Below are 230686 nucleotides of genomic sequence, written 5' to 3' on the forward strand. Positions count from 1 at the left end.
GTCGATCACACCGATAATCTCGGCGATCTTACGGCTGGCCTCATTGATTTCCCGCATCGACGTCACCGCACGCTGAGTGACTTCGCCGCCTTCCGTCGCGGTGTTGCGGGTAAGGTTCGACAATTGATCCGCCTGACGCGCATTGTCCGCTGTGTTGCTGACGTTACTGGACAATTCTTCAATGCTGGAGGCGGTCTCCTCCAGACTGGAGCTTTGCTTTTCCGTCCTTTCTGAGAGCTGGTTGTTGCCGGTGGAGATCTCCTGGTTGGACGCCTTCACGGAATCACTGCTCTGAATCAATTGGGTGATGATATTATCCAGGCGCACCATACTGCCGTTGACCGCCTCCGCCAATGCAGCAAAGCGTCCTTCATGGTCTTCCCGCATGCGCTCCTGAAGATCGCCCTCCGCCAAGGCTTCCATCACATCGCTAACGTCGCCGAGAACGTCATCCATCACTTCCACCAGAGCGTTCAGGCCCTCGCCCAATGACAGGAAAAAGCCTTGTTTGCCCTCCAACTCTACCTTCGCATTCAATTCGCCTTTGCGCGCGCACTCCACGATGCGTTGAACCTCTCTTTCTGTGTTCACTTGTGATGTCATATCACGCCACTCCACCACAAAGCCTAAAATCTCATCGGACTCGTTGCGGATAGCGCCAGCTGTCAGGTCAAAATAGGCGTCGCCCAGTTGCAAACTGGCGTCATAGGGTTGGCGCAGCCCCCTGAGCAAGCGATGTTGATGGGAAGGATCACGGTGGAAACTGTCTATGCAAACGCCTTCCAGCTTATCGGCGTTGAAGTTAGGCAGCTTCTTTTTGATTTGCGCCTCGGCATTCTTCAGCACCCTTTTCACGGCGGGGTTGGCGTAAACGATGTTGAAGCCTTCGTCCGCCACCATTAGAGCTGTGGTAGTGGTTTCTATGGCCTGTTTAAGCCGCGTGGTGACAACTAACTGCTGACGATCCCGATCAATGCGCTCTTTCAACTCATCGCGCATCTCCCGCAATTTGCCATAAACCCCGCCCGCCTGCGTCATCTGCGCGTCCATATCCCCAGCGCTGATGGCGACGGCGGCGCTCTCCAGCACAGCCGGCTCCTCGCCCAGAGTCGCCAGCAGATTGTGCCCGAAGCGCCAAAAACCGACGCCGATGATGACCAGGCCAACGATGACAATGCCCAACACCGCGGCGAACGTAGTGCTGATTTCCTGGCGATTGCCCTGCAGAATACGGTCGCGCTCAGACTTCAATAGCTCTTTCATCGCCATCGTGCGAGCTTCCAACTCATTAAACTCGCGGGCGAATACCGGCGTACTGGCATGCAAAGTCCCTATATCCCGACTCTGCATCACTTGGTTGGCGGCGGAGAGAAAGGCGTCGATGCTGGGAACCGCAGCTTCCATGGCGTCGGAGATTTTCTGCGACACCTGGGTGTTTTGCACCGTCTGCACATTTCTGCGAATCGCCGTTTCAAAATTCGCGTAATCCTTGCGCGCCTCTTCCTGCAATGCCTGATTGGAGGTTTCCATGCCATAGGCGTAATTGTAGGTGGCGCCGCGCACGCCTTCCCTTCGCATGTCCAGGTTGCCCATCACCCGGACCACTTCCGTCAGCCTTTCCATTTGCTCTTGGTTAGAAACCGTGGAACGGTTCTGTACTACCAGAACCACCACAATGACAGCGAAAATAGCGATAACCGCTACGCCTGCAAGCCATAAAGTGCGCTTTAACGTCATGTCCTTCCCCGATATCCTAAGGTTATTCTTGTTTCCGCCCTGTGTTTACGCGCTTTTCTCGACGTCCATTCCCAACGCCCGGATCAAATCCAACATCACGATCATGCGGCCGTCATACTCGACAACGCCTTGGGCGAACTGCGTCGCTTTGCGTTTGCGTAATTCCGGCGAGGGCTGGATTTTACGGGAGGGAAAGCGCACTACGTCGTTGAGCGCGTCGATGACGGCGCCGCGCACTCGCTCCCGCCCTCCGGCGTCAAAGGCGAACATCACCACAACGGTGTGTTTGTTGTATTCCAGCTTGGTCAGTCCGATGCGTTTGCGTAGATCGATGATCGGCACGATGGAGCCGCGCACGTTGATCAGGCCGCATTCCCAGGGTTCCGCGTAAGGCACCCGCGTCACCGGCTCCCAGGCGCGTATTTCTTTCACCAGCATGATCGGCGCGGCGTACTCTTCGTCCGCCAGGCTAAACGTCAGATATTCATCTTCCTGTTCCGCCTGATGCTCCGCATCCTGCTCTTCTTCAAATGATTGCTTAACCTGCATCTGCATAACTGACTTCCGAATCTTTTTGCAGTTGCGACAGGCCGCCGACATCCAGAATCAGCGCGACCCTGCCGTCTCCGAGAATGGTGGCCGCCGATACGCCAGGGATCAGACGGTAATTCTCTTCGAGGGATTTGATGACGATTTGCTGCTGGCTGAGCAGCTCATCCACAAACAAGCCAAAACGTCGGCTTTCATGCTCAACGATCACAATAATGCCTTCCGTAAGCGGCTTTGGATGGCCGCTTTCGTTTCGAGCTGCGTCCAGCGCTTCCGACAACCTCAAAACCGGCAGATAAGCGCCGCGCAGTTTAATGGTCTCATGGGTTCCCGCCACCCGATTGATCATGGAAGGATCCGGCTGCAGGGACTCAATGATGGTGACCAAGGGAATCACGTAAAGCTCTTCCCCTAGCGAAATGAGCTGGCCGTCCATGATAGCGAGCGTCAACGGCAACCGGATGGTGAAGCGGGTGCGTCGATGCAGTTCCGATTCCACCTGAATACTGCCGCCGAGGCTTTGCACGTTACGCTTCACTACATCCATACCAACGCCGCGGCCGGACAAATCGCTGGCCTCTTCCTTGGTGGAGAAACCCGGTAGGAAAATCAGTTCGAAAATCTGCGCTTCACTGAGGATAGCGTCTCCGGCGACCAGCCCCTTGCGCTTGGCTTTGGACAACAGTACCTGTGGATCCAGTCCCTTACCGTCGTCTTCCACTTCAATCACGATATTACCGACCTGATGGTAAGCGCGCAGGTACACAGAGCCATGTTCGGGCTTGCCCTTGGCGACGCGATCCGCCGGGTTTTCAATGCCATGGTCAACGCTGTTGCGCACCAGATGCACCAGAGGATCAGTAATCTTTTCAATGACGGTCTTGTCGACCTCTGTGTTTTCCCCGCTGAGCATTAGTTCAATGTCTTTGCCGAGCTGTCGACTCAGGTCCCGCACCATGCGTGGAAAGCGATTGAAGCAAAAGGAAATCGGCAGCATGCGGATCTGCATGACGCCTTCCTGCAACGCCCGGGTCTGGCGCTTCAACTGGGTAAGCCCCTGCAACAGCTTCTCCATACCCTGCAACGCTTCATCTTCACTCAGCATGTTCAACATGGATTGGGTGATCACCAATTCGCCCACCATATTGATCAGCGCGTCCACCTTGTCCAGGTCAACGCGGATGGATTGGCTTTCCGTCACCACCGCAGGCTTGGTTTGTTTGGCGGCGAGGGTTGCGCTTTTCTCCGCTGCTTGCGCCGGTTCGGCGGCGGGCGGCGCGGGCTCCGCGTGCTTTTTCTCCACGGGTTGCGTCGGCGTCAGTTGCGCCTTGGGAATGGGAACGATAGCCATATCGCATTCGTCTTCAACCCAGGCGAAAGCGTCGTCGATGGCGGCTTTCTCCACCGGTTGACGCAGCCTCACAGTCCAACCCAGGTAACTGTTCAGCGGTTCGAAATGTTCCCAGTCCGGCAGTGTGCTGATGTCGCATTCGATCTCTGCGTCGCCTTCCGCCAGGGACGCAATTTCTCTCGCCAGACGCAGAGGGTCGTTGCCCCGTTGCATCATTTCCTTGTGCGGCGTAAACACCACACGCCAACCGCTGACGCCATCATTCGCGTTATCCGCTTCGGCAACGGGAGCCGCCGTACTGTTGGAGGCCGGCGGGCTCGACGCCGTCAACGACGATTGATCTTTGGAAATAGCTTCCAGCTTGGATTTATGCTGGGCGAATTCTTCTTCGGGAATATCCTCGCTGGCTTTGGCGGAGGACAACAACAGGCGCAGCGCATCCACGGACTCCAGCAGCACGTCCACAATGGGTTGGGTCAAGCGGCGTTTGCCGGCGCGAACTTCGTCAAGCAGGTTTTCCATTACATGGGTGTAGGCCGCCACCTGGGAAAATCCGAAGGTGGCGCTCCCTCCCTTGATAGAGTGGGCGGCGCGGAAAATATTGTTGATCGCTTCAGGATCAGGCGCGTCAAGATCCACTTCCAAGAGGCTCGCCTCTATAGTGTTGACGGCTTCAAAGCTTTCTTCAAAAAAGACATCGTGAAAGCGAGAGAGGTCCATGCTCATGCGTCTCTCCTAAGCCGGCGCAGGGCCGGTTATCCCAAGACTTTTTTTACCGTGGCGACCAGTTGATCCGGGTTGAAGGGTTTGACGATCCACCCGGTCGCGCCCGCCGCTTTACCTTCCGCTTTTTTGTCCGCGCCGGACTCTGTGGTCAGCATTAACAACGGGGTGAATTTGTAGGCCCCTTCCGCACGAAGGTTTTTGATCAGGGAGATGCCGTCCATGACAGGCATATTGACGTCGGTGATCACCAGATCATATTTGCCGGACTTCGCTTTACTCAACGCTTCCTGGCCGTTGGCGGCTTCATCCACCTGGTACCCGGCTCCCTTGAGTGTGAACGTCACCATCTGGCGCATGGAGGCGGAATCATCCACTGCGAGTATCTTTGCCATATAGTCCCCAACACTTTTTTTGATTGTGCGCAATAAACCGGTCAGGTTTCCCGAACTAACCCAGATTACTGTCTTATACGGCTCAAACAGAATAACGGCTCAAAACTTAACCGGAACCTGAGATAAAAGCATAGCAGCATATTTAGAAATCACAGGGGCAAAGAACGCGGGACACATCGGTTCGCCTATAGGGTCGCGAGTGGCTTCACTGTGAGGCTCTGCAAGTTGTAAAAGCGAAAACTTCCGCTTTAATTGAAGAAAAGATCAGGAACGGACGATCCGCGATAATGGCTGAACTCAATGTGCTGAAACAGGAAGACATTGACGATCTTGTGCGTCAGTACGAGGGCCGCGCCATTCCCCGTTTCGTCGCCTCGGCGACCCTGGCCAGCGAACTGAAAAGTACGATTCACTACGCCAAACTCATCGCCATCTCCTCCAAAAACGCCCAAGCCATCACCGCCCGCGCCGGCGAGTGGGGACAAGGCTTCAGTGGCATCACCCAGTTCATAGAGGAAATCGCCGCCCGCAGCATGGTCTGCGCCGCGGATATCGGCGCCGCGTCCAGGGAGCTGTCCCGCAGCGCCGTCAAACTGATGAATCAGCAGAAATTCGCGGCGGCGCTGAACAGATCCATGCGCGTCAATGAGGCGAAATCGGAAGAATTGCGAGAGATTCTTCAGCGCAATCTGAAAGATCAGGCGCAACTGGAAGAGGAAACCAACGGGTACTACCGCAGTGTGCGCAAACTGCTGACCGAGATCAGGGACTGCACCCGCGCCCTCAAATCCATCGTCGCCAACTGTCGTATCGAGGCGTCCCGGGCGGGTCCCTTTCAGGAGTCCCTGTTCACTATTGCCGAGAATATAGAAAACGCAGCCGAACGCATCAGCGAACGCATTGCAATCGGTCTGCGCTTGATGGGCCTGCTGACCTGACGCCAACCAGCCTCGGAACGCAGCAGGCGTTGAACGACAACAACGGGGAAGCGCGCAGGGTCTGGCGTTTCCTGTAGCAGACAGGTGGAGAGCAGCGTCCATGCATTCCGAAGCGCTATGGCAGGGCAAACGTCATAAATGGATTATTTGCGGCCGAGACACAGGCAAACCTCAAAAAATCATCGACACGAATCAATACATGGTGCGCACCGACCGCCGCTTGCTGATATTGGAGCCTGGCGGCATTGAGCTGTTTTCCGCCATGCTGGCGTGCGCGCTGGACTGGGCGCCGATCCATGAGATTACCGATCTGTTCGCCTCCCATCAGGACCCCGACATCATTTCTTCGCTGGGGCTCTGGGATCAGGCGCTACCCAAGGCGCGCCTGCATGCGCCCTGGCTATGGGAAGGATTCATCCGCCATTTCGGCATGAGCCACATCGAATACGTCGCCCTGCCGGATGAAGGCGGCGTGCTTGAGCTGGACGGCGTTAATCTGCAGCTGATTCCCGCCCATTACATGCACTCTTCCGGCAATTTCAACGTCTACGATCCTGAACTCAAGATTTTGATGAGCGGCGACATCGGAGCCTCCCTGGAGCCGGGACAACCGCCACTGTTCGTGGAGAACTTCAAGGAGCACACCCGCTATATGGAGCTGTTCCACAAGCGCTGGATGCCTTCCAATACCGCCAAAAATGATTGGGTCAGCCGGGTGCGGCGTCTGGATATCAAATATATGGCGCCGCAACACGGACGCATTTTCAAAGGCGACGACGTGGGACGCTTTCTGGACTGGCTGGAACAGCTGGAAGTCGGCTCCGCGTTGCGCACCGCTAACCGTTGAGGCGACACGCCCGGCGCCCCAACGCGTTCAGTCCAGTTCGATCAACGCTTTGACGGTAGAGTTTTCTCCGTCTAACTCAAACTCGGAGCATAAGGCTTTGATGAGCGGCAAGCCGCGGCCGAAGGACTCGTCATTGCAGTCCAGATCCTCTACTTTGATGGAAAAGCCGGGTCCGCTGTCGCTGACTCTCATCATCATGCGCGACGGGCGGGTATGGGATAAATGCACCTGCATACTGACGTAACCATCTTGCAGTTTTTCCAGACGGGCGACACGCTCCTGATAGTAGCGGTCGAAGCCTTCTTCCTCGTCTTTCAGCGACGACGACAGTCCCAATACGCCATGCTCCAACGCATTGTTGAACAGCTCCGCCAACACCATAAACACCACTTCCTTGCTGTTGCGCACCACGGCATGGCTGCCCAGCCATTGGCGCAGAATCATCAGGGGATCGGAATCGCGCAGTTGATCCGGGCCCCAATGCAGCTCCAGATGAAATTCCGGTAGATTGGAATTGGGCGAGGCTTCATCCCCCTTCGCCTCTTCATCCGGCGCAATTGCAATTTCCGTCTCGGGCGGCGGCGCGCATTTCAACTCCACCAGGGACAGATCATCCTGTAAATCCGGGTCGTCATTGAACTCATGCACCGCCGCAATGAGGGCGTCGAACAAATTGTCCCCGCCGGATTCCAGCACCTTACGCAGTCGCTCTTCGCCAAACATCTCATTAGCGATATTGGGACACTCGGTGATGCCGTCGGTGTAGAGATAAAGACGGTCCTGGGGCGTGACGGAGATCATCTCCGTCCAGGACTCAAATTCTTCCATCTCCATGATCCCCAGGGGCATATGAGCGGAGTGAATCACCCGCCGGATCTTGTTGTCTACACCCACAATGAAGGCGTCCGGCAGTCCGCCGGCCCATACCTCTATTTTGCTGCGGGTGGGGTTAATCTCCAGCAGGCAGGCGGCGAAGAACATGGTGGGAGGCAGGAAGCGCTTAAGGATCTTGTTCAGTTCCAGAGAAATCTCGCTCACCGAGAGATTACGCTCGCACATGGTGCTGAACGCCTGCGCCACCGGGATGGAGCCCACCGATGCCGCTAAACCATGCCCAGTGAAATCCCCCACCAGCACATAAGCGCCGCCGTCTCGCTTCTCTTTCAGCAATACCAGATCGCCATTGAAGGTGGAGCGCGCGGTGCAGTGGTAGCGGATCCCGTACACATCCTTGGCGCTGAGCTTGAGCGCCGCGGTCATGATGTGTTGAGTCATCTCATGCTCGGCCTGCACCTTGGTGTGGAAATAGGCCAGCTCCCGGTTCTGCTCCACCACTTGCCGGTTTAGCGCCAGAGTGCGCGAATGGGCCCGTATTTTCGCCTGCAAGGTGACGAAATTGACCGGTTTACCGAGAAAATCGTCACCGATGGACAGACACTCCACCAGAGCCCGATCATCATCCAACGCAGTCAGAAAAACGATAGGGATATGATCCTGTCCCGCCTCCGCCTTGATGATGCGGGCGGCTTCATAGCCATTCATCCCCGGCATCAATACATCCATGAGCACCACATCCGCGCCCTGCTTACGCCAGATTTCCAGCGCCTGTTCGCCGGACTCCGCAAACTCGCACTTGTGGCCGCCTTCCTCCAATACGAATCCCATGAGCTGACGACTGTACATATCGTCGTCCACCACCAGAATATTCATAACCATCCCCCTCACAAAGCCGCGCGGGCTCAGCTTATGGCGAACTTCTTGTCAAACTTCGCTATCTCCAGAATTTTACGGATGCCGGGGGAGCAATTGACGATTTCTATCTTGACCGCATCGGGCCCCAGATAGCTGCGCATATTCAACAACATGCCCAACGCCGAACTGTCCATGTGCTCAGTTTGTCGCATGTCGATGTAAAAATGCGTCTTTTGCTTATGGGCCTCATAGGCCTCCCGGAACTGATTCACCACGCTGAAATCAAAACGTCCGCGAATGTAGATAGTGACGGCGGAACCGTCCGAGGCGACTTTGGTTTCTATACTCATAACACCCTGTTCCCTGAGGTTGATCTGACTGATTCACATGCGAAGATGCTGACATGCCAATAACCAGGCGCAACATGCGCCCGCGCGGCGACAAGCCGCGGATGACAGGGCTTGACGAGCGCAAGTCCTGTCGTTTTCAGACGAATAGATAGACGCTGTCTTTCCGCCGGATAATTCTTGTGCGCATTTGCTGGCTTTTTAGACCTTTCGCCTCAGAATCAGAGCCATCCATCAAGTTAAAACAGCTCTATATCGGAACCTGATTCCGCCGCCTTGGCGGAGCCATGCTTGCTGGTGTCGGCATACAAAGACTCCAAACGTTCTCTGATCTTGCCGACATCCGTATATCTGGCGCTTTTGCCGCAGACTTCCGACTGCAAATGCATGGCGTTATTCAGCGTCTCCAAACGCCTCATCATGCGACCGCTGGTCTGCATGGCGATGTCTCCAAACTGCAGACCGCGCACGCTGGAGTCCACGGACTGTTTGATTTCCTTGGTAAGCTGGGTCATGCGGCCCACGGCGTCGTTCACTTCATCATTGACTTCCCGCATGGTGTGCAGCATCTGGTCAATGTAGCTGCGCGCATTGAGCGCGTCTTTCATATCCAGCGAAGCCACATCCCCGACAATCGCCCGTACTTTGCTGATGGCGTCTTTGGTTTCGTTAGCCTTGTCCTTAATCTGCGTGTTGAGATCACTGGAAGTGCGCGACAGCCGCCGCACTTCATCCGCCACCACCGCGAAGCCGCGCCCGGCTTCGCCCGCCCGAGCAGCTTCAATGGCCGCGTTAAGCGCCAGCAGGTCGGTCTGATCAGCGATTTCCTGAATATTGCCCAGCAGGGAGAACATCTGGTCGATGTGAGTGACCATATCCTCAATGCGATGCACCGCATTGACGCTTTTCTCACTGACGTTGACCAACAGATCAACATAGGTTCCGATAACCTGATCCAATGATTTAGCAAAAAACTCGATGCTGATATTGTCATCGCCGATTTCATTTTTGCCGCCGTTCTTGGCGGCTTTCTTGGGGTCGTTCCTCTTGCCTTTCATCCGCTCGAAGATTTCTTTGGCCAACTCATTCTGATGATTGGCCAGTTCGCTCAATGAGACGAACGCCTGCCCCAATAATTCAATGTTGTTACTGATCGTGTCCGCCAGATCGCGATTATCGGAGCTGATGGAAGCCAATTGTCCGTTGGCGTACTTGTCGATTTCTTTAATCGCGTTCTGGAAGTCCCGCTCGCTGCTCTGTCGCTGTCGCTCCTCCTCTCCCTTGCTTTCATTCTGCTTACCGTCGGAAATCAGACAGGAAGCAAAAAACGACAGGCTGGAGGCGGTGAACAATCCGGCCGAAAGCAGCCCGGACGTCAGCCAGCCAGCGCAGAGCGTCGCTAGCCCTGTTCCCAGAGCAGCCAATACGATTGGATCTTTCGCCATAAAGTTCTGTGTCATTGAAAGCATAAGATTCCAGGAAAGCTGTTAAAAATGGATTTAATAACTATAGAACAACCTGCTGCAGCCGTTTAAAAAATAGACTCTGATCAAAATAAACCAGGGTTGCTAAATTCGGCGTTGGCGCTTCGAAACCTACCTGGAAAAATGCGCTATGCTTCAAAGATAACCATGCGAAAAAGCGGAATACGGATCATCGGCAAGGAGTTTCATATGGGTTTGAAATACGCAGGTCTAGTCATAGGCACGCTACCCGAGCCCCTGCAGACAGCCAGCCTGAGCCTACTGGAATTGCAACAAAGCGAACTGAATGACGCCATTGAAAAGATCAACGGCGGCCAATGGCATGCGATCATTCTCTGTGTGGAGCAACCCCTGAAAGAGGCGCAAATGACGCTCGGCATGTTGCGCCAGGATACCCAGATCGGCGACACCCCTCTGATATGCCTGACCTCGGACAACAGCGTCGAAGACACCATTGCGTTGTTCAATTCCGGCGCAGACGATGTCATTCCCACCAACACGCCATCGGAAGAGTTCATCGCCCGCATCAACAAGGCCATCATCAACCTGATCGCCAACCGCCAGCTCAAGTCGCAATTGCAGTTCACTCATGACGTCGCCATGTCCGCCATGACCGATAGCGGGGATATGGGCGTCAACATCAACTTCCTGCTGGATTCCGCCGAATGCAATAACTTCGACGAATTAGGCCAACGCCTGTTCCAGGCGCTGAATAATTACGACGTGCGCTGCAGCCTGCAGATTCGCGGGCGTTTCGAAGAGAAAAACATGGAGCCCAACGGCCTCTCCCGGGATCTGGAAAGCCGTCTGCTGCGACATTTCCAGGATGCAGGACGCCTGCACTCCGCTGGACGCCGCCTGTTCATCAACTTCGACCAAGTGTCGCTGCTGGTGAAAAACATGCCTCTGGGGGACGATAGACGTTGCGGACGTCTGCGGGACAACCTGTTCTATCTGGTGCAGGGCATGGACAGCCGGGTAAAGGCGCTGGACGACCGCCGCACCACTGAACTACAGGTGGAGATACTCAAGCAACTGACTTCCAAGGCGGAGACGGTGCTGAATGATATCGACAAGCGCTATGCGGACGTGGCGGACAAAATTATCAGCGCCACGGAAAACGCCGCCGAGCAGATGGTGTTCGCCTTGAATACCTTGGGGCTATCGGAAGACCAGGAACACTCCATCATGTCGATCATCGACAACGCCATCTTCACCACCAACGATATCTTCCATCAGGGTCTGCGGGTCAACCCGGGGGATCGTCAGCTGATCCAGAAGATATCCGAAATAATGAAGCTGCCTCCCGAAGAACTGAACCGCGCCTTGGAGCAGTTCAGCCTGGAGTAGTCAAAAGTAAGGCTGGGAAAATGGTTATTCAGACTTGCTGGCGCAACTGACGCACAGTTCTGCGAAAGGCAACACCTGCAGGCGGGACTCGGGAATTTCCTCCCCGCATGCGACACAGACGCCGTAATCTCCCTGCTGCAATCGTTGCAGGGCCTTTTTCACCTGATTGATTTCGATTTCCGTCTCGACTTTGAGCGCATTCAGCACGTCGTCGTTTTCCCGTTCCTGCGCCTGCTCAGCCGAATCCGCCGAATGCTCCGACGTGAGGTCGCGAGTAATGTCTTCCAGACGCGTAATAAGTTCGGACAGGTGTTCGGACAATCTGTTCTTGATATGGGACTGCTGCATAATCTCTCCTTCGCGATGCTTACGGTGATATCCCAGGCTGGTATTGCTCTCCCTGGCAAGAATGTCATTAAACAGAATATATGGCTTGATTCGCCGCAAACCAACAAGTTTTAATTGCGATTTTGTTTCAACAGAGAGATGTCTATGGAAGTCATCGTAGCCTCCGTCAATCCAGTCAAAGTCAATGCGGCGCGCAACGGCTTCAATCGTTGTTTTCCCGGTTCGCAGATACACTGCGTCAGCGCTAAAACTGAATCCGGCGTCGCGTCTCAACCCCTCACTGATGAGGAAACCCTGCAAGGCGCCCTGAACCGGGTGCAAGCGGCGCGGGAAGCGCATCCTTCCGCAGATTACTGGGTCAGCTTTGAAGGCGGCGTCGACCGGATTCGCTCCCAACTGTTCGCGGTCGCCTGGGTGGCGGTGGGACACGGAGACGATATCAGTTACGCGCGTTCAGCAGCGCTGCCGTTGCCGCAAGCCGTCGTCGAGATGATGGATCAGGGAATGGAGCTGGGAGAAGCCAACGACCGGTTATTCGGAACGCAAAACAGCAAGCAACAGACCGGCGCAATCGGACTGCTGACCCGAGAGTTGCTCAGCCGCGAAAGCCTGTACGCAGACACGCTGATCCTGGCGCTGACCCGCTTTACGCTTCCTGAGGTTCGGATTTAAACCGTCTCATCCGTCGACGCTGCCTTTCTCCGCTGACGCTGAACAAACGCCAGCCATCCGACGTTTCCACCGACACGAAGAAAACCACCAAAACCCGGCGTAAAGCCGGGTTTGGAAAAGCAAAGGCGCGCTTAGCGGCTCACTTTCCCGCTCAATAAGAACGGGGGCGGCTGCTACAAAGCATCGCTCAGCAAGGAATAAGAATCGCCGACCGGCTCAGCCGGTGAGCGGTTATTTTCCTTACAATGACAAATTAGTGGCGAGGTCTGAAATTACGCTTTGGCTTTTCTTCCCGGGGACGGGCCTCGTTAACTTTCATGTTACGGCCTTTCAGGTTGCTTTCATTAAGCTTCTGAATCGCCTCTTCCGCCTGTCCGTGATCGGACATTTCTACGAAACCGAATCCTTTGGATTGGCCGGTGTCTCTATCGCGGATGATATTGACGCTGCTGATATCGCCATAGGCTGCGAACACTTCCCGCAAATCGTCTTCTGTTACCTGGTAGGACAGGTTCCCAACATAAATATTCATCTCACCATCTCATTATTTGTCACGAGCGCCTGTAGCAATCACACTGACGAAAACCAAACGCTCCAATTAGCGTCAGTGACTAGCCAACCGCTGGCTAATTCGGTTGCAGGCCCGCTCTCGCGCCTGCGCACAATGCATACAAATCTGGAACAAAAGTGGCAAAACGTCAAATGATTTAACTATGGAACATTCCCATTTCCAATTGATGACATTTCGCCGTCCCTCGCTCCTTATTCACCCGTGACGAATGCGACAGCGTCAACTCGCGCCGCCCCCTTCGCCAGGGGCGTCCAGATCTTTCAGCAACTTGATCTTAAGTAAGCACTTCCTGACCTCAAAGGTCCGGGTATATCCAGGGAAGTTGGGCTCATCCACCGGCACCGAAACCGGACCCGCCGCCGTGGTAAGCGTGACAGTACGCCCGGATGCGCTTTGCTCCGGCACGTTATCGAACTGATATTCCTTGAAGCACAGGGTATTCTCGACATCAAACCCTTTGGCGCCCTGCTCTACCGATAATTCCGCGGCGCGCCGAATGGCCAGCTCTTCCACTTCGACCAGCTCGTACTTTTTATAGGTTTCGTAACTGACCTGATACCCCCCTTCCGGCAACGCAATCTCGGAATAACCGTGGGGCCGACCGTCTTCTTTCGCCATATAGTCCGGCAGTTTGGAAAAGGCGGAACAGCCGCCCAGTCCGGCGGTCAGGGATAAAGCTGCGATAATTAACGAAATTCGCGGGAACATGAGGGAATCTCCTTATCAGGAAATTCAATTTATCACAGCGGGAGAGGAATACTCAGACCCAGTTCGAAAAACTCGACTGGCGCACAAAAAAAGACCCGGCCATCTGGCCGGGTACGCGCAAGGAATAATTTGGAAGACGAGAGGATGATTGCGCGATTACCCTTTCACCCCACCTGCAGTGAGTCCACCCACAATCCATTTCTGGCAATAAAGAAAAATCAGCGTGATGGGAAGCCCCGACAGCACCGCCGCCGCCGCAAAATCTCCCCACAAGTAGTTCTGCTCATAGAGGTACTGCTGAGCGCCCACCGCCAAGGTCAGGTTGTTCACATCCAACAACAGGATGGAGGCGATCGGGTACTCCATGATGTTCATCACGAAGGCGAGGATAAACACCACCGCGAGAATGGGCACCGACAGCGGCAGCAGGATATATCGGAACGCCTGCCAGGTAGTAGCGCCGTCGACGATGGCGGCCTCCTCCAGCGAGCGGTCAATAGATTCGAAATAGCCTTTGATCGTCCAGATATGCAACGCCATGCCCCCCAGCGATGCCAGAATCACCGCACCGTGGGTATCGATGCCGAGCCAGCTCACATGGTTGCCGATCTGATCGAACAACGCGTACAACGCGACCAGCGACAGCACCGGCGGGAACATCTGGAAGATCAACATGGATTTCAGGACCACACCCTTGAACTTGAAGCGCAGACGGGCGAACGCATAAGCGCTGGTGGTGGACAGCAACAGGATCAACGCCGAGGAGATCACCGCGATCTTGATGGAGTTCCACAGCCACAACAACACCGGAAACGGCGGCTGCAGCACGGTCCCATCCGCCTGCGTGTAGGGAATGCCCAGCGCCAGCGCCCAATGCTCCAGCGATGGATTTTCCGGCAGCAGACTGCCGGTTGCGAAGTTGCCGGTGCGGAAGGAGATCGACACCACCATCAATAGGGGGAACAGGATGATCCCGATAAAGCACAGTAGTCCGAAGTGGGTCGCCCAGACCCGATAGCGCACTGAACGCGGCTGCACCATCGCCATAATAACCCTCCTATACCTTTATCTTGGACAACTTGAGGTTGATCAGCGACAGCGAACCCACCAGGATGAAGATCGCCGTAGCGATAGCCGCCGCCAGACCGAAGTTCTGCCCGGAATCCTGGAAAGCGATACGGTAGGTGTAGCTGACCAATAGATCAGTAGTGCCCGCTGGGGTGGTGGCGCCGATGATGTCCGGCGCGCCGCCGGTCAACAGAGCAATCAACACGAAGTTGTTGAAGTTGAATGCAAAGCTGGCGATCAACAAAGGCATCAAAGGCTTGATGATCTGCGGCAAAGTAATACGGAACAGGTTATCCAGCGGGGTGGCTCCGTCCATGGCGGAGGCTTCATACAGATCGCGGGGAATCGCCTGCAACAATCCCATGCACAGCAGCATCATATAGGGATAGCCCAGCCAGGTATTGACGATCAGGATCATGGTGCGCGCCAATGCCGGATCGCTAAACCAGTCCGGACGCACGCCAAACAGGTTCTCCAGCACCAGGTTGATCTCACCGAAGTTCTGGTTGAACAACCCTTTGAACACCAGGATAGAAATAAAGGCCGGTACTGCATAGGGCAGGATCAGCATCATGCGATAGAAGCCTTTGCCCTTGAGCTGATCCCATTGCAGGATATTCGCCAGCACCAGACCCACCGCCAGAGTGAACAAGACGGTCATGGTGGCGAAAGCCAGCGTCCACACGAAGATCTCAATGAAAGGGCCGCGGATACTGGAGTCGGTAACCACCTGCACATAGTTGTCCCAGCCGATGGTGACCGTCCAGCCCGGTGACAGCGTCTCGCCCTGAGGACCTTCGTAGAAACCGATGTCCTGATTCGGCGCATACACCACGCCAGTTTGTTGATTCACCAGGCTGCCGTCGTCACGCAGGCCGTACAGCGATTGCATAGGCGCGAAATTACGCAGCCCGGCGAGGCTTAACGAAGCGCCGCCCGCCAAATTGACGGACAGGCTTTTCAGCTCTTCTTTCAGCTTGATGACGTCTTTAATCGCCAGCGGTTGCGTATCCGGCGCAGCCTGCTCGACCGGGGCCACCGCCAATGCATTGTTCTGCAGTTCACTGAAGCTGAATGGGGCGGACGCCCAGCTTTGTCCCGCAGGGCTCTCCAGGCGCATGACAAATTTGTCGTCCGTTGGATAGAGTTTGAAATCGTATCTTTCTTCGCCAGTCTGAAAACGCTGGCTGAGCAACTGCTCAAGCACCCGTTCCTGAGACAGCAGGTTACTGGCGCTGTAATTAGTGAAACCTATGCCGACGGTGTACAACAGGGGGAAAATAATAAACGCCACCATGCCGGCGATGGAGGGATAAATATAGCGATGTGCATATGCTTTCGGACTGCTGAAGATATAAGCGGCCGATCCGATTATCACCAGAAACAACAGCGCGAAGGCGGTCTGGTTCTGGGCGTACAGTGCGACAGTCAAATATAGAGCCAATAACAGTACGGCTCCGACCGCCGCCCACTTGAAAACTGCTTTTGTCATGGGTCGCTTGTTATCTACAACAGGTGACGAAAGGGCGTGAGTTAGCATGTATATAGCCCCTATTGCTACGTCTGATCAATAATGGTCGTGCTGTTCCGGCGTCGCCGAAAAAAGGTCGCGACAGTGTCGGCAAGGCCGAATCAACTGCCGTCAGGCGCGGGCCCATCCATGAGCCCGATCAGCCGCATCAGCGAATGATGCGCTTCGCCGCCATGTCCAACGCCTCATCCACGCTCTGTCTGCCAGACGTGATGTTTTGCAGCGCAGGTCCCATGGAGGACCAGAAAGCGCCCATTTCAGGAACGTTCGGCATGGGTTCGCCCATTTCCGCGTTCTTGAAGGTGGCGGCGATATTCGGGTCTGCGGACAGCTCCTTCATGAAGGCCTTGTTGGCCACCGCGCCTAAAGGCACGTCGTCGTTCACCATCTTCAGACCTTTCAGGTTCAGCATGTAGTTCTCAATGAACTCTATCGCCAGTTCTTTGTTGGGGCTGGCGGAGTTAATCGCCGCCGCCAGGACGCCAGTGAAGGGTTTTCCGGGCTCGCCGTTGACGGAAGGAATCGTGGCCACGCCAAAGTTTATGCCGCTCTTCTTCAGGTTGCCCCAGGCCCAGGGACCATTGATCATCATGGCCACTTCGCCCTTGTTGAACTTGGACTCCATGACGCCGTAGTCAGCGCCTTTCGGCATCATGCCCTGATCGATCAACTGCTTGATCAGGTTCGCCGCGGACTTGGAGCCTGCGTTGTTCACGCCGGTGTCCTTGACGTCATAGCCTGCGCCGTTCTTTTTAAAGGGATAGCCGCCATTGGAGGCGAACAGAGGCCAGGAGAAGTAGGTGTTGTTGTAATCCCACAGAATGGCGTGCTTGCCGTCCGCCGCCAGTTTCTTGTCCAGCGCCATGACGTCGTCAAATGTAGCGGGGGGCGTGGGGACCAGATCTTTGTTGTAGATCAGACCTACCGCTTCCAGCGCGATAGGGTAACCATAGACTTTGCCGTTCCAGCTCACCGCGTCCCAAGTGAAATCGACAGTTTCGTCTTTGATTTTCTTGGAAGGATTCAGCGGAGAGATCAAACCGGACTTCGCCCACTCGCCAAAACGGTCGTGAGCCCAAATGAAAATATCAGGCCCGTTGCCGGTAGCGGCGGCCTGTTGGAATTTATCGGTGACATTATCAGGGTGGGCGACGCTCACCTCGATGCCGGTGTCTTTCGCAAACCAATCGCCGACTTGCTGTAGTCCGTTGTAACCTTTGTCGCCATTTATCCAGACAACCAGTTTCCCTTCTTCGATATCGGCATGCGCGCTCGAAACCGCTCCGGCCGACACTAGCAATGAGGCTGCGACTGAGCCGACAAGCTTTTGCCAAGCTTTCATTGTATTACCTCTCTGTGGGTTATTGTTGTTGTCCACAAGCCATGTGGGGGCATTATGTGTTTAGGGATACTCCGCCATATGAGTAAGATCCGCATCATCCCTATTTTTAATCCCATAGGCGTATAGGGGGGGAGTAGACTCATCCCCCTAATTCCACCTACTCTCCCGCCGCCTATTCTGCTTCCATTAGGGTCTGTTGATGACGTCTGAACGTCGCCTGGTCCGCCCATCCAAGAATAAAACAAGAGGTTTCCAACATGGCCAGACCCCGTGTGCTGTTACCCGCCCTGTATCTATCGACGCTCCTCACCGCTTGCGCCAACCAGCCGACAACCGGGTCTCAGGCAAGCTGGGTTTCTATAGACGGAGCGGCGCCGATAGCGTTGCATTTTGAAACGCCCAGCCCCGATCAGAAGCTGGCCTACGGCGAGTTCGAGCCTGGCCAATACCATTTACGCTTCGGCGACGCCAATTCACCAGCGGGCGCCATCAAGCTGTATCGCAAAGTGAACCTGGAGCCGGATCTGCATGGGGATTACATCCTGCAAATAGAATCCGCCGGCGTCTACCAGATTTTGCTGAATCAGGGGGATGAGCCGCATTTTCGCGTCAGCAAACGCGCCGCGCCCAAGCCGGCCGCTGTGCAAAAGACTAACGACAACGTTGCAGACGCCGGGTTTTGCGCTCCTGCAATTGAAGAACAAACCATTCAGGTCGCGCCAGTTTTCAAGGATGGAGAGTGGGTGCGTGACTTCTACTCCGGTCGACGCGCCCAGGTGGCGGATGGCAAAGTCCGCCTCACACCCGCAGAAAACAGCGAAGGCCTGATGCTACTGGAGGCGGACACGGCGACGCCGCAGCCCTTTACCTGGGACAACGCCACCGTCTATTTCGCTCTCACTGACCGCTTCGCCAATGGGCGTACGGATAACGATCACAGTTACGGACGCCAGGCGGACGGCGCGGAGGAAATCGGAACCTTCCATGGCGGCGACTTCGCCGGACTTATCGACAAACTCGACTACCTGCAATCCCTGGGCGTTAACGCACTTTGGGTGTCGCCGCCCTTCGAGCAGATCCACGGCTGGGTCGGCGGCGGCGATCGCGGCGATTTCCGCCACTATGGCTATCACGGCTACTACATCCTTGATTTCACCCGCCTGGACGCCAACATGGGTACGGAAGCGGAGCTGAAGTCATTGATTGCGCAGGCTCATAAACGAGGCATTCGGGTGTTGTTCGACGTGGTGATGAATCATCCCGGTTACGCCACCCTGCAGGATATGCAGGATTTCCGCTTCGGCGGTCTGTTCGACGGTTTTGAACAATACCTGCCGCCGCGTTGGGGCGACTGGAAGCCCAGCGGCAATGAAAACTTCCACGGCTATCACGCCAACATCAATTACGACCACGCCAAATGGTCGGACTGGTGGGGACGCGACTGGGTGCGTGCGGGTATCTATAACTACGACAGTCCGCCCAACGCCGGCGTCGACCCCGTCAAAGGTTCGCTGGCGTTCCTGCCGGATTTTAAAACCGAGTCCGACCAGACTGTCGCTCTTCCCGCCTTTTTGCGCAACAAAGCCGACACCGGCGCCCGCGATCTTCCCAACGCAAGGGTTCAGGACTATCTGGTCAGTTGGCTCACCCACTGGGTGCGTGAATATGGCCTTGATGGATTTCGGGTAGACACCGTCAAGCATGTAGAGCCAGCGTCCTGGCTGGCGTTAAAGCAGGAGGCGACGGCCGCTTTGGCTGAATACCGTAATCAGCGCGGCGCCCCCGAGGGATTTAACGCCCCTTTCTGGATGGTGGGCGAAGTGTTTCCTCATGACGTCAGCAAGAGCGCCTATTTCGACGCAGGCTTCGACGCAGTGATCAACTTCGACTTTCAACGTAAGTTCGCCCGTCAGGGAGCGGACTGCCTCTCCAATCTGGAGCCGGTATACCGCGATTACGCAGAGAAACTGAACAGCGATCCTGATTTCAATGTCATGACTTACATTTCCTCCCATGACACCCAGCTGTTCAGCACCCTGACCCAGCAGTCGCCTGTCTTGCAAAAGCGCGTCGCCGCCGCTTTGCTGTTAGCTCCAGGAGCCGTGCAGATCTATTACGGCGACGAGAGCCTGCGTCGTTTCGGTCCCACCGGATCCGACCCCAGCCAGGGAACCCGTTCCGACATGAACTGGGCGGATATCGACTCCGGCGCCGTGGACGCAATACTTGCGCATTGGCGCAAGCTTGGTCAGTTCCGTCAACGGCACGCCGCCATTGGCGCGGGCCAGCATCAGAAGCTCAGCGAAGCGCCTTATGCGTTCGCCCGCACGCGCGGCGCTGACCGCGTCATTATCGTCTCCGCAGAAAGCCGGCGTTAAGCGCCTCCCTGCCCATTCACCTCCGACGGAAACGCTTCTCCTCCGTCGGAGCGGCTAAAAAACCTTACAAATTGCCGCTGATTAATAACCAAGTCTTAATCCCTCAGAGGGTGTTTATGGTCTAGAATGACGATTACCCTCACCGATCCCCATTTACTTATCGGGCGTATTTGCAGTACCAACAGAGTCTAAGGAGCGCAGTTATGCAATTAAGCGATAAAACCCCTACCCGATTGGTCCAGGTTTCATTATTTTTCTCCGCTGCTCATTTCCTTTTTGGCGGCGTGACTTGGTCGAATATTCTCTTGTTCCTGGTTTTCACCGGAACGGTTTATATCTCCACCAAGTTGTTCATCATCCTTCAACAGCTGCAGATGGCGACCGTCACCGACCTCAGCGAACTAAAGCTGTATCTGATGGGCGCCGCCGTGCTGTTCATCGGCATCGCCACATTCGCCTACTCCTACATGTTTGGCGTGTTTTACCTGTTCATCACCGGCGTTTACTTCATCTCACCTTATGATCGCGCCTGGTTGGCGGGCAAATCACGCATGGTGGTTTACGACAACAAAGTGGAATACCGCGAAGTCTGATCCTGATAGGTCCGCCTATGGCCAAAGCGCTTTAAGCAGGCGGGCCTCATCCTCTTGCCAGGGAATGCCACTGGCGTTAGCGTGGTGACCCAACCGTTTATACATCATCAACATACGCCGACAAGGAAAAGACTATGAAAACCCTAGGCATTCTGGGCGGAATGAGCTGGGAGTCGACCCAGAGCTATTACCGCCTCATCAACCAGGGAATTAAAAACACCCTGGGCGGTCTGCACTCCGCCAAGCTCCTCCTGCACAGCTTTGATTTCGCCGATATTGAGCGCCTGCAGGCGCAACAGGACTGGGACAGTCTCGCCGACATGCTGGCGGAAGCCGCCGTAAGCTTGGAGCACGCTGGCGCGCAAGCCATATTGATCGCCACCAATACCATGCATAAAGTAGCGCCGGAAGTGGCGAGCCGTCTCACCATACCTCTGCTGCACATAGCCGATGCCGCCGCTGATGAGCTTCAGCGCAACGGCCATAAGAAAGTCGCGCTGCTGGGCACCCGCTACACAATGCAGTTAGATTTCTACAAAAAGCGCATTCATGACGCCACCGGCATTGAAGTAATCACACCGGAATTAGCGCAGCAGGAAGAAATCAACCGCATCATCTATGAAGAACTGTGCCAGGGCGAGCTGCTTTCTTCATCCAGAGACTTCTATTATCGGACCATTGACGAATTGGCCGGCCAGGGCGCGGAAGGCGTGATACTGGGCTGCACCGAAATCGGCTTGCTGGTCAGCCCGGAAAACTGCACCATTCCCCTCTATGACACCACAGACCTGCATTGCGCCATGGCGGTGAAATGGGCCGCCGCATAAAACCTCTGCTCGCGCTAACGCTGACCTTAACCTTGGGCGGCTGCGCCGCATTACGTGATGATCCCAGTGACTGGCTTGGCAAAGACAAGATTGCTCACTTTACCGCCTCCGCCGCCATCGCCGCTGCGGCGGCCGATCAATTGGACAGCGGCTCGCGCAGCGACTGTGGAAATGCGGCGTTAAGCGTAGGGGTGGCCATGTCATTCGGCGCGGGAAAAGAGTATTACGATGAAAATTATGCGGGGAAATACTGGAGTTACAAAGACATGGCGGTCAACTTGCTAGGCGCCTTGACGGGCGCGCTGGCCGCATCAAGGTGCCTGTAAGCCTCGCGTCAGGTTGACGCAAGGCGCTGGATCATGCGACGCAGTGGCCGCGAGCCGCTTCCAGCAACGCATACCAATCGGTTCGGGGCATCTCATGGCCGCCCCCAGCCAAAGCGTCATTAATGCGGGATTCACGCAAAGAGCCCAATACCGGCAATGGTCGTCCGGGGATGCGTTTCAGCCAAGATAAGGCCAACCCCGTCTCCGATACGCCAGTTTGCGCCGACATGGCGGCCAAGGCGTCACCCAACGCTGGAACCCGCGATAATCCGCCGCCGCCTAATGGAGACCACGCCATCGCCTGCACCTGATCCCGCCGCAGAGCGTCCATCGTTCCATCAAACAAAGGCTGGTTGGCCAATAGGGAAAGCTCTATCTGGTTACACAACAAAGGCGCATTCAGGTGATCCGCCAACAGACGCCAGTGTTCAGGCAGAAAGTTAGACACCCCGATGGACTTGATCTTGCCGGCCATCAGCAGGTCTTCCAGCGCTCGCGCCGTATTTTCCACCGGCATCAACGGGTCTGGCCGGTGCAGCAGAAAGCAATCGATGCTGTCCACTTGCAGGCGACGCAGGGAATCATCCACGCACGCCATCACATAGGCGGCTTCCGTGTTGTAATGCTTCACGAAATCAGACGAGCCGTCCTCAGCGGGAGGAACGATATCGCACTTGGAAATCAGGCGCACATGGTCCTTCAACGCGGGAGCGGCTTGCAACGCCAAGCCGAATAAGCGCTCGCATTCGCCGCCGCCATAAATATTGGCGTGGTCGAACACCTTCAGCCCCTGATCCAAACGCGCCTCGATCCACGCCGCCAACGCCGGCGCGGGACAAAGTTCCGGGTAATCCAACAGGCGCATCATTCCTAACGCCAGCGGGGCCTCCTGCAGCTCGGCCCGAATTCGATCCATTACTAATGCACCTCTTGGTTTTTCAATGCTTCCGCAGCGCCGAGCAAACCCGTGTAGGTCTCCGTCACAACATAGACCGGTATCCCGCCCAGATAGTCGCGCATCCGCCCTTTGTCTTCAAAACACTGGCGGAAATCGCTGTCGCGGAAAAACTCTATGAAACGGGGAATAATGCCGCCACAGACGTACACGCCGCCCAGGGCGCCCAGCGTCAGCGCCGCATTGCCCGCTACGCGTCCGAAAATGGCGCAGAACAATTTTAAGGTCTTTTGAGCGATCAGGTCGCTGTTCGCCAGCGCGGCTTCCGATACCTGTGAAGGCTGCGTATACGCCGGCTCCACGCCGTCGATCTCGCACAGGCTGCGGTACAGGTTCAACAGCCCTTCACCACACAGAATCCGCTCGACGGAAACCCGCCCGAAGCGCTCTTTCAGAATTCGCAGCACGCTGATTTCGAGTTCATTCGTCGGTGCGAAGTCAACATGACCGCCTTCCGTGGACAATGGCGCCCAATCGGTCATGGTGCGCACCAGCCCGGATACGCCCAAGCCGGTGCCGGGTCCAATCACCAGTCTTGCTGCGCCGTCTTTGCCCTCACCGCCGCCAACTTTCTGCAAGCGCTCGTCAGCCACGTGCAGAGTGCCAAGCGCCATAGCGGTGAAATCGTTGACGTACTTGAAGGTATCAAACCCAAGACGGGCCTGCATATCGGCCTTGTTGAAGGTCCAGTGATTGTTGGTCATTTTGATCGTGTCGCCATGCACCGGGCAGGCGAACGCCATACAGGCTTCATGGACCTCGGCTTCCGGATGGCCGGCCAGATAATCCCGCACCGCTTCATCCAGATTGGCGTAATCATTACAAGGAAGCACCTGGATGTGCTCCAGCTCGAAACTATCCCGGGCCACCAGCGCGAAACGCGCATTGGTGCCGCCAATATCGCCCACCAGGGCGTATTGCGCTTTACTCATCGACGCTACTCCAGAAACTAGACGCGCCAGCTTCCGCATGGCTGGCTTGACGGCGCATCATACCGAACAACTCGCGGCCATAGTCAAGTTCATTCGCGCTCAGATTCGCCGTCGCCAACGGACGGGCGTCGAACTCTTCCGCAGGCGTCAATATTTCCAGCACGCCATTGCCCGCGTCCAAGCGAATCAGGTCGCCATCGCGCACTTTCGCCAAAGGCCCGCCGTTAGCGGCTTCCGGGTATACGTGAATGGCCGCTGGCACCTTGCCGGAAGCGCCCGACATGCGTCCGTCCGTCACCAGCGCCACTTTGAAGCCACGGTCCTGCAACACACCCAGGTAAGGCGTCAGCTTGTGCAGCTCCGGCATACCATTGGCCTTGGGCCCCTGGAAGCGCACCACCACGATGCAGTCTTTATTCAGCTTGCCGCTGCTGAAAGCGTCGCCCAGATCGTTTTGATCATCAAACACCACTGCCGGCGCTTCAACCACCCAATGCTCTTCCGCAACCGCGGACACTTTGATAACGCCGCGTCCCAGATTGCCGGACAGCACTTTCAAACCGCCATTGGGAGAGAATGGCTCGGCCGCCGAACTTAGCACGGCGGGGTTGAGGGTTTCCGCCGGCGCGTCTTTCCACACCAGTTCGTGGTTCTGCAACGTCGGCCCTTGCGCATAACGGCTCAGACCCTTGCCCACGACGGTTTCAACATCGTCATGCAACAGACCCGCGCTCAACAGTTCCTTAATAAGGAAAGGCGTACCGCCGGCCTCATGAAATGCATTCACGTCCGCCTGACCATTCGGGTAGATACGAGTCAGCGAGGGAACGACGTCGGACAGTTCCGAGAAATCGTCCCAGTTGATAATCACGCCGGCCGCGCGAGCAATCGCCACCCAGTGCATGGTGTGGTTGGTGGAGCCGCCAGTAGCCAGCAAGGCCACCAATGCGTTGACGATAGTTTTCTCATCCACCATATCCGCCATACCCAGAGTCCCGCCATTGGGCGCGGACAACCGCACCGCCTGCTGCGCCGCTTCTTTGGTCAACGCTTCCCGCAGCGGGGTATTGGGATGAGTGAAGGCCGCGCCAGGTAAGTGCAGGCCCATGACCTCAACCAGCAACTGGTTGCTGTTGGCGGTCCCATAGAAAGTACAGGTGCCCGGGCTGTGGTAGGACTGGCTTTCCGATTCCAGCAGTTCGTCTTTGCCCACTTTGCCTTCGGCGTAGAGCTGACGAATGCGCTGCTTCTCTTTATTAGGCAGGCCTGACGGCATCGGGCCGGCGGGGATCAATATAGAAGGAAGGTAACCGAAACTCAGCGCGCCGATCAGCAGACCTGGAACAATCTTGTCGCAAATTCCTAATAAAAGGACGGAGTCGAACATATTATGGCTAAGAGCAATCGCCGTACTCATGGCGATGGTGTCGCGGGAGAACAGACTCAGCTCCATGCCTGGTTGCCCCTGCGTCACGCCGTCGCACATGGCGGGTACGCCGCCGGCGAACTGCGCCACGGAGCCCATTTCCCGCACCGCATTGCGAATCACTTCAGGATAGGTTTCGTACGGCTGATGCGCGGAGAGCATGTCGTTGTAGGCGGAAACAATTGCGACGTTGGCCTGATTCATCAAACGCAGCACATCTTTATCCAACTGCGTACAGGCCGCAAAACCATGCGCCAGATTGCCGCAAGCCAGAGTTTTACGCTGCGGCTTGTTGTTTTTCAGGTTCTCCATGCGCTGCAAGTAGGCTGCTCGGGTGGCTTTGCTGCGCTCGATAATGCGTCGGGTAACTCTGTCTACAGTCGGGTGCATAGCTGATCGCTCTTTTATATGTTCGTCTGTTTGTCCCAATTGAACGCCGGGCGCCTGCGCTGATACGCGGGTAACTCCAAGCCCGACGAGGAAAAAACCATTTATTTGGTAATATTACAAGATTAATTGATCAAAATCACGACATGACCGTACCATTCCAGAATTTATTTTGTTATATTTACTACATGTGAAAACAAAAAATTCCCCACCTGGAGGATTGGCATGACGATTCGAGTTGCTATTAATGGTTTTGGCCGCATTGGACGCAACGTTCTCCGCGCCCTTTATGAAAACAACTATCGCAAAGACATTCAGGTAGTCGCTATCAACGATTTGGGCGACTCCGCCATCAACGCTCACCTGTTCAAGTATGACACAGTTCATGGGCGGTTCTCCGGTGAAGTCAGCCATGACGAAGAGTCCATGACCGTCAATGGCGACCGCATCTCCATCAGCGCGCAAAGGGACCCCAAGCTGCTGCCCTGGAAAGCCCTGAACGTAGACGTGGTCTACGAGTGCACCGGCTTCTTCACCAGCAAGCCCAAGGCCATGGCTCATATTGAAGCCGGCGCCAAGAAAGTCATTATCTCCGCTCCTGCGACTGAAGTAGACGCCACCGTGGTCTTCGGCGTTAACGAAAATATCCTCAGCGCGGACCATCAGGTCATTTCCAACGCCTCGTGCACCACCAACTGTCTGGCGCCGGTCGCTCAGGCTCTGCAGGCTACGGTAGGCATTGAAAGCGGTTTGATGACCACGATTCATTCTTATACTAACGATCAAAAACTCACTGACGTATACCACTCGGACCTGTACCGCGCACGTTCCGCCACTCAATCCATGATCCCCACCAAGACCGGCGCCGCCGCGGCGATTGGCCTGGTGTTGCCTGAACTGGACGGCAAACTGGACGGCATGGCGGTCAGGGTTCCAACCATCAATGTTTCTCTGGTGGACTTTTCTTTCATCGCAGGCAAAGACACCAGCAAAGAAGAAATCAACCAAATCCTGCGGGAAGCTGCTGCGAAATCAGCAATTCTCGACTATAACGAAGAGAAACTGGTATCGGCCGACTTCAACCATTCGGCGTTCTCCAGCATCTTTGACGCGGGCCAAACCAAAGTTAAAGGCCGCCATGTAAAAGTCATGGCTTGGTACGACAACGAGTGGGGCTTCTCCAACCGTATGCTGGACAACACGCTGGCTCTGATGAAGGTCGCCAGATAATCCGGTTCATACGAGAGGTAGAGATATGTTACGTCGCACCAAAATAATCGCCACACTGGGTCCAGCCACCAGTTCACCTGAAGCGCTGGAGTCCATCATCAAGGCGGGAGTCGATGTTGTCCGGCTCAACTTTTCCCACGGCGAGGCCGCTGAGCATATCGCCCGTGCGGATCTGGTGCGCGAACTCGCGCGCAAGCAAAATCGTTTTGTCGCCATTCTTGCCGACCTGCAAGGTCCTAAGCTGCGCATCTCACGATTTGTCGACGGCAAAGTCACTCTGACTCCTGGCCAGCGTTTCGTATTGGACGCGCGCCTGGACAAAGAAGCCGGTGATATTGATCGCGTTGGCATCGACTATGAGCAGTTGGTGAATGACGTCGCCGCCGGAGACACGCTACTGCTTGACGATGGCCGTCTGGAGCTACAGGTCGAAGAGGTTGTTGGTTTGGAAATTATCTGCCGCGTGATTATTGGCGGCAAACTTTCCAACAACAAAGGCCTGAACAAGAAAGGCGGCGGACTTTCCGCCAAAGCGCTGACGGATAAAGACAAAGCAGACATCAAAACCGCCGCCAAGCTGGGCGCGGACTATGTCGCCGTCTCATTCGCACGCACTCCGGAAGACATGCATGAAGCGCGCGCGCTGCTTAAGGCGGAAGGCTCCAACGCCAGCCTGATGGCCAAAATCGAACGCGCAGACCTGGTTCATAATCCCGAGCAATTGGACGCAGTTATTCTGGCGTCCGACGCGGTCATGGTAGCTCGTGGCGACCTGGCGGTGGAAATCGGCGACGCAGAACTGGTCGGCGTACAGAAACACATTATCGCCCGGGCCAGAACCCTGAATCGGGTGGTGATCACTGCGACTCAAATGATGGAGTCCATGATCAGCAGTCCCATGCCAACTCGCGCGGAAGTGTCCGACATCGCCAACGCGGTGCTGGATTACACCGACGCAGTCATGCTGTCCGCCGAGTCAGCCGTGGGTCAGTATCCGGCGCAGGCGGTGGAAGCCATGGCGCGGATCTGCGTTGGCGCGGAGAAACATCCGTCCACGCATCAATCCAAACACCGTATTCATGAGGGGATGGCCCGCATCGACGAATCCATTGCTTTGTCAGCGATGTATGCGGCCAACCATCTCCAGGGCGTTAAAGCGATCATTTGTATGACGGAAACCGGCGCTACGCCGCTGTTGATGTCGCGCATCAAGTCGCCTTTGCCGATTTACGCGTTCTCACGCCACCATGAGACTCAGCACAAAGTCGTTCTATACCGCGGCGTGCAAACGATCCCCTTCGATTCGGATCAGCATCCGAACGAAGAGATCAACCAATTGGTGGTGAACGAGCTGGTGAAACGCAATGTAGTGACCGACGGTGACTTGGTAATCCTTACCAAGGGCGACTACGTCAACGCACAGGGCGGCACCAATACGATGAAAATCGTACGCGTAGGTGGTTCTATTCAGTAAGGATGAAGGGTCCCAAACGCTTTTTATCCACTTTAGCGGGAGGCCGCGTCTAACCCGGCCTCCTCATTTTCGATCACACTCTCGCACTCGCAATCTGAGTGATTTAGCAGGGTTCCGGAGTCCCCATTCCACCCTGCTCTTTTTTTGCCTGCGATTTGGGGGCAATCTCAGCAACATACGCCAAATTTCGACCGCTCCTACCTGCTTGTCACCAAGCGCAACTGTATATCCTCGTCGCCAAACCGCTTGAGCGCTTGCCGGACAACACATGTCGAACTCATAAACGGGCAAACGAAATCTGCAGGTAAACGACCTAACAGCAACTTTTCCCGTATCGCTTTATGCGCCGTACATATATGCATGCGCTTATCGAACACATCCAAATAAATCTCATGATTCACCAAGTACTCATAGAACTCCCGGTTTGGGTAGTGGGGCTCCAGCTCCTCTACTTGTTCACTTTCCTCATGTGATTTGCTGGCGACCAGGTATTCCCTGACATTGGCGATAGCTGCCTGCAAAGGCGAGTCTGCATCCCCCTGCCAAAAGGCGATAATTTCGTCTTGTAAGGAGTGACCCAAGCCAACCCACCAGTCCTCCACTTCCCCATGTCTCTCCTGCGCCACGCCTTCAAGAAAAAATGCGGGCGCAGACGTACTACTTTTCATTAACTCAATCTCCTCCACAACCGCCTCCGCATCCTCCGTCGCCGCCATCGCTGTCTCCGCCACCTGCGCAGCCGGAGCTGCAGCCAATATGGCTGGCGCAATAGCCCACGCCGCCCGGCCCTTTGCAGTTAAGGCTGTATATAAAACCATCAGGAATCTGTAAGTCATGATCCATCGAAAAAATCATCGGCAAGCGACTTGGGTTGCGACGATCAATGCCTTCCTTGTGACAGGCCAACCGCCAAGCGGTTTTGATGCCGTTCTGGGCCTGAGTGGGGCTTTGCATGGCTTCCGCCGGCGTGTGATGTAAAAACCGGCCGAAACACCTCTGGCAAAACTGCTCGTAAGCGCGAGTGAACAATATGAACTCATGCCATGCCACGTCCACCGCCTGGGAAGGCATTGCCACCATACGACGTCCACCGAGCTGGCAGAGCGCAAAATACTCCTTCAGCCCTGTCATAACCATCTCTAGCTGCGAGTCATTCAGATGCTGGTATTTGCTGCGAACCTTGTTCTTTATGCCGCCAGGAAATTGAAATGCCTCCAGCGCTTGTCGTCGCGCCCGATTAAGCAGCACGCGATAGAGTGCAAATGCAACGATCGCTCCCGCCACCAACCACACCATGACGCTTACCTCTTGCGTTGAGGATAGGACGAAGCCTCCTGCGTCGCGCCTTCCAGTATTAATGGATTACAGGAAAAGTATGGATTACAAGAAAAGTTTAGACGTGGTTTTCTCATCTTGTGCAGCGACTTTCAGCCATGGCCCGCAGAGCAATCATTCTAACAATGCGTGTTCCCCTTGCCGCAGCATACCAGGCTCTATCACCTGTGCGTATACACCGAAATTAAACTGCATATGTTCGCCAATCGTCCTGGTAATCATAAGATCATCGGGCAAATCAGACTGCCGCATCCCCGTCATGACACATCTTTCAGTCAGTCCAGTAATTTGCAGACGTAGCCCGCCGGAAAAGGAAAGGGTTTTGCCCACCCAGTCGTGCTCCACCACACCCACACCAGGGGTCGACAATAAGATATTAGGGCGAAAGCGGCGCTCGTCGATAAAAGACTCAGGCAGCAATCCTCGCAACCAATTCAGCGCAGAAGTGGAAATCAGATGTACAGGCCCCGCATCAAGGTGCGATACGTCCGCTTCTCGCGCCAGCGTTACCTCCTGATCCAATACAGAAGAAAGAGCTTGATTCAGGTCAGGATGGTCATTTGACATGGTTCGCCCATCAGGTAACCGCAACGATACCAAGCCGGCGTCCCAACTCGCGCTCATAGCCAAAAGCCCTTCCATTCTGGCGAAACGTCTTGTGTTCTTGCCGCTGCCAAATTTACCCGCCGCGTTGCGTACAGCATATGTCCGGTCGCCTACTACGCCACGTCCGTCAAACTCCAGAGCGTCGAGCTTTTCCCCAAAAAGTGATTTAACCGGGTAGCGCCACAGAGAAGACGCAGTTCCAATTGACTGCATGCCAAGGTTCCTTATTTGAGAATGAGTCGGAATGTAAGACTGATGCGCTCCCCCACACCCGGCATTTTGGGAATCGCATGCATCCAGCGATCCTGTACGCCTTTGTCCATATACAGCAACGCGCCATGTTCGAGCATATAGGTCACAACATGCGCCTTATCCGCTTTACTACGATATGAAATGCGCCGCTCGGCGCCTAAAGAAATGATCGCCACACCCGTTCCCAGCGCCAACTCTTCCGCGGAGTCGGAATGATAGCCCATGGACGATTCGCCATCGAGGTAGTAGTTCAAAAGGCAATTATTGGGGTAGAAACCTAGCTTCTGTTCAATATCACGACATACTCGCGCCAGATTTTCCGGTAGCTCCGTTTGCGGATAGCTCATGCCCGAATAATCATATGAGACGCCGAAGCTCGCCGTTTTCCTGGCTTTGAGACGTTCATCCCAAGCCACGTTACTTTTCAGCTCGCGAAACAGCGCATCTGGGCTTTCCACAAAAGCCGTTTGCAAGATGATGTCGGGAGTCACTTCGCAACCGACCTAGCCATGCCGCGCCGCGGCGGTTAGCGCGCCAGCGCCAACGAGCAGGGAGCCGCCCACGCGATTGAAGCGCTTCAGGGCCTTGGGATTGCGTAGCATAGAGCGCAGTTTACCGGCGAACACCGCATACATGGCGGCGTTGAGTACGCCTAACACCAGAAAAGTGGCGCCGAGTATGACAAATTGTGGAGCCAGCGCCGTCTCAGTAGAGACAAATTGCGGCACGAAGGCGATAAAGAAGATGATGCTCTTGGGGTTAAGCGCCGTGGTGATGAACGCGCTGATAAACTGACTGCGCCCGCTGACGCCAGTAACCCCTCCATCGTCAGCGCTCAGCGAAGTGGAGGAGCGAAACATTTTCACCCCCAAATAGGCCAGATATAACGCGCCGATCCACTTCAACACAGTAAACGTAATGGCGGAAGCCGCCAGAATAGCGCCCAGCCCGAGAAAGGATAAGGTCATGGCGACCAGATCTCCCAATCCCACGCCCGCCGCCAAGGGCGCGACAGAGCTTTTACCCGACGACAACGCCTGGCTGACCACCAGCATGACGGAGGGTCCAGGGATCATCACCACGACCAGAGAGGCCACCACAAACACCAAATAAGTATCCAGACTCATACGCCACCGCCATAACGCTGTATATCAAATATCGCTTCAGGCAATGTACCCCGCTCACGCACAGGGGGTCAATGAAGTAGAAGATAGTAGGGATAGGGGGAATATCTGAGGGCCATCGCCCCGCATGTATGAGCGGCGGCGATGGCTGAGGTAAGTCTGACTTTGCGCGCTTGTCGACATAAGGGTCGCAAGCGCCTGCTTAGCGGAAATAGTCGTCTCTGTTTACGCCGTCGAAAGCAACCTGATTTAAGGCAACATTGCTTGAAACAACCTCCGTGAGCCACAGGGACAGGGATCATTTCTCCCCAGCTTCTCATGCAGATCTTTGTCTCCATGAACGACTCTGTAGCCGCGCTTCACCTGAGTTTCAGATGGATAGCCTTTCCTGCGCTTACTGGTGACCTCGAAAGCACAGCATTTCTTCGTATTTGGTACGCATGACACACCTCCATTGATGTTTCTGTCATTGTTGTTCCCCTCGCCTAACGGCGGGGAGGCGGCATCATAGCATCAGAAACGCTGGCGATAAAATAGCGCCAGCATAACCAGGATGGCGAACAGGGACATGTCAGGAATAGATAACGGTATTGCTTACTAAAGATGGGGGGAGAGGGTATTCGGAGAGGTCGCAGGGCCTGTTGATCACAGAGCCCTGCTTAAAACGCGCTGTACTACAGACGACGATGGATACGCGCGGTTTCCTTGGTGCGCTGATCCAGACGCGCCATGATCTCGCGCATTTCTTTCGCTTCTTCTGAAGTCTGGTTACGCTTCTGCGCTTCCATTTCCGCTTTCTCAGCCGCAATCGCTTCGCGAATGCGTTTTTCCTTCGCTGCAGAACCAGTACGGCCTTCAGACAGCTTGGGACGGTTCACTGGAGCGGGAGCGGTTGCGCCAGTCGCAGACTTGGCTGCTTTCGCCAGACCTGCAGCGCCAGCTTTCTTCGCCGCCTTTTGCCCCGCTTTGGTCCCACCGCGACGGCGGGCCTCGATACCGGCAATCAATGCGCGCATCTCTTCCGCCTCACGGGTGGAAGCAGTGTGACGCAGTGGTTTCGGTTCCGCTTTAGGGGCGGGCTTTGGAGCTTCCGGCTTAACCACAGCCTCTTTTTTCTTGGGCGAATAGTCGGGATCGTCAGAGCCGTCCGACATTTCCTGTTTCAGTGCTTCCAACTCTTTCATCAGATCCATTGATGGTTTGGATTTGTTCTCTGGTCGAGTCAGTGTGACTTTGATCGCTTTGGCGCCCAGCGCTTCCATCGCTTCAGCCAACATTTCCCGAAGTTCTTTAGGATTATCAGAGTAACCCCACTCTTCCATTTTGAAAGAGTCCGCGCCGCTGGACCGCAGAGTTTCAAAGAACTCACCCATCGCGCCTTCGGATTCCTGGACTAACAAATGCCCCCAATGATCCTCCAATGACCTGCGGGTGCTGCCCGCAAAAACTTTCCCCGTAACTTGATCGGTAGCAGTAAAAACTATCACCAAAAACCTCAAATTCGTTGCCGCACACTCTTCTTTTTCCTGCTCGAAGACACACCTCCGAGAGGGCCGAACATTATAAAGAGATAACCGAAAATTATAAGGGCTGACAAACAGTCTCAAATGTGCATGGCGAGAAAATTTTTGTGAAATCAGAGGTCGATTTCGGGCTCTCCGGCGCAGTCAAAGGTCAGTTCGAACGCATCCGTCGTAACGATAATCTTTTGTTGCGCGCCTTTCTGCGCGCTCTGCACGCCAATAACAGTGGGCATATAATCAGCGTCGCCGACGGCGTCAAAATAGTCCGCCTTGCAGGTAGTGACCCCGGAAAAAATCGCTCTTCTGGTAACGACGCCAGACTCCGGCTCCGGTGTGAGATCCAGACACAATTTTGCGGTCAAAGGAGAGTAATCGATTCTGACGACCCAAAATGGATCCACGCCGATCAGCTTCCTTTCAAGAAGATTCGTCATTTTCATAGTCAGTCCCACACAAGGGTTCAATATTGAATGGGACCATCATAAAGGAAAGACACCTGTCTAGACTGGCGTTAGTTGATTAAAAATTGGTTAATTCCAATAGAGAGGCGACAGATGTCTGCAGTATCTCAACCAACTCTGGGTCCATGCATTGATACTCATCTGGAATATCAAGAACATGCACCTGCTTACGCTGCAGTAAATGGCCGAATTCCGACATTAAACGATGCTTATGCTTATCTTCCATGACCATAATAATGTCAGCCCAGCGAAGATCCGCCGGGCCGATAGTTTTGCGGGAGTTGGAGCTGGTCCCCGCCGAGCGCACGCTCAGCTCCGGATGTCTGCGCCAAACCTGCTCCGCAGTGGGACTACGCCATTGATTACGGCTGCATACAAACAGAATATTTCTCAAAAAGCATTTCACCTGATTAAACCGTGGACAGTTCATTATCCACATGTTGATGAGCGAGGGTCTGGTATAAGCAAATTAGAGTTGGCAACTCTCCGCAGGCGGCTGAAGACTTACTACTTTACCCGCCGCGCCTGCCAAAAGTGGTCGGCCCAATAACCGTTATGCAGATAGGCCAATTCCACTCCGTTACTGGTAGATGCATGCAGGAAGCGGTTATTTTCCACGTAGATGCCGACATGTAGCCCTTTCCAGCCGCTGGGTTTAAAAAACACCAAATCACCGGGTTGCAGTTCTTTGCGGCTCACCTGACGCCCTTTTTGCGCCAGCCCTTTGGTGGTTCTGGGCAATTTGGCGTCGAAACGCTCCTGAAAAGTGAGGTACACCAGGCCTGAGCAGTCCACGCCGGACTTATCAAGGCCCCCATAGCGGTAGTCTACGCCGCGCCACTCGTCGTACTGGTCATACAACGCTGCGGCGACAGGGCTGGAGATCTTTTCGGCAGAGGGAATCGCCGTCGGCGGATGATTCACCCGCACCGAGCTACACCCGGAGGCGAACGCCATCAAAATGGTGATTAATATGAACCCGGATATACGCATCGGCCGATCCTCTAAACTTGCACTGACAGGCGAAACGATAAACCGACTTACATTAACCCATGCTTAATGGCGTACTTGGTTAATTCCGCCGTAGAGCTAAGTCCCAGTTTCGCCTTGATATTCTGCCTGTGAGTTTCCACTGTACGCACGCTGATGGCAAGCTCTTCCGCAATCGCCTTATTACTCTTGCCTTCCGCCACTTTCTTCAGCACCGACGCCTCCCGGTGAGTCAGACTGGCGGACGTCTCGCCGCGCAACTGCGGCTGCGAAAACAGGGCCGCGGAAGCGCCGCTGCTGATGTAAGTGCCGCCTTCATACACAGTGCGAATGGCGCGAATCATTTCATCCACAGACACATCTTTAAGAATATATCCCTTGGCCCCTTTGTGCAGAATCTGCGACACATACTCTTTATTGTTGTGCATGCTGAGAATCAGCACGCGGGTATCGGGAAAGTGTTGCGCCATGTATTCGGTGGCGTCGATGCCGTTCATACGCGGCATGCTAACGTCCATCATCACCACATCCGGTTGATGAGTCGCCACCGCCTCAATCGCCTGCTGACCGTCCGTGGCCTGGGCCACCACATCGATATCCGGCTCCTGTTCCAGCCGGGCGCGGATGCCTTCCAGCACCAGAATATGATCGTCAACCAATACCAGTCTTATCATTCTTGTCTCTTTATCCCATGAAGGTCACCTGAATGCAGGTCCCTTTGCCTTCTTCCGAATGTACACTGAAATTTCCGCCAAGAAACTCCACTCGCTCGCGCATATTGCGAATTCCAATGCCTCTGCCGTGGCCGAGACGCCGCAACGAAAATCCTGCGCCATCGTCCTTCACTTCCAGAAACAGCCCTTCCGCATCCTGCTCCAGGCGCAACGTCACCTGTTTGGCGCTGGCATGTTTTTCCACGTTATATAACGCTTCCTGGGCGATGCGGTACAGGGTCGTGGCGATATCTTCATCCAACTTGGTTTCCGATACCTGCAGATACACCGATACGTCGATGCCGGAGCGCTCCTCAAAGTCTTCTCCCAGATGCTCCAGCGCCGCCACCAGACCCAGGTCATCCAGAATGCTGGGGCGTAAATCATGACTGATGCGGCGCGCTTCCTGGATTGCCTGCTTCAGGGTTTCACGTCCTTTCAGTAGCGGTTCGCGCAATGTTTCCTGGCTTTCCTTCAGCAGGCCCAGCACTGTCTCGATACGATATTTCACCGACACCAGCAATTGATTAATGCCATCGTGCAGTTCCCGCGACACTCGCCGCCGCTCTTCTTCCTGCAGCTGCACCGTTTTATGACTAAGCTCCTTCAGGCTTTGATCCGCCAGGCGATGCTCATGCACGTTGAACCAGATAGAAGCGACCAATACTCCCATCACCGCCAGCAGCGCAATAATGACGAAAGTCAGGAGCGCGTCCGCCACGTTCTCGTCCACGCCGTCTTTGATCAGCTCCATTTCCTGTTGAATATCATCGAGATAAAGCCCTGTACCGAACATCCAGTTCCAGGGCGGCAATGATTCCACATAGCTGATCTTGTCCACGTTCACCCGGGAGGTCGGCTTCTGCCAGAGATAGTTGTGGAAACCGCCGCCTTCCGATGCGCGGGCCAGCAGATTGCGAATGACGTAGTTACTGTTGTTGTCCTTAATATTCAGCAGGTCCATACCCACCAGTCCGGGTTGGGTGGCGTGCACCAGATTCACGCCGCTGGGGGTGTAGGCGAAGAAGTAGCCGTCCTCACTGAAATGCATGCGCTGCATCAGCTCCTGAATGCTGCGCTTCGCCTCTTCGTCGGACTCCGCTTTCTCAATCAGATAACCGGAGGTGATGCGCATAATGCTGACATAACTTTTCAGCGCCGTTTCCTTGGAGCGCACCAGGTTAGTCTCAAAGGTCTCCAGCTCACGTTGCGCCAGCTCATCCGCCAGATTCACCATCGCCAGCGCAAACGCGATGGAGATCAGCAACAATGGCGCTAACGCCAACAGAACGACTTTAGTGCGCAGCGTCATGACGCAAGCCTCCAGCAGATAAACAGGATCTGGCGGAGCGCCTCCCTGCGCGTCGCCTCAATCAGACTTCAAAGCCAAACAACCCTGGCGCAACCAGCAACAATATCAGCACCAGCGCCTGCAGGATGATGAATGGCGTAACGCCCCGGTAGATGTCCATCGTAGTCACCTCTTTCGGTGCGACCCCTTTAAGATAGAACAAACTAAACCCAAACGGCGGCGTCAGGAAACTGGTCTGCAGGTTCATGGCGATGAGCACCGCAAACCAGACCATACTGATGCCCAGCGATTCCGCCACCGGCGCAAGGATAGGCACAATAATAAAAGAGATTTCCACGAAATCGATGAAAAATCCCAGCACCAGAATAACCAGCATGGTGAGGATCAGGAAGCCCCATTTCTCACCCGGCAATTGCGTCATCCAGTGCTCCACCAGCGTATCCCCTCCCGTATAGGTGAAGGTCATGGAAAACGCCGTCGCGCCCAGTAGAATCGCAAACACCATGGCGGTGACCGTTACCGTTTCGCGGCTACACTCCCACACCATTTTCCAGGAAAACTGGCGATAGCACACCGCCAGCAATAACGCGCCCACGCCTCCCAGGGCGGAGGACTCCGTCGGCGTCGCGACGCCGGTGAAGATGGATCCCAATACCACCAGAATCAACGCCAAGGGCGGCAGGATGGAGAACAAGGCGATTTTCACCTGTTGCGCCCGATTCTCGCCGTCATCCGGCAATGCAGGCGCCATCTTTGGATTCATCCAGGCGATAATCAGAATGTAAGCGATATAGGCGCCGATCAGCACGACGCCGGGAACCACCGCCGCCTGGAACAGATCGCCCACGGGGATGCCCATCACATCGCCCAGAATAATCAGAATAATAGAGGGAGGTATAATCTGCCCCAAAGTGCCGGACGCGCAGATAGTCCCGGTGCTCAAGCCTTTGTGGTAACCGTACTTGAGCATAACCGGCAACGAAATCAGCCCCATGGCCACCACGCTGGCGCCCACGACACCAGTAGAGGCCGCCAGCAAGGCGCCGACCAATACGGTGGAAATGGCGAGACCGCCGCGCACCCCGCCAAAAAGACGCCCCATGGCCTCCAGCAACTGCTCCGCCAGTCGGGTCTTCTGCAACACCAATCCCATGAAAATGAACATGGGAATCGCCATCATCACGGTATTTTCCATGATGCTTTGAATGCGGTATGGCATGAAAGCGAACAGCTCCGGCCCCTGAGCGATCAAGCCGAATACCAACGCCACGCCGCCAAAAGTGAATGCGACAGGGAAGCCGAACATCAACATCAGCAACGCCACCGCGAACATAATAATGCCGATCACGCCAAGCCCTCCTTCGCATGAGATTCCGCGTACTTCTCTCCCAGCAACAGCACTCTCAGCGCCTGAGTGATCATGCCCAGCCCGGATAGCAGAATCAGCAGAGAAGACAAAGGAATCAATGATTTAATAATCCAGCGATAGGGCAAGCCGCCCGGATCGCCGCTGCCTTCCATCAGGTTGAAAGCATCTATGGTGAAGCCGAAACCGAAGTACATCACCAGCAGCGAGAATGGCGTGACGAATGCAATCGCGCCCACCATATTGACGATGGCTTTCACCCGGTCCGACCAGCCTTCGTACAGCACATCCACACGCACATGGCCGTCCGTACGCAGTGCATAAGGAACGCCTAACAAAAAAACGGCGGCGAACAGATGCCACTCCAATTCCTGCATGCCGATAGACACCTGATTGAACAGGTATCGCATCACTACGTCGTAAAACACATTGACCAGCATCAACAGGAAACAGCCTGCAGCGATAAGGCCGCAGAAGTGAGACGCCCGCTCAAACAGACGATCGAAGAACTTAATCCACTGCATATTCCACTCCGGCCCGGGCGCAGGACAGCCCTCCAGCGGATTGCTTCAGCACGTAGCGCTCCAAGCCCGCCAGAAACTGGCTGACCTTTTGTAAACGCCAGTGAATGATCCGCCGGAGGCGCGCTCTGTCTGAGCGGCCCCGGGTTTATCTGCGATTAGCCTTGAGGTTGGCTGTTGAGGTAGGCGAGATCGGAAATCTCGGTCCAACGACGCGCTTTCAGCATGTAATCGTGCTGGGACTTGAGGATTTCCGCCGCCATGGGATCGGTCGCGGCCTTTTCCGCCAGTAGCTCGTCGTTCGCCTTACGCATGGCGGCGATGACTTCCTTGGGGAAAGTACGCAGTTTGACGTTGGGGAATTCCGTTTGAATGGTCGCCCAATTCACAGCGCTTTCATGAGTGGACTGGATATACATGTCATATGCGGCTGTGCGCATGGATACCCGTAGAATCTCCTGCAAGTCCGCAGGCAGCTTCTCCCAGGATTTTTGATTGATCATGAACTGCAACTCTGTCGACGGTTCATGCCAACCGGTGTAGTAAAAGGGCGCGATTTTGTGGAAGCCCATACGCAGATCCAGAGAGGGACCGACCCACTCCAGAGCGTCGATGGTGCCGCGCTCTAACGCAGTATACAGCTCGCCGGACGGGATATTGGTGGGGCTCACGCCAATTTTGGCCAGTACTTCGCCAGCGAACCCGGGAATACGCATTTTCAGACCCTGCAGATCCTGCAACGAGTTGATTTCTTTCTGGAACCAGCCACCCATCTGGTTGCCGGTATTACCGCCAGGGAACGAGAGTATGTTGTGCTTGGCGTAGACTTTCTCCATCAGATCCATGCCGCCGCCGTAGTAAAACCACGCGTATTGCTCTGGCGCGATCATGCCGAAAGGCATGGTTGTGAAATAAAGCGTCTCAGGCACTTTGCCCTTCCAGTAGTAGGAAGCGGAGTGGCCCATGTCATACTGGCCAGTCTTGACCATATCGAACACGCCGAAGGGCGCTTTATGCTTGTTGGCGGAATCAATGGTGATCTTCAGCCGGCCATTGGACATTTTTTCCGCCATCGCCGCCATATTGCGCGGCGCATCGCCGAATATCGGGAAGTTGGGCTGCCAGGTTTCCGCCAGTCTCAGGGTATACACTTGTTCCGGCGTTTTGGCTTCTGGAGAGGCGGCCTGCGCACTGGCGGCCGGACTGGATTCGTTGCATCCGGAGATTCCGAAAGCCAACAAAACAGATACGGGAAGGATTCTCAGGAATCGCTTAAGAGTCATATTGTGTACCTTTCTTATATTTATTTTCGCGTAATAACCGCCGTCGCCGTTGAACGGCAACAGGCTCGCGTCGCACTCGTACTCGGGCGCTTCACAAAATGCTCTCTTTTTGACTGATCAAATTCTATCCGTATTAGCGCCGTTAGGCAGTGGGCGAATACGCCCGCATAAATACGGATCTCCTCTAAGTAATATTACGTAGACGAGAAGGTTGGATTTATTGGGATAAGGCGCGCGCATGTTCTATCACCCAGTGTCGCTGGGCGTCCGTATCCGGCACTTCCACACCGCGCTTCAAGCTGATCTCTGCAAAAGCCTGCTCTGGGCTCCAGCCATGACGCACCAGCAATGAGGCGGCGATCGTGCCGGTGCGGCCGATGCCGGCGCGGCAGTGAATAACCAGATGCTCCCCCGCCAACACGGCGGGATAAATAGCGTCCAACAGTTTGGCGACATCACGCACGGACCTGGGCAGCCCGAAATCGGGAATGGGGAAATGGTCAAACGCCATGCCGAAACGGCGACACAGCTCCGGCGCCTGGGTCAATCCCAGCTCGCGAATCTCCTGAGCCTCCAATAGAGACAGCATCCTGGTGACGCCGCTGCGGGCGATGCCCGCGAATTCATCTTCTATCCACTCCCCAGCGACCGGCTTGGCCATGACGGAAAAGCGACCGCTTCCAATGAGTTGGACGGGGTAAATAGTACTGGCGAGCACGTTATGACTCCTTAACTGGCGAATAACCGAAAAGGGCTATTTTTACTCAGCCCCCACATACTCGTAAAACAATTCGCAGTAATCCACGTCTTTGTCAGCGCCGGCGCGCAGGCGTTGTTTCAATTTCTGAGTCGTGGCGTGGTTGGCGGCGTAGTCTTTGAGTTCGCCCTGAAACTCATAGTTCATCGCTTCCACCAGCTCGCAGAGCAGCCGGTGATCGCAGTGGTCGATAAAACCAAGTGACTTGTCCAGTGCGCGCTTGAAATCCTTGGTCAGAAGGGAGCCCAGCGCGGAGGCCTTCAGCCATTCATCCGCCTGTTCGTCGTCCAGTATGTGCTCGCTCAGTTCTGTAGTTTGCGGATGATTGCGGATGGCGAGTTCAACAAGGGCGGAGTTGGCGCAGGAGGGTTCGGATTGATAATCCCGGACTAATTCTATCAGGGTATTTTCCTGAAGCGCCGTCCAGTCCTGCTCATGGGGAAAAATCTTCTGGATATCGTGGAAGTCGGTCATTCCTGCTTTCTCGCTGATTATTATTCCTTTCGCGCCCACTCCAACGCGCCTGCATCAGAGCGGACGACTTGTCACATCAGCAGCTTACCAGTCTCGCCACTCGCTGGCGATACCCTCTCCGTCGCCATAATTTTCCGGATCGACGCCCGCCGCCACCGCGATGGCGTCAAACAGATCGCACAGCTCTTCCCTTTCCGCAGTTTCGATCAAGTCCCCGCCCACAGTGTCGTTAAGGTAGTTAAGCGCCTCCACGGCCACTTCAAACTGTTTGACCTTCACCTTTTCCGTCGCGCCTTCACCCAGCTCCAGCAGAGCTTGCAGCAGATTGTCCAAAATCCGTCTGGCGGCGTCGTTATTCTCGTCCGTATATTGCTCCAACCCATCCTGGAAGCGCTCCGCCCAAAGATCGAAAGGATACTCTTTCTGGGTGCGCCGCAATCGCTGTTCATATGACAAATCAATGTCCTCCTGTCGACAGAGTGGGTGAACATGGCGTGAGAAAAGAGCGTGAAAGCTTAACCCTGAGCGTCTCAGCTCCCTTCTCTCACGTAGACGCAAATTGTAATCACCGAAACGACAGAACTGCGCTCGCCACGCCCTGATCCGTCTCGTTCACGACCAATTCATGACAATTTGACTCGTTTTGCGCAGATATACTGTAAAAAAGTCAAATGGCGTCACTTTTAAAAAGAGTGTAAAAAGACGGACGCTGGGAACGCGCCTGAATTGAAATAGACCAGGGCCGGACTTACTTTAAGTTGGTGAAAATTTGCCCAGCGCGAGCTCGTGCGACGATGCTCTCCTAAACAAGCATTCGTCACGCAGCGCCGGGCCTCACGATAATTCTTGATTTGGTTTCGAGCATACGGGTAGGTCCTATTGAGTACCGTTTTTTTACGTAGATTGGCGTCTTGGTTACTGGTCAGCGCGGGCCTATGGGCAACCGCCGCCGCTGCCGACAGTTCCATCAATCTGGCGTGCAATTACTTCCCTCCTCAAAAAATCGACACTCCCGAGAACACGGACCGACCGGGTTATGATATCGAGCTGTTACAGGCCGCATTTCAACAAGTCGGCATTGCGGTCACTTTTCGTTATTTCCCCTGGAATCGCGCGCTGGAGCTGGCTAGAACCGGAGCCTACGACGGCCTCTGCAGTTGCTCTTACCTACCAGAAAGAGAAAGCTTTCTATATTTCTCCGACGAACTGGGCGCGCTGGAGAAAGGCTTTTTCACGTTAAACGGACGCAAAATTAATAAAATCGGCGCCCTCAGTGATATGAAGCCCTACAAGCTGGCTGTTGTGCGCGGTTATAACCTGGAGACAGAGCTGGAAAAAGCAGGGCTGGAAAACATCGAAACCGTGGGCACGGACAAGCTGCTGCTCAATATGCTGATCTTTCAACGCGTGGACGCCATCTATTCCTTCGCCGACACGATTCAGTACGAGGCGCAACAGATGGAGAACCCTCCCGAGTTGAGCTACATCAACATGACCAACGCGCCCTACTACACCTGCTTCAGCAAACGACACCCAATGAGTCTGGACACAATGCTGAAATTCAACCAAGGACTACGCATGATTCGCGAGTCCGGCGAGTACGACCGCATTCGCCAGAAGTATCTGGGCGTCCCCAAGTCATCCTGACGCGGCGCCACATCGCTATCGCTCCCTCGATCTGGCGCCACAGGGAGCGCCCCTCTTTCCTTCTCCGTTAGTTGCAACATTGCCGCAATAATTCAGTGGGACACTCCCTGCTCCGATAACAACGCACTTCAACACTCGAACTCACTGTGGAGCATGTCTTATGGCGCCTTTTCCTTTCACGCGCACGGGCGCAGTATTGTGCGCGTCAATCGCACTCGCCGCCTGTAGCGACAGCAACAACACCCCAAGCAATGACGACGCCGGGTTCAGCCTGAGCATCCTGCACATCAACGATCATCACTCCCATCTCGCCGCGTCCACCTTCAGTTACGACGTGAGCGCGCTGGGCCTGCAAACCAAGGCTGATAATGGCTCTGAAATCAGTTCGGTGACCGTCTCATACGGCGGTTTTCCCATGTTGACCAGCCTTGCCGACACCCTGGTGGACGAAAAACGCAATGTCCTGAAACTGCACTCTGGAGACGCGGTCACCGGCACGCTGTATTTCACTCTGTTCGGCGGCGAAGCGGATGCGGAGATGATGAACCGGATCTGTTTTGACGCCTTCGCCCTGGGCAACCATGAGTTCGACAACGGCGATACCGGGCTGGCGTCATTCCTGAACTATCTGGCGGCGGACGATTGCGGAACCGACGTCCTGGCGGCCAACGTCGCTCCCGGCGACGCTTCGCCTATCGCCCAAGGGTTCATCAAACCTTATGTCATCAAAGAAGTGGGTGGCCAGAAAATCGGCCTTATCGGCATAGATATCGCTCAGAAGACTCAGGAATCCAGTCGCCCTGACGCCGGCACCACACTCCTGGACGAAACCGTCACTGCGCAGAAGTACATCGATGAGATCAGCGCCCAGGGCGTCAACAAAATCATCCTGATGACGCACTACACCTACGCCAACGATCAGACCCTGGCGGCGAACCTGACCGGGGTGGACGTCATTGTCGGCGGTGATTCCCACACTTTGATGGGCGGAGAGACGTTCACCCAATTGGGCTTCAACGTCGTCAGCGACTATCCGAAGCAAGCCACAGACAAAGCCGGAGATGCGGTTTGTATCGTACACGCCTGGGAATATGCGCACCTGCTGGGGGCCCTGGACGTCACCTTCGACGCCAGCGGAAAGGTCACCGCCTGTAGCGGAAATCCGTACATGCCGATAGCTAAGTCGTTCACCTACACTGCGGCGGAGAAAGTGACCAAAACCCTGCCTGCCGCTGACGCCGACCGGGTGACGCAAGCACTGACCAGCCACAAGGAGATCGTATCCACCACGGCGGACGCCATCTCAGAACGCCTGCTGGCGATTTATGACGATGAAGTGGATACTCTGAAACAGACCGTGATCGGCACGGTATCTGACAATCTCTGTCTGGTGCGTTGGCCCGGCGAATCACGTTCCACTCTGTGCGACGTCTCGGAGAACTATGTCAACGGCAGCGATATCTCCAATATCGTCGCCAAAGCCTTTCTGACCGTGACGCCCACCGCCGATATCGCCATCCAGAATGGCGGCGGCGTGCGTACGGATATCCCCATGGGCGATGTCACTGTAGCGGACGCCTATACGCTGCTGCCCTTCTCCAACACTCTGGTGACGCTGCAAATGACCGGACAGCAAATCGTCGACGTGCTGGAAGATGCGCTGTCCAACACCCTGGATAACAATGGCTCTTCCGGTTCTTATCCCTACGCCGCCGGCCTGCGCTTCAACGTGGACGCCTCACAGGCCAAAGGCGCGCGTCTGTCGAATGTGGAGGTGAACTCACGCGTGGCGGGGAACTGGAGCGCCATCGACCTGAACGCGACCTACACCGTGGTCACCAACGACTTCATCGCCTCTGGACAGGATGGCTACAACACTTTCGCCACGCCTTATAACGCCGGCCTGTATGTCGATACCTTCACCGAGTATGCGCAGGGGTTCGTGGATTATGTGGACGCGCTCACCGAAGGCGGCAAGACCGTGGACAAACTACCGATCGCCGAATACAGCACCCAGCAATACATTGGTCGCGACGGCTGCAATCACAGCCTGTCGACGGACTGCGAGAACTATTAGTCAGACAGGCAACAGGCCAATATCATTGCCATGTTAATACTATAAATCAGTCGTAACGGTTCACCCGCCCGCGGGCGGATTTGACCTGAGCGCGCTTGGTCTTGCCGTCCAGGCGCCGGGTTTGCGAGCCTTTGGTAGGCTTGGTGGCGATGCGTTTTTTGTGCGTCGCCATCGCTCCCACGATGACTTCCTTCAACCGCATCAGCGCATCTTCGCGATTTTGTTCCTGGGTTCGGTATTGCTGGGCTTTGATGACGATGACACCGTCTTTGGTGATGCGTTGATCGCTTAGCTCCAGTAGCCTTTCCTTGTAAATCTCCGGCAACGACGACGCTTTGATATCGAAGCGCAGATGCACAGCGGAAGACACTTTGTTGACGTTCTGCCCCCCGGCGCCTTGGGCGCGAATGGCCTGCATGTCAATTTCGTGGTCGGGAATGCTGACTTTATTGGAAATCTCCAGCACGATTACAAAGCCTCCGAGTCCGTGTATGTGGTCAACCGGTTTTTCCATCCCGGCAGCCATTTTTCCTTTTCGATAGGGTTTGCGGCGTTATGCGCCCGTCTTTCCAGCACGAAGATCGCCGCCATGCGGAACGCCAATAAAGACGTCCGCCCCTGCTCAAAGCGATCCATCTCCTCCAGCACCTGCTTCAGGCCCCAACCCTCGCCTTTGTAGCGCTCCGATTCCGACAGGCCATCGCCTTTGAAATTAACGTAATCAATCAGCGCATAGGCGCCGCCGCGGGTTTCGCTCAAACGCATGACCCGCAGACGGATGGTTTCATGGCTGCCGACGGGCGCGGACTCAATGATCGCCTCCAGCGACGAGGACGCCCGCTGAAACATAAAAGCGACCTGTTGCGCTTTGGTGCGCTCCAGAAAGCTGCGCAGCTCCTCGACTTGCGGACTGTTCTGAACAGCCAGAAACGCCTGCCGGGATGGCCAGGGGGCGTCGAACGGGTCCAGCTCCAGTATCCAGGATGGCGCGACCACGCCTTGCGTCAGCATATATTGAAACAGCAGAGGAAAGCTTTCCTTGAACTTCTCCTCCACGCCAGCGGGATACCAGATGAAATGGCCGATTCCCAGAGAGGGAAACGCCTCTCCCTGATTCCAGGTCACCAGACATTCGCGCTTGCCCGCGCATTCATTTTGAAAAATTTTGCGCCCCACCCAATCCAGATCCGCATCGCCAAGATGCAGTTGCGGACTGGATGCAGTCTCTGCGCAAGCGAAAAGGAACACAGTCACGGCTAAAATCAGCGGCCGCAAACACCCGCCCAAAACTCTACTCAGCATAAAACGTACGATCAATAACCTGCCTTAAATACTCACTTTACTGGTAAGCGGCGGGAAATGGTATCGGGTAAAGGTCGGGTGGCGTTCAGCTTCAGCCCTTCAGCACAGGTTCAATCTCCTCCGTTTCAATGGCGGGCAACACAAACGCCTTGATCGCGGGAATTAATTTGTCCTCCCATGCGGGCTCTTTGATGATCGTCAGAACGTCATGGTCGATGCGCCCCAGGCTATCGCCGTCCTCCAGCGGTTTCACCCGCTCGCCGCGCAGGAATTTTTTCCAGTAATGCAGCCCTCTCTCGCCAAGCTGATCCGGGTGATCGTTGACGTATTCCATCGCGAACAGCGCAACCATCATGGGATAGGCGAGAGGTCGCCGCTGTTCGCTCAGACCGGGCGCTTCATCCTCCGTCTGCAGCCAGTCCTCCCGCAAGTAGGCGCGCAGCAGGTTATAGCCGTTATACAGCCGTTTTATTTGCCTGGGATTACTTAGCTCGAAATGCTCCAGCCAGTAGAAAAACGCTTGTTTTTGCTGGGAGGACATACCTTCCGCATTGACGCGAGCCGGGGAATCGGGCAGCAGTTTATGGATCGCCATGTGAGGCGCTTCCTGTTGCGGGTCAGCCTGGACGCCGCAAACACTTCCCAAATAGCGGGACACGGCGGCGGCGTCCGGCTCGCTGAGCGTAATGGGTAAATGCATGACTTTCGCCAGATAATCCCGCGCAATCGCCTGCGGATTCTGCCACTTGTGCTGCGGAGCCAGCTTTTCGTAATGCATCGCCAGCGCAGTCAGGGCGATTTGCTGATTGATGGCGATCATCACGGTGACGCGGGGAATATTCATCACCAGACGAAGGGTCTCAAAGGTTTTTACGATGTTCTCATAACTGCAGCGATCCAAGTCCTCCACCACCAGCAGAAAGCGGCTTTCCGGCCCTTTTTTGGGATTCAACCGCAGCTCGCAGAGCGACTGCAAATGATTGTGCATAACGGGAGCGGTTCCCAGGTAATGCCCATAAGTGGGCAGGCGCAGATAGGTGTTCAATTCCGGCGCCATGGGGCTCGCCCAAACTGTCTGGAAGTACTTGTAGGAGCCCGCCAGCAGCAAAGCGGGAATATGCGCGGCGATTTTGCCGATGCCCGAGGAGAATACGGAAGTGTCGTCCGTGTATTGCACGCACCAGAATACAATCTGCAACCCCAATACGGCGGCGAAGATACAAATGCGCTCTGACTTCAGTTTCCATCCAAACTTGAAAGTCAGCAGCAGTTTTTGCCGGTTAAGATACCCCAGGTACAGCAAATACAGGATGGAGGAGGACGCCAATACGGCGCTGGCGGACATCAGCCAGGACACCACACCGTCGCCGATTAAATTCGTCGCCCAGGTGTTGAGTCCGGCGTACGCTTTTAAAAAGTGCAGCGCTGCGAGAATGAGAATAAGCGTCGCAGCCAGCGAAAAGAGCCCCTTCCCCACCATTCCAGGCGTCATGGAAGGAGATTTCCCGCTCACTGTCGGTGTAGTAAACGCAGATAACGCCTTAATCGTCTCCTGCGCCAGACCGGCCTGCGGGCTCTCCGTATACTCGTATTTCCAGGCGTTATACTCACCGAAGATAAAGGGCTGCTCCTCACCGTGCTTTTCCCGCAGCGCCTTCTTCAACTGCTGTATAAACGAGGTCTTGCCGACGCCCCAATCTCCCATGAGACCGATGGTTTGATGATCCTTGTTGACGGGAGCCGCCAGAAAGCTGGCGAGGGTATCCGCCAGAGGCGACCGGTTGAGCAGATCCTCATCGCTGCTGGTCTCTGAGGCGATTTTACTGGAAGGGCTATAAGTGGGCGGAGGCGCTTTATTCACCATCGACGCGCCTCCGACCGCTTGCAACTGCGCCTCGGAAATACTCCCGCTCATATCCATGTCCCTGCTCTAAAAGGCTGATGTTCACAGTGTAGCAGAGGGTAAGGAGCCGTTCGGCTATTGATGACGGAACAGGTGACTGAAGAAAACAGCCTCTGGCGCTCGCCGCCCGCCCTTTTTCAGCGCTTGAGCTGACAACTTTCAGGGATACAAAGCCCGCGCCAGGCGTACAAAAAACCATCAACTTGCTCACTTAATTTACCGAAATACATGGAAAAAACTGCTCACTTGTAATACAACTGTCAGAGTAAATGTATTTCATATAGCACTGGAACGTGCCTAATTGACGAAAGATCAGAGGTGTCCATGTATCCCATGGTACTCAAGATAACGCCGTCAGGACTTCCTCAGTGTTGGCTGGATGTTTACGCCGCCGTGACTGAGATCGTATGCGATAGGGCGTTATATACATTTGGAGAAATATGCTCCACCCTGCATGGCGGGTATAACTCGCAAGGAGTTCAGTCCACCATTGACGTGCCGCAGATCATCGTCGGCCGCAAGGACCCCAAAGAACTACGCAGCATCCCTCCCCTCCTCAACCGCTACCTTTTTTCCCGAGACAGCTTCCGCTGCATGTACTGCGGCGAAAAATTTCATCATAGCCTGCTGAGTCGCGACCACATTGTGCCTTTGAGCCGTGGCGGTCGTAACGTGTGGACCAACGTGGTGACTGCCTGCAAACGCTGCAACGGACATAAAGGCGCGCGACTGCTGAGCGAGTGCAGCATGGAGCTGCTGGCGGTGCCTTATACGCCGAATCGCTATGAGTATCTGTATCTGGCCAATCGGCGCATTCTGGCGGATCAGATGGAGTATTTGAAAAAAGGCTTCCGCAACCTGGTGGCGTAACCAGCGGAAGCGCCCCTCAATTTGCTTCAGGTCCCAGAGCACCTGTGGCTTTGATCGCCCAAAAGATGCCTGCGCAGCGCCATGGGTGCAGCGAAGGATGAGCCTTTCAACGGAGGCCAGGGTTTTGCCGGATAATCCTTACGCTCTGGAGAATAGCCAGTGAGACAGGTTATCGGCACATCCGCGCAATCATCGCCGTCCACATCGTAACCTACCGGAGCGCCGGTGACGTCCAGCACCAGTCGGAAGAAATACGCTGCTTGCTCGTGGGTATCCACCAATTCGTTATCGGCGATGAAGTCGCCCAGTTCCTCCTCCACCGCGCCCACTGTCACCACGCCATCCGCAAAGGAATAGGTGTTGACCATGCCGCGCCCGCCATTGCCGGCGATGGTGTAGACCTGCACACCGCTTTCCGCCAGATCCTCCATCAGACGAATGATGCGATAGCTGAGACTCCAGACTGGATCATGCTCCGCCCAGCTGCGCACGACCGCTTTGTAGCTTTCCACATTTTCCAAACGCAGGGGCTTTTCAAAAGCGCTGACCAGGGTGGACGACTCCCAGGACAACACCACCGCATCGATGGGCTCGCCCCAGAAGACATGTTTGCGCACTTCCGCTAACTGGCGCAGGATTTCTTCCTGCGCAGGCTGGCCGGGCGTCAAAGGATAGGGCGTCACCTCCACTTGCGGGGCGGAGGCCAGAAGACTGACGATGTCGCCATGATAAAGCGGCTCTCTCTTGTGGTCGCGATCCAGATCGACCATACCATTGAGCCAACCGTCCATGTCCTTGTCTTCTTCGGAAGCGAAGGACTCATCGCCAGGGTAAAAACGGTCAATCACCGCCACCCTGTATAAAGGCTGCGTAGGCTCTGGGGGCTCCATACTGCACGAAGCGCTCAACACCGCCGCAACCATGAAATATGAGAATCCCATGAATCGGCTCCCGAATATTTCAGTCCTGTCACAATTAATTTAACTATAGCCCATGTCCTGAAGGGACAACGGCGGGATCAGAGATTCCAACCGGGCTGTCTATCGCGTCATTTTCTTCACGAAAACGACAACAAAGAGCGCCAGGGTGAAACTGCCGACAAAGGCTTCTGTCGCGGCGAACGCGCGGGTGAGGCCAACCGGAGCGAGGTCTCCGTAGCCCAGAGTGGTGAAGGTGACGACGCTGAAATACAGACAGCTTAGAAAATACTGCAATTCCGACCACAGATTGGCGCCGCCGCCAGCGTATAGGGCCTGCTCTCCTTCGCGGATGCCCAGGGTGAAATAAATCAGCGAGAAGGCCAGCACTATGAGACAGGAAAAAATGATGACGCGGTCGGGGCGTTCCCCATATCCGCAGAATAAATCCACCAGCTTGGAGACGAAACGCGCGCCAGAGAAAGGCGGTAACTGAAAGCGACGCATCAGCATCTCTTTCTGGAAAAAATGGCCGGCGGTTTCGAAAAGACCCTGCTGCTCCGCAACTTTGCGTAAATGCCGATAGATTTCCTCCGCCTGCTGATACAAATCCAGTTTCTGCTCCCGACTGGCGGCCTTTTCCGCCAGCTTCTCCTGCAACAGCTTCTCACCCCACTGTATGTGTTCAATCTTGGTCTGCTCGAACACCGCGCCCAACAGATTGCAGTCCTGCAGGTTGGCGCAGTGTAAATTCGCCTTGCTGAGGTTGGCTTTCATCAGGGAGGAGCCCCGTAAATCCAGATGAAAACAATGGGCGCCTTCCAGGTTGGCGCGATAGAGATCGGACTCCACCAGTTGATACCCGCTCCTGGAGTTGCGCCGCACCAGATCCACTCCGGACAGTTCCGCACGGCTCAACTTGAATCCGCGCATGGGTTCGCCCGTACGGGCGCGTTGCTCCAGTTGAAACTTCAACTCATCGCTTTCTTCGCGATCGGCGTCGCGCCAATAACTGTCGTCAGGGGGTTGGGTGTCAGCGGTCATAGCCTGGTTCTCCACCGCAATCAGCCTGTGCGTCACATTTATGTATAAGCAAAAGACGCGTTGATTTACAGATCATTCTCAGTGTAGATCAGTGTGAGGAATTCGGCCGCGCCGCCGCTCAGATTCAAGGCTAGACCGTTGCCTCGGCGGCTCCTGATTTGATTAAATGTCCACTTACAGCGGCCCTTAGATTCATCGTCCAGCGATGCTCACAGGGCCCCGTCTGTCAGTATGGATTTACAGGAAACAGCATGCGCATGTCTCATTCCGCTCAGATTCTCCGGGCCGGGTTTCTCATCGCTGCGCTGACCCTGCTGTCAGCGTGTTCCGAGATCAAATACGGCCTGTACGATCTCGCTATGGACTTCGAACGCACCCAGGCGGGCGTCACTCCCAAAAGCCTGGAGACTCAGGGGCGTCGTTTCGCCTACCTGGAGAATCAGGCGCCGCCGGACGCCGAAACAATCCTGTTGCTGCATGGCTTCGGCGCCAGCAAAGAAAACTGGCTGCGTTTCATGCGTCACCTCCCTTCGCGCTATCACATCGTCGCCCTTGACCTGCTGGGGCACGGCGACAGCAGCAAGGACCCCAGCATTCCCTATGATATCGACGATCAGGTCGGCTACGTGCGCGCCTTTACTGAAGCCGCCGGTTTGACCCGTTTTCACTTGATGGGGAATTCCATGGGCGGCGCGATTTCCTCCATGTACGCCGCCGAGTATCCAGATAGCGTCGTCTCACTAGTGTTGATGGACCCCGCTGGCGTGTATGACTTTTCCAGCGAGCTGGAAACGCGCCTGCAAAAGGGAGAAAACCCGTTGATAGTGAGAAAGCCGGAGGATTTTGACGCCCTCATGGATTTCGCCATGGAGGACAAACCCTTCATTCCCTGGCCCATTACCTCTGTACTCACGGAAAAAGCCATCGCCAACACCGGCATTTACGATCACATATTCGCGGAATTGGTGAGAGACCAGCACGCGTATGACTTCAAGCAAGTATTGCTGGGCATTAAATGCCCAACCCTGGTGCTGTGGGGAAGAGAAGACCGGGTGATCAACTACCGCAATGCGGAGGTATTCACCCGGCAGATCACCAATTCACGCAAGATGATCCTCGACGGCGTAGGGCATGCGCCGATGATTGAAGCGCCGGAGAAAACCGCAGAGATCACCCTGATTTTCATGCGCCTGCTGCAAGCGGAAAAAGGCTGATCGCTTAATCCTGCCAGCCCGGCCCCATAGCCTTACCGAAACGGGGCAACCAGCGAGGCGCGCGCTCACAATAACGCTCATAGGCTTGTCCATATGCGCGTCGCAGAGCGGCCTCCTCCAGACGCGTTTGCATGGCGATCATCCCTGCGCCGATGATCAGGCACGCCAATGTGAACAACGACGGCAGCGCCAGAAACAGACCAATCTGTCCGATATAAACACCGGCGAACAGCGGATTACGGCAATAGCGGAAAGGCCCCTGGGTCAACAGTTGCGTCTTGCCGTCAGTATCAATGCCCGAACGCCAGTCCGTGTGCATGTAGGAATGCACATAATCAATTAGTCCAAAAGAGCACAACAGCAAGCCGACTCCCGTCCACAACACCACTGGCGTGTACATTGCGGGAAATACGCCGAGATAAGCGTCCATATCGGGATGGAACACCCGCGCCACGGTCACCGCCAGTATCAATAAGCGAAACAGATTGAATACCCACCGCACAAACCAGCTCTTGCTGGCGGCGGAGCCATAATGAATGTGACTGACGCCCGTACGCTTACGCAGCCCCAGACTACGGCAGGTGTAATGCACGCCAATCATGGTGAAAAAAATAGCCAGAAAGTGGCTGACGATTACGTCCGTGGACATCGTGTTGTTCTCCCATCTCACTTGGTGAAGGTCGCATCAGGAACGCGGGACCTGTCGTCACAGGCCGAAGCAACTACGATTCAACTCCCGAAAAGCGTTATCCAATACATTTTCTTCTATCAGGCGCAGTTTGCCACTGCGTTTTAGTTTTTTAATCTCAGTTTCCCGGCGGCTTGCGCTGGCGCGATCGTGTCCCACCTCCGCATACAGCAGACGCACAGGCTTACGCCCGCGAAAATACTTCGCTCCATTCCCCTGCAGATGATCCCGAAAACGTTTCGCAGGGTTATTGGTGATGCCGGTGTAAAGCGAGTTATCGCTGACCAGCAACATATACACGCACCAACTCATCGCGGCGACTTCATTTTCCGACACCGTTCGGACCACCTGTAGTTCTATTGGTTTGCCGCCGTCTTGGCTTTGAAGATGACGAATTGAGGATTTTACCCCAGGCCACTGGGATTTGTTGACTAAACATCTCGCCATAATCGGTGTTTTTCAGGATGCGCATTTTTTGACCTTTACGTCAGAAAATGCACCTTTGTTGATCATATGGTCAAATAATAAACAGAAATTGTCTCTATCCCGGATTAGTCCTTCCACCTTCGAAAAACTCCAGATAGCGCCTCATAAGCGTTTGATTTGCCGCTTATTATATTCGTTTCAGTGTCATTCAATTGAATTGCTTGAGGAGTAGGTACTTTTATTTATTGTAACCAGATCACATTACGCTCTTCCCCCGCCTTGATCGTGGCATAACGCTTGCTCTAAGCTCTCGTCCGGTTATATCTGGCTGGAGTCAGAGCAGTATTGGCCGGACGCACTTTATACAATCCTGGTTGTAACTCGGAAATAATTAAAATGAAATATCCTGAAAACAGCAGACGCCGCGCCCTCATGGCGGCGATGATCACCGCGTTCCCACTCTCCGCTCAGGCGGACCTCATTATTTCGGAATACGTGGAAGGTTCTTCCAACAATAAAGCCCTGGAGTTCTACAATACCGGCAGCGACGCCGTAGAACTCAGCGCCTATGAGATCGCCCGTTTCAAGGACGGCGCAGAAACCCCTAACGCTCCTATGGCCCTGCCCTCATTTTCCCTGGCGGCCGGCGCGGTATATGTGCACGCGAACAGCGGCGCTGCCGATGAGTTGAAAGCGCTGGCCAACAGCACCTCGACTGACGACGCCATCGGCTTTAATGGCGGCGATTCCGTCGTGTTGCGTCTGATTGGCGGCGATATTGTCGACCGCGTGGGAACCCTTAAGGAAGGCGCAAGCTCTTACCTGAAAGATGTCACCCTGTCCCGCACCGACACCAGCGCCAACCCTGACTTCAACCAGGACCAGTGGCAAACACTGGCGAACAATACCTTCGACGGACTGGGCAAAGCCCCTGGCGCCGACGGCGGAGACAGTGGAGACGGCGGCGATCCAGCGCCGACCTTGGGCGCCTGCGGCGAAGCCGCCACGTTGATCAGCGCCGTACAAGGCAGTGCTGACGTAGTAGCGATGAAAGACCAGACCGTTATCGTTGAGGGCATTATCACCGGTTTCCGCAACAATGGATTCTTTGTTCAGGAAGAGCCTTCTGACGAAGACGGCAATCCCCAGACCTCTGAAGGCATTTTCGCATTCAGCAATGGCGGCGGCTCTCTGACCCTCGGCAATCTGGTGCGTATAAAAGGCGTCGTTTCCGATTATCACGGCAACAGCCAGATCGGCGTGTCCGAGCTGGCGGATTGCGGGACCACCGACGCCGTCGCCACGGTGACGCCCATTACCCTGCCGTTTGCCGCGGACCTTAATCTGGAGGCGCTGGAAGGCATGGTCGTCAGCGTATCCAACGCCGTGGTCGCCAATACTTACGGCCTGGGCCGCTATGGTGAAATCACCATCAGCGACAAGCTGAAATGGACGCCCACTGACGTCGCTATTCCGGGCAGCGCGGAATACGACGCCGTCATTGCGGAAAACAAAGCCAACCTGCTTTATATCGAAGACAATTCCTCCAGCCAGAACACCGCCAGCGTCAGCTTCTATCCTGATTTTGGCTACGACAATCCCATTCTGCTGGGCGATCTGGTGTCCGCCACCGGTCCGCTGAATTTCTCTTACGATGTATACCGCATCAACCCGATGACCCCGATCAGCGTCACCTCCCCCGGCCGCACCGCGGCGCCGGAAGCCACGCTGGGCAATCTGGCGGTGGCCAGCTTCAACGTCCTGAACTATTTCAACGGCGTGAAAAAAGGCGACGGTTCCATCGACTACTCCGCCAACCCTCGGGGCGCTAAGACAGAAGAAGAGTTCCTGTTGCAACAGGCGCGCATCGTCAAAGCGTTGAAAACCCTGGACGCCGATGTCGTGGGCCTGATGGAGCTGGAGAACGACGGTTTCGGCGATGATTCCGCCATCAACACGCTGGTGACGGCGCTGAACAATGAAATCGGCGAAGACGCCTATACTTACGTGTCAACGAAGGACGGCGGTAAGCCTGGGACGGATCAAATCACCGTCGCCCTGATTTATCGCGCCGCCAACGTCACCCCCAAAGGCGACGCCATTGTGATCGACATGCCCGAACAGACTCTCGGCGCAGAAACCGCGGCCATGCGTCCTTCTTTAGTGCAGGCGTTCACTCACAAAGCCACCGGCCAGAGCTTCGCCGTCTCCATCAACCATTTCAAATCCAAGCGTTCCAGCAGCGCCTGTGATAACAGCGCTCCAACGGATATCGACCAGATGCAGGGCAACTGCAACCCATTGCGCGTTTCAGCGGCGGTCACTCTGGGCGAAGCCCTGGCGACGCAGGGTCTGCCTGAGCGCATTCTGATCCTGGGGGATCTGAACGCCTACTCCAAAGAAGATCCCATCTCCGTGCTGACCGACTACAACCCGGCCACCCACGGCTACACCATCAAAACCGCCGCCAACACCGGTATGGACGCCGGAGCCGCAGTGGAAGTAAGCAAAAACTATGGCTATGCTTTGGTAGCGCAAACCCATGATGCGGAAGGGTTCTCTTATACCTACGACGGCGCGCAAGGCAGCCTTGACCATATACTGGCCAGCAGCGCCGCCATGGAGGATATCGTGGATCTCGATCACTGGAACGTTAACTCCATCGAAGCCTACGCCTTGCAGGCGGACGGCCTGTTCAAATACTACAAAGACTCCACCGGATACTTCGGCGTCGGCCCCTATCGCAGCTCCGACCACGACCCGGTTGTGGTGACCTTGAACCTGGAAGCCGTCGACGATAGCGACGGGAATGGCGGATCCGATGGCGGAAATGACGGAACCGACGGAGGCAGCAGTGGAGGCGACACCAACAAAGGCAAGGATGACGGAGGCGGCAGCCTGGGTCTGCTGAGCATTCTGGCTCTGCTGACCACATGGTTCGCACGCCGCCGCCCGATGTAAGTAGTTCAGGGGGCAGAACTTCGGTTCTGCCCCCTTTTTGCAGTTCGCTCCGATAAAACGACCAACTATACAGGAGTCAAAATGCGCTTAATCATCTCGGTCATCACTTTCATTTCCCTTTCCCTGGCGGGCTACGCCAGATCCGAACAGCTCATCTTCAACTCTGCGGAATTCAGTCCCTTCGTTTACGAGGAAAACGGCAAGATGGGGGGCCCCGTCACCGACGTCATTCTACTCACCTGCAAAAAGATCAGTGTGGAATGCAGCATCAAGCAGGAATCTTTCAGTAAGTCGGAAGAGCAGGTAAAAGCCGGCGTCGTCAATGGCGTTTATCTGGTGAGCTGGAGCGAAAGCCGCGCGGAATGGATGTACTACACCCTGCCTGTGCTGCGCACCAGTTGGGGTTTTTTCGTGCCTGCGACGGACAAGAAGGACTACCTGACCCTGTCCAGCTTCAGCGGCCATCGGGTGGGCGTGTTTGGTCCGTCCAGCAGCTCCAAGACCCTGGACCGCATCAATTCAGTGGTGAACATGGACATACAACTGTCCAAGGACGATCTGGGCAACCTGAAAAAGCTGATTCAGGGGCAACTCGACTCTGTTTATATCAATCGCGACGTGGGCATCGATCTGATGAGGCAAAGCGGACTGGCGGACAAAGTCCGTTTCGCCTGGACCCACACGGAACGCAACTATCACATTGGATTCAGCAAAAAAACCGGGCGCAAGCTGGTGAACCAGTTCAACAAGGCCTTGCGTAAAACCTATGAAACCGGCGAAGCGCGGGAGATTCTCGCCCAGCGCGGCCTGGAATCCGTCATGTAATCTCCTTCCGCCGGACGGCGCAGGCGTCGCTCCGGCTTTTCCTTTACGGCGAACTGTCCAATAATGGGCCAGATTCCTAGGGAGCCTCTGAAAAACGTCGGCGAGGCCGTCAGTGCAAGGAAAAAGTCGGCGAAAAAGCGCAGTTTATCGTGAATAAATGAGCATTTTGAGCCGACTTTTGACGCCGTAATGGCGCCGCAGGTAGTTTTTCAGAGGTTCCCTGGTTTCATTGAAACATGCATTGGGCCCGAGTATGACAGCGCTGCGCGCGGAGTTTATCGACAGCATTGAAGCCGTCTCCCCCGTTCAATGGAATCAGTTGAGCGGCGTGGACAACCCCTTTATCCGTTACGAGTTTCTGCACGCCCTGGAGACGACTGGCTGCGTCGCCGAAGCAACCGGCTGGCGACCTCAACATATTCTGATCCGCGACGCGCATGGCCTCTTAGTCGGCGCTGCGCCCTGTTATCTGAAAACCCATTCCTACGGCGAATATGTATTCGATTGGGCCTGGGCGGACGCCTATCATCGTCATGGTCTGGAATATTACCCAAAGCTGCTCACCGCCGTCCCCTTCACGCCTTCCGTCGGACCGCGCCTGTTAGTCTCCGCCAACGCTGACCGGGAGCGCATCTCGCTGGCGGTCAGTCACGCCATGGGCGAACGCGTGCATCAAATCGGCGCCTCTTCCTGGCACCTGCTGTTTCCAGACGAGTCCACGCGGAAAAGTCTGAGTGAAGACAAGTCCCTGCTGTTGCGCCACGGAACTCAGTTCCATTGGCTTAATGAAGGCTACGCTTCCTTTGATGACTTTTTGCAGGCGTTAGCCTCACGCAAACGCAAGAACATCCGTAAAGAACGCCAGGCAGTGCTCAGCCAGGGCATTGCATTCAAGCTGATAGAAGGAACAGATGTGGGCGAGCCTGAACTGGAGGCTTTTTATGACTTCTACCAGTTAACTTATCTGAAACGAGGACAGCGCCCCTATCTCAGCCACGCCTTTTTCCAGCGCCTGATCAGGGTCATGCCGGAGCAAGTGTTTCTCATCCTGGCGCAAAGAGAGCAACGTTTCGTCGCCGGCGCACTGTTTCTGAAGAATCAGTCAACGCTTTTCGGTCGCTATTGGGGCTGTACTGAAGAGTTCAATCACCTGCATTTCGAGACCTGCTATTACCAGGGCATCGATTATTGCATCGCGCATAAACTGCTGCGCTTTGACGCAGGCGCCCAGGGGGAGCACAAGTTGCTGCGGGGGTTTCGGCCTACGCCCACCTATTCCCTGCATAGAATCGAGCATCCCGCTTTCCGTCAGGCCATCGCCAACTTCCTGAATGAAGAACGCGAAGGCGTCAGTGAATATATGCGCGACGCCAACGCCCACCTTCCCTTCAAACAGGCGGAATAAAACGCCGCCGCCAACCGCTTTTTTCACCCTGCAGTTTCGCACCCCGAAAAGTTAGCCTACTTTAATTAAAAAGTGAGCTGCATGAGCGGTTGCTGGAGAACTCGCGAATATGGGGCGACATATCGATAAAGCGCAGTTCAGCGCTCAGGAATACGCGGACTTCCAACGACGGTTGCAGGAAAATCTGGCGACGTTGCGCAGGTTGCTCGATGACCCCGCCTTTGGCGTCGGGCCGCCGTCCTTCGGAGCGGAGTTGGAACTATACATCATCGACAAGCACGGCCGGCCCACCGCTAAAAATCAGGAAATCCTGGCGACCGTCAACGACCCCAATCTGACGCTGGAGCTCAATCGCTTCAATCTTGAGTACAATCTGGAACCGACCCCCGCTGCCGGAACTCCTTTCCGCGCCCTGCAACAACAAATCGACGGCGTCTTGCAAACGCTGGAAACTCACGCTGCGGCGCAGGGCGCCTCACTCCTGCCCATTGGCATTCTGCCGACGCTGACTTCTGAAGATATGGGCCCGGAGGCGATCACGGAGAGTCCCCGCTATCAGGCGTTGGCGCGCCAGTTACGGGATAAACGCGGCGAAGATTTTCACATCAGCATCAAAGGCCGCGACACCCTTGATCTGTATTGGCAGGATGTATCGCTGGAGGGCGCCAACACGTCTTTCCAGTTTCATTATCGGGTGAATCCTGCAGATTTCGCCGACGCCTTTAACGCTGCGCAACTGGCCACGCCTCTTGCCGTCGCGCTGGCGGCTAATTCTCCTTTGTTTCTGGGACGCCGGCTCTGGCATGAAACCCGTATCGCCCTGTTCAAGCAGGCGACGGACTGTCGTATGGAAACGCCCTTGCGCTTCAGGCTGCCCGCAAGGGTGCTATTCGGCAACGGCTGGGTGCGAAAAGATGCGCATGAGATTTTCTGCGAAGGCGTGTCGCTGTTTGACCCGCTACTGCCCATTTGCGGCGATAGCGGCGCACCCCGTCCCGGTCAGGCGCCGCCATTGGAAGAGCTGCGCTTGCATCAGGGCAGTATCTGGGCATGGAATCGCCCTATCTATGATCCCGCGGATGGGGGTCATATCCGCATTGAAATTCGCGCGTTGCCTGCCGGCCCAAGTACTACGGACATGCTCGCCAACGCCGCCTTGATGATTGGCCTGATCGAAGGATTACGTCCCTCCGTGCAGGATATGCTTCCCGCCATTCCTTTCCGTTACTGCGAATACAACTTTTACCGCGCCGCCAAATACGGACTTCGCGCCAAGCTGTTCTGGCCGGGACAAGGCGGCGAAGGCTTGCAGGAGCGGCCGGTATTGGACATTCTGGACGATATGCTGCTGGTGGCGGAACGAGGCTTGAACGCGTTGCCCATCGACCCGGAAGACATTCGTCACTATCTGGGAGTATGCGCTCAGAATCTGGCGCAACCGGTCAACGGCGCGCTCTGGCAATTACGCATGCTTGAGAAGCTGCGTCTCCAGCGCAACGATGAAGAGGCTTTAAGAGAACTGGTGATTCGCTATCAGGATAATTATCGTAGTGGAGAGCCGGTGCACCGGTGGGCATATTGAACCTTATGCGCCCGTCGGCTCAGAGGATATCCAAGGAGGCTGTCTATTATGCCGCTCAAGGTAATTGAAGGAATTCGCAGCTTAGCGCTCGAAGATGACCTCACCAGCTTCCTGCAACGCCTGGGCGGCCCCACACTGATTCGTCTGCTGGGCCGCGACCGTTCGCGCCGCCGCGCTTTCTGCACCCTGCTGCACGGCAATGAGCCGTCCGGCGCCCGCGCTTTATACGCGTATCTGCGCTCCGGCGAGACGCCGGCGGTGGATCTGGATGTCATCATCGCTTCCATTCCCGCAGCCTTGGCCCCCCCGATGTTCAGCCAGCGCATGCTGCCTGGCCAGCGTGATCTCAACCGCTGTTTTCGACCTCCATTCGATGATGATCAAGGGAAGTTAGCCGAAGCGATTCTGCGCTTCCTGCACGACAGCAAACCGGAGTGCCTTATTGATCTGCACAATACGTCAGGCAGCGGCCCCGCCTTCGGCGTAGCCATACGCTGCGACGCCGATCATCGCGCCCTGACCTCACTCTGGACCAATGACCTGATCGTGACGGACCTGCGCCTGGGAGCGCTGATGGAAATCAGCGAGTTGGACGTACCGACAGTGACGATAGAGTGTGGCGGCGCGCAGGACCAAACCTCTCTGTTGATTGCGCGGGAAGGCATGCAGCGTTATTTCGGCAGCGAGCAGGTGCTTGCCGCCGCCGGGCATGATTACGGCGTGAACCGGTTTCGCAATCCTATCCGCATGGAACTGAAGCCGGGCCAACGAGTGCATTATGGCGATGCCGCCGATCCCGGTGCGGCGCTGACGCTGCCATTGGACGCGCCTCGTTTCAACTATGGTTCAGTGCCCGCCGGCGAGCGCCTGGCGATTCTCGGCGCTGCGGGTCTGGAGGCCTTGACCGCCAAAGACCACCTGGGACGAGAGCGTCTGCATGACCACTTCGCCGATATCAACGGCAGGCTATCCCCCAAACATCCGTTGAAGTTGTTCATGGTGACCACCAACCCCGTCATCGCCACCACCGACTGTCTGTTTTACTTTATTGACTGCGCCAATGCATGACCCCAGATAGGCCCCGTTTGAATAGCTCTGCTCAGAAATAAAAAAACCCGCCAGGCGACGGGTAAAAATATATTGCTAATGCAATGAGGGAGGGTCGTAGCTATCGATAAAGAGAGTTTCCAGTCGCCGTCAAATAGCGGCCAGACTCTCTTCAGCAATAGTCCGGATCTGCCGCCAATCGCCCGCGGAAATGGCGTCTTTGGGGGTTAACCAAGAGCCGCCTACCGCCAGTACGTTCGGCAGAGCAAGATAATCTTTCGCTTTTTCCCGGGTGATGCCGCCAGTCGGGCAGAACTTCACATTGGGGAAAGGACCGGAGAAAGCCTTCAGCGCAGACACGCCGCCCGCCACTTCCGCCGGGAAGAACTTAAATGCGCGATATCCCAGGCGATAACCTTCCATCACTTCAGACAGTGAAGATACACCCGGCAACATCGGAATTTTCGCCGTCAGGCCATATTCCAGCAGTTCTTTGGTGGAGCCCGGCGTGATGACGAACTGAGCGCCGGCGTCTTCCGCCGCTTGGAACTGTTCAACCGTCGCCACCGTGCCTACGCCAACCCATACTTCGGGGAGCGCGGCCCGCAAATCCGTGATTGCCTGCAGGGCGTGCGGCGTGCGCAAGGTAATTTCCAGAATACGGATGCCGCCTTCCACCAGGGCTTTCCCGAGCGGCAACGCGTCTTCCGGACGATCGATAGTGATGACCGGCACCAACGGGCAACTGGTTACAATAGCGTCCAGTTGTTTTTGCAACGCTTCAGGATAGGTCTGGGATGTCATAGGTTTCTATTCTCTCTATTACTCTTGAGGTTCCTTCTCAAGGACTCCAAAAAACATTGAGGCCTGGGCGGATAAATCCGCGCACGGGCATCTCCGCCACTGCGTCCAGCTTAGCCAGCACCTTGTTAAGGGTGGTCAGCTTGTCTTCGCCAGTGATATGCAGCGCCTGATGCCTGGCCGCCGCCAAAACCTTGTAGGACAGAGTCATACGCGGATGCAGTGCGGTGACCGGATGCATCGGGGCGCACTTGTCCGTCGTGCTGAGTCCATGAGCCAGCTCTTTTGCGCCTGGAAACAAGGAGGCCGTGTGTCCATCGGCGCCCATTCCCAAAATCAGAACGTCAATCGGCCAAGATAATTCCGCCAGCCTGGCTTCCAGTTGTTCGCACCCCTCTTCAGGGGTAGCGGCTGCATTTTTCAGCGGCAGGAAATTCGCTTCCGCCGCCGGGCCTTGCAACAAAAATTCTTTCACCAGCGCGGCGTTACTGTCGTCATGGGTTTCATCCACCCAGCGTTCATCCGCCAGAGTGACGTCCACCTTACTCCAAGGCAGCTCCTGCTGCGCCAGTAACTTGAAGAAAGCCACCGGTGTACGGCCGCCGGAAATCACCAGCAAGGCGCGATCCTTTTCCTGCAGCGCGGCGCGCAGCCACTCCGCTGTCTGCAACGCCAGCTTATGCGCCAGCGCTTCACGTTCTTCTTCCAATTGCAGGGTGACGCCCTGCGGCCAGGATAGTTCAAGCATCTTCGTACCAGCTCCTTCCGTCCCGGGTGATCATGGCGATGGAAGCCACGGGGCCCCAACTTCCTGCAGGATATTTCTTGGGCGGCAGTCCCAACTCAGCCCAGCCTTCAATGACCTGATCAATCCAGCGCCATGCGTACTCCACTTCATCGCGACGCACGAACAGGTACTGGTTGCCTTTGATGACTTCCCACAGCAATCGCTCGTAGGCGTCGGGCACCCGACCGGTGTTGAAAGCTTCGGAGAAGCTCAGTTGCAACGGCCCCTGACGCAGACGCATGCCTTTATCCAGGCCCTGGTCTTTAGTCAGCACCTGCAGGGAAATGCCTTCATCCGGTTGCAGACGGATAATCAGTTTGTTGTTGGCCAGATGTTTCTGGTCCGGATCAAATATGTAGTGCGGCGCCGGCTTGAAATGAATAATGATTTCCGACAGCTTCTGCGGCATACGCTTACCGGTGCGCATGTAGAACGGCACGCCCGCCCAGCGCCAGTTGCAAATTTCCGCCTTGATGGCGACGAAACTTTCCGTGGAGCTGCCCTCGTTGGCGCCCTCTTCGTCCAGATATCCTGGAACCGGTTTGCCGTCGATGTTGCCAGCAGTGTACTGTCCGCGCACCATGTGGGTTTCCATCAGATCCGGCGTAATCGGCTTCAGCGCTTTCAGCACTTTCACTTTTTCATCACGGATACTGCCGGCAGACAGATCGGAAGGCGGATCCATGGCGATCAGACACAACAATTGCAGCAGGTGGTTCTGCACCATGTCACGCAACTGTCCCGCCTTGTCAAAATATCCCCAGCGTCCTTCGATGCCGACTTTCTCCGCCACCGTGATTTCCACGTGAGAGATGTAACGCTGATTCCACTGGGTCGCGAATAAATTATTGGCGAAGCGCAGCGCTATCAGATTCTGTACGGTCTCTTTCCCCAGATAATGGTCGATGCGGTACAGCTGGGATTCATCAAAGAACTCCGCCAAACGGTCATTAATCTCGAAGGAGGACTCCAGGTTATGACCAATGGGTTTTTCCACCACGACGCGGGTGGACGGCTGAATGCAGTCGGCCCCTTTCAGATTTTCCCCGATCATGCCGTAAATCGCGGGAGGGGTCGCCATGTAGACGATCAGAGGGACTTCAGAATCCCCGCGCCATTGATTGATGTTGCGATAGCCTTCGGCGTCGCCGAAATCGAGCTGCTGGAAGCGGACTTTACCGAAAAAGCGTTTCAGTGCGGCGTCGTCCAAGTCGTTCTTGGACAGTAACGCCTTGAAACGCTCCAGGGTCTGCGCCTTGAACGATTCTTCGTCAACGTCCTGTCTGGCCAGCGCGAGAATGCGAGTCTGCGGATGTAGCAGTTTCGCCCGTTCCAGTTGAAATAGCGCCGGGAACAACTTGCGTTGCGCCAGATCGCCCAGCGCGCCGAAGAGCGCCAAGTCACATTGTGTAGATGCTGCTCGATTCATAGTTTTCATATTTGGTAGTAATTATTCGTAATTTTGAGACAAAAAATTGGCATTTTCAACCTGAAACGGCAAATATCGTGATAATTTTACTACATTTCCCGTATTCATCTGATTTCCCTTCCACTTATTGACTAGTAGCCGACCGACCGTTCGGCTGGCGACCCAGGGTGCGCAGAGTTATATTAGAGGCGATAACAAAATGTGTAGTAATTTCACTACAACAATAAATAAATCGCTCCCGGAATCCATACAGATAATGAATGAAACCATAACCCACCAGAATCTGCTGGAGGTGATCCGGCAGAGGCTCGACGATTTGAATAAATCCGAGCGCAAAGTCGCCGAAGTTATCCTGCGCGACCCCAAAGCCGCTACTCGCTACAGTATAGCCGCACTGGCGCGCGCCTCCGACGTCAGTGAACCAACCGTCAACCGCTTTTGTCGTAATTTCGCAGCCAGCGGATTTCCCGATTTCAAGCTCCAGTTAGCGCAAAGCCTCGCCAGCGGCACGCCTTACGTGAGCCAGAGCGTGGAGTCGAACGATACTGTTGAAGAGTACAGCGACAAAATATTCCTCAGCACCATCGCCGATCTGGATAAAGCCAGGCAGTCTCTGAACACTTCAGGCATTTCCAAGGCGGTGGACTATCTTATCCAGGCCAAGCAAATTTCATTTTTCGGCATGGGCGCCTCAGCCGCCGTGGCCATCGACGCCCAGCATAAGTTTTTCCGCTTCAATATTCCGGTCACTGCCTACGACGACTTTCTCATGCAACGTATGGTCGCCGCCGCCGCTCATACGGGCGACGCCATCGTCGCCATTTCGTACACCGGGCGAACGCGGGAGATGGTGGAAGTCGCCAAAATTGCGCGGGAACGGGGCGCCATCGTGATCGGCATCACGGCTCCGAACTCGCCACTGGCGAAGGAATGCACCGTGGCGCTGGACGTCATCGCGCCGGAAGATACGGACGTATACATGCCAATGACGTCGCGAATCGTGCATTTGGCGGTGATCGATATTCTCGCCACCGGCGTCACCCTCAAGCGCGGCGCGGATTTCCATTCGCATCTGAAGCGCATCAAGGACAGCCTCCGCGACACCCGTTACCCTCACGATGACGGCGCTGACAGCGTCTGATTCTCCGCGCGGATTCTTCCTTTCTACTTTTTATATAAACATAAACCCGGAGCGTGACAGCAACTCTCCGGGCGCTCTCGTTCTGCTCCCTTCATCGCCGGAATAGCGCTCGCTATCAGCTTGGCGCTCGCCATTACTACCTTTCTCCTCCCCCCTCCCCCTGACTCCTCCCCCCCCAAAACTTTCCTAACGGAGGATGTGCCATATCAGACGTTCACTGAGTATGAGACCCAGCAAATAACAATTTGTCCCATCGACAAAGCGCCTCCGTTATCCGGGCGTACGCAAAGGTCCGGCCTGGCGAGTCCTTTAACAACAAGAGCAGGAAAAAACGATGACAGACAAGAACAACAAGCGCCTCTTCAAAGTAGCCCCTCTGGCGACAGCCATCGCGGCTTCTTTGTTCACCGTGAACGCCAGCGCCGTTGAGTGGCATGGCTACGCGCGTTCAGGCATCGGCATGAGCGACAACGGCGACCAGCAGTGCATCAACAAGCAGGCGGTTGGCCGTTTGGGCAACGAATGCGAAACCTATGCGGAGCTGGATCTTCAGCAAGAGCTTTTCAACCGCGACGGCAGAACGTTCAAAGTTGAAACCATGCTCAGTTACAAATCCAACCAGGACGGAGACTACGAGGCTCTGAACAGCGAAGACGATGAAATCGCGCTTCGCCAGATGAACGTTCAGGCCAAAGGGGTGCTGGGATTCGCCCCCGAAGCGACGCTATGGGCTGGCAAGCGCTACTATCAGCGCCACGATATTCACCATCTGGATCTTTTCTACTGGGACGTGTCTGGTCCTGGCGCCGGTATTGAAGGCATCGACGCAGGCGCTGGCAAGTTCTCCGCCGCCTGGACCAGAGGCTACGGCAACATAAACATCCTCGACTTCCGTTATTCCGGCATTCAAGTCGGCGCCAGCTCACTGGAAGTTGGCCTGGACCTAGCCAAACCAAGACTGACAGACGCACAGAAAGACGCCGGCGCAGCAGATGATCTGAGCACTTTGCTCACCGCTGAGTTATCCACGCCGATTATGGACGGCTTCAATAAAATCGTATTCCAGTACGGAACAGAAGGCTACGCCTCGCCAATGCGCAACTTCGGCGGCGGTCAGTGGAACGGAACGCTGGATAAAGGCGGCAAAGGCTTTCGCCTGATCGACTGGGGCGTAGTAAAACCCAGCGCCAATATCGAACTCAGCTACGCAGCCATGTATGGCGTCTTCGAAGACGACACCATGAATGACGACTCTTCTTTCTACAGCATCTCCGCGCGTCCAGCATATAAGTGGTCTGATTACATGCGCACTTATCTGGAAGTAGGCTACTTCGCTGCAGACGACGATGGCGTCGACTCCCAGTTGGACAAAATCACTATCGCACAAGCCTGGTCCGCCGGCCCCAGCTTCTGGGCGCGTCCGGAAATCCGGGTTTTCGCCAGCTACATTAACGATGGCGAAGGCGCGCCATTTGAAGGCGGCGAAGACAGTGTGCTGAACTTTGGCGTCCAAATGGAAGCCTGGTGGTAATCCACCCCCCATTCCCCAATCTCAACCCAAGTGTTCGGGCCGGTTAACCGGCCCTTTTTTTGCCCGTCAGACTTTACTGCCCACACCAGACGCCTTCGCTCTTTGTCGATCACGGCAGCGCCTGCTATTTTTTATTGATAAGTCTCACAATCCTCAGGGTGTATTTTGTCCGCTAGAGCGTCTTATCACTTGCTGTTATCGCTACTCGTCTTTTGCCTGGGTTTTACAATGACGCTGTCCCTATGGTCGCGCATTGATATCGAAACCAGCGAAAGACGGCAATACGCCCTGGATTACCAAGCCGAGTTTCTCAGCAAACGCATTACCCGCCAGTTTCTGGAGCAAGTGCGCGCGCTTAAGCGTCTTGCCGCCTACTGGGACAATAATGGCGGCTTCAGTAAGGACACCTGGCGTAAAAACGCTGAAACGTTGCATAAGGATTTCCCTAATTTCAAAGCCATTGAATGGACTGACAAAAACTACGTTATCCAGTGGATCGAGCCGATGGCTGGCAATGAACAGGCTCTCGGCTTCAACGTGGCCTTCAACGAGAGCCGGCGTCGGGCCCTGGACGCCGCCCGCGCGCAAGGCGACATCAACTCCACGCCAGTGATTACCCTGCAACAAGGCGGCCAAGGTGTGGTCGTATACGCTCCCATTAGCAAAGGGGAAGACTTTCAAGGGTTTATCGTCGGCGTTTTTCTGGTGGAGCAGTTGCTGGGCAGCCTCATCTCGCCACAGGAAGAAAATCACTTTCATGTACGCGTGTATGAGGAAGACAAACTGATATTCAGCAACAGCTCAGCTGACGTCAGTCCCGACATCAGCGCATCGGCCGACTGGAGGCCCCTGCAGCTTTCCTGGCGTCTGAGCGTACAACCAAAATCCGACTGGCTGCACAATTACTCATCCCCCCTTCCCGCCTTCGTCATGAGCGCAGGGTCTATTTCCTCAGCGCTGCTGGCCTGGGTATGCTTTCTAGCCATGTCTCTGGGCCGTCAACGCCGTTCGTTACTCAGCGCCAACGAGTCCCTGCAAAGTGAAATCGCCAATCGACAGGAAGTGGAGCAAACCCTGTCCCACGTCATCACCCATGACGCATTAACTGGATTACCCAATCGATCGTTTTTTCAGGAAGACCTGGCTCAAGCCCTACTTCGCGCCCAACGCGCCAACCGATATCTCGCCGTCATGCTGGTCGATCTGGATCAGTTCAAGAAAATCAATGATACCCTCACTCACAATGCCGGCGACCAACTCGTAGTAGCGCTGACCAAGCGCTTCAACACATTGCTGGAAAGTGAGATCAGCATCGCCCGCGCCGGCGGCGATGAATTCATGATGCTGCTGGAGAACCCCGAATCCGTGGATGAGGTGATCGCAATCGCCAATCGCATTATGGCCTGTATGAAACAGCCCTTTACGCTAAACGATGAAGAGGTCTTTATCACCTGCAGTATCGGCATCGCCGTCTACCCAGAAGGCGGCGTCAGCGCCGAAGATTTGATCCGCAACGCCGACGCCGCGCTCTACCGGGCGAAAGCGGCGGGACGCAACGGCTATCACTTCTACACTACGGGCATGCATGCGGAAGCGCTTAAAAGACTGGAACTGGACCGCTGGTTACGCGAAGCGATAGAGCGCAACGAACTCAGTCTCGCGTATCAACCGAAAGTGAACCTGAAGACACGCGACTACACTGGAGCCGAAGCACTGCTGCGCTGGTATCGTCCGGAACAGGGTTTTATCTCACCGGCGGAATTTATTCCTCTGGCTGAAGAAACCGGCTTAATCAAGGAATTGGGTATGTGGGTAGTGCGCCGAGCCTGTCAGCAGTTATCGGAATGGCGAGGCACCCCGTTGGGTCATATCCGGCTCGCAATCAATTTATCCGCCATCCAATTGGAAGACAAAGATCTGGTCCACAAGATCGACGACCTCCTGCGGGAATTCGACGTCCCACCGAGGCAATTGGAGTTCGAACTGACAGAGGAGGTTTTCATCCAGAATATCGAGTCCAACATGGCCCACCTCAACGAGCTGATCAAGATGGGCTTCCGACTATCCATCGACGACTTTGGCGTTGGTTACTCCTCCCTCGCCTACCTCAAGCACTTCCCCATCTCTTGCATCAAAATCGACCGTAGCTTTGTGTCGCAACTGGAAACAAATGCGGATGATCGGGTCATCATTAACGCAGTCATCGCCATGGCGCACAACCTTAATCTGAGCGTCGTGGCGGAAGGCGTGGAAACAGAAGCGCAAGCCGCCTATCTGCAAAAACAGGGTTGCGATGAAGCTCAGGGATACCTGTTCGCCAAACCCTTGCCCCCGGATCAGCTGTACAAACTGGCCACGTCGCTGAGAAACGGGACCAGCCTGCAGCAGGGATAGCGGCTTTATTTAGCCGGCTCTACGTAAACCACCGGCTGTTCACCGCTGTTATCCAAGTAAAAGCTGTACACACCAGTTTCAGGCGGATTGAATTTGAAGTTTTCAAATACGGACGAGCAATTGGCCTTGGACTTCTTACCAAACTCCAGCATTTGGTCTTCCTGGGACAGGAAGCCGCAGTTGGTTCCTGCGCTCCAGGCTGCGTCGCCAAATTTCAGTTCATAGGGTTGCCCGTCCGCCTTCAGTTCCACACTGGCGACATAAAGATCCGGTCCGGCTTTTTTAACCTTGTATTCATCCAGCGCATCCCACCATGCAAACTGCCCTCGCAGGTACAGGGACTGGCTGAGATCACGCTTGCCGCCAGTAGAGGCGCAACCGGCCAGTAATAGGGTCGCGGCCAAAGCAGAAATAAGGATTGGCTTTTGCATTCTTGTTCTCCTGCAAAGTTGTTATTGGAAGAGTCGCAGTCAGGACTAAAATGCTCGGCGAAACAGGGCTAAGACGCATCATCTATAACGCCACATGAAGGGGCGTAGCGTCAGGAAGGAGAGGGAGTAGATTGAAGAAGCGCGCGAGGGTCTAGAGAAAGGGGCTGTGATCGATGCAGACGCCGCTTATAGCGGCGTCGCGGAAGCGTCCAGGGTTGTGGTCTTGTCGCCATCATCATTGACGACAACCACTGTGACCGTTTGTTCAGCGAAGGAAAACCCTTGGTCATTCAGCTCTGGATTGTCTTTGGGATTACAGCTGTACGCCAGGCGGTAGGCCCCGTTGTCCGGATTCCAGATAACCGCCTTATACATGCCATTTTCCGGATTCGCAGCGCTGGACAGCACGGCTGTCGCCACTGGATCCTTATCGTCACCGTCAATATCGTCCAGAACCGCATGGGCGCCGGCGAACATATATATCGCGCCAGCATACTGGCCGGAGTCGTCACAGTTGGCCGCCAGCAATTCAGGCGCAACATTCACGGTCAAAGAGCGTACGCTGTTCAAATCCACTGTTTTCAATACTGGCTTAAGTTTGAACTGACGGTTGTTCTCGATGATGGAGCGTCTCAAATCCAAATCAATCAGAAAACCTTTGGGCTGTCCGGCGCTTATCAAGAACTCTCGGTCAATTTTCAGGCCATCCAGATTATCTTCGGGAATGGCCAGCTCATAGCGAGAGCCATCCGCTAACTCAATGTAGGAGTCGAAAATACCGTCCAGACGAGCATTCACCATCAGTCGCAGCCATGAGTATGCGCCAATGCCCAGCTCACCCTGCAACAGGGAAATACGATTTCCCGCCAGGGATTCTGACAACAAATCTATACTGCGCGGCTCTGCATATTCGTAGACGGAACGACCGTTTGATTGAGACTGGATCTCCACGCCGGTAAATTCAATGACCACCTTGGTCGCTCCATCCACCGGCGCATCGGTGATTTCGAGAGAAAACGGAGCCTTGTCCGCAGCGCTTTCATCCTGTCCGCAACCGAACAGACTTAGCGCGCCGACAAGAAGCAAAAATTTAAGCACGAGTTTCAACATCGTCATTCTCCCCGCTCACACTCCGGAGAAACGAAACCGGCCCGATTTCTGGGTTCTTCCATAGAATCTATCTAACCTTTTCTGCAAAACATTCGCGTTTGCGGCGGAAAAAGCGCCGGATACCCTGGCGACCAATACTCAAACCTATCCTGCTTACACGCGAATCATCCAACAAGCGGCGTATTTAACCCCATGATTGATGAAATTACGACCATCCATATGGACTATTTGGACGATCGTACCGCCTACACTCTCCGGATGAGCATTAATAATGGCTTTTATTATCATGAGGTTATAAAAGTGGCGCGCTATAAATTCGTAATAAAGTCGCAGACTTCAACGCCATTCCGCAAAGCAACAATGACCTTGCAGATACATATTCATTTATATGTATATCGTTATTACATTTCGAGTGCAGGACGCACTTATTCCATTAAGACAAGGAAAATCAATAATGAAGGAAGGGCTATTTTTCACAGAGAGCGATAGCAACCGTCGCCTGGTTCGCTATCGCTTAGTAAAGTCCAACGCGACTATTGTTTCATAAACAGATAATGACCAACCTGCCACTCCGCTCCAGTGCGATAATTGAACAGCTCCGCACAGGCCATGAAGAACATGCGCCAGCGCTGGGTCCATAGGTCGGCTTGCTCTTCTCCATAGGCGTCAGTGAAGACTTTCCTTACTTTGACTTCGTTAGCGTCCAGGTTGGTTAGCCAGGCTTCCGCTGTCGCGCCATAGTGGCGACCGTCCAGCATCCATTGCTGCATCAGGCGCAGGTTCTGCTGGAAGTGCCCAAACGTGCCCGCCGCAGGCATCAGCCCTCCTGTGAAGAAATATCTGCCCATCCAATTATTGACGCCTTCCGTTTCAAAGGGATAGAGCAGGTTGCGATGACAGAATATATGCGCAAAGAACAAGCCCGCCGGCGTCAACCACTGGCTGATACGCTCAAATAACGCCTGGTAGTTACGCACATGCTCCAGCATTTCCACCGAGACGATGCGATCAAACGTTGTGGAAGGGCTAAATACATTCACATCGCAAGTCAGAATTTTAAGATTGCGTAAACCACGCAGCGCCGCCTGCTCCTCAATATAGCTACGCTGCGATGAAGAGTTGGACACACCAGTAATCTCCGCCTTGGGGAAGTTCTCCGCCAGCCACAGACTCAATGAGCCCCAACCGCACCCCAAATCCAGAATACGTTGTCCATCAGCCAACTGAGCCCGCTCCGCGTATAACGCCAGCATTGCCTCCTCCGCCGCGGCCAGGTCGCCAACCTCTTTCCCCCACCAGCATGCGCTGTATTTCAAGCGGGACCCCAGAACCAGGCGATAGAACTCAGCAGGCACTTCATAATGTTGTTCGTTCGCAGCCCGTGTCTCGATGGCGATAGGGCCGTTGAGAAAGCGGGCGATTCTCTCAAGCTCGCCGCCGCCCCGCTTGCGTTCCAGTACCAGACGTTCGCGACACAGTCGGCGAATACCGAAGCGAATCAGGGTGTCAGGCAACCAACCTTTTTCCGCCAGTTCGATCATACTCATGATTTTGGCCTCCAGGGTATAAACATGGGAGTACGGCGTTGATAATCCCGATAGTCCTCCCCCCGCGAACGCAACGCCTGTCGTTCGGTAAAAGGGATGCCGGTGACGAAATACAAGAAAACAAACATGAGCGCCGGCGCGCCCCAAAGCCAGAATCCCCAGGGAGATGCGAAGCCCAATAAGGGATAAGCGAACCAATGCAGCCATTCAAAAAAGTAATTGGGATGTCGCGAATAGCGCCATAAACCTTGCCGGCAGGTTTTACCCTGATTTTGCGGATCAGCTTTAAACGCCGCTAGCTGCCGATCCGCCAGGGTTTCACCAAACCAGGCGACGATGATCAGGAGGAGCGCCGCCGTATACAACGCCGCAGGCGGTTCCTGGGCCTGACTGATCACCCAGGCCGGCAGCGCGAACAACCATACCCAGAACGCCTGCATCATATACATCCCCAGAAATACACTCCGCCAGCGCTCCCCCGCCCACGCACGCAGCGCGGCGTAACGACCATCTTCCTCTGCTCCTGCGACCCTACCCGCCAGGTGCACCGATAACCGTCCGAACCAGACCAGATAAATCAACGCCACAGTCAGGCGTAGCGACGGATCGCCAGTTCCCACCAGGGCATGCAAGGCGCCGGTGACGCCCACGCCAACCGCCCACCAGACATCTACCCAGCCGGCATTGCGGCTCTGGGTTTGCCACAAATATCCCACTAAGAACACAGCCGCCAGACAGACTGGCGACCACCACAGCAGTATCAGATTCACAGCCATTGCTCGCGCCGACTGCCCGGTTTGGCGAACAGCATCTGCACGTTGGAGATCGCCCGCTCGCGGAAACCTCCCTCGCAATAGCAAAGATAAAACTCCCACATGCGAATGAAGCGTTCGTCAAACCCCTGCTCGCGGACTTGCGGAAGATTTCGCAAGAAGCGACTGCGCCATTCCTGCAAAGTAAGGGCGTAGCTTTCCCCGATATCCTCCAGATTAAACAGGCGCATGCCGGCATTGGCGGCGCTCTGTGTCAGCACTGACACACAAGGGATAAAGCTGCCGGGGAAGATGTAGCGCTTGATGAAGTCCACATGTCGTAGCGCTTTCTCGTAGCGGTTGTCGTCAATGGTGATGGCTTGAATCAGCCCCAGTCCATCATCCTTCAACAGACTACTGACTTGCCGGAAGTAGCCGTCCAGAAACTGATGGCCCACCGCTTCCACCATCTCAATGGAAACCAGCTTGTCGTAGCGGCCTTCTAATTTACGGTAATCCTGCAGCAGCACGGTCACCCGATCCTGCAGCCCGGCTTGCCGCACCTGCTCCGCTACAGCGGCGTGCTGCTCGACGGAAATGGTCGCCGTCGTCACCTTGCAGCCATATTCCCGGGCGGCGTACAAGGCCATGCCTCCCCAACCTGAGCCGATTTCAAGTAAGTGATCGCTCGGCGTTAACGCCAGCTTGCGGCAAATTCGCTCCAACTTGGCCATCGAGGCCTGCTCCAGCGTTTCCTCGCCGGTGACATATACCGCTGAGGAATACATCATGCTTTCATCCAGAAACAGGCGGAAGAAATCGTTACCGAGATCATAGTGCGCCGCAATATTTTTACGGGAGCCCTGCAGTGTATTACGGTTAAAGCTGTGCCAAAGCTTGCTCAAGGCGCCCGGCAAACGCGCCACGCCGGACTCCAACTGCTCCAATCGCGCACGATTGCGTAACAACAGGCGCACCAGCGCGGTCAGGTCTGGAGATGTCCAGGCGCCCGCCATCCAGGCTTCCGCCAGGCCGTTGACGCCCCCCGTCAAAGCGATGCGATAAAAATCGGGGTTTGCGACGTCAATTCTGGCGTGCATAGCGTCCGGCCCTGGCGCGCCGAAAACGCGACTTTCTCCATCGCCACGCAGCTCCAGTTGCCCGCCTTGTATACCTGAACACAAACGGTATAAGGCTTGTTTCCAGAAACGTTCAGGCAACAGTAAGGGTTTGCTGATCGCACTCGCCCACATAGTCATGTCTCCAGCTTTTTGAACCATCGAGGCTTAACGCCGTTTTAAACTGTTTCTTGATCCATCCGCTTTCTTTCCCCCTGCTCCTTTTTATTGGGATGAGGATAGAAAGGAACGCCTTTACGCCAAAGCGAGAACGCCTGCCGATAAATCGCCGCCGCCACCGTTAGACACATAAATGGAAATTTAAGCGGCGCGCGCCAGGCGCTGGCGGCAGTCAGGGGTTTCTTGACCAGGCCAAGACTGGCGTCAAACACCACCTCGCCGTTGTCCAATAAACGCATGTGCGTCCACACCCGCTGTTCGTCCAGACGAAATCGCCATTCATACTGCAGCGTCATCGGCATGAACGGCGATACATGAAACGCCTTATCAAAGCTGAAGGTGAGCGCCTGCCCCTGCAACCGTTGCGGCGTCAGCGGCAATACGTAGGAATGCCGTTCGTTCCAGGGCGTGTTGTTGATCTCCGCGACGATTGCGTACAACTCTTCCAGTTGGTTGAAACAGAAATAAAACGATACCGGGTTGAAGCAGAATCCCCATGAACGTAAATGAGTAAGCAGGCGAATAGCGCCAGACTGCAGCGTCACGCCGGCTTCCTGCAGACGTTCATACACCGCCTGCTTTAAGTCGGGAACTTCTCGACGCAGGTAGTCCGAACGCCGGTATTGCATCAAATTGAAGCCCCGACTGGACCAGAAAGGCAGAGTGTTAATTTCCTCTAACTCATCCAAATCCAGCCAAGTCATGCTGATGCGATACTCAAATCTATGAGCCGCTGGCGCATAGCGGCGATGCCGCACTTTACCTTCGCAGATTGCGCTATGCCGCAACGCCATATCGCCTCCGCTGGATCAGGGACACAACATCCAACGCGCTGCGCACGCCGTCTTCATGAAACCCCCAGCCCCAATAGGCCCCACAGAAATACGTATTACGACGGCCGTTGATTTCCTCGCGTCGCGCTTGGGCCGTCAGTGTTTCATGGGTGTAGACGGGGTGTGCATAGGTGCGGCGGGCGTATACTTTTTCTGGAGCGATCGGGAAGGTCGGATTCAAAGTCACAATCATGGGCGTCTCGCAAGTAAGGCCTTGCAGGGAGTTCATCCAATAGCTGACCGAGCAATGTTGCGTCGCCTGCCTCGGAATAAAAGCGTTCCAGCTCGCCCAGGCGGCGCGTTTCGACGGCATGGCGCGCGCGTCGGAATGCACCACCGCCAGATTCTCCTGATAGGGAATCGCGCCCAATACCTCACGCTCCGTGCGATCAGCATCTTTGAGTAAAGTCAGCGCTTGATCGCTGTGACAGGCGAAGACAACGGCGTCATATTTTTCAGCGCCATATCGCTCCGAGTGCACCATGACGGAGTCACCGCAACGGGACACCACAGCCACCGGACAAGAAAGGCGTACGCGTGGCCCAAGCACAGCCTGAATACGCTTCACATATTGCTGTGCCCCGCCCTGCACCACTTTCCACTGCGGCCGCCCGCGCAATTGCAGCATACGGTGGTTGTCCATGAAAGAGATGAAAAAACGAAACGGAAAAGACTCAATCATGCGCGCGGACGCAGACCACAAAGCGCAAGCCATGGGCACAATGTGGTTGTCAATGAACGCGCGACTGTATCCATCCTGACGCAGGAATTCGCCCAATGTCAGGTCCGCCTCCACTTCCAACGCACGCTCAGGCGCTTCTTTGTAGAAGCGCGCCAAATCTTTGAGCATCAAATAAAAATCCGGGCGCAACAGATTACGTTTCTGCGCCAGCAGCCGGCTCAGCCCCGCGGCCCCATACTCCATTCCCGTCGCTTCATTCACCGCGCTGAAACTCATGTCGCTGTCGCGCCACTGCACGCCTAACTCTCGCAACATGTCGCAGAATCTGGGGTAATTGCGTTCGTTAAACACAATGAAACCGGAGTCGACCGCCACATCCTGGCCATCCAGTCGCAGAGAGTGGGTATCGGTGTGGCCGCCGGGTCGAGCATTCGCCTCATACAGCGTCACATCATGATTTTTATGCAGGTAATAAGCCGCAGTAAGACCGGAAACGCCAGCGCCGATGATTGCAATATTCATCTGCGGCCTCCGTTCAACGACATGCCCGCCACTTCAGGTTTATGCGCCCACTTTTTATGCTCAGGGACATCTCTGAGATCCCAGATCAAGCCTAACGCAGCCATCAGTCGCAACAGGTAATAACTCAGATCAAACTCCCACCAAAAGAACCCCTGGCGCGCGCTGCCGGAGTAGTGATGATGGTTGTTATGCCAACCTTCCCCCAGGGTCAGCAGCGCCAGAATAAAATTATTGCGGGAATCGTCTCCCGTCTCATAGCGCCGCGCCCCCCAACGATGGGCGAGAGAGTTGATGGCCAGAGTCGCGTGAATCAGCGCTACAGTGGAAATAAAGTATCCCCACACCAACATTTGCCAGCCATTGGTCTGCAGATGCGGAGCCATGTGGGCAAGCCCCTCGCCCAAGCACCACATACCGACGCCAAAGGCCAAAGGCACGCACATATCAAATCGATCAAGCCAGCGTAATTCGGGATATTGACTGAAATCCTTCATCAAATTCAGCGGCGCCTTGAAGTGTTTCCCCCCAAGAAACCAGCCTGCATGACTGCGCCAAAAGCCGTGTCGGGGCGAATGCGGGTCCGCTTCAGTGTCAGAGGTGCGATGATGATGCCGATGGTGCGCCGCCCACCAGAGCGGCCCACGTTGGGTTGCGGAAGCTCCCAGAACAGCGAAGATAAATTGCACGGGCCGACTGGTGCGAAAGGACTTGTGAGCAAAATAACGATGATAAAACGCCGTGATGGCGAACATGCGCACCAGATAAGCCGCAACCGCCACCCACACCGCCACAGGGCTCCAGCCCACCCAAAGCGCCGCAAGGCAGGCCAAGTGAATGCCAACGAACGGCCAAACCCTGCGCCAGTCCACAGCGTCCCGACCCACATCTACCGACATTCCTTTGCGGTCATTATCAATCCAGCTCAATAACCTGCCCAAGCCTTGCATATTATAAACAGTCCTCAGTTGAGAGAGTCGCCGCCGTCATCGCCAATATCTTACGAACGAAGAAGCGGTTTGGTTTGCAGGCGGGATTTTATAACTGTCTTGGTCAGGCTCGGCGAGGCTTCAACTTCATCATCGCCGGCCATGGCAAAACTGAATCTCGTCCAGCGTCGTAAAGCTTAGCATCAAGTAAATGGAAACCTTTCAGGAAACGACGTTATGGCAATTCTTCGAAACAGCTTGTCCGCCGCCTTCGCAGGTTTACTGAGCGCCTGCTCCAGTTCAGGTCCGTTGACGCCCCATCAGGATTATTTGAAAGCTGCAGGCCCCGAAACCTTCTCTTCCACTGAGCAGGAACCGCGACTACAAGGCTTCGTAGCGCTCATGAATAATTTTACGCCAGACAATATCCCCACCGCCGTCAAGTGTGCATATGCGAAGTCGTTTTATTTCAATGATACCTTCCACAGCTTGCAGGAGCGGGAGGAACTTACACGCTACTTCGTTGCGATGGCGGAGAAAGCTTCCACATCAGTGCAATTTCTTGACTTTACATCGACAGGCGACGACATCCTGCTGCGCTGGACCATGACCTTAAAATTCAAGGTCTGGTGGAAGCAGGTCGAAGTCACCTCCATCGGCGTCTCTCATCTACGGTTCAATGCTCAAGGAGAGATCGTTCTGCATCAGGATTACTGGGACAGTGCAGAAGGTTTTTACTACCACCTTCCTCTGCTGGGAGGCGTCCTGCAGAAGATTCGCAGCGGCGTGGGGGCAAATCAGTGAAAATCTGTCTGCTGCTCATTCTGACGCTAACCGTCCCAAAGATATGGGCTTCAAACACGAATAGATTTCCTGCAACACAGCAGGTTGCTGACGCGACTTTACAACGCTGCGGCGTCGCCGAGTTAAAAGCCTATCGACTGTTCACGGTTGGCTCCGCCGCTCTCTACCGCGAAAACTGCGCTAAATCCTGGCGACAGGACACACAGGAAAGTCGCGTGATGCTGTTTCGCTATGAACGAAACATCCCCGCCCATGCCTTTACTGAAAGCGCGGAAACCTTGTTGCGCCGCAATCGCTCCTTGCCTGAAAACGACCGCGCCCTGCGCCAATTCCATTCCAGCTATCGCGATGTGAGTGATGGCGACCAGTATCGCCTGGAATATCAAGCCAACGATGGCCTGCGCCTGTTGCTCAACGACCTGGAACTGGCGCGGCTGCGGGAGGAACCGCTGGCGCATGCCTATTTCAATATCTGGCTAGGCCGACGCCCCTTTGATGAGGCGCTGAAACAGCGTTTACTCGGACTGGACTAACTTAACTACTTCCTCGGCGTATTCCGGACGCACCTGTCGCGTAGGAAACAGTGTTTCCAGGGACGTGGAAAAACTGCTGTCGTTAATAATGTGAGCATGATAGCGACGCAGTTCCCTGGGTTCGCGCACGCCGCAGGAGTGGGCGATGACGCCCACTTCATAGGCCATCTTCTTGGCGTAATTGGCGACGCGTACGGCTTTGTTGGCGGGGTCGAGGCCTTTCTGCAGCTCTGGATCATGGGTGGTGACCCCGGTCGGACAAGTATTCTTATTGCATTGCAACGCCTGAATGCACCCCAGGGCGAACATGTACCCTCGCGCGGAAACGATAAAGTCCGCCCCCATGCACAAGGCCCAGGCGACGCCGGAAGGCGTAATAAGCTTGCCGGAGCAAATGACTTTAATGCGATGCCGCAAGCCGTATTCCATCAGTTTATCCACCACCAGAGGCAGACTTTCTTTGATGGTCAGCCCTACATAGTCAATCAGGCTCTGCGGCGCGGCGCCGGTGCCTCCGTCTGCGCTATCAATGGTGATAAAATCCGGCGCATATTCAAGCCCGCGTTCATGAATACGTTTGAACAAGGTGTCGAGAAAGCCGTATGCGCCAATCACCGCTTTGAACCCCACAGGTTTCCCGGTGACTTCACGAATGTGGTGAATCATGTCCATCAGATCATCCACATTGCGGATTTCCGGATGGCCGTTGGGGCTGATAGAGGCTTTGCCCTCAGGAATACCCCGGATAGCAGCAATCTCTTCCGTCACTTTGCCGCCGGGAAGAATGCCGCCTTTACCAGGTTTGGCGCCCTGGCTCATCTTGACCTCAAACATTCTTACCTGTTCGTGTGACGCGATCTGCAACAGCTTCTCGTCGCTCAGCGCGCCGTCTTCGGTGCGGGCGCCATATTTAGCCGTGCCGATTTGAAACACCAGGTCGCAGCCGCCTTCCAAATGGTATTTGGTGAGACCGCCTTCGCCGGTATTCATCCACACGCCCGCTTCTTTGGCGCCATGTGACAACGCCAGGACCGCTGGACGGGAGATTGCCCCATAGCTCATGCCGGAGATATTGAAAATGGAGCTGGTGCTGTAGGGCGTGCGCGCGAAGCCCTCTCCCAAAGTGATCTCCTTTGGCGGCACCGCGTCTTCCTCCAGCGTAGGGAAAGGGCAGTTCAAGAATATTACTTCGCCTGCATGGGTAAGATTGCGGGTGGAGCCGAACGCCACCGTGTTATCCACATTTTTGGCGGAACGATAAACCCAGGCCCGCTCCGCGCGATTGAAAGGCAACTCTTCCCGGTCCATGGCGAAAAAATACTGCCGAAAGAACTCGCCAAGGTGCTCGAAAAAATAACGGAAACGTCCAATCACCGGAAAGTTGCGGCGGATCGCGTGCTTCTTCTGGGTGATATCGATGACGTAGGCGATCAACACCCAAACCACCAGTATGGCGACCACCGCCGCACCGAAAAAGGTGGCGATTTCAACCAAGGTAAAAGTCAGATTTCGGATTGCGTCGGGCATCGCAGCAGTCTCCCTATTTGGCGGGTTGCATAATTGCGCCTGATTTTAGCAGCAAGCGGGAACCGGTTACGGTTATTGGACAAATTATGCAACGCTCCAGTTCCTCTCGCCACCGCATCACACCCTGTATGAGCCCATGGTGAATCCGAGCTTGCCAGTCAGGCTTTTCATCAGCATAGTAGCCAGTCCCTACCTTTGCCTCTGCAGGAACCCATGAGCGCATCGTCCACACAACCGTCTTCGTCCACCGGCGCCTTCGCCGCGTTGGGAGCCTTCCTCCTTTGGGGGTTCATGCCCATTTATTTCAAGCAACTGAGCCACATGCCCGCCCTGGAAATCCTGGGGCATCGCATCGTCTGGTCCAGCGTGTTGACTGTATTGCTGTGCGCCTTCAGCGGACGCCTGATGGCGGTGCGCGCGGGTCTGCTCGAATGGCGCAAATTGCGATGGCTGGCATTGTCGGCGTTATTGGTGGGCGGCAACTGGCTGCTGTTCATCTGGGCCGTGAACAACAATCATATGACGGAAGCCAGTCTCGGTTATTACATCAACCCGCTGGTCAACATGCTGTTGGGTTATCTGTTCCTGGGTGAACGACTGACCTTCCTGCAACGCATCGCCGCCGCCCTTGCTGTGGGAGGGGTATTACTGGAAATCGTCGCCTTCGGCTCCCTGCCTTGGATCGCAGTTGTGCTGGCGCTCTCCTTCGGCTTCTACGGCTTATTGCGCAAGCAGGTGGCGGTGGACGCCGTCAGCGGACTGTGTGTGGAGACGTGCCTGCTGGCGCCGGCTGCGCTGATTTATATGTGGACCTCAGCCTCCTCCGCCAGCAACATGTTCACCAACGACACTTACCACAACCTGTTGCTGCTCGCAGCGGGGCCAGCGACGACTCTGCCGCTGTTGCTGTTCATTATCGCCAGCCGCAGGCTGACGCTGACAATCCTCGGCTTCTTCCAATACCTTGGCCCCAGCATCATGTTCATTCTGGCGATCACGCTCTACCAGGAGCCTGTGCCACAGGGGAAATGGATCACTTTCGTCATTATCTGGTGCGCCTTGGCGCTGGTGTCCTGGGATGCAGTGATGCGCTATCGCTCACGACGACTGGCGCCAGTGGCGTAACGTTTTCTACGCATAATGAAAAGTGATGATCGAAGAGGAAAATACAACGCAGCGGGCGGGGCTTCACCCGCTGCGAGACTGGGGGGTCTTAGTTAATCCGCACCAGGGAATCGCGCTCGATATCTGAAAGCTGATCGATGGATACGATAGTCAGGTCGCCGTTATTTGGCGCGGAGGCGTACTTCTGCTCCAATACTGTCGCCTGACCTTCAGGCAGTTTCCACATCGCGCCAGTGACCGGGTCGACGATAAGCATGCCAATCACGCCGCCCAGCAGAATATTACCGAAGTACCAACCATCCAGCTTGCTTTCCAACAACACGGCTTTATCTTCATAACCGTCTTTATGGAATTTCACTCTATATTTCGCTTTTTGAAAGTAACTTTCGCCAGCGCTCAGGGTTACCGTCGCAGGCGTGCGGCCTGCATGAATCTCGTTGCCATTTAAATCTTCAACCACGAACTGCGCGTCAGAGGGAGAGCTGCTTATCGCGACCGGATAGCTGCTATCGCTGACAATACTCGCGCAACCAGTGGAAAGAAGAAATGAAGTTAGAACAGACGCTACCACTACCTTTTTCATAGATATTCCTGAGATGACTTATGTACGAATGACATTTGATAATCCGCCATACAACCGATCACGCCAGCGGTGAAAACCACCCGTTATCATCAAAAGCTGCAGGCTACCGTTAGATGCGTTCCTCACCTCGATCAAACCAGATGAAGCAACAACACGTAGGCCATTATGTACATGCAAGCTGAATTGAAACTGAATGAAGTATTTTTATCAGGAGTCGATCAATTTCTGTGATATGCGATCGATTAAATTCATAAAAAATGAGAGAAGAATAATTTCTATTTTTTACCACATTGGAATGGCCCAAAGTGTTTACCACTCACTGGTAGCTGACATTCCAAAAGAGCAGAATGGCCTTCAATAAAGAAATATTCGAAAACAATACTAATATGAGTATCCTCGACAGTCACTTTTTCCACAAAAGCTCCGCTTGAATCCCTCAGACTTAGCGTTTCAGGGCCATACGGCAGCTCCCCAACGGTCAACGCCTGTATAGGCTCAAAGTCAGGGCGTGATAATATTTCGAATTGAATGATGGGATTGATCTCCATATTGTACTGAACAATCCTAACAATCTGGCCATTCACAATTTCGGTCTGAACCTGACTTACTGAAGCAGGGACACCGGTAGTCTCAGCCAAGGCTGAGCGAACAATAAAAGTCAGAAGAAAAAAGCATAATGATCTGGTCATACCCTATAAACCTGAGTTTATTTAGCAAAAATACAATCCGATACAATTTCCGCGTTATATTTTTAACACCACATAATGTTTAGTACTTTCACTATCAACATTTCACACCCTATTCTTTATCATTCATAAAAAAGTATTTTGGCCGTAGGTCAAGCATACTTTATAGAAGTTTAGACACTCCGTTAAAAATACCATCCACAACCATCGCCATCCGTTCATAGTCCAGCGTATCCCAGGTATCCTGGTCCGTATGGTAGGCGCGATTGCGGTAGAATGCGGTGTCGGTCACCATGACCGCAGGGTAGTCGTGAAACCAGTAGTTAATGTGATCGGAGAAGTCGACACCCGCCAGGAAAGCGGGCCCGAGCATGGACTCCACGGGCAGAGGCGTGGCTTGCAGCATGCCGGTTTTCAATTCGCGGACGTCGCTGTGTCCGCCCAGGTTGGAGACAACTGCGATAAAATTCGCCTTGTCCGGGTAGAGCGCATTCAATCTGGCTAAAGGGTATCGTTGACTGCCGGCCTGCTCAGAGAAATAACCGATCATTTCCAGACAGATCATCAATCTGACTTCCGTTCCCTTCTCCCTCAGAGATTGAGCGTGATGAAAGCTCCCCATATCGTCAGTGCGAAAGTACGGAGGCTCTTCCAAGGCGTATGCGACCAGTTCTACCTGGATTGGCGGCGATTGAGCGGCGAATAATCTGGCCAGCTCAAGCAGTCCGGCGACGCCGCTGGCGTTATCGTCTGCGCCGGGCAAGCCTTTGAACGTGTCATAATGAGCGCCAATGACGATGACTGGAGCATTGTCGTCGTCAGGACCGAACTTCGCCGATATATTTTGGTATTCGATTCCCCACACGCCATAGGGTTGCGCTTCAACTCTATCCGTATGCTGTTGAAACTGCGCCTGGATATACCGCGCGGACGCCGCCAGTTCGTCAGCGTCCTCAGAACGGGGCGGTAAATCTTCGGAAAGCGTTCTCACATGCCATCGCAGCGTATCAGCGCTGGCCAGCGGCTGGTAGCTCTCGGGCGACGAAACAAAGAAGACGGGAACTGAGATGAAATACCAGAGCGCAAACAGCGAAGCAGCCAGCGCGAACACGAAACACAGCAGACGTTTCATAAACGAAATAACTTCATATCTTGAAGAGAAAATATAAGAATGCGAGCCCTACTCCGACTCGCGAAAATCCTGGCGGCTGATGCCGTATTTTTTCATCTTGTCGTACAGGGTTTTCCGCGGCAGGCCAAGCGCGACTAGCGTATCCTTGATGCTGCCGTGATGGACGGCCAAGGCTTCGCGTATCAGGGTCTGTTCGTAAAGCTCAACCTTTTCCGTCAGCGTGCGGCGACTCTGAATCTCCGGTTCACCCAGCATATGCTCCATATCGAAGGAACACTCCTCCCCCATAATCACGTAACGCTCCGCCAAATTGCGCAGCTCCCGCACATTGCCCGGCCAGTTATGAGTCAGCAGGCGATGTCGTTGCTCAGGTTTTAATGGCACGATTTCCTGTTGATAGCGGGCGGCGGCGACTAACGCAAAGTGCTCGAACAGCAGCGGCACATCTTCAAGCCGATCCTGCAGAGAGGGAATTTCCACCGCCACCGTATTCAGCCGATAATATAAATCGCTCCGGAATTCGCCCTTGTCCGCCATTTCCTTCAGGCTGATTTTAGTGGCGGCGACCACGCGCAAATCCAGTGGAATCAGCGTATTGGAGCCAAGCCTCTCCACCTTGCGCTCCTCAAGCACCCGCAGAATTTTGACTTGCAGAGACAGCGGCATGCTTTCTATTTCATCCAGAAACAGCGTGCCGCCGTTGGCATGCTCAAATTTGCCGATTCGACGCTTATCTGCGCCAGTGAAGGCCCCCGCTTCATGGCCAAACAATTCGCTTTCAATGAGATTCTCAGGCACCGCGCCACAGTTGATGGCGACGAAGTTGTGCTCGCGCCGGTTGCTATGCTCGTGCAGATAACGCGCCACCAGCTCTTTGCCAACGCCGGTTTCACCGAATAACAAAATATCCGCCGGGGTGTTCATCACTTGTTGCAATACGCGCCGCAATCGCTGAATCGCCGGCGTGCGTCCCAGAATACGCGGCCCAGGCGCATTCTGTTCCTGCAGTTCTCTGCGCAGATCGCGGTTCTCCAGCGTCAGGCGACGCTTGTCCATGGCGCGTCGAATCGTATCCAGCAGGCGTTCGTTACTGAAGGGCTTTTCAATAAAGTCATAGGCGCCCTCGCGCATGGCGGAAACGGCCGTTGAGATATCGCCATGTCCGGTCACCAGAATCACTGGCAACTCGGAATCCACTTTCTGCAACGCCTGCATCAGCTGCAACCCGTCCATTCCCGGCATATTGATATCGCTGACCAGCACGCCGGGCCAGTCGGTCTGCAGATTACGCAGCGCCTCTTCCGCACTGAGAAAGGTTTCCACCTGCAGGCCTTCCAGCTCCAACGTCTGGCCAACGGACTGCAGGATATGGCGGTCATCGTCGATGAAGTACACCATCAGTTCGGCGCCTGATGCGCCCGCGTTCTCTGACTGCAAAGTCTTACTCCTCATTATCGCCGCCGGCCGGCTGCAGGGCGGCTTGCGAGTCGATGACATTGGAGGCCTCGGCCTGAGCCAGCGGCAGCTCGACTATAAACAGCGCGCCCCCTTCCTCATTATTGGCGGCGCGCAATTCGCCCTTCATCGACTCGATGATTCTGTATGAAATAGAAAGACCCAATCCCAGGCCTTGCCCTCTGTTTTTGGTTGTATAAAACGGTTCGAAAATGTGCTGCATTACATGCTCAGGGATGCCCGAGCCAGTATCGCGAACCTGAATGCGCACTTTGTCCCCCAGATCGGCGCACTGAATGCGCAATTGCTTTTCCTCGCTGCCGGACATTGCGTGCAGAGCGTTGGTGATCAGGTTGATCAGCACCTGCTCCAGGCGCACCATATCTCCCTGGACATAAATATCGTCCGCCGCAGCGTCTACGCGCCAGTTTACATGGGCCCGGCGTAATTCCGGCTCGGTAATTTTCAAGGCCGCGTCGACACAGCTGTTCACATGCACCGGTCCAGACACATTGGCCTCTTTGCGGGCGAAAATTTTCAGTTGCCCGATGATGGAAGCCATGTGATCGGTCAGGCCAACAATTTCCCGTAAATTCAACTGCGCCTTTTCCGACATATTACGCTCAATAAACGCCTGCGCATTCTGCGCGTAGGTGCGCAGCGCCGTCAGCGGCTGATTAAGCTCATGATTGATGCCTGCGGATAGTTGCCCCAGCAAAGCTAATTTAGCGGCTTGAATCAGCTCATCCTGAGTCAGTTTAAGCTCTTTCTCCGCCCGCTCCCGTTCTTCCACTTCCTCAAGTAAACGCGCATTGGCTTCGGAAAGATCGCGAGTGCGGTGCTGCACGCGCGCCTCCAGCAGATCACGGGCGGCGCGCAGCGCCCGTTCCCGCCGCGCGCGCTCCACCAACAGCAACGCCAACAGCACAATGATAAAAATCATCGACAGACTGAGCAGCAGAACGTTGCTGATTTCTTTCTTCACCCGCTCCATCGGCAGGAGAACCTGCACCCGCCATCCGGCCTGAGGCATATCAGCGGACTTGGTCAGATAAGTCTGCGCGCTTTCGTCATGCAATCCTGCGCGGACAAATTGCGTGGAGGAATCCAGCAGTTGCTCCGATGTTTGCGTCTGCGCCAGCAACATCGGCTTCAACAATTCCGGATCATAGCGCTGTTCCTTTTCTATTTCGCGGGCCTCCGCCGCCCTTAGCGGACGCGTCAACCGGAAACGCCATTCTGCGCGAGTGGAAATAAACACCACGCCATAATTATCCGTCACCAGCACTTCGTAAGCGTTTTTCCCCCAAGGGCTGCCCCAGCGTTGTTCCACGGCGGAGAGGTCAATTTTAACCACGATGACGCCCAGGATGACGTCATCATCTGATACCGGAAAAGAGAAATAGAATCCACGCACGCCAGAGGTCGTTCCCAAAGCGAAATACTGCCCGGAGCGCCCCTGCATTGCGTCTGAATAATAAGGTCGATAAGAAAAGTTGTGCCCGATAAAGGTCCGCGGCAAACGCCAGTTACTGGCGGCAATGGTGTCACCACGCGCATTCAGCAGATACACATCCGCCGCGCCGCCAATGAAGTTGATGGATTCCAGATAGGCATTGGTGCGGCTGGTTAGTTCAGCGTTCGTCGGATCCTGCAACAAAGCCAGCAAGCGGGGGTCCACGGCGAGGATATGGGGCAGAGACTCATATTTACTCAACAACGCCTGCAGGCTGGAAACGGAACGCTGCAGCTCATTGGCGGCATCCTGCTCCAGCTCCCGGACAGCAGAGGTCCTGGCCCAGTCTTCAGTGACATAAATCATACCGCTGAAAAGCAAACATAAAACCAAAACAAAAATACCGCTGCGCAAATAACGCATGCCTCCGGCGCCAGAGCCGGGCGTCATCGCCTGCTTGGATACTTGTCGCTTAATCCCATTTTTAAATATGACCATTTATTAATAAATCTGATTAAGCATATTTAGTCGGCACACCCTTAATTATCGTTCGTTTCACGAAAACAGGGGAATATTATGCAGCGATTAAGGGAGCGTCCACTGAAACGCCCTGTTATAGGGCATAAATAAATTGATATTTGAGCAGAACTTACTAATTAATTATTCCGATTAGCATTTATACTTAATGGCTTTAAAACCCGATGCAGTCTAATTAAACTAACCCGGCGCTTTGAACCTCCGGTTCAAAGTCACAACAGATTATCATTACCCATAAAAAAGGGGGAAACCTCAATGAAAAAACTTCTAGTTTCAGGGATCGTTATGTCTTCGTTGCTTGCCGGTGGTTGCGCCAGCTTGACTGAGCAAGACCGTCAAGCCCTCGACGCCGCCACGACTACTGCGAACAACGCAGAGCAAGCTGTTTCCGGTGCGCAAAACACTGCCGACACAGCTCTGTCCCGCGCTAACGAAGCTTACGCCAAAGCTGAAGAAGCTTTAGCTGCAGCTCTGGCTGCTCAAAAAGCGGCTAACGAAGCAAACGAACGCGCGCGTCGCATGCTGGAAAGAGCCAGCATGAAGTAATCCGGTTCTTTACGAACCGGATGACATGCTTGCGGCCAGGGACGGCTGCAGCTCTCCAATCGGCGAAGGAAGGCCAGTCAATTCCACCAGTGCTTTCGTCACCTTCTCTTCGTCCACCATCACACTGACGCCAGTCGACTGTAGCTTAAGCAGTTGATAGGTATACTCTTCCCGCAGCTTTTGTTCGGTAACGTCAGCCTCTGCATGCACTTCCATCCAGAGTTTGCCATCGTCCACCGCCAGCTTGACAGACTGGTTGATGATTTTGACCGGGGTATTGTCCGGCACCAGCGACATCATCTGCTTGATATCCCAGTTATACAGACGGATACAGCCATGGCTGACGCGCATTCCGATACCCACGCCTTTATTGGTGCCATGAATCAGATAACTGTCCGCATCCAACTTAAACGCATAGTCGCCCAATGGGTTATCCGGTCCGGCGGGGATGGCTCTGGGCAATTGCTCGCCGTACTCTTCCAACTGTCTCTGACGGATGGACTCTGGCGGATACCAGGTTGGATTTTTCATACGAGTGACGATCTTGGTGTCCATGATCGGCGTGGGGAAATCAACAGTGCCGATACCGATAGGCACGGTGTAGAGACGCTTCTTATCAGGTTGGAAATAGTAGAGGCGGTACTCCGCCAGGTTTATCAAGATGCCATTGCGTAATCCCGGCGGAAGGATAAAGCGCCCGGGAATAACAATCTCATCGCCTTCCGCAGGCAGCCAGGCATCTACACTGGGATTGGCGCTAACCAGTTCATTAAATCCAAAATTGTACTGCTCGCCGAGATCGACGAAAGTGTACTCTCTTTTAGCCACCAGCCGATGTTCTCTACCGACGATATCCTGCTTGGGATTCCAAGTCAGCTCCAGCGCCCCGGCCGAACCGCTTAACGCCTGGATGCTCACTGCGCCAACTAATCCAATCAGGGCTGCTTTCAGCTTCATTTTTTCGAATTCCTGTAACGAGACTAAATGTGTTCGCTCTTTTGAAGTTGTAATCTGAGCGGCATTTTAAGCACTACCCCCTGATAATCCCAGAGCGGTGTGTACCTATCCAGCAAGGTGTGTACCTATCCATCATGGTGTGCACCTATCCATCATGGTGTGCGCCTATCCATCAAGGTTCACCCCGTCTATTAAGACATTTATCTGTCCATGACTTAGACACATTCCATGTATTGGGTTCATCGCTCTATCTTTACGGTTTTCGCATCGCCGCCTAACTTATGCGCTATATACAATAATCTATTTATTCTCAATTAAAAATCCACCCGCAATTCACCGCTACGTCAAGTCTTTTCTATTAAAACGCAAACAAATAAACGTCTCCGCCGCACTGAAACTGACGCCTCGAAAAGGTATACTTGCCCACATTAAATAACGTTTAAATAACTCAAAAGAATAATACTCACCTGCAGTGAGGCCGTCTTTAGAGGTTGTTCACAGGAGGTATTTCCCCCATGAAGATCGTCCAGATAAGTGAATTTGGCGACCCGTCCACTTTACGACTGACCGAAGCGAAAATCCCGACGCCCGCCCCCAATCAAGCGCTGATCAAAGTGCGCGCCTGCGGCGTCAATCCCATTGATTATAAAACACGCAGAGGCTTGGGATTCGTGGCCGAGAAGGTCAAAACCCGTATGCCCTGGACGCCCGGATACGATATCGCAGGGGACATTGTTGAAGTGAACGGCGCAGGCCTGTCCTTTGAGCCCGGCGACCGGGTTTGCGGCCTGCTTAACTTCCCTCTGCCAGCCGGCGGTTACAGTGAATATATCGCCTTATCCACTGACAATCTGGTCAAAATTCCCGCTGAGCTTTCCTATGTACAAGCCGCCGCGCTGCCTCTGGCCGGATTGACCGCCTGGCAGGGGTTGTTCGAAGTCGGCGCGCTGTGCGCAGGACAAAAAGTCGTTATTCTGGCCGCCGCAGGGGGCGTTGGACATCTCGCCGCGCAATTGGCGAAGAGCAAGAGTGCTCATGTCTGGGGTACCGCATCCAAACCCCATCACGATTTTCTGAGCAGCATGGGCATCACCCCCGTGGACTACCACAATCCGCACGAGCTGGAAAAATTGCGCAATATGGATTTCGTTTTTGACGCCGTGGGCGGAGAAACGGGCCTGGCGGCATTGGATTTTCTCTCCCCCAAAGGCGCTTTGGTGACCTTGCCGACCATCAGCGCAACGTCTATTTGCGACGCGGCCAAGGTCCAGGGGAAACAGGCCAGCGGCTATACCGTACATCCCGATCCACGTCGCCTACAGGCGTTATTGACCTCAACCGCCAAGGAAAAGTTGCACGTGGAAGTGCAAGCGACTTTCCCGCTGGCGCAAGCGGCGGAGGCCCATCGACTATTGGAAGGCGGACACGTGCGCGGCAAGATCGTACTGACGATGGACTAAAGCGCGCCATTCAGGTGTATGCGCCTAATATGCGCAGCACCTGCCCGGAATAACCCCCTCCAAACAAATTGAGGTGGTTTAATAAATGATAAAGATTGTAGATGTCGACTCTGTCGCGCCAGCCTTCTTCCAGCGGATACGCCGCTTCATAGGCGGCGTAAAATTCTTCTCCAAATCCGCCAAACAACATAGTCATACCCAGCTCCGCCTCGCGCCAGCCGTAATAGCAGGCGGGATCGATTAATACGGGAGCGCCGTTTTCATCCTGATGCGCATTGCCGGACCATAAATCGCCATGCAGCAACGATGGCGGCTGCTGTGGAACCAATTCCGAAAGCTTGCGACACAAGGCTTCCAAACGCCACATAGCGCCACTGTCCAGCCTGCCGCTGTCATAGGCGAGCTGCCCCTGAAACAGCAAACGCTGCTGTGCGAAGAACACATGTCCGTCTGTGTAATTATCATTGGGCTGTAAGGTCGTTCCGCAGTAAGTGGCGAATCCAAAACCATATTCCGGCGCGATGGATTGATGCTGCCTGGCCAACCCTTCGCCAAAGCGAGCCCAATAATCCGGCGCCCTCTCATGGGGCTCCACCCACTCCAACAGCAGATAGTTCTCCGCGTTGGCGATAACCACAGGCACGCGCACGCCTTTGGCGTCACGCAATATATCTAATGAGCGCGCCTCCACCGAAAACATGCCCACCGGCGGAGCGCCATGATATTTCAGAAAAAACCGCTCTTTATGACTGGTGTGAATCTCCAGCGTTTGATTAATGCAGCCTCCAGCGACGGCCTGAGACGACTCAAGCTCGCCATATCCGTTCTCCGACAGCCACGCGCTAACCTCCTGAGTGAAGTTCATAGTCATTTCCATGTAAGCTGGGCGCCGTCGCCTGCGCCATGTTTTCAATATGGGATTGCATGACAGCGTGAATCTGCCAGGCCTCCTGCCAGAGCTGGCGCATCCTGATCGACGCGTCGTCGCTGAGATCTTTTTCCAACAGGCGAGGATGATAAAGTCGGAACATCACATTCAGATTACTGAGCTTACGCGGGAAGCGGGGAATGCTGAGCATTCGCGAATCCCGCAGCCGCTGCTCCATGTTTCTAGGCAACACTCTTCCCACGCCCAATAGCCATGGAGGAATGCGCACGGATCTGGCCCAGGATTCCGCGCCCTGATGCAGGCACAGTAACAATGGCGCTCGCGACCGTAAGGAAAGCTCAATAAAACGTGGACTCAGGAAAGGTTGCACGTTCAGACCATCTCCGAAGCTGCAATTCTCACCTTCCGGCATGATAAGGCAGTCCGTGTAGCGACTGGCTCGCATCAGTCGCAATACATCATTGAACGACAAGGCGCGGTCAACCTGTGTCAGCATCGTAAAGAGCTGTTTCAGCACCGGAGCCTGATAATAGCCTCGCCAGGTCAACGCGAAAGGCACGCGCTCTTCGCCGCCGCTACGTAAATACGCATGCATCAGAGCAATTGCCGCGGCCAGAGCGCCAAGCGCCGGGCCATGATTCATCGCCACCACTAATTTAGGGTGTTGTTCGAGAATGGCGGATAAATCCTCCGAGTCAGGGTGCAACGTGAGTTGCTTCACGTACGCCCATTTCATCAATTCATTCGTCAGCGCAAGTTCTTCAATCGTACGCACGGCCGGAATCTCCTCTACGCTTTGGAGCGCCAGCTTAATTATTTATTTTTAATGGGTTTCTCCGATACCTTAGAGCATAGCCAAGCCGCTCCGCTCTGTCACTGCGACAGTATTTTTCCCGGACCTGACAGCGGGTTTATTAAGCGGCCAGGTCGTTTTATACTCAAACGAGGTTATGACCCGACTTTGATGCGGGATATAACTCCTAACGCGGACGCTTAGCTTCTTACAGCAAAGCGCATCCGCCCAAAATAAAAAAGCGCGTTTCCTCTGTTAACGCGAGGTTATCACCTTTCACGGCTCCAGCATGGCGCGGCGACCACAAGTCTCCTTCCCCCTTAGCTGCAACGTGAGTTTTTAAGAGGAGTGCAGTCATGTTTGATCTGCTCGACAAATATCGAGTCAACGAATTGCATGTCAGAGACGATGCAGACAGTGGGCTCAAAGCGATTATCGCTATTCACAATACCCGATTCGGTCCCGCCCTGGGCGGATGCCGTTTTATCTCTTACGATTCCACGGAGGCGGCCCTGCTGGACGCCGTTAGGCTGGCCAGAGGCATGAGCTACAAAGCTGTGCTGGCGGGCGTGGAACAGGGCGGCGGCAAGTCCGTCATCATGAAACCCAAAGGCGCTTACGATCCAGAAACGCTTTTTCGCACTTTCGGACGCTTCATCGAATCTCTAAACGGCCGCTACATCACCGCGATCGACTCCGGCACCAGCGCCAGGGAGATGGATTACATCCGCAGCGAGACCCATCACGTCACCAGCACCAGCGACGAGGACAACCCTTCTCTATACACCGCCCGTGGCGTATTCGAAGGTATTAAAGCCGCCGTCGCCTACAAGCTCAAGCGTGATCTGGGCGGAGTGAAGGTCGCCGTACAAGGGGTCGGCAATGTCGGCTATCTCCTATGCAAGTTTCTGTATCAGGCCGGCGCCAAACTGGTCGTCACAGATATTGATTCCGCACGTATCAAACGCGTAAAGGAAGAGTTCAATGCGGAAGCGGTAAGCCCGGCTGATATCTATCGCACGCCTTGCGACGTCTTTGCGCCCTGCGGCCTTGGCGGCGTTATCAATGACAACACTTTGAAGCAACTTCATTGCGCTATTGTCGCCGGTTCAGCGAACAACCAACTGGGCGAAACCCGCCACGGCGACGCCCTCCACCAACGCGGAGTGCTGTACGCGCCGGACTACGTCATTAACGCCGGCGGGCTGATTTATGCGTCACTGCACCATAGCGGTAATAAACAGTTACTCATTGACGACAAAACAGCGCGAATCGCCAACACCCTGACGGAAATCTTTACTCAATCAGAACAACAGCGCGCACCGACCAGTGAAATTGCTGACCAATTGGCGGAAATTCGGCTTTATCAAGGACTTTCCGAAGCTGCTTAATATGAAATGGAGCTGCGCCAGGACGCAAATTCGCAAAAAACGGGAAAAATACGGAGTCAATTCCCCGTCCGCCCGCGAATGACGGGGCGAACAGGGAATTTCCCAGATGGTAAATGACCGGGAACGGTCTACACTGGTTTATAAGGACGCCCCCGATTGAGCGTCAGACACTGGCGATTGCTCTCGTTCGTGTGTAGTCGACGTGTAAGGGAACGTTCTTTATCTGCTGCGCTTGCGGAGCCGGATGCGGCTCCGCTTTTTTTTTTGCCTGAGGCACTTATAGGAACGCACAGTCTGCTTCAGGGTTATCGGCGCCGCTCCATATAACTTTAAGTTATTTATTGAGAACGCTTTGTTATTCGCTAAAACCGTAATCCACCCGCAGGTTGCGGCTTCTGCGGTTTTCTTCAAGCAATTTCTATGCAACCATTAGCGCCCTGTAACCCTATCCCATCTTTCGTTCGCCCGCATCGGGGTAAAAATGACGTTCAAACCCAAGGAGACCCTGACCGAGCAGGTCGCCCAGCATTTGGAAGATCTCATCGTGCTCGGCCAGTTGCAGTCCGGCCAAAGAATCTTCGAGAACGCCATGTCAAAAGAGCTGGAAGTCAGCCATGGCTCCATCCGAGAGGCTCTTTTGTTGCTGGAAAAGCGCTATCTTGTGACCAACGTGCCCCGCAAAGGCGCATTTGTCACTGAGTTGAACGAGCATTTCGTCGATAGCCTTTATGAGACTTTGCTGCTGATATTGAGCCACACTGGCGTCAAACTGGTGCGTAGCTGGCGTCCTCATGATATGGAGCGCCTGGAATCGCTTTATACACAGATGAAGACCTGCTTTGAAAAAGGCGATCTATTGAATTTCCATAAGATCGGCGTCGAATACACGCAAGCCTCATTGGTCTATGCGGACAACTATTTCATTATCAACATGGTCAACGACCTTTGGCCCTCCGCCAAGCGCTGCAGCTTTATGGCCTTGCGTCAGGGCCCCAGAATCATTGAAGACAACCTGTCTTACATGCGCAGCTCGTTGGACGCCATCCATCAACGTGACGAACAAAGCCTGCAATCCATCCTGGCCTCCTATGCGGAAAGCCAGCGGCGGCAAGTTATTGAGTGTGTGAGAGCGCAGACACGGCGGTGAGAGCAGAGCAGATAATCGGTCGTTTAGCCCGGCCTTATTCTTCCGGTTATGGTAAAGTGTTGCCGCTTATGCTCGGATTCGCACTACTGGCTGGCTGTGCCGGAAAAACCACGCAACCCGACGCACCCGAACCGCAACCGGAAGCGCCGGCCGTCGAAGATGTGCAACCCACTCCTGAACCTGAGACGCCAGACCCCAAACCGCCGGCTCGAAGGAGCAAACCAAAGCAGAAGGAAACCTGCGTCTTCCGTCCGCTGAAAGGCGTAGCGGAAGTCCTGGAGATCTATCCCCGCCAGTGGCTAATGAGCTTTTATCCTGGAGACCTGGAGTTTATCTATCCCACGCCGCCAGGAACGCCGAGCCCGCAGCAGGGAGAGGAGTTTCGGGCGATTCGCTATAAAAAATACAGCGGCCCCTGCCCAGAAGAGTTCTACGAGCTGATGGGGCCTTTGCACTAAGCGGGACGCTTATAGGCATGGAGTCCTATTTGCGGGGTTCTTCAAGCTTGAGGTGGCTGGTGTCCGGAGCCGGCGGCGGCGGATCTTTTTTCTTCTGCCCAAGATCGCTGCCAGTAGGGGCCAGTTGCAGATGCGACAAATCCGGCTCAGGGAGAGGCGGGGTCTCGTGATGTTCCGCCATCACTGATCCGACCGGGGCGATATCCCAGTCCACATCTGACAAAATTTCATCCACCTTCTCGCCGGCGACAGGCAGACCGCCTGCTGGCGCAGAAGATTTAACCGGCTTGACTGACGCAGTCGCCTGCGGCGCGGGTTCACGCACAACAGGTTGAGCAGGCGCGGACGGTGGCGCGGTTGGCGCAGGCTCCTGGATCTCCGGCGCCCCCATTTCACGAATCAGGCAAACGGCGCCATTCTTATGCAGCACTGCTTTATATTTCTGGGCGGTGACGTCATCCAGGCGATTGCGCAGCACCACCGCCTTACCAGAGAACATCTGATCCACCTGCGCGGGCGACGCCTTAAATAACTTAGCGACATTTTCCTTGACCTGGTCCAGGGGAAAACCGTCCACCAAGCCGCCAGTAAACACCAATTCGTATTGCGCCACTCATATCTCCTTCAGTTTCTTTTTAATGGTAAACTCTACCCGTCAGCCTTGCCAGTCAATACGCTAAATTCCCCCAGGAAAACAAAGAAGGAGACTACAATGGCCCTGACCTCTTCCACCATGCTCGCACTGGGCTCCCGCGCGCCGAACTTTAATCTTAGCGATACTCAGGGACGCCACTGGTCGCTGGCGGATTTCAGCGACGATCCTGCGTTACTGGTGATGTTCATCTGCAATCACTGCCCCTATGTCATTCATCTGAAAACAGCGCTGGCGGATTTTGCCCGCGACTACGCCGCCAAAGGCCTTGGCGTCATCGCCATCAACGCCAACGACGCCAGCGCCTACCCAGCAGACTCCCCGGAAAACATGGCTTTGGAAGTGGCGCGCTACAAATATGTGTTCCCTTACGTATACGACGAGACGCAGGAAGTCGCCAAAGCCTATCATGCCGCCTGCACACCTGACTTTTTCCTGTTCGACGCCCAACGTCGCCTGGTTTATCGGGGGCAGTTCGATGACAGCCGCCCCGGCGCCGACAAGCCCATCACAGGAAAAGATTTGCGCCAAGCGGTGGATGCGTTGTTAAACGGCGGCGAAATTGCCTCCGATCAACGCCCGAGTATGGGCTGCAATATAAAGTGGCGCGACGCTTAACGGTTGTATCGCCGAATCCTCGACAAACCAGCGGAGGCGACAGATTAGACAATGTGGCGGGTCATTTTTTCCCACGGTCGCGACAGCGGTCCTTGGGGCGGAAAAATTCAGTACTTGTCGGACATCGCAGGACGCATGGGCTTTTCCATCACCAGCGTCGATTACCGCGGCATGCCTGACCCTGACGAGCGAGCGGAGCACTTGTTAAAGCAACTGCCCGGCGACGAGCGTTTGATTCTGGTGGGCTCCAGTATGGGCGCTTATGTCTCACTGAAAGTTTCCCGGGATCACCCCGTCGAAGGCCTGTTTTTGTTGGCCCCTGCGATCGGCCTGCCCGGCTATGCAGACCCCTGGCTGGAACCGTCAGCGCCGCATACGGAAGTCGTGCATGGCTGGCGGGATCACCTGATTGAGCCGCAAAATGTACTCAAATGGGGTAGCCAGCATCGTTGCACCCTGCACTTTGTCGATGACAACCATCGTTTATTAATCAGCCTGCCGCACATCGGCGGCTGGTTCGAGGATTTTCTGGCGGCGCGACTGCATGACGTCGGAAACAGGCTGCAAGCGACCTGTTATAGCGCCGCCAAAGCATACTATTAATCAGGCAGACAAATAGCTTCCTTCTATTTGTCTGAAACGACAGAGCCTGCACATGTCAGGCCCTGTCTCCCGCGGCTAACTGCCGCGCAGGCGCATCCATGCGCCTGATTATTAACATGCCAATATCATTGCCATATTAATAACCATCGGAACTTGAAGCTATGACCCTTTCCACCCAAGACGTAGCCGGCATTATTCAACACATGAACGACGACCACGCAGAGACGCTCTGTAATTACGTTCGCTACTATGGCGGCGTCCATGACGTGGTGTCCGCAGAGTTGACGGAGATCACCAGCCACGAGCTTTATTTGCAAGTGATCGCTCACAGCCTCTCCTGTAAACTGTCCGTCCCCCTGATTCGCTCGATTCATTCAACGGATGAGGCGCGACAAGTCTTGGTGGAAATGGCCAAACAAGCCAAAGCCGGACTCGCCAGTGAGAAGAGTTACTAGAGGCCGGACTCCATAGAAACGCGCCATCTCAAATCGGGTTTTTCATCTGCTTTTATCAGAGTCTCCTCGTGGACATCCTGATATTGCAGGCGGCCAAGGTTGTCACCACAGTGGCGACAGTAATGGGCTTGGCCTGGATCGCAGAGAGAGTAAGCACTCGCACCGCCGGCTTGCTGTCCGGCTTTCCCTTGGGCACCGCTATCGCACTGGCGTTCATCGGGATTGAACAGGGTCCAGAGTTCGCCGCCGCCAGCGCGTCCCACGCCTTACTTGGTTTCCTGGCGGCGCTGGCGATGACGACTGCCTATTTGGGCTGCCTTAAACTACCTTACTCCGCCATGTGGGCGCCCCTGGCGGGCATTTTCGCCTTCGTCGCGGCGAATGGCGCACTCAGCCTGATCAGTGAGGGGTTGTGGCGTAACCTGGCAGTTGCCGGTGTTGGCGTCACGTTGATCGCCTTCGCCTACAAAAATATTCCTTCAGTGAATATCGCCGTATCAGTGCGTTTGACCTACCCGGTGCTATTTCTGCGTGGCTTTATGTCTTCAGCCCTGGTGCTGGCGATCACAGCCTTAGCCTATCTGGGCGAACCCTTATTGGCGGGCCTGTTTGCAGCGTTTCCGGTGACCTTTCTTCCTCTCCTACTCATTGTTCACCTGAGCTATGGACCGGAGCCAGCCCGCACACTCATCAAGTTCTATCCCATCGGGCTCGGTTCTTTACTCGCTTACACCCTGACGGTGGCTTTGACGTACGCCAGTCTGGGCGTCCTCACGGGCACACTTGCCGGCTTCGCCGCCGCGACCCTTTACTTAATGCTGCTGGGGCTCATACGTCAGCGGTTGGAGCAAAACGCGTGATAAAACCGAATGCGCTTGCCTAAGCGCAATTTTTGATCTATCACTTAAATACTTATCTGTATTTGCCCGAGAAAGTAGAAATGTTGCGTTACTGTGAGGTTTCCTGCCCTTATTGCGGAGAAACCCAGACTGTCGCTGTCGACTGCTCCACCGAGATTCAGGACTATTACGAAGATTGCCGTATCTGCTGCCGCTCAATGTCCGTACACGTAACCTGCAGTTATGAAGGGGATGTGCTGGACTTATGCGTCAGAAGCGAGGATGAAGCGTAGCCGACGCTAATGCGCCGGCTGACGTTAATCAGAGACAATCGAACTGGTCGGCTTCGTCGAAGGCCACTGACACCATCTCGTATCCCATTGAGGACAAGTCCTTCAGCAGTACGGGATTATCAAGCACCCTGCGGCAGATTCGCCGCACTTGGGCGTCGGTATCTTTGTGCGCCAGTTGTTCCGTAAACCGAAAATCCAGCACCATGTATTTCCTTACACCGTACTGATCGGGCTGACTGAGCTCCACGCTCTGATAACCAATGAAATACATATCCGAGCTGATTCTCTCCATGTCAGCAAGAGCCAAGTGCAGCTGTCGGGTAGGCGACTCTGCGAAAACGGCTGGGGCGCAACCGATGGAAACCATCAAAACAAAGAACCATTGACGTACCATTGACCTTCTCCCCTGAAGCGTTCAAATGAACACTGCATAATTATTAGCCAAACTTGTTCATAGCATCGCCGCAAACCAGCGTGTTTTTCATTGGTTTACAAAGTCGACGCAAACTTGACTGCAAGAGAAGAAAAACTACGTCAATCTCCCGTCAGTTAGGGTGCTTACAACAGGTTATGCGGTATTTTTGACTCCATCTTCCGCTTCCGACACCAGCTTCTCCACCTCCTGAGGATAAGCCGCCAACTGCGCCTGCAATCCCTGCAGATCAAACTGAGACGCCAGGGTCGACAACGAACGGGCGTACTCCTCCAATCCTTCATGGGCATAGGTCTCAGCCATGGCGCTGAGACGACTGGCGAACTCCTGCACGCGCTGCAGGTCGCCACTGTCTTTCAAGTCTTCCCAATCAGTCCATAGCTCCTGCTTCAGCTCCGACGCCAATTTTTGCTGCGCCATAGAGTTCATTTGCGCTTCCGTCGCTGGCTTCACTTTGGCTTCCGGTTTCGCGCGCTCACGCGCCGGTGGACTTTCTGTCTTCGTTTTCTTGGTTTTCACCACAGCCAAATAATGGGTCAGCACGTTAAACAGTAACGCGCGTTCAATCGGTTTGCGCAGAGCGTCCGCAAAACCAAGCTGGTCGATGCGCACAAACTCATCCGCCAGTGTAGAGCCTGTCAAAGCGATGACGGGAATCTTGGCGGTAAGCGGATGTTGCTTGAGCAGACGAGTCGCCTCATAACCGTCCATGCGCGGCATACGCAAGTCCATCAGAATCAGATCCGGCTTCTCCTGACGCGCCAGCGTCAGCGCCTCGCGCCCGTCGCAGGCTTCCGTAATGATCAGCTCCGTACCGCTGAAGAATTCCTTAATCAACTTGCGGTTCGTCTCCACATCATCCACCAGTAATATTTTCGCCGGCCGGAATCGCGGAGCCTTGGCGGAACGCAACTCGTACTTGTTCTCTTCCTTACGCTGGCTAACGGAGACGTGGTGCAGGCGAATTTCGAAGCGGGAGCCTTTACCTAACTCACTTTTGAGGCCGATCTCTCCGTTCATCATCTCCACCAGTTTTTTGCTGATGGCCAAACCAAGTCCCGTGCCGCCGTATTGACGGTTACTCTGCCCTTCGTGCTGCTCGAAAGCATTAAATATCCGCGCCTGCTGATCCTGCGCAATGCCAATACCGCTGTCCTCGACTGCAATTTCCAGCTCAATGTGGTCGTCATCGCCAGGAATGGAGGACGCCTTCGCGCTCAGGGAAATGTAACCATCATGGGTGAATTTTATTGCGTTGCCCACCAGATTGAATATCACCTGCCGCAGACGCACCTCATCCAACACCAGCGAGTGCGGTAACTGATCATCCAGCACAATGCGCAAATCCAGTTTTTTCTGAGAAATGCGGGCGGAAAATATCTGCGCCACATCCTGCAACAGACGGTGCGGATCCAGAGGCGCGTATTCGATGCGCAACTTGCCGGACTCCACCTTGGACAGGTCAAGAATATCGTTGATGATGGTCAGCAGAGCCCGGCTGCCCTTCTTGATAGCATCCAGATAGGATTTCTGCTTGGCGTCATGGATCAGCCCTTCCAGCAGCTCGGTATAGCCGATAACGGCGTTCATCGGCGTGCGGATCTCATGAGACATATTGGCGAGGAATTCGCTCTTCGCCTTGTTGGCGGAATCCGCCGCCTTCGCCAGATGCTCAGCGTGTTTCATCGCCGCCCGCAGACGCTCTTCGCTCTTACGCAGCGCCTCTTCAGAACGAATCCGCTCCGCCACTTCCCGCGATAATTTACGGTTCCAATACAGAAAGATGATAATCACCACCACCGCTACGGTAGTGATACGCCAGACCAGCGCATAATCGATTTTTTCCTCGTAGCTGAAGGTGATCCATTTCTTGTAGATCGCCTCCTGCTCCTCGGTAGTAATAGTGTTAAGGCCCTTGTCCAGAATCCGCGTCAAAATCGGCCAGTCTGACCGCACGCCAATCGCGATGTCATAAGTATATGGGGTGATGCCAGTCAGCTTGATATTGCTGACGCCAAGATGGTTGACCAAATAACTGATGCTGGGAATATTGCTGATCAGAACATCAATATCTCCATTGGAGACGCCCAGCAACCCCTCTTCCAGCGTGTCCACAAACACCAGATTCAGGTTGGGGTGGTTGATCAGAAGAAAGTCCTGGCTGGCATAATCCTTAACGACGGCGACGCGCTCCCGGTCAAGTTCTTCCAGGGAACCGATAAAGCGCATCTCATCACGGACCGCCATCACAATGGGATAAGAAAGGTAGTGCTCAGAGAACAGCATACGCCCTTCTCTACGGGGCGTCACCGCTACGGCGGCGATAACATCCAGTTCCCGAGTCTGCATGGCGCCAAGGGTGGCGGTCCAGTTTTCGCGTCGGGTGCGCTCAAAACGATAATTCAGGCGTTGCTCCAGCAACTGAATATAATCCGCCACAATGCCCTGGTAATTGCCTTCCTCGTCGATCATCTCAAAAGGAGGCCAGTGAGGGTCGCCAGCGATGCGAATATTGGGATGCGCCTGGAGCCAGGAGCGCTCGAACGGGGTCAGTATATCCGCAGCGCCTTCATCTGCGCTCGCCGGCGCCAGACATCCCCATAGCAGAAACAAAAACGCCACGCCCAGACGCGTCGACCAAAGCTGTTGACGAACGACGCATCGTTTCGCCCTCATGCCGATAAGCCCGTGCAGAACAATAGATTTGAATTAAAACGGATCGTCACCCGCCCTGTCCCCTTGTGATCGGTGTCCGGCTCAGAATATGACGGCGAAGCCCTGCGGCCGGAGCGGGTAACATTATGGCATGATTGAGCATTATTGACAGCCGCCCGCAATTGGCCGCTGCGCTTGAACTTCGCCTATACTTTGGGTGTTGCTGCGGACGGATTGAGACGCTGATCACAAGCTCGACACAAACTTTGAGAGGAGACGTCTGATGGATACATCGACTCATAACATGAACACGCTCTTCGCCCAACTTGGTCTGGAAAACGACCCAGCCCAGGTAAAACAATGGATTAGCAGTCACAGCCCACTAAACAGCGCAGTTCACCTGGCTGAAGCGCCATTCTGGAATGAAGCGCAACGCGAATTCATCATGCAAGCCTGGGAAGAGGACTCTGATTGGTGCGAAGCTATCGACGAACTCGACGCACTGCTTCGTCACTAGGTAGAAGCTTGCTCAGAAAGGATTTTTTATCAGTTTACATAGCGCCAGTCTGATAGGACGTTTCATTTTCAAAATAGTCGCCTAGGCCGCGCCAGACGGGCCTAGTCCAAACGGGTTGGGAGATTAATTCTTGCCGACAGACGTAGTATCATGCGCAATTCGCCGGCTTTGTTTGTAATCGGCCGCGGTTATCCCGCACACATCTTCAGCGCCTTGATCGACTGTCACGGCGAGCGTTTTGAGGCAGCGCCTCCATAATAGTTTTGCGCTACAGAAGTTGACCGGATTACACAATGCCACACCCATTTCACAGCTCAGCGCGGCGTCAGGATGAATCTCAATAATCAGCAATACATTTCGCATCGGCTAAGGCGCAGAACCCTGTTGGCCTATCTGTTGTTCGGCATGTTACTGGCCTGTGTCATGCTTGCGTTGAGCTGGCTGACACTGGAGCAGAAATGGCGTAGCGCCATGAACAACAGCGTCTCCATCATGCAGGAAGACCTGACTACGGCGTTGGCCGCTAAAAACGAATCCCAGGCTATCGCCACCTTACAGACCCTGAACAAACTGCTGCCGCTGCGGGAAGCCATTTTGCGGGAAAAACAGGGCGCGGTGTTGTTGCGCTACGAAATAGAGAGAAAAGAGGGCAGGCCCTGGCACGCCATATTTAGCTTCTTACCCGTAATCGGCGCGCAACTCTTTGAATTGCCAACCGCCGCCACGGCGCCTCAAAACGCAGCAAAAGGCGAACTCTGGGTAGAGCTGCAGCCCGCGGTATTGATGGAGGAACTCGCTCAGCAAACACTGCCTCTTTGGAGCACCGGACTGGCCTGCCTCATCATCCTTTACTTGTTCCACAGCATTCAGCTAAGCCAGGCCATTGAACGTCCGTTGCACGGCATCCTGCAGCGTTTGGCGCAGATTAACTACAATCGCCCCGCCAGACATTTGCTGCCTTTACGCGGAGCCCTGCGCATTCAGGATGAACTGGACGTACTGGCGTCGCACATTAACCAAATGTTGCTGGGTATCGATTCACAACTGCGACGTCGCAAAGAAATCGAAGACGAAATAAAAACCCACCGCCGTCATCTGGAAAAGCTGGTGCATGAGCGCACCTCCGAACTGGTGGAGTTAAACAAAAAGTTCGTGCAACAGCAGTTCGACGCCAAAGCCTCTGCTCTGGCGGCCAAACAGGCGCGCTGGGAGGCTGAGAAAGCCAATCAGGATAAAACCCGTTTTCTGGCGGCGGCCAGCCACGATTTACGCCAGCCGCTACACGCCATGAGCTTGTTTATCGAAGCCCTGCAGCCACAGCTGACCACCAGACAAGCGCAGGAAATCCATCGCAATCTGGCGCGCTCACTGGAAACCATGAAAGAGTTGTTCAACTCGCTTCTGGATATCTCCAAGCTCGAAGCCGGCGTACTCAAGCCGAAGAAGGAACACTTCCCGTTACAGCGTATTTATGACCGCCTGGAAGTAGTATTCCGTCAGCAGGCGATGGATAAAGGCCTGGACTTGCGTATTGTTCCCAGCCGCTCATTCATCTATTCCGACCCTCATTTGCTTGAGCAGGTGTTAGTGAATCTGGTTTCCAACGCCATTAAATACACAGAAAGCGGATTTATCTTTATTGGCTGCAAACGGGAAGGCAAGCGAGCCCGTCTGCTGGTTTGGGATAGCGGCCCCGGCATTCCGCCGGATGATCAAGGTTCCGTGTTTAAAGAGTTCGTACAGTTGAGCAATCCAGAGCGAGACCGCAGTAAAGGCTTGGGACTTGGCTTATCTATCGTCAAGCGCACCTGTCAGTTGCTGAATCATCCAATTCGCTTCTCTTCGCAGTTGGAGCAAGGCACCCGTTTTGAGATCATCGCGCCACTTGGACTGAACAAATCACAACGCCCCGCGCCCCCCAAGGCGACTGTTGCGCCACTGCGCTATGAAAGAGTGCTGGTAATCGACGACGACGCTTCCATCCTGCTGGGAATGAAAGCGCTGCTGGAATCATGGCAGTTGCAGCCCATACTCGCGAAGTCCATCGAAGAGGCGCTGGATCTTTGTAAGTCCTATAAGCAAAAGCCGGATCTGATTATCAGCGATCTGCGTCTACAGGCCGGTGTGACCGGGCTTGACGCGATTCAACGCATGCATCAGCACTTCCGCTCCAATATTCCTTCCCTGCTGATAACAGGGGATACGGCGCCGGACAGGGTGAAGCTGGCTTACGACTCCCCCTACCCACTGCTGCACAAACCAATCAAACCTGCGCAATTACGCTCGGTTTGCATGTCCGTCCTGAAAATGGGCGCGCCTCAGACCTCGTGATAGCGCTCTGGATCAGGAAGTACTTTTAAGGCTTCCTGATTCCCAGCCATCCTCCGCGATACATTTATCTTCCTGTTCGAGTAACCTGAATCGATAGCTGTGGCTGTGGCTGTGGCTGTGGCTGTGGCTGTGGCTGTGGCTGTGGCTGTGGCTGTGGCTGTGGCTGTGGCTGTGGCTGTGGCTGTGGCTGTGGCTGTGGCTGTGGCTGTGGCTGTGGCTGTGGCTGTGGCTGTGGCTGTGGCTGTGGAAGGCGATTATAGAAAGGGAGAAAGTGGTATAAGTAGGAGCTACCCGCAGCTCTGCGAGGGGGCAAAGACTACGGGAAGCATTTAGCTCAGAGACGCTTTTAAAGTAGTTTCAGTTCTCTGGCGCGATGAACCGCCTGGGTACGGTTGGCGGCGTTCAGTTCTCTGAAAATAGCGGCGATATGCGCCTTGATGGTGCCTGGCGCAATGCTTAACTTGGTGCCGATTTGCTTGTTCGACATCCCTTCCGCCAGCAGTCCCAACACCTCATGTTGGCGTGGAGTCAGGCAGATGTCGCCTGTGGGCATGCCTTCATCGTGTCCGGTGCGCAGCAATTCGTGCGGGATATAGACGCCACCGGAAAGCATTAGCTGGATCGCGCTGGCGATAACCGCATTTGAAGACGACTTGGGTACATAACCCAGCGCGCCCAATTGAATTGCGCCCTGAATCAAAGCCGCTTCCTCACTGGCGGAAATAACAGCGAAGGGCGTCATGACAAATTCCTGCTTGAGTTTGCGTAACAACTCAAGCCCCTGGCTATCCGGCATGCTGAGATCCAGCAACACCAAATCCACGTCAGTGTTGGCGTTTAGCAACCGAAACACTTCCGATCCCGAGGCGGCTTCCAGGATTTCTGCATCAGGATACAGACCACTAATGATCAGTTTTAAACCACTGCGAAAAATGCCGTGGTCATCAGTAATTACGAATCTGTTATTCATGGTTACTTGGCGTTGAATTAAGGGTTCAGACAAACAGCAGTATGCTTGCTTATGCGAGTATTGCCTATGCGTATCGGACACATACCTAAACTATAGCAAACTCCCGTTTGTGACTAATAATTAATCTATCGTTTTTTTGACCTGTTCGATGTCTTAAGCGGCATCTAACTCGTCCTTGGCCGCCACTTTGGACAGCTTGTCCAGTAGTCTCGACTCCCAGTTCCCACGCTCCTTGCCGGTCTGAGAACTATCGGGCGCCATTTCCAGTCCCACTAGCACTGGCGCATCATAGAGCGAGTCGAATTCGCTAACGACCTCGATACATTTATCCTCGTCCTGTATCTGTACGAGCCAACTGGTTACTTCCTTGGAGCCGTTTAATAACAGACAGCACTCCCTGGCGTCCGGCGAGCAACTTACCGGTACGTGATAGCCTTTGCGACTAAGAAAGCGTCGTAACACCAAACGCTGCTCATCGTCATCGACCACCAATCCCAGTACGCCACGCACCGCCGGTTTGGCGACATTCGCCGAAAGCCGACAGTATTTGCTTAACATATCCTGCAAGCCATATAAGTTGAACGGCTTGAGCAGAAAGTCGTTGATCTCCAGCCAGGGATGAGAGACGTGCTCTAATTCCCTATCGTCTTCCGCCATCAACACGATGGGGGATTCAGTAAGCTGTTCGTTACGGCGAATCCAAGTCGCCAAGCGCGCCCACTCCATATCTGGGAGGGCGGCGTCAACCAGAATCAAAGCGGGCTTGATCGTATTTATAAGGCGCTGCGCTTCAGCGCCGCTGCGTGCGGATACCAAACGCACGCCCATGTGTTCGAATAATTTGTCGAGCGTCGCATGCAGGTTGTCGGAAGCATCCACCACCATTACAGACTGCGCGTCCGGCTTCACGGCTTGTTTGGCCGGCGACATTACCGGTTGCGACGTCGGCATATCGGAATGAGCGGCCGGTTTCAATGTCTCGCTTTGCGAAGAAACCAGTTTACTTGTGGCTGCAGGTGAAGCGTAGCCGAGCGTACTCACCCGCAACGCCTCCATGGCGCTCATTTCCCAATTGAGTTCATAATTGATTTGGGCTCCATCCCGACCGCCAGAACGGCCATTCGCTAATCCAAGCTTTGACAAGAGTCTTTTAAACAGACCTGCGTCTTGATGTTTGGAGGACTCGCGTGACATGGGTAAACCCTATATGCAACATTAGATTAATGCTAACTATCCACTTAGCTAATCACAAAATGTTACATAAGTTTACGACCCAAACAATAAGCCCGAAGGATGATTCATCCCGTTTAACCTAACCCGAAAGGACTAGCCCATTAGCAGAACCGTGATGGAGTATGCATTAAAAACTAACGCCTATAACTAACCGGCTATTGCAAATAGGCAAAATGCCTACGCTTCACACCCCCGCAATTTGCACCTGATTACGACCGCTTCGCTTGGCTTTGTAAAGCGCCTGATCCGCTTTTTCAAATACCCCCTGCACCGTTGCGTCGCCGTGAAATTCACAAACGCCGAAGGACATGGTAATGCGGACTTTTTCATTACGAAAATGAAAGGGTAGCCGGGAAATCATCTCACGGGTCTTATCCATCACTTCCGCAGCAATACTGGCCGGTGTCTCAGGCAACAGGACGACAAACTCTTCACCGCCATAGCGGGCGATAAAATCCGTTTTGCGTATTCGGCGCGAGACCTCCTTGCCGATCAGTTGAATAACTTTGTCTCCCGCCAAGTGCCCGAACTTGTCATTCACCTCTTTGAAGCGATCGATATCCGCCACCACCAGCGTCAGCGGATTGCCATAGCGTCGCCAGCGCTCAAACTCATCGCGCACGCGATTTTCATAGGCCTCCCTGTTCGGAAGCGCGGTAAGAGCGTCTGTGAGCGCTCTGGCGCGTTCTATTTCCAAACGTTCGCGCACTTCGCCGGACTCACTCTCCAATTCCCGCAGGCGATGGTGCAGCAATTCAACTTCTTCGCTGAGCCGAGCCTCTCGATCAGCCTCTTTATGCATGAAGCGGTCGATGGAGGAAATCAGAGTATCCAGGTTGTGCTGTACAGAGCATTTCAACGAGTCTATGTCTGTCGCTCCACGCACGTTCTCCTGCATGGAAGTCACTTGCTCCCGCACACTTTTTTCCAGCTCCGCATTATTGTCTCGCGACTCCTGAACATTAGCCTGACTTCCCTGAAGAAAATTCTGAATGCTGGCCAAGCGCTCATCCAGCGCCTTCAAGAAACTCTCAAACTCACGTTGCCCCCGGCCAACCGCTGCAATCGCCAGCGCAGCCACATCGTCCAGAGTTGGGGCCAGCTCATACCAGTTCAGGCCCCCGCTGATTTTGTTCTTTAGTTTTTCAGAATCCCCCAGCATGTTCGGCGGCAATACCAACTGATCAATCAAATGATTCAAAGACGTGCACACATGATCGGCGATCGCAGAAAAGCCGGGTTCGAAGTTTTCCCCGTCCAGTGTCGTCGTCGCTGCGTCCTGCCCCACTTCCAGCGCATAGCGACTCTCTTCAGGATCCTGAGCCTGCAGCGGCGGAGCCTCAATATCGTCCTCCTGCTCCTCTTGAGCGACGCTCTCTCCGCCGTCGCGATTGGCGAATAAACGACTTAAAAAGCCTTCTTTCTTTTCCTTACGTCCATCTGACTCCGTAAACAGCTCCTGCAGCGCCGCCGCTTGTAACTGCGAGAACTCCTTCAATAACTGCGGATAATGTCGTAGATCTTCCACCCGCTCCTTGAGTTGTTTGCCATATTTCTTTAGCTGCTTACGGGCCTCCCGCGAAACACTCTGTTGCAACAGCTGTTCTATTAATTCACCCAAGGCCTCCAACACGCCGCTGGAGATCGCCTGCTTGTGCTGATCCAGCGCCAGTACGCGTTTCTCTATGGTTTCCAACTGCTGGTTCAGCTCACGGGAGCTTCCGTTTTCTCTTCTCAGAATATTGCGTAGCGCTTCCAGTTCCCGATCCAGATCTTTGTCCACTCCTTCCGCCGCCAGACTGACGCGGACAACAATACGCTCAAGTACATGGATGCGTTCTTTAAGACCAGACTCCAACTGCTCGAATTCATCCAGCTTGTCGAAATACTTTTTTTTCCAACGATCGTTTTCAGAAGCCATGAAGAAAGGATTAATTTTTCAGGATGTTAGCAGTGCATTCAGCATTCCTTGGACACCTGAACACTGAACGTAAAGTAAAACCGGCGTCGGACAGGCAGTCATCATTGCTTACCCGGTTCACTATGAGTATAGGCGGTTTCTAAAACATTGAACGCAAACCAAGAGAAGGTCGCAAATGCAGACGCCAGGGTCGTTTTTGCAGGGCAAACAGTCTCTGCGTGAAAACTAATCGGACTTACGCTTGCGAGCGCGAGGGTGGGCTTTGTCGTAGACTTCCGCCAAATGCTGGAAGTTCAAATGGGTATAGATCTGCGTAGTGGATATATCTGCGTGCCCAAGCAACTCCTGCACGGCCCGCAGATCGCCGCTGGACTCCAATAGATGGCTGGCGCAAGAGTGGCGGAATAAGTGAGGGTACAAGCGGCCGCTGAAGCCTTTCTTTTGCGCCCATTGGCGCAGTCGGGTTTGTATGCTGCGACGGGACAAACGCGCGCCTCGCAGACTGACGAAGACCGCCGGCTCTCCCGCTCCCGCCAGCGACGCGCGCGCCTGCAGCCAATCCTGCAGCGCCTTACGAGCCTGACCGCCAACGGGCACCAGACGCTCTTTGCCGCCTTTCCCCAACACCCTGGCCAGGCCCTCGCTCAAGTCCAGATGCGCCAAGTCCAACCCCGCCAACTCGCTCAGGCGCATGCCGGATGTATAGAATAATTCGGCGATCGCCTGATCGCGTATGTCCAGTTCTTCGTCTTCTACCGGTGAATCCAGTAACTGCTTGGCCTGATCGACATCCATGGTCGCTGGCAAACGTTTGGTCATTTTCGGGGCGCGTACGCCATTGGCGGGGTTTTCGTATACGACACGCTCTCGCAAGAGGTATTCATAAAAACGCCTGACTGTAGACAACAAACGGTGCAATGAGCGACTGCCGAGCCCACGGCGATGAAACTCGCTGAGAGCCTGGCGCAGCTGCGGCGTATGCAGGTCTTTCCAGGTAGCGACGCCATTAGCGTCACAGTACGCGACAACACGTCGTAAATCGCGAGTGTAGTTACTGACGGTATGCACGGAATAGCGGCGTTCGCTATGCAGATACGCAATAAACGCCTCTACTTGTGTGGACAAGCTCATGGAAAACTCTCCGACCGCAGGACCCGCAACCAGTGACTAATCCGGGAAATGCTCGTCTCCCCGCCCCTCTTTCGCCAATAAAGGCGGCAGCATACGGCTAAGAGACTCACTGATGTAAGACAGGAATAACGATCCCATGCTGGTATTGAAATAACGCTCATTGCGACTGCCGATGCTCAGCATTCCCAACAAGTCGCCGTATCTAAGTGGAATGACCGCGCAGGACGCAATGTCAGAGTGGTTGTGAGGAAATAAAACCTGCAGCTGTCTGGGCTCCAGATTGCCGCAAACCGCCTTGACGCTGTTAAGCAGCTCTTCGCCCAACGCATCAGAGGATTCCGTCAGCGAAGCGGTAGAAACATTACTGATCGGGAAGTCTTTATGCTCAGCGAACAGCACCAAGCTACAGAAGTCCACCTGAAAGTCGCCGGTGAAACTGTCTTCCAGCACAATCACCACTTCATCCAGTGAACGTGCTTCCAGCAAGTTCATCAACAAGCGTTTGCTCTTTTCAAAAAAGCGGTCGTTCTGACGCGCCGTATCGATCAAATCGTACAGTTGCCGCTCATAATGATCGCGTTGTTCCCGAAACAGGCTGATTTGTCGCTCAACCAGGGAAATCGCCGCGCCGGACCGGTGCGGCAGCCGTATTTCATTGAGCAGTTCTTCATGCTCAACAAAAAAGTTGGGGTGCTCACGCAGGTAAGCCACCACAGCTTCTGCTGTCAGCGCCGGATTTTCGTCACTGCGCTTTGCCTGATTATTCATTCACCACTCCACTGCCGGAACTCTGTTTAGCGCCTATCAGGGCTTGCGAGTTCCGGTTGTATGCCTGACGTTTGTATTAATAGTCCGTCTACTTTATTCCTGTCAGTGTCCCTGCCGAGCTATATCCTTACTTGACCATCAAAAACACGCACCGCCGGACCGGTCATCATGACCGGATGGCCCTCGCCTTCCCAGCTTATCTTGAGGTTACCGCCCGGCAGCTTGATTTCCACCTTGCGATCCAACAGGCCGCGCAGCCTGCCCGCCACCACCGCCGCACAAGCGCCAGTGCCACAGGCCAGCGTCTCTCCGGCGCCTCTCTCGAACACTCTAAGCTTAGCAAAGCGGCGGTGAACCACCTGTAAAAATCCAATATTGGCGCGTTCGGGAAAGCGAGAATGATTTTCCAACGCTTTGCCCAGTTTATGCACCGGGGCTTTATTGACGTCGTCCACCACCAATACACCATGCGGATTGCCCATGGAAACCGCGCTGATCTCATACATCACGCCGTTGACTTCAATCGGGTAGATGGTCTCCTGCGTCTCGGCGAGAAAAGGAATTTCCGCCGGAGTCAGTCTGGGCGCGCCCATATCCACGGTCACTAGGCCATCCTTGTTCACAATCAGCTCGATAATTCCCTTTTTGGTCTCCACACGGATATTTTTTTTGTTGGTCAGACGGCTTTCTTTAACAAAGCGCGCAAAACAACGAGCGCCATTGCCGCATTGTTCCACTTCTGAGCCATCGGCATTGAAAATACGGTATCTGAAATCCACATCTGGGCGTCCAGGCGGCTCAACGATCAACAGCTGGTCGAAGCCTACGCCGAAGTTGCGATCGGCCAGTCTACGCACTTGCTCCGGACGGAAGTGCGCATGCTGGGAGATGAGATCGACAACCATGAAGTCGTTGCCCAAACCATGCATTTTGGTGAACTTTATTAACATTTCAGCTCACTTTTATGCAGGTTTTACCGAAGCGCTCTCCGGCAGCGCGCACTCTCCCGCGAACAACTCCTCGATAGTTTCGCGACGACGCACAAGGTAGTGCTTGTCGCCATCCACCATCACCTCGGCGGCGCGGCCGCGAGAGTTGTAGTTTGAACTCATAACGAAGCCATAAGCTCCTGCTGAACGTACCGCCAGCAGATCTCCCGGTTTCAGGTTCAAGAGACGTTCTTTGCCAATAAAGTCGCCGGTTTCGCATACCGGACCGACAATATCATAACGCGCTTCTTTACCTTCGCTGTGCTGCCGCACCGGCACGATATTCTGCCAGGCGCCATAGAGAGACGGGCGGATCAGGTCATTCATCGCCGCATCGACAATAGCGAAGTCTTTGTGGCCGTTATGCTTCAGATATTCTACGCGAGTGACCATCAACCCGGCGTTGGCGGCGATGGAACGCCCGGGCTCCAGCACCAGCGTCAGACCGCTGCCCTTTAGGCGCTCCATGACGGCGCGGGCGTATTCGTTGGGATGCGGCGGCGTTTCCTGGTTGTAGGTAACGCCCAGGCCGCCGCCCAAATCCAGATGCTTGAGTTGAATGCCTTCGTTGCGCAATGTCTCAATGATATTCAACACTCGCTCCAGCGCATCCAAGAACGGGCTGATCTGAGTAAGTTGCGAACCAATGTGGCAGTCAATGCCGATGACGTCCAAGTGCGGCGACGCGGCCGCGGAGCGATACAAATCCAGCGCTTCATCAATGCTGACGCCAAACTTGTTTTCTTTGAGCCCGGTGGAGATGTAGGGATGCGTTTGCGGGTCCACATCGGGATTGACGCGGATGGAGATTGGCGCTTTTTTGCCCATACTCGCGGCGACCTGTTGTAGCCTTTCCAGCTCAGGTGCGGACTCCACGTTAAAGCAATGCACGCCGACTTCCAGGGCGCGGCGCATCTCATGTTCCAGCTTACCGACGCCGGAGAAGACAATTCGCTCCGGCTTGCCGCCCGCCGCCAGCACTCTCTCCATTTCGCCCACGGAAACGATGTCGAAACCCGCACCCAGTCGCGCCAGTACATTCAACACCGCGAGATTGGAGTTCGCTTTGACGGCGTAGCAAATCATATGGGGATAGCCGTCCATCGCAGTCTGATAGGCTTTCAGATGCCTTTCCAGCGTGGCCCGGGAGTAGATATAGCAAGGTGTGCCGTAATGCTCGGCGATTTCCTGAACGGAAAGGTCTTCAGCGAAGAGCTGATGATTGCGATATTCAAAGTGGTCCATAGGTCAACTCAAGCTGCGGAACGGGTGTCGCTCTGGCCTCTGACGACGCAGTGGCCGGACCTGATCCTGGCCGAGGTCAATACCCCGACGGCGCCTTCAACTCAATGCGGACGTCCCCGCTCCGCCATGTCTGCTGATCAGGTAGTTGCAAAGGACCTTTCTGACCGCAGGACATTAACCAAGTAGAAGCGTATACCAACAAGATCACGCCGATTGCGCGCATAACCCATCCCGGAATTAATCAAATTCCGCCAGTATAACGGCGCAGTAACACAATAGAAACAGTCCTGAACACAATAGAACCGCCGCCGGGCGACGGCGTTGCGAGGAAAGTAAACGATGTGGGGGAAAATCCCGTTGGGGCCGCTTATCTGGCTGCGGCGGGATTCATATCCGGCGCCGCCACCGCGCCGCCGTCAGTGCGGGCCCCGCGGATCTCACGCTCAAGCACCACTTTATATTGCAGATACTGAGTGGTCTGCAGATGGCTTTGGTATTCCTCGCGCTCCAGATCGTGAGGCAAGCTGAGGTCTATGATGTAACCGGGTAATGCGGCGCTGTTACGGAAACGGCTGCTTAAATAATGCGCCAGCGCCGCCGCTACCCGGCCACCATGCTCCAACACGGTGAATTCTTTATGCTCACAGTAGAGATTGAAATCCAGTTCGCGGCCATTCTCGTAGGCCCCGATCGCCTGTATCTCCACATAGTCGCCAAAGCCTTTATGCAGACTGATCTCCCGTTTTTCAATCCGGTATTCCGGTTTCCCCGGCTGTAGTTGGTAGAACTCCACTTCAAGGAAACCTGCGCCGTCATCCGCCAGGGAGTCATGCATCTGTTTGCGCTCCTGCACTCCCAGCAAAAATTGCTTTAACGACCCCAACAACACATTAAGATCGGAACCCGTCTCCCGATACACCAGCAGCGATCCTTTCTCGTCAATCACATAAATATCGGTAATGCGACCCTGACTCAGATAAAACACCTGCACGACATGCGGACGCATGCGGGCGAATACGGCGCGCAGCACATCTTCGCTCAATGCATAATCATCCACGACAATCGAGCTGTAGTGTTTTTGCGGCTGCGCCAGAAACTCACATAACCCGACGTAATCGTCCAACGCCGTAAATCGGGGTTGGTCGTCGACAAACTGCAGTACGAAGTAACGATCTTCCATCTGCAGAATATAGCGGCTGCGCGCACGCTCTTTGGCGCTGAAATAACAGGACACCACTTGCTGAAACAGCTGACTGACCCGCTGCGCAATCGCTCCCGCCCGGGTGGGGCAGTAGCAAAGCACGGACAGTTGCGGCAGCCCTTCGCCAAACTGTTCGCTCTCCGCCAGCGCGGCAAGGTAATTTTTCAGACACTGCACCAAGGTGTCGCCGGACTCATAACGTTGCACCATCACCTCATTCCAGCTATTGATGATGACCTGATCCAGCGTCGCCACCAAATTGGCCCGCTCAGAGGCGTAGCCCAGCGCATCGTTGCGATTGCTGAGTTTGTGCAGGCCGCGGCGGCTCAGATCCGCCATAGGATCGACGCCTACGTTTACATAGACCAGAGTCGCGCGTAACTTGGCTTTAGCGCGGTAGTCCTGTTGCGTCACCGCCGGCAGCGGCAAGCTTATCAGCGAGCGCAAACTGGAGATGATCTGTTGTAATTCATACTGGCTGGCGTGACTCTCTCCCGAGGCAAGACTAACGCTGGTGCTGCGGTCCAACAGGCCATTGCAATACGCCCAGACCAGCAACTCGATGAGGCTGTTTGAACGTTTGACTGCAGGATTGAATGCCGCATCCATGGGGTTGGACAGATTTCGATACAACAGCCAACCATTGCCAGCTGCGCCGATGGCCTGACTGCTGAGATGATGAAACGCCAGATTATCCTCCGACAGATTTGGAGCGATGCCCGGATTGATCATCTCGACTTTGCCGGCCTTACGCTGGAAAGCCGCATAGAGTTTGCGACCCAGCAAGTTAATATCGCGAGCGCTGATCGCCGCCGCCAACCCCTTCTCCCGCGCATAGGAGGACAGGAATCGATAACAGCCGGTGAGTTCATTCACCACTGCGCGTTTTTCCTGAATCACCTGATCCACTTTCCAGGCGCCGCGGCCGTCCAGATAACGCAATTCCCGCTCTGACCACTCCCATTCATGAGTCAGTTTTTCCATGACTTTGCGACGCCATGACTTTTCTCTTTCTGGAACGAAAACCGACAGGCGTTCGCCGATCTTCAGGTAAAAGCTGCGCCGCACCAGATCTAGACGCCCTTGCTCACGCTGGGATTGCAACGATTGCTCCAGACGTCGATAGACCATGACGTAGGGGTCCAGCTCATCGGGGTCAAGCGTATCCGCGAAGATGGCCTGTTTGTACGCCAGGCTCAGGTTGGGCAGGGTGTCCTCATCTTTTGCATAGGATTCCACCAACATCAGTTTGAGTACCGACTTATAAGGAGAGTCGATGCCTTTATAAAGCTGCCACATGCCGGCGCCAACAAACTCGTTGGGAGGAATCCGGGCGCAGCCGCCAAAGTCGATGTAATCCTTGGGCTTGATGAAACGCTTCTCCAGCAGCAGATCCGCCAACTCGGCGTAATTCGCCTCCTGATCTGGCGGAATCAGCCACCATAAAGGATAAGCGCCGCCCAACCAGATGCCGGTGCGGTAAAATTCATCCAATAACAAATAGTGCTGAGCGGTGCCGCAATCTTCAGAGTCGGCGGCGGCCTCCTGGCGGCCGCTGCGAAACGCCTCCGCATCCATTAGGAATATGTGCATTTCCGAGCCCATCTCCATCGCCCACTGGCATATCAGGTCCGCTTTGCGTTGCAGCTCCAATAGCGCCTTTGCGTCTAGATCCGAGCGATGACAAAGCCAGACATCAAAGTCGCTGCCCCCGGAATGGGCAATCGAACCGGTGCTGCCCATTAGATAGAGGCTGGTGATATCCCCATGATGGCGAGCCGGCTCGCGGTAATTAAAGGAGCGGCTCAGGCGCTGCGCCTGCGCGACGATACTCTTGTCCGGCTCATAGTTAACTAAACGGTGGGGCGTAGTGCGGGAAACATAGCCCGGCAACAGGGGATGATTGACATGAAACAGAAGCGGCAATAGCTCCAACACAACCTGCTGCCTTGGCGTCAGCGCCAGGCGGGTGCGTTGTAAACGATGCTCCACCAAAGTGATGAAACGCTGACATAGCGTTTTCAGGACTTTGCGGTCCACGCCTTCGGTGTAATCGGGATTTAAGCTGCGCCGGTAACTCATGCATAGAGTATAGCGGGGGCGGCGCGTTGCGTTTGCGACGGTCGGTATTTATTAGGCAAAGGAATGTAAAGGCCCGGGTCGGTTAAACCGCCCGGGCGAACCCGCGATCAAACGCAGGGAGTTTACATCTCAGTGTTGCGTTTGAGCCATTCACGGGTGCGGGTCACCGCGGCGCGCACCTGCGCCGGCGCTGTGCCGCCAATGTGATTACGGGCGTTAACGGAGCCTTCCAGGGTCAGTACATCGAACACATCCGCCTCGATGTCCGCACTGAACTCACGCAACTCCTCCAGGCTCATTTCGCTCAGGTCTCTGCCGCTGGAGACGCCTAGCGCCACCGCCTTGCCGACCACTTCATGGGCGTCACGGAAAGGCAAACCTTTGCGCACGAGATAATCCGCCAGATCCGTCGCAGTGGAGAAACCGCGACGCGCCGACTCAGCCATAGCGTCACGATTGACCGACACCGCCGGCATCATATCGCCATACGCTTTCAGGCAGCCTTTGACCGTATCGATAGCGTCGAACAGAGGTTCTTTGTCTTCCTGGTTGTCTTTGTTGTAGGCCAGCGGCTGACTTTTCATCAACATCAGCAGGCTGATAAGGTGACCGCTCACACGACCGCTCTTGCCGCGGATCAGCTCAGGCACGTCCGGGTTTTTCTTCTGCGGCATGATGGAAGAGCCCGTGCAGAAGCGATCCGGCAAGTTAATGAAGTTGAATTGAGCGGAAGTCCACAGCACCAGTTCCTCAGAGAAACGGGACAGGTGCATCATCAGCAAACTGGCGAAGCTGCAGAACTCAATGGCGAAATCCCGGTCGCTGACCGCATCCAGGGAATTCTCCGCCGGTCCGTTGAAGCCCAGCAGCTCGCTGGTGTACTGACGATCAATAGGATAAGTGGCGCCCGCCAAAGCGGCTGCGCCCAGTGGCGATACGTTGAAACGCTCCCTGCAGTCCGATAGGCGGCTGAAGTCGCGTTTCAGCATCTCCGCCCAGGCCAGCATGTGGTGGCCAAATGTCACCGGCTGCGCTGTCTGCAAGTGGGTGAACCCGGGCATGATGGCGTCCGCTTCACGCTCAGCCAGATCCGCCAGAGCGGCGATCAAACGCAGCAGATCAGCGGCGATGACATCGACCTCATCACGCAGATACAGACGAATATCCGTCGCCACCTGGTCATTACGCGAACGACCGGTATGCAGCTTTTTACCGGTGACGCCGATTTTCTGAGTAAGACGCGCTTCAATATTCATGTGCACGTCTTCCAGCTTAACCGACCATTCAAATGCGCCGGCTTCAATCTCCGCTTCGATTTCACGCAACCCGTTGATAATCTGATCGCGCTCTTCTTCAGTCAAAACGCCGACTTTAGCCAGCATGGTGGCGTGAGCAATGGAGCCGCAAATGTCGTGATGATACATGCGCCTGTCAAAATCCACGGAGGCCGTGAAACGTTCTACGAAGGCGTCGGTGGCTTCTGTGAAGCGGCCGCCCCAGAGCTTATCGGTAGTGTCCTGCTTTGTCATGATGGTCAAGTTGCCTCATACTGGAAATGAATCGAAGCGCACGGAACCCATGCCCAACCTGTGGCATGATAGGTAAAGGCCCGCGATTATAACAGTTTCCCGCGCTCTGTAGACATGCAAGGCGACGGGTCGGGGCGTTTGTATTCGCCAACCAGCTTTGATGGCATAAAAATGGAGCAGTCCCCCAAGTCCTCGCACCCGCCAGGGGTGTTTCTACCAGAGCTTTGCAACGTTCAAGCGGTCCTCCTGATGGTGATCGCCACGGGGCTTTGCGCGCTGCTGTTTACGCTTATTTACGCCGGCCCCGGTCATTTCGATTGGGACTATTTCGCGCTCACCTCTTTATTCATGTTGTGGGTGGTGCTGACCAGCGCGCTGATTCTGTGTCGTCTGCGCATACTTGGCGCAGGCTGGAGCATGTCGCGGCAGGCGCTGGTCGCTTACCTGATAGCCCCTTCTATTACGCTTATCTACGCCATACTCGCTAACGCCCTGTTCCGCAAAGGCGCATTGGAAGAACCCGGATCGGGCTTTTGGTTTGTGGTGCAGGCGGTGGCGATCAGCGCGATCTTAACCGGAATTATCCTGCGTTATTTCTATCTCCAGCACCTCTGGCACCTGCAGCAGAAGTCAGAGTTGGAGTCTCGAGTACAGGCGCTGCAGGCGCGAATCCGCCCCCACTTTCTGTTTAACAGCATGAATTCCATCGCCGGACTGATACCGATAAATCCCAACGAGGCGGAAGAGGCCGTGTTGGATTTGGCCGAGCTGTTTCGGGCCGCGTTAAAAGAGTCTTCATCCCTGGCGCCGCTAAAAGAAGAACTGGCTCTGTGCGAGCGCTATCTGCGCATTGAACAGCTCCGTCTCGGCGAGCGACTCACCGTAAAGTGGGACATGCATAATTTATCCGACGCCGCCCGAGTGCCGCCATTGAGCATCCAGCCGTTAGTGGAAAACGCGGTCTATCATGGGGTGCAGCCCTCAGCGGAAGGTGGACTCATCACCATCACCGCCTACGAACAAGGGTCCTGGCTATATGTACTGATCAGCAATCCCGTGCACAACGGCGATCCAAGTCAGGGCCATAAAGGCAATCGCATCGCCATGCAAAACATACGCAGCCGTCTACAGGCGTTTTTCGGCGATCAGGCGGTGCTGAAAACCAGTCAGATGGACGGCCGCTTCACCGCCACCATGCGCGCGCCTTTACATAAAAAAGGCTGAGCGGTTATAACATGCAACATTTTGAACCCATGAATGCGCCATGACGAAAGTGATCATCGTCGACGACGAGCCCCTGGCCAGAGAGCGCCTGAAGCGATTACTGCTGGACACCCATTATGAGGTCTGCGCGGAAGCGGCCGGCGGGGATGAAGCCCTTGAACGCATCCGTCTCCACTCGCCGGATATTGTCCTGCTTGATATCCGCATGCCCGGAAAAGACGGCTTGGAAGTGGCGGCGGAGCTGGCGCAACATCCCCAACCGCCCGCTGTGATCTTCACCACCGCCTACGATGAATACGCCATCCAGGCGTTCCGGGTGCGCGCGCAGGACTATTTGCTCAAGCCCATTCGGCGTGAGGACCTGATGCGCGCCCTGCAAAACGTCACGCAAGTGAATCGCGCTCAGTTGCAAAGCCTGAAGCAAGAAATCAACGGACAGGACGAGGCGCCGGCGGTGGTGTGCCGCAGCAGTCGCGGCATGGAGCGCATTAAAATCAGCGACGTGCTCTATTTGCAAGCGGAACACAAGTATGTGACGGTATTTCATACACAAGGCGAGACCCTCAGTGATCAACCGTTGAAAGAGCTGGAGCAAGCCCTGCATCCCCATTTTTTGCGCATCCATCGCAATACGCTGATCAACCGCCACTATATAGAAATCCTGCAACGCCGCCACGACGGCCATTACGAAGTACGCCTGCGGGGCGTGAGAGAAGCGCTTCCCGTCAGCCGGCGCCTGGTGACCGAGGTCAAACAATTTCTAGCGCAGCCGACCTGATCGACCTCCAGCAAAGACAAGCGACGGGAAAATGAGTATGCTAGCGCCTGCGGTTGGATTTATGAGTAATTTCAACCGACTTTTTCGCCGGATACGACACAATTAGCGCAATTTTAAACTATGCCGAAACAGCACCTTGTGATCGCCACACGTCAAAGCGCGCTCGCGCTATGGCAGGCGGAGCACGTCAAACAACGCCTTGAAGCGTTACACCCCGGATTGACCGTCGAATTGCTCGGATTAACCACCAAAGGCGACATTATTCTGGATACGCCGCTCGCCAAAGTCGGCGGCAAAGGGCTCTTCGTCAAGGAGCTGGAGACAGCCTTGCTGGAAGGTCGCGCCGATATCGCCGTCCATTCCATGAAAGACGTTCCCATGGAGTTTCCACCCGGCCTGGGCCTTGGAGCGATTCTGGAGCGGGAAACTCCCACCGACGCTTTTGTCAGTAATCAGTACGCCAGTCTGGATGAGTTGCCTGAGGGCGCTGTCGTGGGCACCTCCAGTCTGCGCCGCCAGTGCCAGTTATCCGAGCGGCGACCAGACCTGAAAATCGTTTCCCTGCGCGGCAACGTCAATACGCGACTGGCCAAGCTCGACGCCGGCGAATTCGACGCCATTATCCTTGCCGCGTCCGGACTGAAGCGATTGGGCTTCGCCGATCGCATCCGTGAAGAGCTGACGCCGGAAGTCAGTTTGCCCGCTGTCGGACAGGGCGCGCTTGGCATTGAATGTCGCCTCGACGACGCTGAGTCCATGGCGCTTATCGCACCCTTGCAGGATGCGGAAACCACCGCGCGGGTGTCGGCGGAAAGAGCCATGAATCACCGTCTGCAAGGAGGGTGTCAGGTACCTATCGCCGGCTATGCGGAAATCACCGGCGACCAAATGAGATTACGCGGCTTAGTAGGCAGCCCGGACGGCGTGCAAGTACTCCGGGACGAAGTGAAAGGGCCTGTCGCCGCAGCGGAAACCCTCGGCACGGAGCTGGCCGAGCGTCTATTGCAACAAGGAGCAGGAAAAATTCTGGAAGCCGTGTATGGAAACCACTCTTAATCAGGAGCTTAGCGGCCTCAGAGTGCTGTTGACCCGCCCTCAGGGAGAAAGCGATTCCTTGCGCGCGCTGCTGGAGCAAAGCGGCGCGGAAGTTCGAGTGTTGCCGGCCATCGCCATTGAGCCGCTACCCGAAACACAAGCCATAAAAGACTGCATCCTCGATCTGGATCGCTATACTCATGTGATCTGCGTGAGTAAACATGCATCGCGTCTACTGCTGGAATTGATAGACGCTTACTGGCCGCAAGCGCCACAGGGCGTGCGCTGGTTCGCCATCGGCGAGAGCAGCGCCGCGCCGCTACGCAGCTATGGACTGACAGTCAACACGCCTGAGCAAGGCTGCGCTTCCGAGCAATTACTGGAACACCCCGGTTTGCAGGCGCGCAACGAAGACGAGCCCCCCATGCGAGTGTTGATTGTGAAGGGCTGCGGCGGACGCGAATTGTTGGCGGAAACCATGCAGGAGCGCGGCGCGCATGTCGCCACCCTGGAGTTATATGAGCGTAAAGCGCTGGAGTATGACCCCAATGAATTAAACGAAGCCCTCAAGCAATGGCGTCCAGAGGTCATCGTCACGTTATCCGGCGAGACTCTGCTGCACCTTTGCCAACTGGGCCAGAATATCGGTTACGCCTGGGGCGACACGCTGTTCGTCATCCCCAGCGCCAGAGTCGCCACCCTGGCGCAGGAAAACCGTCTGAATTACAAAATCGCGCCGGAGTTATCCGACGAGGCCTTACTGGCTCTCCTCAAAACGGCATGTTAACCCTTCTCTAGTACCGGAGGGCCGCCGTTGCGTGCAGGCGCGTTGATTACTTAGATTACTGGGTAGGAACGAGTGTGACGGAAGAAGCAAAACCAAACAAACCAGAACAGCCGGAGCAGGATAAGTCCGCTCTGGAACAGGAGCCCTCGACTTCTCCTGAACCCGGAATGGAACCCGCCAGCGCCAGGGAAAGCGACACAGAGACCAAGTCTGACGCAGGCTTGTCCGCCTCATTTACTTTGTCTCGGCCGGAAGCCAGCTCAGAAAAAGATAGTGTGGAAGCGCCTAAAACCGAATCCACCGCATCAGAACCAGAGCAACCAACCATCAAGGCGGAAGACACAGTCAAAGAGCCTGTGTCCAAACCAACGCCGCCGCCATTATCTCCCCCGCCACCCGCATCACCACCAGTAGCGGCGAAGGAGCCTAAGACCTGGCCTTTATGGCTGGCGATTCTAGTTCTCTTGGTAGTCATGGGCGTTGGCGCCGGTTGGTTTTGGACTTATATGCAGACTTGGCAAGCCAAACTCGACCGCGCCATGGACCAAAGCCAGGCAGGAAAACAGCTTGCGGACGAAGTGGGCCTGCGTTATCGGGATCGCCTGGACAAACTGGACGCCGCTGTCGCCAAACAGCGTGAGAGCCAGGCCCAGTTGCAACAGATGATGGACCAAACCGCGAGAAACCTGTTGAGCAAAGGCGAAACCGGACGAGTCGACTGGCTGTTCGCCGAAGCCGAATATCTGCTCCGTCTCGCCAATCAGCGTCTGCATATGGAAAAAGACTACGTCGGCTCACTCGCCATTCTACAAGCCGCCGACCAGGTGCTGGCGGAGACCAAAGAAGTCGCCGCCTATCCCGTACGCAAAGCTTTGGCGGAGGAAATCGTCAGCCTGCAGGCTATTGCGGACATTGATCGTCAAGGCATCTATCTGCGTTTGGAAGCCCTGATCAATCAGGTGGAAAATCTGGATCAGCGCCTGTTCCTGAAAGATACCGCCATGCTCAACGATAATCCGGTTCCCGAGGAAGCGCCTACGCCTGGCGGTGAAAGCCACTGGTACGACAGCGCGCTGGCTTCTATGGGTAAACTGGAGAAGTACTTCTCTATCCGTCGTCTGGATGCGCCAGTGGAGCCGCTGCTGGCGCCCGAACAAATTTACTATCTGCGCCAGAATCTTCGCATGATGCTGGAACAGGCGGAACTCTCACTGCTGGAGAAAAACCAGGATGTTTACGTTCATAGCCTGGAGAAAGCGGAAAAGTGGGTGGCGGATTATTTCGTCATCAACAACGCCTCCGCCAAAGCCCTGCTGGAAAACCTGCAACAGCTGAAGAAAGAACCCATCGACCCGGAATTACCGGATATTTCCACCTCCCTGCGTATGTTGAAGAATCTGATGGAGTCCCTGTACAAGCGCGGCGGTAAACCTACTACCGGCGCGCTCACCCTGGACGACGAGGAGTTGGCCTCATGAACTTCTATGCGCTGGTGCTGCTGATAGCCCTCGCCATCGGCGTGGCGCTGGGCTTTTTAGTGCAGTTGGACGCAGGCTATGTGCGCGTCTCCTGGCTTAACTGGCTGGTGGAGACCAACGTCTGGATCGCTTTCGCCCTATTGATAGGGTTTTACTTCGCCCTGCACTATTTGTTCAGAACCCTGTCGACCACTCTTGCAGTCAGAGCCGGCTGGCGGCAATGGCGCAAGAAGCGTAAATACAGCCGGGCGCAGCAGAATACTATTCGCGGCTTACTGCACTACGCAGAGGGCAACTGGAAACAGGCGCAGAAATATTTGTCCGGCAGCGCGGAACAATCCGACACGCCTCTGATCAACTACCTCGCCTCGGCGCAGGCCGCCAACGAACTGGGCAATGAAAAAGAAAGCGACTTATTTTTGAAGAAAGCTTTCGACAACACGCCTGGCGGCGACGTCGCCATCGGCGTGACTCAGGCGCAACTGCAACTGGCGCGCGGGCAATTGGAGCAATGCCTGTCCACCTTGTTGAATCTGCGGAAGAAGACGCCTCACCATCCATTCGTGCTGAAGTTGTTGCAGCAGGTTTACACCCGTCTGAACGACTGGCAGAAGATGAGCGAGATCTTGCCGGAATTGCGCAAATACAAAGTGCTGAAAGACGACGAGGTGGAAAAGCTGGAGTTGGAAACCTGGCTCAACCTACTGCGTCAAGCCTGCGACGAAGCCCTGCGGACGCGTAAAGGCGATTTCAACAGCGAACCTCTGAACGCAATCTGGGACCGCATGCCCGCCAACCTGCGTAAGAATCCTCACGTCATCTACGCCTATGCATCGCAACTGATGCGGCTTGGCGCCGGCGGTCAGGCGGAAACTCTTCTGCGCAAAGCGTTGAAACAGCATTGGAGCGATATTCTGATTGATCTGTATGGGCAAATCGCCGGTGGCAATGTAGCGGAGCAATTACTGGCGGCGGAACACTGGCTGAAAGAGCGTCCCAACGACGCCAGCCTGTTGCTTGCACTGGGACGTCTGAGCTTGAGAAATGAACGCTGGAGCAAAGCCAAAGAGTATTTTGAAGCGAGCCTGAAACTGAAACGTCGCCGAGAAACATACTATGAACTGGCGCGATTGTTGGCCGCCATGGACCAACCTCAAGCCAGCAATGAATACTTTATTCAGGCTCTACAGGACAGCGCCAAACTGCCTGACCTGCCGTCGCCGAAGTCGCAACGACGCAGCGCCTGATCCGCACTCATCCAGGGGCGTCAGCCCCTGGGCGCATACTCCAACACATCCGAAAAGAACTGCTCATTGGGTAGCCCCAATGGAGCCAGCGCATCCATCGCGGTATACACCATCGTCGGCGAGCCGCTCACATAAACCAGACTGTTGTCCCAATGCCTTCGCTCGGCCAGCACCGCACGCACCAGTTCCGCATGATGACCCTGCCATTCGTTATCGCGGTTGTCCGCCATCACTGGCGTGAAAGAGATATTCTCATAGCGTTCAGCCCAGGCTTCGGGTAAAGCGCGGGCATACATTTCCTGCGACTGTCTTACGCCCCAATATATAGACAGCTTACGGTCAAACCCTTGCGCCAGCAGATATTCAACGATGGACTTGATCTGCGCAAACCCCGTGCCTGCGGCGATCAAGGCGACATCCATATCGGGAACGCCGGAGATAAAACACTTCCCCAACGGTAAACGGGCGCGCACCACGGATTCAGAGGTCAGGTATTGATAGATCGACAGAGCGCTGCGACTCTCCTGGTGAACCTGGATGTGCAGTTCCACTTCCCTGGTTCCTGGCGCATTCGCAATGGAAAAGAAAGCCGCCTCGACGCCCGGAGCCAGCAACTCCAGGTATTGTCCGGCGAAGAACTCCGGCAATGCGCCGGCAGGCGCCAGCAATTGCACTTGATACACATCGTCAGACAGCGCAGTGACCGCCTTGATTTGAAACGCCAGTGTTTTTGTTTCCAATTCGTTTGGTCCCCAAATCCGTCTTAATTCAAACTCACAATCGCCCGCAGGCGTCGCTTTGCATAATAAAACTTCATCCGCGCCCAGGCGCCGACATCCCGATTCTCCAGCGCCGCCCGCAACCTCCCCTTTAATCAATCTGGCCACGCAAATATGGCAGACGCCATTATCACACGCATGGGGAATCTTGTATCCTTGTCGCAACGCCGCCGCCAAAACCGCTTCGCCATCGCCCGCGTCAAACTCATGGCCGGAAGGTTGAAAGCGCAGGCGATGACGCATCAGCAAGCCCTCAATCAATACCCAACTGCGACCAGAGGTCATCGACACGCGCCTTGACGTCCGCATCCATCTGAATGGTGCGTCCCCATTCCCTCTGCGTCTCTCCGGGCCATTTATTAGTGGCGTCCAGTCCCATTTTGGAGCCCAGCCCAGATACGGGAGATGCGAAATCCAGATAATCAATGGGCGTATTCTCCACCATGACGGTATCCCGGGCTGGATCCATCCGCGTGGTAATGGCCCAGATGACGTCTTTCCAGTCACGGGCGTTGACGTCATCGTCAGTGACGATCACAAACTTGGTGTACATGAATTGACGTAAAAATGACCAGACGCCCATCATCACCCGTTTGGCGTGACCAGGATACTGCTTCTTCATGGTCACCACCGCCATGCGATAGGAACAGCCCTCTGGAGGCAGGTAGAAGTCGACGATTTCCGGAAACTGCTTCTGCAAGATTGGCACAAACACTTCGTTCAGAGCGACGCCCAGCACGGCGGGCTCATCCGGCGGCCGCCCGGTGTAAGTGCTGTGATAAATCGGCTTCTTCCGCTGCGTAATGCGCTCAACGGTGAACACCGGGAAACGATCGACTTCATTGTAGTAACCCGTATGATCGCCAAAGGGGCCTTCCGGGGCCATTTCTCCCGGATGAATCACGCCCTCAAGAACGATTTCCGCGCTGGCGGGCGCCTGTAAGTCGCTGCCGATGCAACGCACCACCTCTGTTTTATTGCCGCGCAACAACCCTGCAAAGGCGTATTCCGACAGCGTGTCCGGCACCGGCGTCACCGCGCCTAAAATAGTCGCAGGATCCGCCCCCAGGGCCACTGCAACCGGAAACGGCTCCATGGGATGCGCTTCCCGCCACTCGCGATAGTCGAGAGCGCCGCCCCGGTGCGACAACCAGCGCATAATCAGTTTGTTGCGGCCAATCAATTGCTGTCGGTATATCCCCAGGTTCTGGCGCGCCTTGTTGGGACCGCGCGTGATCACCAACGGCCAGGTCACCAGCGGACCGGCGTCTCCCGGCCAGCAGGTTTGAATCGGATACTGGTAAAGGTCGACGTCATCGCCTTCAATAATCACTTCCTGACAAGGCGCAGAGCTGACTTCTTTCGGCCCCATATTCATCACTTGCTTGAAGATCGGCAGCTTGCTCCAAGCATCCCGTAGCCCCTTGGGCGGCTCCGGCTCTTTCAGAAAGGCCAATAGTTTGCCAATTTCCCGCAAACTCTCGACGCTTTCCGCGCCCATGCCCAAAGCCACCCGTTCTGGCGTACCAAACAGGTTGCCAAGAACAGGAATTGAGTAGCCGCGGGGATTTTCAAATAACAAAGCAGGACCTTCACGCCGCAGCGTACGGTCGCAGATTTCGGTCATTTCCAGATGGGGGTCGACTTCCGCAGTGATGCGTTTCAGCTCGCCGCGTTGTTCCAATATACGGATGAAGTCTCGCAGATCTCGGTATTGCAGACTCATAAGATTCGATATAGACAGGCTGGGGTCGATGGATTCATAGGCGCACAATATAGGCGCAGCGGATAAAAGAAAACCCCTGCGCCGGCTGGCGACAGGGGCTTAAAACTCATCTCAGGTCAGCCATGCGCCTAGCGCTTTTTCATGGCCTGGAAGAATTCGTCGTTGGTCTTGGTGTCCTTCAACTTATCAAGCAGGAACTCCACCGCGGCGATATCGTCTTCCATAGAGTGCAGCAGCTTACGCAGGATCCACACTCTTTGCAGCTCTTCCTCGGACATCAGCAATTCTTCACGGCGAGTGCCGGAGCGACGGATGTTAATCGCAGGGAAGACGCGCTTTTCAGAAATTCTGCGATCCAAATGCACTTCCAGGTTACCGGTGCCCTTGAATTCTTCATAAATCACTTCGTCCATTTTGGAGCCGGTGTCGATCAACGCCGTAGCGACGATAGTCAGGCTGCCGCCTTCTTCGACATTCCGCGCAGCGCCAAAAAAGCGCTTGGGACGCTCCAGTGCATGGGCGTCCACACCACCGGTCAGTACTTTGCCGGAGGACGGGATAATGGTGTTGTAAGCACGCGCCAGACGAGTGATGGAGTCCAACAGGATCACTACGTCTTTTTTATGCTCAACCAGACGCTTGGCTTTCTCGATAACCATCTCAGCAACCTGAACGTGACGGGCCGGCGGCTCGTCGAAGGTGCTCGCAACCACTTCACCACGCACGGTGCGCTGCATCTCGGTCACCTCTTCAGGGCGTTCATCGATCAGCAGAACCATTAAATGGGTTTCGGGATTGTTGCGGGTGATGGATTGGGCGATGTTCTGCATGAGGAGGGTTTTACCGGCTTTCGGCGGCGATACGATCAAACCGCGCTGCCCTTTACCGATAGGCGCGACCAAATCCAGGATACGCGCTGATAAATCTTCCGTACTGCCGTTGCCGGCTTCCAGACGCAGTCTTTCCTGTGGGAACAGAGGCGTCAGGTTTTCAAACAGGATTTTGTTGCGGGCGTTTTCAGGTTTGTCGAAGTTGATCTCATTGACCTTCAACAGTGCGAAATAACGCTCGCCGTCTTTCGGCGGTCGAATCTTACCGGCGATTGTATCGCCCGTTCTGAGGTTAAAACGGCGGATTTGACTGGGTGAGACGTAAATGTCGTCAGGGCCGGCCAGGTAGGAACTGTCCGCGGAACGCAAGAAGCCGAAGCCATCCTGCAGGATTTCCAGAACGCCATCGCCGTAGATGTCTTCGCCGCTTTTGGCGTGCTTTTTCAAAATACTGAAAATCACATCCTGCTTGCGGGAGCGAGCCATATTTTCCAGGCCCATTTCTTCGGCGATGGTTAATAGCTCAGGAACGGGTTTCTTTTTTAATTCAGTAAGATTCATAGGATCGAAAAACAGTTGACCTGATTGGAGAGGGTTAGGTTATAGATGGAAGAGTTTATCGTTTTACTTATTAATCAGCGAAAGGAGGACTATCGCCAAAAAGTTGAAAGCAAAATCAGTATAGGTTGAATTATAGCCTTCGTCCAGAAAATTACGCGCATTTTGAGCAGGGGTCAGACCCCCGCTCACAGAAGGCGTATATTAAAGGTTGCTGTCCAGGAAAGCTGTCAGCTGGGACTTGGATAACGCGCCTACTTTGGTCGCATCTACAGCGCCGTTTTTGAACAACATCAGCGTTGGAATACCACGAATGCTGAACTTGGGTGGAGTCTTTTCATTTTCGTCGATGTTCAGTTTGCAGATTTTCAGACGATCGCCATATTCTTCCGCGATCTCTTCCAGCACCGGAGCAATCATCTTACAGGGACCGCACCACTCAGCCCAGTAATCCACCAGCACGGGGCCATCGGCCTTCAAGACTTCGCTTTCAAAAGAGTCATCAGTTACGTTAACAATTCGGCTGCTCATTATTTAATCCTGGCTAAGAGGTGAATGCTTTTACCGACTACTATATAAGGTGGGCCTGGTAAAAATAACCTTAAAATCCGGTTAGGAAAATGACTTTGACGTCCTGTGAAAGAAGTGGTTCCATTCTCCGCCGGCTTATTTCGGTCGGCTGACCTTAATATTGGAGCAATCAGTACAACTGAAAATTGACCGCTTAGGTCGACTAATTCAGCAAGCAAGTTGACAATCTAAAACGAGATTTCCTAAATATAAGGTTTAGCGCAAGGATTTCAAGAGAGTTCATGACAATATCATCCACCACCCCGGCGGACGCCGTCTCTCCGGCGCCTTCTTCTCCGGAGCTGATCGCCGCCATCGATATGGGCTCGAACAGTTTCCATATGGTCGTCGCCCAGCTGGTTCACAATGAAATCCGGCCGCTGGAGAAACTAGGCGAAAAGGTCCAGCTCGCAGCCGGTCTGGACGCACGCAATTTTCTCGACGAAGCTTCCCAGCATCGGGCGTTAGCCTGTCTGGAGCGTTTCGCGCAGCGCATCAGCGGCATGCCCCGCGGCGCAGTACAGATTGTAGGCACCAATGCATTACGGGTAGCGAAAAACGCCCGCGCCTTCATACGCAGAGCGGAGAAACTCATCGGCCACCCCATCTCAGTGATAAGCGGACGGGAAGAAGCGCGACTTATTTACCTCGGCGTCGCCCACTCTCTTTCCGACGACGCCGACAACCGGCTGGTCATCGATATCGGCGGCGGCAGTACAGAATTCATCATCGGCCAGCGCTTTGAAACCAAAGAACTGGAAAGTTTGCACATGGGGTGCGTGTCCTACCGGGACCGCTTTTTCGGCGACGGTAAAATCACTCAACTGCAATTCGCCCGCGCCTTTGTAGAGGCCTCCCGTGAGCTGCTCAACATACGCAATCGCTACCGCAGCGTCGGCTGGCACCATTGCGTTGGCTCCTCGGGATCCATCAAAGCCATCGAACAAGTGCTCACGCACAACCAGTGGGGAATGCACAAAATCACCCCGGAAGGCTTGGTTAAACTCAAAGACGAAGTCGTGCGGCTGGGTAAAATCAGCCAGCTTACCAAGCTTGGCGTACGCAAAGACCGACTATCGATTTTCCCGGCGGGTCTGGCGATATTGATGGCGGCGTTCGATGTGCTGCAAATCGAAGAAATGGAGTTCTGCGACGGGGCCCTGCGCGAGGGCTTGCTGTACGACATGATCGGCCGCATCCACCATGAGGACGTGCGCGAGCGCACCATCAACAGCCTGCAGGAGCGTTATCATATCGACCGGGAGCATGCCGCCGCCGTCGAGGGAACCGCCGTAGCGCTTTGGAAACAGCTCGCGGAGCAGTGGAAATTGCCGAACGAGGAGCTGACCGAGCTACTGCGTTGGGCCTCACGCCTGCATGAAGTCGGCCTGGCGATCTCTCATACTCAATTCCACAAACACGGCGCCTATTTGATTCGCTATTCCGATTTGGCGGGATTTACACGACAGACGCAGCAGTCGCTAGCGATGCTGATTCGCGTTCACCGCCGGAAAATCCTGGATACCGTTTTCGACGAATACGCGCTGGAAGATGCTGATCCATTGAAGCAATTAGCCGTGGCGTTGCGACTTGCGGTGGTTCTGCAACACTCGCGTAACTGCGAAGTGCTGGACTCCGTTAAAGTGAAAGCGACCAAAAGGTCGTTAACGCTGATATTTCCAAAAGACTGGCTGCAATCCCGTCCGCTGACCTGCGCTGATCTGGAAGCGGAAAAAGGTCTGCTCACCAAGTTCGGACTTGATATGGAGTTCAAGGAAGAGGACAGCTGAGCCCCCGGCTCTTCAGCCGGCGAGTACTCAGGGTTTAACAGAAACGCTTGCTGATGGATTAAGAAGCAGGAAATAGAGAGTAGAAAAGAGGGGAGCCGAATGGCCGCCCCTCTTATTTAATGCATTACAGCGGCGTTGAAGTGCCGTCCTGATGCCAAGTAAACAAACCGAACTCGAAGCCTTCGAGGTCACCTTTGTCATCCCAGGTCAGAGGCCCCATGGATGTATTGATGGTGTTCTCGCGCAGGTAATCAGCAACTTTCTCAGTATCGCCGTCGCCCACTTTGTTCATCGCTTCAACCAATGACTGCACGGCCGCCACGCTGGTCCACACGAAGGGCCCAGTAGGATCCTGTCCTTTGGACTTCATCAGCGCCACGACATCCGCGTTACTCTCGTTCAGGTCGTATCTGGCGGGCAAGGTCACAATCAAGCCTTCGGAAGCAGGACCTGCGATTGAGGAAATCTCTTTGTTGCCGACCGCTTCCGGTCCCATGAACTGAGGCTTGAAGCCCGCGTCGTTGCTTTGCCTCAGAATCAGGCCCAGCTCTGGGTGATAACCACCGTAGTAAACCAGATCCACGTTCTCTTTTTTCAGCTTCGCTATCAAAGAGGAGAAGTCTTTATCGCCAGCGGTGACGCCTTCAAACGCGACGACATTGACGCCCATGCTTTCCAGCGTGCTTTTTACAGAGCTGGCGATGCCCTCGCCATACTGTTGTTTGTCGTGAATCACCGCCACGCGCTTGGGCTTGAGATGTTCAGCGATATATTTACCGGCGGTAGGCCCTTGTGCAGAGTCCAAACCGATGGTGCGGAATATGTAGCGGAAACCGCGTTCGGTAATTGAGGGGTTGGTGGAGCAGGTCACCGCCAGAATGCCTTCGTCTTCATAAACGTCGGTGGCGGGCTGGGTGGAACCGGAGCACAAGTGTCCAACCACATACCGCACGCCATCGTTGACGACTTTGTTGGCGACCGCCACAGCCTGCTTGGGTTCGCAAGCGTCGTCATATTCAACTGCTTCCAGCATTTTGCCCTTGACGCCTCCTGCTTTGTTGATCAGGTCAATGGCGGCGTGCACGCCGTTAAACTGCATTTCGCCATATTGGGCGACTGACCCGGATTGGGGTCCTGCGATACCGATTTTGATGGTTTCAGCGGCTTGAAGAGCGGAGGAGAGACACAGGCCGACTGCCAGCCCGGTCAGGGTGCGTTTCCACAGTTTCATGGGAATACTCCTTGCGAATATATTGTGATTATCGTGGTTGCAAGGACTCTAACTAAACTCCGTAGCGGCGAAGCGGTCTATAGGCATATATACGCATAGAGAGATAGGCCGATCAGAGCAGTCCTTCCAACTCCTCATTTAGCTCCAGCCAGTTTTCTTCCGCCTCAGTCAGACTTTGGCGGTTCACCCGCTGGGATTCCAGAAGCGCTTTCAGTTGTTCCTTGTTTTGGTCCTCGTAAAGGTCTCCTTCTCCTAGTTGCGCTTCGATTTCCTGCAGTTTGCCCTGCAACTTTTCTATCTCAGCTTCCAGTGTAGCTATTTTTTTTCGCAGCGGGCTTAAACGCTGCCTTTTTTCCGCTTCTTCCCGCTTACGGCGCTTGCGATCCTCGGCGCTTTCCTGCGCTTCCTCCTCGGCGGAAGCATCGCTTTTCACCGCTTCCGGTTGATTCGCCCGCAGACGGCTTAACAATTCTTTTTCGTAGTCTTCCAGGGAGCCGTTATAGGGCTCCATGCGGCCGCCATGCACCCAGACGAACTGATCCGCCATCGCCCGCAACAGGTGTCTATCGTGAGACACGACAATGACCGCGCCAGGATATTCCTGCAGCGCCATGTTCAGAGCGTGACGCATATCCAGGTCCAGGTGGTTGGTGGGTTCGTCGAGCAATAACAGGTTGGGCTTGTTCCAGGCGATCAACGCCAACGCCAGACGCGCCCGCTCGCCGCCGGAAAAGTTTTTGATGTCTCCAGCGGCTTGTTCACCCGGAAAGCCAAATCCTCCCAGGAAATTGCGAATTTCCTGCTCCGACGCCTGCGGCCTGGCTTTTTGTAAATGCTGCATCGGCGTTGCTTCAGGGTCCAGGGCTTCCAACTGGTGCTGAGCAAAGTATCCAACCCGCAAGTGCTCGCCCCCTACCCGTCGACCGGAGATCAACGGCAATTGCCCCGCCAGCGTTTTGATCAGGGTCGATTTACCTTCGCCGTTAGCGCCGAGCACGCCCAATCTGGCCCCGGGCAACAGAGTCAGATTTACGTGCTGCAAAACGGGCTCGGCGCCATACCCCAAGCCTCCGTCATCCACCACCAGCAACGGGCTGGAAATCTTATCGCTGCACGGTAGAGAAAAGCTGAACGGCGAATCCACGTGCGCCGCTGCGATCAGCTCCATACGCTCCAATTCTTTCAATCGACTCTGCGCTTGCTTCGCCTTGGTTGCTTTAGCGCCAAAGCGCCGCACAAAAGACTGGATCTCGGCGATACGGGCCTGCTGCTTCACATACAGCGCTTGCTGTTGCGCCAGCCGCATTGCTCGCGCTTCTTCGAACTGACTATAGCCTCCAGCGTAAAGCATCAATGAGCGCTGATCATAGTGCAACACGTGGGTCGCCAGATGATCAATGAAGTCACGGTCGTGGGAAATAAACAGCAGCGTACCCTGATAACGCAGCAGCCAGTTCTCCAGCCAGACCAGAGCATCCAAGTCCAAGTGGTTGGTGGGCTCGTCCAGCAACAACAATTCGGATGGACACATCAGCGCCTGCGCCAGGTTGAGTCGAATTCGCCAGCCGCCGGAAAACTCTCCAACCGTACGCGCATGCCAGTGCGTGGGGAAGCCCAGACCTTCCAGCAGACGACGTGCGCGTACTTCGGCGCTATATCCGTCGATCAGGTCAAGCTCATGGTGCAACCGCGCGGTGGCGACGCCGTCGTCCGCCTGCTCCGCCAGCGCCAGCTCGGCCTGTAATTGACGCAACCGCTTATCGCCGTCGAGAACAAAGTCCAGCGCGGAGCAATTCAGCGCGGGCGTCTCCTGAGCCATGTGGGAGATACGGGTTCCGCCTGGAAAGGAAATGTCCCCCGAGTCAGAGCCGATTTCACCCAAAATAAGGCTGAACAAAGTGGATTTACCACAACCGTTAGGGCCGACAATAGCGACGCGGCTGCGCGCCGTAACGGTGACAGTGGCGTTTTCCAGCAGATACTGGCCGGAACGTTGGATCGATAGCTGATTTAGACTTAACATGGCGGCGGATTTTAGCACGCTTGCCATCGATTCATTAAAGAGTTTTCTATGAGCGAAAACGCCTCTGACAGACCGCGGTCCGGAGCTTCCGAAAAGCCGGCTCAAGGCGACCCGCCTCCTCTGGACAACCCACTTTGGGATTATGCTCTGGCGCGCTATGCAAACCCGCAAACTCAGAAAATCTGTCTGCAATGGCAAAACCAGTTTGACGCCGACGTGAACCTGCTGCTCGCCTGCGGCTGGCTCGCCTTGCGTCAACGTCGCTTTAACCCCGCCAGCGATTTCAGCGCCATTGATTCCTGGCGCACAAAAATTGTTCTACCGCTGCGAACCGCACGCAACGCGCTGAATAAACAAAACTGCCGCCAAAACGCGCTCAGGCAGCGCATTCTCCAGTTGGAACTGGCGGCTGAACGCTACGAAATATCGCTTATATATGCTTTACTATCAGGTACGGGGAAAGAGGATTTATCAGCGCCGCAGGAAGCGGTGGAAACGGTTGCTCTTTGCCGTCGCAATCTGCTTGATTACTTCTCCCGTCTCAATGACGCGCAGGAAGTGAATCAGGCGCAATTGAATTTAGTGGCCGCCAGTCTGGTTATGGAGATGTAAACCTTTGAAGTGGATTTTTCGATTTCTGACATTGGCCTCGCTTGGGGTCGCTCTCGCCCTGCCCTTTTTTATTAAAGATAAGACAGGTTCGCCCATGTGGCGACTGCCCTTACCGGAAGGAACCGAAACGCCAACGCTGATGACCATGGACAAAAAGCTGCCAGAGCAGGAAGTGGTGCGTCAGGTATACAAATGGCGCGACGCTGAAGGCGTGCTGCAATACAGCGACGCCCCACCCCCCGAAGGCGTCAACGTGGACGTCATAACTGTAAGCAACAAAACCAACGTTATTCAGTCCGTCCCCACGGAGAAGAAGGAAGAGCGCCAAGTCGCCACCGGTTCTCCTCGCGACGCGCTGCCTCCCGATACTCGCAAGACTCTGGAGGAAGCGGAAAACAAAGATACCCTCAGTTTCGAGCGCGCGCTGAACATCATGGATGAAGCCAAGGCGGTGCGCGACCTCATGAATGAACGCAACAAACAGTTGCAGCAAGTCAACGGCGGTTAGAACTGTGAACCAGGCCCGGGATCCGGCTGGATCCCGGCGTTGACATCCCCTAGCGCGGTGCGCCAAAAAGCTGTACCTTAAAGCGCTTTATACTGCCAATCCATCTAATTTTTTTGAGGAATAATTATGAAAAAAGCGTTAGCCAGCATGAGCGGTCTGCTATGCGCTGTGGCGTTATCTTTGCCTGTCGCAGTCCATGCGGAAACGGAAAAGCTCACTAACGACGCGCAAAAAACCGGCTACAGCTTTGGTCAAATGTTCGGTCGTCGTCTGGCGGACTCCATGCCTGAGCTGGATATCGAAAGCTTCACCAAAGGCGTTGCCGACGCATACGCAGGCAAGCCTTCTCTGATGACCGACGAGGAGATCTCCGCGCAGGTTCAGCAATATCAGCAGGCCATGCAGAAAAAGCAAATGGAGCAGTTCGAGAAGCTGGCTGAGGAAAACGCCAAGAAAGGCGATACCTTCCTGGCCGACAACGCCAAGAAAGAAGGCATCGTCACCACTGACAGCGGTCTGCAGTACAAAGTGTTGAAGGCTGGTGAAGGCGACAGCCCCAAAGCGCAAGACACCGTTGAAGTTCATTACACCGGCAGCCTGATCAATGGCGAAGTATTCGACAGCTCCGTACAACGCGGCGAGCCTGTATCCTTCCCGGTTAACGGCGTTATTCCTGGCTGGACTGAAGCGCTGCAGTTAATGAAGCCCGGCGCCAAGTGGCAGCTTTTCATCCCCGCCAAGCTGGCTTACGGTCCTGGCGGCAACGGTCGCATCGGCCCGAACGAAACACTGTTGTTCGAAGTTGAGCTGCTGTCAGTCAAAGCTGAAAAATCCGACGGCTAATCCGCCGCTATTGTTTGCCCGCAACAATGCTATGCTTTATAGCATTGTTCAGGCAGACCGTCAGAGGGGCCAAACGCCCGCATCAGCCGCCGGAACTTGCATTCCGTTCGGCTGAGACTAACGCATTGACGACTGCGAACAGGACTTTCGCTGCAGGATTCGCTCCTGTGTTTTGAAGGAATAAAAACCGAGCATAAGCTGAACGCTTAAGCATTCAATGTGAGTTATCTTGAACACCTTTCACCGCCTGTTTACGTTGTTGCTTTCGGGAATCCTGGCATGGATCTCATCGCCCATCTCCGCCAACGTTGATGTTCACGATCTGCTCGCGGAAAATAAAGAAGTCGTCATCGGCTACATCGAATTCCCGCCTGTTTTCTTCACCAATGAGGAGGGGAAACCGGAAGGTTACCTGATCGATCTCGCGCGCATGCTCATGGAAAAAAGACACTATTCCTGGCGCGCCGTCTCCCGCCCTACCCGACGCATGGCCATTGAATTAGCGGACGGTAAGATTGATCTTTGGATCGGGCTCTCCACCTTGCCGGAATTCACCGGAACCACTCTGGTCGGCGATTCCATCGTCGCCCGGATCGAGCTCAACGCCTATTGGCAAGGCGATAAGAAGACCATCAACCACATTGAAGACTTGGTAGGAGAAAGCGTGGTCCTGCTACACGGATTCAGTTACGGCGGCGCCATCCGTTTTCTCCGCGACCCGGTCAACCGGATCCGTGATTGCTCCGCATTCAACCATGCTCAAGCCATTGGCATGCTCAAAGTGAAACGTTGCGATTATCTACTAAACTATGATGGACCTATGCGGCTGGAGTTGAAGAAACAGCCGGTCCAGGACCTGCGTCGCAAACGTTTGTCCTCTCTGGACGCGCGTTTCGTGGTGAGCAAGAAGCGTGATCACGCAGCCAAGTTGCTCAATGATCTGGAAAGTGCGCTGAATGAGCTGGTCGCAGAGGGAAAATGGTTTCTGCCGCCGCCGTGATGTGATTTGCACATCGGGCAGTCAGGGCGGAAACCGACTGTATCGCTCAGTCAGAAAGGGAGCTCGTCATGCTGCTGAGTTATCGCTCTTCGCTTGGTCATACTGAAACCGCCCCAACCACCGCCACGCCTTTCGTTCTCGCCACCCATCCTGAATTTACCTTCAATTCGCCGGTCGGTCTGGCGGTGGATCGCCACCGACGCGTATGGATCGCGGACACCGGAAACAATCGTCTGGTGATCATGAATCCTTACCTCAGCGAGGTGCTGGCGGTATTCGGAGGGCCGGGCAGGACACCCGGCCGTTTCAACATGCCCTTCCGCCTCTGCCCACATCCCACGAAAGCGCTCATGTATGTGTCGGACCTCGCCAATCGTCGTATCCAGGTCATCGCATATCGCAAGGATCTGCAGCTGGATGTGGTCAATGTATTTGGAGACAAGCAGAAAGAGCCCTTAGTGGGGCCGAACGGGCTGACTTTTATTAACGGCCATCTCTGTGTAGCCGATGAATTTTACGCCAATAGCGAGGGCGACAGCCGTATCGCCATTTTCACTGAAAGCGGCGAGTTCAGCCACGATATCCAACATATCGACTGCGGCGGAGAGCAACTGACCCTGCTTTGGCCGCAAGGCCTCAGCACCGATAACGAAGGCCGCCTGTACATCGCCAATACTGGCCACGCCAACGTACTGCGTTGCGACCTGCAGGGTAAAGGCGTCCCCTTCGCCGCCACAGGACGCAGCGAGTTGACCGGACTTGGCGTCGCCCGGGATGTGACGGTGGCCCACAACCGCCTGTATATTCCCGGCAGCGGCGAATACCAGATTGGCGTCTTTGACCGCGAGGGGCGGCCCTTGGACTCCATGCATGGCTTTTTCGCTCCCATTCAAGTCACCGCCGTCCCGGGCAAAGCCAACCGACTGCTGGTGTCCGACCCTATTCTGGCGACGGTCTATCTGCTCGACCCCAAGGACCTGATTCCCGGTCTGGATACCCCCACCTTCATCGCCCAGGCCGGTAACCCGCGTAGCAATCCCGGTCAGTTTTACTACGTAACCTCCGTGGCGATGGTAGACAAGCCCCGGATAACGTCGCCTCAGATTGACGCCTCGTCTCCGTTCTGGCCGGCGCAGATGTCCGCACAATGGTGGTTCCATTACTGGGACGCCTGTCAGATGTGGTGGCGCTCCGCGCTCAATGTGCGGGAAGACCCGGATGTGGGCGTTTGGATGATGAACGCAGTGCCGCGCACGGTGCTGCATTCCGACCTCAATGAACAAGTGGAAATTCCCGAGCAGATCAGTTACGCCATGTTCGCCGGCATGCTGGGCGTAGATATTTACCAGCCTTCACAACCCCTGCCCGGGCAAATCGACGCCGACGCTCCCCTGCTGCTGCTGGGCAACTACCTGAGTGGTTTCATCTCTGTCCTGCAATATAACCCTTTCATCAACGACCTGACGCTGTATACCTTTTTTGGCGGTCCCGGCGACGATCCCTGGGAGTTATCGAAGCCAATGGGTATGGCGGTATCGCCGCAGGGAGACATTTATATCGCGGATTCCGGCAATCATCGGATTTCGCAATGGCGCATCGACCGCCACGGCATTGTCGGTCATGTTCGCACTTTCGGCCGCTTTGGCGCCGGACCAGGAGAGTTTCATTCCCCCAGCGACGTGACGCTGGATGAACAAGGGCGCGTCTATGTCAGCGATCAGTTCAACAACCGCATTCAGATTTTCGAGGCGGACGGGACCTACATCGGCGCTTTTGGCCAGGCGGGATATGGCGATACCGGCGATCATTTCCTGCTGCCCACCGGCGTGCATTACGTCAACGGCCACTTGGTGGTGAATGATCTGGTCAACCGCGCCCTCAAGGTGTTTACCCCGGACGGGAAATTTATCTGCAGCTATGCGGGTCTGGGAGCCGAACCGGGCACTGGACAGTTATGGATGCCTTTTCTTCTCCATGGCGCCGGCAACTTTATCGCCGTGCCCGATTGCGCGCTGAATGTGGTGCACCTGTATGAATTGGACGCCCGCAAACCCGCGCCAGCCCTCAATGGCGAGCGCCAGGTGCGACTGCGGCGCGCGCCGGCGCCGCATTTACATGAAATGCACCCTGAAACCAAGGCGACCGCAGAAGAGATCAAGGAGCACCTGTTGGTGCTGGCCAGTCAGTCGGATCAGCAAAATCAGCCGGAGTTGCGGGAGATGCATCTGGACCGCTTGCAGGAGGCCCACGCTCGCCTGCGCGCAAAGCATCCTCCGCCAACGATGTTCCTTTGATGCTGTGAAATAACGAACTTTCGCGCAGGCTCTATACTTAAGTTTATGCAAATAAACTTGGTCGCCTGCACTCGGCGTCAATTCGCACACGGATCAAAGACTTAACCTAGTCACACCGTTAACGAACAGCGCCAGGGGCAGCCGCCGCAATAAGGCCATGCGAAGGGGTTACATATGATACGGGTCGGCATCAACGGTTTCGGTCGCATCGGACGCAATGTATTACGCGCCATCTATGAATCCGGATATCGGGACATGATCCAGGTGGTGGCGATCAACGATCTGGCGGACCGGGAGACCTGCACTCATCTGCTGCGCTACGACTCCGTTCATGGCAAGTTCAGTCAGGAAGTCCGGCTCAGTGGCGAACTATTGCGAGTCGCCGGCGACGACATCGCCATGTTGCAGCATAGCGACCCACTGGAGTTGCCCTGGGCGGTGGCCAATGTGGACCTGGTGCTGGAATGCACCGGCAGATTCACCAAACGGGAAAAGGCTGAAGCTCATATCATGGCCGGCGCATCGAAAGTGCTGATCTCAGCCCCAGCCGAGGACGCCGACGCCACAGTGGTGTACGGCGTCAACGAGCATGTTCTTGAAGCCCGTCACACCATCGTCTCCAACGCCTCCTGCACCACCAACTGCCTGGCCCCGGTAGCGATGGTGCTGCATGAAAACCTGGGGATCGAACAAGGCGTGCTGACTACCATTCACAGCTACACCAACGACCAGCATCTGCTGGATCTGGCGCATAAAAAAGATCTGTTCCGCGCCAGAGCCGCCGGCCTGTCCATGATCCCCACCCGCACCGGAGCCGCACGCGCCATTGGCAAGGTGCTGCCTGGGCTGGAGGGGCGTTTGACCGGTATGGCGGTGCGGGTGCCCACCGCCAATGTGTCCCTGCTGGATTTGTCTTTAAAAGTAGCGCGCCATGTCAGCGCCGAGGAGATCAACGCCATGATGCTGGCGGCCAGCCGGGAGACGCCGGTGCTCGAGTACAACGATAAGCCGCTGGTGTCCATCGACTTCACTCATTCCACCGCCTCCGCCATCTTCGACGCCAACCATACCCAGTCTCACGAAGGCATGGTGAAGGTGCTCGCCTGGTATGACAACGAATGGGGGTTTTCTCATCGTATGCTGGACACCGCGCTAACCATGATGAGCGCCTGATTTAAACGAAGGCGCGAGCGTGACAGAGATCAGACGTCTTCGCGGAAATACTGCGCGGGGTGGAATGCATGCATCCATTCGGTGAAAGCGTCTCGGGGGATGGGTTTGCAAAAGTAAAATCCCTGCGCCTGCTCGCAACCCATCGCGGCCAGACGATGCAACGAGGCCGCGTCCTCCACGCCCTCCGCCACCACCTGCATGCCGAAAATATGCGCCAGACGAATCATCAGACCCACCATATCGCCGTCCGCAGGATGATCCAGCATGCGAAAGACGAACGCCTTATCGATCTTTAATTGATTAGCGGGCAGATCTTTAAAATATTCCAGCGAAGAGTAGCCGGTGCCGAAATCGTCAATCGCTACGGATACGCCCGTCACCCTCAGCGCCTCCAGGTTATCGATGCTGCGATTGCGCTCCCACAGCAACACAGTTTCCGTTAACTCCAGCACCAGGTTTTCCGGCTCGGCGTCCCATATGCCCAGCGCTCCCAGCACCAGATTGCTCAGTTCAGGATTGGAGACAAACTCCGGCGAGATATTCACCGCCAGGGCAAAGTCGGGATAGCGGTCCAGCCAGTCGCGTCCCAGGCGCAAGGCGGTATTGAGCACCCACTTCTGCAGTTCATAGGAAAGACCGGCGTTTTCGATATAGGGAATGAACAGTTCCGGCGACACATATCCTCGGGTCGGGCTGCGCCATCTCAATAGCGCCTCAGCGCCTGCGACGGTTTGCGAGGGAATGTGAATTTTAGGTTGGAAGTACAGTTCCAGAGAGTTCTGCTCAATCGCCTGGATCACTTCCCTTTCAATATTCCAGTCTCCCAGCCGACGGTTTTCCGGCATGTCGCTGTAGTCCATATAGCGCACGCGCAAATATTTAGCTCCTGAGAGAGCCTGCTCTGCACAGGTCAACAAGGTCTCAGGTTTAGAGGTATGCGCGGGGTAACTGGCGCCGCCACAGGTGAGATGCACGCTGAGTCGGTGGCTATCGATATCCAGGGGTTGCTCCAGCACTTTCAGCATCTGCTGCGCCGCCAGCTGCAATATCGCCGCGCTGACCGCCTGCACCGTGATAGCGAAGCGTCCGTCGCCCACGCAAAAGACGGGACCTTTTCCTTCTCTGAGTTTATGCAGGCGCTCGCCGACGGCCTGAAACAGGTGATCGCCGACCGCGTCGCCATATATTTCGTTGGTCCTCAGCAAACGCCGCAGATCGAAGACAATGACTCCCAGCGCACGTCCTTCCGGCAACACTGTCGCAGCACGCCGCAGTTCCTGTAGAAATTCACTGCGCTGCGGCGTCGTCGTGTTGGGCGCGTCGCTCATAATGACTCCATCTAGATATAGAGCGTTTCAGGATCAATGTCGTACGAGCCCGGCTCCAGACTGCGTTCGATATGCAGCGGCTGACCTGCGCTGGACTCCAGGCAATCCAGCAAATCAAGCTCTTTGGGAACGTCGTACAGGTTTTTCTCGCTGTCCAGCAACATCAGCAAACGGGGTCGCAGGCGTCTGGAGCGGTATTCTCCGATAACGATGCCCACTTGTCCGTCGGTCAACTCGACCAAAGTGCCGGCGGGGTAGATGCCCACCGCCTGGATAAACTCTTCTACAAGTTCCGCCTGAAATTCCACGTTGCGCCATTCATACAGTTTGCGCACCGCCTCAGAGGGCGGCAGGGGATGAGCGTATGGGCGTTGGCTGGTGATGGCGTCATAGCAATCCGCCAGAGAAGCGATGCGGGCGTAGATGGGAATCGCATTCGCCGCCATGCCCCGTGGATAACCGGAGCCATTGTGGCGCTCATGGTGGTTCTCCACCATGGCCAATATCGTGCGGCTGACGCCCTCGATGTTCTTCACTGTCTCCAGTCCGCGCGCCACATGGCTTTTCATCAGCTCAAACTCATGATCCTCAAGACGGCGCGCCTGCATCAACAGTTCCGACGGCAATTGCAGCTTGCCGACATCCAGCAACAGTCCGCCGACCGCCAGTTCCTCCAGGTCTTTCTGCGACAGGCCCAATTGCCGCCCCATAATGACGCACCAGACGGAAACGCTCATGGAGTGTTTATAAGCGTAGGAGTCCTGATTCTTCATTCGGGCCATCAAGGCGCAGGCATCCGGGTTGCGGATAACGCTTTCCACCATGGGCGCAACCAGGGCCTGAAATTTCTTGAGCTGAAAGGACGCGCCGCGGCTCATTTCATCCATCAGATAAGCGACGTTGGCGCTGAAATCTTTGTACAACGCTTTAGCCACCGGCATCTCTTCTTCCAACGGCGCGACGTCCACATAATTGTGCAGCTTGACGCCAGGCAACAGTTTTCGACGACGATGCAGGGAGTCTTTGATGTTGACTGACAGAGGCGACACGCCGCCCTTGGGTCTACGGCCTTTCACCGTATCGATATAGACGTAATCGCAAAACTGTTGCAGGAGTTCGATATCACGCCGGGTGCGCAGCAGAAAGCCCTGTAACGGAAATGGCGTGTCCAGCCAGGGACGATCCAACTGGCTGACGAACATACCCACCTCAAGCTTGCCGCAGGGAAGTTCGATCGTCTTTATTTCGTGTTTCATGCGTACCCGATTCAGTTAAGCGCAGATGGAGATTATCGCCGTTTCCATCAACGCTGGTTCGGTTCGTGCGCCATGGGCGCCTTGCCGGCGGGATGTTTCGTGAGTTTCAGCTATGCGTTTACTGTTAACGATTCATATAAGCTTTTCGTCGCGCGCGCCGCAGGCGCCTTTTCCGTATGGCTGATTCATTAATCCGTTTCTTATAGCTTAATTTATATATGGATTACATGCAGAAATTTGTAGCCGATTGTGTGTATTCCTCTCAGCAGATGGCCCACGCCGGGGTTTCCCATCCTGTTGCGCCGGCCCGTCCGGAAGCGTAAAAGAAAAAAGGGAGCAGGTATTCTTGCGTTCAACGCACCAAAATAAGGCGCCTTGGCGCTTACGCCCAATCGGCGCCCGCTTTTTGGGCGCATTCGACACAGTAACCGGGAGTTTCTGCATCGTCAGGCCATGCCAGATCAGATCGAACAGGGAACGAAAGGGAGAAACATCCCTGTCGCGGGGAAGCTGGTATCGGATTTGCAGAAACACCATCACAACGACATCAACCGGACGATAGTCCCAGTGGGAACGATATGAGCCAGTTAATCATTTACACCGACCTGGACGGAACCTTGCTCGATCACCACACCTACGCTGCGGATTCAGCATTACCCACGTTGGCCAAGTTAAAGCAATGGCGCATTCCCTGCGTCTGGAACACCAGTAAAACTTACGCCGAACTACGCGCATTGCGCCAAAGGCTGCATCACCAGGACCCATTCATTGTTGAGAATGGCGCCGCGGTGTATCTGCCGAAATCCCAGTTTCAGGAGCCATTCTGCGGCGCGCGGGTCAGCGAAGAGTTTTACGCCAAGAGCTTCGGTCCCAGTCGGCAACATATTCTGGACGTGCTGCAGGAGTTTAAAGGCGCCTACGGCTTCAAAAGTTTTTACGAAATGGACGCCGAAGCAGTGGCGTCGCTCACCGGTTTGTCCAAGGCCGACGCGGCCCTGGCCAAGCAGCGCGAATTCACGGAGCCGCTGGTTTGGGAGGACAGTCCAGCGGCGTTAAAACAATTCACCGCCGAACTTAATGACACAGGTTTGCAAATTTTACGCGGCGGCCGCTTCTTGCATGTGATGGGGCAATTCAACAAGGCCACCGCCATGCAATGGCTGACGGAGCTTTACGCCGAACGTTGCGGCGAGACGCCGGTCAGCATGGCCCTGGGCGATAGCCATAATGACATCGCCATGCTCAACGCCGCGGATATTGCGGTGGTAGTGCGTTCTCCCTCACATCTGCCGCCTTCCCTGGAGCGCAAGGAGCGCATCCTGACCAGGAAGTTCGGCCCGGAGGGCTGGGCCGAAGCCGTAGAACAGGTGCTTGCGTCGCAACAGTCGCTGAACGCGCCATCCATGCGTACGTAACCTGCGCCGGAATGCTGCGGCGTTCCGGCTTCATTCAGGGGACGCACGCCGACAATAAAGAGGATCAAGCATGGGCGATTTTTATCAAAACGGCATAGTAACCACCCTGCATAACCTGTCCCGTCGTCCCCTGGAGGATATCGAACGGGAGTTGGTCGCCTTTTCTCAACGCAGACCTTTGGCGCTGGTGCTTCCCTGCCTGTATTCAGAGCTGCAGGGCGAAGCCATGCCGCGCATCCTGGAGCACTTATGCAAAGTGCCTTATCTGGAGGAAATCATCATTGGTCTGGACCGGGCGGATGAAGGGCAATACCGGGAAGCTCTGCAATTCTTCTCCGCATTGCCGCAACGCCATCGGGTGCTGTGGAACGACGGCCCCCGACTGCGCGCCATCGACGCGGAACTGAAGCAGGAATCGCTGTCGCCGCGGGAACCGGGCAAGGGTCGCAACGTCTGGTTCTGTCTTGGCTATGTGCTGGCCTCCGGGGCCTGCGAATCCGTCGCGCTGCATGACTGCGACATTGTCACTTATGACCGCGAGCTACTGGCGCGCCTGATTTACCCCGTGGCCAATCCCAACTTCAACTATGAATTCTGCAAAGGCTATTACGCCCGCGTCGCCAACGGCAAAATCAACGGTCGCGTAAGCCGCCTGCTGGTGACGCCGCTGTTGCGGGCGCTGAAGAAAGTGCTCGGCCATCTGGATTTCCTCGACTATCTGGACAGTTACCGCTATCCCCTGGCCGGCGAGTTCTCGTTTCGCAAAGACGTGATCAACGATATTCGCATCCCCAGCGACTGGGGTCTGGAAATCGGCGTCCTGAGCGAAATGAAGCGCAACTACTCCACCAACCGCCTGTGTCAGGTAGATATCGCCGACGTGTACGACCACAAGCACCAGGACCTGTCCGCCGACAACGACGACACCGGGCTGTCGAAAATGTCCATCGACATCACCAAAGCCCTGTTCCGCAAACTGGCCACCCAGGGCATCGTCTTCAATCAGGAAACTTTCCGCACGATCAAGGCCTGCTACTTCCGCATTGCGCTGGATTTTGTGGAGACCTACCGCAACGACGCGGAAATCAATGGACTGGCCCTCGACGTGCATCATGAAGAGCAGGCCGTAGAGCTGTTCGCCAAGAATATCATGAAGGCTGGCGAGTACTTCCTGGAACACCCGATGGAAGCGCCGTTCATCCCGTCCTGGAACCGGGTCATCAGCGCTTTCCCCAGCGTGCTGACGCGCCTTTATGACGCCGTTGACGCCGACATGCGGGAGTTCGCCGATCATTAGTCTGTTGCGACTGCGGCAACGTCGCAGCTGGCCCCGATGTTTATCAGGAGAAACAGCGACGACGTCCGCACTGCGCGGTCAAAGCGCTATGCTGTAGGTGACGTCTTGGGATAAACCGCTTTTCCAACCAGGAGAACTGCAGAATTATGGAGCACGCCTCGCTCACTCAATTGGAGCAGCGCCTGATGGAGCACATCAAAACGCTGTATCCGGACGTCAACGCGCTTAATTTCGTCAAAGAATGCCTGGCCACATTCGGACTGGAGCCCAACGCGCCGCCTCCGCAACCTCACCGTAACCCCTGGTCCCAGGAAGACGCCGTACTGATCACTTACGGCGATACTTTACGCAGCGATAACGAGCCGCCATTACACAGCCTGCATGAATTTTTACGCAGTCAGCTGCGGCATTGCATCAGCATCGTACATATTCTGCCGTTTTTTCCTTATAGCTCCGACGACGGTTTCAGCGTCATGGATTACACCACCGTGAATCCCGCCCTCGGCGACTGGGAGGATATCGCCGCCTTCACCCGGGAGTTCAAAGTGATGGGGGATCTGGTCATCAACCATTGCTCCAGCCGCTCCCTCTGGTTCGAAAACTACAAGGCGGGACAGACGCCCGGCGTTGATTACTTTGTGGAGGCCTCTCCCGATACGGATTTAACCCAGGTGGTGCGGCCGCGCACCTCGCCGTTGCTGCGGGAAGTCGCCACGGCTGGCGGCGTCCGCCATGTCTGGTGCACCTTCAGTCATGATCAGATCGACCTGAATTTCCGCAATCCGCAGGTGCTACTGGAGTTTTTGCGCATATTGCGTCTGTATCTGGACAAAGGCGTGCGCTGGTTCCGGCTGGATGCAGTGGCGTTTCTCTGGAAAGTACCCGGGACCTCCTGCATCAACCTGCCCGAAACCCATGAGATGATCCGCCTGTTGCGCCTGCTGATCGAGCATCGCGCCCATGACGCGGTCATCATTACCGAGACCAATATTCCCAACCACGAAAACCTGACCTATTTCGGCAACGCCAACGAAGCCCATCTGATCTACAACTTCTCCTTGCCGCCATTGTTGATCAACAGTCTGGTCACCGGCAGTTGCGAATACCTGAAGAAGTGGCTGATGAGCATGCCGCCGGCGCAACAGGGAACCACTTACCTGAACTTCATCGCCTCCCATGACGGCGTGGGATTGCGCCCCACCGAGGGCTTGCTGAGCGAGTGGGAGCTGGATGCGCTGGTGTCCACCATGCAGAAGTTCGGCGGCAAGGCCAGCGCACGCACCGGTCCCGATGGCCAGCCTAAGTTCTATGAAATCAATATCAGTCTGTGGAACGCGCTCAGCGGCACCGTGCAACATGGCCCCGACCACTTCGGCTTCGCCCGTTTTCTCTGCGCCCACGCTATTATGTTGGCGCTGGAAGGCGTCCCCGCGTTTTACATTCACAGTCTGGTCGGAACGGAAAATGATTATGAGCGGGTGGAGCACACTGGTCAGTTCCGCTCCATCAATCGCCACATCTGGCGTCAGCAGGACCTGGAGCAGGCGCTGCAAGGGGAGGGGCATCATCCAAAAGTGTTCGCCGCCATGCAGAAACTGATCGCCATCCGTAAACGCCAAAAGGCCTTCCATCCCAACGCCACGCAATACACCCTGCACACCGGGGATGCGCTTTTCTCATTCTGGCGCCAAAGCCAGGATCGCATGCAAAGCATTTTCGCCATCCATAACGTTTCGGATCAGCCGCAGTCCATTAATCTGGCGGAGCTGAATCTGATCTCCACCGACCAATGGTTCGATTTGATTTCCGAGCAGGCGTTCGAGGACCGGGTGGGACAGATTATCCTGCGCCCCTACCAGTACATCTGGCTAACCAATGTGAGGCTGTAGGGGGAGAACAAAGCAGTATGCCGGTTTGCGGCGCGATAGGGTAAAATCGGGAGCGCATTAACCATTTACTTCGAGCAGCGCCCTCACCGTGTCAGACGCTACCGCCACAGATCAACTTGAGCAGGATATTGAGCAAACGCTCCTGCGCCACTTTACGGAAGCCCATGCCCGCGTTCCCCGGGTATACGCGGAGCATATGTCCTCCACCAAAGCCATTCTGCGGCGCCACTGGACCCATCGTCGCGATATCCCAGCGGACCTGATGAGTCTGCCGCGGGGACTGGTTCGCGTCGCCGGCAAGCTGATACGCCGCAATAAAGCGACGGCGCAGACGGAGTTGTCCGGCAAGGAACAGGCGATGCTGCGCATCATCACGGAAGAGCTGCTGCAACTGCCCGCTCTGCAAAACCAGATTCAACGCTTGATGGAGCGCCATATTCCGGAACTGCAGGAGTGCGGCGAGCTGATGCGTCAGCCGCATATGCAGGGTCATCAGCAGGAGATCCAGTCGTTTTTGAGTCAGCGTATGCAGTCGCTGAGCGGTCCACGGGAAGGCGGACGCGATCTACTGGTGTTCCTGTTGGTCGGCGCGCTGGGCAAAAGCCTCGGCGGACAAGCCACTTTCGGTAGCGCCATCGCCACTGGCAGCGCCATGGCGAGCAGCCTGTATCTGGCGCAGCAGTCCTGGTGGGGGGCGCTCTGGGTGCAATGGGCCGGCGCCCCCGCCTGGGTGACCTGGAGCGGAGCCGCCGCCGGCGTAGTCGCCGCCATCGCCATCGCGCCCCTGTTGGCGCCGGTATCGGAAATCGCAGTGAACCGACTACGCGGAGAACGCTATCTGCATCGTCTGGTGGATCAGGTGCAGGAGAATGCGCTGGCCAGCAAAGCCGACGCCCTGGACGCCGCCGGCTTGTTGGCCAGCTATGCGCAATTGGCGCCGGACCTGCTGGCGCTGTTGCGCAGCATCAGACCCTAAGGGTCCAAAGTCCGTTCGCTATTGCTCGGTGACCAGAAAAATATCCTTGTAAGCGGCGTAGATCGAGCCAATCAGCGTCGGCCCCAACACCAGCATTCCCAGACCTAACGGAATCACCGCCGGGATCATGAGTATGAAAGAAATGATTCCGTACAGCAGGAACGGAATGATATTCACCAGACAGCCTTTAAAACTCGTAGTAAACGCGTCCCAGGGGCCCAGGTCGTGAAATACGATCAACGCCGGCGCGAACCAGGCGCCCATCATCAGCGGTATAAATAATCCCAGATAAATCAGAACCGCCAGCAGGAACTTGGTATCCGGCGCGCCGCCGAACTGCGCCGCATCCATGGAGTCCGCCACCGAAGAAAAAAACAATGCGCCGCAGATGATCATAATCACTGCGCTGAATCCCAAAATGATAAGCCCGAACAGAATCAACGGCGTCGATTTTTCCTGTACGGCGACGAACATATCGGCAAACTCAATGCGCCCCGAGGTCGCCCCCCTGCGACTGGCGATCATAAAGCCCGCCATCAACAGAGGCGCCAGAATATTCACCAGAACGATGGAGATCAAAGGCAAAATCCCCACTACAAGCATGATCAGAACATACACGATCATCATCCCAATCCAGGGCCCCGGGCCTGCGCGAAAGATCGCGAAGCCCTCTGCAATCCAGCTCCAGCCGCTGCCAGCGGGCATGCTTTGCGGCGGACCCAATGTGACGGGCGAATTGGATTCATCCATCACTTCTGATGACGGCGGTTGATAGGGATTAGGGTCGGACACGGGACAGGCTCCTATATATTAATCAGGCAGACAAATAGCTTCCTTCTAATTGTCTGCAACGACAGGGCCTGCACATGTCAGGCCCTGCCTCCCGCGGCTAGCCGCCGCGCAGGCGCATCCTTGCGCCCCTTTATTAACACGCCATTAACATACGAATATCATTGCTACGCGAATAAATGCTTGGACAGATGAAAGCATAGCAGAGCCCACCCCGAAGCGCGTAAAGGGGGCTATAGGTAGCCCGCCCGCTTGATGGAGAAGTAGCTGTTGATAACCTGCGCGGTGAGCTTGCTGGGAGCGCAATCCACGAAGAACAGACCTTGTGCGCGCAGTTTTTCCTGTAGCTTGTCCCGCTGGCGCAGATAGTCCACCACACCGGCGTAGACCACAGCCTGATCGAAATTGCGAACGTCCTCCGCCAGCGTCCGGTCCAGGGTTTCCTCGCGCAAATTCGCCACCAGCACCAAATGACGCTTTTGCAGCAGGCGACAGGCGTTGATGATGTCTTCGCTGTCCTCTTCTCTCAAGTTGGTGGTGAGCACCACCAGGGAACGTTTGCGGTAGCGCTGCATCAACTCGCGGGCCGCCTCCAGATAATCCGGCGCGGATTTATCCGGATAGAAGTCGTAAAACTGGTTGATCAGGCGGTTGATATTGGTGGCGCCCTTGATCGGCGACGCATGCTTTACTGAAGCGCCGAAACTCATCATGCCCACCGCGTCGCCCTGGCGTAAGGCCACGTACGACAACATCAGCAAACAGTTCAGGCAGTGGTCGAAGTGCGTACTGACGCCATCCTGCGTCAACATACGACGGCCGCCGTCCAGCAGCAGTATGACCTGCTGATCTCGCTCGTCCTGATACTCCCGGGAAATCAGTTTCTGGCGGCGAGAGGTGGCTTTCCAGTCGATCTGCCGCTGTGAATCCCCCTGCCGATATTCCCGCAACTGGTGGAAATCCATGCCTTCGCCGCGACGCGGCTTGCGGCGGATGCCCATCTGGCTGGTGTGATTGTCCGTGGCCAACAACTGGTAGCCTTCAATGGAAGCGAAATCCGGAAACACCTTGGCGGAAGTTTCCACGACATGGGTCTGACGCAACAGCCAGAATCCCGCCACCGAACGCACGCGGACTTCCGCCCGGGTTAACTCCAAGGGGCCGCGGCGACGGGGCCGCAGTCGATACTCCACTGTCGTGCGGTGACCCGGCTCCATTGGCACAACCAAAGGCAATCCTTCGAACTCGCAATCCACCGGAAGATGGTCATGCACTTCCAGCGTAGCCGCGTAAGGAAAGTCATGGGTAATGGTGAGTTTGACGGGAATCCACTGGTCCAACGCCAGATTGTGGCGAATCTCGCGGTGAATCTGCGCCGATGGCAGACGCCAGGACACGAACAGGTCCGCCGCCAGCAGCAACACCGCCACCGTCGCAAGCCCCATCAGCACATAGAAAAAGCCTTCGCCGACCTCACTACCTGGCGCCGGCAGCCAATCGCCGTCGCCCGTCCACAACTCATAGCCCTGCCAGCACAGCAGAGCGAGCGTGACGACGAGTCCGCAGTAGAGTAACTGCGGACTGGGTTGCACCCCTCTGCGTCTCATTTACGGGGGGCCTCAATCTCTTCCAACATACCGGCGAGGAGTTTATCGACGCTGACGCCTTCGATCTCCATGTCTGCGGACATCAGTAAGCGATGACGCAGCACCGCCGGGGCCAGTAACTTGACGTCATCAGGCAGAATATAGGGACGCCCTTCCATCAACGCCCGCGCTTTCGCGGCGCGAATCAGGTTGATGCTGCCGCGCGGACCCGCGCCGCGGGCGACGCCCGGCCACTCGCGAGTAGCGCGGGTAATGCGCACCGCGTAATCCACCACCGCGTCATCCGCCAGGATTTGCCAGGCCGCCGCCTGCCAGGAGCCGACTTCTTCCGGCGTGGTCAGGGCGCTGACCCGGGCCAGATAATCCACCTTGGCGCCGCGGCTGTCATTGACCTGACGTACGATGGAGGCTTCGTTCTCCGCGCTGGGGAATTCGATCAGCAGCTTCATGATGAAACGGTCCAGCTCCGCTTCCGGTAGCGGATAAGTGCCTTCCTGCTCGATCGGGTTTTGCGTCGCCAGCACCATAAATGGCGTAGGCACCGGGAAAGAGGTTCCGTCGATGGTGACCTGGTATTCCTGCATCACTTCCAGCAGCGCCGCCTGGGTTTTAGCGGGTGCGCGGTTGATCTCGTCGGCCAGCAGCAGGTTGGTGAACGCCGGCCCTTTGCGGATTTTGAAGCTTTGCGTTTCCATGTGATACATGGAGTGGCCGGTCACGTCGCTGGGCATCAGGTCGGGAGTGAACTGAATGCGACCGAATTTACCCTGGAAGGTTTTCGCCAGCGCCCGCACCAGCAGCGTCTTGCCCAGACCGGGAACGCCTTCAATCAGCACGTGTCCGCCGGCCACCAGGGCGATCAGGGTATGTTCGATAATATCGGACTGCCCCACTATCGCCTTTTCCAGCTCAGACTTCAGAGTCTGTAGTTGCTGGCTGATGGATTGCAGTTGGGATTCTTCGATGTGGGCTTCACTCATAACTTATCCTTTATTCGCTTCAACGCTCGAATAATATTGACAAAACTTACCGGATCATTGGGTATCGGGCCGAACAGGGCCGCTTCCACCGCTTGTTCATTCATTTGAAAATGCTTGGCCAACTGGGCGATCTGAACGGATTGCTCCAGCCGCGTGATATGCTGCAGTCGCTTGGAAATCGCCTGCCAGGTTTCCGCTCTGACGCTTTCCACCAAGGCCTGCCCTTTATCCATACGCCACAGGAAACGAGCGCTGGCGGCGATGTGCTCAAGAATCTGACGCTGGGTTCCCGGCTCTTCATCCCGCAAGGGGCCGAAGCGCATGCCCCGATACCACAGCCATAAAAACAGCGTCAGCGCCCCTACCGCGATCGCCGCATAGAAGTGACGCCAGAGCACGGACCCCAGACTGGGAAAGTCCCGGTTGTAATAGAAATGCATGGCCCCGCTGTCTCCCGGCGCCATTTGCCACAGCATGTAGGCATGGTCCTGGCAGCCGATGGCGAAGTTCTTCCACATATCCAGGCTGACCATGTATGTCACCATGCCGTCGCCGTATTCGTACTGCAGCATGCGCGAGGCGCCGTCCGGGCCAACGGAGGCGTATAGATAATCGTCCTGGCCATAGAGCGTATCGTTGGAAAGGAAGTGCACGCCAATGGTGTTTTCATCGCCCTCAAACGAGAATTCCGCCTGGGGATACAGCATGGGGCACAGGTCCTCTTGCGTGATGCCGACGTATCCGCCAATGGTGCTTATGGCTCCCCACAGCTCCTCGTCGAAATCGCCCTGGCCGTTGCGCTCCACTTCCACCCCAAACTCTTCGAAAATCGGGTCCTGGATTTTGTCCATGCCCTTGAGGTAGGGGTTCTTCGCCGTCACCATCAAGTGACCGCCTCGCTCCACCCACTCCAGCAAGGTTTGCGCCCGCTTCTGTGACAGAGAGCCGTATGCATCCACCAGCACAATGGCGTCGTCCGTAGGGGTTTTCAGCGCAAAATCCGGGTTGTCGAAGTCACGGAAGCTGGGATTGCTCTCCAGCTTATAGCCGCGTTTTTCAATAAATATCTGCGCCGCCAGGAAAGGCTCCCGCCGGGCTTTCTCATTCGGTCCCAGATCGCGCTCGTACTCGATCCACTCCAGTCCCTGATACCAATAGACGCCCAAAGCCACCAGCACCAAAACAGCGATGGCGATACCCATAGCGGCGAAGGAATTACTGCGCTGCATGGTCGCCTCCTTCCCGCTCCACATCAAACACGTCGCTCCAGCCCCGGCACAGCTCCTGAAAACGCTCGGCAGTGGGCAGTTCGTGGGCGTAGGCCAGATGCTGCCAGACCCGGGTCAAAACTGCGAAATAGTCGCTGAGTGCGCCACCCTGACGCCGCTTCACCATCGCCACGCAATCCCCTTCCGTGGCGCCGCGATTCAGACGCAAACCGTGGCGATGCACCAAACGGGACAAACCGCCGCGGTATAACAGACCCAAGGCGTCGCGATGACGCCCTTGCTCCCACAGCGTCCAGGCTTCGTCGGCCAACTGTGGCGGCAGTGACTCTTCACGGATATCGAGATCAAACACATGGGTCGGCTTGCTCTTCTCCTTGCGCTCGATGCGAGGCATCCATGACAGCGCCAGGATAGAGTCCCGATAGCGATACAACAGGTATAAAATCAGGCCAATCAACGTCGCCCAGATCAGCAGTTTGAAGATCTGAGCGAAGTATTCGCCAAAGGAAAAGTCAGCGCTTTTGAAGTCGTCCAGTTGCTTGTCGCGTTTTTCTTCCTGACGGTCTTCCCATTCTTTCCAGAATTTGGGCGCCTCTTTCTTGACGATATTACGGAAGTCCGAACCTTTCAGAATCTTCTCGATATCTTCTTTCGCCTTGTCCGGGGTCAGCGCGGATCTTTCCGTGTCCCAGCTTTGACTGTCCGCCGTTTCAGCCTGCTCTGTCGCCGTCTCCGCACGCACAGAACCAGAGGGTGGAAGCGCCAGGGCGCCCAACGCCAATACCAGGCACAACGCCTGAGTCACTCGACGCGCAGCGCCGCCCTCACCAGAAGGAAACGCCCCTTGACGCTCTTCCAGACGTTGTCCCAGCTGACGGAAAATCAGCTCCAGGTCCCAGCCTTCCAGCGTGATGCGACGATTCAGGTACAAAGCGAAGCCGCTGGCGGCGTATATAGGTCCCACCAAAGCCATGCCGACGAAGTAACATGCCGTGTACAGCGGCGCAGCCTCAAAAAGGGTCTCCCACTCCAGTTGCACGCCTTGCGGGATGAACATGACAACCAGTCCCACAGCGGCGAGCATCAAAAAGTTCTCCAGATGCACGCCAACGATAGTGACCCAGAAGCTAACAGACGCAGCATTATCGCGATGCAGCACCGTCATACGCTGCTGACGGTTTTTGCCTTTCAGGCCTTCCAACTGAATGACAGGCAAATCGAACGAACGGGTCGGGCTGAAGCGCCGCCAGGTCAGCGTGGCGAAACATTGCAGAAACATCAGCTTCGGCGTTTGCCGCAGAGTTTCCTTTATCGTCGGAGGCGCGCCAAACACGGCGCGACTCAGAAAATACAGTTGCCCGCGTTCGAAGAGCGGCTTCACCCACCACACGGCGATACTGACGTAGTTAATGTCATCAATCAGTAACCAGCACAACGCCACCACCGGCGTCATCGTCAACAGCCACACCACGTAAAGCTGTTTCCACCAGCGACGCACAAACTGACAACCCAGATCCACCGCTTCGTAGTGGTCCCGGGGACGTAAACGGAAATTGATATTAGCGGGGTTCACGCACCCTCCCGCTGAAAACGAAATAACAGGTCACCAACGCCCACATCACTGCGCCAACGCTATATTTCACTGCCGCCGGCATGGTGTGATCCGACGACCAGAACGCTTCAATAAAGGCGGCGATCAATAACATGCCCACCATGCCAAACAGAATGGGCGTACACGCCTTCGCCGACCGCTTCAGGGATTCCATTCGCGAGAGATTGCCAGGAGACAGCAGAGAAAAACCCAGCTTAATGCCCGCCGCCCCGGAAAACACAATCGCCGTGAGCTCAAAGGCGCCGTGGGCGATAACGAAGGTCCAGAACGGCTCGGTGTATCCAATCTCCGTCAAGTGTCCAGCGACGGCGCCCATATGAATGCCGTTGTAAATCAAAAAGAACAGACTGCCCAGGGTATAAAGAATACCAGTGGCGAAAGTGCGGAAAGCAATACCGATATTGTTATAGATGTAAAACCCGAACATCTGCACGTCAGTAGAGGCCTCTCGCGGTCGCCCCAAACGTTCCGAGGTGGGATCGTACATCGCTTCGTAGGAAGCGACGTCGTGCGGGTCCAGCACCAGATTCACCAAATCCGGCTGCAGTTTGATAGCGACGATCAGTAAGATGAACGGCAGATACAACAGGGCGCTGGCCAACCAGACATAGTGCTGATTGGCGCGCACCGCCTGGGGGAAGTCATAACGGATAAACCCCAGAAAACTCAGCCAGAAATGACTGGGGCGACGATACAGCATCTGATGTCCGCGCAGCATCAAGTCATTCAGATAGGAAACCAGATGCGGCGAATAACTGCGATGACGCGCGACGGACAAATGCTGACACAGTCGCCGGTAGGAGCTGGCGAAATTGCGATAGCCTGTTGTGTCGCCTGTCTCCAGCTTTTGCAGCAGTACTGCGTACTCGCTCCAGAAGTGCTGCTGTTGGCGCTCAAATACGTCCTGCTTCACTGCCGCTCCTCAGGTGGTTGCGCGATGGATGATGACGACTCCGGCGCGAAAGGCTCCTGCACAGGTTCGGGACCCGGCGTTTTACCCAGCAGATAGTTCGCCATCTGATTGAGATTAACGACCGCCATCTCGTCTTTTTCGTGATGCAACGGCTCCAGAATGTTGGCCAGTTCCTGACGACGCGCCTGGGACAGCACGCCAGCCCGTTGCGCAAATTGCACAATGGCCTTCTGTTCTTCCGGCTTGAGAGGAACGCTCGGCGCCCGCACGCCCGGCTCCGCCAGCGCCGTCAGCGCCTCTGCGCGACGCGCTCTGACTACGACCGTGCCGGCGGCGATATCGCCCAGACGCTTGAATTGCTTGTTGCACATCATGGACACCAGTCCCAACGCGTAAAACACTGGCAGTATGTCCGCCGCTCGCAGAAGATTGCGCAATAATGAGGAAGAAAAGGTAATGGGCGCGCCGTCATCGTGTACGACGATAAGATTCATCCACTTCTTGCCCGGCGTTGCGCCCCGGTATACCTCAAACAGCACCGGGTAAAACCACTCCAGCACAAAGTAAATAATCAGTGCGATGCCGTAACCGGCTTCTCCAAGGATAGACAGGACAATCATACAGGCCAGGACAACTCCCAGCCGAATGAAGAAGTCGGCCATGTACGCCAGCGCGCGGGAAAGCGGCCCGGCGGGAGTGAGATCGAAGTCCACGCCTTCCGGCGTTTCTATTGCGATGGAAGTATCCAGCATCCCGGCTTAATCACCTTACTGAGGAGTACATCAAAAAAGGCCCCGTATTTTACAGTAGTTGGCGGACTTGCATAGCCCAACAGGCGTCTTATACAGTCCAACAGGCGTTTTTAAGTGTTGCGTTCAGGCCGGAAGGCCTGTTCAGGAACCCGCCGCGCCGGAATCCAGCAACTCTCGCTCACGGGTGCGGCCCCTGTTGAAATTCAGCTGCGAAACTATCATGCCGGCCAGCATAAGACCACATCCGTAAATGGCTTTTTCGTCCAGAACTTCCTGCAGCATCAGCCATCCGCCCAGCACCGCGAAAACCGTCTCCAGGCTGATGATGATGGCGACCCGGGTGGCCGGCGCGTGCTGCTGGCCGATCACCTGCAAAGTATAGGCGATTCCCACGGACATGAAGCCCGCGTAGGCGATTGACCAGGACGCGCCCCACAGCCCACTCCAGGTGGGCGTTTCTATGGCGAACGCCACGGCCCAGCTCACTATTCCGCAGACCAGAAACTGCAAGATGGAAATATGCAAGGGATTAAAACGGGGAGACAGCCATCCGATCATCAACACATGTCCCGCCCAGAAACCGGCGCCGATCAGTTGCAGGGAGTCGCCATAGGAGACGGTAAAGTCTTCGCGCACGCTGAGATAAAACAAACCGATGACGCATAATACCGCGCCAAACCATATTTTGGCTTCGGCGCGCTGTCCCCAGCATAATGCGAACATTGGCACCAGGATGATATATAGCCCGGTTATGAAACCCGCCTTACCGGCGGTAGTGTACTGCAGCCCCACTTGTTGCAGCGAGGCGCCGGCGAACAGAAAGAAGCCCGCCAGACAGCTTCCCAGCAGCAAACCTTTGGCCTTGGGTTTGGCCGGAGCCACCCGCTGCAGGCGCGGCAATATGATGAGCAGGGGAATCAAGGACAGACCGCCGAGCACAAAGCGGGCGGCGTTGAAAGTGAAGGGACCGACGTGCTCCATACCCGCCACCTGGGCGACAAAGGCGAACCCCCAAATCGCCGCCGCGACAATCAACATCGCTTCCGAACGATACGCGCCGACTCTCATCAACTACCTCCGTAATCCCCAGGGAATATTTAAAAAGTCCAAAGGCTGCAAACAAACCGCCGATTGTATCACAACCGCCTTAAATGGCAGACTTGCCGTTAACAGGCTGAGGCCAAATAACAAGGGATTTCCATGCAACTTTTTTCCAACGATGCCAAAAAACCCAGAGTGCTGGTCACCGGCGCCAGCGGCTTTTTAGGCGCGCACATCTGCCGGGCGCTGAATCAGGATTACGACGTGCTGGCGCAGAGCCATCATTTGACGCTGCCGGAAGATCTGGCGCCGTTTCGAGTGCGGCAGGATCTGTGCGACGCAGCGCTGACGCAGGCCATGTTCCGCAATCTGAGGCCGGACGCCGTGATCCATGCCGCCGCGCTGTCCGATCCCAATACCTGCCAGCAGCAACCGGAACGCTCTCTGCAAGTGAACGTGGAGGCGACGCGCCTGCTCGCCGCCCTGTGCGCGGAAAGAAATATTCCGCTGCTGTTCACCTCCACCGACCTGGTGTTCGACGGTCGTCAGGGCGTATACCGGGAAAGCGATCCGGTGAACCCCATCAATCGCTATGGCGAGCACAAGGCATTGGCGGAGGTGTCGATCCGCGAACTGCATCCCCTCGCCACCATCGTGCGCCTGCCCTGGATGTTCGGTCTGGGTCTGCTCAAGCCAAGCAGCGTGTCGCAATGGCTGGAGCGACTGCGTCAGGGTGACGCGCTCACCGGCTTTATTGATGAATATCGCTCCGCGGTGGACTACGTCACCGCCGCCCAGGGCATCGTGCGCTTTTTCCAGATGCAGCAGGGCCTCACCCTGCATTTGGGCGGCATTGAGACCGTCTCGCGCCATCACTTTCTAAAGGCGCTGGCGCGGACTTTTGGGCTTGATGAAGACCTGATTCAGGAGCAAAAACAAAGGGATGTCATCATGCCGGCCAAGCGCCCCCGCGACGTGAGCCTGGACAGTCGCCGCGCCAGGGGACTGGGCTACAAGACCCCGTTCATGGATGAAATGTTGGCGGAGTTGCGCAACATTTAGTCACTTATAAACGCAAATCTGCACAGATTTCACACCTTCCGTACAAGTCCAGTTGCAAAACCGTTACGGAATTCCCCTGTTGCGCCGGTCATACTGGGCGACAGGGGGGACCTTTAATGATCGCCAAAAATTGCCAAGCCTGGGTCGACTTTCTGAGCCGAGTCGAATTGCCCGTACTTTCTGAAACCATGCGGGAAATCAACGAGCTCACCGCTACCGGCGACTGTTCCGTACAGCAGCTGGCGGACGTCGTTTTGAAAGACGCCGACCTGACTTCGCAAGTCATTCGTCAGTCCAACACCGCCTTTTATAATCCATCCTGTCAGCCGGTGAGCACCATCAGTCGCTCCATTATGCTGTTGGGCTTCGAAACCGTACGCTCAATCGCCGTTTCCTCTCTGGTGATTGACGCGCTGTTAAGCAAATCGCCGCGCATCCATTTACAGAAAAGTCTGGCCCGAGCGCTGCATGCGGCGGTGCAGGCCAAGCGTCTGCTGGGCAAGTTTACGCCCTCGCGCAGTGAAGAGATTTTTATCGCCGCTTTGCTCAGCAATATCGGCGAACTGGCGTTCTGGTCCTGTCGCACGCCGCAGGCGGACGCCCTTGACGAGCTGCTGGTGCGGGAAGAGCCGGTCACCGCCCAGAAACAGGTTCTCGGGGCCACCTTCCCCGCCATCACCCGCGGTCTGGTGGACTGTTGGAAACTGGGGCCGCTGCTGCAGGCGGTGGTCAGCGGCGGCAAGGCGGACAACCAGATGGTGACGCTGATCCGCAGTATCGTTGGACTGGTGGAAGAGGCCGAACAGGGCTGGAATTCCCCCACATTGCGGCAATCCATCAACCATGTCGCCTCGCAGTTGAACGAACAGCCGGACAACCTGGAGCAGCGTCTGAAAACCAATGCTCAGGAGGCGGCAAAAATCGCCGCCGCCATCGGCATGAAACAGATCGTCAATCATATCCCCGGACATAACGCCCGCTACGCAGGCGAGCAGACGCCGCCGCAACCCGCGGATCCAACGTTACAGTTGCAGATTCTGCGCGATCTGTCGGTGATGCTGACGGAAAAACCCGACATCAACTTGATACTGATGACCGTAGTGGAAGGCCTGCACCGCGCCGTCGGCCTGACCCGCGTGGCGCTGCTGATGACCGACCGCAGCCAGAAACAGCTGGTTGCGAAGAAGGTGCTGGGGCCGCATACGGATCACTGGAAAGAAAATTTCTGCGTCAATCTGGACTCGGATAGCCTGCTCGCCGCCATGGCGAAAGCGCTGCAAAGCGGCTGCTTCACCAATGCGGACGATCCCGCCTGGCGGATTCTGCGGGGACCGGACTTCGACCGCCTGATCGGACGCACGCCGAGCATGTTCACGCCGTTACGCGTGGGCCCGCGCATTGTCGGGATGATTTACGCCGATAACGCGGACTGCCGCACGCGTCCGTCCCCAGAGCAGTTTTTTTCCTTCTGCCACTTTACCCAGCAGGCTCAACTTGGCTTGTTGCAGTTATCCGAGCAGTCGCAAAGCTCTAGTTCTTAAAACGGGTCACCAGTTCATACAGGTTGGCGGCCACGCCCCGCAGCTGCTCGATGCTGGCGGTGGACTCTCCCGCCGCCGTAGAGCTGGACTCCGCCAGATCAGAGATATTCACCACCTGTCGGTTAACCTCCTCCGCCGCCTGCGCCTGCTGTTCCGCCGTCGCCGCCATTTGAATCGCCATACCGGCGATAGCGCTGACGGCGTCAGCGATGCCGCTCAACATGGTTTCCGCTTCAATCATCTTCTCCAGACCCGAGCCCGCGCTGGCCTTACCCCTCTCCGCCACTGCGACGGAACGCTGCGCCAACGCAGTGAGCGTTTCAATGATCTGGTGGATCTCTTTAGTCGATTCCTGCGTGCGCTGGGCCAGATGCCGTACTTCGTCGGCCACCACGGAAAAGCCGCGACCTTGCTCTCCCGCCCGCGCCGCCTCAATGGCCGCATTTAACGCCAGGAGATTGGTCTGCTCCGCCACCTGATTGATCATCTGCGCCACCTGGGCGATTTGCTTCGACTGCGACGCCAGCTCCAGCACCGCGCCGCCGATTTCCTCCACGACGCCGTGCAATCCTTCAATCGCCCGACGCGTACCCACCGCCACTTCACGGCCATTCCTGGCCAGTTCGGAAGACTCTTCCGCTTTGTCCGCGGTTTCCTGTACGTGCTCCGACACGGAGCTTATGGCGCTGGTCATTTGCTGCATGGCCGCCGCCACTTCCTGGGTTTCCCGCTGTTGATCACGCAGGCGTTCTCTCGCCATTTCCGCCATATGCAGCCCCTCTCCCGAGCGTTCGAACAAGCGGGCGGATTCCGCCTCAATACGGGTCAATACCGCGTCCAGGCGCGCTTTCAGGCTCATGATCGACACCGCCAGCGCCCCCTCTTCCGGGTCGCCGTCGGTATAAGACAGCACCGCCAGTGGATGACTGAATGAGCGCTCCAGCAGCTTTTGCAGCGTAGCGACCAGATGCTTGCGCCGGTATGCGGCCATACCGGCGCAGAGCAACATAAGCGCCAGCAGGGCCGGCCCCACCCAACCGGACACGGCGCCCATCATCCAGACGATCAAATAAGCCAGGGTCGCAGCCACAGGCAACACATATTCCAATGGCGGCGGACGCCAACTCCGCGCTTTGCCTCCTTGATTGATCTTGCGGTACAAGGCTTCCGCCCGTTCAACATCTTTGCGGGCGGGACAAGTGCGCACCGACTCATAACCGACCACCCGGTTATTCTCCGTCACCGGGGTGACGTAGGCGTTCACCCAGTAATAATCACCGCTCTTGGCCCGATTTTTCACCAGCCCCATCCAGGGCTTTCCCGCTTGCAGACATTCCCACATCACCTTGAACGCCGCGGGCGGCATATCCGGGTGGCGGATCAGGTTATGCGGTTTGCCGATCAGCTCCTCTTTGGAATATCCGCTGATCGTTACAAACACATCATTGCAATGGGTAATGACGCCTTTCAGGTCCGTGGCGGACACCAGCTTTTGCTCCGGCGTCAGTTTGATCTCTTTCATTGTGACAGGAAGGTTCTTTCGCATAGTCGCACCTTCAGTTGCATTCATTTCTCAAACGTTTTGCAAGGTATAACTGTTTTTCAAAATACAACTATAGCAACTGACTTCAATCAGGCGGGTTGGAAGCGCGCGCGATACTCTGTCATGGTCAGGCCGGTGGCGAGTTTGAACAGCTTGCGAAAGGAACTGGGGTCTTCGTAACCGACATCCCAGATAATCCGCTCTACAGGCGTTACGCTGGTTTCCAGCATTTCTCTGGCGCGCTGGATGCGAAGTTGTTGCACGTACTGCAGCGGCGACATCCCCAGGGCTTTACGGAAACGCCGTTGCAGGGTGCGCTCGCTGACCCGCGCCACAGCTGCCATGTCTTCGAGGGCGACCTCCTCCGCCATGTGCTCCTGCAGCCACAACTGTAATTTGCGCACTGCGCCATCGCCATGGGAGAAATCCGGGGCGAACAATTGATAATACTGCTGGCGACGGGGGCCGGTATCCACCAGAAAGAACTTGCCCAGATTCATGGTCAGGGAGGCGGACGTCACCCGTTGAATCATGCGCAGGCCCAGATCCATCCAGGCGCTGACGCCGCCTGCGGTGACGATGTCGCCCTGATCCACCAGCAACTCGTCCTCCACCAGCTCAACCTGCGGGAACATGGCCTGAAAATCCCTCGCCAACCGCCAATGGGTCGTGGCCTTGCGGCCATCCAGCAAACCGGCGCCCGCCAGGGCGAAGCTGCCGGCGCAGGCGGACGTCATGATAGTTCCATGCGCATGCAACGCCTGCAATCCGGCGGTCAGCGCCGGTTCGCGCCAATCCACCGCCAGGGCGTCAAAGCAAGGCGGTACGATCAGCACATCCGGCGCCGCCTGCAACGCCTCATGCAAAGGACGGGAGGCCAAACCCGGCTGGCTGGCGTCTTCTCCTGTGCGCCAGAAACTGATCCGCAACGCTGGCCAATGGGGCGACGCCGCCTCACGCCGATATTCTTCCGCGACGGCCAACAAGTCTTTCAGTCCAAATACCGCCGACTGCATGGAGGTGGGATAAAGCAGCACGCCCACCTCGTAGCGTTTGATGCCTGATTGGGTTTGCGTCATGTCGTAATCCACCCCGCATTTGTCGTTTACGACATCAGCATAGCGCGCCCCCTGTCCCTAAGATAGTCCTCAACCTGATCAGCCAGAGCCAAATCTCCGGCGATGCAGGCCCACTGACCCGATACCCAATTAGCCCCAAAACCAACTGGCGCCATAGACTGTAAAAGGAAACCAACATGACTACGAACAAGCTGCCCGCGATCAACCTACCCAATACGGCATTGCTGTTGATCGACATTCAGAACGACTACTTCCCCGGCGGCACCATGGAGCTGCATCAATCTGAGCAGGCCGCCGCGAAGGCCGCCAACGTATTGCAGGGATTCCGACGCGCCGGCTTGCCGGTGATTCACATCCAACATGAAATGATTGGCGACCGCGGTTTCTTTCTCCCCGGCTCGGAAGGGCAAAAGATCCATGCCTCCGTCACCCCTGAAGCGGATGAAACCGTCGTCGTAAAAAACTATCCCAGCAGCTTTCTCCGCACCGAACTGGACCAGCTGTTGCAGAACCAGGAAATCAAACATCTGGCGATCGTCGGCATGATGACGCACATGTGCGTCAACACCACCGTGCGCGCCGCTGTGGAGCATGGCTACGGCGTCACCCTGATCGGCGACGCCACCGCCACCCGCAACCTTGTCCTTGACGGAGAAAGCATCCCCGCGGAGCAAGTGCAACGGGCCATGCTCGCCAGCGTTATCGGCTTCTTCGCCGAGGTCACGACGGCGGATGGCTTCCTGCAACAACATAACCTGATCTAACTCCCTGCCCTGTAAGAAAAAACATAAAACCGGGCTGTCTGTCACATTCAGACGGCCCGGCCGCATTTTCCGATTGCAATGCCGCCGCTTTTCGTTACCTTTGCCGCCGTGATGGAGATAGACGCCGCCTATGGCGGGCGTTTTTCGGTATGGACAGTTCACGGGTCGCCTGCAGATTACTTTCCCGAATGAAATTTCCCAAAAGCCGTAAGTCTTTTACCCGTTTCCCCTTTAGCGTGGGGAGGTAGCCGCAGCAAGCGCGCAAACTTGGCCGGGCCGACTCTTTTCCTGTTGGAGCGTCGGCGGCGGGTAAGGACGCCGGCCCGAATTGCAGCCTTGCAGTTTGTCCGGAATGCAGGGAGGCAGGCGGGGAAAAACGCCAGGGCTCGCCGGAGTGCGGGCGTTGCACGTTAAACGATTAAGAGGCCGGGCCGAAAGGCTGCGGCGTTTGGCGTCGTTTCGGAAATCAGCAGCGTGGCTCAATTGAACTGCAGTTTAAGTTCGCACGAGGAGAAAACCCATGAATAAGAAAACGATCCTTCTCTCATTAGCGCTGTGCTGGCAAAGCCAGGCCGTTTCCGCCGGCGAGGTCGAGGTATTGCATTATTGGACCTCCGGGGGAGAGGCCGCCGCCATCGACGTACTGAAGGATCTGGTGAAAAAACGCGGACACGCCTGGCGCGACTTCGTGGTGCCAGGAGGCGGCGGCGAGAGCGCTAACGCCGAACTGAAAAAACGCGTGATCCAGGGCGATCCGCCCGCCTCCGCCATGGTCAAAGGCCCGGATATCGAACGCTGGGCCAGATTGGGTTTTCTGCAGAATCTGGACGAGCTGGCGCAAAAGCAGCATTGGGATGAAAAGCTTCCCCCCGTAATCGCGGACGTCGCTAAATTTCGCGGCCATTACGTCTCTACCCCGGTGAACGTGCATCGGGTCAACTGGATGTGGATCAACAAACGCATCCTCGATGACGTCGGCGTCGCCGTTCCCACCACCTGGGAAGAATTCGAAGCCGCGGCGAAAAAGATTCAGGCCAAAGGCTATCCGGTCATCGCCCATGGCGATCAATCCTGGCAGGACGCCACCGTATTCGAGTCCGTCGCGCTGGCGGTGGGCGGCGAAGAGTTCTACCGTCTGGCCTTCGTAGAGAACGACTACGGCGTCATTAAAAGCGACACCATGACCAAAGTGCTGGCGCAATTCCGCCGCTTGCAGCCCTATTTCAAAACCGACTTGAAAAGCCAGGATTGGAACGTCGCCACCCAGGCGGTCATCAACGGTCAGGCCGCGTTCCAGTTTATGGGCGACTGGGCCAAAGGCGAGTTTGAAAAAGCGGGCCAGAAAGCCGGTAAAGATTTCGTCTGCGCACCCATGCCGGGCACGTCCAACCAGTTTCTCTACAACATCGACACACTGGTGATGTTCCAGCTCAAATCCGCAGACGCTCAAGCCGCACAGCAGGACTTGGCGGACGCGATCATGAGCGAGACCTTCCAGAATGTGTTCAATCTGAAGAAGGGCTCCATCCCTGCGCGCATGGATGTCAGCCTGGACCAGTTCGACGACTGCGCCCGCCTGAGCCGGAAAGACTTTCTGGCGGCGGAGAAAAGCGGCGGCTTGCTGCCCAGCATCGCCCACGGTATGGCCACCACCGCGCGGGTGCAGGAAGAGTTTTACGCCGTGTTGCATGAGTTCCTGCACGATCCAGCGATGACGCCGGAAAAAGCCACCGTCACATTGGCCAAGCGCATGCGCTACGGCTCCTACGCCATCAACTGACGCCCACGACGGCGACGCTGCCTCTCAGCGCCCCCAGGGGATGACCCTGGGGGCGTATTTTTAACTTTTTCACGCCGACCTGCGCCCCCAGCAAGGAGGATAAGAGCGCGCCATCTCCTCCAGGGGGGATTTTAGGGGGGAATTTCGCCACCTGGATTTAAACGCCCACCGTATAAACTACGTAACCCATTGATTAACAAATACAATATGACGCCAGCGCGGCTTGGACGACTGCTTGGTGGGCGTCGCGCATTGCCTATAGCATAGCTCCACCACACGCACTCAAAGCAACAACAAATATAATCAGAAAGGCGTACCTCTATGAAACGTTGTTTTACATGGAACTGCAGGCAAGGCGTCAACGCCTTGCTGGCGTTAACACTTCTGGCCCTGTTCGGCTGCTCCAACGGGGGCGGCGACAAGGGCGACGGCTCCTCGAACGGCGACGACGGCCTCTACACCCCCACCGCCTCCCAGGCCGTTATTTACTACAAACGCGAAGACAACAACTATGAAGGCTGGGGACTGCACCTGTGGAACGCCTCCGGCGCCGCTTTCAGCCCCGGCGACTATATCAGCGGCGGCGAAACCAGCTGGTCCAAGCCGCTGCCCGCCACCGGCGTGAGCACAAAATACGGCACCTATTACGTGGTGGATTTCGACAACGCCGCCTGGTCCTCCTTCAATCTGATCATGCACAAAGGCGACGACAAGGATCTTGGCGGCCAGGATCATACCTACAGCAAAGCGACCCTGGGCGACGACGCATTTTCTTTCAGCGGCGTGGCCGTGCTCTACCCTGACCCGCTGGAGAACCCTCCCGTCGCATTGGAAGGCGCAAAAGCCCATTGGCTGGACGCCAATCTCATCGCCTATAACGGCTCCGGCAGCGTGCGTCTGTATCACTCCGCCAGCGCCGCGATTACCGTGAACGCCACCACTGGCGAGCTGAGCGGCGGCGAAGCGATTGAACTGACGTCGGCCAGCCTGAGTGATCAGGTCAAGGCCCGCTTCCCGCATCTCGCCTCTTACAGCGCCTGGGCTTTGCCCGACTCCGCCGACGCCAAAGCGTTGCTGAAAGAACAACTGGTCGTGGCGCAATTCAGCGCCGGCGGCGAATTGCGCGGGGCCACGCAAGTGCAGACCCGTGGCGCGCTGGACGCGTTGTATGCGGACGCCGCAGCGGATGCGCAACTGGGCGCGGTCACCGCCGGAAACACCACCTACAAACTCTGGGCGCCCACCGCGCAAAGCGTCAAAGTGAAACGCTACGACGCGGATAAAAACCTGCTTGCCGCCGACGCCATGACCGCAGACCCCGCCAGCGGCGTCTGGACCTTCGCCAGCGATCAGAACGACAACGGCCGTTACTACCGCTATGAAGTGAAGGTCTACCACTACCAGACCGGCGCTGTGGAAACATTCGATGTTACCGACCCCTATTCGCTCAGCCTCTCCACCAACAGCGAATACAGCCAAGTGGCGGATTTGAGCGACGTCGCCCTGCAGCCAAGCGGCTGGAGCGCCGACGCCGATACCTCCGCTTACGCCGTGTCAGCGCCGGAAGACATCATCATTTACGAAACCCATGTGCGCGATTTCAGCGGCGCGGATAAGAACGGCACGGCCGCCTATAACGGCAAGTTCCTGGCCTATACCGAACCCGGCCGTGAAAGCATGACGCACTTGCAGGCCTTGAAAGACGCCGGCTTGACCCATGTACACCTGCTGCCGGTCTTCGACATCGCCACCGTTGACGAGCGCAGCGGCTCCCGCGCCGATCTGGACAGCACCAAGGCGGAGTTTTGCGCCCTTAACAGTGCGGCCGCTCTGTGCGGTGACGGAACCGTAGCGGACTCCGCTACGTTGCGCAGCGTACTGGAAGCCTGCGATCCCGCCACCGGCTGCGCCCAGGCCTTGATGAACGATCTGCGCGCGCTGGACAGCTTCAACTGGGGCTACGATCCCTACCATTACACCGCGCCGGAAGGCGGCTACGCCAATGACCCGGAAGGAGCGTCGCGCATTCTGGAGTTCCGTCGCATGGTGAAAGCGCTGCATGACATGGGACTGAATGTCGTCATGGATGTGGTGTACAACCACACCAACGCCGCCGGCGCGGCGGAAAAGTCAGTGCTGGATAAAATCGTTCCCGGTTATTATCAGCGTCTGAATCCGGAATCCGGCGCGGTGGAGAACTCCACCTGCTGCTCCAATACCGCCACCGAGGCCGCCATGTTCCAAAAGCTGATGGAAGACTCGCTGGTGGTGTGGGCGCGGGACTATCACATCGACTCTTTCCGCTTCGACCTGATGGGTCACCATCCCAAAGCCGGCATTGAATCCGCCCTCGCCAAAGTGCGCGCCGTGCGCAGTAACGTCTACTTCTATGGCGAAGGCTGGAACTTTGGCGAAGTGCAGAACGACGCCCGCTTCGTCCAGGCCACGCAGCTCAATATGAGCGGCAGTCAGATCGGCACCTTCACCGACCGTCTGCGTGACGCAGTCCGCGGCGGCGGCCCCTTCGATTCCGCCGACAGCCTGCGCGCCAACCAGGGCTTCGCCAACGGGCTGTATACCCTGCCCAACGAGTTCAACAGCGGCTCCGACACGGAAAAAGCCACCCTACTGGGCCTGACCGATAATATTCGCGTCGGCATGGCGGGCAACCTGACGGACTTCGTGCTGGTGGACGCCTCCGGGGCCACCAATGTCGGCTCCAACCTGGATTACAATGGCCAGCCCACCGCCTACGCAAAAGATCCGGCGGACACCATCAACTACGTTTCCAAGCACGACAACCAGACCCTGTGGGATAACAACCAATACAAGGCCGCTACGGACGTCAGCGCCCAGGATCGCGTACGCATGCAAATGCTCGCGCTCAGCATTCCTTTGCTCAGTCAGGGCGTGCCGTTCCTGCACATGGGATCGGACATCCTGCGTTCCAAATCCATGCAGCGCGATAGTTACGACTCCGGCGACTGGTTCAATAAAGTGGACTTCAGCTACGCCGACAACAATTGGAACGTCGGTCTGCCCAGAGAAGACAAAGACGGCGCCAACTGGCCGCTGATCCAGAATGTGATCGCCAACGTCAATGCGCAGACGTCCACCGCACAGATCACTGACGCCGCCGCCGTATTCCGCGACTTCCTGCGCGTCCGCAGCGGCAGCAAGCTGTTCCGTCTGGAGAACGCCGCCGATATCAAAGCGCGAGTAGACTTCCATAATGTGGGTTCAAGCCAGATTCCCGGTCTGATCGCCATGTCCATCGACGATGGAACCGGCCTGGCCGACCTGGACCCCAACCATGACGCCATCGTGATCATCATCAACGCCAGCGGCGCGCAGCAAACCATCGCCGTCCCCGGCGCCAGCGGTTTCCAACTGATCGACGCGCAGGCGTCCGGCGCCGATCCTGTGGCGGCGGGCGCAACAAGCAGCGGCGACAGCTTCACCATCCCCGCCCTCACCAGCGCGGTCTTCGTCAAACCCCAGGGCGCGTCGCAAGGCGCCGGCCTGCCGGTGAATTACGGCAACAAAGACCCCTCTGCGATTCCACCGTATGGCGCGACCACGGTATACCTGCGCGGCGACATGAACGGCTGGGGGACTGAAACACCCCTGACGTTCAGCAGCAATGGCGACTATATCGCCACCCTGACCCTGGCGGCGGGCAGCTACGGCCTGAAAATCGCCGATGCGGACTGGGCGGCCATCAACTTCGGCGGCGGCCTGACGCTAACGCCAGGGGAAACCGCCGCGCTCACTGCAGGCGGCGATAACCTCAGCCTGACCTTGACGGAAGAGGCCCAGGTCACCTTCCGCTTTAACGCATCCGACAAAGATGCGACCACACTGACCGTGACCACTGCCACTGTGGCTGATATGAAGTAACCTCTTCAGACAAGCCATTCATTCCATCCGACGCTTGACGCCAGCAATGGCTCAAGCGTCGGTTTGCTTTTTGAGCCAGCCAGCCACTTCGTTTCCTCAAGCTTTTTTCCTCGCCCCTTATTCGTTTACTTGACGCTATGCCTTTTAGTCCATTGAAGGCGACGGCTTTCTCCTAAATACTGCGAGTCACCCTGTCTCGATAGTCAAAGCCAATGAATAAGTTACCTATCTGCCTCTTGCTGATCTCCATGTCGCTTGTCGCCGCCTGTGGAGAAAAAGCGGCTTCGCCAGAACCCGAAATCTATCTATTGCCTGATAATTTTGTAGGTAAGTTTTATATCCTGTTTAACACGCCTGCAGGAGAGCCTGTCAGATATGAGAAAAAGAGTCGGGTTTATGAAATTCCCCCATCAGGCGTTTTGCTAACCCAAGGGGAACTTAACGAAGGTTGGATAGCCACAGAAGACGTAAAATATTACTACGTCGGGGAAGACGGCCAGCGCGTAGAAATTAAAGGCAGATGGACAACGAGCCTGCATGATACGCCAGAAAACAGAAACGACCCTGAGCTTACGATTTTTGGCGGCGGCGTTGGGGTTATTTCAGACCCAAGCATTCCCTGCAGCGTGACATACCAGTCTTACTATGTCGGGTTAAAAGCAGACGTGCTGGAGGGAAAAAATCAGTTTGGATTAGAAGAGTATTTGGATAAACACCCATTCCAGTGCCCATAGTATTTTCTTCTTTCAATGCGATCGGGGAAACCAGGGTCTTAGAAAAACGTAGGTTGGATAAGCAACGCGCCATCCAACGCCCCGTTTTTCACAACCGCCAACTTAATACTGACTTGGGAGCGAATCACTGGCTGGTCAGCCGCGTTGGAAGGCGCTTCGCTTTTCCAACCTACATTTTTTCGAGCTGCTTCTTTTTCCCGACCTACTTAAGAAAGCACCGCCCCTTTAGCCGACCTCTTCAGGAAGTCGTTTCATCTTGTCTCACCCCTTCGCAAAAGTAACAAGCTGTCTTGCAACCCATTGAATATTAGTAAAATTTAACAAAAGCTTTATATTTATACTTTATTTAATCCAGGTCATTTTCTGGTACAGTAACCGCCTTTTGCAGTACCCATCCCGAGTTACGTTCCGAAACCAGGGATTAATTTATACATTCACAGCGAGGTGAAAACGTGAAAGCAAAATGGTTATTGGCGGGCTTGTGTTGCATCAGCAGCTCTGTATTTGCGAACTGGCAGCTGAACAACGAAGAGTCTAAGTTAAGCTTTATTTCCATCAAGGCCACCGACGTAGCGGAAGTGCACCACTTCGGTCAATTGAGCGGCAGCATCAGCGACGCAGGCGAAGCCGTATTGGAAATCGACCTGAACAGCGTGGCCACCAACATCGATATCCGTAATGAGCGGATGAAGAAAGAGCTTTTCCAGACCGGACAATTCCCGAAAGCGACCTACAGCGTAAAACTCGATCCAGAGCTGCTGAAAAAAGCCACTCCAGGCGCCTCCATCGTGACCAGCCTTGACGGTTCTCTGGAACTGCACGATGTGAAGAAAGAAGTGAAAGCGGAAGTCGTGATCAATCGCGTTTCCGACAAGCAGGTCGTGGTTTCCACTCTACAGCCGCTGGTTATCAACGCTGCGGATTTCGCTCTGAAAGACGGCGTCATGAAGCTCAAGGATATCGCCAAGCTGCCTTCCATCAGCATTTCCGTTCCCGTCACCTTCAATTTGACGTTTGACGCCAAATAAGGCGGCCGCATCCCCCGCCCAGGCGGGGGATCACGCTTTCTGCGTTGATTCGGCGACGCCGTAACACGCCACTCTAATTCAGATTCTTAAAATCGATTTTGATTTTATCGTCATCAGCGCCTCCGCAGCCGTCGGAAAAGTACCAGACGTCGCCTTTGCGCCGGTTCATTTCCTCGGTCACCAGTTCAAAGCAACCGCCTCCCTGCACTTTAACGAAACGGCGCCCGGCGTTGTCCTGAAAACTCTCCACGGCGTCAGGCGGGTATTCGCCCTCCTGGTTATAGATTTTCGCGTCCGTGAGCGCCTGATCCAGACGACGGTCAAAACGTTTTGGCGCCGACTCATCGTCATCAGCCATCGCATTGTCGCGGGCGTATCCCAGTGCGCTATCCAGCAACCTTTTCTTTGGTGGTTTAACGGCGGGGGCGTCCTGCACCCTTATGGTCGTCACTGCAGGCTTCTTTTCCGGTATCGGCGTCTCGGTTTCAGTGGGCGCCGTTGGCGCGTTGGCGACGCTCCGCTTAGGTTCGGTCGGCTTCGTTTGCTGCGGTTTGGGGGCTGGCGGAGGCGCAGAAATTGGCGGCGTGGGCTCGGATTCAACTATCGGCGTATCGTTCGCAGAAGCCTCCGGCTCAGCTAAGGGCTCTACAGGGAGCTGAGAGTGATTCGAGGAGAAATCCAACTGAACGCTGATAGTGGAGATTTGCGCTCGCGGAGCGGGAGATTTCTCCATCGAAGGCATCAACAAAAATACCAAATGCGCCAGCGCGGAGCTTAACGTCGCCGCCCAAAACAGCCTGTTGCGCCGGTTTTCTGATCGATTAGGGCATGCTTCCGCATCCGCGTTGTTGAAGTTTGCAATTTCCACTTAAGCGCCGCGATCTCACCTGATATCCTTCCGCCGCGCATTTAAGCACTTTTTCGGGGCGCGACTCAATTGCGCGCAGCGCCCTTTTATTCCCGACCGAAGGATAAGTTGGAACCAACGCATTTTATGATCACGAATAATCCTAAAATCAAAGCCTTGCTGAATATCGGCCCTCCCAAAGATTTCGACTGGCCGGACTACGTGGCGCAGTACGGTTTTAACCAGGATGACATCCCCGAACTTATCCAGGTTTTGACGGATGAGACTCTTAATCTCGAAGACGAAAATAACAGCCTGTCATGGGCGTCGTTGCACGCCTGTCGCACGCTGGGGCAATTACAGGCGGAACGGGCCGTTATGCCTTTGCTGCACAGTTTCGACTTTCTCTATATCCAGGACTGGGCCCTGGCGGAAATTCACCGCACCTTCGCCATGATCGGTCCGGTGGCCATCGCGCCGCTGGCGAGAAAGCTGCAGGAACCCGCCGAGGATGAGCTGATTCCCGCTCTGGCGGTCAAGGCGCTGGCGGCTATCGCCGTCGCTCACCCGGCGCACAAAGATCAGGTGGTGGAGATTTTCTGTGCATACATGGAGTTTCCGAACCGATCCGCCAAGGTCCTCAACGGCATATTAGTGGCGCGCCTGCTGGAGCTGAACGCCGCTCAGGCCATTGACGGCATCCGCCGCTTATACGCATTCAACTGCGTGGACCTGATCTGCGGCGGCGATCTGGAGGATGCGGAAATCAGCCTGGGATTCCGCAAAGAACGCTCCACGCCCCGCCTCAGCATTGAGGAACTACTGGATCTGGAAGAATATGGCGCACAACGCCAACAGGAAGAGCCCGAACCACCACCGCTTCCCATCAATCGCAAAATCGGCCGTAACGATCCCTGTGTGTGCGGCAGCGGCCATAAATACAAAAAGTGTTGTGGGATGAGTTGAGCAACTCGCTTGCCATCCACTCGGCCTGGCTGATCAAGAAGTCAGGCCGTCATACGCTCCGCCACGCACAGCTCCATGATGCGCCACTGTACTTTCTCGATCCGCTCATAGATTTCCGCTATTTCTGTTTCTGACAAGGCTTGCAGATTAAACAGCTGCGCAGTCCTGCCCTGAGGAAATCCAAGCAGGTTATAGACACCGCTCTCATGAATTACCGTCGCAATATATCTGGATAACCGCTGGCGGTCCCAGTCTTCACAGTCCTCTTCCAACTCCAGATGCTCCGTCGCCTCCTCGCATTCATAGAGAAAATCATCCCAAAACCTGACGCCCTCCTCGCTCATCACGGGCTTCATCAACGTCAGCTTCTCCTGCAGCAGCGCTTTATTACTGGGGACGGACGCCAAATCACAGGCGTTCATAGCGTTTATTTCCGCCGTGGTTGTTAAAAAAACATCTTTGTCGTTCATCACTTTACCTCTCTGCAATACACTCAGATAAGCGCCAGCCAGAACTTAAAGGGTTATCTTAAGTGCTCCTCCGGCCATTGTGACTCTAAACCAACCTCAAGCACTTTGCTCGGCGCGCAAGTGTTAAACGCCAGCACAACATACAAGCTTGCGCCGCATGATGCACAAGTGCTGTAACAACATTCGAGATTCTGATGGTCATCCCCTGTGGTGGTGCGTTCGGCATTCCATTCACTAAATCTGGGGTCAGAGGCGGGCCACCATGCCATGCTTTGCCCAACTTGATAGGTCCGATCGCAAAAGCGCCCTGACTCGTCCCCATCAAAGTCGGAGCACATGCGGGTTTGAGCAAGAATGTTCGTTACCTGCTGGCAAGCGGGACAGCGCTCTTGCAGCTCTATCCAGTTAAAAGCACCCATAGACACCCAAGTTAATTGATCACTATTAAATTTATTTAACGCTTATTTTTCATAAACTTATGAACTTCCCCTGAAAACCCAAGTCGAAGTTTTGCGCGCGGAGTGACGCCTCCAGGCTGACTCCACGCGCATCGTCTTTTTTTGAGTAGTAGAGGTAGTCATGATTATCAGAAGGATAGCGGAGTTTGACCAGACGGTGGCCATGTTGGGACTGACGGGACGATCTCAAGCCGCTTCAGAGGGCGCTTGCCATAACTTCACCATCAACTGGCTGAGCCTGATGTTTCACGACAACGGCGACATCAGGCGCGCCAAACAGCGAATGGCGAAGTTAGGAGTGCGTTCCGGCGCCGGTAACCCGGTACTGCAGAAGGCCTTTGGGGATCGCTGGGAAGAAGGCGGCAATGCCTACAAGATGGCGGACAAACTGATGATACAGATACGCGGCCTAAAAGAAGTCGCGCTCCTCAAAGACTACTCTCACTTCAGCCAGCGCTGGCTGGAAAGCGAGTTGCTGACGCCGCAATACGCCGGTTACATCTATTCTTTCTGGTTTCCGATGAAAGTGGTCGGCGCCGACGGCGCGCATACAATCGGCTTCTTCCGCTCCGTATCAGGCCGTCAGGGACAGCTCGTTCCCAATAACGCCACCATCGTCGTGTTCGATCCCAATTATGGCGAGTTTCACGTGCCGGAAGCAGAGTTCCATAAATGGTTCCGTAAATTCAGAACCTACTACGGCGGAACCGTCACCTCGCATATGGTGAAGTGCGTGGCGCCCATTTGATTTACTCGTCAACGATCGGATCGTCGTCTTCCCGGCGGCGTCCATCCGACCTCTTACCAGCCCAACGTCCGACGACGAGCCGGGTTCCTCCCTGCACCAGCTTCCCTCCCCATTTCAGCGAACCGTATACGACGCCGGCGACGCCCTTGTGGGTTTCATCCACCACTCTCGCCACCGGCCTCACCAACGGAATCCTGGTCAGCACCTCCTGAGGGTCGCGGGCGATGGCCCGATGCATGGACTCCACCGCGCCCACCGTTTGCAGATAGCCATCCGCCAACAGATCCACCATTCCCGCCGCCAACCGTCCATCTCGCCATACCGCCGTCTCAGTAGAGGCAACCGGCGTCAGTGAAATGGTTTGACGCAACGGCTGCGCACTTCCCAGGGACGCGTCCTCTTCACACCATTGCCGAATCTGGCGATACACACGATTACAGTGCGCCAAGGGAATATGCGGCACGCCCTCGAAATGAGCGAAGCGGCTGTCCGCCGGCGCTGCGCGGGGATGAGCGCTGGTCTGGGTGACCAGACTGTCGCCGACCAGTTTGTTGATGAGGCTGTCGTTTTTGGAAGACAGCGATCCACTAATAAAGCAGTGCCTGGCGCCAGGATAAAAGCCGCGACCCGGGGTCACCGACGGCGCCGGGTCCAGCCCCTCGCGCAGGTCGCGGATGCCCTCGCTGCGGCCGTCGATCCAATCCGCCCACTGACTGATGTAATCCCGGGGAAACTCGCGCACCAATGCGCTGAAGCGATGGCCCATTTGTTCAAATGGAGATCCTTCGTGGGGGCTGCCGATGTAGAAACAACGTTTGAGTTTCGGCAACCAGGGAGCGTCGGACAGGTCCGCCGATTTCTGCGCGCTGCGCATCACCAGTCCGCCCATGCTGAAACCAATCAGGATGATTTCGTCAATTTCCATAGGATAAGCGGCGAGTAAACCCGTCATTAACTGGCAAAAGCGCAGTCCGTTCTCCCGCACCGGCAGTCCACTGTTGTAACGCAGAAACAGTGGGGTGTACCCGAAGTCCCGTTGCAGTCTAAGGCCGTAATTATCCGGTTTGGGCTCCATAACTGCATCGGTTTGCCTGGGTTTGATGTCCCAAACGCTTTCCAGGTTGGTGAGTCCGTGCAGCAAGACGACGACTTTATTGGAAAGCACCAGCCCGGAACGCAGCGCCAGCGTCTCATCCAACGGCAACGGCCGTCGCTGATGATAAAAGGCCATCTCAATCGCTAACGGATTGCCCCGTCGCGCCAGATAATCACCGAAGACGCCGTTCAGGGCCGCCTGCCCAAGGCCGCCCCAACGTCGCCAATTCAGGGGTTTTGTCTCGCTGTCCGCCATCGCTCTCTCCCGCCCTTCGGCATTGCGACCGCACATGTCGGTCAAAGTCGCTCGTCCCTCACTGTCGCCGCCTTTGGCGACCAATGCGCGAAATAATCGCGCACCGCCGCCGCATCTCCGCGAAAACAAATACGCTCCGCACGCTTGTTCAGTTGATAGGCGTACATAGGATCATAGTAGTCTTCCAGTAAACGTCTGATCCAATCCCGGTGCGAGGCGGGGTCTCCCCGCCGATGCCGCGCCAGCGCCGCCTCCAGCATCTCGCTCAGTTGTTGATAGCGCAGCCCGCCCAGACGCGTGCGGATGTTGAATATCGATTGGCGCAGGTCGTCGGCAAAGCGCTCAAAACCTTCTTCCTCGCCCTGGCTGCGTCGCCACTCGTCTAATTTATGCAGAATATAGTTACGAAAACTGTGTTCCACTCGTTGTTCCAGCGCGACCTCAACCACCACCAGCGGCGCCTGCGCCATGGCCTGCCGCAGGCACTGCGGCAATGCGCAGCGTCCAATCAGATGACTTTCATCCTCCAGCAAGAGCGGCGCGCCTGCGAATCCATGGCGCTGGCGCAACAACGCCACCGCCAGAGCGTTCTCAAAGTCGATTTGCGAGGGCTGAGCGTCAGCGCGCCGGCCAAAGGCGCTGCCGCGATGATGGGCCAGCTCCTCCAGATCCACCGCCCCCGGAATATGTGACAGCAAGTCGGTCTTTCCGCCGCCAGTATGCCCCGCCAGCAGAACAAAACGGGCTTCCTGGCAAATCCTTTCCATGGACTCTATCAGGAAGCGCCGCATGGCCTTATATCCACCCAGAATACGCGGGTACGCCACACCGCTTTCCGCCAGCCACTGCTGACAAATGCTGGAGCGCAGGCCACCGCGAAAGCAGTACAAATATCCGTGCGGATGCCGCTGCGCGAACTCCCGCCAGCCTTGCACCCGCGCGTCTTTCACCTCGCCATGCACCAATCGATGCCCCAGCTCTATCGCCGCCTGTTGACCGTGGCGCTTATAACAACTCCCTACCTGCGCCCGTTCGTCATCCGTCATCAGCGGCAGATTAACGGCGTCGGGAAACGCGCCTTTGTGAAACTCCACAGGTGCGCGCGTATCCAGCAACGGCGCGCCGGACAAGAACACATTGAGGTAATCGTCCGTATCCTGTCTGTCCTCTGATCCGCTCATTCACGCCACCTCTATGCGCGGCCCATCGCGATAGGTCTGCAAGGTTCCTATCAACGCAGGCGCTATGCTGGCGTCCTCCAGCACCCGCTCCAAGGCCTGCCGGCCCTCAGGGGAGACAGCGATAAGCAGTCCTCCGCTGGTCTGGGGATCGCAAAGCAGCAGACGCTGTTCCTCCGTCATTGCCCCCAGACGCGCACCATAACTATCGAAATTACGCCGCGCGCCACCGGGAACGCAGCCTTGCTGGATATAATCCAACACCGGCGCCAGGCGGGGAATAGCTTCGTAACTCAATTGCGCCTTCAATCCGGAGCCTTCGCACATCTCCAGCAGATGTCCCATCAGTCCGAACCCCGTCACGTCGGTCATCGCGCAGACTTCCGCCAAACGCGCCGCCTCCGCGCCAACCCGGTTCAACGCGCACATTTGCTCCAAAGCCAAGTGGGCGTGTTGCGGCTGTAATTTCTTTTGCTTCTGCGCGGTGGTCAGTACGCCGACGCCCAGTGGCTTGGTGAGATAGAGCAGGCTGCCGGCGACAGCGGCGTCGTTGCGCTTGAGATTTGCATGGGTGGTGGAGCCGGTCACCGCCAGCCCGAAAATCGGCTCCGGCGCATCAATGCTGTGTCCGCCCGCCAGCATGATTCCCGCTTCATGACAGGTGTGGCGACCGCCTTCCACCACGCGCTGGGCGATCTCCGCCGGCAGAGTATTGACCGGCCAACCGAGGATGGCCACCGCCATCAAAGGTTCGCCGCCCATGGCGTAAATATCGCTGATGGCGTTGGCGGCGGCGATGCGTCCAAAGTCGAACGGGTCGTCGACGATGGGCATGAAAAAATCCGTGGTGCTGAGAATGATGCGACCGTCGCCCAGATCATAGGCGGCGGCGTCGTCTTTCGACGCGTTGCCCACCAGCAGCCGGGGATCGTTGATGGGCGGCAATTGGGAAAGAAGAATGCGGTCGAGAATTGCAGGAGAAATCTTACAGCCGCAGCCAGCGCCGTGACTAAATTCCGTGAGCTTGATCGATGCGTCTTGCATACGCCCCTCCGTTGACGATGGAAGGACGTATGATAGGTCTTCGCAGGCGCCTTGTCACAGCGCTGAACGCTGCTATGCCGACTGCGTCGCGACTTCCCTGGAGACCGCACGGGAAAGCAGGAGCACTCCACACCACAAGGGCGTAATGACCAGGGCGGTGGAGAAGATATCAGCAACGCTGTGATACTCCTGATACAGCATCAGCAATGCGTATCCCAGCAACCCGATCAACGCAGGTATTCGCAAACGCGGCGCAGCGGCGATCAGGCTGAGGGTGATGACCATCGCCACGGCGGAGTGCGTACTGTAATCCATGCCCAGCGCCGGCCATATATCCAGGGAGTGATCAAGCCACTGCACCGTGTAGGCGATAGCCAGGCCGCCAAATAACGTCTGCGACAATCGGCCTGCCGCCGCCCAGCGACGACGCCACAGGGTGTAAGCCAACAGCATCAGCGTCACCAGACCAAGCAACGGGTTATAACTGTCGGCGATAGCGTCGAGAATTTCATACACGAGAAGATCACTCCTTGAAGACGGAAGAGCAAAGGGCCTGACATGTTCAGGTCCTGTCGTTGCAGACAGATAGAAGGAAGCTATTTGTCTGCCTGATGAATAAGGTATCACAGCTGCGTATCGGGAGAGTATGCTCTGATGTCAGCGCAGGCGTATTTGCGTCAAATTTTTCCTGGTTAGTCAAAAGTCTGTATTGATCAAACAGTTACAACAAGCGATGCTGATCACAGTCGATCGCCGTCGCCGTTCTTTCCAGAGGCGGCGCCTATTCCAGTTCAAGGAGCAGAACAATGGATTACGGATATTTTGCAGCACTGGCGGCACTACTGGCGCTGACAGGCTGCGACTCCGCCGCAAGCGAGCACTGGCAAGGATATATCGAAGGCGATTCGATATTCATCGCAGCCCCCTCCGCTGGCACACTCACAGAGGTTGCGGTGGAGGAAGGCGACCAAGTCAGCGCCGACACCCACCTGTTCAGCATTGACGATGAGCCCCAGCGCGCCGCGGAACAACAAGCCGAGGCGCAATTGCTGCGCGCCCGCGCCGAGCTGGCGGACTTGGAGAAGGGCAAACGACCGCAGGAGCTGGCGGTGATCGAAGCCCAATACGAACAAGCCCAGGCCGCCGCCGAACTCTCTTCCAAACAGCTACTGCGCGCTCGCGATCTATACGCCAACAGTCTCGCCAGCCGTTCCAGCCTGGACGAAGCGGAGACGGCGCACACACGTAATCTTCGCCAGATCCAGGAAATTGAAGCGCAACTGAGTTCCGCCCGACTCGCCGCACGTTCCGACCAGTTGGACGCGGCCAAGGCGCTGGTGGCGGCGGCGCAAGCTACCTTGCGAGAAGCGCGCTGGAGCCTGCGACAGAAACAACAGTCGGCGCCGACGCAGGCGCTGGTGCGACAGGTGCTATATCGACCAGGTGAATTTGTGCCCGCCGGACAGCCGGTGGTGGAGCTATTGCCGCCGGAGCGCATCAATGTGCGCTTTTTCGTGCCGGAGACTGCGTTGCACGCGATTAAAACCGGGGATCAGGTCAGCGTCCACTGCGACGGCTGCGGCGCACCGTTTATGGCCACCGTGCGCTATATCAGCCCCAACGCGGAATTCACGCCCCCCTATATCTACAGCAAAGACAGCCGGGACAAGTTTGTGTATCTGGTGAAGGCCTGGCCCGCTGCTGACAGATCGCCGCAACTGCATCCAGGGCAACCCGTGGATGTTGCGCCGCCCGGGTTGGACGCCCATGAATAACCGCGAAGAGATCATCAAGGTCAAGGACATGTCGAAGTCCTTCGGCGACAAGGTGGCGGTGGATAAAGTCAGCCTCAGCGTATACAAGGGCGATATTTTCGGCTTTCTGGGCCCCAACGGCAGCGGCAAGACCACTACCATTCGCCTGCTGTGCGGGCTGCTCACGCCGGATGAAGGAGAAGGGCGCTGTCTGGGCTACGACATCATCAAGGAAGCCCGCCATATCAAGCGCCAGGTCGGCTACATGACCCAACGCTTCAGCTTTTATGAAGACCTCAGCGTGCGGGAGAATCTGGAGTTCGTCGCCCGCATGTACTATCTGCCAGAGCGCCGGAAAGCGGTGGACGAAGCGCTGGATAACCTGGGGATGAAAAGCCGCCAGACGCAACTGGCGGGGGAGTTGTCCGGCGGCTGGAAACAACGCTTGGCGCTGACCGCATGCATGCTGCACAAGCCCAAGCTGTTGCTGCTGGACGAGCCCACGTCAGGGGTTGACCCGGAAGCGCGACGGGATTTCTGGGAGGAGATCCATCGCCTGGCGGATGAAGGGGTCACCGTGCTGGTGTCCACGCACTACATGGACGAAGCCGAGCGCTGCAATCGTCTCGCCTATATCGCTTACGGCCACTTGGTGGGCGAAGGGTCGCCCCGTTCTCTGATCGCCGACTCCGGGCTGGCCACCTGGCGCATAGAAAGCGCTGACATTCATCAGGTGGCGGAAAAGCTCAGGCGCATCGACGCGGTGAAGCAGGTGGCGCCGTTTGGAACCCGTTTGTTTGTGTCCGGCACGGACGCCCAGCAATTGGAGAAGGATCTGAGCGCGTTCGCGGAGCAGGAAGGCGTCAATCCTGAGCGCACCCAGCCGCGGCTGGAAGACGTGTTTATTCAGCTGATGCGCAGCTCGGAGGAAAAAAGATGGTGACGCTCTTTTCTCCCATCCGTTTGTGGGCGGTGGTCGCCAAGGAGTTCATTCAGTTGCGCCGCGACCGGCTGACTTTCGCCATGATCATTGGCATTCCCCTGATTCAGCTGGCGCTGTTCGGCTTCGCCATCAACTCGGACCCCAAGGAATTGCCCATGGCGGTGCGCAGTGCGGAAAGCAGCGCCTATACCCGCAGCATCATCCAGGCCATCGTCAACACCCGTTACTTCAATGTCACCGAGATTACCGACTCTGAGCAAACCGCCAACGAGATACTGGCCCGCGGCGCCGCCCAGTTCGTTATCAACATTCCCGCCGACTTTACCCGTCGCCTGTTGCGCGGAGAACGCCCAAGCCTGCTGCTGGAAGCGGACGCCACCGACCCCGCCGCCACTTCCAACGCCCTGGCGGCGATCAAACAGATTCCCAACACTGCGCTGGCTCACGACCTCAATGGCCCGCTGGCCTCCTTACAGGGCAAAGGCGCGCCGTTTTCCATTGATATCCATCGCCGCTACAATCCCGAGGGCATCACCCAGTACAACATCGTGCCCGGCCTGATGGGCGTGATTCTGACCATGACGATGATCATGATGACCTCCCTGGCCATCACCCGCGAACACGAACGCGGCACCATGGAAAATCTGCTGGCCATGCCGGTGCAGCCGCTGGAGGTCATGGTCGGTAAAATAACGCCTTATATTCTGATCGGTTACATTCAGGTGCTCGTTATTCTCGCCGCGGCTCTGTGGGTATTTCATGTGCCGATGCTGGGATCGGCCTTGCTGCTGATGCTCGGCGTGTTGCTGTTTATCCTCGCCAACCTCACCGTCGGCATCACTATCTCCAGCATTGCGCGTAATCAGGCCCAGGCCATGCAGATGTCGTTCTTCTTTTTCATGCCGTCCATTCTGCTGTCCGGTTTTATGTTTCCGTTTCGCGGCATGCCGCAATGGGCCCAAATCATTGGCGAAGCGCTGCCGCTGACGCATTTCCTGCGATTTATCCGTGGCTTATTGTTGAAAGGCAATGAATGGACGGTCGCCTGGGAGCACTTATGGCCACTGCTGGCCTTCACCGCAGTGATGATGGCGGTTGGATTACGCCAGTACCGGCGCACTCTGGATTAGCGATGGCGGATGCTTTCACATACACCCTACCCGGAATTGCATTTTCGTCAGGGTGGATTATGATCGTCGGGCTCGCACCAGACCTTCAGCCCAACCAGCGCGTGGAATTCACATGTCCGAAGTAGTTTTAACCAACCTCAATCTGTTCATTGTCTTGTTCGTAATCTTTTTCGCCAGCGCGAGTTTCATGTTCATGCAGATCTTTTTTCATGACGCCAAAATGGGGCTGGTGTTCCTCGCGGGACTGGTGGTCGCCGGCACCGCTTCCGTCATGTTCAAGCCGTTGGCGATTCCCGCTCTGTCTCTGGCCCTGGTCGCCTTCGCTGCGCTGATTCTTATCAACCTGTACAAGCACTATAAAAAGCCGCAGTTTTACGCTCCCGCGCTGGGCATGGTGATCAGCCTGGCGGTTGGCGGCGGTGTGATTTTGGCTTTGCAGCAATAAGCCAGCAGAGTTGATCCGTCAGCGCACTAAGCCAAAGCGTAAAACGATTGTCGAGGTAATTTTTAACGCAGCCGCTGCGACATATTCCCACGCACGATCTCCCTTTCAAGTCTAAGCTTGCTGTGTTCCGGCGCCATGCGCCGGAGCCCGCCCGGCGGCCGGCCACGCCGCCTTATAAAAACGGAGACAGCAAATATGGAACGAGTCAGCGGCCCCCACAGCCATTTACTTCAGTGGCTACGCCCATCTCAAAAACTGACGACTTTGTTGCAAGCCAGCGCTTTCACACTCGCGACCGGTTTTGTGGGCGCGGCCTGGGCGGCTTCGCCGTGGACGGCGGTCGGCTCCACCGGAGTCGTCGATGAGGCGGATGCGACAGAGGTTAACTTCTCCAGCGGCGTCGCCCAGATCAGTGGCGCAGCGCCGGCATCCAGCAGCGTTACTCTACGGTATAACGTCACCGCCATCGCCGACCTCGATAACGGCGGCGTCAACAAACGCCTGAGCGCCCGTTTCCGCGATAATGGAAGCGACGCCAGAGTCGTGCTGTCGCTACGCCAGTACAACTACAACACCGGCGTCACCACCACACTGTTGACGCTGGACAGCAACACCCGCCCCGCCAACGCGGCCTACCAGACCCATAGCGTCAGCGACGGCTGCTGGACCACCAGCTTCGACTTCACGCAAAACGCTTATTACATCGAAGCCGTCCTCACCCGCGCCAGCACCACCGGCAGCCCCGGCCTGGCGATTCTAAGAGTGGAGGATGTGGATATTTGTTGAGGTACAGGGAAAATTACGGGACTAAAAGCGATGAGTCTCGCCAAGGAGGGCGGGATTCAATATGACAAGAGTAAAGGATCTTATGTTTACTATTTCCCAACTTTCCCTTCAAATATCAGCGGTGGTGAAAACAAGCGCCACCGGACTGACAATACACCTACTCCAGAGCAAAATTCAGAACATACAGATATTTCTGACTTTCAAATACGATCACAGAATAGAAGATAAATATCAATGACTTAACCACATATTCAACATTCTCATTTTTAAAATATTCGCCTTTTAACAACAACATCACAGTTACCGCCATTAGGGCATACACAAACATATCATGGCTAAGCGCGTACCCCACTATGGCAGTGATTAAGCTATATTGGCCCGCTACCCTATCAAGCTGATCAGGGGAGTACGCAGTTTCAAACCCGGGCTTTACGCCTGAGATAAAAAATGGAACAAATACACATAAAAAGTACAGAAGAACCCAGGCTATCCCTAACATGCCCGATAGCTTCTTATAATCTACATAAAATACCTTGTTCAAAATAAAAACTATCGAGAAGCTAATCAGTCCAACTATTGCAAAGCTTATTAAGAAGCAAGATACATCAGAGACAGTCACTGCAACTCCTTCCATATACCCATCAACCACATTGATTTTGAAGGCGAAGTATACCCTTTAAAGCATCGTCAAAAAGCAATCTTGCGCTATACAGATAACTCTCAGGACTGAGAGTATTGAGGCTACACCTCTATCTGTGTTCCCAGCACTCGCAGGACTTCATAGGTGGTGGTGAGGCCTTTGTGGACGCGGGATTTGGCGTCGGCGACGAGGGTGACCAGGCCATTGGCGACGGCGATGTCGTAGAGTTCTTTACTGGATGCGCCGCCGGCGATGTGGTGGCGCAGTTCATCTGTGATGGTGAGGACTTCATATAATCCGATACGGCCCTTATAGCCGTGATTGCACTTTTGGCAGCCGCGACCATGGTAGGTTTTCAGGTGCGGATCGTCGAAGAGCGGGCCGAGCAGGTATATCTCCTCTTCATTGGGCGTGACTTCTTCACGGCAGTGGTCACAGATGCGCCGCACCAATCGCTGCGCGATGATGCATTCCAACGCCTGAGCCGCGACAAAAGGTTTGATGCCCAGGTCCAACAGACGGGCGACGGTGCCGATGGAAGAATTGGTGTGCAGGGTGGAGAACACCAGATGCCCGGTCAGCGCCGCATGCAACGCGACTTCGGCGGTCTCGAAGTCGCGGATCTCTCCCAGCAGGATGATGTCCGGGTCCTGCCGCAGAATGGCGCGCAGTATGGAGGCAAAGCTCAAGCCGATTTTCTCCCGCACCGACACTTGTCCGGCCATATCCAGATAAAACTCCACCGGGTCTTCAATCGTGACGTAATTCTTCTCCGTGGTCGCGTTGTGTTGCAACAGCGCATATAGCGTCGTGCTTTTACCGCTGCCGGTGGGCCCCGTGGCGAGGATCATGCCCTGGGGTTTATTGATGGCGGCTTCCATGCGTTTGGCGTTGAGTTCCGACAGTCCCAAATGGGTCAGGTTTTTCACGGAGGAATTACGCTCCAGCACCCGCATCACCACTTTTTCCCCGTTCAATGTGGGCAGAGTGGAAATGCGCAAATCCACCACCCGCATCGGCGTTTTCACCGTAATGCGCCCGTCCTGGGGACGACGGCGTTCAGTGATATCCAGCTCAGACATCACCTTGATGCGCGAGACCAGGGACATATGCATGTTGTGCGGAATACGAATCTTATCCTCCAACACGCCGTCTATGCGATATCGAACGATGACCTGATTAGTGCGGGGATGGATATGGATATCGCTGGCGCCCAGACGCAACGCCTCAATGATGATCGCATTGACCAGGCGCACCGCGGGCGGCTGTTCCGTCTGGCTGAGCAGGTCTTCCAGAGAGTCGTCGTCGTCATCTTCGATCACCACTTCGATGCCTTCGAAGGGGTCGACCCCCATCACCACGCTTTCCAACTCTTTGATGGACGTTTCCTCTTCCTCGAACAACCCGGCGAGTTTCATCTCCATGGCGCTGACCGTAGCGACCACCGGATCGATCTGCATGCCCGTGGTGAAACCCAGCTCATCTATCAATTCCACGTTAAGCGGGTCCGCCATGGCCAATAACAAGCGCTTGCCGCTGATCCTGAGAGGAATAATGAGCTGCTTCTGACACAGAGACTTGGGAATCAACGACAGTGTCGCCGGCTCCACCTGGAATTCCGCCAGCGACACCTCCTCAAAGAACATTTCCTTCTTCAGGAGCTGCACCAGCTTGCGTTCCTCAATCCATTGTTTTTCCAGCAACAGCTTGATTACCGTCTCCTTGCGGCTTTGCTGCAGCTTGAAAACCTCCTGCACCTGCTGTTTGTTCAGCAGATTATGCTTGTGCAGCATGATCGCCAGCTGGCTGCGGTTTTGTTGCGCCAGCTTGCTGAACGCCTGCAGGTCTTTTTGCTGTTTGGCGTTGGTCTTCTCAAGCTCCTTGTTCTTTTGAATGAGGTCATACTGTTCCAGCGCCAGGGCGACGGTGATGCGTAAATCGTCGTCATTCCAGGGCTTGAGAATAAAGCGATACACCGCGCCCTCGTTGATGGCGGCCATCACCGCCGTGGTGTCCGCCTGTCCGGTGAGCATAATGCGGATGGTATCGGGAGACTCTTCCTTCACTTTGCGCAACAGATCCGCGCCGGTCATCCCCGGCATCATGTAGTCTGATATCAATAAATGAATACGGCGCTGATTGATGATTTCCAGGGCTTCCATCGCATTCTTGGCGGTGAGAATGTTGTAGCTCTCCTTACGAAAAACCCGACTCAACGCACTCAAAACGGCAGGCTCGTCATCCACCAGCAAGACGCTGTAGGACACTTTCGGTTTACCTTTGTCCTCGTCCTGATCGGAAGCTGAGTTATTGACGAACAGAGAAGCGAATTTCGACATAAATGAATTATCCGGGGGTCTCCTCCGTCACCGGCAGCTCAATACAAAAGCGGCTGCCCTTGCCTGGTTCGCTGGCGACCTGAATCTCGCCGCCATGGGCGCGGATGATATCCCGGCATAGAGTCATGCCCAGTCCGGTGCCGGAACCTACCGGTTTGGTGGTGAAAAACGGTTCGAAAATGCGCTTCAGGGTCTCCGCGTCCATGCCGCAACCAGTGTCTTCAATCACGATCCGCACCCCGCTTGCGCCGGGGCCGCATTGCACCAGCACCTCACCGCGTTCGCCAATGGCCTGCACCGCATTCAGCATGATGGCGTACACCGCCTGGCAAAACGCCGAATAATCCACCCAAACCGGCGGCGTCGGCTCATATTCCTTACGCAAACGAATATGCCCCCCCATCAGCGGTTTGGCGAGGTTGCAGACGCTCTCCATCAGCTCCTCCATGGCCACTTTCTGCCTGGAGCCGCCATCCGTGCCGGCGAAGCCTTTCAGGTCCTTGACGATCTTGGCGACCCGCGCCACGCCGTCCAGCGTGTCGCCCATCAGGATATGCAGGTCCTTAATGACAAAGTCCAATTCATAGCGACTGAAAATCGCCTTCACATCGTGGCCGCGCGACATTTCCGTCAGCGCGTCGCTGATATCCTGCAGATAGCCTTTACCTGAGTTCAGGTTAGACTGGATAAAGCCCAGGGGATTATTGATCTCATGCGCGACGCCGGCGCCAAGCTGCCCCAATGCGCTCAGTTTCTCCGCTTCGTAAACCTGCTTGCGGCGCAGCTCGATCTGCGCCACCTGCTCCTCCACCCTGCGTTCAAGCTGCGCCGCCAATTCCCGATACCTGGCCTCCGATTCCTGCAGCGCCTGATGCTTAAGCTGTAGTTCTTCGTAATCCTGTTCCACGACATGATGATGCAGGGAAGCCGCCAGCCGATAGCGGGCGGCCTGATGCAGGATGGCTTCCACCAATTTGCAGGCGGCTTCGGCTTTTTCTTTGGGAGCGGATGCGACTAAGTAGGCGACCGTGCGAATCTGATAGCGGATAGGCCAAGCGTCAGCGTCCGGCTTATCCTGCACCGGGACGATACTGGCGGACGTCTCCAACAGCGGCGGCAATCGACTTTGCAGCGACTCGATGTCTTTCGGCGTCAATAGATCGGCAAGCGTGAATTCCGGATCAATGTCATTCACGACGATGGAGCCCCCCTGCTTCCGTTATTTCCCCAACAAGCCGGCGACAAACGCCTCCCGGCTCAAATGATGCGCGGAGCCCAGCTTGTATTCTTCATCCAGCTCTGGATATACCCGCTGCAGCAACAGCTCCAGCGTTTCCAACACGCCCTGATTCTGCAAGGCGCTGGCGAACACCACCGGCCACCAGGGGCTGGGCTCCCAGCGCTCGCGAATTTCTTGCTCGCTCAGGATATTTTTCAAATCACGCTTATTAAACTGCACCACCAGCGGCAGGCGCTCGAAGTCGATGCCTACGCGGCCGGCATTGGCGGCGAGATTCTCAAACGCCTCAAGGTTGGTATGGCTTTGGTTATGCTGGGAATCGGCGATAAAGGCGACGCCATCAGCGCGGGATAAAACGGCTTTGCGGGTGCTGTCATGTTGCACCTGTCCCGGGACGGTGTAGAGCTTGAGTTGAATCAACAGGCCGCTGGGGGCTTCAAAACCCAGCGGAAACAGATCAAAAAACAGAGTACGGTCTTTCTGCGTCTCCAGCACCATCATCTCGCCTTTCAATTCCGGCGAGGACAACTCATGCAGCGCGCCGAGGTTCGTGGTTTTCCCACTCAGCGCCGGGCCATAGTAGACCAGCTTCAAAGTCAGTCGATTCGTCTGTTCATCCAGCTCCGCCATAATGCTCCTTCCCGGCAAGACTTCTCCGGCTGGGATATACCCTATCCCCTCAGTATAGAAGACTTCCTCAGAGGCGCCGCATTTAATAGCTGAAGCCAAACAGACGCGTCAGTCCGTCTCCATCAGGTACAGACGCATACCGCGAGCCTGATAGTTCGCAAGCGCGCCAGGGTGATCCAACGTACAGGTGTGCACCCACACCCGCTCCGCTCCCCAGTTCCACGCTTCGCGAATGCATTGCGTAAGCAGATAGCCGCCAAGCCCTTGACCAATGAACTTGGGGGCCAGTCCGAAGTAGGAAATTTCCACCTGCCGTTCAGGCTGTTTCTGCAGTTCAAAGTAACCCGCCGGCGAGCCTTTGACATACGCCACCCAGGTGCGCAGGTTCTCGTTCTCCGCATAGTCCCGCCACTGCTCGTCGCTCCAGGATAACTTATCCGTCCATCCCCAGGCGCCGCCCACCAGCGTGTAGAGAAAGCGGCTGTACTCGAACTGCCGGATTGCGCATTCCATGATCTGCAACTCTCCCACCGGGCTTTTCGCCCGTAGATCGGAAGGAGAGGTCATTTCCAAATAGTAAGTGGAGACTGTCTGCATTGTTCCCTTTCCTGAAGTCATCTTCCTGCCTGAAAAAGGAGACGAATCCCAAGACGTCGCTGCGTCTTCAGGTCGTTCGGATTCGTCTCCGAAATCCAGCGCCGCGTAATGCGGCGCATAGACGGCGACTAGATTTTGTAGGTCAGGTTGAAGTAATGGCCAACGCCAGTGGTGTCCTGTTTCGGGCCCGCAAATCCCGGCGCACCGTCTTCAAACTGAGTCATATTGTGGTATACCTTGGCGCCGTATCCCACCGCCCATTGCTTGGAATGGTACCAGATGCCCAAGTAGGACTGGAATGAGTCAGAGGAGCGGGTCGGATCATCGTCACCCAGATCAGAGGCGAACTCATAATCTGCGTAGCCCTGGAAAGCAACAAAGTCATCGCCATTATGGTAGAAGGGTTTGAACCAGTTGATATGGGCGACATAGCCGTCCCAACTGCCTTCATTCTTGGCGCCATAGTTCTCACCCACATAACGAGCGTAGACAGCAATGCCAGTCTTGCCCAACCAGGGCAGCTCCGTATCTGTGCCGATACCCGACCACAATACCTGCAGGCCTCCAAATTCGCCTGCATCGGCCATTAATAGGTCAAAGGCGAAATACCACTCTTTAACCGGACCTACGGACAGATCCGTGCCGGTCAGGTAGTCGATGGAAAGACGGGGCTCGATATCGGCGAAGAAGTTATCGCCGCGATTTTTATCGGAATTGCCTGAGTCGCCTAAAATATCCAGAAAATCCACGTAGCCGAAAAAGTCCAGAGCGCCGGAACGGCCGCCGAACTCAATTTCGAAATAGGTGTCGTCGAACTTGTAAGGTCCGCCACGTTGATCAATCCCTCGATACAGATGCCAATTCATCCAATGATAGTCCGCGGCGTGAATATCTTCCGGAACTTCTACAGCACTCGCAGCTGAAGAAAAAAGCAGACCGGCGACCAACGCGCCGCTTGCTGCGGCCAGGGCCGACTGTTTCTTGAGAGTCATGGATACTCCTACTTCTGTGTTTGCTTTGTTTTGATTGTTTTCCTGCAAATACATCACAGCGCGGGGAAGCGAGCGCCCCCTGCGACAGGACCGGAGATAGTTCCGCCTGATCGCCCCACATACGCAGTCGTCTCCCCGCGCTGTGTGTATTTATCGACAGGGAGCTGAAGAGCAATATGCGAACCAACGACAATGATGACCGGCAAATATTGACCTTTTAGTCAACAATTTGCAATTTAAATGCACAATTTGAATGATTTACGCACAGACGAATGTCACATTCATGCCTGAAAACGGGGCGCGAAAACTAACTTGGCCCCAAATCGGCGCAGCGCGCAAAAGGCGGCGAAGGATATAGACGAAAGTCGGGGTCTGCAAGAAAGTGAAAAGAAAAAAGGGCGTCCGCGAATGCGGGCGCCCCTCTCATAGAGTGGAATTATCCGAGATTACAGACCGAAGTAACTCATTGAACGCTCAATCAGCTTAACGCGGTTTTCGTAACCATCGACGCCTTCCAGACCGAAGCCCATATAAATGGTGTCTTCATCACGGATGACGGGACCATCAACGAAGCCTGCGCCTTCGATGTTTTCCCAGTTATTGATGTTGAACGCGCCATCAGGAGCGCCAGGCTGCCATTGACCGAAGCCGTCTTCGAAATCTTCTGCGTCATTTTCCCCGACTTTCACGTCGTCGACGAAAACGCCCAGTCCCTGCGTGCCCCAGTCGGATGCGTAGGAAATGTAGATTTCAACGGTTTTGCCAGCGTAAGCGGACAGGTCAAACAACATGGTGCGGAAACCAGCGCTGCTGCCGCTCATAGCGTTCCACTGGCCAGTGGTTCCAGTCGGATTACAACTTGCGTCCATGTAGTGAGCCAATGTTGGATGCAGGTCAACCCAGCCGGAGGTGCAGCTTTCGCCGGTATTCTGACTGGTCAAACCATTGGCTTCCGGTAGAGTGGTCCAGTTATCGCTGCCCTGCTCGGCGATTTCCACGAAGACGAAATCCCAGTCTGCTTCAGTTTCATGGGCCATATTGAAGGTGATGTAGGGCGCATCCGCCGGCACTTCGATGGTTCCGCCCAGACGCTTGAAGCTCTGGTCCGCTTGCTGGCTGTACACATAGTGCGTGCCGGAAGTGGGGTTGAAGCCGCCTCCAGGGCGATCATAGGTCGCCGCCAGGGTCTGATGATAAGCGTCCACGAAGCTGCTGGTGACCAGGAAGCTGTCAGGCGTGTGCTGGTTATTGGCGCTGTCGCCGCCGTTCAGGGAGAAACGCAGACCCGCCATGATGGGATCGTCATCCTGCCCTACCACGTCCAGCGCATTGCCTTCTTTGCCCAGACCAGATGTCTCCAGATGCAGGAAAGCGCCCATGTAGTACTGGAAGAAGTCATCGTTGAACTGTGCGTAAACGGTGGAAGCTTCGGACAAGCCCTGGCCGGTGGCCATCACTTTGCCGTCCCAGTAGTTGATGTATTCACGCGCCTGCAGCTTCATCTGTTCATGCGCCTGGAAACCTTCCAGAACGGTCGACACAAAGTCGTCGCCGGTATACCAGATCACCGCGTCGTAGTGGCTCATGACTTCACGAGCCGGCGGCACCGCGCCTCTGGCGTCCACATCCCACACGTCATAGGAGTAGCCGGCGCCGTCCAGCGCGTCGGTGTAGAAAGAGAGATAATTCGGCGCGGTATTGTTCTCATACACCGGATATTCGCCAGTGTAATCCTCCGCCGCAACCACCAGCACTTTAGCGCCGCTGGCCTTTTCTACGGTGTAGCTGTAAGGACCGAACTCCTCGCCTTTGACGGTTTTGACCCAATAGGTGACGGTGCTGCCGGCGGCCTGTCCGCGAATCTTCGCCTCATAGCGGTTGAAGTAAGTTCCCTGCTCCGTGTTGTAACGGTCGCCGAACTTTCTGCGGAAGCGAGTCAGCTTGGGCGAACCGCCGTCCACTTGATACACCAGGAAGCTGCGGTCGCCAATGCGACGCTTAGCCAGGATATCTATAGACTGAGATGCGCCCCAGGAAGTGGTCAGCGGCTCATGATAGACATCCTCGGTTTCGATACCCACAGCGGAAACAGGACTATCCGGTCTTCTTGCGCTCTCTGCGAGAGTCAGCGCGAATTCCAGGTTGTCGTTAAAAACCGCCTGCAGCATCTTTTCGTCATCCGGGAATTCAAAGCCGTAAGCGTTGCCGTCTTTGTCCTGGCCGGAAGTCAGCTCCACTGTATAGGAAGGAATGCCCAACGCGCCGTAAGACCAATCGGTGAAATCACCATTGGTGGTGTACAGGTCTGCGCTCACGCCGGGATCATACCCCGCTTCGATAATGCTGTCGTAGATCGCGGGATTGTCGTCAGTGCCCGCCTGCGCCACGAAGATAGGATTGTCGAAGCTGGGCGTCTGCACCTGCCATCCAAAGGGATACAGGATCAGGTTGCTGTAGGTGTGGTATGACAACGTAAAACGGAAGTCATGGGCTTGAATGAAGCTGGTCAGCGCCACGGTTTCCGGCTCACTTTCCGCTTCCGGTCCACGATAGGTCTGATCGGACATCACCGCGCTGGAGCCCTCGTCGTCCAGGCCCCAGTGCTCGGCGAAGTTACGGTTCAGGTCAACCCCGTCCTGCAGCGTGATCTGGCCGTCGCCATCGTTATCGCGCAGGTTTTTCCGCCACAGACGTTCGTTGGTGAAGGTGTACTCATAACCGTCCGGGTTGGCCACCGGCATGATCCACAGCTCATTATGATTCAGCAGTTTGGTGATGCGCTCAATCTTGCCGTAGTTCTCGGTCAGATAATCCAGGTAACGCATGGCCATTTGCGTCGCCACCCATTCGCGGGCGTGATGCGTGGCCACGTAAAATACCTCAGGCTTTTTGCGACCGGGAGGCTGATGGCTGACGCCATAGCCCTCCTTCAGATCGCCGCCGCGATCGAACCAACGGTCCCACCAGGTTTTACGGGAAACTTTTACGACTATCAAAGGACGTCCCTGATGGGACTCGCCGATTTTATACAGCGTCACCAGAGCGGGATATTTTTCCGCCAAGGCGTACAGCCGATCCTCGATACCCAGTTCAGGTTCGTCAAAGCTGTGATAGGCGGTTTCACCGCTGGCGGAGAAAGCGGAGCGGAACTGCGAAGGCATTTGCATCGGCTCCCACTTAATCCCTGCTTTGTTCAGCTTTTCCTTATCCAGAGGAGACAACACCGCTTCCACCGTAAAGGATTCCCCTTTGACGCCCGCGGTCAGATTTTTCAGTTTATGGTAGTGGACGATGTCGAGGCCAAGCTTCTTGGCCGATTTCAATTCATCACCGCTGTTGAGGGTAATTCGCGCCATGCTAAGTTGCCCGGCCAGCGCGACCCCCGGCAGTATCGTGCAAATCAAGGCTAGCCATCTAACTAATTTCATGATGTTTTCCTTATTCATGGTTATCGTTAACGGAAAGTTAGTTCGGACTACTGCTAGACTACGGCCAAGGGGGTGAGGGGGAGCCCTAAGCACTCGATCCATGTGCCGTTACAGGCCTTTCGCGGATAGGTTTCCGGCTGGGTTAAGGTCGTTTGGCCAGTCAAATGGGGTAACCGGCGAAAACAACGCTTATAGGAAAACCTAACAGCAGGCGCTAACGGACTGCATTTACCTCTATATGTGATAGGAACTCAGCTTGATATAGCGGTTTTCCACTATATCCTTATAACTTTTTTAAATATAAGGGAAGCCGCCTAACGATGATGCTCAGACGGCGTACGCCGCGGGTTTGACCGATTGACCAGGAAAATGATTTATCCATGCAGCCATCCTTGGATTTCCTTATACTCCTAGCGAAAATGATAAATAGCTCACACACACTTTCACCGTCACCGTTTACGCCTCCTTCATGCTGAAAATCTACTACAGCAACCGCCAGGAACAGCTGCTCGCACTGCTCGCCGACGCCCTGGCGCGTCCCAAGGCGAACCCTTTGCAAAGCGACATACTGATCGTGCAAAGCCAGGGCATGAGCCGTTGGCTGAGCCAGCAACTGGCGGAACTCAACGGCGTCGCCGCCAATCTGGAGTTTCAACTGCCGGCGCAGTTGGTCTGGCGGCTGGCGCGACTGTGCCGGGACGACTTGCCGGAGCTGCATCCCTTTGACAAATCCATCCTGACCTGGCGCTTGATGCAACTGGCCCCCGCGCTTCCGGACAGCGGCGAATTCGACGCCCTGCATCGCTACCTTCACACCGGCCCGGATCGCAAATCGCCGGACCTGCTGCGTAATTATCAGCTGAGCCAACGCATTGCCGATGTCTTTGACCACTATCTAATGTATCGCCCGGATTGGTTATCCGAATGGGAGCAAGGCCTCCCGACTGAGGCCAGCGGCAGCGAACATGCCTGGCAGATTGAACTGTGGCGTGGTCTGACCCGTGACAGCGACGCGCCCCACCGCGCCCGCGTGCTGCAGGAGTTGGCGGAACAACTGCCGCAGCATGTGGATAAGCTGCCGCCGCGCCTGTTTGTCTTTGGCGTTCCCTATATGGCTCCGGCGTATCTGGACGTGCTGCAGAACGCCGCCCGCCATATAGAAGTGCATATGTATCAATGGAACCCCACGGAGCATTACTGGGGCGACATCGCCTCCCGCAAGGACATCAGCCGCATTCGCACCCGCGACGGCGCGGAAGTCTCCGGACTGTACGACGAAGGCCATCGACTGTTGGCGTCTTGGGGCAAGCCGCTGCGGGACTATCTGGATGTGCTGCAGGACGTTTCCGTCACAGAAGCCGACTGCTATGTCCCGCCCGCGCCGCCGCATACCTTGCTGCAACACCTGCAGGCGGACGTTTTCAACCTGCGCCAGGAGCCATGGCCAGAAAGCCCTGCTGACGATCGCTCTCTGCAAGTGCATCTGTGCCACAGCGCCTTGCGCGAAGTGGAGGTGCTGTACGACCAACTGATGGATCTGCTGCAAACCGATCACAGCCTGTCTCCCCGGGATATCGTGGTGATGACGCCGGATATCGGCCAGTACGCGCCGTTGGTTGAAGCCGTATTCGGCGCACAGGAAGGTCCGCGCCGCATTCCCTGGTCTCTCGCCGACCTGAGCCGCTACAGCGACTTCAATCTGGTGCAGTCGGTATTGCAATTGTTCGACTTATTGCCCGGCCGTTTTACCGCCTCGGAAGTGCTCGGCCTGCTGGAAATTCCCGCGGTGGGACGCCGCTTCGGCCTGGATGAAGAATTGTTATCGCGCCTGCGTCAATGGCTGCTTGAGGCGTCCATTCGCTGGGGACTGGATGCAGAGTCGCAACAGGCCTACGGCGTCGACTGCGCCGATCAGTTCAGTTGGAAGGCCGGGATCAAACGCTTGCTGCTGGGCTTCGCCCTCCCCGATGCGATGCAGATGTATCAGGACGTCGCCCCCTATCCTCATATTCAGGGCGGCGATGCCGACAGCCTGGGCGCGCTGTCGCAACTGATCGACACCCTGGCGCGCTGGCGCGCGCAGATCTCCCGCGGCCAGACGCCCCAACAATGGGCGGACCTCCTGCACAGCTGGATGAACGATCTGTTCGACCCTGACCGGGATGAAGAGCAGGCGCTGCAGGTCGCCCGCGAAGCGGTGCAGGAATGGCTGCAGGAAACCCAGACCGCGGGCTTCGACCAACCCTTGCCGCTGGCGGTGGTGAAGCAGGATCTGCGTCGACGCCTGGACAGCCCGTTACGGCGACAGAGTTTCCTCACCGGAGCGGTGACCTTCTGCGCCATGGTGCCCATGCGCAGCATTCCCTTTCGGGTAGTCGCCGTCCTGGGCCTGAATCACGATCAGTTTCCACGCCGCCAGACGCAGCCGGGCTTCGATCTGATCGCCGCGTATCCTCGCAAAGGCGACCGCGCCCGTCGCGAGGAGGACCGCTTCTTGTTCCTGGAGGCCTTACTGGCCGCCCGCGACGTGTTTTATCTGAGTTACGTCGGACGCAGTATCCGCGACAACAGCGAATGCGCGCCCTCGGTCATTCTCAGCGAACTGCTGGATACGATCCAGGAACAAGGCGGCGAGGCGGCTATGGGACGCATTCTCACCGAACACCCACTACAACCCTTCAGCCCCCATTACTTCACCGCCGACGGCGGCCACTTCAGCTACCAGTCAGAATGGCTGCCCGCCTTGCACGGCCGCCACAGCAAGCAGGAATATCAAGCGTTCTGCCCGGAATCTTTGCCCTCCCGGGAGCATGAGCCGTTTTCCGCTGACCACCCTGTAGAGCTGGACAGCCTGCGGCGTTTTCTACGCAATCCCACCCGCTACTTCGTGCAGCAACGGCTCAACATATTGTTGGACGCCAGTGATCTGACTCAGGACAGGGAACCTTTCGACCTGGGCGGTCTGCACGGCTTCCAGGTGAAAGAGCTATGGCTGCAGGAACTGATGAACGCGGCGACGGATGAAGAAGCGGAAAGCTATCTAGAGGCCAAGGGGCTGCTGCCCGGCGGCGCGGTCGGCGCTATCAGCCGCAAGCAGACGCGACAGCAATTGGAAGCGCTGCGCGAGCAGGCCCGTGAACTATATGGCAAGGATCGTATTGAAATTACCCCGGAAAAATCAGGACTGCCGTTGCGCGGCGCGGTGGCGGGCATCGGCCCGCGCGGTCTGCTGCATCTGACCACCGCCGGCTGTAACGCGTCCCGCATGCTGTTGTTATGGCTGGAGCATCTGGCGCTATGCAGCGTCACCGCAGACGCCCTCGCCCGTCCCAGTTTTCTGGTGTGTCGTCAGGGCGTTGGTCACTACCGTCCGGTGGCTCAAGAGCAGGCCAGAAAGTTACTGGCGGAACTTATAGATCTGCTGTCCCAGAGTGAGAATGAGCCAGTGCGTTTCTTCCCGAAGACCTCTTTAAAGTACGTGGAAACCAAGAATAATCCGCGCAGTCGCAGCGAGCCCATCAACGCCGCGCAGCAATGCTGGCTGGGCAACGAATGGCAACCGGGCGAACTGGCGGACGCGCATCATTTTCTAGTGTGGCGTTTTGAGGCGGAGACCTTGAACGAACGCTTTGTGGCGCTGGCGGAGGGCATCTGGGAGCCCGCACTGGAGCATTGGGAGGCGCCGGCATGAAGCCGCTGGACCCGATCGCCATTCCCCTGCAGGGCGTGCAGCTCATTGAAGCCAGCGCCGGCACGGGGAAAACCTACACCATCACCACCTTGTATCTGCGCCTGCTGCTGGAGCGCCAGCTCGACGTCAGGCAGATTCTGGTGGTCACCTTCACTCGCGCCGCCACGGAAGAGCTGCACACACGGATTCGTCAGCGCATTCGTGAGGTCATGCAGACCTTGCAGGCGCCGCCAGAAACGGACATCCCGGAATGGCTCGCGCTCTGGCGCGATCCGGAACGCAACGAGGATGCTCTCGCCCTGTTGCAGCAGGCGCTGTTGAATATGGACGAGGCGTCTATCTTCACCATTCACGGTTTCTGCCAGCGCGCTCTGCAGGACAACGCATTTGAAAGCGGACTCTTGTTTGATCTGCGTCTGCAGGAGGACTTAGGTCCGTTGCTGCAACAAGCGGCGGAGGACACTTGGCGCAAGCAGTTCTACCCAGACCGGCTGCTGGCGGAGCTGGCGCAGGCCAAGTGGGGCGAGCCGGCGGAAATGCTGAATGGCCTGCGCAGTTATCTGGCGCAAGGCGATCTGGAGTTGATTCCCCCTGATGTGGATCCGCAGACCCTCAGTCATCTGGCCGGCGTGCTGAAAGCCCAATGGCGCCAATTGGGCGACGAACTCACCGCCGCCGTGCGGGAGGCGGCGGAGAACAAAATTCTGGGGCGCGCGGAGAAAACTTACCGGGAAGACAAACTGAACGACGCCATTCTCAGCCTGACTATCTGGAGCCGCACGGAAGAGCAGATGACGCTGCCCCCCGCCGCGGCCCTGTTCAGTCAGCGCGTTCTTGACGCATCCGTGCTGAAAAAGGCGGCGGACAAAGGTCTTGGCGCGCCACAGCATGCTTTTTTCAGCGCCCTGGAGCAGTTTCTGACCCAACAGTCACAGTTGGACGCATGGCTGGTGGGCGCCACGCTGACCACCTTCAGAGACGTATTGCGACGCCTGAAAACCCAGGCGGAAATTCTGGGCTTCGATGACCTGATCGGCAGTCTCAAAGACGCCCTCGAAGCCGCCACCGGGCCCCAGTTACGCCTGGCGCTGCAACGCCGCTATCCGGTCGCTCTAATTGACGAATTCCAGGATACCGACCCGTCCCAGTATCGTATCTTTTCCTCCTTATATGACGCCGCTGACAGCAACGCCACACTGTTTATGATCGGCGACCCCAAGCAGGCGATTTACAGCTTCCGGGGCGCGGATATTTACGCCTACCTGCAAGCCAAGCAGCGCACGCCCCAGGACAATCGCTACACCATGGACACCAACTGGCGCTCCCGCAAAGAGCTGGTGGCCGCGGTCAATGGATTGTTCGAACAGTGCGCCAACCCCTTCCTGTTCGCCGGCGACATCGAGTTCATTCCCGTACAGGCCGCCGGCGCCGCTGACGCTTCCGTCCTGACCCTGGACGGCGTCCCGGTGACGCCATTGCAGGCCTGGTTGCTTGGTCGTGAAGACAGCGGCAAAAACATAAGTAAAGAACAAGCGCGGCCGCAGTTGGCGCAAATCACCGCCAGTGAAATCGCCAACTGGCTCAACCTGGGAGAGGACGGCCGCGCTCGCCTGGGCGACCGCCCACTCAGCGCCGGCGATATCGCTGTACTGGTGCGGGATAATAATCAGGCCCGCATCATGTCGGAAAAGCTCTCCGCCGTCGGCGTCAGCAGCGTGTTTCTGACGCGGGAAAGCGTCTATCAAAGTGAAGAGGCCACCGATCTGCTGCGCCTGTTGCGCGCCTTGCTGGAGCCCAATGACGAACGCCGCCTGCGCGCGGCGTTGGTGACCCTGAGCTGGGGTTGGACCGCCCCGGAGCTGGAAACGCTGGCCCGGGATGAACAGCGCTGGGAGAGTATGCTGACGTCATTGCATCAGTTACGGGAAGAATGGCAAGACGCCGGTTTCATGCCCATGTTTCAGAAATGGCTGCAGAACTTCAGCATCGCCGCCAGACTACTGGGCCTGCCAGAAGGCGAGCGCCGTCTCACCAACCTGTTACAGTTGGCGGAACTACTGCAACAGGCCGGGCGCGACTACCCCACGCCAGAGCGACTGCTGGCCTGGTATCAAGGACAATTGGAGCAGGCGGACGGACGCGGCGATGAGCATCAGTTACGCCTGGAAAGCGACGAGGCGCTGGTGAAAATCGTCACCATTCACAGTTCCAAAGGCCTCGAATATCCCTTGGTGTTTCTACCTTTTCTGGGATTTGGCCGCAGCGGCAAAGACGATTATTTAATGTGCCATGACCCTGAACGGGAGCACCGTCTGGTGCTCGATCTTAGCGGCGGCGACCGCTTACAGGAGCAGGCGGAACGGGAGCGTTTGGCGGAAGATCTGCGTCTGCTTTACGTCGCGCTGACCCGGGCCAAACAACTGTGCGTCTGGGCCTGGGGCGCCGTAAATGAGTTCCAGTACGCCGCCATGGCGTGGCTGCTTTATGGCGGCGCGACGGACAATCTGACCGACTGGCTGACGTCCCTGAAAAATCTGGACGATACGCAACTTGCGGAGCCCCTGACCCGCCTTGCAGCGCAGACCGACTTTTGCTGGAGCCTGGCTCCTGAGCCGGTGCATCAGCGCCGTCATCCCGGCGAAGGCGCCGGCCAGTGGCGGGCGCGCTCCGCCCAGCGCACCGTGGAGCAAAACTGGCGTTTATCCAGTTACTCGCAACTGGCCTCCGGAGGCGGCGGTCGCCATCACGAAGAGCCCTTGGATGAGGCCGCGCCGGTACAGGAAGTACAGCCTCGCCTGCAGCCGGACGTCAGCGATATTTTTCAGTTTCCCAAAGGCGCCTGGGCGGGTCAGTGTTTCCACCATATTCTGGAGAATATGCCATTGCAGGCGGAAAACGCCGAGGTGTTGCATGAGCTCACCAGCCACAGCCTGCAACAACACGGCTTCGGCGATGAATGGGTGGCCTGCGTTTCGGAACAATTATGGCAAGTGGTGAACACGCCGCTAATGGAGAACGGCGGCGCGCCTTTTTCACTGTCGCAACTGGACAAGGCCAATATGCAGGTGGAAATGGAGTTTCTCTTCCCCGTGACGCTGATTCAGCAAGCGCGGCTGGCGCGTTTCCTGGCGGACTACTCCGGCTCTGAAACGCCGGTTAATCTGAACGTGGCTGCTCATGAGGGCCTGATGCACGGCTTTATCGATCTCACCTTCCAGCATGAGGGACGCTTCTATATCGTCGATTACAAAGGCAGTTGGCTGGGAGAAAAACGCGAGAGCTACGCCCAGGAAAATCTGCGCAACGAAATCCTTGCGCACCGCTATGACCTGCAGTACCTGATCTATACGCTGGCGTTGCATCGCTACCTGCAACGCAGCTTGCCCGACTACGATTACGACGCCCACTTCGGCGGCGTGTACTATTTGTTTTTGCGGGGCATGCACAGTCAACGCCAGCCCGAATTGGGCGTATTTTTCGATCGTCCCTCCCAGGCGGCGGTGGCCGCGTTTGCTGAGATTCTGCAGGGAGAACCGGCATGAGCATCGCCCATCTGATTGACGCCGCCCGCCAAAGTAACTTGCTGCGGCCACTGGATTATTATCTTGGCCATCAGTTCGCCGAAATGGCGATGTCAGCGACAGAAGAGCAACGGGAACTACTGGCGCTGACTGTGGCGCTGACGTCCAACGCCCTGGCCAATGGCCACACCTGCCTGGACCTGTCGCAATACGCAGGCCGCTCGCTGTGGCCGGACTCTGCGGAAGAAGACATGCGGGCCTTTATTGCCCCGTCTCTCAAATTATGGCGCGAAGCGCTGCTCGCCAGCGGCCTGACCCAGGCGGACTCAGACGTGGGCGAGGCGGGCCCGGTCAGTCCATGCGTGCTGGATGACCGTAACTGTTTCTACCTGGCCCGTTACTTCGAATATGAACGTCAGCTTGCCGGATTACTGCAACAGCGCATCGCCAACCACGCGGCTTTCCCGCCAGAGCAGGTCCGTCAGGCGCTGCTGCGCTTTTTCCCCTCCGTCGAGTCGGAGGATCGTCAGGCGATCGCCGCCGCAGTGGCCTGTCGTCAGGGCTTCACCGCCATTGTCGGCGGCCCCGGCACCGGTAAGACCACCACCGTAGCCAGGCTGCTGGGCATGTTGGGAGAACTCGCCGACCCGCCTCTGCGCATCGCTCTGGCGGCGCCCACCGGCAAAGCCGCCGCGCGCCTGATGGAGTCCATCCGCAACGCCAAATTGCAGCTGGGGGAGCGTCTGCCGCATCCCGAACGCATTCCGGATACCGCTTACACCTTGCATCGCCTGCTGAAAGTGCGGGGGGATGGCAAGGGCTTCGTGCATCACGCCGGCCATCCGCTGCCCGTGGATTTACTCCTGATAGACGAGGTGTCGATGGTGGATCTGGCGATGATGCTGCGCACCGTAGAGGCGCTGCCTCCTCACGCCCGTCTGATGTTGCTGGGCGATAGCGAACAACTCGCGTCAGTAGAAGCCGGCAGCGTCATTGGCGACATCTGTTCGCAACGAAGCGCCGCCGGCGTCAGCCCGGAAATGGGGGACTATTTACGCCAGCTTGGCCTGACGCCTCCCTACCCGGTTGAAGCAGAGGCCGCGCCTGTCTCGGACTGCGTCATCCGCCTGGAGGTAAGTCATCGCTTTCACGCCCGCAGCGGCATCGGTCGTCTGGCGCAGGCGATCAACGCCGGCGATCCGGAAGCGGCCCTGCAGGTATTCAAGCAGCCGGAGTTCGAGGACGCGGATTGGGAAAATCTGCCGCCATCGCAGCTTCAGTCATTCATCCAGCAAACCGCGGCCAACGCCTACGAGCCCTGCTTCAAAGCCGATTCGGTGGAAACCGCCCTGGACGCCATGAATCGCTTCCGCATCCTCTGCGCCGTAAAAGAAGGCCATGGCGGCGTGCAGGAGATCAATCAGTGGGTGGAAACCGCGCTGCAACGTAAAGGCCTGACGCCGCGTTATCAACTGCACTATCACGGCCGACCTATTATGGTGACCCGCAACGACTATAGCCTGGGCTTGTTCAACGGCGATGTGGGCCTGATCTGGCGTGATCCGGCATCGGGACAACTACGCGCCTGGTTCCCGGACGCTGACGGCCCCCTGCGCAGCATTCCTTTGTACCGCCTGCCCGCTCATGAAACGGTCTACGCCATGACCATACACAAAAGTCAGGGATCTGAATTTGACCATTGCGTGGTGGCGTTGCCCGAAACTGATCAACCAGTGCTGACGCGGGAGTTGATATACACGGGCGTCACCCGCGCCAAAAAGCGGATCAGCGTGTGGGGGCCGCGTCACCTGTTGATCAAGTCTATTAAACGCCCCACCCAGAGGATGTCCGGGCTCGCCCGCAGAATCTGGGGCGAGTCCGCACCGAGCGAACCCAGCGTTGATAATCCACCGGATGCAGCGTCCGGCGATGGCGTGCAATTGGATTTATGGTAGGCCTCGCAGACGGCGGTCAGAACTCCCCCGTCACGCCAATGCCGAAGGTATTGAAACGCACTTCATTATGCTCGAAGTGCGTTACCTCCGTTTTCAGGTAGATCCCTTTCTTAATGCGGAAATCTACGCCACCGCCATAAGCGAAGCCGCTGTGCGTTTCATGGTTTTTCTCACAACCGCCGCCCAGAACATGGCAGCTCTGTACACTGACGCTGGCGCCTTGCCAACCCAGCAGCACATAGGGCTTTATTGCATTACTAAGCGGCAGAGTGAAGCGGTTGTATCCCGCCACGTAGGCGTCCATAAACGCGCCGGAGTCATCCAGAGGGTCTTCATCGAATATCAGAGAGAAGAAATCAACGCCCAAGCGCCCTTCCAGCCCCCAAAAGTCAGTAAGGCTCCAACCTAATGTTGCATTCAGCATCAGATTGTCATGCAGATTTTCTGAAGAGGCGTGCATATAATCCAGCCCCAGTGCGCCATAGCCTTCTGCTGATGCGTCGACAGCCATGGCCAAAGTCAGGCAGATTCCTAAACCCAGTCTTTTCATTACAACCCTCACTCTGTAATTAGGGAATATTCTTTAAACAATTTTTGGGCTATCTCCATAGCGCGCCGAAGCATACACTAGGGGTTGTCTGTGTAACAGCGTCAGCGCCGCAACGCTCTACACGCCGAGGCTGGCTATACTTCCTGGAATAACGTTGAAATATCGCCAGCCCCTGGGTAGCGGCGGGTTTGACTCGCATCAAGCCATACCGACGCCGGTTCCATTACCTTAAAGCTTACGCAATTGGAGGTAAGCATGATCCTGATGAAAGATGTAATGAGCCACCCCGTGCATACGTTGAGCACTGAGAACAGCTTGGCCGATGCCCGTAAAATGATGCAGGAACAGGGCGTCCGCCATATTCCGGTCGTCAACGCCAAAAACAAACTGGAAGGGCTCGTCACCCAGCGCGACGTCTTCGCCGCCATGGACTCCTCCGTGTATGACCTGCCCCCGGAATTGATGGAGGCTCACGAGTCCGAAATTCCCGTCACTCAGGTGATGCGGACCAAAGTCGCCACCGCCAGCCTGGATACGCCGATCCGCAAAGCAGCGGAATTTCTGCAAACCAAGAAATACGGTTGTCTGCCCGTGGTGGAAAATGGCCATGTCGTGGGCATTTTGACGGGAGGCGACTTTATCAAGATCGCCATTAATCTGCTGGATCTGGTGGAAGTGGAGCCGGAGGAAGAGCCCAGCTGATCGAGAAACGCAACAGGCGCGAAACCAATGAGGTGACGTCGCCTGTCGTCGGGCGCCAGTAACGGCGCCTGCGAGATCATTGTCTGTTTCAGGCGGGTTTGGCCAGATGCGCCAGCGCCGCTTCCAGGAACTTCCAGAAATTCGCCACGCTTGGCTCGTGCACCGCCTCGTCCGGCGAGTGCGCGCCACGAATGGTCGGCCCAAATGAAATCATGTCCCAGTGGGGATAGTTCGCGCCCAGGATGCCGCATTCCAGACCCGCATGAATTACCTGGATCTTGGGCGTGACGCCCACGACTTTCTCGTGCAGACGGGTCAGATTATCCAGCAGACGAGAGCGCTTGTCCGGCGCCCATCCGGGGTAGCAGTTGCCCACAGAGGTTTCCGCACCCGCCAGTTCAAATACGCTCGCCAGGGATTGCGCCGCGTCATCCCGCAACGAGTCCACCAGACTGCGCGCCAGACAGTGCACTTCGATATGACCGTTATCCATCACTACCCGCGCCAGGTTGTTGGAGGTTTCCGTCACGCCGGGGAAGTCAGCGCTCATACGGAACACACCGTGAGTACAAGCGAAAATCACACGCTGTAAGCGGTCCACCATCTCCTCCGGCAACAAGTCGGCGGCGTCAGTTTCGTTGATGGTCAGATGCAAATGCGGCTCGGCGGATTTCAGCTCCTGCATGAACAGTTGCTGCAGTTCGCTAATGCGGCGGGCGATCGCCTCGCCCTGCTCCGCCGGCGCCGCCACGACGGCGAAGGCCTCGCGCGGAATCGCGTTACGCAGGGTGCCGCCGGTCAAAGACGCCACTCGCAAGGCGGGAAACTGTTTGCGTAATTGATCCAGGGCGCGATTCACCAGCTTCAGCGCATTGCCGCGTCCGGAATGGATATCCAGCCCGGAGTGGCCGCCGCGCAACCCTTTCAGCGCAATGCGCCAGTACTGACGACGATCGTCCCGGGGCTCCGCCTGATAGGTGAAACGTCCGCCGATATCCACGCCGCCGGCGCAACCGATATACAGTTCATTCTCTTCTTCCGTATCCAGGTTCAATAGCAAAGAACCCTGCAAAACGCCGCCCTGCAAGCCTTTGGCGCCGCTCATCCCGGCTTCTTCATCCACCGTTAACAGACCTTCCAACGGCCCATGAATCATGTCTTTGGAAGTCAGTACGGAAAGAATGGCCGCTACGCCGATGCCATTATCCGCGCCCAATGTGGTGCCGCGGGCGCGCACCCAGTCGCCGTCGATATAGGGTTGAATGGGATCTTTGCTGAAATCGTGGGTAGAACCTTCGTTCTTCTGCGGCACCATATCCAGATGGCTTTGCATCACCACGCCGGGAGCGTCTTCGTAGCCAGGCGTCGCGGGTTTGCGGATTATCAGATTGCCGACCTGATCCTCAATGATTTCCAGCTCATATTCACTCAGGGCTTCTCTGATGCGGGACTTGAGCAGCTGCTCTTGTTTGGAAGGCCGCGGGGTGTCGCACAATAGCTGGAAAAAACGCCACAAGGGCTGCGGGGTCAGATCGCTTAAACTCATAATGTCGCCAAATTGTTGTTGATTGTTCTGGAGTTCCCCAAGGCGCTGCGCCAAGAGGCCTATTCAGGAAATCTGGTCCATTCACGTCCCCGTCGCAATAGCTGATTTCCCAGATAAAGCGTGGCGGGACCTTGTCTGTCCATATCGCCGTAGACCAGATACAGCGGGACTTCTCTATCGCCGCCTTCCTGCAGCGGCAGCGCCTTCAAGGCGCCGCTTTGAATATCCGCATCCACCCAGGAAACCGGCAGCCAGGTGAACCCTAGCCCGCGTTTCACCATATTCACCGAGGTGCTCATGTGCGTCACCGTCCAGCGCTGCTCCGCGCCCAGCCAACCGGAATTGCGGCGCACGCTGCCAGAGTCGCGGATGACGATTTGTCGATGTCGGGCCAGGTCGTCTTTATTCAGGGTGCGATTAAGCTGATGCAGCGGATGTTGCGGATTCGCCACCGGCGTAAACGGAATATTGGTAATCAGATCGCCGATAAACCCCTGCGGTACGAATGGGGTTATGACCAAGTCGCATACGCCCTGCTTGAGCAGGTCTTCAGCGCCGGACAACACCGTTTCGATTATTTCGATGCGAGTATTGGGGTATTGCTCGGAAAACTCCGATAGCGCGCAATACAGGGCTTCCTGGGGATAAATGATCTCTACCGCGATCTGTATATGCGCTTCAATACCCTGCGCCAGACCAGACGCCACGGACTCCAGCTGCTCCGCCTGCTGCAGCAGGTTTTCCGACCGCCTCAGCAAAAGCTTTCCCGCCTCGGTCAGCGTCGCCTTGCGCCCCTGCACCTGCAGAATCTGTACGCCCAGCATTTCCTCAAGCTTATGGACGGCGTGATGCACCGTGGACTGGCTTTTGTGCACCATCTCCGCCGCCTGGGCGAAGCCGCCATGGGCGACCACGGCGTGCAGCATACGCCATTGTTCCAGTGTCGATTTAGGCATGAATTCTAATTTATCGAAATTTAGACACGAATTATTGCAATTTATTTTCGAATTTTACGATGCATAATGCAACAATGAGAAGACTGCTTGCAGGATATGCAAATCATGCAATGGAGTGGGAGGACACCACCATGGCTGTACGAGAACTCAAGCGCATCATTAACGCCAGCCCGGCGACCGACGGCGCGGGAGTCAGGATTTCCCGGATCGCAGGTTTTTCCGCTACCGATCTGGAACCTTTCTTAATGCTCGATGAAATCCGTTCCGACGAACGGGACGATTTTATCGCCGGCTTTCCCGAACACCCTCACCGCGGCCTGGAAACCCTGACCTATATGAAAGAAGGCGGATTCGAGCACCGCGACCATATGGGTAACCTGGGGGCCATCAAAAGCGGCGGCGCGCAGTGGATGTCCGCCGGCAAAGGCGTCATACATTCGGAAATGCCGATACCTGAAGCTGCGCGCATGCACGGCTTTCAGATCTGGATCAACCTGCCCCGCACACAGAAGATGAAGGAGCCGGAGTGGCGCGACGCACAGCCGGAAGAACTGCCTTCTATTATTCTGAGTTGCGGCGAGATTCGGGTTATCGCCGGCTCCTGGCGCATTCAGGATAATTTCAGCACTTCGCCGCTGAACCGTCTGGCGCAATCCGCCGGCCTGCTCGATATATCCCTGCTGCCCAACGGCAAGCTGGATCTGCCACTGGAGCAGGACCGGCAGGCGGCGATCTATGTCTATAACGGCCGCGTGCACATGGGCTCGGTGCTGCAGGCAGGCCAGCTTGGCATCCTTGGCGCAGGCGACCGCCTGCAACTGAGCGCGGATAAAGGCGGTGCGGACTTCCTGCTACTTGCGGGAGAAGCCTTGCATGAGCCTGTGGCGCATTATGGTCCTTTCGTCATGAACACCCACGACGAAATTCTCACTGCAGTGAAGGATTATCAGGAAGGGAAGCTGACGGCATAACAAAACGGCCTCCAATGAGGCCGTTTTCGTGTGCGCTGCGCCGTCAAAACAACGTATAAATGAAGGGCGCCACCGCCGAGCCTTGGGTGATGACAATCAGGCCGCCCAACATTACCAGGGTCAATATCAGCGGAAACAGCCACACTTTTTTCCTTTGTCGCATAAACGCCCAAAGGTCTTTCAAAAATTCCCACATCAGAAAGGTCGCTCCAAGGACTCAGGGGTAATGGGGTCGTTACGTACTGTCCGATAGGTAGTCGCTTGCGGATCAATGCGTTTTTGCAGTTGCAGCTTGTGCATGAGCCGCAGCGCCCATCCCAACGGCGCCACCAGAACAACGAAAACAGCGCCTAGAATAATAGCGCTGTTTATCTTGCCCAGCCTTAAAGCAAAATGCATCCACAGAACATACACCTGGCGTAGCAGTCCCGGTTGCACCAGCGCCAAAGCGGCGAACACGGCCGCAACCGGATAGGGCCATATAGGCAGGCTCAGTGCAAACACCCAAGGCACAAACAATCCAAACACCAGAATCAAAAAGACGGCCATGACAAGGCCGAACTTTCTCAGTTCTCCTTCCGGGGCGGAAGCAAAGTCGTGCTGCGCTGATTTAGTCAAGTTCAAACTCCCGGGACCAATCTTTCTTTACTAACGCTTCTGGTTGCATAGCCTTGCGCAGTACGCAGCGCCCCAGGACCAGAACATCCATCTCCGTCGCCATAAAACACCGAAACGCGTCGTCCGGGGAGCAAACCGGCGGTTCGCCCCGAACGTTAAAGGATGTGTTGATTAACACCGGATGGCCGCTACGCTTGGCGAACTCCTTTATTAGACGATGAAACTCAGGATTAGTTTCCTGATGCACCGTCTGCACCCGCGCCGAATAATCGACATGGGTGATAGCGGGCAAATCAGAGCGAATCTGCCGCAGACGCTCCAACCCCTGAAGCCCCGGTTCGGCGGATTTACGCCATTGCTCTTTAACATCCGCCACCAGCAGCATGTAAGGACTGGGTTTCTCCAATTCGAAATAATCGCCGCACTGCTCCGCCGCCACCGCAGGGGCGAAGGGGCGAAAGGATTCGCGGAATTTGATTTTAAGATTCATTTTGGTCTGCATGACCGGATCCATCGGGTTACCCAGAATGGATCTCGCTCCCAGAGCGCGTGGCCCAAATTCCATACGTCCCTGAAACCAGCCCACCACTTGGCCGTCAGCCAGATCACCAGCGATATCGGCATACAGCGCGTCATCCTCCAGCACCACAAACGACGCGCCGGCGTCTGTCAAATAGCGCTGTATGTCCTCGTCGCTGTATTGCGGTCCCAGGTAGGCGCCCTGCATAGCGTCCAATTGTCCTGAAGCCAGGGGACGCGTTCTGGGCTCGCCTTGATAATGATGCCAGGCCAGCAAGGCAGCGCCGAGAGAACCGCCAGCGTCGCCGGAGGCCGGCTGAATCCAGATATCGTCAAATGGGCCTTCTCGCAGCAGGCGGCCGTTGGCGACGCAATTCAGCGCCACCCCGCCCGCCAGACATAAATGACGTTGCCCTGTCTCCTCGGCGATCGTACGCCCGAGGCGCAACACGATTTCTTCCGTCACCGCCTGAACCGAGCGCGCCAGATCCATATACGCCTGCGTCAGCGGCGCTTCCGGTTCCCGCCGGGGCAGATCGAACAACTCGGCGAAGCGCTGGTTGGTCATACGCAGACCAGTCATGAAATCAAAGTAACGCAAATGCAAACGGAAAGTGCCGTCAGGTTTGACATCTATGAGATGCTGCATGATCAAGTCGACGTATTTTGGCTCCCCGTAGGGCGCCAGTCCCATCAACTTGTATTCGCCGGCATTGACCTTGAAGCCGCAAAAGTAGGTAAAAGCGGAGTACAGCAAACCCAGAGAATGGGGAAACTCAATTTCCCACAACGGACGCAAAGAAGCGCCCTCGCCCACCCACACCGAACTGGTCGCCCATTCGCCCACTCCATCCAGACACAGAACGGCGGCATTGGCGAACGGACTGGGATAGAAAGCGGAGGCCGCATGGGATTGATGATGCTCCGCGAACAACAGCCGCGGCAGAACGGCTTTGGGGTCGCGCAACAGTCCCCTCAACGCCTTCTTCAACTCACTTTTCAGGAATAGCTTATCCTTGAGCCACACCGGCATCGCCGTGGCGAAAGAACGAAAACCCCGTGGCGCGAACGCCAGATAGGTCTCCAGCAGCCGCTCAAACTTCAACAGCGGCTTATCATAAAAAACTACCGCATCCACCTCATCCAGGGCGACGCCGCCGGCGTCGAGCACATATTCAATAGCGTGGCGGGGGAACCCCGCATCATGTTTTTTGCGGGTAAAGCGCTCTTCCTGGGCGGCGGCCAGAATCACGCCGTCCTTTACCAGCGTCGCTGCAGCGTCATGGTAATAAGCGGAAATGCCTAAAATAGTGGTCATTGAAAGGGAAGCCATTCCGTTATGCGTAGTATGGGGTGTGACCTGACGGGAAGGTGTCATCGTCGCTATCGCTACAGTTTTCTTAAGACTACTGATGCCATAAAATGCGCGCAACCATTTTTTCCGGAGACACCCATATGCCGCGGGCCAGCGAGATTAAAAAAGGCGAAGTCGTTGATTTAAACGGGCAATTACTGATTGTTAAAGACATTGAGGTGCACAGCCCCAGCGCCAGAGGCGCCGCCACCCTGTACAAAATGCGCTTCAGCAATGTACGCACCGGACTCAAATATGAAGAAAGCTTCAAAGGCGACGACATGCTGAGCACCACTCAGCTGGAGCGTCGTCAGGTGTCTTTCTCCTATATTGACGCCGACGACTATGTCTTCATGGACAACGAAGACTTCTCTCAATACATGTTGAAAAAGAACGACATCGAAGATCAGTTGCTGTTCCTGACTGAGGAAATCCAGGGATTGCAGGTGTTAATGGTGGATGGCCAGGTCATCGCATTGGAACTGCCGCAAACCGTGGAAATGGAAGTGATCGAAACCACTCCCGCCATGAAAGCGGCTTCCGCCAGCGCCCGCACTAAACCCGCCAAATTCGCCACCGGCCTGACGATTCAGGTTCCCGAATATCTGGAACAGGGCGAGCGCGTCAAAATTCATACCGCCGAAAAACGTTTCATGGGCCGCGCAGACTAAAATGCGCCGCCCTTGATCGCCGTTGCAGCGACGCGCCGCCGTCGCTGCGCGCCCCCTGACGCCTCTCTCCGCGCTAAAAGCGCATCCCCGGATTTACGGCTACACTGAGTGAATGAATTCTAACTCGGTCCGGCCGGAAACGATGCTATATAAGTTGTCCTGCAAAGGCGCGCTTTGGCTGCTATTTTGGTTGCTGGCGTCCCCGCTGACGTACGCCGCGCCGGCCCCATCCATGGCGCCGGCGATGCATGTGGTGTTTTTCAATCCACAAAGCAGCGACGATACCTTCTGGTCTGAGGTGATTCGATTCGCCCGCGCCGCCGCGGAAGATCTCAATATCCGCCTGGACGTATTCAGCGCCAATCACGACCGGCTGCTCATGCGCCAGCAGATCAAGCATATTCTCGCCAGCGACCCACCGGACTTCATCATGTACAAAAATTTCAAAGGAAACGCTCCAGAGTTACTGGCGCTGGCGGAAGAAGCCAAAGTGCGCTCCTTCATTTTCAATTCCGGCCTCAATGTGGAGCAGGAACGGCGTTACGGAAACCCCCGGGAACGTTTCAAGCAATGGATCGGGCAAATGCTGCCTAACGATGAAAACGCTGGTTACGCCCTCGCCAATATGCTGTTCGCCTCCGCCACCTCTCGCGAACTGCTGCGCGGCGGTCAAGTGCTGCCCATTCTCGCCATCGGCGGCACGCCCACGGACAACGCAGCGATTGAGCGGGAAATGGGTTTACACCGTGCGCTGTCGGAACATCCGGAAGTGGAGTTGCAGCAGCTGGTGTCCGCCCGTTGGGATGAAGAACTGGCTTATAAGCAGGCGGTCGGACTGTTGAAACGCTATCCCCGCACGCGAGTGATCTGGGCCGCCAACGACTCCATCGCCATCGGCTCCCTGCGGGGAGCGCAAAGCCTCGGGTACAAGCCTGGGGAAAATATTCTCATCGCCGGGATCGACTGGAGCCCATCAGCCTTGGAATACATCAAGGAAGGCAAGCTGGCGGGTTCATTCGGCGGCCACTTCATGCAGGGCGCCTGGAGCCTCGTGCTAATGTACGACTACCACCATGGCCGGGATTTCGCGGACGACGTAGGTGCGTCCATTCACTCCAACATGGGGCTGCTCACGCCAGAAAACGTCGACAGATATTTACAGTTCATTGTCGGCGTGAATTGGAGCGACATTGATTTCACTCGCTTTTCAAAAGCGTTGAATCCTCAACTCAAGCAGTATGACTTTTCATTAGATCGGCTGCTCCGGCAGCAATGAACTCATTTTGGCGAGACGCGACGACATAATGCTTCCAGATCAGTCCATCAACGAAGAGTTCCCCAAGGACCGGAAACAAAAACGTCAACCGCACAGCGCCTATCTGCGTCGCAGGTTAATGACGCTGACTTCCATCATCATTGTCTCTATGTTCGCGCTGGAAGCGGCGGTAACCGCCTGGTACGACTACCGGGCGCAACTCGCCAATCTGGAGAAGGACGCCTATCTGCTGGCGGATGCGCAACGTTCCGTGCTGGCAGCCGCCGTCTGGAACTTTGACTTCGACATTATCAACAACGCCGTCAACAACCTGTTCTCTATGCCGGAGATCATGCAGGTCGCCATTCGCTATCCTGACGGCGAAGTTATCGCCTCCGCCGGCAAACTGTCGGACGGCGCCGCGCAGATGCGCATCACCCGGCCGCTGCTCTGGGATCAGGGCGGGGAAAAAGAGATCGGCACGCTCAACATTGTGATCGACATCAGCCAGGTGGAAAGCTCCATGCTGGTCAAGCTGACGGAGCGCTCCGTCACCCTCAGCGCCACGCTGTTTATCTGTCTGGCCGCCATCTACCTCGCCTGCCGCTGGATGACGCAACCGCTGGAGGAATTGACCGCCGCCATCACCCGGCTGGCGGACGGCGATCTGGAGCAACGAATTCCCCACACCCAGCGCAACGATGAAATCGGCAACGTGGCCCGGGCGCTGGTGAAGTTCTCGGAAAACAGTCGACTTCTATACGACCTGCAGAACTCCCTCACTTTCAATGTGGCGGAAAAAACCCGTCAGCTAAAACAGGTGCGGGAAGACACAGCTCACGACAATACCGTGCGCGCTCGCTTGCTCGCCATGGTGTCGCAGGAAATTCGATCTCCCATGACCGCTATTCAGGGAGCGGTCATGCTGTGCAAAAACGGACTGACCGGAGAAATACAGGAAAAGACCCTGCATATGCTGCACGTCGCCGAGCGCAACTGCGAACGTATGCAAAAGTTGATTGAGGTGTTGTTCGATATTTATCAGATACAAAATCACTCTCTGGCGCTGGACTCAAGCCCCGTCAACCTGCTCAAACTGGCGCGGACACAAACGGAGATCTGGCGCAACAGAGCCTACCAAACCAGTAAAAATCTGCACTTCGAAAGCGGCATAGCGGAAGCCTGGGTGCGCGGCGATGAAAAGCGCCTGCAGCAGGTCATTGATATTCTGCTCAGCAACGCCGTCAGACATTCCGGCAAAGGCGGCGAGATCAGCGTACATCTGCGCCGCGAGGGCGCTTTGGTCAGCCTGTCTGTCAGCGATAACGGGCCCGGCATTCCCAAAAAAATCCGGCCCTACCTGTTCGAAGGGCTGGCCCGCGGCGACGAGGCCAGCAGCGACTCCCTGGGCTCCGGCTTCAGCCTGACTTTGGCGAAAGGGTTGGTGGAGTTACAGGGCGGGCAGATTTACTTCGAATCCATCGCCAAGGAAATTTCCAGCAATTCCACCCTGCCGACCGGCGCCACCTTCTATCTGGAGTTGCCCTATATACCTGCGCCCAATGCGGGGGATTAATGCATGGAGTGTCGCGGGAAATAGCGCGCGCCGTCGTAACGGTCAAAATAAGCGCCCAAGAGAGGATGGTCGATCTGGGTCGTATCCAGACTGACTCGCAGATTGCGTTCCGCCACGTAGGTCATGTGGTCGCTCTCATGCACCAGCACATGATACCAAGGCTGATCTTTGGGCGGGCGCGACTTGGCGACGCTCTCATACCAGGCGTCGGTATGGTTGAACGTCGGATCAACGCCGATCACTACGCCGCGATAACCAAATAAATTATGTTCAACCAACTGGCCGACAAAAAAGTGTGCTTGCGCCATATCCCCTCCTGTCCCTAATTATAGCCGGGCTTGGCGGGACGCGCTGACGCAGTGTCGAGTCGCGGGACAGTCGCTTAGACCCGCCGCGACTTACGGTAATCGCAGGGGGACTGGCTAAAGCTGCGGGCAAATACTTCGTAAAAACGGGTGATGGAGGAAAATCCGCTTTCAAATGCGATCTGACTGGCGCGCAGGGATGTCGTGGTCAACAAGCGGGCCGCGTGATTCACTCGCAGCTGGGTCAGGTATTCCAGAATGGTCATGTCCAGCACTTGTTTGAACAATCCCATGGCGAAGTTTTTGTGCAGTCGCACATGCGCGGCGACGTCCGCGACGGAGATGGACTCGCAATAGCGCTCGTTCATGTACTCCACCATCTTGTGCACATGACGACAGGAACCCGTGGGTTCAGCCGCAGGCCTGGCGACGCAGGCGTCCGGCCCCAAGGCGTCTTTGAACAGACGCCGCAGCAACAAGGCTATTTCGTCCCAGACCAGATCTTTCAAATAGTCATCCTGACAGGCCAGCTCTTCCGCCCAACGCGCGACGGTTTCCGATTCCAGCGCCTTGGCGGCGTCCGCCACGCAAATCTCGCCGTGCAGCAGCTTCTGTTTCACCCGGTGCGGGATGCAGAGCTCCGCCAGAAAGGACAAGGGCAACCACAAACGTAATCCCCAGGCTTCCGCATCGCTGTGCAGTTGCTTGACGCCGTGCAGCGAAGAAAAACACACCAGACTGAATGGTTGCAGCACCAGACGCCGGCGGGCGTCCCACAGCACTGCGCCGCCAGCGCAACAAATGGCGACTTCAAAATGAGCGGCGTCCGTCAGACTGGGAGAGTCCGCCAGCGCGCCGAAATAATGGTGCGGAGAGCCGCCCCTGGGAGCGGCCGCCGCCGATGCATTTGCTGTTTTCATGAGATGACGTTTGTTGTTGTTTTAATCTCTGACTTAACGTCAGGCTGAGCGGCGCAACGAAGCGTCCACTGGCTTACCTTGAGCATCGAACAGATGAAGATGTTGCGAGGGCGCATGCAAGTACAGCTCACACCCCGGCTCCAGCTCCATTTCCCCCACAATGCGCGCCGTCATTTCACCAACGCCTGCGACGTCGACATACACGTAGGTGTCGCTGCCCAGATGCTCCGCCATGCGCAACACGCCTTTCCAGTCGCCGGCTTCGCCCTGAATGCGCACCTGCAGATGTTCTGGACGAATGCCCAGGGTGGCGGCGCCGAAATCTTCTGCCGCCTTGCCCTTGAGCATATTCATGCGAGGCGAGCCGATAAAAGTGGCTACGAACTCAGACGCAGGCTGGTTGTACAGTTCCAGCGGCGTGCCTACCTGCTCTATGCGTCCCTGATTCATCACTACGATTTTGTCCGCCAGGGTCATGGCCTCAACCTGATCGTGAGTGACGTAAATCATGGTGGAGCCGAGACGCTCATGCAGCTTGGCGATCTCCAAACGGGTCTGCACTCGCAAGGACGCATCCAGGTTGGACAGCGGCTCATCGAACAGAAACACCTTGGGCTCGCGCACGATAGCGCGGCCAATGGCCACCCGCTGACGCTGACCGCCGGACAACGCCGCCGGCTTACGCTTGAGCAACGCGCCCAATTGCAGGGTTTGCGCCACCGCCTCCACCTTGCTGCGAATTTCATCCGGCCCCGCGCCGTCGAGCTTCAATCCGAACGCCATGTTTTCATACACCGTCATGTGCGGGTACAGCGCATAGGACTGGAACACCATACCTACCCCACGCTTGGCCGGCGCTACATCGTTGACCAGCGCGCCGCCGATATAGAGCTCGCCGGAAGTGATATCCTCCAGGCCGGCGATGGTGCGCAGCAAAGTGGACTTACCGCAGCCGGAGGGGCCGACAAATACGACAAATTCGCCGTCTGCGATTTGCAGATTGATGTCGTGCAGCACATGCGTCTGCTGAAAAACTTTGTTGACGTTGCGTAATCTAAGCTCAGCCATAACATCTCGTCTCTTGTATTTGTTGTGCCGAAAGGCGCGTCCTCGCGCCTTGTATTTCAGCTATTTGTCTCAGCTACTTCAGCTCGCCGAAAAACGCCTGATACGGCGGCAATACGATATCCTCGCCTTCCAGCACGCCGCTGTATCCATGCCCGCTCATCGCAGACACATTGGCCATGCGACAGGGAATGCGGATGGTTTCCGCGGTCATGTTCAGGGCGACGACGATACGCTGCTCTTCATCGCTGCGTTCGAACAGCAAGCCGCCTTCCGGCGCGTCCAGCATGCGAATCGCGCCGGCTTTCAACGCAGACTGCTGCTTACGCCAGTGAATAAAGCCACGATAGAAGTTGAGTACGGAGTTCGGGTCTTTCTCCTGCACGTCCGGGGCCAGCCCCAGGTGCTCCTCGGATACCGGCAGCCAGGGATCGATGGAAGAGAAGCCGCCGTAAGGCTTGTCGCTTTCCCACACCATCGGCGTACGGCAGCCGTCGCGGCCTTTGTACTCCGGCCAGAACGGCAGGGCGTAAGGGTCCTGCAAACGCTCGTAGGGAACATCCGCTTCCGGCAGCCCCAGCTCTTCGCCCTGATAGATACAGGCGCTACCGCGTAGAGACAGCAGCAGCCCCAGCAACAGCTTGGCGAAAGGCGCGCGATCGCGGCCGTTGGCCCAACGCGTGACGCAACGCACCACATCGTGGTTGGACAGCGCCCAGCAGGCCCAGCCGTCGCCGATCTGATTCTCCAGACGCTCCACCACCTGACGGATATAAGTGGGCTCATGGAACACATTCAGCAGATCGAAGGTGTACGCCATATGCAGCTTGTCGCTGCCGGCGGTGTAGTCCGCCATGATTTTCAGCGGCTCGTCGGCGCCGATCTCACCTACCGTGGTGATGCCCTCATACTCGTCCAACAGCGCGCGCAGACGCTTCAGGAAACCGATATTGTCCGGGCGGCTGATGTCGTAGACATGCAGCTGCAACGAATACGGGTTCTGTTCCGGCGCGCCGAGGGTTTTCTTGGCGTCTTTCGGCAGTGGCGGATTGTCGCGCAGCTGCTTGTCGTGGAAGTAGTAGTTGACGGTGTCCAGTCGGAAGCCGTCTACGCCCAGATCCAACCAGAAGCGCACTTCCTCCAGCATCTGATCCTGCACTTCCGCATTGTGGTAGTTAAGGTCCGGCTGGCTGGTCAGGAAGTTGTGCATATAGTACTGACGGCGCTTGGCGCACCATGCCCAGGCGGAGCCGCCGAACATGGCCAGCCAGTTATTCGGCGGCGTACCGTCCGGCTTGGGATCGGCCCACACGTACCAGTCCGCTTTCGGGTTGGTGCGGTCCTGCGAGCTTTCCTGGAACCAGGGATGCTGATCCGAGGTGTGGCTCATCACCAGATCGATCATGACTTTCATGCCCAGAGCATGAGATTTCTCCACCAGGCGCTTGAAGTCGTCCAGATCGCCGAAAATAGGGTCGACGCTGCGATAGTCGGACACGTCATAGCCAAAATCTTTCATCGGTGATGTAAAGAATGGGGACAACCAGATCGCGTCTACACCGAGACCGGCTATGTAATCCAGCTTGCTGACGATACCCGGCAAATCGCCGATGCCGTCCTGGTTGGAATCCAGATAGCTACGCGGATAGATCTGATAAATGGTGCAACCGCGCCACCAATCCCGCTCAACCTTCGACATGTAAGAAACTCCTAAAACAATCAATAACTGCAGACGCCGCCGGGCGGCGCCCGTTTAACCTTTGACTGCGCCAGCGGTGAGGCCGGACACAATGCGACGTTGAAACACTAATACCAGCGCCACCAGCGGCACGGTCACGATGACCGACGCGGCCATGATCACGCCCCAGGGCAACTCATGCTGGCTGCTGCCGCTGATCAACGCGACGGCGACTGGCACCGTGCGCTGCCCGTCAGTGAGCGTGAACGTCAGGGCGAACAGAAACTCATTCCAGGCGGCGATGAACGCCAGCAGTCCGGTAGTGACCAGCGCTGGCCACATCATCGGCAGAAAGACCCGGAAGATAATGGTCAGGTTGGAGGCGCCATCCAGAATCGCCGCTTCTTCCACTTCCTTCGGCATCTGCTTCATGAAAGTGGTGAGCACCCACACCGTGAACGGCAGCGTGAAAATCAGATACGCCAGCACCAAGCCCAACAAGTTGTTGTACAAACCCAGGCCGCGAATCACTTCGAACAGGCCGGACAGCACCGCCACTTGCGGAAACATGGACACCGACAGAATCGCAATCAGCATCAGTCCGCGACCACGAAAATCGATCCGCGCCAGGGCGAAGGCGGCGGTCAGCCCCAGCATCAGCGACACCAGCACCACCGCGCTCGACACCATGACCGAGTTGAGGATGTTTTCCCCAAAAGCGGTGCCTTTGAACACGGAGATATAATTCGCCCACTGCACCGAGGTCGGCCAGTAGTCCACCACGAACAATTCACTGCCGGACTTGAATGACGTCAGAATCGCGTAATAGAAGGGGAACACGGAGAACACCACGATGGCCGCCACCAGCAGGTAAAAAGCGGTTTTACGCAGCAACTGTTTTGCATCGACAGTCTGTCTCATGTCAGTCCCCCACGCGCATATGTTTGCGCCCCAGATACAGATAGGCCAACGTCAGCAACGCGATCACCAGGAACAACGCCGTCGACGCGGCGGAGCCGTATCCCACATCCTGGAAGTCCACCAGTTGCTGGCGGGCGAAAACGGACATGGACATGGTGTCTTCACTGTTGGAAGTCAGCACGTAAATCAAATCGAAGATCCGCAGCGCGTCCAAAGCCCTGAACACCACCGCCACCAGGACGGCCGGCATGATCAACGGCAGCGTCACTCTGAAGAACACTCTTACTGGATGGATGCCATCCACTTTCGCCGCCTCATAGCAGTCCTTGGGCAGCATCTGCAATGCGGCGAGCATCAACAACGCCATAAAGGGCGTGGTTTTCCAGACATCCACCATAATCACCGCCACCATCGACAGATCCGCATCCGCGGTCCAGGCCAGCGGCGCCGAGATCAGGCCGACTCCCATCAGCATGTCGTTGAGAATCCCGAACTGGTCGTGCAGCATCCAACTCCACATCTTGGCCGAGACAATGGTGGGAATCGCCCAAGGAATCAGCACCGCTGCGCGCACCAGACCGCGACCTGCAAAGTTCACGTTCAGGGCCAGCGCCACGATCATGCCCAGCACCAGTTCCAGCGACACGGAGATCAGTGTGAACGTCAAGGTATTCCACACTGACTTCCACCATACGGCGTCGGCCAGGAGGCCGTACCACTCGCCATCTTCCTTGTATAAATAGTTCCCCCAGCCGATGAACTCGGCTGCGTTGAGATCTGACAGACTGGCGTCAGTGAAACTGAACCAGATCGTGCGTAGTAGCGGCCAACCGGCGACCAACAGCAGCGTACAGATCATCGGGGCCAGGAACAGCCAGGCGCTGCGGGCGCGCTGGCGTTGTCGGGACGACTGGGACATCTTGTCGCTTACCTCAGGCCGGGGAGGCGCTGCGGATGCAGCGCCTGATTGAGAGAGTTTCATTTCCATTTTCCGTTACGGGCGAATCGACGCAGTTGACCTTCCAACTGAGCCAGACTGGCTTCGGCTTTTTCCTTGCCGGATACAACGCTGTGAACGGCGTTGAAAAAGGCGGTGCTGACCTGGTTGTACTTGCTCTTGGTCACACTGGAGGGACGCGGCACGCCGCTGACGAAGGTTTCGTACAGGCTGCCAAAGAAAGGCGTCGCCGCCAGCACTTCTTTATCCTTATACAACGCGTTGATAGTGGGGTTATAAGACGCTTTGATGGCCCGGCGCTTCTGCTCTTCATAGCTGGTCAGATACATAACCAGATCTGCGGACAGCTTCGGATTTTTAGCGTATTTGGAAACCGCCAGCTGCCAGCCTCCCAGTGTGGCGCTGTGGCGACCGTCTTCACCGCCTTTCGGCAGAGCGACTACGCCCACTTTGCCTTTGATGGCGCTGTCTTCCGCCTGAGAAAGCGACCAGGCGTATGGCCAGTTACGCATGAACACGGCGTTGCCGGACTGAAACACACCGCGGGATTCTTCTTCCGCATAGTTGGTCACGCCCTGAGGACTGATGGTTCCCACCCAACCGGCGGCGGTATTGAGCGCCTTGGCGGCCTGCGGGTTGTTGATAGTGATCTTGCCGTTCTCGTCCACCACGGTGCCGCCGTTGAAGCTGGCGACCCACTCCGTGGCGTTACAGGTCAAACCTTCATAGGCGCGCCCCTGCCAGACGAAGCCCCACATTTTGTCATTGCCGGCCTTCCGCTCGCCTTCCTGCACCAGCTTCGCGGAGGCTTCCAGTTGCTCCCAGGTTTCCGGGGGCTGCTGGTTATACTTCTCCAGCAGATCTTTACGGTAATAAAGCACGCCGGCGTCAGTAAACCAGGGCATGGCCACCAGTTTGCCGTCGACGGTGTTGTTGTTGACGATGGATTCGAAATGGTCTTTCTCAGCGCCATTGCTGAAAGGTTTGAGGTCGACGAAGTATTGGCCCAGCATACCCGGCCACACCACGTCGATTTGGAATATGTCGATGTCCTGGCTGCCCGCAGCCAGCAATTGCTGGTAGAGCGCCAGACGTTCGGATGAGGAATTGGGAGTGGACACCACCTTCACCTCATTGCCGGTTTTCTCCGCCCAGGCCTTGACGCCTTCCTTGCACAACTCCAGTTCCGCGCCGACGGCGCCGCAGGAGATGGTCAGCGTTTCCGCATGCGCTTGCAGACTGAAAGCGGCGGACAAAAATACACCCGTACCAATAGCGTTAATTATGGTTTTTTTCATCATGGATTCCTCCGAGTTATTGTTATATGGAGCACATTACGTGGATTGCGAGAATGAAAATAAAGATACACCGTATGCGGAGCGACCGTGAGGACGCCGCCGGCATCAAACCCGCGTCAGATCAAAGACCAGGCGCTGGGAGATACGACTACGGAATGGATTGAACCCTCGCGACGCCCCGCATGGCCGGCGACGCCGGAGCCAATACTGCGTCGTGCGATGCGCCAACTGTATGGCACCGCATGAGCGAAAGATTCTGCGAACAGGGAAATGTGCTTGCCGAAAGGATTTACGACTACGCTGGCGCGATTCGTTGTTTGAGGTTTCTGCGGCTGCGGACGCGCTGAGGAGAGATCTTTGGCGCGGTTTAGAACATCAAACCAGGAACGGAATCCATGTTCCACAGCAACAAGATCCAACGCCTGGGCGTGGGAGATTCCTTGGCTGCGTTTGATTTTCTTGGCGTCACGCTTGAAATTCTTCAGCGTGGTTTCTGATACGTGTCTGCAGGTCGCATGATTCATAGCAATGTCTCGCTACAACGGCAATGACGCGGCCCACTCACATCTTGTCTCATGAGTCACTAAACCTATAACACTCATAGATTTGTAGATAATGTCGTACTCGACTTTGCCTGTGTGGGCGGCAGGCGTATATCAACACCTGTGAGGATCGAAGTTAACAAAAACTTTTCTGCAACACAAGCGTCGGCTTTCACATAGCCCAAAATTCCATGCCGCGGGGTTACGTGGACAAGCCTCTGTCGCGCACGTACACTGGGCGCTACGGGCGTCAGACAAATAATCCGAACAGCAAAATTCGGCGCCAGGAAACCGGCAACGCGAGCGCTTTATGAAATCATCCGATCCGCAACTCCAGGGAACGCGGAACAATCAGCGGCCACAGACGCAACGACCTGCAGACACTCAGGATGACTGGTGGAAATACGGCGTTATTTATCAGGTCAATGTGCGCAGCTTTTTCGACGCCAATAATGACGGCGTCGGCGATATCAAAGGCCTGACCGCAAAACTGGACTATTTCGTCGAACTGGGCGTCGCCGCCATTGCGCTGACGCCGGTGTTCACATCGCCCATGAGCGACTTCGGCTTCGATGTCAGCGATTACTACAGCCTTGATCCCGCTTTCGGCGATCTGGACGATTTCGACACGCTGATCCTCGAGGCGAATAAACGCGGCCTCAGAGTGCTGCTCGACATCGTCATCAGCCATACTTCCGTGCAGCATCCCTGGTTCCTGGAAAGCAAACAGGATCGCAGTAATCCGAAAGCGGACTGGTATGTATGGGCGGACGCGCAGGCGGACGGCACGGTTCCCAATAACTGGCAGACCACTTTCGGCCACCCAGCCTGGTCATGGAGCTCCACCCGCGGCCAATACTACCTGCATAACGCCACCAGCCGGCAGGCGGACCTCAACTTTCACAACAGCGAAGTTATCGCCGAGGTGCTCAATATTCTGCGGTTCTGGCTGGAGCGCGGCGTCGCCGGCTTCCGTCTGGACTGCCCGAACCTGTATACCCATGACAAAAAACTGCGCAATAACCCGGCGCGGCGCAATATGGCGGCGATTCCCGAAGAAGCGCTGATCAACCCGTTCGAATACCAGTTGCAGATTTATAACCAGAATCGCCCCGAAACCCTGCCGACGCTGGCTCGTATCCGCCGCCTGTGCGACCGATATGAAGCCGCCTTGCTGGGCAGCGTCACCAGCAGCGCCACCTTTGAAATGCTGAACATTTACAGCGGTTCCCAGGAAGGCCTGCAGATGGCCAATATTTACGAAGCGCTGCCCAGCGTCTGCAACCTGCCTAGTCTGGTCGACGTGGTGCGAACCTTCGAGGAGAATTGCGATCAGGTCTGGCCTTACTGGATGCTGAACAATCATGACGTCGCCCGTCTGGTGTCACGCTGGGAAGGCGACCATGATGCGCCCCGTCTGGCCGCCATTGTGCTGGCTCTGCATCTGTCCCTGCGGGGAACGCCGGTCCTGTTTCAGGGAGACGAGCTGGGTCTGGAGGAAGCCTATATTCCTTTCGATAATCTGTGCGACCCTTACGGCAAACTATCCTGGCCGCAGTACATGGGGCGCGACGGCTGTCGTACGCCGCTGCCCTGGGATGACAACCTGCCCCACGCGGGTTTCTCCACCCATAAGCCCTGGCTGCCCATCGATCCGCGCCATCTGTCCCATGCCATCAACGTGCAGCAAATGGACCCTGAATCCGTTTTGCGCCGAGTGCAACGATTCATCCAGTGGCGGGGCGAACAGCCGGAGATACTGTTGGGCTCCATGTCGATCATTCACGCCGATGCGTCAGTGCTGCTGCTGTTGCGTAAACATAAAGGAGGGCGTTTGCTGGCCGCCTTTAATGTCTCCTATGAGCCAGCGGAGATAGAGCTTAACCTGCCGCAACCGCCAGAGGTTTTGAGCGGTCATGGCTTCGCCGGCGAGCTGCGGGACAATCGGATTTATCTCCCTCCTTACGAGGCGTTCTTTGGCCGTTTGCCCTGAGCAAACGGCGCGTACGGCTCAGAACCCGGATCCAGGCTGCTTTAAAAACGTCAGTTCTTCCGGCGTGGACTCACGCCCAAGAATCCCGTTGCGATGGGGATATCGGCCATAACGTTTAATAATCGCCAGGTGTCTGTGTTCAAAATCCAGGTTGTTCTCCAGCCCGGGCTGGCAAAACAAGCGTACGGCCTCTTTATGGACCACGGCAGATTCGCTATGCATATATGGCATATACAGAAAGCTCTTCTCCTCTACCCCCAGCTCCTTGTCCGCGCCCGCCCTCACGGCTTCCTGAGCCAACGCCAACGCCATGTTGTCCGCCGCGAAAGACTCAGCCTGATCGCGATAGATATTGCGGGAAAACTGGTCCAGAACAATTACTTCCGCCAGCCTGCCGCGAGGCTCGTCGCGCCAGTGCGCCAGCTCACCTGACCTGGCAGCCGACAATAGGGCGCCGAAGCGTTCGGCGATGCGTCGGTCCAGCTCATCGCTTTTGCGAAACCAGTCCGCCGGGCTCAATTCTTCAAACCAGAATCGCAGCACGTCATCGGCGGTCAGCGACGGCGCATTTTGCAAACCTGACTCTTTCGTCATGTCCATCCCTCTGTAGTTTGTCTAAAATTAATAACATAAGGCAGTTTACACGCTGACCGTCATCGCCACTAATCAGACGCCTGTAACGTAACTCGTCAGGGCGTCCTGCAAGCAAAGGTGTCTCATGCCCTCCGACTCCCAGGATCTCACCAACTCCCGCGATCTTCAGCGCCGCCTCAAAAAGCTGAGTAAAAGCGAGCTGACTCAATTATTGCTGGAGTTGCACGGCAGACATGAAGAAGTGGACGCCTTCATTGATTTGTTCCTGCTCCGGCGTTCCCCCACCGCCCTGTCCGCCAATCTGAGTGAACGCATTCAGGCGATTGGGCAAAGCCGACAGTTCATCCGCTATGGCGAAACCTTTGGGTATGCGGCGCAGTTACAGCAACTGTTGCAGGATATCGACGCGAGTCTGGTGGATGAATATCCGCTACAAGCCTGCGACATACTGGCGGAATTCATCACTACTCACGAAAAAGTATTCGTGCGTAGCGACGACTCCGCCGGCGCCATCAGCGATGTTTATCGCGAGGCGGTCGCCATGATGGCCAGGGCCATTGCGTCAGCGCGACGGCGTCAGCGCTTTCCCGAGGGCTATTGGTTAAGCCGTTTCGCCGAATGGCGCAACAAGGACGCCGGCAATCTTTTGCTTGGTTTATTGGCCTCAGATAAATCCTGCTTTACTGACAGCGAATTGAGCCAGTTGGCCTGGCGTTATGAGCGTCAGCTACGTCAGGCGGTGAAAAAAGGCCTGGCGCCCCAGGACGATTACTTTCGCGAGGCCTTGGCCGGCTTGCAGGGAACGGCCCAAGCGTTGAACGATCCGGATCTGTACGCCCAGGCGGTCAAGCTGGCGTATCCCGAACTGAGCGTTTTTTTGAAGATCGAGCTGGCGGAAAACTATCTGAAAGCGTCCGAGCCCGACAAAGCGCTGGCCTGTCTGGACACGCCTGAGGCAGAGAATCCAGATCTGCTGAAAATACGTCTGCAGGCTTATGAACAGCTAGGCGATCGCACCAGCAAGCGCGAAGCTCTGCAACGCCTGTTCAACCTGGAGCCGACCCCGGAACATTTGCAGGCGCTACTGCAACTGGCTCCGCGCGAAGAGCGCGAGGCTATTATCGACGACGCCATCCAAAGCGCTGAGCAAGCTGGCGACGGGGCGTTGGCGGCCAGCTTGTTGCTGGAACTGCAACAGCCGCAAAGAGCGCTGGCGTTGCTGCAACAACAAGGCGCAGCGTTACAGCAGTACTATCATGGCGACCTGCTGGCGTTGGCGGAGCGGTTCAAAGAGCATCGCATTGGTTTGGGCGCCATTCTGTGCTATCGCGCCCTGCTGGAGGATATCCTCAATCGCAGTTACGCCAAGGCTTACGCCTATGCCGCCGATTACATGAAAGAGCTGGCGGAGCTGGACGCCGCTGGGCCAGACTATAATGAATCGCCTGACCACGGCGCCTTTCTGGCGGAACTGCGCCGCGCGCACCCGGATAAAGCAGGGTTCTGGAGTCGAGTGGATGGCTCTGTATTGCTGCGCAGCGTCTGATTGCAGCTTGCACATGCTGTTTTCAAAGTGCGTGGCGCAATGCGCGACACGCCCGACGCGAAAGCATAACCATCTGTTTTAGAAGGGGCTTATTAATGGCCTGAGTCTTGCCCATTATCGATAAAGCTTTAATGGAGCAAACCTTTATGACTCATGCCCGACATACAGCGCTTACTTTGACGCTGACGATTTCATCCTTGCTTATTCAGGGATGTGGAGGCGGGGGCGGCGCCAGCGGCTCGTCTGCGGTCGACAGCGCCCCTGCGCCCCAGACTACAGATTCCAGTGCTGTCTCCACCCTTTCAGCGATCTACAACGACAACGGGACCAAGCTGGACGCTTACGTTAGCAAACTGGCGATCGTCACCATTCCCGACTCGCTGCTCATCGAACCCCGCCTGTTTCTGAAGCTCTATGATGACCCCGGCGCGCCACTTTTTCTGGGAGAAATTATCCCGGTACAGAATGGACTGCTCTACGAGTACCGCAGGGAAGTCAGCCTGCTGCAAGGCCAGAATCAGCTTCATTACGACCTCTTTGGCGTCAGCGGAGACGTTCCCACTGTGACAGGAGATATTGCGCTATGAGATGTTGCAACCGCATTCTGTTGTGCCTGTCGCTGTTGGCGATTCACGCGTCGGTTTCCGCCGCCATTGTATCCAAACGCCTTAACGATGTGATTGAGTCACGCGGCGAAGGCAATATCAACGTCATGGACATCGCTGGCAGCCAGCCTGACCTGACAGGCGCCGAACTGGAGGCTTTCCGCCAGGACAACGGCGGCCGCCTGGCCTTCGCCATAGACGTCAATGAAGCCGCCAACGGCACGGAAAAAGCATCCTCACAGGGGGTCGCCATTGCAAGCCTGGAACTGATTGTCGAATCAGCAGGCGTCACCCATGTCTTCACCGACTTCTGGACCCAAAGCCAAAGCATGCTGGCGTCCAAAGGCGAGCAGCAGCGGCAGTTGCGCTACACTCTGATTGGCGACACCGGGTCCAGCCGCATCACGCCCAATACGGACAGCGATATTTACGGCTCAGACTTCGACGCCACCGTCTACGTCCCGGTCGATCTTGATCTGACCGGGGCCGCCTCCGTCACACTCAATATCCGGTTCATGGATACACAGATACAACTGGGAGATCCAGAAGCCTTTTATGACTATTCCAATGGCTACGAAGACATCGCCATCATCTCCGCCGAAGACGCCGCGTTTTTGGACCAATTGCAGGCGGGCTGGCTGGAAGCTCCATTAGTGATCAGGCCGGGCGATTCCGATCTGACGATGGCGGGCGCGCAATACTTTCCCAGCGCCAACCAGTACTACATCGTCGCCTTTGAGGATTGTTATCCAGACCGGGGCGACTACGACTTCAATGATCTGGTGGTCGCTTACCGCGTCAATGCCGGTTTCAACAAATACGGTAAAGCAGTGCAGATATTTGGCGAAGGTTTTCTGATCGCCAAAGGCGCGGAGTATGACCTGGATTGGGGACTATCTTTCAATCTGGGGGCTGTCAGCGGCGCCGCCACGACGCAGGTGCTATCTCCTGATACAGGCGCAGCCATAGAGGAAGAGAGCCATGCAACAATCGTGTCCGGCCAGACTGACCTGCCGTTGTTCACAGCAATAAAGCGTTTATGGAGCCCTGTCGCCGGCGCGCAATTTATCAACACCGAGCCGGCGCACCCCGTCATTCAAGGGCCAGGCTTCATATTCACGATTGCATTGGATACGCCACTGGAGACATTCTCTCCCGACGCATTCCGCCCCTATCTCTATGTGCGCCCTAACTTTCAAACCGTCTATGCCGGCATGGATTTCGTGAACGATCAAGGCTACCCCTTCGGCCTGATCCTACCGGACACTTGGTCGCCCCCTACGGAGCGCACCGACATGGGGCTGGCCTATGCGAATCTGATTGACTATATCGAATCCGATGGCGCCGCCGCTCTGGACTGGCACGCCAACAAAAATCCCACTCAGGTGATGACTATTCCGCGTTCAAGCTGGCAATGGCGGTAATTCCGCTATGGCGAGACGGGGCTTTTGCCCGACCCATTGAGAAATCGCCTGGGGTTTCTCAGGGTCCACGCCCTCAAAATAATGCACTTCATCCCAGGCGCCGAACTCACGTCGCAACTCGCCAGGCTGCAATAAAAAGTCAGGATTGGAGGGGCGACCGTACTGCGGCTGCTCCCATGTGAAGGTTTCATAGAAGAGGTAGCCGCCTGGAGCCAGGGCGCGTCTCAACAGGGGAAACAACGGACGATGCAGGTAGCGGAATACCAGAATCGCGGAAAAACTATCGTTATCCAGGTCCGGCAGACGCGTCTCCAGGTCAATACACCAGATACGTCCCGGCAGCCCTTCTTGCGACAACACCTCGGCGATGCCGTCCAACGCCTCGGCGTCCCGGTCGGCGAAGACAACGTCCCGCCCCCGGCGCGCCAACCACAACCCATTACGGCCATGTCCGCAGGCAAGATCAAGCACCGGCGCTACCGGCGCGTCGCGAAACGCATCTTGCCAACTGACCAGTAAAGGCGACGGTTCTTCATCATGACAATACATCTGTCATCCTTTCATATCCGAGAGTGAACGCATCACGCGCCGATGTAATAAAGAATAGTATCTAATTGAGCCAGGGGCATGGGAAATTACCACGGAAGCCGCAATGATCGCCGTCGCCAGCCAGCGATCCGCGGAGGGATACACGCCCAGCATAGAGAACAGAACGAACTTGGAGAGAATCACTACGCCGCGGACCTGCACCAGCCATAACCAGTTGGAGAGCAAATCGAGGAGCAGCATCGCCATGCCGCTGGCCAGGGCGAACATCCAGAAACCACGCCATTCTTCCTGTCCGTGGCCGAACCAGATTCCGCCGCACACACCGGCGACGCTGAGAATATGCAGCGTACGCAGCGCTATCTTCAACCAGCGTTTGCCGGGAAAATCGCCGATTACGCCTGAGGAAGGAGCGTCACTCATTGGGATTGGGCAGGTCTGTTCTGGAATGTTCCTGAAAGTATTCGTTATACATCGAGGTTACACGATCCAGGTAATGATCTAAACATTTGTCTTTTTGGGTCTCGAACGTCTCCTGCGCGGCTCTGAGCTCCAACAGACGGTCCAGCCGGAACTCGCGATATTCCCTCCGCAGACGACACCAGGCGACCAGGGTCCAGGTGCGCCCCCAGAAAAACATGCCCAAAGGCTCCAGCCAGCGCTCACTTTCGACGCCGTCGACTCGTTTGTAACGCACCCATATCAAGGTTTTTTGCCGAATTGCAGCGCGTAACTCCTCGCCAAACTGGGCGGCTTTGGCGTCCACAAAAAACTGAGGAGAATATATCTGGGTCTGTTCGCCCATGCGTTTCAGGTGCGAGGGCAGTTCCGCCAGAATCTTCTGCAAGGCGTGAGTGGCGGCGCGGCCCATAGCGCGGTCGCTCCAGGCCTGCACCATGCGCATTCCCAGCAGCAGCGCTTCCAGTTCGTCTTCTTGAAAGTTGAGCGGCGGCAAGGTGAAGCCCCTCATCAACCGATACCCCACGCCGGCTTCGCTCTCGATAGGCACGCCGGACACCATCAGCGCCTGGATATCGCGATAGATAGTGCGCTCCGACACCTCTAGCTGCTCCGCGATAATTTTGGCGGTGGTGGCCCCACGCCGGCTGCGCAGAATGGTCACGATTTGGAAAAGACGATCAGCTCTGCGCATCCGGGAATGGATTCCTCACGACATGGGAAATATCGGTTCTCAGGCGGTCGTTGAACAACCAGAGTCGTTGGCCACCTGCAGATGCCGCATTGTAACGGAAGTCGGATCAATATAGCTCATAAAGCCACGCGTCAGCTCGGAGGTCATGAACATCTCCCCCGCTTGCTTGGCGGCATCCATGTCCTGCCAATATACAATGTCCGTCCAGGTATTTTCCTGAGGATTTTCACACAGGCTGCGATAAAGGAAGCCCTCGCGATTTCTAACGAACGCGTTGACGCCCTCGCTGGCCTCGGCGAAAGCGCCTTTGTCGGCTTCAGGCAATAGCTTAAAGGTTACAAGTTCTACGATCTGGCTCATGCTCAGTCTCCTTGGTTGACGTGATGTTAAGAACACGGAGACAGCATAAAAAAGAGCTCCTGACAGCATACTGTCAGGAGAAATGGGGGTTGAGGATAAAACATTGCGCGACGCGATGGTCGCGCTGAGTCAGACCGGAACGTCGCTGAGGTTGGAAGCGATCATCGGCATAATGGAGGCTACCAGGAGAAACGACATAGTCAGGTTAAAGACACGCTGTTGTTTCGGCTGGGTCAGCACTTTTTGCAAAATAGCGCCGCACAGCATCCACACGCCGACACAGGGAAAGCTCACGGAGAAAAACGCCAGGGCGATCACCGCCACCTGCGCGCTCATATCGCCGCTGACCGTAGTGAAAGCCGCCACCGCGCCAATCGCCATAATCCAGGCCTTGGGATTCACCCATTGAAACACCGCCGCTTGCCAGAATGTCATGGGTTTGACGTCTTTGTTCGCGCGGATAGACGTATCCGTCATGGCGATTTTCCAGGCCAGATACAACATATAAGTCACGCCCACCGCTTTAACGATCACATGCAGCGCCGGCGCCTGGGCGAATACGGTTCCCAGACCCAACCCCACTGCGGCGACCATGGAGGGGAAACCCAGACAGATGCCCAGGAAATGCGGCAGAGTGCGACGCACGCCAAAGTTGACGCCGGAGGCCATCACCATGATGTTATTCGGTCCTGGGGTGACAGTGGTGGAAACAGCAAACAACAGTACGGCGAAAAACAATTCCATGATGACGACTCCCCGCCGAAGCGGAATAACAGCAACTACCGGAATGCGCGAATTCAGGGTAAAGCCTGAAGCGCGTAGGGATTTGCAAAGTTGTAAAGGGTTAAAAAAGCCTCCGGACACGTTGTCCGGAGGCAAAAAATACGAGGGTAAACTCGTATGGGAAGACAAAAATGTTAAACGATCCCGCCTCAGTGCGACCTTAGTCGCGCCAGAAGGGTTTTCTGGCTTCCGCCTCCGCCGCTTCGCGGGTCAGACCGATATCATCCAGCATGCTGTCCGACATCAATGACAGCTGATGCCGGGTATCGATATTGCGGCGCCATTTGCCAATCAAATCTCTCAAACCGTGTCTCGTGGCGTCATGCGCGCCATGACTGTCGGAAGGCGTCGCATTCCGACCGAATTTTCCAAAATGTGCTACGGCCATGCTTCATCTCCTCTGCTCGGACGCGATCCGGACAAATCTGTACTGCTGGTCGCGTCTTAATTTTCGCCACCAATCTAGGATGCATACTTTATCGCCCTTTTTTGAGCCGTTACAGATTCAAAAACCAAACATGTTGACCATAACAGATTTCCTAATTACCCTTCTGTTATGGTGTTAACCGGCTAAATCTGTACTGCTTATGGAAATGAATCTTTATGCGCGTCTGGCCGACCAGTTGGCGGATCAGATCCGCGAAGGCGTGTTCCGCGTCGGCGACAAACTCCCTTCCGTACGTCAAATGGCGAAGAAACAACAAGTCAGCATCTCCACCGTCAACACTGCTTACGGCGTCCTGGAGGATCGCGGCTGGATAGAAGCGCGCCCCAAGTCAGGCTACTACGTGCGCAAGCGCAAGGAGGACCGCCTCTCGACGCCGACGCAGACTCGCCACACGCCCAAGCCGCGTCCGGCGAATACCTCACAGTTGGTAATGGAAGTGCAGCGCGACGCCGCCGCCCGCAAAGGGGTGAGCATGAGCGCGGCGATTCCCGCCCTGGACTTCCCTATTCTCAAGCAAGTACAGCGCACCTTTGCGCAAATGGCGCGCAGCAAAACGTTTCTGGGTATTGGTTACGATTCACCGGAAGGAGTGCGTGAGTTTCGCCATCAGATAGCACGCCGCGCCGTGGACGCCGGCGTTTTTATCTCACCGGAATGCATCATCACCAGCGCCGGCTGCCAGAACGCCATGGCGTTATGCCTGCGGGTGTTGACCCAGCCCGGCGATATCGTGGCGGTGGAATCCCCCTGCTATTACGGTTTACTGCAGATGATCGAGACCTTCGGTCTCAAGGCGCTGGAGATCCCCGCCCATCCGCAAACCGGTCTGAGCCTGGAGGCGTTGCAACTGGCGCTGGAGAAATGGCCGATCAAAGTCGTGCTGACCGTCGCTACCTTCTCCAACCCCATTGGTTCGCTGATGCCCGACGAGCGCAAGGCGGAGCTGGTGAAAATTCTCGGTCGTTACGATATTCCGCTCATCGAGGACGATGTCTACGGCGACCTCTATTTCGGCGATCACCGCCCCAAGGCGGTCAAAGCCTTTGACCCGGACGGACGGGTGCTGCTGTGTTCTTCGCTATCGAAGACTATCGATCCGCAGTTACGCCTCGGCTGGGTGATGCCAGGCCGCTATTTCGAAGCGGTCAGCCATCGCAAATTCATCAACAGCATCGCACTGCCGACCTTGCCGCAGATGGTGATGGCGGAAGTGCTCTCCCAAGGCATGTACGACCGCCACCTGCGACAGGCGCGGGAATGCTATCGGCAGCGCTTCGCGCGATTGCTGGATCTGGTCAACGAACACTTTCCCGAGGGTACTCGCATCTCCCGTCCTCAAGGCGGACTGGTGGCCTGGTTCGAGCTGCCGCGCAAGATCGACACCACGCAACTGTATCACCGCGCTCATGCTGAGGGCGTCATGCTGGCGCCCGGCGAACTGTTCTCTATTTCGGGCCAGTATCGGCACTGCTTCCGCCTGAATTACGCCCAGGGCTGGTCACCGGAACGGGAGCTGGCTGTGCGAAAAATCGGCCAGTGGGTTAAGGAAGAGCTACAGTCGTCCTGACCGTACCCCCTGCGCAAGTCTCAGAGACGGGAGCGTCCGCAGGATTTATACTGGAAGCTCTCAAGACCACTCTGCAGCAGGGTATCGCCGCCATGAACGACGCCACAGACGACCGCCATAGTGAAGAAACCGCCGAATGGAAACCCCAGTTCGGTCTGCGCAACCGGCACGTTC

Annotated in this window: 208 protein-coding genes (2 of these 208 running past the window's edge); 83 read left to right on the top strand and 125 right to left on the bottom strand. The window is 55.9% G+C overall.

What is annotated here, in order from left to right:
- The 4 genes in view from O5O45_RS23440 to O5O45_RS23455 are tightly spaced (at most 45 nt apart) and all read right to left on the bottom strand, a layout consistent with a single transcriptional unit that may run on beyond the window.
- A protein-coding gene (locus O5O45_RS23440) for a methyl-accepting chemotaxis protein (protein WP_305901745.1) crosses the window boundary here: on the bottom strand, positions 1–1737 show its 5' portion. 585 nt of this gene lie to the left of the window's left edge; only the first 1737 of its 2322 coding nucleotides appear in the window; its start codon is at positions 1735–1737; its stop codon lies off the left edge, out of view.
- A gap of 45 nt (positions 1738–1782) precedes the next feature.
- Positions 1783–2292, bottom strand: coding sequence for a chemotaxis protein CheW (locus O5O45_RS23445; protein ID WP_305901746.1), 510 nt, complete (start codon positions 2290–2292; stop codon positions 1783–1785).
- The gene (locus tag O5O45_RS23450; protein ID WP_305901747.1) at positions 2276–4363 is read right to left on the bottom strand and encodes a chemotaxis protein CheA; all 2088 of its coding nucleotides are present in this window, start codon (positions 4361–4363) and stop codon (positions 2276–2278) included. The genes O5O45_RS23445 and O5O45_RS23450 overlap by 17 nt, the downstream gene beginning before the upstream one ends.
- Positions 4364–4392: 29 nt before the next feature.
- Positions 4393–4755 carry a response regulator gene (locus O5O45_RS23455; protein ID WP_011394441.1) on the bottom strand — a complete coding sequence of 121 codons (363 nt, stop codon included), beginning with the start codon at positions 4753–4755 and terminating at the stop codon, positions 4393–4395.
- Between the two features lie 287 nt (positions 4756–5042).
- Between O5O45_RS23455 and O5O45_RS23460 the strand changes: the two genes are divergently transcribed.
- Both O5O45_RS23460 and O5O45_RS23465 read left to right on the top strand, forming a co-directional pair.
- Positions 5043–5693, top strand: a complete 651-nt coding sequence (locus O5O45_RS23460; RefSeq protein WP_305901748.1) for a hypothetical protein — start codon at positions 5043–5045, stop codon at positions 5691–5693.
- Positions 5694–5793: 100 nt separating this feature from the next.
- The gene (locus O5O45_RS23465) at positions 5794–6540 is read left to right on the top strand and encodes an oxygen-binding di-iron domain-containing protein (RefSeq protein ID WP_305901749.1); all 747 of its coding nucleotides are present in this window, start codon (positions 5794–5796) and stop codon (positions 6538–6540) included.
- A 27-nt stretch (positions 6541–6567) separates the two neighbouring features.
- Here the strand turns inward: O5O45_RS23465 and O5O45_RS23470 are convergent, their stop codons facing one another.
- The 3 genes from O5O45_RS23470 to O5O45_RS23480 form a co-directional block, all read right to left on the bottom strand.
- On the bottom strand, positions 6568–8250 hold the full coding sequence (locus O5O45_RS23470; protein ID WP_305901750.1) for a SpoIIE family protein phosphatase: 1683 nt from the start codon (positions 8248–8250) through the stop codon (positions 6568–6570).
- A gap of 29 nt (positions 8251–8279) precedes the next feature.
- Complete coding sequence (locus tag O5O45_RS23475) at positions 8280–8582, bottom strand: STAS domain-containing protein (RefSeq protein ID WP_305901751.1); 303 nt, start codon at positions 8580–8582, stop codon at positions 8280–8282.
- A 236-nt stretch (positions 8583–8818) separates the two neighbouring features.
- A complete protein-coding gene (locus O5O45_RS23480; protein ID WP_305901752.1) occupies positions 8819–10048 on the bottom strand; it encodes a methyl-accepting chemotaxis protein in 1230 nt (409 codons plus the stop codon).
- A 204-nt stretch (positions 10049–10252) separates the two neighbouring features.
- Here O5O45_RS23480 and O5O45_RS23485 point away from each other — a divergent pair, with 204 nt between their 5' ends.
- Complete coding sequence (locus O5O45_RS23485; protein WP_305901753.1) at positions 10253–11413, top strand: response regulator; 1161 nt, start codon at positions 10253–10255, stop codon at positions 11411–11413.
- 24 nt (positions 11414–11437) lie between these two features.
- Here the strand turns inward: O5O45_RS23485 and O5O45_RS23490 are convergent, their stop codons facing one another.
- Positions 11438–11761 (bottom strand): TraR/DksA family transcriptional regulator, encoded by a 324-nt coding sequence (locus tag O5O45_RS23490; protein WP_305901754.1) that lies wholly within the window; start codon positions 11759–11761, stop codon positions 11438–11440.
- Between the two features lie 144 nt (positions 11762–11905).
- Between O5O45_RS23490 and yjjX the strand changes: the two genes are divergently transcribed.
- The gene (gene yjjX / locus O5O45_RS23495; RefSeq protein ID WP_305901755.1) at positions 11906–12433 is read left to right on the top strand and encodes an inosine/xanthosine triphosphatase; all 528 of its coding nucleotides are present in this window, start codon (positions 11906–11908) and stop codon (positions 12431–12433) included.
- A gap of 253 nt (positions 12434–12686) precedes the next feature.
- Here the strand turns inward: yjjX and O5O45_RS23500 are convergent, their stop codons facing one another.
- The 5 genes from O5O45_RS23500 to malE all read right to left on the bottom strand — a co-directional run bounded on the left by O5O45_RS23500 (position 12687) and on the right by malE (position 17653).
- A complete protein-coding gene (locus O5O45_RS23500; RefSeq protein ID WP_305901756.1) occupies positions 12687–12965 on the bottom strand; it encodes an RNA recognition motif domain-containing protein in 279 nt (92 codons plus the stop codon).
- A 258-nt stretch (positions 12966–13223) separates the two neighbouring features.
- Entirely contained in the window at positions 13224–13712 is a 489-nt protein-coding gene (locus O5O45_RS23505) for a CC0125/CC1285 family lipoprotein (RefSeq protein ID WP_305901757.1), read from the bottom strand.
- Positions 13713–13868: 156 nt separating this feature from the next.
- Entirely contained in the window at positions 13869–14759 is an 891-nt protein-coding gene (gene malG, locus O5O45_RS23510; protein ID WP_305901758.1) for a maltose ABC transporter permease MalG, read from the bottom strand.
- A gap of 10 nt (positions 14760–14769) precedes the next feature.
- A complete protein-coding gene (gene malF, locus O5O45_RS23515) occupies positions 14770–16320 on the bottom strand; it encodes a maltose ABC transporter permease MalF (protein ID WP_305901759.1) in 1551 nt (516 codons plus the stop codon).
- 139 nt (positions 16321–16459) lie between these two features.
- Positions 16460–17653 carry a maltose/maltodextrin ABC transporter substrate-binding protein MalE gene (gene malE / locus O5O45_RS23520; protein ID WP_305901760.1) on the bottom strand — a complete coding sequence of 398 codons (1194 nt, stop codon included), beginning with the start codon at positions 17651–17653 and terminating at the stop codon, positions 16460–16462.
- 257 nt (positions 17654–17910) lie between these two features.
- Between malE and O5O45_RS23525 the strand changes: the two genes are divergently transcribed.
- From O5O45_RS23525 to O5O45_RS23540, 4 genes are all read left to right on the top strand, one after another.
- Positions 17911–20031: an alpha-amylase gene (locus O5O45_RS23525; RefSeq protein WP_305901761.1), complete on the top strand. Its 2121-nt coding sequence runs from the start codon at positions 17911–17913 to the stop codon at positions 20029–20031.
- 203 nt (positions 20032–20234) lie between these two features.
- Positions 20235–20624, top strand: a complete 390-nt coding sequence (locus tag O5O45_RS23530) for a hypothetical protein (protein ID WP_011394425.1) — start codon at positions 20235–20237, stop codon at positions 20622–20624.
- A gap of 134 nt (positions 20625–20758) precedes the next feature.
- Positions 20759–21451: an aspartate/glutamate racemase family protein gene (locus O5O45_RS23535; protein WP_305901762.1), complete on the top strand. Its 693-nt coding sequence runs from the start codon at positions 20759–20761 to the stop codon at positions 21449–21451.
- Complete coding sequence (locus O5O45_RS23540) at positions 21436–21777, top strand: YfiM family lipoprotein (RefSeq protein WP_305901763.1); 342 nt, start codon at positions 21436–21438, stop codon at positions 21775–21777. The genes O5O45_RS23535 and O5O45_RS23540 overlap by 16 nt, the downstream gene beginning before the upstream one ends.
- Positions 21778–21808: 31 nt before the next feature.
- On the opposite strand, the gene O5O45_RS23545 is transcribed toward O5O45_RS23540, so the two are convergent.
- The 3 genes from O5O45_RS23545 to edd are packed head-to-tail and all read right to left on the bottom strand — an operon-like array spanning position 21809 to position 25480.
- Complete coding sequence (locus tag O5O45_RS23545; protein ID WP_305901764.1) at positions 21809–22693, bottom strand: aldo/keto reductase; 885 nt, start codon at positions 22691–22693, stop codon at positions 21809–21811.
- Positions 22694–22695: 2 nt separating this feature from the next.
- On the bottom strand, positions 22696–23664 hold the full coding sequence (locus O5O45_RS23550) for a glucokinase (RefSeq protein WP_305901765.1): 969 nt from the start codon (positions 23662–23664) through the stop codon (positions 22696–22698).
- Entirely contained in the window at positions 23657–25480 is a 1824-nt protein-coding gene (gene edd, locus O5O45_RS23555; protein ID WP_305901766.1) for a phosphogluconate dehydratase, read from the bottom strand. The genes O5O45_RS23550 and edd overlap by 8 nt, the downstream gene beginning before the upstream one ends.
- Before the next feature lie 222 nt (positions 25481–25702).
- On the opposite strand from edd, the gene gap (O5O45_RS23560) reads away from it, so the two are divergent.
- Positions 25703–26707: a type I glyceraldehyde-3-phosphate dehydrogenase gene (gap, locus tag O5O45_RS23560; protein ID WP_305901767.1), complete on the top strand. Its 1005-nt coding sequence runs from the start codon at positions 25703–25705 to the stop codon at positions 26705–26707.
- A 25-nt stretch (positions 26708–26732) separates the two neighbouring features.
- Positions 26733–28181 (top strand): pyruvate kinase, encoded by a 1449-nt coding sequence (gene pyk, locus O5O45_RS23565; RefSeq protein WP_305901768.1) that lies wholly within the window; start codon positions 26733–26735, stop codon positions 28179–28181.
- A 197-nt stretch (positions 28182–28378) separates the two neighbouring features.
- Here the strand turns inward: pyk and O5O45_RS23570 are convergent, their stop codons facing one another.
- From O5O45_RS23570 to O5O45_RS23650, 18 genes are all read right to left on the bottom strand, one after another.
- A complete protein-coding gene (locus O5O45_RS23570) occupies positions 28379–28897 on the bottom strand; it encodes a hypothetical protein (RefSeq protein WP_305906266.1) in 519 nt (172 codons plus the stop codon).
- Positions 28854–29477 carry a glycine-rich domain-containing protein gene (locus O5O45_RS23575; protein WP_305901769.1) on the bottom strand — a complete coding sequence of 208 codons (624 nt, stop codon included), beginning with the start codon at positions 29475–29477 and terminating at the stop codon, positions 28854–28856. The genes O5O45_RS23570 and O5O45_RS23575 overlap by 44 nt, the downstream gene beginning before the upstream one ends.
- Before the next feature lie 153 nt (positions 29478–29630).
- Positions 29631–30335: an MOSC domain-containing protein gene (locus tag O5O45_RS23580; protein ID WP_305901770.1), complete on the bottom strand. Its 705-nt coding sequence runs from the start codon at positions 30333–30335 to the stop codon at positions 29631–29633.
- A gap of 11 nt (positions 30336–30346) precedes the next feature.
- The gene (locus O5O45_RS23585; RefSeq protein ID WP_305901771.1) at positions 30347–30865 is read right to left on the bottom strand and encodes an alpha-ketoglutarate-dependent dioxygenase AlkB family protein; all 519 of its coding nucleotides are present in this window, start codon (positions 30863–30865) and stop codon (positions 30347–30349) included.
- A 12-nt stretch (positions 30866–30877) separates the two neighbouring features.
- Positions 30878–31501, bottom strand: coding sequence for a LysE family translocator (locus tag O5O45_RS23590; protein WP_305901772.1), 624 nt, complete (start codon positions 31499–31501; stop codon positions 30878–30880).
- 246 nt (positions 31502–31747) lie between these two features.
- Complete coding sequence (locus tag O5O45_RS32045; protein ID WP_371747877.1) at positions 31748–31945, bottom strand: SEC-C metal-binding domain-containing protein; 198 nt, start codon at positions 31943–31945, stop codon at positions 31748–31750.
- Positions 31946–32172: 227 nt separating this feature from the next.
- The gene (locus O5O45_RS23595) at positions 32173–32871 is read right to left on the bottom strand and encodes a hypothetical protein (protein ID WP_305901773.1); all 699 of its coding nucleotides are present in this window, start codon (positions 32869–32871) and stop codon (positions 32173–32175) included.
- Positions 32872–33134: 263 nt separating this feature from the next.
- Positions 33135–33461 (bottom strand): hypothetical protein, encoded by a 327-nt coding sequence (locus tag O5O45_RS23600; protein ID WP_305901774.1) that lies wholly within the window; start codon positions 33459–33461, stop codon positions 33135–33137.
- A 79-nt stretch (positions 33462–33540) separates the two neighbouring features.
- On the bottom strand, positions 33541–33876 hold the full coding sequence (locus O5O45_RS23605) for a low molecular weight protein tyrosine phosphatase family protein (RefSeq protein ID WP_305901775.1): 336 nt from the start codon (positions 33874–33876) through the stop codon (positions 33541–33543).
- Between the two features lie 113 nt (positions 33877–33989).
- Entirely contained in the window at positions 33990–34475 is a 486-nt protein-coding gene (locus tag O5O45_RS23610; RefSeq protein ID WP_305901776.1) for a C40 family peptidase, read from the bottom strand.
- Positions 34476–34522: 47 nt separating this feature from the next.
- The gene (locus tag O5O45_RS23615) at positions 34523–35146 is read right to left on the bottom strand and encodes a response regulator transcription factor (protein ID WP_216738950.1); all 624 of its coding nucleotides are present in this window, start codon (positions 35144–35146) and stop codon (positions 34523–34525) included.
- A gap of 10 nt (positions 35147–35156) precedes the next feature.
- Positions 35157–36497 (bottom strand): cache domain-containing protein, encoded by a 1341-nt coding sequence (locus O5O45_RS23620; protein WP_305901777.1) that lies wholly within the window; start codon positions 36495–36497, stop codon positions 35157–35159.
- Between the two features lie 61 nt (positions 36498–36558).
- On the bottom strand, positions 36559–37845 hold the full coding sequence (locus tag O5O45_RS23625) for a TRAP transporter large permease (RefSeq protein ID WP_305901778.1): 1287 nt from the start codon (positions 37843–37845) through the stop codon (positions 36559–36561).
- Positions 37842–38387 (bottom strand): TRAP transporter small permease subunit, encoded by a 546-nt coding sequence (locus O5O45_RS23630; RefSeq protein ID WP_305901779.1) that lies wholly within the window; start codon positions 38385–38387, stop codon positions 37842–37844. The genes O5O45_RS23625 and O5O45_RS23630 overlap by 4 nt, the downstream gene beginning before the upstream one ends.
- Positions 38388–38542: 155 nt before the next feature.
- Positions 38543–39667 carry a TRAP transporter substrate-binding protein gene (locus O5O45_RS23635; RefSeq protein ID WP_305901780.1) on the bottom strand — a complete coding sequence of 375 codons (1125 nt, stop codon included), beginning with the start codon at positions 39665–39667 and terminating at the stop codon, positions 38543–38545.
- A gap of 217 nt (positions 39668–39884) precedes the next feature.
- Positions 39885–40385, bottom strand: a complete 501-nt coding sequence (locus O5O45_RS23640) for a protein-tyrosine phosphatase family protein (protein WP_305901781.1) — start codon at positions 40383–40385, stop codon at positions 39885–39887.
- Positions 40386–40427: 42 nt separating this feature from the next.
- Positions 40428–40898: a hypothetical protein gene (locus O5O45_RS23645; RefSeq protein WP_305901782.1), complete on the bottom strand. Its 471-nt coding sequence runs from the start codon at positions 40896–40898 to the stop codon at positions 40428–40430.
- A gap of 84 nt (positions 40899–40982) precedes the next feature.
- Positions 40983–41354, bottom strand: a complete 372-nt coding sequence (locus O5O45_RS23650) for a hypothetical protein (protein ID WP_305901783.1) — start codon at positions 41352–41354, stop codon at positions 40983–40985.
- Between the two features lie 423 nt (positions 41355–41777).
- On the opposite strand from O5O45_RS23650, the gene O5O45_RS23655 reads away from it, so the two are divergent.
- Together O5O45_RS23655 and O5O45_RS23660 are read left to right on the top strand one after the other, a co-directional pair.
- On the top strand, positions 41778–42545 hold the full coding sequence (locus tag O5O45_RS23655; RefSeq protein ID WP_305901784.1) for a substrate-binding periplasmic protein: 768 nt from the start codon (positions 41778–41780) through the stop codon (positions 42543–42545).
- A 160-nt stretch (positions 42546–42705) separates the two neighbouring features.
- On the top strand, positions 42706–44622 hold the full coding sequence (locus tag O5O45_RS23660; protein ID WP_305901785.1) for a 5'-nucleotidase C-terminal domain-containing protein: 1917 nt from the start codon (positions 42706–42708) through the stop codon (positions 44620–44622).
- Between the two features lie 46 nt (positions 44623–44668).
- On the opposite strand, the gene arfB is transcribed toward O5O45_RS23660, so the two are convergent.
- The 3 genes from arfB to O5O45_RS23675 form a co-directional block, all read right to left on the bottom strand.
- On the bottom strand, positions 44669–45088 hold the full coding sequence (gene arfB, locus O5O45_RS23665; RefSeq protein WP_305906242.1) for an alternative ribosome rescue aminoacyl-tRNA hydrolase ArfB: 420 nt from the start codon (positions 45086–45088) through the stop codon (positions 44669–44671).
- Between the two features lie 2 nt (positions 45089–45090).
- The gene (locus tag O5O45_RS23670) at positions 45091–45876 is read right to left on the bottom strand and encodes a hypothetical protein (RefSeq protein ID WP_305901786.1); all 786 of its coding nucleotides are present in this window, start codon (positions 45874–45876) and stop codon (positions 45091–45093) included.
- A gap of 139 nt (positions 45877–46015) precedes the next feature.
- Positions 46016–47839: a P-loop NTPase fold protein gene (locus O5O45_RS23675; protein WP_305901787.1), complete on the bottom strand. Its 1824-nt coding sequence runs from the start codon at positions 47837–47839 to the stop codon at positions 46016–46018.
- A gap of 321 nt (positions 47840–48160) precedes the next feature.
- Here O5O45_RS23675 and O5O45_RS23680 point away from each other — a divergent pair, with 321 nt between their 5' ends.
- A complete protein-coding gene (locus O5O45_RS23680; RefSeq protein WP_305901788.1) occupies positions 48161–48697 on the top strand; it encodes an HNH endonuclease in 537 nt (178 codons plus the stop codon).
- A 26-nt stretch (positions 48698–48723) separates the two neighbouring features.
- On the opposite strand, the gene O5O45_RS23685 is transcribed toward O5O45_RS23680, so the two are convergent.
- Both O5O45_RS23685 and O5O45_RS23690 read right to left on the bottom strand, forming a co-directional pair.
- On the bottom strand, positions 48724–49638 hold the full coding sequence (locus tag O5O45_RS23685; protein WP_305901789.1) for a hypothetical protein: 915 nt from the start codon (positions 49636–49638) through the stop codon (positions 48724–48726).
- Between the two features lie 99 nt (positions 49639–49737).
- Complete coding sequence (locus O5O45_RS23690) at positions 49738–50658, bottom strand: ion channel (RefSeq protein ID WP_305901790.1); 921 nt, start codon at positions 50656–50658, stop codon at positions 49738–49740.
- Positions 50659–50909: 251 nt separating this feature from the next.
- On the opposite strand from O5O45_RS23690, the gene O5O45_RS23695 reads away from it, so the two are divergent.
- Positions 50910–51872 carry an alpha/beta fold hydrolase gene (locus O5O45_RS23695; protein WP_305901791.1) on the top strand — a complete coding sequence of 321 codons (963 nt, stop codon included), beginning with the start codon at positions 50910–50912 and terminating at the stop codon, positions 51870–51872.
- Between the two features lie 4 nt (positions 51873–51876).
- Here O5O45_RS23695 and O5O45_RS23700 read toward each other — a convergent pair whose 3' ends face one another.
- Entirely contained in the window at positions 51877–52521 is a 645-nt protein-coding gene (locus O5O45_RS23700; protein ID WP_305901792.1) for a methyltransferase family protein, read from the bottom strand.
- 57 nt (positions 52522–52578) lie between these two features.
- Positions 52579–53007, bottom strand: a complete 429-nt coding sequence (locus tag O5O45_RS23705; protein ID WP_305901793.1) for a GIY-YIG nuclease family protein — start codon at positions 53005–53007, stop codon at positions 52579–52581.
- 375 nt (positions 53008–53382) lie between these two features.
- Between O5O45_RS23705 and O5O45_RS23710 the strand changes: the two genes are divergently transcribed.
- The 5 genes from O5O45_RS23710 (at position 53383) to O5O45_RS23730 (ending at position 60827) form a co-directional block, all read left to right on the top strand.
- Complete coding sequence (locus O5O45_RS23710; RefSeq protein ID WP_305901794.1) at positions 53383–55947, top strand: ExeM/NucH family extracellular endonuclease; 2565 nt, start codon at positions 53383–53385, stop codon at positions 55945–55947.
- A gap of 81 nt (positions 55948–56028) precedes the next feature.
- The gene (locus O5O45_RS23715; RefSeq protein WP_305901795.1) at positions 56029–56772 is read left to right on the top strand and encodes a substrate-binding periplasmic protein; all 744 of its coding nucleotides are present in this window, start codon (positions 56029–56031) and stop codon (positions 56770–56772) included.
- 253 nt (positions 56773–57025) lie between these two features.
- The gene (locus tag O5O45_RS23720) at positions 57026–58177 is read left to right on the top strand and encodes a GNAT family N-acetyltransferase (RefSeq protein WP_305901796.1); all 1152 of its coding nucleotides are present in this window, start codon (positions 57026–57028) and stop codon (positions 58175–58177) included.
- A gap of 109 nt (positions 58178–58286) precedes the next feature.
- Entirely contained in the window at positions 58287–59759 is a 1473-nt protein-coding gene (locus tag O5O45_RS23725) for a glutamate-cysteine ligase family protein (RefSeq protein ID WP_305901797.1), read from the top strand.
- 48 nt (positions 59760–59807) lie between these two features.
- Complete coding sequence (locus tag O5O45_RS23730) at positions 59808–60827, top strand: M14 family metallopeptidase (RefSeq protein WP_305901798.1); 1020 nt, start codon at positions 59808–59810, stop codon at positions 60825–60827.
- A gap of 129 nt (positions 60828–60956) precedes the next feature.
- Here O5O45_RS23730 and O5O45_RS23735 read toward each other — a convergent pair whose 3' ends face one another.
- The 3 genes from O5O45_RS23735 to zwf are packed head-to-tail and all read right to left on the bottom strand — an operon-like array spanning position 60957 to position 63832.
- Positions 60957–61610 carry a bifunctional 4-hydroxy-2-oxoglutarate aldolase/2-dehydro-3-deoxy-phosphogluconate aldolase gene (locus O5O45_RS23735; RefSeq protein WP_305901799.1) on the bottom strand — a complete coding sequence of 218 codons (654 nt, stop codon included), beginning with the start codon at positions 61608–61610 and terminating at the stop codon, positions 60957–60959.
- A gap of 37 nt (positions 61611–61647) precedes the next feature.
- Positions 61648–62355: a 6-phosphogluconolactonase gene (pgl, locus tag O5O45_RS23740; RefSeq protein WP_305901800.1), complete on the bottom strand. Its 708-nt coding sequence runs from the start codon at positions 62353–62355 to the stop codon at positions 61648–61650.
- Positions 62348–63832: a glucose-6-phosphate dehydrogenase gene (gene zwf / locus O5O45_RS23745; protein WP_371747879.1), complete on the bottom strand. Its 1485-nt coding sequence runs from the start codon at positions 63830–63832 to the stop codon at positions 62348–62350. The genes pgl and zwf overlap by 8 nt, the downstream gene beginning before the upstream one ends.
- 247 nt (positions 63833–64079) lie before the next feature.
- On the opposite strand from zwf, the gene O5O45_RS23750 reads away from it, so the two are divergent.
- The 3 genes from O5O45_RS23750 to O5O45_RS23760 all read left to right on the top strand — a co-directional run bounded on the left by O5O45_RS23750 (position 64080) and on the right by O5O45_RS23760 (position 68889).
- Positions 64080–64964, top strand: coding sequence for a MurR/RpiR family transcriptional regulator (locus O5O45_RS23750; RefSeq protein ID WP_371747880.1), 885 nt, complete (start codon positions 64080–64082; stop codon positions 64962–64964).
- 334 nt (positions 64965–65298) lie between these two features.
- On the top strand, positions 65299–66495 hold the full coding sequence (locus tag O5O45_RS23755; protein WP_305901802.1) for a maltoporin: 1197 nt from the start codon (positions 65299–65301) through the stop codon (positions 66493–66495).
- 228 nt (positions 66496–66723) lie between these two features.
- Positions 66724–68889 (top strand): bifunctional diguanylate cyclase/phosphodiesterase, encoded by a 2166-nt coding sequence (locus O5O45_RS23760; protein ID WP_305901803.1) that lies wholly within the window; start codon positions 66724–66726, stop codon positions 68887–68889.
- Positions 68890–68894: 5 nt separating this feature from the next.
- Here the strand turns inward: O5O45_RS23760 and O5O45_RS23765 are convergent, their stop codons facing one another.
- The 8 genes from O5O45_RS23765 to O5O45_RS23800 all read right to left on the bottom strand — a co-directional run bounded on the left by O5O45_RS23765 (position 68895) and on the right by O5O45_RS23800 (position 77011).
- On the bottom strand, positions 68895–69320 hold the full coding sequence (locus O5O45_RS23765; protein ID WP_305901804.1) for an early set domain-containing protein: 426 nt from the start codon (positions 69318–69320) through the stop codon (positions 68895–68897).
- Between the two features lie 186 nt (positions 69321–69506).
- Positions 69507–70430: a DUF4382 domain-containing protein gene (locus O5O45_RS23770; RefSeq protein WP_305901805.1), complete on the bottom strand. Its 924-nt coding sequence runs from the start codon at positions 70428–70430 to the stop codon at positions 69507–69509.
- A gap of 533 nt (positions 70431–70963) precedes the next feature.
- Complete coding sequence (locus O5O45_RS23775; protein ID WP_305901806.1) at positions 70964–71977, bottom strand: SAM-dependent methyltransferase; 1014 nt, start codon at positions 71975–71977, stop codon at positions 70964–70966.
- Positions 71974–72753, bottom strand: coding sequence for a DUF1295 domain-containing protein (locus O5O45_RS23780; RefSeq protein WP_305901807.1), 780 nt, complete (start codon positions 72751–72753; stop codon positions 71974–71976). Before O5O45_RS23780 ends, O5O45_RS23775 begins: the two co-directional genes overlap by 4 nt.
- Positions 72744–73982, bottom strand: coding sequence for an SAM-dependent methyltransferase (locus O5O45_RS23785; protein ID WP_305901808.1), 1239 nt, complete (start codon positions 73980–73982; stop codon positions 72744–72746). The genes O5O45_RS23780 and O5O45_RS23785 overlap by 10 nt, the downstream gene beginning before the upstream one ends.
- Before the next feature lie 44 nt (positions 73983–74026).
- On the bottom strand, positions 74027–74821 hold the full coding sequence (locus tag O5O45_RS23790) for a DUF1365 domain-containing protein (RefSeq protein WP_305901809.1): 795 nt from the start codon (positions 74819–74821) through the stop codon (positions 74027–74029).
- Positions 74805–76064 (bottom strand): NAD(P)/FAD-dependent oxidoreductase, encoded by a 1260-nt coding sequence (locus O5O45_RS23795; protein ID WP_305901810.1) that lies wholly within the window; start codon positions 76062–76064, stop codon positions 74805–74807. Before O5O45_RS23795 ends, O5O45_RS23790 begins: the two co-directional genes overlap by 17 nt.
- Positions 76061–77011, bottom strand: a complete 951-nt coding sequence (locus O5O45_RS23800) for an acyl-CoA desaturase (RefSeq protein ID WP_305901811.1) — start codon at positions 77009–77011, stop codon at positions 76061–76063. The genes O5O45_RS23795 and O5O45_RS23800 overlap by 4 nt, the downstream gene beginning before the upstream one ends.
- A gap of 216 nt (positions 77012–77227) precedes the next feature.
- Here O5O45_RS23800 and O5O45_RS23805 point away from each other — a divergent pair, with 216 nt between their 5' ends.
- Both O5O45_RS23805 and O5O45_RS23810 read left to right on the top strand, forming a co-directional pair.
- Positions 77228–77794 (top strand): nuclear transport factor 2 family protein, encoded by a 567-nt coding sequence (locus O5O45_RS23805; RefSeq protein WP_305901812.1) that lies wholly within the window; start codon positions 77228–77230, stop codon positions 77792–77794.
- On the top strand, positions 77791–78327 hold the full coding sequence (locus tag O5O45_RS23810; RefSeq protein WP_305901813.1) for a chalcone isomerase family protein: 537 nt from the start codon (positions 77791–77793) through the stop codon (positions 78325–78327). The genes O5O45_RS23805 and O5O45_RS23810 overlap by 4 nt, the downstream gene beginning before the upstream one ends.
- Here O5O45_RS23810 and O5O45_RS23815 read toward each other — a convergent pair.
- A complete protein-coding gene (locus tag O5O45_RS23815; protein ID WP_305901814.1) occupies positions 78310–79854 on the bottom strand; it encodes an FMN-binding glutamate synthase family protein in 1545 nt (514 codons plus the stop codon). The genes O5O45_RS23810 and O5O45_RS23815 overlap by 18 nt on opposite strands.
- A gap of 213 nt (positions 79855–80067) precedes the next feature.
- On the opposite strand from O5O45_RS23815, the gene rarD reads away from it, so the two are divergent.
- Positions 80068–80979 (top strand): EamA family transporter RarD, encoded by a 912-nt coding sequence (rarD, locus tag O5O45_RS23820; RefSeq protein WP_305901815.1) that lies wholly within the window; start codon positions 80068–80070, stop codon positions 80977–80979.
- An 88-nt stretch (positions 80980–81067) separates the two neighbouring features.
- Here rarD and O5O45_RS23825 read toward each other — a convergent pair whose 3' ends face one another.
- The 5 genes from O5O45_RS23825 to O5O45_RS23845 all read right to left on the bottom strand — a co-directional run bounded on the left by O5O45_RS23825 (position 81068) and on the right by O5O45_RS23845 (position 86789).
- Entirely contained in the window at positions 81068–81562 is a 495-nt protein-coding gene (locus O5O45_RS23825) for a hypothetical protein (protein ID WP_305901816.1), read from the bottom strand.
- Between the two features lie 275 nt (positions 81563–81837).
- The gene (locus O5O45_RS23830; protein WP_305901817.1) at positions 81838–82251 is read right to left on the bottom strand and encodes a hypothetical protein; all 414 of its coding nucleotides are present in this window, start codon (positions 82249–82251) and stop codon (positions 81838–81840) included.
- Between the two features lie 160 nt (positions 82252–82411).
- Positions 82412–83380 carry a M28 family peptidase gene (locus O5O45_RS23835; protein WP_305901818.1) on the bottom strand — a complete coding sequence of 323 codons (969 nt, stop codon included), beginning with the start codon at positions 83378–83380 and terminating at the stop codon, positions 82412–82414.
- A gap of 48 nt (positions 83381–83428) precedes the next feature.
- Complete coding sequence (locus O5O45_RS23840; RefSeq protein ID WP_305901819.1) at positions 83429–84817, bottom strand: sigma-54-dependent transcriptional regulator; 1389 nt, start codon at positions 84815–84817, stop codon at positions 83429–83431.
- Positions 84818–84821: 4 nt separating this feature from the next.
- Positions 84822–86789 carry a sensor histidine kinase gene (locus O5O45_RS23845; protein WP_305901820.1) on the bottom strand — a complete coding sequence of 656 codons (1968 nt, stop codon included), beginning with the start codon at positions 86787–86789 and terminating at the stop codon, positions 84822–84824.
- A 294-nt stretch (positions 86790–87083) separates the two neighbouring features.
- Between O5O45_RS23845 and O5O45_RS23850 the strand changes: the two genes are divergently transcribed.
- Positions 87084–87374 carry an Lpp/OprI family alanine-zipper lipoprotein gene (locus O5O45_RS23850; RefSeq protein WP_011394313.1) on the top strand — a complete coding sequence of 97 codons (291 nt, stop codon included), beginning with the start codon at positions 87084–87086 and terminating at the stop codon, positions 87372–87374.
- Between the two features lie 9 nt (positions 87375–87383).
- On the opposite strand, the gene O5O45_RS23855 is transcribed toward O5O45_RS23850, so the two are convergent.
- The gene (locus tag O5O45_RS23855; protein WP_305901821.1) at positions 87384–88331 is read right to left on the bottom strand and encodes a L,D-transpeptidase family protein; all 948 of its coding nucleotides are present in this window, start codon (positions 88329–88331) and stop codon (positions 87384–87386) included.
- Positions 88332–88846: 515 nt separating this feature from the next.
- On the opposite strand from O5O45_RS23855, the gene O5O45_RS23860 reads away from it, so the two are divergent.
- A complete protein-coding gene (locus O5O45_RS23860) occupies positions 88847–89791 on the top strand; it encodes an NADP-dependent oxidoreductase (RefSeq protein ID WP_305901822.1) in 945 nt (314 codons plus the stop codon).
- A 10-nt stretch (positions 89792–89801) separates the two neighbouring features.
- Here the strand turns inward: O5O45_RS23860 and O5O45_RS23865 are convergent, their stop codons facing one another.
- Together O5O45_RS23865 and O5O45_RS23870 are read right to left on the bottom strand one after the other, a co-directional pair.
- Positions 89802–90656 (bottom strand): fructosamine kinase family protein, encoded by an 855-nt coding sequence (locus O5O45_RS23865; RefSeq protein ID WP_305901823.1) that lies wholly within the window; start codon positions 90654–90656, stop codon positions 89802–89804.
- A complete protein-coding gene (locus tag O5O45_RS23870; protein ID WP_305901824.1) occupies positions 90634–91455 on the bottom strand; it encodes a hypothetical protein in 822 nt (273 codons plus the stop codon). Before O5O45_RS23870 ends, O5O45_RS23865 begins: the two co-directional genes overlap by 23 nt.
- A gap of 374 nt (positions 91456–91829) precedes the next feature.
- Between O5O45_RS23870 and O5O45_RS23875 the strand changes: the two genes are divergently transcribed.
- The 3 genes from O5O45_RS23875 to O5O45_RS23885 all read left to right on the top strand — a co-directional run bounded on the left by O5O45_RS23875 (position 91830) and on the right by O5O45_RS23885 (position 94469).
- Positions 91830–92864 carry a Leu/Phe/Val dehydrogenase gene (locus O5O45_RS23875; protein WP_305901825.1) on the top strand — a complete coding sequence of 345 codons (1035 nt, stop codon included), beginning with the start codon at positions 91830–91832 and terminating at the stop codon, positions 92862–92864.
- A 481-nt stretch (positions 92865–93345) separates the two neighbouring features.
- Positions 93346–94011 (top strand): GntR family transcriptional regulator, encoded by a 666-nt coding sequence (locus O5O45_RS23880; protein WP_305901826.1) that lies wholly within the window; start codon positions 93346–93348, stop codon positions 94009–94011.
- 68 nt (positions 94012–94079) lie between these two features.
- On the top strand, positions 94080–94469 hold the full coding sequence (locus tag O5O45_RS23885) for a hypothetical protein (RefSeq protein WP_305901827.1): 390 nt from the start codon (positions 94080–94082) through the stop codon (positions 94467–94469).
- A gap of 25 nt (positions 94470–94494) precedes the next feature.
- Here O5O45_RS23885 and O5O45_RS23890 read toward each other — a convergent pair whose 3' ends face one another.
- Positions 94495–95082: a hypothetical protein gene (locus O5O45_RS23890; protein ID WP_305901828.1), complete on the bottom strand. Its 588-nt coding sequence runs from the start codon at positions 95080–95082 to the stop codon at positions 94495–94497.
- A 99-nt stretch (positions 95083–95181) separates the two neighbouring features.
- Between O5O45_RS23890 and O5O45_RS23895 the strand changes: the two genes are divergently transcribed.
- The 5 genes from O5O45_RS23895 (at position 95182) to O5O45_RS23915 (ending at position 97929) form a co-directional block, all read left to right on the top strand.
- Positions 95182–95739 (top strand): thioredoxin family protein, encoded by a 558-nt coding sequence (locus O5O45_RS23895; protein WP_305901829.1) that lies wholly within the window; start codon positions 95182–95184, stop codon positions 95737–95739.
- Between the two features lie 51 nt (positions 95740–95790).
- Complete coding sequence (locus tag O5O45_RS23900; protein ID WP_305901830.1) at positions 95791–96342, top strand: alpha/beta fold hydrolase; 552 nt, start codon at positions 95791–95793, stop codon at positions 96340–96342.
- 161 nt (positions 96343–96503) lie between these two features.
- Complete coding sequence (locus O5O45_RS23905) at positions 96504–96797, top strand: DUF2470 domain-containing protein (RefSeq protein ID WP_127968028.1); 294 nt, start codon at positions 96504–96506, stop codon at positions 96795–96797.
- Positions 96798–96865: 68 nt separating this feature from the next.
- On the top strand, positions 96866–97657 hold the full coding sequence (locus O5O45_RS23910) for a hypothetical protein (RefSeq protein ID WP_305901831.1): 792 nt from the start codon (positions 96866–96868) through the stop codon (positions 97655–97657).
- 80 nt (positions 97658–97737) lie between these two features.
- Positions 97738–97929, top strand: a complete 192-nt coding sequence (locus tag O5O45_RS23915) for a CPXCG motif-containing cysteine-rich protein (protein ID WP_305901832.1) — start codon at positions 97738–97740, stop codon at positions 97927–97929.
- Positions 97930–97957: 28 nt separating this feature from the next.
- On the opposite strand, the gene O5O45_RS23920 is transcribed toward O5O45_RS23915, so the two are convergent.
- A complete protein-coding gene (locus tag O5O45_RS23920) occupies positions 97958–98323 on the bottom strand; it encodes a hypothetical protein (protein WP_305901833.1) in 366 nt (121 codons plus the stop codon).
- Between the two features lie 174 nt (positions 98324–98497).
- Entirely contained in the window at positions 98498–101038 is a 2541-nt protein-coding gene (locus O5O45_RS23925; RefSeq protein WP_305901834.1) for an ATP-binding protein, read from the bottom strand.
- A gap of 262 nt (positions 101039–101300) precedes the next feature.
- Between O5O45_RS23925 and O5O45_RS23930 the strand changes: the two genes are divergently transcribed.
- The 3 genes from O5O45_RS23930 to O5O45_RS23940 all read left to right on the top strand — a co-directional run bounded on the left by O5O45_RS23930 (position 101301) and on the right by O5O45_RS23940 (position 104198).
- Positions 101301–101534, top strand: a complete 234-nt coding sequence (locus O5O45_RS23930; RefSeq protein WP_305901835.1) for a DUF2789 domain-containing protein — start codon at positions 101301–101303, stop codon at positions 101532–101534.
- A 330-nt stretch (positions 101535–101864) separates the two neighbouring features.
- Positions 101865–103865 carry an ATP-binding protein gene (locus O5O45_RS23935; RefSeq protein ID WP_305901836.1) on the top strand — a complete coding sequence of 667 codons (2001 nt, stop codon included), beginning with the start codon at positions 101865–101867 and terminating at the stop codon, positions 103863–103865.
- Positions 103866–103964: 99 nt separating this feature from the next.
- The gene (locus O5O45_RS23940) at positions 103965–104198 is read left to right on the top strand and encodes a hypothetical protein (RefSeq protein ID WP_305901837.1); all 234 of its coding nucleotides are present in this window, start codon (positions 103965–103967) and stop codon (positions 104196–104198) included.
- A gap of 13 nt (positions 104199–104211) precedes the next feature.
- Here O5O45_RS23940 and O5O45_RS23945 read toward each other — a convergent pair whose 3' ends face one another.
- The 9 genes from O5O45_RS23945 to argH all read right to left on the bottom strand — a co-directional run bounded on the left by O5O45_RS23945 (position 104212) and on the right by argH (position 116934).
- Positions 104212–104835: a response regulator transcription factor gene (locus O5O45_RS23945; protein ID WP_011394293.1), complete on the bottom strand. Its 624-nt coding sequence runs from the start codon at positions 104833–104835 to the stop codon at positions 104212–104214.
- Positions 104836–104988: 153 nt separating this feature from the next.
- Positions 104989–106029, bottom strand: coding sequence for a response regulator (locus O5O45_RS23950; protein ID WP_305901838.1), 1041 nt, complete (start codon positions 106027–106029; stop codon positions 104989–104991).
- 223 nt (positions 106030–106252) lie between these two features.
- Positions 106253–107989 (bottom strand): GGDEF domain-containing protein, encoded by a 1737-nt coding sequence (locus tag O5O45_RS23955; protein WP_305901839.1) that lies wholly within the window; start codon positions 107987–107989, stop codon positions 106253–106255.
- 225 nt (positions 107990–108214) lie between these two features.
- Positions 108215–109120, bottom strand: a complete 906-nt coding sequence (xerC, locus tag O5O45_RS23960) for a tyrosine recombinase XerC (protein ID WP_459077236.1) — start codon at positions 109118–109120, stop codon at positions 108215–108217.
- Positions 109121–109156: 36 nt separating this feature from the next.
- Positions 109157–109888 carry a DUF484 family protein gene (locus tag O5O45_RS23965; protein WP_305901840.1) on the bottom strand — a complete coding sequence of 244 codons (732 nt, stop codon included), beginning with the start codon at positions 109886–109888 and terminating at the stop codon, positions 109157–109159.
- 119 nt (positions 109889–110007) lie between these two features.
- A complete protein-coding gene (dapF, locus tag O5O45_RS23970) occupies positions 110008–110838 on the bottom strand; it encodes a diaminopimelate epimerase (protein WP_305901841.1) in 831 nt (276 codons plus the stop codon).
- Between the two features lie 12 nt (positions 110839–110850).
- Positions 110851–112122 (bottom strand): diaminopimelate decarboxylase, encoded by a 1272-nt coding sequence (lysA, locus tag O5O45_RS23975; protein ID WP_305901842.1) that lies wholly within the window; start codon positions 112120–112122, stop codon positions 110851–110853.
- A 367-nt stretch (positions 112123–112489) separates the two neighbouring features.
- Complete coding sequence (locus tag O5O45_RS23980; RefSeq protein ID WP_305901843.1) at positions 112490–115405, bottom strand: class I adenylate cyclase; 2916 nt, start codon at positions 115403–115405, stop codon at positions 112490–112492.
- 122 nt (positions 115406–115527) lie between these two features.
- A complete protein-coding gene (gene argH, locus O5O45_RS23985; RefSeq protein WP_305906245.1) occupies positions 115528–116934 on the bottom strand; it encodes an argininosuccinate lyase in 1407 nt (468 codons plus the stop codon).
- Positions 116935–117105: 171 nt separating this feature from the next.
- On the opposite strand from argH, the gene O5O45_RS23990 reads away from it, so the two are divergent.
- The 6 genes from O5O45_RS23990 (at position 117106) to O5O45_RS24015 (ending at position 123483) form a co-directional block, all read left to right on the top strand.
- Complete coding sequence (locus O5O45_RS23990) at positions 117106–118158, top strand: sensor histidine kinase (RefSeq protein WP_305901844.1); 1053 nt, start codon at positions 117106–117108, stop codon at positions 118156–118158.
- A gap of 40 nt (positions 118159–118198) precedes the next feature.
- A complete protein-coding gene (locus tag O5O45_RS23995; protein ID WP_305901845.1) occupies positions 118199–118936 on the top strand; it encodes a LytR/AlgR family response regulator transcription factor in 738 nt (245 codons plus the stop codon).
- Between the two features lie 120 nt (positions 118937–119056).
- Positions 119057–119992, top strand: a complete 936-nt coding sequence (gene hemC, locus O5O45_RS24000) for a hydroxymethylbilane synthase (protein WP_305901846.1) — start codon at positions 119057–119059, stop codon at positions 119990–119992.
- Positions 119976–120758, top strand: a complete 783-nt coding sequence (locus tag O5O45_RS24005) for a uroporphyrinogen-III synthase (RefSeq protein ID WP_305901847.1) — start codon at positions 119976–119978, stop codon at positions 120756–120758. The genes hemC and O5O45_RS24005 overlap by 17 nt, the downstream gene beginning before the upstream one ends.
- Before the next feature lie 74 nt (positions 120759–120832).
- Positions 120833–122236 (top strand): uroporphyrinogen-III C-methyltransferase, encoded by a 1404-nt coding sequence (locus O5O45_RS24010; RefSeq protein WP_305901848.1) that lies wholly within the window; start codon positions 120833–120835, stop codon positions 122234–122236.
- A complete protein-coding gene (locus O5O45_RS24015; RefSeq protein ID WP_305901849.1) occupies positions 122233–123483 on the top strand; it encodes a heme biosynthesis HemY N-terminal domain-containing protein in 1251 nt (416 codons plus the stop codon). The genes O5O45_RS24010 and O5O45_RS24015 overlap by 4 nt, the downstream gene beginning before the upstream one ends.
- A gap of 20 nt (positions 123484–123503) precedes the next feature.
- Here O5O45_RS24015 and O5O45_RS24020 read toward each other — a convergent pair whose 3' ends face one another.
- The 4 genes from O5O45_RS24020 to trxA all read right to left on the bottom strand — a co-directional run bounded on the left by O5O45_RS24020 (position 123504) and on the right by trxA (position 127907).
- Complete coding sequence (locus tag O5O45_RS24020) at positions 123504–124547, bottom strand: 2Fe-2S iron-sulfur cluster-binding protein (protein WP_305901850.1); 1044 nt, start codon at positions 124545–124547, stop codon at positions 123504–123506.
- Entirely contained in the window at positions 124516–125988 is a 1473-nt protein-coding gene (ubiD, locus tag O5O45_RS24025; RefSeq protein WP_459077237.1) for a 4-hydroxy-3-polyprenylbenzoate decarboxylase, read from the bottom strand. The genes O5O45_RS24020 and ubiD overlap by 32 nt, the downstream gene beginning before the upstream one ends.
- A 128-nt stretch (positions 125989–126116) precedes the next feature.
- Entirely contained in the window at positions 126117–127379 is a 1263-nt protein-coding gene (gene rho / locus O5O45_RS24030) for a transcription termination factor Rho (protein ID WP_011394275.1), read from the bottom strand.
- A gap of 201 nt (positions 127380–127580) precedes the next feature.
- On the bottom strand, positions 127581–127907 hold the full coding sequence (gene trxA, locus O5O45_RS24035; RefSeq protein ID WP_011394274.1) for a thioredoxin TrxA: 327 nt from the start codon (positions 127905–127907) through the stop codon (positions 127581–127583).
- A 281-nt stretch (positions 127908–128188) separates the two neighbouring features.
- Between trxA and ppx the strand changes: the two genes are divergently transcribed.
- Complete coding sequence (gene ppx, locus O5O45_RS24040; protein WP_305901851.1) at positions 128189–129736, top strand: exopolyphosphatase; 1548 nt, start codon at positions 128189–128191, stop codon at positions 129734–129736.
- A gap of 124 nt (positions 129737–129860) precedes the next feature.
- Here ppx and O5O45_RS24045 read toward each other — a convergent pair whose 3' ends face one another.
- Positions 129861–130967 (bottom strand): branched-chain amino acid ABC transporter substrate-binding protein, encoded by a 1107-nt coding sequence (locus O5O45_RS24045; RefSeq protein WP_305901852.1) that lies wholly within the window; start codon positions 130965–130967, stop codon positions 129861–129863.
- Positions 130968–131079: 112 nt separating this feature from the next.
- Positions 131080–132990, bottom strand: a complete 1911-nt coding sequence (locus O5O45_RS24050; RefSeq protein ID WP_305901853.1) for an ABC-F family ATP-binding cassette domain-containing protein — start codon at positions 132988–132990, stop codon at positions 131080–131082.
- 48 nt (positions 132991–133038) lie between these two features.
- Here O5O45_RS24050 and O5O45_RS24055 point away from each other — a divergent pair, with 48 nt between their 5' ends.
- The 6 genes from O5O45_RS24055 (at position 133039) to gap (O5O45_RS24080) (ending at position 139420) form a co-directional block, all read left to right on the top strand.
- Complete coding sequence (locus O5O45_RS24055) at positions 133039–133602, top strand: TIGR02444 family protein (RefSeq protein WP_305901854.1); 564 nt, start codon at positions 133039–133041, stop codon at positions 133600–133602.
- A gap of 4 nt (positions 133603–133606) precedes the next feature.
- Entirely contained in the window at positions 133607–134110 is a 504-nt protein-coding gene (locus O5O45_RS24060; RefSeq protein ID WP_305901855.1) for a DUF4124 domain-containing protein, read from the top strand.
- A 126-nt stretch (positions 134111–134236) separates the two neighbouring features.
- Positions 134237–134953, top strand: a complete 717-nt coding sequence (locus O5O45_RS24065) for an FKBP-type peptidyl-prolyl cis-trans isomerase (protein ID WP_305901856.1) — start codon at positions 134237–134239, stop codon at positions 134951–134953.
- Positions 134954–135182: 229 nt separating this feature from the next.
- Positions 135183–135953, top strand: a complete 771-nt coding sequence (locus tag O5O45_RS24070) for a substrate-binding periplasmic protein (protein ID WP_305901857.1) — start codon at positions 135183–135185, stop codon at positions 135951–135953.
- Between the two features lie 68 nt (positions 135954–136021).
- Positions 136022–138247, top strand: coding sequence for an NHL repeat-containing protein (locus O5O45_RS24075; protein ID WP_305901858.1), 2226 nt, complete (start codon positions 136022–136024; stop codon positions 138245–138247).
- A 174-nt stretch (positions 138248–138421) separates the two neighbouring features.
- On the top strand, positions 138422–139420 hold the full coding sequence (gene gap, locus O5O45_RS24080) for a type I glyceraldehyde-3-phosphate dehydrogenase (RefSeq protein ID WP_305901859.1): 999 nt from the start codon (positions 138422–138424) through the stop codon (positions 139418–139420).
- A gap of 29 nt (positions 139421–139449) precedes the next feature.
- On the opposite strand, the gene O5O45_RS24085 is transcribed toward gap (O5O45_RS24080), so the two are convergent.
- Positions 139450–140748, bottom strand: coding sequence for a putative bifunctional diguanylate cyclase/phosphodiesterase (locus O5O45_RS24085; RefSeq protein WP_305901860.1), 1299 nt, complete (start codon positions 140746–140748; stop codon positions 139450–139452).
- A gap of 11 nt (positions 140749–140759) precedes the next feature.
- Positions 140760–142004 (bottom strand): HD-GYP domain-containing protein, encoded by a 1245-nt coding sequence (locus tag O5O45_RS24090; protein ID WP_305901861.1) that lies wholly within the window; start codon positions 142002–142004, stop codon positions 140760–140762.
- A 578-nt stretch (positions 142005–142582) separates the two neighbouring features.
- Here O5O45_RS24090 and O5O45_RS24095 point away from each other — a divergent pair.
- From O5O45_RS24095 to O5O45_RS24110, 4 genes are all read left to right on the top strand, one after another.
- Entirely contained in the window at positions 142583–143419 is an 837-nt protein-coding gene (locus O5O45_RS24095; protein WP_305901862.1) for an HAD-IIB family hydrolase, read from the top strand.
- A gap of 70 nt (positions 143420–143489) precedes the next feature.
- The gene (locus O5O45_RS24100; RefSeq protein ID WP_305901863.1) at positions 143490–144716 is read left to right on the top strand and encodes a glycosyltransferase family protein; all 1227 of its coding nucleotides are present in this window, start codon (positions 143490–143492) and stop codon (positions 144714–144716) included.
- 146 nt (positions 144717–144862) lie between these two features.
- Complete coding sequence (locus O5O45_RS24105; RefSeq protein ID WP_305901864.1) at positions 144863–146605, top strand: sugar phosphorylase; 1743 nt, start codon at positions 144863–144865, stop codon at positions 146603–146605.
- Between the two features lie 88 nt (positions 146606–146693).
- Positions 146694–147581 (top strand): hypothetical protein, encoded by an 888-nt coding sequence (locus tag O5O45_RS24110; RefSeq protein WP_305901865.1) that lies wholly within the window; start codon positions 146694–146696, stop codon positions 147579–147581.
- 18 nt (positions 147582–147599) lie between these two features.
- On the opposite strand, the gene O5O45_RS24115 is transcribed toward O5O45_RS24110, so the two are convergent.
- The 8 genes from O5O45_RS24115 to O5O45_RS24150 form a co-directional block, all read right to left on the bottom strand.
- Positions 147600–148373, bottom strand: a complete 774-nt coding sequence (locus O5O45_RS24115) for a BPSS1780 family membrane protein (protein ID WP_305901866.1) — start codon at positions 148371–148373, stop codon at positions 147600–147602.
- 230 nt (positions 148374–148603) lie between these two features.
- Positions 148604–149977, bottom strand: a complete 1374-nt coding sequence (locus tag O5O45_RS24120; protein ID WP_305901867.1) for a DUF58 domain-containing protein — start codon at positions 149975–149977, stop codon at positions 148604–148606.
- Positions 149974–150957 carry an AAA family ATPase gene (locus O5O45_RS24125; protein WP_305901868.1) on the bottom strand — a complete coding sequence of 328 codons (984 nt, stop codon included), beginning with the start codon at positions 150955–150957 and terminating at the stop codon, positions 149974–149976. Before O5O45_RS24125 ends, O5O45_RS24120 begins: the two co-directional genes overlap by 4 nt.
- Complete coding sequence (locus O5O45_RS24130) at positions 150954–152186, bottom strand: DUF4350 domain-containing protein (RefSeq protein WP_305901869.1); 1233 nt, start codon at positions 152184–152186, stop codon at positions 150954–150956. The genes O5O45_RS24125 and O5O45_RS24130 overlap by 4 nt, the downstream gene beginning before the upstream one ends.
- A complete protein-coding gene (locus O5O45_RS24135; RefSeq protein WP_305901870.1) occupies positions 152173–153759 on the bottom strand; it encodes a DUF4129 domain-containing protein in 1587 nt (528 codons plus the stop codon). The genes O5O45_RS24130 and O5O45_RS24135 overlap by 14 nt, the downstream gene beginning before the upstream one ends.
- Complete coding sequence (locus tag O5O45_RS24140) at positions 153746–154711, bottom strand: stage II sporulation protein M (RefSeq protein WP_305901871.1); 966 nt, start codon at positions 154709–154711, stop codon at positions 153746–153748. Before O5O45_RS24140 ends, O5O45_RS24135 begins: the two co-directional genes overlap by 14 nt.
- Positions 154708–155463, bottom strand: a complete 756-nt coding sequence (locus O5O45_RS24145) for an RDD family protein (RefSeq protein ID WP_305901872.1) — start codon at positions 155461–155463, stop codon at positions 154708–154710. The genes O5O45_RS24140 and O5O45_RS24145 overlap by 4 nt, the downstream gene beginning before the upstream one ends.
- A 141-nt stretch (positions 155464–155604) precedes the next feature.
- Positions 155605–156531: a DMT family transporter gene (locus O5O45_RS24150; RefSeq protein WP_305901873.1), complete on the bottom strand. Its 927-nt coding sequence runs from the start codon at positions 156529–156531 to the stop codon at positions 155605–155607.
- 132 nt (positions 156532–156663) lie between these two features.
- On the opposite strand from O5O45_RS24150, the gene O5O45_RS24155 reads away from it, so the two are divergent.
- A complete protein-coding gene (locus O5O45_RS24155) occupies positions 156664–157566 on the top strand; it encodes an SDR family oxidoreductase (protein WP_305901874.1) in 903 nt (300 codons plus the stop codon).
- 116 nt (positions 157567–157682) lie between these two features.
- Entirely contained in the window at positions 157683–159107 is a 1425-nt protein-coding gene (locus O5O45_RS24160) for an HDOD domain-containing protein (protein WP_305901875.1), read from the top strand.
- Here O5O45_RS24160 and O5O45_RS24165 read toward each other — a convergent pair.
- Entirely contained in the window at positions 159097–160653 is a 1557-nt protein-coding gene (locus tag O5O45_RS24165; RefSeq protein ID WP_305901876.1) for a methyl-accepting chemotaxis protein, read from the bottom strand. The two genes, O5O45_RS24160 and O5O45_RS24165, sit on opposite strands and share 11 nt — an antisense overlap.
- Positions 160654–160739: 86 nt before the next feature.
- Entirely contained in the window at positions 160740–161729 is a 990-nt protein-coding gene (locus O5O45_RS24170) for a GlxA family transcriptional regulator (RefSeq protein WP_305901877.1), read from the bottom strand.
- Between the two features lie 176 nt (positions 161730–161905).
- On the opposite strand from O5O45_RS24170, the gene O5O45_RS24175 reads away from it, so the two are divergent.
- The 5 genes from O5O45_RS24175 (at position 161906) to O5O45_RS24195 (ending at position 169935) form a co-directional block, all read left to right on the top strand.
- A complete protein-coding gene (locus O5O45_RS24175; protein WP_305901878.1) occupies positions 161906–162493 on the top strand; it encodes a cysteine hydrolase family protein in 588 nt (195 codons plus the stop codon).
- A 520-nt stretch (positions 162494–163013) separates the two neighbouring features.
- Positions 163014–164273 carry an ABC transporter substrate-binding protein gene (locus O5O45_RS24180; RefSeq protein ID WP_305901879.1) on the top strand — a complete coding sequence of 420 codons (1260 nt, stop codon included), beginning with the start codon at positions 163014–163016 and terminating at the stop codon, positions 164271–164273.
- Between the two features lie 321 nt (positions 164274–164594).
- Positions 164595–168173: a pullulanase-type alpha-1,6-glucosidase gene (pulA, locus tag O5O45_RS24185; protein WP_305901880.1), complete on the top strand. Its 3579-nt coding sequence runs from the start codon at positions 164595–164597 to the stop codon at positions 168171–168173.
- Positions 168174–168385: 212 nt separating this feature from the next.
- Complete coding sequence (locus O5O45_RS24190; protein ID WP_305901881.1) at positions 168386–168907, top strand: DUF6843 domain-containing protein; 522 nt, start codon at positions 168386–168388, stop codon at positions 168905–168907.
- A gap of 452 nt (positions 168908–169359) precedes the next feature.
- Entirely contained in the window at positions 169360–169935 is a 576-nt protein-coding gene (locus tag O5O45_RS24195) for a YceI family protein (RefSeq protein ID WP_305901882.1), read from the top strand.
- Between the two features lie 73 nt (positions 169936–170008).
- Here the strand turns inward: O5O45_RS24195 and O5O45_RS24200 are convergent, their stop codons facing one another.
- Entirely contained in the window at positions 170009–170803 is a 795-nt protein-coding gene (locus tag O5O45_RS24200) for a hypothetical protein (RefSeq protein WP_305901883.1), read from the bottom strand.
- 126 nt (positions 170804–170929) lie between these two features.
- Here O5O45_RS24200 and O5O45_RS24205 point away from each other — a divergent pair, with 126 nt between their 5' ends.
- Entirely contained in the window at positions 170930–171748 is an 819-nt protein-coding gene (locus O5O45_RS24205) for a DUF1186 domain-containing protein (RefSeq protein ID WP_305901884.1), read from the top strand.
- A gap of 41 nt (positions 171749–171789) precedes the next feature.
- On the opposite strand, the gene O5O45_RS24210 is transcribed toward O5O45_RS24205, so the two are convergent.
- Positions 171790–172218: a hypothetical protein gene (locus O5O45_RS24210; RefSeq protein WP_305901885.1), complete on the bottom strand. Its 429-nt coding sequence runs from the start codon at positions 172216–172218 to the stop codon at positions 171790–171792.
- 579 nt (positions 172219–172797) lie between these two features.
- Between O5O45_RS24210 and O5O45_RS24215 the strand changes: the two genes are divergently transcribed.
- Positions 172798–173424 (top strand): YopT-type cysteine protease domain-containing protein, encoded by a 627-nt coding sequence (locus O5O45_RS24215; protein WP_305901886.1) that lies wholly within the window; start codon positions 172798–172800, stop codon positions 173422–173424.
- Position 173425: 1 nt separating this feature from the next.
- Here O5O45_RS24215 and O5O45_RS24220 read toward each other — a convergent pair whose 3' ends face one another.
- From O5O45_RS24220 to O5O45_RS24235, 4 genes are all read right to left on the bottom strand, one after another.
- Positions 173426–174904 (bottom strand): esterase/lipase family protein, encoded by a 1479-nt coding sequence (locus O5O45_RS24220; protein ID WP_305901887.1) that lies wholly within the window; start codon positions 174902–174904, stop codon positions 173426–173428.
- Complete coding sequence (gene mnmH, locus O5O45_RS24225) at positions 174817–175956, bottom strand: tRNA 2-selenouridine(34) synthase MnmH (RefSeq protein WP_305901888.1); 1140 nt, start codon at positions 175954–175956, stop codon at positions 174817–174819. The genes O5O45_RS24220 and mnmH overlap by 88 nt, the downstream gene beginning before the upstream one ends.
- The gene (gene selD, locus O5O45_RS24230) at positions 175957–176997 is read right to left on the bottom strand and encodes a selenide, water dikinase SelD (RefSeq protein ID WP_305901889.1); all 1041 of its coding nucleotides are present in this window, start codon (positions 176995–176997) and stop codon (positions 175957–175959) included.
- A 72-nt stretch (positions 176998–177069) separates the two neighbouring features.
- Positions 177070–177513 (bottom strand): hypothetical protein, encoded by a 444-nt coding sequence (locus O5O45_RS24235; protein WP_305901890.1) that lies wholly within the window; start codon positions 177511–177513, stop codon positions 177070–177072.
- Between the two features lie 290 nt (positions 177514–177803).
- On the opposite strand from O5O45_RS24235, the gene O5O45_RS24240 reads away from it, so the two are divergent.
- The 5 genes from O5O45_RS24240 to O5O45_RS24260 all read left to right on the top strand — a co-directional run bounded on the left by O5O45_RS24240 (position 177804) and on the right by O5O45_RS24260 (position 182055).
- Entirely contained in the window at positions 177804–178772 is a 969-nt protein-coding gene (locus O5O45_RS24240) for an HlyD family secretion protein (protein WP_305901891.1), read from the top strand.
- Positions 178765–179694 (top strand): ABC transporter ATP-binding protein, encoded by a 930-nt coding sequence (locus tag O5O45_RS24245; protein ID WP_305901892.1) that lies wholly within the window; start codon positions 178765–178767, stop codon positions 179692–179694. The genes O5O45_RS24240 and O5O45_RS24245 overlap by 8 nt, the downstream gene beginning before the upstream one ends.
- Positions 179688–180824 carry an ABC transporter permease gene (locus O5O45_RS24250; protein WP_305901893.1) on the top strand — a complete coding sequence of 379 codons (1137 nt, stop codon included), beginning with the start codon at positions 179688–179690 and terminating at the stop codon, positions 180822–180824. The genes O5O45_RS24245 and O5O45_RS24250 overlap by 7 nt, the downstream gene beginning before the upstream one ends.
- A gap of 112 nt (positions 180825–180936) precedes the next feature.
- Positions 180937–181269 (top strand): hypothetical protein, encoded by a 333-nt coding sequence (locus O5O45_RS24255; protein ID WP_305901894.1) that lies wholly within the window; start codon positions 180937–180939, stop codon positions 181267–181269.
- Between the two features lie 195 nt (positions 181270–181464).
- Positions 181465–182055, top strand: coding sequence for a hypothetical protein (locus O5O45_RS24260; RefSeq protein ID WP_305901895.1), 591 nt, complete (start codon positions 181465–181467; stop codon positions 182053–182055).
- Positions 182056–182212: 157 nt separating this feature from the next.
- Here the strand turns inward: O5O45_RS24260 and O5O45_RS24265 are convergent, their stop codons facing one another.
- The 7 genes from O5O45_RS24265 to O5O45_RS24295 all read right to left on the bottom strand — a co-directional run bounded on the left by O5O45_RS24265 (position 182213) and on the right by O5O45_RS24295 (position 191921).
- Positions 182213–182689 carry a hypothetical protein gene (locus O5O45_RS24265; RefSeq protein ID WP_305901896.1) on the bottom strand — a complete coding sequence of 159 codons (477 nt, stop codon included), beginning with the start codon at positions 182687–182689 and terminating at the stop codon, positions 182213–182215.
- 107 nt (positions 182690–182796) lie between these two features.
- On the bottom strand, positions 182797–185034 hold the full coding sequence (locus O5O45_RS24270; RefSeq protein WP_305901897.1) for an ATPase, T2SS/T4P/T4SS family: 2238 nt from the start codon (positions 185032–185034) through the stop codon (positions 182797–182799).
- A gap of 7 nt (positions 185035–185041) precedes the next feature.
- A complete protein-coding gene (locus O5O45_RS24275; protein ID WP_305901898.1) occupies positions 185042–186229 on the bottom strand; it encodes a sensor histidine kinase in 1188 nt (395 codons plus the stop codon).
- A gap of 24 nt (positions 186230–186253) precedes the next feature.
- Positions 186254–186904, bottom strand: a complete 651-nt coding sequence (locus O5O45_RS24280) for a GTP-binding protein (RefSeq protein WP_305901899.1) — start codon at positions 186902–186904, stop codon at positions 186254–186256.
- A gap of 108 nt (positions 186905–187012) precedes the next feature.
- Positions 187013–187501 (bottom strand): GNAT family N-acetyltransferase, encoded by a 489-nt coding sequence (locus O5O45_RS24285; protein WP_305901900.1) that lies wholly within the window; start codon positions 187499–187501, stop codon positions 187013–187015.
- Positions 187502–187629: 128 nt separating this feature from the next.
- On the bottom strand, positions 187630–188493 hold the full coding sequence (locus tag O5O45_RS24290; protein WP_305901901.1) for a nucleoside-specific channel-forming Tsx family protein: 864 nt from the start codon (positions 188491–188493) through the stop codon (positions 187630–187632).
- Between the two features lie 446 nt (positions 188494–188939).
- The gene (locus O5O45_RS24295) at positions 188940–191921 is read right to left on the bottom strand and encodes a M14 family metallopeptidase (protein ID WP_305901902.1); all 2982 of its coding nucleotides are present in this window, start codon (positions 191919–191921) and stop codon (positions 188940–188942) included.
- A gap of 469 nt (positions 191922–192390) precedes the next feature.
- Between O5O45_RS24295 and recC the strand changes: the two genes are divergently transcribed.
- The 3 genes from recC to recD are packed head-to-tail and all read left to right on the top strand — an operon-like array spanning position 192391 to position 201088.
- Entirely contained in the window at positions 192391–195612 is a 3222-nt protein-coding gene (gene recC / locus O5O45_RS24300) for an exodeoxyribonuclease V subunit gamma (protein WP_305901903.1), read from the top strand.
- Positions 195609–199154 carry an exodeoxyribonuclease V subunit beta gene (recB, locus tag O5O45_RS24305; RefSeq protein ID WP_305901904.1) on the top strand — a complete coding sequence of 1182 codons (3546 nt, stop codon included), beginning with the start codon at positions 195609–195611 and terminating at the stop codon, positions 199152–199154. The genes recC and recB overlap by 4 nt, the downstream gene beginning before the upstream one ends.
- Positions 199151–201088: an exodeoxyribonuclease V subunit alpha gene (recD, locus tag O5O45_RS24310; protein ID WP_305901905.1), complete on the top strand. Its 1938-nt coding sequence runs from the start codon at positions 199151–199153 to the stop codon at positions 201086–201088. The genes recB and recD overlap by 4 nt, the downstream gene beginning before the upstream one ends.
- A 16-nt stretch (positions 201089–201104) precedes the next feature.
- On the opposite strand, the gene O5O45_RS24315 is transcribed toward recD, so the two are convergent.
- Entirely contained in the window at positions 201105–201638 is a 534-nt protein-coding gene (locus tag O5O45_RS24315) for an outer membrane beta-barrel protein (protein ID WP_305901906.1), read from the bottom strand.
- Positions 201639–201893: 255 nt separating this feature from the next.
- Here O5O45_RS24315 and O5O45_RS24320 point away from each other — a divergent pair, with 255 nt between their 5' ends.
- On the top strand, positions 201894–202340 hold the full coding sequence (locus O5O45_RS24320) for a CBS domain-containing protein (RefSeq protein ID WP_305901907.1): 447 nt from the start codon (positions 201894–201896) through the stop codon (positions 202338–202340).
- Between the two features lie 88 nt (positions 202341–202428).
- On the opposite strand, the gene O5O45_RS24325 is transcribed toward O5O45_RS24320, so the two are convergent.
- Together O5O45_RS24325 and O5O45_RS24330 are read right to left on the bottom strand one after the other, a co-directional pair.
- On the bottom strand, positions 202429–203886 hold the full coding sequence (locus tag O5O45_RS24325; protein WP_305901908.1) for an aminoacyl-histidine dipeptidase: 1458 nt from the start codon (positions 203884–203886) through the stop codon (positions 202429–202431).
- Positions 203887–203945: 59 nt separating this feature from the next.
- Positions 203946–204842 (bottom strand): LysR family transcriptional regulator, encoded by an 897-nt coding sequence (locus O5O45_RS24330; protein ID WP_305901909.1) that lies wholly within the window; start codon positions 204840–204842, stop codon positions 203946–203948.
- Positions 204843–204973: 131 nt separating this feature from the next.
- On the opposite strand from O5O45_RS24330, the gene O5O45_RS24335 reads away from it, so the two are divergent.
- Positions 204974–205813 (top strand): pirin family protein, encoded by an 840-nt coding sequence (locus tag O5O45_RS24335; protein ID WP_305901910.1) that lies wholly within the window; start codon positions 204974–204976, stop codon positions 205811–205813.
- Positions 205814–205856: 43 nt separating this feature from the next.
- On the opposite strand, the gene O5O45_RS24340 is transcribed toward O5O45_RS24335, so the two are convergent.
- Genes O5O45_RS24340 through O5O45_RS24350 form a run of 3 tightly spaced genes read right to left on the bottom strand, consistent with a single transcriptional unit; the run spans position 205857 to position 208268 of the window.
- Complete coding sequence (locus O5O45_RS24340; protein WP_164887172.1) at positions 205857–206009, bottom strand: DUF5989 family protein; 153 nt, start codon at positions 206007–206009, stop codon at positions 205857–205859.
- Positions 206009–206431, bottom strand: coding sequence for an SxtJ family membrane protein (locus O5O45_RS24345; protein ID WP_305901911.1), 423 nt, complete (start codon positions 206429–206431; stop codon positions 206009–206011). Before O5O45_RS24345 ends, O5O45_RS24340 begins: the two co-directional genes overlap by 1 nt.
- Positions 206424–208268 carry a carbamoyltransferase family protein gene (locus tag O5O45_RS24350; protein ID WP_305901912.1) on the bottom strand — a complete coding sequence of 615 codons (1845 nt, stop codon included), beginning with the start codon at positions 208266–208268 and terminating at the stop codon, positions 206424–206426. The genes O5O45_RS24345 and O5O45_RS24350 overlap by 8 nt, the downstream gene beginning before the upstream one ends.
- 137 nt (positions 208269–208405) lie before the next feature.
- On the opposite strand from O5O45_RS24350, the gene efpL reads away from it, so the two are divergent.
- From efpL to O5O45_RS24365, 3 genes are all read left to right on the top strand, one after another.
- Positions 208406–208975 (top strand): elongation factor P-like protein EfpL, encoded by a 570-nt coding sequence (gene efpL / locus O5O45_RS24355; RefSeq protein WP_305901913.1) that lies wholly within the window; start codon positions 208406–208408, stop codon positions 208973–208975.
- A gap of 142 nt (positions 208976–209117) precedes the next feature.
- Entirely contained in the window at positions 209118–210251 is a 1134-nt protein-coding gene (locus O5O45_RS24360; protein WP_305901914.1) for an ABC transporter substrate-binding protein, read from the top strand.
- Positions 210252–210279: 28 nt separating this feature from the next.
- Positions 210280–211806: a HAMP domain-containing sensor histidine kinase gene (locus O5O45_RS24365; RefSeq protein WP_305901915.1), complete on the top strand. Its 1527-nt coding sequence runs from the start codon at positions 210280–210282 to the stop codon at positions 211804–211806.
- Here O5O45_RS24365 and hspQ read toward each other — a convergent pair.
- The 8 genes from hspQ to O5O45_RS24405 all read right to left on the bottom strand — a co-directional run bounded on the left by hspQ (position 211803) and on the right by O5O45_RS24405 (position 219475).
- Positions 211803–212114 carry a heat shock protein HspQ gene (gene hspQ / locus O5O45_RS24370; protein WP_127967948.1) on the bottom strand — a complete coding sequence of 104 codons (312 nt, stop codon included), beginning with the start codon at positions 212112–212114 and terminating at the stop codon, positions 211803–211805. The genes O5O45_RS24365 and hspQ overlap by 4 nt on opposite strands.
- A gap of 74 nt (positions 212115–212188) precedes the next feature.
- A complete protein-coding gene (locus O5O45_RS24375) occupies positions 212189–213031 on the bottom strand; it encodes a helix-turn-helix domain-containing protein (protein ID WP_305901916.1) in 843 nt (280 codons plus the stop codon).
- Between the two features lie 39 nt (positions 213032–213070).
- Positions 213071–214099, bottom strand: coding sequence for an ABC transporter ATP-binding protein (locus tag O5O45_RS24380; protein WP_305901917.1), 1029 nt, complete (start codon positions 214097–214099; stop codon positions 213071–213073).
- Between the two features lie 73 nt (positions 214100–214172).
- Positions 214173–215795, bottom strand: coding sequence for an alpha-glucosidase (locus O5O45_RS24385; RefSeq protein WP_305901918.1), 1623 nt, complete (start codon positions 215793–215795; stop codon positions 214173–214175).
- A gap of 54 nt (positions 215796–215849) precedes the next feature.
- Positions 215850–216695 carry a carbohydrate ABC transporter permease gene (locus O5O45_RS24390; protein ID WP_305901919.1) on the bottom strand — a complete coding sequence of 282 codons (846 nt, stop codon included), beginning with the start codon at positions 216693–216695 and terminating at the stop codon, positions 215850–215852.
- 1 nt (position 216696) lies between these two features.
- On the bottom strand, positions 216697–217614 hold the full coding sequence (locus O5O45_RS24395; RefSeq protein ID WP_305906247.1) for a carbohydrate ABC transporter permease: 918 nt from the start codon (positions 217612–217614) through the stop codon (positions 216697–216699).
- A gap of 59 nt (positions 217615–217673) precedes the next feature.
- On the bottom strand, positions 217674–218951 hold the full coding sequence (locus tag O5O45_RS24400) for an ABC transporter substrate-binding protein (protein WP_305906248.1): 1278 nt from the start codon (positions 218949–218951) through the stop codon (positions 217674–217676).
- 116 nt (positions 218952–219067) lie between these two features.
- The gene (locus O5O45_RS24405) at positions 219068–219475 is read right to left on the bottom strand and encodes a glyoxalase superfamily protein (RefSeq protein WP_305901920.1); all 408 of its coding nucleotides are present in this window, start codon (positions 219473–219475) and stop codon (positions 219068–219070) included.
- 328 nt (positions 219476–219803) lie between these two features.
- Here O5O45_RS24405 and O5O45_RS24410 point away from each other — a divergent pair, with 328 nt between their 5' ends.
- Positions 219804–221486, top strand: a complete 1683-nt coding sequence (locus tag O5O45_RS24410) for an alpha-glucosidase (protein ID WP_305901921.1) — start codon at positions 219804–219806, stop codon at positions 221484–221486.
- Positions 221487–221504: 18 nt separating this feature from the next.
- On the opposite strand, the gene O5O45_RS24415 is transcribed toward O5O45_RS24410, so the two are convergent.
- A complete protein-coding gene (locus tag O5O45_RS24415; RefSeq protein ID WP_305901922.1) occupies positions 221505–222080 on the bottom strand; it encodes a DUF924 family protein in 576 nt (191 codons plus the stop codon).
- 124 nt (positions 222081–222204) lie between these two features.
- On the opposite strand from O5O45_RS24415, the gene O5O45_RS24420 reads away from it, so the two are divergent.
- The 3 genes from O5O45_RS24420 (at position 222205) to O5O45_RS24430 (ending at position 225655) form a co-directional block, all read left to right on the top strand.
- A complete protein-coding gene (locus tag O5O45_RS24420) occupies positions 222205–223626 on the top strand; it encodes a DUF6880 family protein (protein WP_305901923.1) in 1422 nt (473 codons plus the stop codon).
- A 146-nt stretch (positions 223627–223772) separates the two neighbouring features.
- The gene (locus tag O5O45_RS24425) at positions 223773–224213 is read left to right on the top strand and encodes a hypothetical protein (RefSeq protein ID WP_305901924.1); all 441 of its coding nucleotides are present in this window, start codon (positions 223773–223775) and stop codon (positions 224211–224213) included.
- On the top strand, positions 224210–225655 hold the full coding sequence (locus O5O45_RS24430) for an LruC domain-containing protein (protein ID WP_305901925.1): 1446 nt from the start codon (positions 224210–224212) through the stop codon (positions 225653–225655). Before O5O45_RS24425 ends, O5O45_RS24430 begins: the two co-directional genes overlap by 4 nt.
- Here the strand turns inward: O5O45_RS24430 and O5O45_RS24435 are convergent.
- The 6 genes from O5O45_RS24435 to O5O45_RS24460 form a co-directional block, all read right to left on the bottom strand.
- Positions 225635–226204 carry a methyltransferase domain-containing protein gene (locus tag O5O45_RS24435; protein ID WP_305901926.1) on the bottom strand — a complete coding sequence of 190 codons (570 nt, stop codon included), beginning with the start codon at positions 226202–226204 and terminating at the stop codon, positions 225635–225637. The two genes, O5O45_RS24430 and O5O45_RS24435, sit on opposite strands and share 21 nt — an antisense overlap.
- Before the next feature lie 3 nt (positions 226205–226207).
- Positions 226208–226624, bottom strand: a complete 417-nt coding sequence (locus O5O45_RS24440) for a hypothetical protein (RefSeq protein WP_305901927.1) — start codon at positions 226622–226624, stop codon at positions 226208–226210.
- Complete coding sequence (locus O5O45_RS24445) at positions 226617–227354, bottom strand: helix-turn-helix transcriptional regulator (RefSeq protein WP_305901928.1); 738 nt, start codon at positions 227352–227354, stop codon at positions 226617–226619. Before O5O45_RS24445 ends, O5O45_RS24440 begins: the two co-directional genes overlap by 8 nt.
- 39 nt (positions 227355–227393) lie before the next feature.
- Positions 227394–227714 carry an antibiotic biosynthesis monooxygenase family protein gene (locus O5O45_RS24450; RefSeq protein ID WP_305901929.1) on the bottom strand — a complete coding sequence of 107 codons (321 nt, stop codon included), beginning with the start codon at positions 227712–227714 and terminating at the stop codon, positions 227394–227396.
- Positions 227715–227843: 129 nt separating this feature from the next.
- On the bottom strand, positions 227844–228458 hold the full coding sequence (locus O5O45_RS24455) for a LysE family translocator (RefSeq protein ID WP_305901930.1): 615 nt from the start codon (positions 228456–228458) through the stop codon (positions 227844–227846).
- 199 nt (positions 228459–228657) lie between these two features.
- Positions 228658–228885: a DUF1127 domain-containing protein gene (locus O5O45_RS24460; RefSeq protein WP_305901931.1), complete on the bottom strand. Its 228-nt coding sequence runs from the start codon at positions 228883–228885 to the stop codon at positions 228658–228660.
- A 199-nt stretch (positions 228886–229084) separates the two neighbouring features.
- Between O5O45_RS24460 and O5O45_RS24465 the strand changes: the two genes are divergently transcribed.
- Positions 229085–230512 (top strand): aminotransferase-like domain-containing protein, encoded by a 1428-nt coding sequence (locus O5O45_RS24465; RefSeq protein ID WP_305901932.1) that lies wholly within the window; start codon positions 229085–229087, stop codon positions 230510–230512.
- Positions 230513–230604: 92 nt separating this feature from the next.
- Positions 230605–230686, top strand: the 5' portion of a protein-coding gene (locus O5O45_RS24470; protein ID WP_305901933.1) for a YheT family hydrolase. 935 nt of this gene lie beyond the right edge of the window; 82 of the gene's 1017 nt are visible here — the first part of the coding sequence; the start codon lies at positions 230605–230607; its stop codon lies off the right edge, out of view.

It is taken from the genome of Hahella sp. HNIBRBA332 (assembly GCF_030719035.1).
In the GTDB taxonomy this organism is placed as follows: domain Bacteria; phylum Pseudomonadota; class Gammaproteobacteria; order Pseudomonadales; family Oleiphilaceae; genus Hahella.

What these genes read in the sequence shown, in the direction of transcription:
- O5O45_RS24255 (WP_305901894.1), top strand. Translation starts at nt 180,937, where the DNA reads ATGTCCGAAGTAGTTTTAACCAACCTCAATCTGTTCATTGTCTTGTTC.
- O5O45_RS24215 (WP_305901886.1), top strand. Translation starts at nt 172,798, where the DNA reads ATGATTATCAGAAGGATAGCGGAGTTTGACCAGACGGTGGCCATGTTG.
- O5O45_RS23795 (WP_305901810.1), bottom strand. Translation starts at nt 76,064, where the DNA reads ATGAATATTGCAATCATCGGCGCTGGCGTTTCCGGTCTTACTGCGGCT.
- mnmH (WP_305901888.1), bottom strand. Translation starts at nt 175,956, where the DNA reads ATGAGCGGATCAGAGGACAGACAGGATACGGACGATTACCTCAATGTG.
- O5O45_RS23725 (WP_305901797.1), top strand. Translation starts at nt 58,287, where the DNA reads ATGGGGCGACATATCGATAAAGCGCAGTTCAGCGCTCAGGAATACGCG.
- O5O45_RS24390 (WP_305901919.1), bottom strand. Translation starts at nt 216,695, where the DNA reads ATGAGACAGACTGTCGATGCAAAACAGTTGCTGCGTAAAACCGCTTTT.
- recD (WP_305901905.1), top strand. Translation starts at nt 199,151, where the DNA reads ATGAGCATCGCCCATCTGATTGACGCCGCCCGCCAAAGTAACTTGCTG.
- O5O45_RS24320 (WP_305901907.1), top strand. Translation starts at nt 201,894, where the DNA reads ATGATCCTGATGAAAGATGTAATGAGCCACCCCGTGCATACGTTGAGC.
- argH (WP_305906245.1), bottom strand. Translation starts at nt 116,934, where the DNA reads ATGACAAAGCAGGACACTACCGATAAGCTCTGGGGCGGCCGCTTCACA.
- O5O45_RS23860 (WP_305901822.1), top strand. Translation starts at nt 88,847, where the DNA reads ATGAAGATCGTCCAGATAAGTGAATTTGGCGACCCGTCCACTTTACGA.
- O5O45_RS23990 (WP_305901844.1), top strand. Translation starts at nt 117,106, where the DNA reads ATGGAGCAGTCCCCCAAGTCCTCGCACCCGCCAGGGGTGTTTCTACCA.
- O5O45_RS23465 (WP_305901749.1), top strand. Translation starts at nt 5,794, where the DNA reads ATGCATTCCGAAGCGCTATGGCAGGGCAAACGTCATAAATGGATTATT.
- O5O45_RS23705 (WP_305901793.1), bottom strand. Translation starts at nt 53,007, where the DNA reads ATGGCGAGATGTTTAGTCAACAAATCCCAGTGGCCTGGGGTAAAATCC.
- O5O45_RS24425 (WP_305901924.1), top strand. Translation starts at nt 223,773, where the DNA reads ATGACTCATGCCCGACATACAGCGCTTACTTTGACGCTGACGATTTCA.
- O5O45_RS24240 (WP_305901891.1), top strand. Translation starts at nt 177,804, where the DNA reads ATGGATTACGGATATTTTGCAGCACTGGCGGCACTACTGGCGCTGACA.
- O5O45_RS23530 (WP_011394425.1), top strand. Translation starts at nt 20,235, where the DNA reads ATGCAATTAAGCGATAAAACCCCTACCCGATTGGTCCAGGTTTCATTA.
- O5O45_RS23930 (WP_305901835.1), top strand. Translation starts at nt 101,301, where the DNA reads ATGGATACATCGACTCATAACATGAACACGCTCTTCGCCCAACTTGGT.
- O5O45_RS23470 (WP_305901750.1), bottom strand. Translation starts at nt 8,250, where the DNA reads ATGAATATTCTGGTGGTGGACGACGATATGTACAGTCGTCAGCTCATG.
- O5O45_RS23935 (WP_305901836.1), top strand. Translation starts at nt 101,865, where the DNA reads ATGAATCTCAATAATCAGCAATACATTTCGCATCGGCTAAGGCGCAGA.
- O5O45_RS23805 (WP_305901812.1), top strand. Translation starts at nt 77,228, where the DNA reads ATGGCAATTCTTCGAAACAGCTTGTCCGCCGCCTTCGCAGGTTTACTG.
- O5O45_RS24440 (WP_305901927.1), bottom strand. Translation starts at nt 226,624, where the DNA reads ATGAGTGACGCTCCTTCCTCAGGCGTAATCGGCGATTTTCCCGGCAAA.
- O5O45_RS23635 (WP_305901780.1), bottom strand. Translation starts at nt 39,667, where the DNA reads ATGACTCTTAAGCGATTCCTGAGAATCCTTCCCGTATCTGTTTTGTTG.
- O5O45_RS23790 (WP_305901809.1), bottom strand. Translation starts at nt 74,821, where the DNA reads ATGGCGTTGCGGCATAGCGCAATCTGCGAAGGTAAAGTGCGGCATCGC.
- O5O45_RS24250 (WP_305901893.1), top strand. Translation starts at nt 179,688, where the DNA reads ATGGTGACGCTCTTTTCTCCCATCCGTTTGTGGGCGGTGGTCGCCAAG.
- pyk (WP_305901768.1), top strand. Translation starts at nt 26,733, where the DNA reads ATGTTACGTCGCACCAAAATAATCGCCACACTGGGTCCAGCCACCAGT.
- O5O45_RS23880 (WP_305901826.1), top strand. Translation starts at nt 93,346, where the DNA reads ATGACGTTCAAACCCAAGGAGACCCTGACCGAGCAGGTCGCCCAGCAT.
- O5O45_RS23755 (WP_305901802.1), top strand. Translation starts at nt 65,299, where the DNA reads ATGACAGACAAGAACAACAAGCGCCTCTTCAAAGTAGCCCCTCTGGCG.
- O5O45_RS23955 (WP_305901839.1), bottom strand. Translation starts at nt 107,989, where the DNA reads ATGGCTTCTGAAAACGATCGTTGGAAAAAAAAGTATTTCGACAAGCTG.
- ubiD (WP_459077237.1), bottom strand. Translation starts at nt 125,988, where the DNA reads ATGAGTCTGCAATACCGAGATCTGCGAGACTTCATCCGTATATTGGAA.
- O5O45_RS23535 (WP_305901762.1), top strand. Translation starts at nt 20,759, where the DNA reads ATGAAAACCCTAGGCATTCTGGGCGGAATGAGCTGGGAGTCGACCCAG.
- O5O45_RS24120 (WP_305901867.1), bottom strand. Translation starts at nt 149,977, where the DNA reads ATGAGACGCAGAGGGGTGCAACCCAGTCCGCAGTTACTCTACTGCGGA.
- O5O45_RS24435 (WP_305901926.1), bottom strand. Translation starts at nt 226,204, where the DNA reads ATGTATTGTCATGATGAAGAACCGTCGCCTTTACTGGTCAGTTGGCAA.
- O5O45_RS23835 (WP_305901818.1), bottom strand. Translation starts at nt 83,380, where the DNA reads ATGAAACGTCTGCTGTGTTTCGTGTTCGCGCTGGCTGCTTCGCTGTTT.
- O5O45_RS23800 (WP_305901811.1), bottom strand. Translation starts at nt 77,011, where the DNA reads ATGCAAGGCTTGGGCAGGTTATTGAGCTGGATTGATAATGACCGCAAA.
- O5O45_RS24210 (WP_305901885.1), bottom strand. Translation starts at nt 172,218, where the DNA reads ATGAACGACAAAGATGTTTTTTTAACAACCACGGCGGAAATAAACGCT.
- O5O45_RS24095 (WP_305901862.1), top strand. Translation starts at nt 142,583, where the DNA reads ATGAGCCAGTTAATCATTTACACCGACCTGGACGGAACCTTGCTCGAT.
- O5O45_RS23660 (WP_305901785.1), top strand. Translation starts at nt 42,706, where the DNA reads ATGGCGCCTTTTCCTTTCACGCGCACGGGCGCAGTATTGTGCGCGTCA.
- O5O45_RS23785 (WP_305901808.1), bottom strand. Translation starts at nt 73,982, where the DNA reads ATGTGGGCGAGTGCGATCAGCAAACCCTTACTGTTGCCTGAACGTTTC.
- O5O45_RS24190 (WP_305901881.1), top strand. Translation starts at nt 168,386, where the DNA reads ATGAATAAGTTACCTATCTGCCTCTTGCTGATCTCCATGTCGCTTGTC.
- O5O45_RS23630 (WP_305901779.1), bottom strand. Translation starts at nt 38,387, where the DNA reads ATGCAGTGGATTAAGTTCTTCGATCGTCTGTTTGAGCGGGCGTCTCAC.
- O5O45_RS24365 (WP_305901915.1), top strand. Translation starts at nt 210,280, where the DNA reads ATGCTTCCAGATCAGTCCATCAACGAAGAGTTCCCCAAGGACCGGAAA.
- O5O45_RS23610 (WP_305901776.1), bottom strand. Translation starts at nt 34,475, where the DNA reads ATGCGTATATCCGGGTTCATATTAATCACCATTTTGATGGCGTTCGCC.
- O5O45_RS23965 (WP_305901840.1), bottom strand. Translation starts at nt 109,888, where the DNA reads ATGAATAATCAGGCAAAGCGCAGTGACGAAAATCCGGCGCTGACAGCA.
- O5O45_RS23570 (WP_305906266.1), bottom strand. Translation starts at nt 28,897, where the DNA reads ATGGCGGCGACGGAGGATGCGGAGGCGGTTGTGGAGGAGATTGAGTTA.
- trxA (WP_011394274.1), bottom strand. Translation starts at nt 127,907, where the DNA reads ATGAGCAGCCGAATTGTTAACGTAACTGATGACTCTTTTGAAAGCGAA.
- O5O45_RS23895 (WP_305901829.1), top strand. Translation starts at nt 95,182, where the DNA reads ATGGCCCTGACCTCTTCCACCATGCTCGCACTGGGCTCCCGCGCGCCG.
- O5O45_RS23780 (WP_305901807.1), bottom strand. Translation starts at nt 72,753, where the DNA reads ATGGCTGTGAATCTGATACTGCTGTGGTGGTCGCCAGTCTGTCTGGCG.
- O5O45_RS24015 (WP_305901849.1), top strand. Translation starts at nt 122,233, where the DNA reads ATGAACTTCTATGCGCTGGTGCTGCTGATAGCCCTCGCCATCGGCGTG.
- O5O45_RS23615 (WP_216738950.1), bottom strand. Translation starts at nt 35,146, where the DNA reads ATGATAAGACTGGTATTGGTTGACGATCATATTCTGGTGCTGGAAGGC.
- O5O45_RS23685 (WP_305901789.1), bottom strand. Translation starts at nt 49,638, where the DNA reads ATGGGATTCTCATATTTCATGGTTGCGGCGGTGTTGAGCGCTTCGTGC.
- O5O45_RS23675 (WP_305901787.1), bottom strand. Translation starts at nt 47,839, where the DNA reads ATGAGCGGGAGTATTTCCGAGGCGCAGTTGCAAGCGGTCGGAGGCGCG.
- O5O45_RS24180 (WP_305901879.1), top strand. Translation starts at nt 163,014, where the DNA reads ATGAATAAGAAAACGATCCTTCTCTCATTAGCGCTGTGCTGGCAAAGC.
- O5O45_RS24445 (WP_305901928.1), bottom strand. Translation starts at nt 227,354, where the DNA reads ATGCGCAGAGCTGATCGTCTTTTCCAAATCGTGACCATTCTGCGCAGC.
- O5O45_RS23505 (WP_305901757.1), bottom strand. Translation starts at nt 13,712, where the DNA reads ATGTTCCCGCGAATTTCGTTAATTATCGCAGCTTTATCCCTGACCGCC.
- O5O45_RS23455 (WP_011394441.1), bottom strand. Translation starts at nt 4,755, where the DNA reads ATGGCAAAGATACTCGCAGTGGATGATTCCGCCTCCATGCGCCAGATG.
- O5O45_RS24145 (WP_305901872.1), bottom strand. Translation starts at nt 155,463, where the DNA reads ATGCTGGATACTTCCATCGCAATAGAAACGCCGGAAGGCGTGGACTTC.
- O5O45_RS24100 (WP_305901863.1), top strand. Translation starts at nt 143,490, where the DNA reads ATGGGCGATTTTTATCAAAACGGCATAGTAACCACCCTGCATAACCTG.
- O5O45_RS24125 (WP_305901868.1), bottom strand. Translation starts at nt 150,957, where the DNA reads ATGAGTGAAGCCCACATCGAAGAATCCCAACTGCAATCCATCAGCCAG.
- O5O45_RS24295 (WP_305901902.1), bottom strand. Translation starts at nt 191,921, where the DNA reads ATGAAATTAGTTAGATGGCTAGCCTTGATTTGCACGATACTGCCGGGG.
- O5O45_RS23945 (WP_011394293.1), bottom strand. Translation starts at nt 104,835, where the DNA reads ATGAATAACAGATTCGTAATTACTGATGACCACGGCATTTTTCGCAGT.
- O5O45_RS23885 (WP_305901827.1), top strand. Translation starts at nt 94,080, where the DNA reads ATGCTCGGATTCGCACTACTGGCTGGCTGTGCCGGAAAAACCACGCAA.
- recC (WP_305901903.1), top strand. Translation starts at nt 192,391, where the DNA reads ATGCTGAAAATCTACTACAGCAACCGCCAGGAACAGCTGCTCGCACTG.
- O5O45_RS23580 (WP_305901770.1), bottom strand. Translation starts at nt 30,335, where the DNA reads ATGCAGTCAATTGGAACTGCGTCTTCTCTGTGGCGCTACCCGGTTAAA.
- O5O45_RS23720 (WP_305901796.1), top strand. Translation starts at nt 57,026, where the DNA reads ATGACAGCGCTGCGCGCGGAGTTTATCGACAGCATTGAAGCCGTCTCC.
- O5O45_RS24265 (WP_305901896.1), bottom strand. Translation starts at nt 182,689, where the DNA reads ATGGAAGGAGTTGCAGTGACTGTCTCTGATGTATCTTGCTTCTTAATA.
- O5O45_RS23680 (WP_305901788.1), top strand. Translation starts at nt 48,161, where the DNA reads ATGGTACTCAAGATAACGCCGTCAGGACTTCCTCAGTGTTGGCTGGAT.
- O5O45_RS23950 (WP_305901838.1), bottom strand. Translation starts at nt 106,029, where the DNA reads ATGTCACGCGAGTCCTCCAAACATCAAGACGCAGGTCTGTTTAAAAGA.
- O5O45_RS24270 (WP_305901897.1), bottom strand. Translation starts at nt 185,034, where the DNA reads ATGTCGAAATTCGCTTCTCTGTTCGTCAATAACTCAGCTTCCGATCAG.
- O5O45_RS24330 (WP_305901909.1), bottom strand. Translation starts at nt 204,842, where the DNA reads ATGCCTAAATCGACACTGGAACAATGGCGTATGCTGCACGCCGTGGTC.
- O5O45_RS23690 (WP_305901790.1), bottom strand. Translation starts at nt 50,658, where the DNA reads ATGACCGCTGACACCCAACCCCCTGACGACAGTTATTGGCGCGACGCC.
- dapF (WP_305901841.1), bottom strand. Translation starts at nt 110,838, where the DNA reads ATGTTAATAAAGTTCACCAAAATGCATGGTTTGGGCAACGACTTCATG.
- O5O45_RS23490 (WP_305901754.1), bottom strand. Translation starts at nt 11,761, where the DNA reads ATGCAGCAGTCCCATATCAAGAACAGATTGTCCGAACACCTGTCCGAA.
- O5O45_RS24430 (WP_305901925.1), top strand. Translation starts at nt 224,210, where the DNA reads ATGAGATGTTGCAACCGCATTCTGTTGTGCCTGTCGCTGTTGGCGATT.
- O5O45_RS23855 (WP_305901821.1), bottom strand. Translation starts at nt 88,331, where the DNA reads ATGAAGCTGAAAGCAGCCCTGATTGGATTAGTTGGCGCAGTGAGCATC.
- xerC (WP_459077236.1), bottom strand. Translation starts at nt 109,120, where the DNA reads ATGAGCTTGTCCACACAAGTAGAGGCGTTTATTGCGTATCTGCATAGC.
- hemC (WP_305901846.1), top strand. Translation starts at nt 119,057, where the DNA reads ATGCCGAAACAGCACCTTGTGATCGCCACACGTCAAAGCGCGCTCGCG.
- O5O45_RS24020 (WP_305901850.1), bottom strand. Translation starts at nt 124,547, where the DNA reads ATGACCTCTGGTCGCAGTTGGGTATTGATTGAGGGCTTGCTGATGCGT.
- O5O45_RS24285 (WP_305901900.1), bottom strand. Translation starts at nt 187,501, where the DNA reads ATGCAGACAGTCTCCACTTACTATTTGGAAATGACCTCTCCTTCCGAT.
- O5O45_RS24410 (WP_305901921.1), top strand. Translation starts at nt 219,804, where the DNA reads ATGAAATCATCCGATCCGCAACTCCAGGGAACGCGGAACAATCAGCGG.
- lysA (WP_305901842.1), bottom strand. Translation starts at nt 112,122, where the DNA reads ATGGACCACTTTGAATATCGCAATCATCAGCTCTTCGCTGAAGACCTT.
- O5O45_RS24205 (WP_305901884.1), top strand. Translation starts at nt 170,930, where the DNA reads ATGATCACGAATAATCCTAAAATCAAAGCCTTGCTGAATATCGGCCCT.
- O5O45_RS24415 (WP_305901922.1), bottom strand. Translation starts at nt 222,080, where the DNA reads ATGACGAAAGAGTCAGGTTTGCAAAATGCGCCGTCGCTGACCGCCGAT.
- O5O45_RS23540 (WP_305901763.1), top strand. Translation starts at nt 21,436, where the DNA reads ATGGGCCGCCGCATAAAACCTCTGCTCGCGCTAACGCTGACCTTAACC.
- O5O45_RS23575 (WP_305901769.1), bottom strand. Translation starts at nt 29,477, where the DNA reads ATGGTGTGGTTGGTGGCGGGAGCGATCGTTGCATTTGCACTCTATCGC.
- O5O45_RS24450 (WP_305901929.1), bottom strand. Translation starts at nt 227,714, where the DNA reads ATGAGCCAGATCGTAGAACTTGTAACCTTTAAGCTATTGCCTGAAGCC.
- O5O45_RS23715 (WP_305901795.1), top strand. Translation starts at nt 56,029, where the DNA reads ATGCGCTTAATCATCTCGGTCATCACTTTCATTTCCCTTTCCCTGGCG.
- O5O45_RS24400 (WP_305906248.1), bottom strand. Translation starts at nt 218,951, where the DNA reads ATGAAAAAAACCATAATTAACGCTATTGGTACGGGTGTATTTTTGTCC.
- O5O45_RS23815 (WP_305901814.1), bottom strand. Translation starts at nt 79,854, where the DNA reads ATGCCCGACGCAATCCGAAATCTGACTTTTACCTTGGTTGAAATCGCC.
- O5O45_RS23595 (WP_305901773.1), bottom strand. Translation starts at nt 32,871, where the DNA reads ATGGGTGAGTTCTTTGAAACTCTGCGGTCCAGCGGCGCGGACTCTTTC.
- O5O45_RS23915 (WP_305901832.1), top strand. Translation starts at nt 97,738, where the DNA reads ATGTTGCGTTACTGTGAGGTTTCCTGCCCTTATTGCGGAGAAACCCAG.
- efpL (WP_305901913.1), top strand. Translation starts at nt 208,406, where the DNA reads ATGCCGCGGGCCAGCGAGATTAAAAAAGGCGAAGTCGTTGATTTAAAC.
- pgl (WP_305901800.1), bottom strand. Translation starts at nt 62,355, where the DNA reads ATGCTTGAACTATCCTGGCCGCAGGGCGTCACCCTGCAATTGGAAGAA.
- O5O45_RS23995 (WP_305901845.1), top strand. Translation starts at nt 118,199, where the DNA reads ATGACGAAAGTGATCATCGTCGACGACGAGCCCCTGGCCAGAGAGCGC.
- O5O45_RS24065 (WP_305901856.1), top strand. Translation starts at nt 134,237, where the DNA reads ATGAAAAAAGCGTTAGCCAGCATGAGCGGTCTGCTATGCGCTGTGGCG.
- O5O45_RS23700 (WP_305901792.1), bottom strand. Translation starts at nt 52,521, where the DNA reads ATGTCCACGGACGTAATCGTCAGCCACTTTCTGGCTATTTTTTTCACC.
- O5O45_RS23710 (WP_305901794.1), top strand. Translation starts at nt 53,383, where the DNA reads ATGAAATATCCTGAAAACAGCAGACGCCGCGCCCTCATGGCGGCGATG.
- O5O45_RS24315 (WP_305901906.1), bottom strand. Translation starts at nt 201,638, where the DNA reads ATGAAAAGACTGGGTTTAGGAATCTGCCTGACTTTGGCCATGGCTGTC.
- O5O45_RS24245 (WP_305901892.1), top strand. Translation starts at nt 178,765, where the DNA reads ATGAATAACCGCGAAGAGATCATCAAGGTCAAGGACATGTCGAAGTCC.
- O5O45_RS24150 (WP_305901873.1), bottom strand. Translation starts at nt 156,531, where the DNA reads ATGAGAGTCGGCGCGTATCGTTCGGAAGCGATGTTGATTGTCGCGGCG.
- O5O45_RS23445 (WP_305901746.1), bottom strand. Translation starts at nt 2,292, where the DNA reads ATGCAGATGCAGGTTAAGCAATCATTTGAAGAAGAGCAGGATGCGGAG.
- O5O45_RS24290 (WP_305901901.1), bottom strand. Translation starts at nt 188,493, where the DNA reads ATGACTCTCAAGAAACAGTCGGCCCTGGCCGCAGCAAGCGGCGCGTTG.
- O5O45_RS24160 (WP_305901875.1), top strand. Translation starts at nt 157,683, where the DNA reads ATGATCGCCAAAAATTGCCAAGCCTGGGTCGACTTTCTGAGCCGAGTC.
- O5O45_RS23825 (WP_305901816.1), bottom strand. Translation starts at nt 81,562, where the DNA reads ATGAAAAAGGTAGTGGTAGCGTCTGTTCTAACTTCATTTCTTCTTTCC.
- O5O45_RS23460 (WP_305901748.1), top strand. Translation starts at nt 5,043, where the DNA reads ATGGCTGAACTCAATGTGCTGAAACAGGAAGACATTGACGATCTTGTG.
- O5O45_RS24280 (WP_305901899.1), bottom strand. Translation starts at nt 186,904, where the DNA reads ATGGCGGAGCTGGATGAACAGACGAATCGACTGACTTTGAAGCTGGTC.
- O5O45_RS24075 (WP_305901858.1), top strand. Translation starts at nt 136,022, where the DNA reads ATGCTGCTGAGTTATCGCTCTTCGCTTGGTCATACTGAAACCGCCCCA.
- O5O45_RS24055 (WP_305901854.1), top strand. Translation starts at nt 133,039, where the DNA reads ATGAGCGAAAACGCCTCTGACAGACCGCGGTCCGGAGCTTCCGAAAAG.
- O5O45_RS24170 (WP_305901877.1), bottom strand. Translation starts at nt 161,729, where the DNA reads ATGACGCAAACCCAATCAGGCATCAAACGCTACGAGGTGGGCGTGCTG.
- O5O45_RS23480 (WP_305901752.1), bottom strand. Translation starts at nt 10,048, where the DNA reads ATGCTTTCAATGACACAGAACTTTATGGCGAAAGATCCAATCGTATTG.
- O5O45_RS23925 (WP_305901834.1), bottom strand. Translation starts at nt 101,038, where the DNA reads ATGAGGGCGAAACGATGCGTCGTTCGTCAACAGCTTTGGTCGACGCGT.
- O5O45_RS23865 (WP_305901823.1), bottom strand. Translation starts at nt 90,656, where the DNA reads ATGAACTTCACTCAGGAGGTTAGCGCGTGGCTGTCGGAGAACGGATAT.
- O5O45_RS24460 (WP_305901931.1), bottom strand. Translation starts at nt 228,885, where the DNA reads ATGGCCGTAGCACATTTTGGAAAATTCGGTCGGAATGCGACGCCTTCC.
- O5O45_RS24420 (WP_305901923.1), top strand. Translation starts at nt 222,205, where the DNA reads ATGCCCTCCGACTCCCAGGATCTCACCAACTCCCGCGATCTTCAGCGC.
- O5O45_RS23695 (WP_305901791.1), top strand. Translation starts at nt 50,910, where the DNA reads ATGCGCATGTCTCATTCCGCTCAGATTCTCCGGGCCGGGTTTCTCATC.
- O5O45_RS24050 (WP_305901853.1), bottom strand. Translation starts at nt 132,990, where the DNA reads ATGTTAAGTCTAAATCAGCTATCGATCCAACGTTCCGGCCAGTATCTG.
- O5O45_RS23475 (WP_305901751.1), bottom strand. Translation starts at nt 8,582, where the DNA reads ATGAGTATAGAAACCAAAGTCGCCTCGGACGGTTCCGCCGTCACTATC.
- ppx (WP_305901851.1), top strand. Translation starts at nt 128,189, where the DNA reads ATGACAATATCATCCACCACCCCGGCGGACGCCGTCTCTCCGGCGCCT.
- O5O45_RS24385 (WP_305901918.1), bottom strand. Translation starts at nt 215,795, where the DNA reads ATGTCGAAGGTTGAGCGGGATTGGTGGCGCGGTTGCACCATTTATCAG.
- gap (WP_305901859.1), top strand. Translation starts at nt 138,422, where the DNA reads ATGATACGGGTCGGCATCAACGGTTTCGGTCGCATCGGACGCAATGTA.
- O5O45_RS24085 (WP_305901860.1), bottom strand. Translation starts at nt 140,748, where the DNA reads ATGAGCGACGCGCCCAACACGACGACGCCGCAGCGCAGTGAATTTCTA.
- O5O45_RS24455 (WP_305901930.1), bottom strand. Translation starts at nt 228,458, where the DNA reads ATGGAATTGTTTTTCGCCGTACTGTTGTTTGCTGTTTCCACCACTGTC.
- rho (WP_011394275.1), bottom strand. Translation starts at nt 127,379, where the DNA reads ATGAATCTTACTGAATTAAAAAAGAAACCCGTTCCTGAGCTATTAACC.
- O5O45_RS24360 (WP_305901914.1), top strand. Translation starts at nt 209,118, where the DNA reads ATGCTATATAAGTTGTCCTGCAAAGGCGCGCTTTGGCTGCTATTTTGG.
- O5O45_RS23600 (WP_305901774.1), bottom strand. Translation starts at nt 33,461, where the DNA reads ATGAAAATGACGAATCTTCTTGAAAGGAAGCTGATCGGCGTGGATCCA.
- O5O45_RS23750 (WP_371747880.1), top strand. Translation starts at nt 64,080, where the DNA reads ATGAATGAAACCATAACCCACCAGAATCTGCTGGAGGTGATCCGGCAG.
- malG (WP_305901758.1), bottom strand. Translation starts at nt 14,759, where the DNA reads ATGGCGATGGTGCAGCCGCGTTCAGTGCGCTATCGGGTCTGGGCGACC.
- O5O45_RS23730 (WP_305901798.1), top strand. Translation starts at nt 59,808, where the DNA reads ATGCCGCTCAAGGTAATTGAAGGAATTCGCAGCTTAGCGCTCGAAGAT.
- O5O45_RS23525 (WP_305901761.1), top strand. Translation starts at nt 17,911, where the DNA reads ATGGCCAGACCCCGTGTGCTGTTACCCGCCCTGTATCTATCGACGCTC.
- O5O45_RS24375 (WP_305901916.1), bottom strand. Translation starts at nt 213,031, where the DNA reads ATGAAAACAGCAAATGCATCGGCGGCGGCCGCTCCCAGGGGCGGCTCT.
- O5O45_RS23590 (WP_305901772.1), bottom strand. Translation starts at nt 31,501, where the DNA reads ATGAGTCTGGATACTTATTTGGTGTTTGTGGTGGCCTCTCTGGTCGTG.
- O5O45_RS24090 (WP_305901861.1), bottom strand. Translation starts at nt 142,004, where the DNA reads ATGAAACACGAAATAAAGACGATCGAACTTCCCTGCGGCAAGCTTGAG.
- O5O45_RS24105 (WP_305901864.1), top strand. Translation starts at nt 144,863, where the DNA reads ATGGAGCACGCCTCGCTCACTCAATTGGAGCAGCGCCTGATGGAGCAC.
- O5O45_RS24350 (WP_305901912.1), bottom strand. Translation starts at nt 208,268, where the DNA reads ATGACCACTATTTTAGGCATTTCCGCTTATTACCATGACGCTGCAGCG.
- malF (WP_305901759.1), bottom strand. Translation starts at nt 16,320, where the DNA reads ATGCTAACTCACGCCCTTTCGTCACCTGTTGTAGATAACAAGCGACCC.
- hspQ (WP_127967948.1), bottom strand. Translation starts at nt 212,114, where the DNA reads ATGGCGCAAGCACACTTTTTTGTCGGCCAGTTGGTTGAACATAATTTA.
- rarD (WP_305901815.1), top strand. Translation starts at nt 80,068, where the DNA reads ATGAGCGCATCGTCCACACAACCGTCTTCGTCCACCGGCGCCTTCGCC.
- O5O45_RS23735 (WP_305901799.1), bottom strand. Translation starts at nt 61,610, where the DNA reads ATGACATCCCAGACCTATCCTGAAGCGTTGCAAAAACAACTGGACGCT.
- O5O45_RS23920 (WP_305901833.1), bottom strand. Translation starts at nt 98,323, where the DNA reads ATGGTACGTCAATGGTTCTTTGTTTTGATGGTTTCCATCGGTTGCGCC.
- O5O45_RS23770 (WP_305901805.1), bottom strand. Translation starts at nt 70,430, where the DNA reads ATGTTGAAACTCGTGCTTAAATTTTTGCTTCTTGTCGGCGCGCTAAGT.
- O5O45_RS24155 (WP_305901874.1), top strand. Translation starts at nt 156,664, where the DNA reads ATGCAACTTTTTTCCAACGATGCCAAAAAACCCAGAGTGCTGGTCACC.
- O5O45_RS23550 (WP_305901765.1), bottom strand. Translation starts at nt 23,664, where the DNA reads ATGAGTAAAGCGCAATACGCCCTGGTGGGCGATATTGGCGGCACCAAT.
- O5O45_RS24175 (WP_305901878.1), top strand. Translation starts at nt 161,906, where the DNA reads ATGACTACGAACAAGCTGCCCGCGATCAACCTACCCAATACGGCATTG.
- O5O45_RS23905 (WP_127968028.1), top strand. Translation starts at nt 96,504, where the DNA reads ATGACCCTTTCCACCCAAGACGTAGCCGGCATTATTCAACACATGAAC.
- selD (WP_305901889.1), bottom strand. Translation starts at nt 176,997, where the DNA reads ATGCAAGACGCATCGATCAAGCTCACGGAATTTAGTCACGGCGCTGGC.
- O5O45_RS23645 (WP_305901782.1), bottom strand. Translation starts at nt 40,898, where the DNA reads ATGACCGACTTCCACGATATCCAGAAGATTTTTCCCCATGAGCAGGAC.
- zwf (WP_371747879.1), bottom strand. Translation starts at nt 63,832, where the DNA reads ATGAAAACTATGAATCGAGCAGCATCTACACAATGTGACTTGGCGCTC.
- O5O45_RS24340 (WP_164887172.1), bottom strand. Translation starts at nt 206,009, where the DNA reads ATGTGGGAATTTTTGAAAGACCTTTGGGCGTTTATGCGACAAAGGAAA.
- recB (WP_305901904.1), top strand. Translation starts at nt 195,609, where the DNA reads ATGAAGCCGCTGGACCCGATCGCCATTCCCCTGCAGGGCGTGCAGCTC.
- O5O45_RS24130 (WP_305901869.1), bottom strand. Translation starts at nt 152,186, where the DNA reads ATGCAGCGCAGTAATTCCTTCGCCGCTATGGGTATCGCCATCGCTGTT.
- O5O45_RS23450 (WP_305901747.1), bottom strand. Translation starts at nt 4,363, where the DNA reads ATGAGCATGGACCTCTCTCGCTTTCACGATGTCTTTTTTGAAGAAAGC.
- O5O45_RS24260 (WP_305901895.1), top strand. Translation starts at nt 181,465, where the DNA reads ATGGAACGAGTCAGCGGCCCCCACAGCCATTTACTTCAGTGGCTACGC.
- O5O45_RS24405 (WP_305901920.1), bottom strand. Translation starts at nt 219,475, where the DNA reads ATGAATCATGCGACCTGCAGACACGTATCAGAAACCACGCTGAAGAAT.
- O5O45_RS23875 (WP_305901825.1), top strand. Translation starts at nt 91,830, where the DNA reads ATGTTTGATCTGCTCGACAAATATCGAGTCAACGAATTGCATGTCAGA.
- malE (WP_305901760.1), bottom strand. Translation starts at nt 17,653, where the DNA reads ATGAAAGCTTGGCAAAAGCTTGTCGGCTCAGTCGCAGCCTCATTGCTA.
- pulA (WP_305901880.1), top strand. Translation starts at nt 164,595, where the DNA reads ATGAAACGTTGTTTTACATGGAACTGCAGGCAAGGCGTCAACGCCTTG.
- yjjX (WP_305901755.1), top strand. Translation starts at nt 11,906, where the DNA reads ATGGAAGTCATCGTAGCCTCCGTCAATCCAGTCAAAGTCAATGCGGCG.
- O5O45_RS23900 (WP_305901830.1), top strand. Translation starts at nt 95,791, where the DNA reads ATGTGGCGGGTCATTTTTTCCCACGGTCGCGACAGCGGTCCTTGGGGC.
- edd (WP_305901766.1), bottom strand. Translation starts at nt 25,480, where the DNA reads ATGCACCCGACTGTAGACAGAGTTACCCGACGCATTATCGAGCGCAGC.
- O5O45_RS23765 (WP_305901804.1), bottom strand. Translation starts at nt 69,320, where the DNA reads ATGCAAAAGCCAATCCTTATTTCTGCTTTGGCCGCGACCCTATTACTG.
- O5O45_RS24395 (WP_305906247.1), bottom strand. Translation starts at nt 217,614, where the DNA reads ATGTCCCAGTCGTCCCGACAACGCCAGCGCGCCCGCAGCGCCTGGCTG.
- O5O45_RS24465 (WP_305901932.1), top strand. Translation starts at nt 229,085, where the DNA reads ATGGAAATGAATCTTTATGCGCGTCTGGCCGACCAGTTGGCGGATCAG.
- O5O45_RS23620 (WP_305901777.1), bottom strand. Translation starts at nt 36,497, where the DNA reads ATGACGCTGCGCACTAAAGTCGTTCTGTTGGCGTTAGCGCCATTGTTG.
- O5O45_RS23760 (WP_305901803.1), top strand. Translation starts at nt 66,724, where the DNA reads ATGACGCTGTCCCTATGGTCGCGCATTGATATCGAAACCAGCGAAAGA.
- O5O45_RS23485 (WP_305901753.1), top strand. Translation starts at nt 10,253, where the DNA reads ATGGGTTTGAAATACGCAGGTCTAGTCATAGGCACGCTACCCGAGCCC.
- O5O45_RS24005 (WP_305901847.1), top strand. Translation starts at nt 119,976, where the DNA reads ATGGAAACCACTCTTAATCAGGAGCTTAGCGGCCTCAGAGTGCTGTTG.
- O5O45_RS23850 (WP_011394313.1), top strand. Translation starts at nt 87,084, where the DNA reads ATGAAAAAACTTCTAGTTTCAGGGATCGTTATGTCTTCGTTGCTTGCC.
- O5O45_RS24335 (WP_305901910.1), top strand. Translation starts at nt 204,974, where the DNA reads ATGGCTGTACGAGAACTCAAGCGCATCATTAACGCCAGCCCGGCGACC.
- O5O45_RS24380 (WP_305901917.1), bottom strand. Translation starts at nt 214,099, where the DNA reads ATGGCTGAGCTTAGATTACGCAACGTCAACAAAGTTTTTCAGCAGACG.
- O5O45_RS23545 (WP_305901764.1), bottom strand. Translation starts at nt 22,693, where the DNA reads ATGGATCGAATTCGGGCCGAGCTGCAGGAGGCCCCGCTGGCGTTAGGA.
- O5O45_RS24325 (WP_305901908.1), bottom strand. Translation starts at nt 203,886, where the DNA reads ATGAGTTTAAGCGATCTGACCCCGCAGCCCTTGTGGCGTTTTTTCCAG.
- O5O45_RS24045 (WP_305901852.1), bottom strand. Translation starts at nt 130,967, where the DNA reads ATGAAACTGTGGAAACGCACCCTGACCGGGCTGGCAGTCGGCCTGTGT.
- O5O45_RS23830 (WP_305901817.1), bottom strand. Translation starts at nt 82,251, where the DNA reads ATGACCAGATCATTATGCTTTTTTCTTCTGACTTTTATTGTTCGCTCA.
- gap (WP_305901767.1), top strand. Translation starts at nt 25,703, where the DNA reads ATGACGATTCGAGTTGCTATTAATGGTTTTGGCCGCATTGGACGCAAC.
- O5O45_RS23500 (WP_305901756.1), bottom strand. Translation starts at nt 12,965, where the DNA reads ATGAATATTTATGTTGGGAACCTGTCCTACCAGGTAACAGAAGACGAT.
- O5O45_RS23775 (WP_305901806.1), bottom strand. Translation starts at nt 71,977, where the DNA reads ATGAGTATGATCGAACTGGCGGAAAAAGGTTGGTTGCCTGACACCCTG.
- O5O45_RS23845 (WP_305901820.1), bottom strand. Translation starts at nt 86,789, where the DNA reads ATGGTCATATTTAAAAATGGGATTAAGCGACAAGTATCCAAGCAGGCG.
- O5O45_RS24165 (WP_305901876.1), bottom strand. Translation starts at nt 160,653, where the DNA reads ATGCGAAAGAACCTTCCTGTCACAATGAAAGAGATCAAACTGACGCCG.
- O5O45_RS23980 (WP_305901843.1), bottom strand. Translation starts at nt 115,405, where the DNA reads ATGAGTTACCGGCGCAGCTTAAATCCCGATTACACCGAAGGCGTGGAC.